This is a genomic window from Lacrimispora sphenoides JCM 1415 (genome assembly GCF_900105615.1).
GTDB lineage: Bacteria > Bacillota > Clostridia > Lachnospirales > Lachnospiraceae > Lacrimispora > Lacrimispora sphenoides.
Genome location: NZ_LT630003.1, coordinates 692,057 through 922,742 on the forward strand (window position 1 = coordinate 692,057; position 230,686 = coordinate 922,742).

The 230,686-nt window shown below is 42.3% G+C and carries 211 protein-coding genes, 2 tRNA genes, 3 pseudogenes and 1 riboswitch (2 of these 217 cut by a window edge); of the genes and pseudogenes, 176 read left to right on the top strand and 40 right to left on the bottom strand.

The genetic code is table 11. The annotated features are described in order from the left end of the window. The 3 genes in view from citF to citC are tightly spaced (at most 3 nt apart) and all read left to right on the top strand, a layout consistent with a single transcriptional unit that may run on beyond the window. Window positions 1-244, top strand: partial view of a citrate lyase subunit alpha gene (citF, locus tag BMX69_RS03055; RefSeq protein WP_100041529.1) — the 3' end only. The gene continues 1,319 nt to the left of window position 1, outside the view; only the last 244 of its 1,563 coding nucleotides appear in the window; its start codon lies beyond the left edge, outside the window; its stop codon occupies window positions 242-244. A 3-nt stretch (window positions 245-247) separates the two neighbouring features. Beyond that, window positions 248-1,159 carry a triphosphoribosyl-dephospho-CoA synthase CitG gene (gene citG, locus BMX69_RS03060; protein ID WP_054789836.1) on the top strand — a complete coding sequence of 304 codons (912 nt, stop codon included), beginning with the start codon at window positions 248-250 and terminating at the stop codon, window positions 1,157-1,159. Further along, window positions 1,147-2,175: a [citrate (pro-3S)-lyase] ligase gene (gene citC / locus BMX69_RS03065; RefSeq protein WP_100041530.1), complete on the top strand. Its 1,029-nt coding sequence runs from the start codon at window positions 1,147-1,149 to the stop codon at window positions 2,173-2,175. The genes citG and citC overlap by 13 nt, the downstream gene beginning before the upstream one ends. On the opposite strand, the gene BMX69_RS03070 is transcribed toward citC, so the two are convergent. Then, window positions 2,165-2,851, bottom strand: coding sequence for a response regulator transcription factor (locus BMX69_RS03070; RefSeq protein WP_025232121.1), 687 nt, complete (start codon window positions 2,849-2,851; stop codon window positions 2,165-2,167). The genes citC and BMX69_RS03070 overlap by 11 nt on opposite strands. Before the next feature lie 97 nt (window positions 2,852-2,948). On the opposite strand from BMX69_RS03070, the gene BMX69_RS03075 reads away from it, so the two are divergent. Together BMX69_RS03075 and BMX69_RS03080 are read left to right on the top strand one after the other, a co-directional pair. Next, window positions 2,949-5,126, top strand: coding sequence for an ATP-binding protein (locus tag BMX69_RS03075; protein ID WP_242941342.1), 2,178 nt, complete (start codon window positions 2,949-2,951; stop codon window positions 5,124-5,126). A 127-nt stretch (window positions 5,127-5,253) separates the two neighbouring features. Continuing rightward, window positions 5,254-6,591 (top strand): CitMHS family transporter, encoded by a 1,338-nt coding sequence (locus tag BMX69_RS03080; protein ID WP_100041531.1) that lies wholly within the window; start codon window positions 5,254-5,256, stop codon window positions 6,589-6,591. Window positions 6,592-6,678: 87 nt separating this feature from the next. On the opposite strand, the gene BMX69_RS03085 is transcribed toward BMX69_RS03080, so the two are convergent. Next, the gene (locus BMX69_RS03085) at window positions 6,679-7,221 is read right to left on the bottom strand and encodes a beta-class carbonic anhydrase (RefSeq protein ID WP_100041532.1); all 543 of its coding nucleotides are present in this window, start codon (window positions 7,219-7,221) and stop codon (window positions 6,679-6,681) included. Between the two features lie 301 nt (window positions 7,222-7,522). On the opposite strand from BMX69_RS03085, the gene BMX69_RS03090 reads away from it, so the two are divergent. The 17 genes from BMX69_RS03090 to BMX69_RS03170 all read left to right on the top strand — a co-directional run bounded on the left by BMX69_RS03090 (window position 7,523) and on the right by BMX69_RS03170 (window position 29,934). After that, the gene (locus tag BMX69_RS03090; protein WP_054789839.1) at window positions 7,523-8,977 is read left to right on the top strand and encodes an acyl-CoA carboxylase subunit beta; all 1,455 of its coding nucleotides are present in this window, start codon (window positions 7,523-7,525) and stop codon (window positions 8,975-8,977) included. Window positions 8,978-8,994: 17 nt separating this feature from the next. Beyond that, window positions 8,995-9,765 carry an OadG family transporter subunit gene (locus BMX69_RS03095; protein ID WP_054789840.1) on the top strand — a complete coding sequence of 257 codons (771 nt, stop codon included), beginning with the start codon at window positions 8,995-8,997 and terminating at the stop codon, window positions 9,763-9,765. A gap of 21 nt (window positions 9,766-9,786) precedes the next feature. Further along, window positions 9,787-10,215: a biotin/lipoyl-containing protein gene (locus BMX69_RS03100; protein WP_054789841.1), complete on the top strand. Its 429-nt coding sequence runs from the start codon at window positions 9,787-9,789 to the stop codon at window positions 10,213-10,215. Between the two features lie 56 nt (window positions 10,216-10,271). Continuing rightward, window positions 10,272-11,420 (top strand): sodium ion-translocating decarboxylase subunit beta, encoded by a 1,149-nt coding sequence (locus tag BMX69_RS03105; RefSeq protein WP_054789842.1) that lies wholly within the window; start codon window positions 10,272-10,274, stop codon window positions 11,418-11,420. Window positions 11,421-11,487: 67 nt separating this feature from the next. Beyond that, window positions 11,488-12,900, top strand: coding sequence for an oxaloacetate decarboxylase subunit alpha (locus BMX69_RS03110; RefSeq protein WP_054789843.1), 1,413 nt, complete (start codon window positions 11,488-11,490; stop codon window positions 12,898-12,900). Between the two features lie 255 nt (window positions 12,901-13,155). After that, window positions 13,156-15,471, top strand: a complete 2,316-nt coding sequence (locus BMX69_RS03115; RefSeq protein WP_100041533.1) for a dockerin type I domain-containing protein — start codon at window positions 13,156-13,158, stop codon at window positions 15,469-15,471. A gap of 24 nt (window positions 15,472-15,495) precedes the next feature. Next, window positions 15,496-17,343: a cadherin-like beta sandwich domain-containing protein gene (locus BMX69_RS03120; RefSeq protein ID WP_054789845.1), complete on the top strand. Its 1,848-nt coding sequence runs from the start codon at window positions 15,496-15,498 to the stop codon at window positions 17,341-17,343. Between the two features lie 225 nt (window positions 17,344-17,568). Beyond that, window positions 17,569-17,955 carry a GntR family transcriptional regulator gene (locus BMX69_RS03125; protein ID WP_054789870.1) on the top strand — a complete coding sequence of 129 codons (387 nt, stop codon included), beginning with the start codon at window positions 17,569-17,571 and terminating at the stop codon, window positions 17,953-17,955. Between the two features lie 22 nt (window positions 17,956-17,977). Continuing rightward, window positions 17,978-18,562: a UvrB/UvrC motif-containing protein gene (locus tag BMX69_RS03130; protein ID WP_054789846.1), complete on the top strand. Its 585-nt coding sequence runs from the start codon at window positions 17,978-17,980 to the stop codon at window positions 18,560-18,562. Then, the gene (locus BMX69_RS03135) at window positions 18,555-19,586 is read left to right on the top strand and encodes an ATP--guanido phosphotransferase (protein WP_100041534.1); all 1,032 of its coding nucleotides are present in this window, start codon (window positions 18,555-18,557) and stop codon (window positions 19,584-19,586) included. Before BMX69_RS03130 ends, BMX69_RS03135 begins: the two co-directional genes overlap by 8 nt. 16 nt (window positions 19,587-19,602) lie before the next feature. Further along, window positions 19,603-22,053: an ATP-dependent Clp protease ATP-binding subunit gene (locus tag BMX69_RS03140; RefSeq protein ID WP_100041535.1), complete on the top strand. Its 2,451-nt coding sequence runs from the start codon at window positions 19,603-19,605 to the stop codon at window positions 22,051-22,053. Between the two features lie 102 nt (window positions 22,054-22,155). Further along, on the top strand, window positions 22,156-22,569 hold the full coding sequence (locus tag BMX69_RS03145; protein WP_025232136.1) for a hypothetical protein: 414 nt from the start codon (window positions 22,156-22,158) through the stop codon (window positions 22,567-22,569). A gap of 117 nt (window positions 22,570-22,686) precedes the next feature. Then, on the top strand, window positions 22,687-24,084 hold the full coding sequence (radA, locus tag BMX69_RS03150; protein ID WP_100041536.1) for a DNA repair protein RadA: 1,398 nt from the start codon (window positions 22,687-22,689) through the stop codon (window positions 24,082-24,084). A gap of 212 nt (window positions 24,085-24,296) precedes the next feature. Continuing rightward, window positions 24,297-25,844, top strand: a complete 1,548-nt coding sequence (locus tag BMX69_RS03155) for an alpha-glucoside-specific PTS transporter subunit IIBC (protein ID WP_100041537.1) — start codon at window positions 24,297-24,299, stop codon at window positions 25,842-25,844. A gap of 22 nt (window positions 25,845-25,866) precedes the next feature. Further along, entirely contained in the window at window positions 25,867-27,216 is a 1,350-nt protein-coding gene (locus BMX69_RS03160; RefSeq protein WP_100041538.1) for a 6-phospho-alpha-glucosidase, read from the top strand. Between the two features lie 154 nt (window positions 27,217-27,370). Continuing rightward, the gene (locus BMX69_RS03165) at window positions 27,371-28,123 is read left to right on the top strand and encodes a MurR/RpiR family transcriptional regulator (protein WP_054789847.1); all 753 of its coding nucleotides are present in this window, start codon (window positions 27,371-27,373) and stop codon (window positions 28,121-28,123) included. 137 nt (window positions 28,124-28,260) lie between these two features. After that, entirely contained in the window at window positions 28,261-29,934 is a 1,674-nt protein-coding gene (locus BMX69_RS03170) for a S8 family peptidase (protein ID WP_100041539.1), read from the top strand. A gap of 131 nt (window positions 29,935-30,065) precedes the next feature. Here BMX69_RS03170 and BMX69_RS03175 read toward each other — a convergent pair whose 3' ends face one another. Further along, complete coding sequence (locus BMX69_RS03175) at window positions 30,066-32,150, bottom strand: M56 family metallopeptidase (RefSeq protein ID WP_100041540.1); 2,085 nt, start codon at window positions 32,148-32,150, stop codon at window positions 30,066-30,068. 3 nt (window positions 32,151-32,153) lie between these two features. Next, a complete protein-coding gene (locus BMX69_RS03180) occupies window positions 32,154-32,516 on the bottom strand; it encodes a BlaI/MecI/CopY family transcriptional regulator (RefSeq protein ID WP_100041541.1) in 363 nt (120 codons plus the stop codon). 571 nt (window positions 32,517-33,087) lie between these two features. On the opposite strand from BMX69_RS03180, the gene BMX69_RS03185 reads away from it, so the two are divergent. Then, window positions 33,088-33,333: a hypothetical protein gene (locus BMX69_RS03185; RefSeq protein WP_025232143.1), complete on the top strand. Its 246-nt coding sequence runs from the start codon at window positions 33,088-33,090 to the stop codon at window positions 33,331-33,333. A 413-nt stretch (window positions 33,334-33,746) separates the two neighbouring features. On the opposite strand, the gene BMX69_RS03190 is transcribed toward BMX69_RS03185, so the two are convergent. The 3 genes from BMX69_RS03190 to BMX69_RS03200 all read right to left on the bottom strand — a co-directional run bounded on the left by BMX69_RS03190 (window position 33,747) and on the right by BMX69_RS03200 (window position 35,512). Beyond that, the gene (locus tag BMX69_RS03190; RefSeq protein WP_054789850.1) at window positions 33,747-34,202 is read right to left on the bottom strand and encodes a hypothetical protein; all 456 of its coding nucleotides are present in this window, start codon (window positions 34,200-34,202) and stop codon (window positions 33,747-33,749) included. Between the two features lie 492 nt (window positions 34,203-34,694). Continuing rightward, window positions 34,695-34,874, bottom strand: coding sequence for a hypothetical protein (locus BMX69_RS03195; RefSeq protein ID WP_054789851.1), 180 nt, complete (start codon window positions 34,872-34,874; stop codon window positions 34,695-34,697). 263 nt (window positions 34,875-35,137) lie between these two features. Then, the gene (locus BMX69_RS03200) at window positions 35,138-35,512 is read right to left on the bottom strand and encodes a hypothetical protein (protein WP_054789852.1); all 375 of its coding nucleotides are present in this window, start codon (window positions 35,510-35,512) and stop codon (window positions 35,138-35,140) included. 425 nt (window positions 35,513-35,937) lie between these two features. Between BMX69_RS03200 and BMX69_RS03205 the strand changes: the two genes are divergently transcribed. The 7 genes from BMX69_RS03205 to BMX69_RS03230 all read left to right on the top strand — a co-directional run bounded on the left by BMX69_RS03205 (window position 35,938) and on the right by BMX69_RS03230 (window position 40,594). Continuing rightward, complete coding sequence (locus BMX69_RS03205) at window positions 35,938-36,795, top strand: DUF6544 family protein (RefSeq protein ID WP_100041542.1); 858 nt, start codon at window positions 35,938-35,940, stop codon at window positions 36,793-36,795. 261 nt (window positions 36,796-37,056) lie between these two features. Further along, window positions 37,057-37,683, top strand: coding sequence for a hypothetical protein (locus BMX69_RS03210; protein ID WP_100041543.1), 627 nt, complete (start codon window positions 37,057-37,059; stop codon window positions 37,681-37,683). Window positions 37,684-37,802: 119 nt separating this feature from the next. Beyond that, window positions 37,803-38,093, top strand: coding sequence for a hypothetical protein (locus tag BMX69_RS03215; RefSeq protein ID WP_054789855.1), 291 nt, complete (start codon window positions 37,803-37,805; stop codon window positions 38,091-38,093). A gap of 229 nt (window positions 38,094-38,322) precedes the next feature. Further along, a complete protein-coding gene (locus BMX69_RS03220) occupies window positions 38,323-38,559 on the top strand; it encodes a hypothetical protein (protein ID WP_054789856.1) in 237 nt (78 codons plus the stop codon). A 28-nt stretch (window positions 38,560-38,587) separates the two neighbouring features. After that, complete coding sequence (locus BMX69_RS24025; RefSeq protein ID WP_157724385.1) at window positions 38,588-38,734, top strand: hypothetical protein; 147 nt, start codon at window positions 38,588-38,590, stop codon at window positions 38,732-38,734. 208 nt (window positions 38,735-38,942) lie between these two features. Next, window positions 38,943-39,146 (top strand): hypothetical protein, encoded by a 204-nt coding sequence (locus tag BMX69_RS03225; RefSeq protein ID WP_157724386.1) that lies wholly within the window; start codon window positions 38,943-38,945, stop codon window positions 39,144-39,146. A gap of 395 nt (window positions 39,147-39,541) precedes the next feature. Continuing rightward, window positions 39,542-40,594, top strand: a complete 1,053-nt coding sequence (locus BMX69_RS03230) for an NAD(P)-dependent alcohol dehydrogenase (RefSeq protein WP_054789859.1) — start codon at window positions 39,542-39,544, stop codon at window positions 40,592-40,594. Between the two features lie 515 nt (window positions 40,595-41,109). On the opposite strand, the gene BMX69_RS25185 is transcribed toward BMX69_RS03230, so the two are convergent. Next, window positions 41,110-41,328, bottom strand: a complete 219-nt coding sequence (locus BMX69_RS25185) for an NAD(P)H-binding protein (RefSeq protein WP_408610336.1) — start codon at window positions 41,326-41,328, stop codon at window positions 41,110-41,112. On the opposite strand from BMX69_RS25185, the gene BMX69_RS24640 reads away from it, so the two are divergent. Both BMX69_RS24640 and BMX69_RS03240 read left to right on the top strand, forming a co-directional pair. After that, window positions 41,267-41,515: a hypothetical protein gene (locus BMX69_RS24640; protein ID WP_242941343.1), complete on the top strand. Its 249-nt coding sequence runs from the start codon at window positions 41,267-41,269 to the stop codon at window positions 41,513-41,515. The genes BMX69_RS25185 and BMX69_RS24640 overlap by 62 nt on opposite strands. Before the next feature lie 172 nt (window positions 41,516-41,687). Next, window positions 41,688-42,014 carry a hypothetical protein gene (locus tag BMX69_RS03240; RefSeq protein ID WP_100041546.1) on the top strand — a complete coding sequence of 109 codons (327 nt, stop codon included), beginning with the start codon at window positions 41,688-41,690 and terminating at the stop codon, window positions 42,012-42,014. Between the two features lie 211 nt (window positions 42,015-42,225). Here BMX69_RS03240 and BMX69_RS25190 read toward each other — a convergent pair. Beyond that, window positions 42,226-42,417, bottom strand: a pseudogene (locus BMX69_RS25190) (Type 1 glutamine amidotransferase-like domain-containing protein); the annotation flags it as partial. Between the two features lie 329 nt (window positions 42,418-42,746). Here BMX69_RS25190 and BMX69_RS03250 point away from each other — a divergent pair. After that, the gene (locus tag BMX69_RS03250; protein WP_054789861.1) at window positions 42,747-43,304 is read left to right on the top strand and encodes a DUF3267 domain-containing protein; all 558 of its coding nucleotides are present in this window, start codon (window positions 42,747-42,749) and stop codon (window positions 43,302-43,304) included. Between the two features lie 237 nt (window positions 43,305-43,541). Here BMX69_RS03250 and BMX69_RS03255 read toward each other — a convergent pair whose 3' ends face one another. After that, window positions 43,542-44,753: an IS110 family RNA-guided transposase gene (locus BMX69_RS03255; protein ID WP_166433166.1), complete on the bottom strand. Its 1,212-nt coding sequence runs from the start codon at window positions 44,751-44,753 to the stop codon at window positions 43,542-43,544. A gap of 298 nt (window positions 44,754-45,051) precedes the next feature. Here BMX69_RS03255 and BMX69_RS03260 point away from each other — a divergent pair, with 298 nt between their 5' ends. Together BMX69_RS03260 and BMX69_RS03265 are read left to right on the top strand one after the other, a co-directional pair. Beyond that, on the top strand, window positions 45,052-45,714 hold the full coding sequence (locus BMX69_RS03260; RefSeq protein WP_054792193.1) for a nitroreductase family protein: 663 nt from the start codon (window positions 45,052-45,054) through the stop codon (window positions 45,712-45,714). A gap of 119 nt (window positions 45,715-45,833) precedes the next feature. Next, window positions 45,834-46,013, top strand: a complete 180-nt coding sequence (locus BMX69_RS03265; protein ID WP_054792192.1) for a hypothetical protein — start codon at window positions 45,834-45,836, stop codon at window positions 46,011-46,013. 77 nt (window positions 46,014-46,090) lie between these two features. On the opposite strand, the gene BMX69_RS03270 is transcribed toward BMX69_RS03265, so the two are convergent. Then, complete coding sequence (locus BMX69_RS03270) at window positions 46,091-46,291, bottom strand: cold-shock protein (protein WP_054792191.1); 201 nt, start codon at window positions 46,289-46,291, stop codon at window positions 46,091-46,093. Between the two features lie 352 nt (window positions 46,292-46,643). Further along, on the bottom strand, window positions 46,644-47,312 hold the full coding sequence (locus BMX69_RS03275) for a hypothetical protein (RefSeq protein WP_100041547.1): 669 nt from the start codon (window positions 47,310-47,312) through the stop codon (window positions 46,644-46,646). A 361-nt stretch (window positions 47,313-47,673) separates the two neighbouring features. On the opposite strand from BMX69_RS03275, the gene BMX69_RS03280 reads away from it, so the two are divergent. After that, window positions 47,674-47,907: a hypothetical protein gene (locus BMX69_RS03280; protein WP_100041548.1), complete on the top strand. Its 234-nt coding sequence runs from the start codon at window positions 47,674-47,676 to the stop codon at window positions 47,905-47,907. 934 nt (window positions 47,908-48,841) lie between these two features. Here the strand turns inward: BMX69_RS03280 and BMX69_RS03285 are convergent. Beyond that, window positions 48,842-48,912: transfer RNA gene (locus BMX69_RS03285), tRNA-Trp, on the bottom strand. Window positions 48,913-49,348: 436 nt separating this feature from the next. On the opposite strand from BMX69_RS03285, the gene BMX69_RS03290 reads away from it, so the two are divergent. Together BMX69_RS03290 and BMX69_RS03295 are read left to right on the top strand one after the other, a co-directional pair. Next, window positions 49,349-49,591, top strand: a complete 243-nt coding sequence (locus BMX69_RS03290) for an HPr family phosphocarrier protein (protein ID WP_025232174.1) — start codon at window positions 49,349-49,351, stop codon at window positions 49,589-49,591. A 4-nt stretch (window positions 49,592-49,595) separates the two neighbouring features. Further along, window positions 49,596-52,151, top strand: coding sequence for an ATP-dependent DNA helicase (locus BMX69_RS03295; protein ID WP_330387610.1), 2,556 nt, complete (start codon window positions 49,596-49,598; stop codon window positions 52,149-52,151). Window positions 52,152-52,198: 47 nt separating this feature from the next. Here BMX69_RS03295 and BMX69_RS03300 read toward each other — a convergent pair whose 3' ends face one another. Further along, on the bottom strand, window positions 52,199-53,074 hold the full coding sequence (locus tag BMX69_RS03300; RefSeq protein ID WP_025232176.1) for a LysR family transcriptional regulator: 876 nt from the start codon (window positions 53,072-53,074) through the stop codon (window positions 52,199-52,201). Window positions 53,075-53,215: 141 nt separating this feature from the next. On the opposite strand from BMX69_RS03300, the gene BMX69_RS03305 reads away from it, so the two are divergent. Beyond that, on the top strand, window positions 53,216-53,824 hold the full coding sequence (locus BMX69_RS03305; RefSeq protein WP_100041549.1) for a sigma-70 domain-containing protein: 609 nt from the start codon (window positions 53,216-53,218) through the stop codon (window positions 53,822-53,824). A gap of 18 nt (window positions 53,825-53,842) precedes the next feature. After that, a complete protein-coding gene (locus BMX69_RS03310) occupies window positions 53,843-54,454 on the top strand; it encodes a histidine phosphatase family protein (protein WP_100041550.1) in 612 nt (203 codons plus the stop codon). A 79-nt stretch (window positions 54,455-54,533) separates the two neighbouring features. Here the strand turns inward: BMX69_RS03310 and BMX69_RS03315 are convergent, their stop codons facing one another. Then, window positions 54,534-54,851 carry a hypothetical protein gene (locus BMX69_RS03315; RefSeq protein ID WP_054789376.1) on the bottom strand — a complete coding sequence of 106 codons (318 nt, stop codon included), beginning with the start codon at window positions 54,849-54,851 and terminating at the stop codon, window positions 54,534-54,536. A 311-nt stretch (window positions 54,852-55,162) separates the two neighbouring features. Here BMX69_RS03315 and BMX69_RS03320 point away from each other — a divergent pair, with 311 nt between their 5' ends. Together BMX69_RS03320 and BMX69_RS03325 are read left to right on the top strand one after the other, a co-directional pair. Continuing rightward, the gene (locus BMX69_RS03320) at window positions 55,163-58,912 is read left to right on the top strand and encodes a phosphoribosylformylglycinamidine synthase (RefSeq protein WP_100041551.1); all 3,750 of its coding nucleotides are present in this window, start codon (window positions 55,163-55,165) and stop codon (window positions 58,910-58,912) included. Between the two features lie 253 nt (window positions 58,913-59,165). After that, window positions 59,166-61,100 carry an APC family permease gene (locus BMX69_RS03325; RefSeq protein ID WP_242941344.1) on the top strand — a complete coding sequence of 645 codons (1,935 nt, stop codon included), beginning with the start codon at window positions 59,166-59,168 and terminating at the stop codon, window positions 61,098-61,100. Between the two features lie 19 nt (window positions 61,101-61,119). Here BMX69_RS03325 and BMX69_RS03330 read toward each other — a convergent pair whose 3' ends face one another. Continuing rightward, the gene (locus tag BMX69_RS03330; protein WP_100041552.1) at window positions 61,120-61,914 is read right to left on the bottom strand and encodes a MerR family transcriptional regulator; all 795 of its coding nucleotides are present in this window, start codon (window positions 61,912-61,914) and stop codon (window positions 61,120-61,122) included. Window positions 61,915-62,145: 231 nt separating this feature from the next. Between BMX69_RS03330 and BMX69_RS03335 the strand changes: the two genes are divergently transcribed. Continuing rightward, on the top strand, window positions 62,146-63,420 hold the full coding sequence (locus tag BMX69_RS03335; protein WP_242941345.1) for an FAD-dependent oxidoreductase: 1,275 nt from the start codon (window positions 62,146-62,148) through the stop codon (window positions 63,418-63,420). Window positions 63,421-63,475: 55 nt separating this feature from the next. Here BMX69_RS03335 and asnB read toward each other — a convergent pair whose 3' ends face one another. After that, window positions 63,476-65,326, bottom strand: coding sequence for an asparagine synthase (glutamine-hydrolyzing) (asnB, locus tag BMX69_RS03340; RefSeq protein WP_100041554.1), 1,851 nt, complete (start codon window positions 65,324-65,326; stop codon window positions 63,476-63,478). 27 nt (window positions 65,327-65,353) lie between these two features. Beyond that, the gene (locus tag BMX69_RS03345; protein ID WP_054789378.1) at window positions 65,354-66,724 is read right to left on the bottom strand and encodes a hypothetical protein; all 1,371 of its coding nucleotides are present in this window, start codon (window positions 66,722-66,724) and stop codon (window positions 65,354-65,356) included. A 131-nt stretch (window positions 66,725-66,855) separates the two neighbouring features. Between BMX69_RS03345 and BMX69_RS03350 the strand changes: the two genes are divergently transcribed. Then, window positions 66,856-68,706, top strand: a complete 1,851-nt coding sequence (locus BMX69_RS03350; RefSeq protein ID WP_100041555.1) for an ATP-dependent nuclease — start codon at window positions 66,856-66,858, stop codon at window positions 68,704-68,706. An 8-nt stretch (window positions 68,707-68,714) separates the two neighbouring features. Here the strand turns inward: BMX69_RS03350 and BMX69_RS03355 are convergent, their stop codons facing one another. Then, window positions 68,715-69,320 (bottom strand): sugar O-acetyltransferase, encoded by a 606-nt coding sequence (locus BMX69_RS03355; RefSeq protein ID WP_100041556.1) that lies wholly within the window; start codon window positions 69,318-69,320, stop codon window positions 68,715-68,717. A gap of 379 nt (window positions 69,321-69,699) precedes the next feature. On the opposite strand from BMX69_RS03355, the gene xylB reads away from it, so the two are divergent. The 4 genes from xylB to BMX69_RS03375 all read left to right on the top strand — a co-directional run bounded on the left by xylB (window position 69,700) and on the right by BMX69_RS03375 (window position 74,109). Then, complete coding sequence (gene xylB / locus BMX69_RS03360) at window positions 69,700-71,223, top strand: xylulokinase (protein ID WP_100041557.1); 1,524 nt, start codon at window positions 69,700-69,702, stop codon at window positions 71,221-71,223. 32 nt (window positions 71,224-71,255) lie between these two features. After that, the gene (gene fsa, locus BMX69_RS03365; protein ID WP_054789379.1) at window positions 71,256-71,909 is read left to right on the top strand and encodes a fructose-6-phosphate aldolase; all 654 of its coding nucleotides are present in this window, start codon (window positions 71,256-71,258) and stop codon (window positions 71,907-71,909) included. A gap of 18 nt (window positions 71,910-71,927) precedes the next feature. Continuing rightward, entirely contained in the window at window positions 71,928-72,554 is a 627-nt protein-coding gene (locus BMX69_RS03370) for a DUF4867 family protein (RefSeq protein WP_054789380.1), read from the top strand. Between the two features lie 76 nt (window positions 72,555-72,630). Further along, complete coding sequence (locus BMX69_RS03375) at window positions 72,631-74,109, top strand: L-fucose/L-arabinose isomerase family protein (RefSeq protein ID WP_054789381.1); 1,479 nt, start codon at window positions 72,631-72,633, stop codon at window positions 74,107-74,109. A 193-nt stretch (window positions 74,110-74,302) separates the two neighbouring features. On the opposite strand, the gene BMX69_RS03380 is transcribed toward BMX69_RS03375, so the two are convergent. Both BMX69_RS03380 and BMX69_RS03385 read right to left on the bottom strand, forming a co-directional pair. Further along, window positions 74,303-75,103 carry a CPBP family intramembrane glutamic endopeptidase gene (locus BMX69_RS03380; RefSeq protein WP_100041558.1) on the bottom strand — a complete coding sequence of 267 codons (801 nt, stop codon included), beginning with the start codon at window positions 75,101-75,103 and terminating at the stop codon, window positions 74,303-74,305. Between the two features lie 413 nt (window positions 75,104-75,516). After that, window positions 75,517-76,185: an ECF transporter S component gene (locus BMX69_RS03385; RefSeq protein ID WP_100041559.1), complete on the bottom strand. Its 669-nt coding sequence runs from the start codon at window positions 76,183-76,185 to the stop codon at window positions 75,517-75,519. Between the two features lie 83 nt (window positions 76,186-76,268). After that, a riboswitch (FMN riboswitch) is annotated at window positions 76,269-76,384 on the bottom strand. A 94-nt stretch (window positions 76,385-76,478) separates the two neighbouring features. Between BMX69_RS03385 and BMX69_RS03390 the strand changes: the two genes are divergently transcribed. Next, window positions 76,479-76,551: transfer RNA gene (locus BMX69_RS03390), tRNA-Ala, on the top strand. 295 nt (window positions 76,552-76,846) lie between these two features. Continuing rightward, a complete protein-coding gene (locus BMX69_RS03395; protein ID WP_100041560.1) occupies window positions 76,847-77,695 on the top strand; it encodes a PhzF family phenazine biosynthesis protein in 849 nt (282 codons plus the stop codon). Between the two features lie 197 nt (window positions 77,696-77,892). Here the strand turns inward: BMX69_RS03395 and BMX69_RS03400 are convergent, their stop codons facing one another. After that, window positions 77,893-79,905 (bottom strand): KUP/HAK/KT family potassium transporter, encoded by a 2,013-nt coding sequence (locus BMX69_RS03400; protein ID WP_100041561.1) that lies wholly within the window; start codon window positions 79,903-79,905, stop codon window positions 77,893-77,895. Window positions 79,906-80,458: 553 nt separating this feature from the next. On the opposite strand from BMX69_RS03400, the gene BMX69_RS03405 reads away from it, so the two are divergent. Further along, the gene (locus tag BMX69_RS03405; protein ID WP_054789382.1) at window positions 80,459-80,665 is read left to right on the top strand and encodes a hypothetical protein; all 207 of its coding nucleotides are present in this window, start codon (window positions 80,459-80,461) and stop codon (window positions 80,663-80,665) included. Window positions 80,666-80,884: 219 nt separating this feature from the next. On the opposite strand, the gene BMX69_RS03410 is transcribed toward BMX69_RS03405, so the two are convergent. Further along, window positions 80,885-81,169, bottom strand: coding sequence for a hypothetical protein (locus BMX69_RS03410; RefSeq protein WP_054789383.1), 285 nt, complete (start codon window positions 81,167-81,169; stop codon window positions 80,885-80,887). 347 nt (window positions 81,170-81,516) lie between these two features. On the opposite strand from BMX69_RS03410, the gene BMX69_RS03415 reads away from it, so the two are divergent. The 3 genes from BMX69_RS03415 to BMX69_RS03425 all read left to right on the top strand — a co-directional run bounded on the left by BMX69_RS03415 (window position 81,517) and on the right by BMX69_RS03425 (window position 85,492). Next, window positions 81,517-83,184 (top strand): 2-oxoacid:acceptor oxidoreductase subunit alpha, encoded by a 1,668-nt coding sequence (locus BMX69_RS03415; RefSeq protein ID WP_054789384.1) that lies wholly within the window; start codon window positions 81,517-81,519, stop codon window positions 83,182-83,184. Continuing rightward, entirely contained in the window at window positions 83,185-84,030 is an 846-nt protein-coding gene (locus BMX69_RS03420) for a 2-oxoacid:ferredoxin oxidoreductase subunit beta (protein WP_100041562.1), read from the top strand. A 94-nt stretch (window positions 84,031-84,124) separates the two neighbouring features. Next, window positions 84,125-85,492 (top strand): PQQ-dependent sugar dehydrogenase, encoded by a 1,368-nt coding sequence (locus tag BMX69_RS03425; RefSeq protein WP_197678657.1) that lies wholly within the window; start codon window positions 84,125-84,127, stop codon window positions 85,490-85,492. Between the two features lie 311 nt (window positions 85,493-85,803). Here BMX69_RS03425 and eda read toward each other — a convergent pair whose 3' ends face one another. After that, a complete protein-coding gene (gene eda / locus BMX69_RS03430) occupies window positions 85,804-86,757 on the bottom strand; it encodes a bifunctional 4-hydroxy-2-oxoglutarate aldolase/2-dehydro-3-deoxy-phosphogluconate aldolase (protein ID WP_054789385.1) in 954 nt (317 codons plus the stop codon). A gap of 384 nt (window positions 86,758-87,141) precedes the next feature. On the opposite strand from eda, the gene BMX69_RS03435 reads away from it, so the two are divergent. The 12 genes from BMX69_RS03435 to BMX69_RS03490 all read left to right on the top strand — a co-directional run bounded on the left by BMX69_RS03435 (window position 87,142) and on the right by BMX69_RS03490 (window position 100,631). Continuing rightward, on the top strand, window positions 87,142-88,359 hold the full coding sequence (locus BMX69_RS03435; RefSeq protein WP_100041563.1) for an ABC transporter substrate-binding protein: 1,218 nt from the start codon (window positions 87,142-87,144) through the stop codon (window positions 88,357-88,359). A 27-nt stretch (window positions 88,360-88,386) separates the two neighbouring features. Continuing rightward, on the top strand, window positions 88,387-89,259 hold the full coding sequence (locus BMX69_RS03440; RefSeq protein WP_025232209.1) for a branched-chain amino acid ABC transporter permease: 873 nt from the start codon (window positions 88,387-88,389) through the stop codon (window positions 89,257-89,259). A 12-nt stretch (window positions 89,260-89,271) separates the two neighbouring features. Continuing rightward, window positions 89,272-90,138, top strand: a complete 867-nt coding sequence (locus tag BMX69_RS03445) for a branched-chain amino acid ABC transporter permease (RefSeq protein WP_025232210.1) — start codon at window positions 89,272-89,274, stop codon at window positions 90,136-90,138. Then, window positions 90,138-90,905, top strand: a complete 768-nt coding sequence (locus BMX69_RS03450; RefSeq protein WP_054789386.1) for an ABC transporter ATP-binding protein — start codon at window positions 90,138-90,140, stop codon at window positions 90,903-90,905. The genes BMX69_RS03445 and BMX69_RS03450 overlap by 1 nt, the downstream gene beginning before the upstream one ends. Before the next feature lie 3 nt (window positions 90,906-90,908). Further along, the gene (locus BMX69_RS03455) at window positions 90,909-91,613 is read left to right on the top strand and encodes an ABC transporter ATP-binding protein (RefSeq protein ID WP_054789387.1); all 705 of its coding nucleotides are present in this window, start codon (window positions 90,909-90,911) and stop codon (window positions 91,611-91,613) included. A gap of 49 nt (window positions 91,614-91,662) precedes the next feature. Further along, entirely contained in the window at window positions 91,663-93,321 is a 1,659-nt protein-coding gene (gene ilvD / locus BMX69_RS03460; protein WP_100041564.1) for a dihydroxy-acid dehydratase, read from the top strand. Window positions 93,322-93,427: 106 nt separating this feature from the next. Next, window positions 93,428-94,441 (top strand): LacI family DNA-binding transcriptional regulator, encoded by a 1,014-nt coding sequence (locus BMX69_RS03465; protein WP_100041565.1) that lies wholly within the window; start codon window positions 93,428-93,430, stop codon window positions 94,439-94,441. Window positions 94,442-94,450: 9 nt separating this feature from the next. Then, the gene (locus tag BMX69_RS03470) at window positions 94,451-95,290 is read left to right on the top strand and encodes a sugar phosphate isomerase/epimerase family protein (protein ID WP_100041566.1); all 840 of its coding nucleotides are present in this window, start codon (window positions 94,451-94,453) and stop codon (window positions 95,288-95,290) included. Window positions 95,291-95,311: 21 nt separating this feature from the next. Further along, the gene (locus BMX69_RS03475) at window positions 95,312-96,682 is read left to right on the top strand and encodes an oxidoreductase (RefSeq protein ID WP_054789388.1); all 1,371 of its coding nucleotides are present in this window, start codon (window positions 95,312-95,314) and stop codon (window positions 96,680-96,682) included. A gap of 14 nt (window positions 96,683-96,696) precedes the next feature. Further along, window positions 96,697-97,725 (top strand): zinc-dependent alcohol dehydrogenase, encoded by a 1,029-nt coding sequence (locus BMX69_RS03480; RefSeq protein ID WP_242941346.1) that lies wholly within the window; start codon window positions 96,697-96,699, stop codon window positions 97,723-97,725. Window positions 97,726-97,816: 91 nt separating this feature from the next. Further along, window positions 97,817-98,584, top strand: a complete 768-nt coding sequence (locus BMX69_RS03485) for a 3-ketoacyl-ACP reductase (protein ID WP_054789619.1) — start codon at window positions 97,817-97,819, stop codon at window positions 98,582-98,584. Between the two features lie 88 nt (window positions 98,585-98,672). Next, window positions 98,673-100,631: an FAD-dependent oxidoreductase gene (locus BMX69_RS03490; protein WP_100041568.1), complete on the top strand. Its 1,959-nt coding sequence runs from the start codon at window positions 98,673-98,675 to the stop codon at window positions 100,629-100,631. A 168-nt stretch (window positions 100,632-100,799) separates the two neighbouring features. Here BMX69_RS03490 and BMX69_RS03495 read toward each other — a convergent pair whose 3' ends face one another. Beyond that, on the bottom strand, window positions 100,800-101,690 hold the full coding sequence (locus BMX69_RS03495; protein ID WP_100041569.1) for a polysaccharide deacetylase family protein: 891 nt from the start codon (window positions 101,688-101,690) through the stop codon (window positions 100,800-100,802). 209 nt (window positions 101,691-101,899) lie between these two features. On the opposite strand from BMX69_RS03495, the gene BMX69_RS03500 reads away from it, so the two are divergent. The 8 genes from BMX69_RS03500 to arfA (BMX69_RS03535) all read left to right on the top strand — a co-directional run bounded on the left by BMX69_RS03500 (window position 101,900) and on the right by arfA (BMX69_RS03535) (window position 113,666). Beyond that, window positions 101,900-103,642 carry a sensor histidine kinase gene (locus BMX69_RS03500; RefSeq protein ID WP_100041570.1) on the top strand — a complete coding sequence of 581 codons (1,743 nt, stop codon included), beginning with the start codon at window positions 101,900-101,902 and terminating at the stop codon, window positions 103,640-103,642. A 1-nt stretch (window position 103,643) separates the two neighbouring features. Beyond that, window positions 103,644-105,341, top strand: coding sequence for a response regulator transcription factor (locus tag BMX69_RS03505; RefSeq protein ID WP_100041571.1), 1,698 nt, complete (start codon window positions 103,644-103,646; stop codon window positions 105,339-105,341). 153 nt (window positions 105,342-105,494) lie between these two features. Continuing rightward, on the top strand, window positions 105,495-107,225 hold the full coding sequence (locus tag BMX69_RS03510) for an extracellular solute-binding protein (RefSeq protein ID WP_100041572.1): 1,731 nt from the start codon (window positions 105,495-105,497) through the stop codon (window positions 107,223-107,225). Between the two features lie 79 nt (window positions 107,226-107,304). Beyond that, entirely contained in the window at window positions 107,305-108,204 is a 900-nt protein-coding gene (locus tag BMX69_RS03515) for an ABC transporter permease (RefSeq protein ID WP_100043759.1), read from the top strand. 14 nt (window positions 108,205-108,218) lie between these two features. Next, entirely contained in the window at window positions 108,219-109,097 is an 879-nt protein-coding gene (locus BMX69_RS03520) for a carbohydrate ABC transporter permease (protein ID WP_100041573.1), read from the top strand. A gap of 24 nt (window positions 109,098-109,121) precedes the next feature. Beyond that, window positions 109,122-110,540 (top strand): family 43 glycosylhydrolase, encoded by a 1,419-nt coding sequence (locus tag BMX69_RS03525; RefSeq protein ID WP_054789394.1) that lies wholly within the window; start codon window positions 109,122-109,124, stop codon window positions 110,538-110,540. 21 nt (window positions 110,541-110,561) lie between these two features. Then, window positions 110,562-112,121: a glycoside hydrolase family 43 protein gene (locus BMX69_RS03530; RefSeq protein WP_242941347.1), complete on the top strand. Its 1,560-nt coding sequence runs from the start codon at window positions 110,562-110,564 to the stop codon at window positions 112,119-112,121. Window positions 112,122-112,157: 36 nt separating this feature from the next. Continuing rightward, window positions 112,158-113,666, top strand: coding sequence for an arabinosylfuranosidase ArfA (gene arfA / locus BMX69_RS03535; RefSeq protein WP_054789395.1), 1,509 nt, complete (start codon window positions 112,158-112,160; stop codon window positions 113,664-113,666). 98 nt (window positions 113,667-113,764) lie between these two features. Here the strand turns inward: arfA (BMX69_RS03535) and BMX69_RS03540 are convergent, their stop codons facing one another. Then, entirely contained in the window at window positions 113,765-114,706 is a 942-nt protein-coding gene (locus tag BMX69_RS03540; protein WP_100041574.1) for an ArsR/SmtB family transcription factor, read from the bottom strand. Window positions 114,707-115,076: 370 nt separating this feature from the next. Between BMX69_RS03540 and BMX69_RS03545 the strand changes: the two genes are divergently transcribed. From BMX69_RS03545 to BMX69_RS03570, 6 genes are all read left to right on the top strand, one after another. Beyond that, window positions 115,077-116,465 (top strand): ABC transporter substrate-binding protein, encoded by a 1,389-nt coding sequence (locus tag BMX69_RS03545; protein WP_242941348.1) that lies wholly within the window; start codon window positions 115,077-115,079, stop codon window positions 116,463-116,465. Between the two features lie 76 nt (window positions 116,466-116,541). Beyond that, a complete protein-coding gene (locus BMX69_RS03550; protein WP_100041575.1) occupies window positions 116,542-117,444 on the top strand; it encodes a carbohydrate ABC transporter permease in 903 nt (300 codons plus the stop codon). Window positions 117,445-117,447: 3 nt separating this feature from the next. Beyond that, the gene (locus BMX69_RS03555) at window positions 117,448-118,290 is read left to right on the top strand and encodes a carbohydrate ABC transporter permease (protein ID WP_100041576.1); all 843 of its coding nucleotides are present in this window, start codon (window positions 117,448-117,450) and stop codon (window positions 118,288-118,290) included. Window positions 118,291-118,321: 31 nt separating this feature from the next. Further along, window positions 118,322-119,836 carry an arabinosylfuranosidase ArfA gene (gene arfA, locus BMX69_RS03560; RefSeq protein ID WP_174715198.1) on the top strand — a complete coding sequence of 505 codons (1,515 nt, stop codon included), beginning with the start codon at window positions 118,322-118,324 and terminating at the stop codon, window positions 119,834-119,836. Between the two features lie 184 nt (window positions 119,837-120,020). Next, window positions 120,021-120,269 carry a hypothetical protein gene (locus BMX69_RS03565; RefSeq protein ID WP_100041577.1) on the top strand — a complete coding sequence of 83 codons (249 nt, stop codon included), beginning with the start codon at window positions 120,021-120,023 and terminating at the stop codon, window positions 120,267-120,269. Between the two features lie 85 nt (window positions 120,270-120,354). After that, window positions 120,355-120,789, top strand: a complete 435-nt coding sequence (locus tag BMX69_RS03570) for an RbsD/FucU family protein (RefSeq protein ID WP_100041578.1) — start codon at window positions 120,355-120,357, stop codon at window positions 120,787-120,789. Between the two features lie 20 nt (window positions 120,790-120,809). Here the strand turns inward: BMX69_RS03570 and BMX69_RS03575 are convergent, their stop codons facing one another. Both BMX69_RS03575 and BMX69_RS03580 read right to left on the bottom strand, forming a co-directional pair. After that, the gene (locus BMX69_RS03575; protein ID WP_242941349.1) at window positions 120,810-121,550 is read right to left on the bottom strand and encodes a response regulator transcription factor; all 741 of its coding nucleotides are present in this window, start codon (window positions 121,548-121,550) and stop codon (window positions 120,810-120,812) included. Continuing rightward, a complete protein-coding gene (locus BMX69_RS03580; protein WP_242941350.1) occupies window positions 121,547-123,304 on the bottom strand; it encodes a sensor histidine kinase in 1,758 nt (585 codons plus the stop codon). Before BMX69_RS03580 ends, BMX69_RS03575 begins: the two co-directional genes overlap by 4 nt. A 237-nt stretch (window positions 123,305-123,541) precedes the next feature. On the opposite strand from BMX69_RS03580, the gene BMX69_RS03590 reads away from it, so the two are divergent. The 4 genes from BMX69_RS03590 to BMX69_RS03605 are packed head-to-tail and all read left to right on the top strand — an operon-like array spanning window position 123,542 to window position 129,073. After that, window positions 123,542-124,900: an ABC transporter substrate-binding protein gene (locus BMX69_RS03590; protein WP_242941351.1), complete on the top strand. Its 1,359-nt coding sequence runs from the start codon at window positions 123,542-123,544 to the stop codon at window positions 124,898-124,900. A gap of 30 nt (window positions 124,901-124,930) precedes the next feature. Continuing rightward, window positions 124,931-125,809 carry a carbohydrate ABC transporter permease gene (locus tag BMX69_RS03595; RefSeq protein ID WP_100041582.1) on the top strand — a complete coding sequence of 293 codons (879 nt, stop codon included), beginning with the start codon at window positions 124,931-124,933 and terminating at the stop codon, window positions 125,807-125,809. Continuing rightward, window positions 125,809-126,636: a carbohydrate ABC transporter permease gene (locus BMX69_RS03600; RefSeq protein WP_100041583.1), complete on the top strand. Its 828-nt coding sequence runs from the start codon at window positions 125,809-125,811 to the stop codon at window positions 126,634-126,636. Before BMX69_RS03595 ends, BMX69_RS03600 begins: the two co-directional genes overlap by 1 nt. Window positions 126,637-126,640: 4 nt before the next feature. Further along, a complete protein-coding gene (locus BMX69_RS03605; protein WP_100041584.1) occupies window positions 126,641-129,073 on the top strand; it encodes a glycoside hydrolase family 31 protein in 2,433 nt (810 codons plus the stop codon). A 97-nt stretch (window positions 129,074-129,170) separates the two neighbouring features. Here the strand turns inward: BMX69_RS03605 and BMX69_RS03610 are convergent, their stop codons facing one another. Beyond that, window positions 129,171-129,872, bottom strand: a complete 702-nt coding sequence (locus BMX69_RS03610) for a FadR/GntR family transcriptional regulator (RefSeq protein ID WP_054789403.1) — start codon at window positions 129,870-129,872, stop codon at window positions 129,171-129,173. 302 nt (window positions 129,873-130,174) lie between these two features. Between BMX69_RS03610 and hypB the strand changes: the two genes are divergently transcribed. The 21 genes from hypB (at window position 130,175) to BMX69_RS03715 (ending at window position 154,916) form a co-directional block, all read left to right on the top strand. Further along, a complete protein-coding gene (gene hypB, locus BMX69_RS03615; RefSeq protein ID WP_100041585.1) occupies window positions 130,175-130,843 on the top strand; it encodes a hydrogenase nickel incorporation protein HypB in 669 nt (222 codons plus the stop codon). A gap of 70 nt (window positions 130,844-130,913) precedes the next feature. Continuing rightward, window positions 130,914-133,604 carry an FAD-dependent oxidoreductase gene (locus tag BMX69_RS03620; protein ID WP_242941352.1) on the top strand — a complete coding sequence of 897 codons (2,691 nt, stop codon included), beginning with the start codon at window positions 130,914-130,916 and terminating at the stop codon, window positions 133,602-133,604. Window positions 133,605-133,624: 20 nt separating this feature from the next. Next, window positions 133,625-133,966, top strand: coding sequence for a hydrogenase maturation nickel metallochaperone HypA (locus BMX69_RS03625; protein WP_054789404.1), 342 nt, complete (start codon window positions 133,625-133,627; stop codon window positions 133,964-133,966). 133 nt (window positions 133,967-134,099) lie between these two features. Continuing rightward, on the top strand, window positions 134,100-135,152 hold the full coding sequence (locus BMX69_RS03630; protein WP_100041587.1) for a DUF5692 family protein: 1,053 nt from the start codon (window positions 134,100-134,102) through the stop codon (window positions 135,150-135,152). 301 nt (window positions 135,153-135,453) lie between these two features. Beyond that, on the top strand, window positions 135,454-135,765 hold the full coding sequence (locus BMX69_RS03635) for a PTS sugar transporter subunit IIB (RefSeq protein WP_100041588.1): 312 nt from the start codon (window positions 135,454-135,456) through the stop codon (window positions 135,763-135,765). Between the two features lie 122 nt (window positions 135,766-135,887). Continuing rightward, on the top strand, window positions 135,888-137,252 hold the full coding sequence (locus BMX69_RS03640; RefSeq protein ID WP_100041589.1) for an acyclic terpene utilization AtuA family protein: 1,365 nt from the start codon (window positions 135,888-135,890) through the stop codon (window positions 137,250-137,252). 19 nt (window positions 137,253-137,271) lie between these two features. Continuing rightward, window positions 137,272-137,592, top strand: a complete 321-nt coding sequence (locus BMX69_RS03645; protein WP_100041590.1) for a DUF4387 domain-containing protein — start codon at window positions 137,272-137,274, stop codon at window positions 137,590-137,592. Window positions 137,593-137,609: 17 nt separating this feature from the next. Next, window positions 137,610-138,530: an ABC transporter permease gene (locus tag BMX69_RS03650; RefSeq protein ID WP_092247865.1), complete on the top strand. Its 921-nt coding sequence runs from the start codon at window positions 137,610-137,612 to the stop codon at window positions 138,528-138,530. 10 nt (window positions 138,531-138,540) lie between these two features. Then, window positions 138,541-139,428 (top strand): carbohydrate ABC transporter permease, encoded by an 888-nt coding sequence (locus BMX69_RS03655; protein ID WP_100041591.1) that lies wholly within the window; start codon window positions 138,541-138,543, stop codon window positions 139,426-139,428. A gap of 62 nt (window positions 139,429-139,490) precedes the next feature. After that, entirely contained in the window at window positions 139,491-140,966 is a 1,476-nt protein-coding gene (locus BMX69_RS03660; protein ID WP_100041592.1) for an extracellular solute-binding protein, read from the top strand. 20 nt (window positions 140,967-140,986) lie between these two features. Next, a complete protein-coding gene (locus BMX69_RS03665; protein WP_242941353.1) occupies window positions 140,987-141,976 on the top strand; it encodes an ADP-ribosylglycohydrolase family protein in 990 nt (329 codons plus the stop codon). Between the two features lie 62 nt (window positions 141,977-142,038). Continuing rightward, window positions 142,039-144,141 carry an ADP-ribosylglycohydrolase family protein gene (locus BMX69_RS03670; protein WP_100041593.1) on the top strand — a complete coding sequence of 701 codons (2,103 nt, stop codon included), beginning with the start codon at window positions 142,039-142,041 and terminating at the stop codon, window positions 144,139-144,141. 123 nt (window positions 144,142-144,264) lie between these two features. After that, a complete protein-coding gene (locus BMX69_RS03675) occupies window positions 144,265-144,936 on the top strand; it encodes a FadR/GntR family transcriptional regulator (RefSeq protein ID WP_054789408.1) in 672 nt (223 codons plus the stop codon). A gap of 190 nt (window positions 144,937-145,126) precedes the next feature. Continuing rightward, window positions 145,127-145,984 carry a YitT family protein gene (locus BMX69_RS03680; RefSeq protein ID WP_100041594.1) on the top strand — a complete coding sequence of 286 codons (858 nt, stop codon included), beginning with the start codon at window positions 145,127-145,129 and terminating at the stop codon, window positions 145,982-145,984. Window positions 145,985-146,010: 26 nt separating this feature from the next. Beyond that, window positions 146,011-146,448 carry a GNAT family N-acetyltransferase gene (locus BMX69_RS03685; protein WP_054789409.1) on the top strand — a complete coding sequence of 146 codons (438 nt, stop codon included), beginning with the start codon at window positions 146,011-146,013 and terminating at the stop codon, window positions 146,446-146,448. Window positions 146,449-146,994: 546 nt separating this feature from the next. Beyond that, window positions 146,995-148,902 (top strand): PTS fructose transporter subunit IIABC, encoded by a 1,908-nt coding sequence (locus tag BMX69_RS03690; protein WP_054789410.1) that lies wholly within the window; start codon window positions 146,995-146,997, stop codon window positions 148,900-148,902. A 123-nt stretch (window positions 148,903-149,025) separates the two neighbouring features. Further along, window positions 149,026-149,790 carry a DeoR/GlpR family DNA-binding transcription regulator gene (locus BMX69_RS03695; protein ID WP_054789411.1) on the top strand — a complete coding sequence of 255 codons (765 nt, stop codon included), beginning with the start codon at window positions 149,026-149,028 and terminating at the stop codon, window positions 149,788-149,790. Between the two features lie 155 nt (window positions 149,791-149,945). Then, a complete protein-coding gene (locus BMX69_RS03700; RefSeq protein ID WP_100041595.1) occupies window positions 149,946-152,216 on the top strand; it encodes a pyruvate formate lyase family protein in 2,271 nt (756 codons plus the stop codon). Further along, complete coding sequence (locus BMX69_RS03705; protein ID WP_100041596.1) at window positions 152,209-153,111, top strand: glycyl-radical enzyme activating protein; 903 nt, start codon at window positions 152,209-152,211, stop codon at window positions 153,109-153,111. Before BMX69_RS03700 ends, BMX69_RS03705 begins: the two co-directional genes overlap by 8 nt. A 54-nt stretch (window positions 153,112-153,165) precedes the next feature. Then, on the top strand, window positions 153,166-153,456 hold the full coding sequence (locus BMX69_RS03710; RefSeq protein ID WP_197678658.1) for a hypothetical protein: 291 nt from the start codon (window positions 153,166-153,168) through the stop codon (window positions 153,454-153,456). 143 nt (window positions 153,457-153,599) lie between these two features. Further along, the gene (locus tag BMX69_RS03715) at window positions 153,600-154,916 is read left to right on the top strand and encodes a LysM peptidoglycan-binding domain-containing protein (RefSeq protein WP_100041597.1); all 1,317 of its coding nucleotides are present in this window, start codon (window positions 153,600-153,602) and stop codon (window positions 154,914-154,916) included. Window positions 154,917-155,037: 121 nt separating this feature from the next. Here the strand turns inward: BMX69_RS03715 and BMX69_RS03720 are convergent, their stop codons facing one another. Further along, window positions 155,038-155,619 carry a TetR/AcrR family transcriptional regulator gene (locus tag BMX69_RS03720; RefSeq protein WP_100041598.1) on the bottom strand — a complete coding sequence of 194 codons (582 nt, stop codon included), beginning with the start codon at window positions 155,617-155,619 and terminating at the stop codon, window positions 155,038-155,040. 160 nt (window positions 155,620-155,779) lie between these two features. Between BMX69_RS03720 and BMX69_RS03725 the strand changes: the two genes are divergently transcribed. Continuing rightward, window positions 155,780-156,985 carry an MFS transporter gene (locus tag BMX69_RS03725; protein WP_100041599.1) on the top strand — a complete coding sequence of 402 codons (1,206 nt, stop codon included), beginning with the start codon at window positions 155,780-155,782 and terminating at the stop codon, window positions 156,983-156,985. On the opposite strand, the gene BMX69_RS03730 is transcribed toward BMX69_RS03725, so the two are convergent. From BMX69_RS03730 to BMX69_RS03740, 3 genes are read right to left on the bottom strand one after another with little or no spacing between them, the layout of a single operon-like run. After that, complete coding sequence (locus tag BMX69_RS03730) at window positions 156,915-158,333, bottom strand: sensor histidine kinase (protein ID WP_100041600.1); 1,419 nt, start codon at window positions 158,331-158,333, stop codon at window positions 156,915-156,917. The genes BMX69_RS03725 and BMX69_RS03730 overlap by 71 nt on opposite strands. 4 nt (window positions 158,334-158,337) lie before the next feature. Next, window positions 158,338-159,024, bottom strand: a complete 687-nt coding sequence (locus BMX69_RS03735; RefSeq protein WP_100041601.1) for a response regulator transcription factor — start codon at window positions 159,022-159,024, stop codon at window positions 158,338-158,340. A gap of 12 nt (window positions 159,025-159,036) precedes the next feature. After that, on the bottom strand, window positions 159,037-160,275 hold the full coding sequence (locus tag BMX69_RS03740) for a hypothetical protein (RefSeq protein ID WP_100041602.1): 1,239 nt from the start codon (window positions 160,273-160,275) through the stop codon (window positions 159,037-159,039). 414 nt (window positions 160,276-160,689) lie between these two features. Between BMX69_RS03740 and BMX69_RS03745 the strand changes: the two genes are divergently transcribed. The 11 genes from BMX69_RS03745 (at window position 160,690) to BMX69_RS03795 (ending at window position 171,470) form a co-directional block, all read left to right on the top strand. Then, a complete protein-coding gene (locus BMX69_RS03745) occupies window positions 160,690-162,786 on the top strand; it encodes a BglG family transcription antiterminator (RefSeq protein WP_100041603.1) in 2,097 nt (698 codons plus the stop codon). Between the two features lie 9 nt (window positions 162,787-162,795). Further along, window positions 162,796-163,230 carry a PTS sugar transporter subunit IIA gene (locus tag BMX69_RS03750; RefSeq protein ID WP_054789421.1) on the top strand — a complete coding sequence of 145 codons (435 nt, stop codon included), beginning with the start codon at window positions 162,796-162,798 and terminating at the stop codon, window positions 163,228-163,230. Window positions 163,231-163,248: 18 nt separating this feature from the next. Further along, the gene (locus BMX69_RS03755) at window positions 163,249-163,518 is read left to right on the top strand and encodes a PTS sugar transporter subunit IIB (RefSeq protein WP_025232263.1); all 270 of its coding nucleotides are present in this window, start codon (window positions 163,249-163,251) and stop codon (window positions 163,516-163,518) included. 23 nt (window positions 163,519-163,541) lie between these two features. Further along, window positions 163,542-164,837, top strand: a complete 1,296-nt coding sequence (locus tag BMX69_RS03760; RefSeq protein ID WP_100041604.1) for a PTS ascorbate transporter subunit IIC — start codon at window positions 163,542-163,544, stop codon at window positions 164,835-164,837. 92 nt (window positions 164,838-164,929) lie between these two features. Continuing rightward, window positions 164,930-165,919: a phosphotriesterase family protein gene (locus tag BMX69_RS03765; protein WP_100041605.1), complete on the top strand. Its 990-nt coding sequence runs from the start codon at window positions 164,930-164,932 to the stop codon at window positions 165,917-165,919. 11 nt (window positions 165,920-165,930) lie between these two features. Next, a complete protein-coding gene (locus BMX69_RS03770; RefSeq protein WP_197678659.1) occupies window positions 165,931-166,662 on the top strand; it encodes a creatininase family protein in 732 nt (243 codons plus the stop codon). A 3-nt stretch (window positions 166,663-166,665) separates the two neighbouring features. Next, entirely contained in the window at window positions 166,666-167,406 is a 741-nt protein-coding gene (locus tag BMX69_RS03775; protein ID WP_100041606.1) for a sugar isomerase domain-containing protein, read from the top strand. A gap of 181 nt (window positions 167,407-167,587) precedes the next feature. Further along, window positions 167,588-168,781 carry an ROK family protein gene (locus tag BMX69_RS03780; RefSeq protein ID WP_100041607.1) on the top strand — a complete coding sequence of 398 codons (1,194 nt, stop codon included), beginning with the start codon at window positions 167,588-167,590 and terminating at the stop codon, window positions 168,779-168,781. A gap of 227 nt (window positions 168,782-169,008) precedes the next feature. Then, complete coding sequence (gene fsa, locus BMX69_RS03785) at window positions 169,009-169,662, top strand: fructose-6-phosphate aldolase (RefSeq protein WP_100041608.1); 654 nt, start codon at window positions 169,009-169,011, stop codon at window positions 169,660-169,662. 18 nt (window positions 169,663-169,680) lie between these two features. Beyond that, window positions 169,681-170,520 (top strand): transketolase, encoded by an 840-nt coding sequence (locus tag BMX69_RS03790; protein WP_100041609.1) that lies wholly within the window; start codon window positions 169,681-169,683, stop codon window positions 170,518-170,520. Further along, on the top strand, window positions 170,508-171,470 hold the full coding sequence (locus BMX69_RS03795) for a transketolase family protein (protein WP_174715200.1): 963 nt from the start codon (window positions 170,508-170,510) through the stop codon (window positions 171,468-171,470). The genes BMX69_RS03790 and BMX69_RS03795 overlap by 13 nt, the downstream gene beginning before the upstream one ends. A gap of 98 nt (window positions 171,471-171,568) precedes the next feature. On the opposite strand, the gene BMX69_RS24330 is transcribed toward BMX69_RS03795, so the two are convergent. Together BMX69_RS24330 and BMX69_RS03800 are read right to left on the bottom strand one after the other, a co-directional pair. Continuing rightward, window positions 171,569-171,745 carry a hypothetical protein gene (locus tag BMX69_RS24330; RefSeq protein WP_166433167.1) on the bottom strand — a complete coding sequence of 59 codons (177 nt, stop codon included), beginning with the start codon at window positions 171,743-171,745 and terminating at the stop codon, window positions 171,569-171,571. A gap of 49 nt (window positions 171,746-171,794) precedes the next feature. Beyond that, window positions 171,795-172,817, bottom strand: coding sequence for a LacI family DNA-binding transcriptional regulator (locus BMX69_RS03800; protein ID WP_054789424.1), 1,023 nt, complete (start codon window positions 172,815-172,817; stop codon window positions 171,795-171,797). A gap of 428 nt (window positions 172,818-173,245) precedes the next feature. On the opposite strand from BMX69_RS03800, the gene BMX69_RS03805 reads away from it, so the two are divergent. From BMX69_RS03805 to BMX69_RS03840, 8 genes are all read left to right on the top strand, one after another. Then, window positions 173,246-173,491 (top strand): hypothetical protein, encoded by a 246-nt coding sequence (locus tag BMX69_RS03805; protein WP_054789425.1) that lies wholly within the window; start codon window positions 173,246-173,248, stop codon window positions 173,489-173,491. A gap of 12 nt (window positions 173,492-173,503) precedes the next feature. Further along, the gene (locus BMX69_RS03810) at window positions 173,504-174,826 is read left to right on the top strand and encodes a DUF4832 domain-containing protein (RefSeq protein ID WP_100041610.1); all 1,323 of its coding nucleotides are present in this window, start codon (window positions 173,504-173,506) and stop codon (window positions 174,824-174,826) included. A 10-nt stretch (window positions 174,827-174,836) separates the two neighbouring features. Continuing rightward, window positions 174,837-176,123 carry an acyltransferase domain-containing protein gene (locus BMX69_RS03815; protein ID WP_054789426.1) on the top strand — a complete coding sequence of 429 codons (1,287 nt, stop codon included), beginning with the start codon at window positions 174,837-174,839 and terminating at the stop codon, window positions 176,121-176,123. A gap of 13 nt (window positions 176,124-176,136) precedes the next feature. Further along, entirely contained in the window at window positions 176,137-177,219 is a 1,083-nt protein-coding gene (locus tag BMX69_RS03820; RefSeq protein WP_054789427.1) for a hypothetical protein, read from the top strand. Window positions 177,220-177,259: 40 nt separating this feature from the next. Next, a complete protein-coding gene (locus tag BMX69_RS03825; RefSeq protein WP_054789428.1) occupies window positions 177,260-178,516 on the top strand; it encodes a Gfo/Idh/MocA family protein in 1,257 nt (418 codons plus the stop codon). 26 nt (window positions 178,517-178,542) lie between these two features. Then, window positions 178,543-179,508, top strand: a complete 966-nt coding sequence (locus BMX69_RS03830; RefSeq protein WP_025232278.1) for an ABC transporter permease — start codon at window positions 178,543-178,545, stop codon at window positions 179,506-179,508. Then, on the top strand, window positions 179,508-180,401 hold the full coding sequence (locus BMX69_RS03835) for a carbohydrate ABC transporter permease (RefSeq protein WP_054789429.1): 894 nt from the start codon (window positions 179,508-179,510) through the stop codon (window positions 180,399-180,401). Before BMX69_RS03830 ends, BMX69_RS03835 begins: the two co-directional genes overlap by 1 nt. Window positions 180,402-180,469: 68 nt before the next feature. Further along, window positions 180,470-181,933, top strand: coding sequence for an ABC transporter substrate-binding protein (locus BMX69_RS03840; RefSeq protein WP_174715201.1), 1,464 nt, complete (start codon window positions 180,470-180,472; stop codon window positions 181,931-181,933). Between the two features lie 86 nt (window positions 181,934-182,019). Here the strand turns inward: BMX69_RS03840 and BMX69_RS03845 are convergent, their stop codons facing one another. Then, window positions 182,020-182,676, bottom strand: a complete 657-nt coding sequence (locus tag BMX69_RS03845; protein WP_100041612.1) for a CatB-related O-acetyltransferase — start codon at window positions 182,674-182,676, stop codon at window positions 182,020-182,022. A gap of 327 nt (window positions 182,677-183,003) precedes the next feature. Next, window positions 183,004-183,399 (bottom strand): RidA family protein, encoded by a 396-nt coding sequence (locus BMX69_RS03850; RefSeq protein WP_054789622.1) that lies wholly within the window; start codon window positions 183,397-183,399, stop codon window positions 183,004-183,006. A gap of 494 nt (window positions 183,400-183,893) precedes the next feature. On the opposite strand from BMX69_RS03850, the gene BMX69_RS03855 reads away from it, so the two are divergent. From BMX69_RS03855 to BMX69_RS04005, 30 genes are all read left to right on the top strand, one after another. Then, window positions 183,894-184,049, top strand: coding sequence for a hypothetical protein (locus tag BMX69_RS03855; RefSeq protein ID WP_242941354.1), 156 nt, complete (start codon window positions 183,894-183,896; stop codon window positions 184,047-184,049). A gap of 216 nt (window positions 184,050-184,265) precedes the next feature. Further along, on the top strand, window positions 184,266-184,610 hold the full coding sequence (locus BMX69_RS03860; protein WP_054789430.1) for a BMC domain-containing protein: 345 nt from the start codon (window positions 184,266-184,268) through the stop codon (window positions 184,608-184,610). Between the two features lie 16 nt (window positions 184,611-184,626). Further along, the gene (locus BMX69_RS03865) at window positions 184,627-185,064 is read left to right on the top strand and encodes a EutP/PduV family microcompartment system protein (protein ID WP_054789431.1); all 438 of its coding nucleotides are present in this window, start codon (window positions 184,627-184,629) and stop codon (window positions 185,062-185,064) included. A gap of 4 nt (window positions 185,065-185,068) precedes the next feature. Beyond that, window positions 185,069-185,647 carry a cob(I)yrinic acid a,c-diamide adenosyltransferase gene (locus tag BMX69_RS03870; protein ID WP_100041613.1) on the top strand — a complete coding sequence of 193 codons (579 nt, stop codon included), beginning with the start codon at window positions 185,069-185,071 and terminating at the stop codon, window positions 185,645-185,647. A gap of 22 nt (window positions 185,648-185,669) precedes the next feature. After that, complete coding sequence (locus BMX69_RS03875; protein ID WP_054789432.1) at window positions 185,670-186,809, top strand: 1-propanol dehydrogenase PduQ; 1,140 nt, start codon at window positions 185,670-185,672, stop codon at window positions 186,807-186,809. Window positions 186,810-186,832: 23 nt separating this feature from the next. Next, on the top strand, window positions 186,833-187,177 hold the full coding sequence (locus BMX69_RS03880) for a BMC domain-containing protein (protein ID WP_054789433.1): 345 nt from the start codon (window positions 186,833-186,835) through the stop codon (window positions 187,175-187,177). 28 nt (window positions 187,178-187,205) lie between these two features. Then, entirely contained in the window at window positions 187,206-188,636 is a 1,431-nt protein-coding gene (gene eutA / locus BMX69_RS03885; RefSeq protein ID WP_054789434.1) for an ethanolamine ammonia-lyase reactivating factor EutA, read from the top strand. Between the two features lie 19 nt (window positions 188,637-188,655). Then, on the top strand, window positions 188,656-190,035 hold the full coding sequence (locus BMX69_RS03890) for an ethanolamine ammonia-lyase subunit EutB (RefSeq protein WP_054789435.1): 1,380 nt from the start codon (window positions 188,656-188,658) through the stop codon (window positions 190,033-190,035). Next, complete coding sequence (eutC, locus tag BMX69_RS03895; RefSeq protein WP_100041614.1) at window positions 190,035-190,940, top strand: ethanolamine ammonia-lyase subunit EutC; 906 nt, start codon at window positions 190,035-190,037, stop codon at window positions 190,938-190,940. The genes BMX69_RS03890 and eutC overlap by 1 nt, the downstream gene beginning before the upstream one ends. A 31-nt stretch (window positions 190,941-190,971) precedes the next feature. Further along, window positions 190,972-191,625: an ethanolamine utilization microcompartment protein EutL gene (gene eutL / locus BMX69_RS03900; protein ID WP_100041615.1), complete on the top strand. Its 654-nt coding sequence runs from the start codon at window positions 190,972-190,974 to the stop codon at window positions 191,623-191,625. Between the two features lie 11 nt (window positions 191,626-191,636). Next, complete coding sequence (locus BMX69_RS03905; RefSeq protein WP_054789436.1) at window positions 191,637-192,158, top strand: BMC domain-containing protein; 522 nt, start codon at window positions 191,637-191,639, stop codon at window positions 192,156-192,158. Further along, the gene (locus BMX69_RS03910) at window positions 192,145-193,623 is read left to right on the top strand and encodes an acetaldehyde dehydrogenase (acetylating) (RefSeq protein WP_100041616.1); all 1,479 of its coding nucleotides are present in this window, start codon (window positions 192,145-192,147) and stop codon (window positions 193,621-193,623) included. Before BMX69_RS03905 ends, BMX69_RS03910 begins: the two co-directional genes overlap by 14 nt. Window positions 193,624-193,681: 58 nt before the next feature. Further along, window positions 193,682-193,981 (top strand): BMC domain-containing protein, encoded by a 300-nt coding sequence (locus BMX69_RS03915; RefSeq protein ID WP_038282866.1) that lies wholly within the window; start codon window positions 193,682-193,684, stop codon window positions 193,979-193,981. 92 nt (window positions 193,982-194,073) lie between these two features. After that, complete coding sequence (locus tag BMX69_RS03920; RefSeq protein WP_054789439.1) at window positions 194,074-194,739, top strand: hypothetical protein; 666 nt, start codon at window positions 194,074-194,076, stop codon at window positions 194,737-194,739. Between the two features lie 4 nt (window positions 194,740-194,743). Continuing rightward, window positions 194,744-195,379: an ethanolamine utilization phosphate acetyltransferase EutD gene (gene eutD, locus BMX69_RS03925; protein WP_054789440.1), complete on the top strand. Its 636-nt coding sequence runs from the start codon at window positions 194,744-194,746 to the stop codon at window positions 195,377-195,379. A 5-nt stretch (window positions 195,380-195,384) separates the two neighbouring features. Further along, window positions 195,385-196,002, top strand: a complete 618-nt coding sequence (locus BMX69_RS03930) for a hypothetical protein (RefSeq protein ID WP_100041617.1) — start codon at window positions 195,385-195,387, stop codon at window positions 196,000-196,002. Between the two features lie 13 nt (window positions 196,003-196,015). Continuing rightward, window positions 196,016-196,288 carry a EutN/CcmL family microcompartment protein gene (locus BMX69_RS03935; protein ID WP_054789441.1) on the top strand — a complete coding sequence of 91 codons (273 nt, stop codon included), beginning with the start codon at window positions 196,016-196,018 and terminating at the stop codon, window positions 196,286-196,288. A gap of 24 nt (window positions 196,289-196,312) precedes the next feature. After that, window positions 196,313-197,398, top strand: a complete 1,086-nt coding sequence (locus BMX69_RS03940; RefSeq protein ID WP_089987717.1) for an ethanolamine utilization protein EutH — start codon at window positions 196,313-196,315, stop codon at window positions 197,396-197,398. Between the two features lie 42 nt (window positions 197,399-197,440). Then, window positions 197,441-197,905: a cupin domain-containing protein gene (locus BMX69_RS03945; protein ID WP_330387612.1), complete on the top strand. Its 465-nt coding sequence runs from the start codon at window positions 197,441-197,443 to the stop codon at window positions 197,903-197,905. 456 nt (window positions 197,906-198,361) lie between these two features. Beyond that, on the top strand, window positions 198,362-198,766 hold the full coding sequence (locus BMX69_RS03955; protein WP_054789443.1) for a GNAT family N-acetyltransferase: 405 nt from the start codon (window positions 198,362-198,364) through the stop codon (window positions 198,764-198,766). A gap of 199 nt (window positions 198,767-198,965) precedes the next feature. Next, window positions 198,966-199,778 carry an aminoglycoside nucleotidyltransferase ANT(9) gene (gene ant(9) / locus BMX69_RS03960; RefSeq protein WP_054789444.1) on the top strand — a complete coding sequence of 271 codons (813 nt, stop codon included), beginning with the start codon at window positions 198,966-198,968 and terminating at the stop codon, window positions 199,776-199,778. 262 nt (window positions 199,779-200,040) lie between these two features. Continuing rightward, complete coding sequence (locus BMX69_RS03965) at window positions 200,041-201,564, top strand: Y-family DNA polymerase (protein ID WP_100041619.1); 1,524 nt, start codon at window positions 200,041-200,043, stop codon at window positions 201,562-201,564. Beyond that, complete coding sequence (locus BMX69_RS03970) at window positions 201,561-202,001, top strand: hypothetical protein (protein ID WP_054789445.1); 441 nt, start codon at window positions 201,561-201,563, stop codon at window positions 201,999-202,001. The genes BMX69_RS03965 and BMX69_RS03970 overlap by 4 nt, the downstream gene beginning before the upstream one ends. Before the next feature lie 63 nt (window positions 202,002-202,064). Further along, entirely contained in the window at window positions 202,065-202,517 is a 453-nt protein-coding gene (locus BMX69_RS03975; RefSeq protein WP_054789446.1) for a metallophosphoesterase family protein, read from the top strand. Window positions 202,518-203,116: 599 nt separating this feature from the next. Beyond that, on the top strand, window positions 203,117-204,289 hold the full coding sequence (gene chvE, locus BMX69_RS03980; protein ID WP_054789447.1) for a multiple monosaccharide ABC transporter substrate-binding protein: 1,173 nt from the start codon (window positions 203,117-203,119) through the stop codon (window positions 204,287-204,289). Between the two features lie 94 nt (window positions 204,290-204,383). Continuing rightward, window positions 204,384-205,931: a multiple monosaccharide ABC transporter ATP-binding protein gene (mmsA, locus tag BMX69_RS03985; RefSeq protein ID WP_100041620.1), complete on the top strand. Its 1,548-nt coding sequence runs from the start codon at window positions 204,384-204,386 to the stop codon at window positions 205,929-205,931. Window positions 205,932-205,933: 2 nt separating this feature from the next. After that, complete coding sequence (mmsB, locus tag BMX69_RS03990) at window positions 205,934-207,100, top strand: multiple monosaccharide ABC transporter permease (RefSeq protein WP_100041621.1); 1,167 nt, start codon at window positions 205,934-205,936, stop codon at window positions 207,098-207,100. A gap of 44 nt (window positions 207,101-207,144) precedes the next feature. After that, entirely contained in the window at window positions 207,145-208,224 is a 1,080-nt protein-coding gene (locus BMX69_RS03995) for a GntR family transcriptional regulator (protein WP_242941356.1), read from the top strand. Then, window positions 208,217-208,492 carry a hypothetical protein gene (locus BMX69_RS04000; RefSeq protein WP_100041623.1) on the top strand — a complete coding sequence of 92 codons (276 nt, stop codon included), beginning with the start codon at window positions 208,217-208,219 and terminating at the stop codon, window positions 208,490-208,492. Before BMX69_RS03995 ends, BMX69_RS04000 begins: the two co-directional genes overlap by 8 nt. Before the next feature lie 272 nt (window positions 208,493-208,764). Beyond that, window positions 208,765-209,922, top strand: coding sequence for a glycoside hydrolase family 88 protein (locus BMX69_RS04005; protein ID WP_100041624.1), 1,158 nt, complete (start codon window positions 208,765-208,767; stop codon window positions 209,920-209,922). On the opposite strand, the gene BMX69_RS04010 is transcribed toward BMX69_RS04005, so the two are convergent. Then, window positions 209,914-210,711 carry a helix-turn-helix transcriptional regulator gene (locus BMX69_RS04010; protein WP_157724387.1) on the bottom strand — a complete coding sequence of 266 codons (798 nt, stop codon included), beginning with the start codon at window positions 210,709-210,711 and terminating at the stop codon, window positions 209,914-209,916. The two genes, BMX69_RS04005 and BMX69_RS04010, sit on opposite strands and share 9 nt — an antisense overlap. A 178-nt stretch (window positions 210,712-210,889) precedes the next feature. On the opposite strand from BMX69_RS04010, the pseudogene BMX69_RS25080 reads away from it, so the two are divergent. Both BMX69_RS25080 and BMX69_RS04020 read left to right on the top strand, forming a co-directional pair. Further along, window positions 210,890-211,224: pseudogene (locus BMX69_RS25080) on the top strand (family 1 glycosylhydrolase); the annotation flags it as partial. A 261-nt stretch (window positions 211,225-211,485) separates the two neighbouring features. Continuing rightward, window positions 211,486-212,025, top strand: coding sequence for a nitroreductase family protein (locus tag BMX69_RS04020; RefSeq protein ID WP_054789623.1), 540 nt, complete (start codon window positions 211,486-211,488; stop codon window positions 212,023-212,025). Window positions 212,026-212,052: 27 nt separating this feature from the next. Here BMX69_RS04020 and BMX69_RS25195 read toward each other — a convergent pair. Then, window positions 212,053-212,130, bottom strand: a pseudogene (locus BMX69_RS25195) (hypothetical protein); the annotation flags it as partial. Between BMX69_RS25195 and BMX69_RS25085 the strand changes: the two are divergent. The 6 genes from BMX69_RS25085 (at window position 212,098) to BMX69_RS04055 (ending at window position 217,473) form a co-directional block, all read left to right on the top strand. Beyond that, entirely contained in the window at window positions 212,098-212,361 is a 264-nt protein-coding gene (locus BMX69_RS25085; protein ID WP_408610337.1) for an EFR1 family ferrodoxin, read from the top strand. The pseudogene BMX69_RS25195 and the gene BMX69_RS25085 overlap by 33 nt on opposite strands. 87 nt (window positions 212,362-212,448) lie before the next feature. Continuing rightward, window positions 212,449-213,060 (top strand): TetR/AcrR family transcriptional regulator, encoded by a 612-nt coding sequence (locus BMX69_RS04035; protein WP_100041626.1) that lies wholly within the window; start codon window positions 212,449-212,451, stop codon window positions 213,058-213,060. After that, entirely contained in the window at window positions 213,057-214,289 is a 1,233-nt protein-coding gene (locus BMX69_RS04040; protein ID WP_100041627.1) for a cation:proton antiporter, read from the top strand. The genes BMX69_RS04035 and BMX69_RS04040 overlap by 4 nt, the downstream gene beginning before the upstream one ends. Window positions 214,290-214,402: 113 nt before the next feature. Beyond that, window positions 214,403-215,395: an ROK family protein gene (locus BMX69_RS04045; RefSeq protein ID WP_054789454.1), complete on the top strand. Its 993-nt coding sequence runs from the start codon at window positions 214,403-214,405 to the stop codon at window positions 215,393-215,395. Window positions 215,396-215,414: 19 nt separating this feature from the next. Beyond that, window positions 215,415-216,575: an MFS transporter gene (locus tag BMX69_RS04050; protein WP_054789455.1), complete on the top strand. Its 1,161-nt coding sequence runs from the start codon at window positions 215,415-215,417 to the stop codon at window positions 216,573-216,575. A 1-nt stretch (window position 216,576) separates the two neighbouring features. After that, the gene (locus BMX69_RS04055; RefSeq protein ID WP_100041629.1) at window positions 216,577-217,473 is read left to right on the top strand and encodes a PHP domain-containing protein; all 897 of its coding nucleotides are present in this window, start codon (window positions 216,577-216,579) and stop codon (window positions 217,471-217,473) included. Window positions 217,474-217,642: 169 nt separating this feature from the next. Here the strand turns inward: BMX69_RS04055 and BMX69_RS04060 are convergent, their stop codons facing one another. After that, window positions 217,643-217,864 (bottom strand): hypothetical protein, encoded by a 222-nt coding sequence (locus BMX69_RS04060; protein WP_100041630.1) that lies wholly within the window; start codon window positions 217,862-217,864, stop codon window positions 217,643-217,645. Window positions 217,865-218,105: 241 nt separating this feature from the next. Between BMX69_RS04060 and BMX69_RS04065 the strand changes: the two genes are divergently transcribed. The 13 genes from BMX69_RS04065 to BMX69_RS04125 form a co-directional block, all read left to right on the top strand. Continuing rightward, window positions 218,106-218,540 carry a MarR family winged helix-turn-helix transcriptional regulator gene (locus BMX69_RS04065; RefSeq protein ID WP_330387619.1) on the top strand — a complete coding sequence of 145 codons (435 nt, stop codon included), beginning with the start codon at window positions 218,106-218,108 and terminating at the stop codon, window positions 218,538-218,540. Window positions 218,541-218,662: 122 nt separating this feature from the next. Then, on the top strand, window positions 218,663-220,423 hold the full coding sequence (locus tag BMX69_RS04070; protein ID WP_100041631.1) for an ABC transporter ATP-binding protein: 1,761 nt from the start codon (window positions 218,663-218,665) through the stop codon (window positions 220,421-220,423). Next, on the top strand, window positions 220,420-222,264 hold the full coding sequence (locus tag BMX69_RS04075; protein WP_197678660.1) for an ABC transporter ATP-binding protein: 1,845 nt from the start codon (window positions 220,420-220,422) through the stop codon (window positions 222,262-222,264). The genes BMX69_RS04070 and BMX69_RS04075 overlap by 4 nt, the downstream gene beginning before the upstream one ends. Window positions 222,265-222,642: 378 nt before the next feature. Then, a complete protein-coding gene (locus BMX69_RS25200) occupies window positions 222,643-222,846 on the top strand; it encodes a LytTR family DNA-binding domain-containing protein (RefSeq protein ID WP_054789459.1) in 204 nt (67 codons plus the stop codon). Window positions 222,847-223,435: 589 nt separating this feature from the next. Further along, window positions 223,436-224,164, top strand: a complete 729-nt coding sequence (locus BMX69_RS04085) for a LytR/AlgR family response regulator transcription factor (protein ID WP_100041632.1) — start codon at window positions 223,436-223,438, stop codon at window positions 224,162-224,164. Window positions 224,165-224,339: 175 nt separating this feature from the next. Then, a complete protein-coding gene (locus BMX69_RS04090; RefSeq protein ID WP_054789462.1) occupies window positions 224,340-224,858 on the top strand; it encodes a hypothetical protein in 519 nt (172 codons plus the stop codon). Window positions 224,859-225,049: 191 nt separating this feature from the next. Continuing rightward, entirely contained in the window at window positions 225,050-226,672 is a 1,623-nt protein-coding gene (locus tag BMX69_RS04095) for a DUF11 domain-containing protein (protein WP_100041634.1), read from the top strand. Window positions 226,673-226,730: 58 nt separating this feature from the next. Further along, window positions 226,731-227,558 carry a hypothetical protein gene (locus BMX69_RS04100; RefSeq protein WP_100041635.1) on the top strand — a complete coding sequence of 276 codons (828 nt, stop codon included), beginning with the start codon at window positions 226,731-226,733 and terminating at the stop codon, window positions 227,556-227,558. 175 nt (window positions 227,559-227,733) lie between these two features. Beyond that, window positions 227,734-228,579 (top strand): hypothetical protein, encoded by an 846-nt coding sequence (locus BMX69_RS04105; protein ID WP_147297049.1) that lies wholly within the window; start codon window positions 227,734-227,736, stop codon window positions 228,577-228,579. 38 nt (window positions 228,580-228,617) lie between these two features. Then, a complete protein-coding gene (locus BMX69_RS04110; RefSeq protein WP_143057069.1) occupies window positions 228,618-229,163 on the top strand; it encodes a hypothetical protein in 546 nt (181 codons plus the stop codon). 2 nt (window positions 229,164-229,165) lie between these two features. Next, window positions 229,166-229,705, top strand: coding sequence for a hypothetical protein (locus tag BMX69_RS04115; RefSeq protein WP_166433168.1), 540 nt, complete (start codon window positions 229,166-229,168; stop codon window positions 229,703-229,705). A gap of 129 nt (window positions 229,706-229,834) precedes the next feature. Beyond that, window positions 229,835-230,635 carry a hypothetical protein gene (locus BMX69_RS04120; protein WP_100041637.1) on the top strand — a complete coding sequence of 267 codons (801 nt, stop codon included), beginning with the start codon at window positions 229,835-229,837 and terminating at the stop codon, window positions 230,633-230,635. A gap of 1 nt (window position 230,636) precedes the next feature. Next, window positions 230,637-230,686, top strand: the beginning of a protein-coding gene (locus BMX69_RS04125; RefSeq protein WP_100041638.1) for a hypothetical protein. Its footprint extends 12,559 nt past the window's final position; the window shows 50 of its 12,609 coding nt (coding positions 1-50); its start codon is at window positions 230,637-230,639; its stop codon lies off the right edge, out of view.

Genomic DNA, 230,686 nt, shown 5'->3' on the forward strand with positions numbered 1-230,686 from the left:
TGTGGTGATTACGGATTATGGCATTGCAGTCAATCCAAGAAGGCAGGATTTAATCCAGTGTATGAAAGATGTGGATCTGCCGTTTAAGACCATTGAGGAACTGCGGGACATCGCATACTCCATTACAGGAGAACCGGAAAAGGTGCAGTTTGATGATAAGGTGGTAGGTATCATCGAAAGCAGGGATGGTACCGTCATGGATGTGGTGCGTAAGATCAGGGAGTTTCAGTTTACAGGAGAATAAACAATGATTAGCAGTTCTTGCGTGAAACCAAAAGAGACAATGAAAGAGGCGGCTTTTCACATTGGGAACCTGGCTTACCGGGCCATGCTTGAGGAGGTTTATACGACTCCCAAGCCCGGCCTGGTGGATTTGTATTCCACAGGCGCTCATAAAGATATGGACGTTATCTCCTTTGAAAAGAGTGCCAAAGCCCTGGAGCCGTATTTTGTTTCCATGGCCTTAGAAGGCATGAGGCTTCCCCGCATGCCAAGGTTGTTATTTGAGCGCATCCGCCGGATCGGTCTGTCTGCAGAGGAAGCCATGTATCAGGCTACGGCAGGGGTAAATACTCATAAGGGACTGATCTTTCACCTGGGAATCTTAAGTGCAGCCGCCGGGGCTTGCATAGAGACTTATGGAACCGTGACAACAGAGTATCTGGTGGAAATGGAGCAGGCCATGGCAAGAGAGACCCTAATAAAGGAATTAAAGGAGATGCAGGAGTTTTCAAGCAACGGAGAAAAAAATCTGAATCAATATGGGCTTACCGGTGCAAGGGGAGAGGCCATAAGCGGTTATGCTTCCGTATGCAGGATCGCCCTTCCTGTCATGGCAAAAGGGGTTAAGGAAGGCCGGGATTGGAACCGGATCAAACTGGAAACTTTGTTTATGCTTATGAGCAGGGTAGAGGACTCCAACATCATTGCAAGACATGATCCGTCCGTTCTTTTGAAGGTTCAGTCCATCGCAAGGAATTTCCTGCTTGCCGGTGGGGCCTACGGGGACAAAAGCATGGTGACGTTAAAACGAATGGACGCGGATTTTATAAAGGGAAATATAAGTGCCGGAGGATGTGCAGATCTTCTGGCTGTTGCAATTTTTATGAATGATCTGGCAGAAGAGCCGGTGAAGGGGAGGCTTCTATGGAATTCGTAAAGCTGGAGGGAAGGCCGTTAAAAGGAAAAGAGCTGGAACTGTTAAAGGATTTTTTAAAACGGAATGATCTGGATTATGACCAGGGAATCGAATACAGCGTATGCCTGCTTGATGAGAATTACCGGATCCAGGCCACCGGCTCAGCAGAACAGAATGTCTTAAAATGCATAGCGGTTGATAAAAGCGCACGTGGGTTTGGCTTATCCGGAACGATCATCTCATCCCTGACCCAGTATGAATTTGAAAACGGCAGGTCCCATATTCTCATATACACAAAGCCGGAAAACAGGGAGATGTTTGGAGATCTTGGATTTTATCCGGTTCTTATGACCGATGAAGTTCTTTTTTTGGAAAACAGAAAAAACGGGTTTGAAGAGTTTGTAAACCGTCTGATCTCAGAGTCTCCTAAGGAGGCTCTGAACCCGGATATGGTCATCGGTTCCATCGTTGCCAACTGCAATCCATTTACTTACGGCCACCGGTATCTGGCAGAACAGGCCCTTGCCTGCTGTGACTATGTCCATGTAATGGTTCTTGCCGATAACAGAAGCAGTTTTGGAGCAGATGAACGATTTTTTATGGTGCAGGAGGGACTAAGAGATCTGCCGCGGGTGATCGTTCATCAGGCAGCTGATTATGTCATATCCGCAGCAACCTTTCCGACCTATTTCATAAAGGAGAAGGTCCGGGGGGAAAAGGCTGGCTGCCAGCTGGACTTAGAGCTTTTTGGCAAGCGCATCGCCCCGGCTCTTAAGATAACAACGCGTTTCGTGGGGACAGAACCGGTATGCGCGGTAACCGGGCATTACAATGAGGAGATGAAAAAGATCCTTCCCGGGCATGGGATTTCTGTGATGGAAATCGAGAGGAAGCGTTCCGGGGGAGAGGCAATCAGTGCAACTGAAGTCCGGAAATGGTATGAAAAGGGGGACTTTGAAGGAATGAGAAACCTGGTGCCTGAAACCACATTGGAATACCTTGAAAAGAAAAAAAAGGGCCAGAGGCCTAAGGGATAAACCGGTATCCAAGACCTCTGACTGTTACGATATGGACCGGCTTCTGCCGGTTTTCTTCGATTTTACCACGCAGGCGGTTGATGTATACCATGATGGCATTATCGTCTACGGCAACGCTGTTTCCCCACACATGATCGTAAATCATGTCTTTTGTAAATACCTGGCCTGGATGCTTTAAAAACAGGAGCATCAGACTGCTCTCCTTGGAAGAAAGAACAATCTCTTCTCCGTTTTTATAAAACCGCATGGTGGAAGTATTATAAGTGAAAGATCCGCATTCCAGAACATCCGAGCTGTACAGCACCTGGTTTTTGTTGCGGCGGATTAACGCCTTTACCTTGGCTCCCAGCACCAGGGGACGGAATGGCTTGGTTATGTAATCATCTGCGCCGACCGAAAGACCATATAGGGAATCATAATCTTCGTTTCTTCCGCTTACGATCATAACCGGAGTCTGGATGCCCTGGCTTCGCAGACGTTTGATAACCTCAAAGCCCTCCATATCGCCCAGCATTACATCCATGAGGATCATATCGTAAGTGTGGTTTTTCAGTTGATTCAGTGCGGTAAGTCCGCTGTCAGCAACGCTGGTTTCCAGATCATTGCTGTGCATGACTTTTTCCAATAACTTGCAAACCGCCGGATCGTCATCCACAATTAATACTTTATCAGACATAGCTTCCCCCTAAGTAAAATTTATGTAAAGTCTAAAATTATTATAATATTAACCCGGAGACAAGTCAATGAGGAACAGGCAAATAGAGGATAATTTCATGAGTAAAATAAAAAGAAATAAGAGATATGGGACGGTTTTCATGTTTTGTACCATGGCCTCCATACTGCTGATTTTCTGTTGTCTTGTATTCAGCATCTGGGATGAATATAAAGAAACGATTATAAATAATCAAAAGAAACAGATGCTTTTGACAACCCAGAGCATGGGAGAAAATCTAAAGATTTTTATTGAAGGATATCAGGCAGATTTAAACACCCTGTGCGACATAGAAAACGAGAACTATAAAAAGACAGGCAGGGAAGAATGGAGTATACTAGAGAGCTATGTGACGAAACACAGCCGGTTTGTTTTTGATGTTATTCTGGAGGATCAGGATGGAAGTTTATTAAAAAGTGTCAATGGATATGGGGTGACTGATACTTATTCTGTAACAGAGATCAGCCAGGATGTGAGCTTCCGGCAGTGCAAACTGAATAATGGAGAAATGTATTTGATTTTAAGGAAAATATTTCCTGACGGCAGAACCCTTTCCATGATCTTAAATGAAAAGAATTATTACAATTCCCTTGTTTCCAATATCCGCCTGGGAACTAATGGGTATGTGGTAATCAAGGACTCGAAAGGGATCATCCTCATTCACCCTCAGGAAAGCCAGTGGGGGATCAATGTGATTTCCGGCAGGCAGGAGATGTTTCCTGACAAGGATTTAACCAGCCTGCAGCAAATGATAGAAAACCAGAACAGAGGAGAGGCAGGGGTCTCCGAGTATTATTCCTACTGGTGGCTGGATCCGGGGGTTCCGGAGGTGAAAAAGGTCAGCGCTTATTCACCGGCTGTCATTGGAAACGGATTTCTGGTAGTCAGTGCAGTGATTGACTACAATGATATTTATATCCCGGTTGCAGCCGGATTTTTCAAGCTGGGCCTTGTCTTTTTAGGAATTGTTTCCGTACTCCTTGGAATGGTGCTTTATATCGGGGATCTGCGGGTCCAGAAGAAAAAGGACACGGAAGAGATCGCCTATCTCTGGGAGCTAAATAAAATTTTAGAAGAAATGCATCAGAGTGAAGAAACCATTGCCCATCAGCAGAGGCTTCAGATTATGGGAACCATGACCGGCGGCATTGCCCATGAGTTTAACAACTTACTGACTCCGATCATGGGATATTCCGAATTGCTGATGTATGGACTTCCGGAGGGGGAGGAAAATTATGACAGTGCGTCAGAGATTTATGAAGCCTCCAGAAAGGCAAAAGAAATTATCCAGCAGATCTCATCCTTAAGCCGGAAAAATATGGAGACCGCCTATAAAAACATAAACGCCGCAAAGGTACTGAACCGTGCCATAAAAATGGTAAGTTCCGTATGCCCCGCCCATGTGCATTTAAAGAAAGAAATTGTCTTATCCGGTGAATGTTTTCTGGGAAACGAAACCCAGATGAATCAGGTCATATTAAACATCTGTGTGAATGCTATTCATGCCATCGGCCACAGGGAAGGAACCATAACCATAAACGGAAGCAAAGTAAGTTCGGAAGAATTAAAACAATACAAGCTCACCGCAGTTTCAGAGGAGTGGAACTATTACCTGCGGATTGACATTGCAGACGACGGGGAAGGCATGAGCGAAGAGATGTTAAAGCAGATTTTTGATCCGTTTTTTACAACAAAGAAAAATGGGACCGGAACGGGCCTTGGCCTTTCTCTGGTGGAGCAGATCATTCATTCTCACAAAGGATATGTTTTTGCGGAAAGCAGACTGGGAGAAGGCAGTGTCTTTCATATTTTCCTTCCTGTGAATGAACAGAAAGAGCAGGAAGGGCAGCAGGAAACCGGGGAGGAAAGCGGGGACTCTTTAAGACTTCTGGTCATCGACGATAATCCAAAAGTATTACGTCTTCTGGAAAAAAGTTTCAGCAGGCTTCATGTGCCCTTGACAGCCTGCATGGATTTTGAAGAGGCCAGAAGAATACTAAAGGAACAGGAAATCGATGCCATTGTAACGGAACAGGAAATTGCCGGGAAAAGCGGCACCGATTTTTATATGTCCCTTCAGGGAAAGTATCCGGATATTATCCGGATCATTATGACGGACCGGGTAACGAGAGAAATCCTGGAGGCCAAGAAACGGAAAATCATTGATGAATACATCGATAAACCGGTTTCTGACTCCGTGATTTTAAAAGCAGTAAAGAACTGTAAGGAAAGAATTTAAAAGAAAAGCCTAATCTTAACAACTATTAATTTTTCTCTTAAAGAAATGAAAGAGAGAAGGAGGAAGAGTGTAAGGTTAGGCTTTTATACTGTTCCTATAAATAAAAAGTAAAGAGGAGGAAGAAAACATGAATGAGACAATGCTTGCATTATTAGGATTTGCAACCATTATCATGATCATTGTTTTACTGCTGAGGAATGTTACTGTTCCGGCGCTGGCATTTATCGGTGTATCCAGCGTAAGTGCGCTGATCCTGGTTTTGACCGGAACCTTCACAGTCAGTGAAGTGGGGAAATTTATTTCCAAGGGGGTATCCGGGGTACACTCGACCGCTGCGCTGTTCATATTTTCCGTATTGTTTTTCGGAATTATGACGGATGCAGGAATGTTTGACCGCATCATTGATGCGCTTATGAAAAAAGTGGGGAACAATGTAGTAGGTGTGGCATTTATGACCAGCATTATCGCCATAATCGGCCATTTGGACGGAGGCGGAGCTTCTACGTTCTTAATTACCATTCCAGCCATGCTGCCGATCTATAAGAAATTGAAAATGCGTCCGACAACGCTGCTTTTAATATGCGTTACTTCCATGGGTGTTATGAACCTGCTTCCATGGGGCGGTCCGACCATGCGTGCTGCTTCCGTATTGGAGGTAGAAGCTAATGTCCTTTGGATGAAGATTTTGCCGATGCAGGCGGTTGGTATTGTAGTTGCCCTGTTTACCGCGTTTTTCTGGGGAGTTGTTGAAAAGAAGAGAGGGGCAGGAGCCAATAGCACTCTTGTAATTGATGATTACGAAGCATTGGAAGAGAGTGCCTCTGCCTCCGATCTGGGAGAGCTTGCAAGACCAAAGCTGTTTGTTTTCAACGTAATCCTGACTTTAGTTGTTATTATAGCTCTTGTTTTCATGCCGATGCCGTCATATTTTATTTTTATGATAGGATGTGTCGCAGCACTTTTAGTCAATTATCCTGGTGCGAAGCTTCAAAATAAGATCATTAAGTCCCACGCCGGTCCTGGCCTTATGATGGCATCTACCATTCTGGCAGCCGGTGTATTCCTTGGAGTATTGGAAGACAGTGAGATTATGAATTACATGGCAAACGCAATGGCTGCATTTATCCCTCAGTCCATGGGTCGTTTTCTGCCGCTTATCATCGGAGTACTGTCCGTTCCGCTGACCTTATTGTTCTGTACGGATTCCTATTTCTATGGTCTCCTTCCGGTTTTGATCGGGATAGGAAGCAAATTTGGCGTAGATCCTGCCCAAACTGCCATCACCATGGTGGTCTGCCGGAACTGCGCAACCTTCATAAGCCCTGTTGTGCCGGCCACATTCCTGGGAATCGGCCTGGCGGGTGTGGAGATCAAAGATCATATTAAGACCTGCTTCCTGTGGGTATGGGGAGTGAGTATGGTATGTCTGGTAGCCGGACTTTTACTCGGTGTACTGACCTTATAATAGATTCCTGATATAAAATCCTAAAATATAATTAAATGGGAAAGACGCCGGAATTTGATTCCGGCATCTTTCTTTCCTATGTAAGGATCAGGAAACCTGATCCAGCCTGCCGCAGGTAATATCCATTACAAAGCCCTGAACCGCTACATCAGATGGCATGAGAGGATGGCCTTTAATCAGGGTAACGGATGTTTGAACGGCGGTTTCCGTGTCTTCAAAGCCCTGAAACCAGGATTCAAAGTCCAGTCCCTCCTCTTTCAGCCGGAGTATGGTTTCCATGCTTATGCCTCTCTGGATCAGATGGGCGATGATGGTTTCCGGCGACAGAACGGCTGCACCGCAGTCGGTATGACCGATAACCATGATTTCTTCCACGCCGAATTCCAGAACAGCGATCAGCAGGCTGCGGATTGTGCTGTCAAATGGATCTAAGATCAAGCCGCCTGCATTTTTTATTAACTTTACATCTCCGTTGTGGATTCCAAGTGCGGCCGGCAGAAGCTCTACCAGCCGGGTATCCATGCAGGTTAGTATGGCAAGCTTTTTTCTGGGACATTTGTTTGAAGCAAAGGATTTAAAAGTACCGTTGTTTACAAAAACATCATTGTGCTTTAAAATTTCTCGAATCATAATCTGCCTCCTCTTTATCATATAGGCCAATGATAGAGGAGAAACCTTAATATTGGATAAAATACTGTCTTAAAGATTGTTTAGTTTGTTTTATCGGGAATTCTTCCCTTGGTTTGTTTGAATTGTGCTGAATTTAAAGTTTAGAATTTTGATTTAATGCAAAAAATGCACTGCCTGGTACTTGAAATTTACTTAAATTAGTTATACAATTATAATTGGCAGAAATTGGTGTTATTGCATAGGACTTTGTTAATTGTTTAACAAATGACTGTAGAAAAATTACAAAATGGAGGATTGCAAAATGAGTAATTCAACGAAAAACTCGGCAAGCAACCGGATTCATGCCTTGCTTGATGAGAACAGTTTTGTTGAAGTTGGCGGCTATGTTACCGCAAGGAACACAGACTTCAACATGACGGCAAAAGAAACTCCTGCTGACGGTGTTGTTACCGGATATGGTACCATTGAGGGGTGTCTTGTTTATGTATACAGCCAGGAGGCATCGGTTCTGGGTGGCTCAGTAGGTGAAATGCATGCAAGAAAGATTACAAAGCTCTACACCATGGCTATGAAGACCGGCGCACCGGTGATTGGTCTGGTTGACTGCGCGGGCTTAAGGCTTCAGGAAGCAACCGATTCTCTTAACGGACTTGGTGAAATTTATATGAGTCAGACTCTGGCCTCCGGAGTAATCCCTCAGATAACAGCAATATTCGGAACCTGTGGCGGCGGCATGGCCGTTTCTGCAGCAATGTCTGACTTTACCTTTATGGAAACAAAGGGCGGCAGATTATTTGTCAATTCCCCCAATGCCATTCAGGGAAATTATACAGAAAAATGCAACACTGCTTCCGCGGATTTCCAAAGCAGGGAAACCGGCATGGTGGATTTTGCGGGAGATGCGGATGACATTATAAATAATATCAGAACTCTCATATCCATTCTTCCTGCCAACAGTGAAGATGACATGTCTTATGATGAGTGCAATGACGATTTAAACCGTATATGCTCCGATCTGGAAAATTATGTTGGGGATACGGCGATTGCATTGGCTCAGATTTCCGATAATCAGTTCTTTATGGAGACCAGGAAGGAATATGCAGCTTCCATGGTAACCGGTTTTATCCGTTTAAATGGCATGACAGTGGGCTGTGTTGCAAACAGAACGGAATCCTATAATGAAAGCGGCGTTAAGACTGGGGAATATGATGCTCTTTTAAGCGGGCAGGGTTGTGAAAAGGCTGCAAGATTTATTCATTTCTGTGATGCATTCAGTATTCCGGTACTTACCCTTGTAAATGTAAAAGGGTATGAAACAACCAAATGCTCCGAGAAAAAGATTGCCAGGGCGGCTGCAGGGCTTACCTATGCCTTTGCCAATGCCACAGTCCCAAAGGTAACGGTTATTCTCGGTCAGGCCCTTGGAACCGCCTATCTGACCATGAACAGCAAGTCCATTGGAGCAGATATAGTTTATGCCTGGCCGTCGGCCTGTATCGGCATGATGGAACCGGCTGAAGCGGTAAAAATCATGTATGCGGATGAGATTGCAAAGGCTGAGGATGGAAAAGCATTAATCAGCGATCAGTCAGAAAGCTACAGGCAGCTTCAGTCCAGTGCCGTTTCTGCGGCAAAGAGAGGTTATGTTGATGATATCATAGATGCCAGCGAAACAAGAGCACGGGTCATAGCGGCATTTGAGATGCTGTTCACAAAGAGAGAGGATCGTCCGGCAAAAAAACATGGCACGATTTAGAATGAGGTGACAGGTATATGAAACTGAATATGAAACGAGTAGCATTGGGACTTATTATGGCAGCCTGCCTCTTTTCATTATCTGCATGCAGCAAAGCCGATACCGCAGCCGAAGAAATCGATGTAAGGATCCAGACGCAGATGGAACAGCTTCCCGGTTCCTTCCTGGAGCTGTATACCGGTCTTGAGGACAGCCAGGTTCCTGAATTTAAGAAGAACATGCAGTCCCAGGATGAGTATGCTGCCCTGGCTGAAGGTGTGGATTCCTGGGAGAATATAAAGCGTGAGCTTGGTGCTCTGGTATCAATCGGCGATACGGTGAAGGTAGAGGCCATAGATCATGGATACAGTGCTACAATTAATGCAGTATTTGAAAAGAGAAATATGGAATTTTCCATTACAACGGATTCAAAACTAACGAAGGTCACCAGTGTGGCATTTGTGCCGGAATATACATTAGGTGAACGGATGGAAAAAGCCGTGTTCAATACCCTGATGGGAATGGGAACCGTCTTTATTGTGCTGATTTTCATCAGCTGGCTTATCGGCTGCTTCCAGTATATCGGAAAGCTTGAAGATAAGATAAACGGGAAGGCACAGGAGCCTGCTCCCGTACCCCTCCCCGAAGTTTCTGTCCCTGCGGCAGAAGAGAACGAAGAACTTGTGGATGACTTAGAGCTGGTAGCAGTAATTACTGCGGCAATTGCGGCATCTGAAGGGAGCTCGCCAAGCGGCCTGGTGGTCCGCTCGATCAGACGGGCGCCATCTGGTAAATGGAAAAAAGCTTAATCAATCAGGAGGATTAACATCATGAAAAACTATACAATTACAGTGAATGGGAATGTTTATGAAGTAACCGTAGAAGAAGGCTTAACCACAGGTGCACCGGCAGCAGCGAAGATGCCATCGGTACCTGCGCCTTCTGCACCAGCCGCACCAGCTCCCTCTGCACCGAAGGCAGCGCCTGCACCGGCAGCACCTGCACCGGCTGCTCCTGTGAAGGCGGCAAACGTCGGCTCAGAAGGCAATCTAAAGGTAGCGGCTCCCATGCCAGGCAAGATCCTTGGACTTAAGGTAAATCCGGGACAGGCAGTGAAACGTGGAGATGTGCTGGTTCTTCTTGAGGCGATGAAGATGGAGAACGAAATCGTAGCACCTTCCGATGGAACCGTTGCCAGTGTTAATGTAGCGACCGGTGACTCAGTAGAAGCAGGAGCAACCTTGGCTACATTAAACTAGTACGGAAGAATCCGCTGTAAAGATAAACAGAGCGGATTTCATATGGAGGGATTAACATGGATTATATAAGTAATACATTTACAAATCTTCTTCAGCAGACCGCATTTTTTAACCTGACCGCAGGGAATATGATCATGATTCTTGTAGCCTTTATATTTTTATATCTGGCTATCAGAAAAGGTTTTGAACCCCTGCTGCTGGTACCGATTTCCTTTGGTATGCTGTTGGTTAATATCTACCCGGATATTATGAAGGAGGCTGGACCAGATGGCTCCGGAGGTGGACTGCTGAATTATTTCTTTAAGCTGGATGAATGGGGCATCCTGCCACCCCTGATTTTCATGGGTGTAGGTGCCATGACGGATTTTGGGCCTTTAATTGCCAATCCAAAGAGCTTTCTGTTAGGAGCGGCTGCCCAGTTCGGTATTTATACCGCTTATTTTCTGGCTATTTTTATGGGCTTTAACGATAAGGCAGCAGCTGCCATCTCAATCATCGGTGGAGCCGACGGACCGACTTCCATATTCCTTGCAGGAAAATTGGGAATGACCTCCCTTATGGGCCCCATTGCGGTTGCGGCTTATTCCTATATGGCGCTGGTACCCATTATCCAGCCGCCGATCATGAAGCTTCTGACCACGGAAAAAGAGAGAAAGATCCGGATGGAACAGCTTCGTCCTGTATCAAGACTTGAGAGGATCTTATTTCCGATCATCGTAACAACGGTCGTATGTCTCATTCTTCCCACAACGGCTCCCCTGGTGGGCATGCTGATGTTAGGAAACTTATTTAAAGAATCCGGCGTGGTAAAGCAGTTAACAGAAACTGCAGGCAATGCCATGATGTATATCGTGGTCATCCTGTTAGGAACTTCTGTAGGTGCGACGACCAGCGCTGAAGCCTTCTTAAATATGAACACCATCAAGATCGTTATTTTAGGCCTGGTGGCATTTGCAGTAGGAACAGCCGCCGGCGTGCTGTTTGGAAAGCTGATGTGCAAGGTTTCCGGCGGTAAGGTGAATCCTCTTATCGGTTCTGCAGGCGTATCTGCGGTTCCCATGTCAGCCCGCGTGTCCCAGAAGGTTGGCTCTGAGGCAGATCCTACCAATTTCCTTCTGATGCATGCCATGGGACCAAACGTGGCAGGCGTTATCGGTACTGCAGTTGCGGCCGGTACATTTATGGCAATATTCGGAGTTAGGTAACTTTTCCCTGGAAAGGCGTTAAGCCTTTCCGGTAAACAGAAGAATGAACAAACCTGGAGGTAAGACAATGGCAGAAATAGAGAAAAAGCCGGTTAAGATTGTAGAGACAGTCCTTCGTGACGCTCATCAGTCTTTGTTTGCTACAAGAATGACAACCGAGCAGATGCTTCCCATCATAGAGAAGATGGATCAGGTTGGCTATCATGCGGTAGAGTGCTGGGGCGGTGCAACCTTTGACGCATGCCTGCGTTTCTTAAAGGAAGATCCCTGGATGAGGCTTAGAAAATTAAGGGATGGGTTTAAGGACACAAAGCTGCAGATGCTGTTCCGGGGACAGAATATCCTGGGATACAACCATTATGCCGATGACGTGGTAGAGTATTTTGTCCAGAAATCTCTGGCTAACGGCATTGATATTATCCGCATTTTTGACTGCTTTAACGATCTTCGCAACTTACAGACCGCAGTGACTGCCTGCAATAAAGAAAAAGGACATGCGCAGGTAGCTTTAAGCTATACCCTTGGGGAAGCCTATACCCTGGATTACTGGAAGGACATAGCAAAGAGGATCGAGGATATGGGTGCCGATTCCATCTGTATCAAGGACATGGCAGGTCTTTTAACACCCTACAAGGCGGATGAGCTGGTACGGGCATTAAAAGAATCCACAAAGCTTCCGATTGACTTACACACCCACTATACTTCCGGCGTTGCTTCCATGACCTATCTAAAGGCAGTTGAAGCAGGCTGTGATATCATCGATACCGCAATGTCTCCCCTTGCTCTTGGAACCAGCCAGCCGGCGACTGAGGTTATGGTTGAGACCTTCCGCGATACGCCCTATGACACGGGCTACGATCAGAACCTGTTGGCAGAAATCTGTGCATACTTCCAGCCGATCAGAGAGGAAGCGTTAAAGAACGGACGCTTAAATCCAAAGGTATTGGGCGTAGACATTAAGACCCTTCAGTATCAGGTACCTGGCGGCATGCTTTCTAACCTGGTGAGCCAGTTAAAGGAAGCCGGTCAGGAAGACAAATACATGGAAGTGCTGCAGGAGATTCCAAAGGTACGAAAAGACTTTGGAGAACCGCCTCTGGTTACCCCATCTTCCCAGATCGTCGGTACCCAGGCCGTTTTAAATGTTATTAGCGGTGAACGTTATAAAATGGTAACGAAAGAGACAAAGAAAATTTTTATGGGCGAATTCGGACAGACGGTTAAACCATTTAATGAAGAAGTCCAGAAGAAGATCATCGGTGATGAGACGCCGATCACCTGCCGCCCGGCCGATTTGATTCCTCCTCAGCTTCCTCAGTTTGAGAAGGACTGCGCACAGTGGAAACAGCAGGATGAAGACGTACTTTCCTATGCCCTGTTCCCAACGGTTGCCAAGGAATTCTTCCAGTACCGGGCCGCACAGCAGACCGGCGTGGACTCTTCTCTGGCAGATAAAGAAAATAAGGCTTATCCGGTATAGCTTCATAAAAATGGTCTCCCAATTTTGGGAGACCATTTTTTCTTTATAGGAAAATGAAGAGGAGGAGCAAAGGAGCTGGGATACCGAAGACATTCTCTTATAAGTATAAAGATTTTCTTACAAATAATTCCATTTGTCTGAACTTTACCTGATTCAGTTGACACATGGTATCATTTGTCATTATAATAAATAAATGTATAATTTACATGTAATTGGAAATTTATTAAATACAAGAGGACATATTGGGAGAAACAGATGAAAAAGTATAAAAAAGCTCGTAAGATGGCCGTCATTCTGGCCAGCGTCCTGGTGATGGATTCTTACATGGGAGCGGTTTCGCCATACATAAATGCTTATGCTTATACGGAAAAGGCAGCGACGGTCAATGCCACCACTTTAAATGTGAGAAGCGGCCCGGGGACGACCTATTCAGTTGTTACAAAATTAACAAACGGGGCATCGGTTACGGTGATCGATGAGAAGAACGCATCGGATGGAGCGCTCTGGTATCAGATCCGTGTGTCCGGTTCCGGCGGCCAGACGGTTACCGGATATGTTTCCAAAAGCTATCTTAAGTTTCCCGCCTCTTATACCAATGATGCGGATTTTGAGTCCCGGCTTACGGCGGAAGGATTTCCGGAAAGCTATAAGACAAAGCTTCGTGCGCTGCATGCCCAGTATCCCAAGTGGGTATTCCGCGCCCAGCATACAAACCTGGACTGGAACACGGCTATTAAGGAAGAAAGCCAGGCAGGAAAAACTCTGGTCCACACTAACAGCCTGTCATCCTGGAAGTCCACAGTAGATGGCGCATATAACTGGGATACCAGCACATGGATCGGTTATGACGGAAGCACCTGGGTCACCGCTTCTGAAGACATTGTAAGATATTATATGGACCCCAGGAATTTCCTTGATGAGACCAATGTCTTCCAGTTTATGACCCATACATATGACAGCAATAAGCATACGGCAGAGGGATTAAAAACCATGGTAAAGGGTACGTTTCTATCCGGCGAATCTTCCGGCGGAAGCAGTAACTCTGGTAATACGGACAGTTCTTCCGGCGGCGGCACGGTCATAGGGCCAGGTGCGGCCATTGGGCCGGGAGCGGCTACTAACCCGGGGGCGGGATCGGAGTCCAATTCCGATTCAGGAAAGGCCAGTCTGGAAGGGCCGCAAGCTTCCATAACGCCTAAAAACCTTCCTATCGTTATGGAATACGGACCGGGAGCCAGCCTTACGGGGCCTTCCTCATCCGATACCAATTCCAATACCACTGGAACAGTTTCAGGCAGCAGCGCCTATGTGAATATGATCATGAATGCGGCTTCTCAGTCAGGGGTGAACCCTTATGTCCTTGCAGCTATGATCATTCAGGAGCAGGGATCTTCCGGTACAGGCAAAAGCATTTCAGGAACAGAATCCGGTTACCAAGGATATTATAATTTTTTTAATATTGAAGCATATCAGTCAGGAACTATGACTGCGGTGCAAAGAGGTTTATGGTGGGCGTCCCAGTCCGGCAATTATGAAAGACCATGGAATTCTCCTGAAAAATCAATTTTAGGCGGAGCTTTCTATTATGGTAATAACTATGTAAAAGTTGGGCAGGATACATTTTATCTGAAGAAGTTTAACGTACAGGGGTCTAATTTATATAAACACCAGTATATGACCAATGTACAGGGAGCTGCATCAGAGGGTGCTGTTTATTCAAAAGCTTATAACAGCGATATGAAACAGACAGAGCTTGAGTTTAAGATACCAATTTATAACAACATGCCTGATAACGCCTGCAGCCAGCCTACCGGCGACGGCAATCCAAACAATAAGCTGTCCGGTTTGAGCGTGGAAGGATTTGTCATGACTCCCACCTTTAGCCGCGATACTCTTGCATACGATTTGATTGTGGATCCCGGAGTATCAAGCATCAATGTGAATGCAACCGCCTTAAGTTCCTTGGCATCTGTCAAAGGGACAGGTACCATTGCGCTTTCAAGCGGCAATAATGATATCAAGGTGACGATTACGGCTCAAAATGGAAGTGTCAGGGAATACGTCCTTCATGTGGTGCGCCAGAACAACGGCCCGACTTATTCCTCAGGCGCTGGTACCGGAACAAGTTCCGGCTCCGGCGGCAATTCTTCTTCCGGCCCTGGCAGCAACACAGGCCCAGGAGTATCAAATTCTTCCGGTACGGATCATGCAGGAACACCGGGAGGAAGCAATGTATCCATAGCTCCTGACGGTTCCACAGGCATTTCCGTTCAGACTTCCACGGGAGTCATAGCCCAGGGACCTGGAACTGACATCAAAGTGACGGAAGCCGCCACAAGCAGTCCCCAGCAGCCCCAGGCTCCGGCCGCCGGCCAGTCCTCCGCCTATGGAATAGGAGATATTAACGGGGATGGAAAAATAAACAGCCTTGATGTACTGAAGCTTCAGCGATACCTTCTGGGATTGGAAACCATACCTGAGCAGGGCAAGCTGGCAGCTGATTTAAATGGAGACGGCAAGGTGAATTCACAGGATCTTCTGCTTTTGCAGAAAAAAATCCTCGGACTTTAAAGTCCAACAGAAATAGGAGACAATATGAATAGGAAACTGAAAAAACTAACGGCCGGTCTGATGCTGGCCTGTGTGATTGCCATATCCTGTCCTGCCGGACGGCTGGTATCCTGGGCCGCAGATGCTAAGATCGCGTTTTCTGACCCATCGGTCATGGTGGGAAACGAAGTAACAGTAAACATGAAAGTGACCAGTGACAGTGCCTTAGGTACGGCGGAGGTCATGCTGTCTTATGATCCGAATATTTTGGAGTTTGTAAGCGGAACCAATGCAAATGGCGGAGCAGGAGCTATTAAGGTCCTGGGAACCATGGATTCTGCCGATCAGAAAACTTTTAGCTTTACCTTAAAGTTTAAGGCTTTGCAGGCAGGAAATACCCAGATCAACGTGACCTCCCAGGAAATCTATGATGTGGATTCCCAGACACTTTCTTTAAGCAAGCAGGGGAGTTCAACGGTCAAGGTAACATCTCCTGCCACATATTCAAAGGATGCAACGCTTAAATCATTAAAGATTTCCCCAGGGACCCTGACTCCGGCGTTTTCTGCGTCTGTAGAAAGCTATACGGCAGAGGTAGATGGAAACATAGCGGACCTGGTAGTAAATGCGGTGGCAGCCAATGCAGGCGCCCATGTAGCACTTCAGGGAGAAAAGGGCTTAAAGTCCGGTGCAAACCAGGTGGTTATCAAGGTAACTGCAGAAGATGGGCAGACCGTTAAAAATTATACAATTCAGGTTAATAAAGCAGATGGGGGACAAACCGCCCCGACTACAGGCGGAAATACAGAAACGTCTGAGGCCGAATTCGGCGAAGCAGTGGTGACCATTAACGGAACCGATTACAGCATTGCTTCATCCTTTGATGAATCAACGCTTCCGGAAGGCTTTGAGTCTGAGACCTATTCCTATAAAGGAACAGAAGTCATGGCTGGAAAAGGACTGGAAAAAGACCTGCTTCTGCTTTATTTAAAGGATTCCGGAGGAAACGGCGGATTCTACATTTACAATGAAGGTTCAGATTCCTGGGCCCAGTTCGTTCAGGTTGAGACCGTAGCAAAGGCCATTGTCATCATTCCTCTTGATAAGGATACGGTTGTGCCGGAAGGCTTCCATGAACGGCAGGCCGATATCGACGGCGCGCGAGTGACCGGCTGGGTAGAAAACTCAGAGGCTGAGCCTCAGTATTGCCTATTCTATGCAATGAACTGGAACGGAGAAAAACATTTCTACCGTTATGATATTTCAGAAAAGACCATTCAAAGATACTATGCTTCCGGAGTTTCCAATAGTAAGTATGTGGAAATGGCCAACACATATGATCAGCTGGCTAAGGATTACTACAGGCAGCTCTACCTTCTCATTGGAGTGAGCGTTGTTGCCCTTGGATTGCTTGTTGCAGTCATCGTCCTTGCAAGAAAAGGAAACGGATCCGGCAACGGCCGGCCCGGCAACGGCAGGTCTGGAAAAGGAAAAGAACAAGAACCGGAGGATAACCGATTGTGGGCAGAGCCGGAGGAAGAAATTCCAACAAGCAAGATCAAACGATACAGCAGGGAAGAGTTTGACAGACAAAACTCCCAAACCGAACTGGATCCGGAATACCAGGAAGAAACCTTGGACGAGCCTCTTTATGCAGATGATGCAGAACAAGAAATCCGGGAAGAGGATGATTTCGAAGAGGATGATTTCATAGAAGAAACCAGTCTGGAAGATTTTGAACGGGATCTTAAATCTTCCGGTGAAGGGAATTCCGGGAAACCAAGGAAAAAGGGCGTTTCAATGCCTGCCCATAAGGAGCCGGATGACTTTTCGGAAACGGAAGAGCCAGATAAGGACGAAGACGACTTTGAGTATTTGGACTTAGATGATTAAAGTACTTTAAACAATTGAATTAACAATGACGAAAGCACCTGAATGAAGGTGCTTTTGTTCTTTCGTTATTGGTTTTTAACATACGGTACGGAACCTCCGGTTTGTTTAGACAGAGCGCAGATGACGTATAAAATGGGGAATGATGCCAGATGATTTTTAGTGTTGAAAAAGGCGATGGATTGTGCTATTATGTGTATAACAGGTATAACGAAAGATGGTGAAAATATGTTTTTACAAATTGATTTTAACAGTGATGAAGCGATTTACATTCAGCTTCGGAACCAGATAATCATAGGAATCGCCAGGTCAAGTATAAGAGAAGGTGACCCCCTGCCTTCCGTGCGCCAGATGGCCGACAACATAGGGATTAATATGCATACGGTAAATAAGGCGTACTCTGTGCTGAAACAGGAAGGATTTGTCAAGCTGGACCGCCGTAAAGGGGCCGTAGTATCGCTGGACGTGGATAAAATCCAGGTCCTTGATGAAATGCGCAAAGATTTAGGAGTTGTGCTTGCCAGAGGAGTCTGTAAGAATATATCATGTGAAGAGGTTCACCAGCTGGTTGATGAGATATTCCAGTCGTTTTTAAGGGGCCAGGGGGAAGAGTGATTCACTGGATTGGAGGTTTTTTATGTTATGTGAGAAATGTAAAATTCGCGAAGCAAATATACAATATACAGAAGTTGTAAATGGCACGAAGAAAGAGCACCATTTTTGTGCCCAATGTGCGAAAGAGATGGATTTTGGAGTGTATGCAGCTATTTTTGACGGGGAATTTCCCTTAGGAAAGCTGCTTTCCGGCCTTTTGGGAATAGAAGATAAGGATCAGGAGCCAGATAAGCTCCATCAGATCCTGTGTCCGACCTGCGGGACCGGTTACGATGAATTTGTAAGAGACAGCAGATTTGGCTGTGCAGATTGCTACAGCGTATTTGGTCCCCTTATGGAGGACAGTTTAAAGCAGCTTCATGGAAATCTTATTCACACGGGAAAAACACCGGTTTACCAGAGGCAGGACAGTATGGATCCGGCCGGCCATGGGAACGTCCGCTCTGCGGGGGCACCAATAGACCCGGAAAGCGCTGCCAACTATGAGGAAATCTTTCAGTGGGATGCCAAATTAAAGGAAGCCCTGCGATTTGAGGATTATGAAACGGCAGCTGTTTGCCGCGATAAGATAAGAGAGCTGAAGAAAGGAAATGAGACAGATGCTTAGATGGTTTGAACAGAAGGACACTGGTCGGCCTGGAGTGATAAGCAGCCGGATCCGTCTGGTAAGAAACTGGCAGGATTACCAGTTTCCTTCTGCGCTTAGTGAAAAAGAAGGCGAAGAGATGGTCCGCAGGCTGGAGTTCGGCTTAAAGGATTTAGGCAAGGAAGAAGGCCGGAATTTTGAATTTTCCATGCTTTCGGACTTGGAAGAGCTGGACCGGGTGGCCCTTAAAGAGCGGAGAGCTCTTAATTCCGCAGCTGTTTTAAACAAAAAGCCTGCCGGTATTTTTATATCAGAGAATGAAGACACCGGAATCGTGCTTAACTGCGATGATCACATCCGGATCCAGCTTCTCCAGATGGGCCTTCACTTAGAGGAGCTTTGGGAAAGGGCAGATAAGATCGATGATTATATCAATGAGCGGTTTGCTTATGCATTTGATGACCGTTACGGTTATCTCACCTCGTTTCCCACGAATATGGGGACCGGCTTAAGGGCATCGGTGGTGGTTCACCTTCCCATGCTGTCCCAAGGGAAAAAGTTCCAGGGGCTTATCAGCGATATGAGCCGCTTCGGAGCTTCTGTCCGGGGCGTCTATGGGGAAAGGGATGAGAATTTCGGTTCCCTTTATGAGATATCAAACCAGAAAACCCTGGGTCAGACGGAGCGGGAAATAATCGATACCGTTACAAAGGCAGCGATCCAGCTGACCAACCAGGAGTTTCAGGTGAGGAAGCTTTCTCTCCAAAGGCACAGGGAAGAGAGAGAGGATGAAGTTTACAAATCCTATGGGGTATTAAAATACTCCAGACGGCTGACTTCCAGGGATGCTATGATTTTCCTATCACAGATCATGGCAGGGCTGGCAGACGGCCTGATCCATACGGAGGAAGATTTTTCCGTCTACCGCTTGATGCTTGGAATCCAGCCGGCGAATCTGCAGAAGCTTTCAGACCGCCCATTAAGCAAGGAAGAACTGGATGGAGCCAGGGCGGAATTTATCCGGAGAGAATTGCCGGAACTATGACAGGAGGATTGAATTTATGATAGACAGATTTACAACAAAGGCCAGGACAGCCATTAATCTGGCCGTTCAGGCAGCGGAACGTCTCGGCCACAGCTATGTGGGAACGGAACACTTATTAATCGGGCTTTTAGAAGAGGGCAGCGGAGTTGCTTCCAGAGTTCTGGAAGAGAATGGTGTAAAAGAGGAGAAGGTTTTAAACCTGATCAGCCAGCTGATCGCTCCTGATCAGGCAGTCAGGCTGAAAGAAGGTAACGGGTATACTCCGGGTGCCAGAAGGGTTTTAGAGAACAGCTACCGGGAAGCCGTGCGGTTTAAGGCAAATTTAATCGGTACGGAGCATTTGCTCATTTCCATAATCCGTGACAATGACTGCGTCGCTTCCAGGCTTTTAAATACCATTGGAATCAGCATTCAAAAGCTATACATTGATGTGCTGTCTGCGATGGGTGAGGATGCTCCTGCCAATAAGGAAGAGCTTATGAAATCACCAAAGTCAAAAGGCAGTACGCCCACTCTTGACAGTTACAGCAGAGATTTAACGGAGCTTGCAGTACAGGGAAAGCTTGATCCGGTCATCGGAAGAGAGTCGGAGATCAAGCGTCTGATCCAGATACTGAGCCGGAGGACCAAGAATAATCCGTGTCTCATCGGAGAGCCTGGAGTTGGGAAAACTGCAGTTGTGGAAGGTCTGGCTCAGATGATAGCAGAAGGTGACGTGCCTGAAACCATTGAAGGCAAGAGGCTTCTGACCCTGGATTTATCCGGCATGGTAGCCGGTTCCAAATACAGGGGGGAATTTGAAGAAAGAATTAAGAAGGTGATTGCCGAAGTGATCGATGATGGGGAAGTTCTTCTTTTCATCGATGAGATCCATACGATTATCGGTGCAGGAGGAGCGGAGGGAGCCATTGACGCCTCCAATATCTTAAAGCCCTCTCTGGCAAGAGGAGAATTGCAGCTGATCGGTGCCACCACCATTGAAGAGTACCGCAAATATATCGAAAAGGACTCTGCCCTGGAACGGCGTTTCCAGCCGGTTACGGTGGAGGAGCCATCGGAAGAGGCTGCTGTCGACATATTAAGAGGACTGAAAGGCCGGTATGAGGACCATCATAGGGTAACCATTACAGACGATGCCTTAAAGGCAGCCGTAAAGCTGTCTTTCAGGTATATCAATGACCGTTTCCTTCCGGATAAGGCAATTGATGTTATTGACGAAGCTTCTTCCAAGGTACGCCTGACTACATTTGTAGAGCCGGGTGAAATTAAAGAACTGGAAGCTGAGATCGAGCAGCTGGAGGATCAAAAGGAAGCCGCTATTAAAGCCGAAGCTTACGAAAAGGCAGGAGCCATTAAGAAGAAGCAGGAAAAGAAGCGGGAAAAGATTGAGAAGATCCGGGATCGCTGGCAAAAGGAAAAAACATCAAAGAACCTCATAGTCGATGAGGGAGAGATCGCTGATGTGGTATCCAGCTGGACCAAGATCCCTGTTAGAAAGCTGGAAGAGGGAGAGAGTGAACGCCTCCGCAATCTGGAAGCCATCCTCCATGAGAGGGTGATCGGCCAGGAGGAAGCGGTTACCGCTGTTTCAAAGGCCATACGCCGGGGGAGAGTGGGACTTAAGGACCCCAGGCGCCCCATTGGTTCCTTCCTGTTTTTAGGACCTACAGGCGTGGGAAAAACCGAGTTATCCAAAGCCCTTTCCGAAGCCATGTTCGGAACGGACAATGCATTGATCCGGGTAGACATGTCTGAGTATATGGAGAAGCACAGCGTTTCCAAGATGATCGGCTCACCGCCAGGATACGTAGGCTATGATGAAGGCGGACAGCTTAGTGAAAAGGTCCGCAGGAATCCCTATTCCGTCATCTTGTTCGATGAGATCGAAAAGGCTCATCCCGATGTGTTTAATATTCTGCTTCAGGTACTGGACGACGGACATATTACAGATGCCCAGGGCCGTAAGATTGATTTTAAGAACACCATTATCATCATGACCTCCAATGCAGGTGCGGAGAACATCATTTCGCCCAAACGTCTGGGCTTTGGTGCAGTTGGGGATGAAAAGGCTGATTATAAGATCATGAAGGACCGGGTCATGGAGGAAGTAAAGCGCCTGTTCAAGCCGGAATTCATTAACAGGATCGATGAGATCATCGTATTCCATACGTTAAATAAAACTCACATGAAGGATATCGTGACGATCATGGTGAAAGATATCATGAAGCGGACATCAGAACAGATGAGCATCACCCTGACAATCGAAGAGGATGCCAAGGAATACCTGATCAATAAAGGGTATGATGAGAAATACGGCGCAAGACCGTTAAGACGTACCATTCAGAACTGCCTGGAGGATAAACTGGCAGAAGAGATCTTAAATGGAACGGTAAAAACAGGGGATGACGTAGTTGTGGCCGCAGGTGAGGACGGACTAAAATTTTCTGTCAGGGAGCTGGTAAAATAACTAGCCATTTTATATCAATTCGTGTATAATAGCTACAAGCGAGATCATTAGTTCATCGCCTTAAAAAAGGATAAGTAAACAAAATACTAGGAGGGCAAACCAATGCCGGTAATTGAAGATTTAATCCGCTCAGAGCAGGACGGGACGATCAGTTTTGGTAATTACAAATTAAAGACAAAGTCAAAATTACAGGATTTTGAACACGACGGTGATTTATATAAAGTAAAGACTTTTTACGAGATAACCAAGCTGGAAAGAAACGGCATGTTCGTATACGAATCCGTTCCTGGAACCGCTGCCATGAATTTCACCGTATCCGATGATGGGGTAGGGTTTTTAGTAGAAGGTGATAAGGATGCCCAGCTGACCGTTCAGCTGGCAGAGGATACCGAATATGAGGTTTATGTGGATGATGCTGCCGTGGGCGGCATGAGAACCAACATGAGCGGTAAGCTGTCCATCAGCGTGGAACTGAATGAAGGAACACCTGTAGCAGTGAAGATCAAACGAAGATAACAGGATGAGAAGCTGGGTTCGGCCCTTTTATAAAGAGCCGGGCCCAGATTTTTTGCATGAGCAATGAGCCGGACGAATATGCCAGCATATTCCTTTGGCAAATAGGAGGAAATTCCCATGGCAAAGGGAAAGACGACCGCATTTTTCTGCAAGGAATGCGGATTTGAATCGGCAAAGTGGCTGGGACAGTGTCCGGCCTGTAAAGAATGGAATACATTTGTGGAGGAGCCTTCCGGTAAAAAGGAACCGGCTGCAAAGCGGGGAATCAGTGGAAAAGGGGACGGGACCGCAGGAAATCATTTCCTGAATGCCAAGCCCTCCCGTTTGTCTGATATTCAGTTAGACGAGCAGGACCGGATGAAGACCGGATATGAGGAACTGGACCGGGTTTTAGGCGGCGGCGTTGTCAAAGGCTCACTCGTGCTGGTAGGCGGTGATCCAGGCATCGGAAAATCCACCCTGCTTTTACAGGTTTGCCGCAATCTTGCGGCCGGCAGCAGGAAGGTGCTTTACATATCAGGAGAAGAATCCCTAAAACAGATTAAGCTGCGGGCAAACAGAATCGGGGAAGTGAAGGGGGATTTGTTATTCCTTTGTGAAACCAGCCTGGAGTTGATTGAAAGTGCCATTGAAGAGGAAAAGCCAGATGTGGTAATCATTGATTCCATACAGACCATGTTCCGGGAAGAAATCTCTTCCGCCCCGGGAAGTGTCAGCCAGGTAAGGGAATCCACCAATATCCTGATGCAGATCGCCAAGGGGGCGGGAATCGCCATATTTATCGTAGGTCATGTGACAAAAGAAGGCGTGGTGGCCGGTCCCAGAGTCTTAGAGCATATGGTTGATACGGTTTTGTATTTTGAAGGAGACCGAAGCGCTTCTTACCGGATCATCCGGGGAGTGAAAAACCGTTTTGGATCCACCAACGAGATCGGCGTTTTTGAAATGGTCGAAAGCGGGCTTTCTGAGGTGAAGAATCCTTCGGAATATATGCTCAGCGGAAGGCCGGAGGATGCCTCTGGTGCAGTGGTAGCCTGTTCCATGGAAGGTACCAGGCCCATGCTGCTGGAGGTTCAGGCCCTGGTCACCCCAACGGCTTTCGGTATGCCAAGGCGTACTGCGGCTGGTACGGATTATAACCGGGTGAATCTTTTAATGGCTGTTTTGGAAAAACGATGCCATTATGACCTGTCCCATTTTGATGCTTATGTGAATATTACGGGCGGTCTGCGTATGAATGAGCCGGCCTTAGACTTAGCGATTATAATGGCAATTGTGTCCAGTATGAAGGATAAGGCCGTAGATCCGAAAACCATTATCTTTGGAGAAGTGGGACTGGCAGGAGAGGTGCGGGCCGTGTCCATGGCACAACAGAGAGTGAATGAGGCAAAGAAGCTGGGATTTAACACCTGCGTGCTGCCGGAGATTTCCCTTGGAAAGATGGGGAAGGTGGAAGGGATGCGGCTGATAGGAGTCACGAATGTAAGAGAGGCGATTGTGAGAGTTATGGGGTGAAGCCATTTAAGGCTTCGCCCTTATTTTATTTAGTGATTTACGTTCTATATATATAATTGAGAAATTTCCCGCAATAATGGGAAAAATAACAGATGTCCTTACCTTGTGCCGAAAATGCTGGCAAGGCTATTTTTTTACATGCCTGTATGATATGTTATTTACGGATGAAGATTTTCGCGAAAAATCACATTTACCTATAGGAGGATATTATTATGATGGAGAAACTGCAGCGGTTTGGAGGAGCGATGATGGCACCCGTAATGCTTATGCCATTTGCCGGTATTATCATCGGATTCTCGACCATTTTTATGAATGCAGATATTATGGGGGCATTAGCAGCAGACACTACGCTCTGGTATAAATTTTGGTCCATGATGTACGATGGGGGATATGCAATTTTTAATCAGCTTCCATTATTATTTGTAATTTCATTGCCCATTGGCCTGGCTAAAAAGGCAGCAGGGCGTGCGGCGATGGAATCTTTTGTAATCTATATTATTTTTAACTACTTTATTCAATCCCTGCTTACATTCTTTGGTGATACCATGTTCCATGTGGATTTTGCCCAGGAAATAGGCGGTACAAGCGGACTTACAATGGTTGCCGGAATTAAAACCATGGATATGAGCGTGATTGGAGCCATTATGATTGCTGCAATTGCTGTATGGATCCACAACCGCTGGTATGATAAGAAGCTTCCCAGCTTAATAAGCTCTTTTCAAGGTTCAGCCTTAATTGTCATTATCGGATTTGTTTTCATGATACCAATGGCTTTTGCTGTGTGCGTTGTATGGCCTGGCGTTCAATCCGCTATTTTAGGATTGCAGGAATTCTTATCAAAGTCCGGTAATTTAGGTGTATTCCTGTTTACCTTTTTAGAACGTATAACACTTCCTACCGGCTTGCATCATTTCTTATGGACACCGTTTGATTTAGGTCCTGCAGTCATTGCAGATGGCAACTGGACACACTGGATGGCCAATGTAAATGAATACGCTGCTTCCACAGCTCCCTTAAAGGAATTATTTCCTACCGGCGGATTTGCATTATATGGAAACTGTGCCGTCTGGGGAATGCCTGCCATAGCGTTTGCTATGTATAAAACAGCCCGTCCGGAGAATAGAAAGAAAGTTGCGGCGATGCTGATTTCTGCTACGATCCCTGCAGTATTGTGCGGTATTACTGAGCCTATTGAATTTACATTCTTATTTATATCACCCATGCTGTTTGCAGTAGGTGCGGTTCTTGCTGCTTTGCTCTCCACTGTTTTGTACATGTTTGGGGTCGTTGGTTATCAAGGCGGCGGGCTCATGGATTACATTACCTATAACTGGATGCCGATGATGAAGAATCATATGGGAGAAGTTATTACTCATATTGTGATCGGCTTAATCTTCTCCGTTATCTATTTTGTGGTATTTTACTGGGCGATAAAGAAATTCAATATTATGACTCCCGGAAGAGAAAAGGATATGGGCAGTGAAGTAGAATTAGGAAAGCAGACCGGATCTGCCTCCAGTGTCTTTCATGACGAAGCCGTTGGCTTTTTACAGGCTTTGGGAGGGAAGGGAAATATCGAAAGCGTTACAAATTGTATGACTAGATTGCGTCTCAGTGTAAAAGATGAAAGCCTTGTTGCAGCGGATGAGGATTTTAAGAAATATAATGCAAAAGGCGTTGTCCGTAAAGGGAAAGCAATTCAGGTCATCATTGGATTTGATGTAGAAAATGTAAAAAATGAATTTGAAAAACTGTTATAAATGAATAAATGAGGTGGATAAAATGTTAAATACAGAATTAGAAAAAAGTTCAGTTGTTATTGCCGGCGGCGGAAGCACCTACACCCCGGGAATCATACTCATGTTATTGGAACATTTAGACCGCTTTCCCTTAAGAAAGATTAAGTTTTATGATAATGACCCGCAAAGGCAGAAGGTAATTGCAGATGCATGTGAGATCATGATTCATAAGAAGCATCCGGAAATTGAGTTTCTGGCAACCTGCGATCCTGAGGAAGCATTCACTGATGTTGACTTTGTTATGGCACACATTCGTGTTGGCAAATACAAAATGCGGGAGCTTGATGAAAAGATTCCCTTAAAATACGGGGTTGTCGGCCAGGAAACATGCGGTCCCGGCGGAATTGCATATGGAATGCGATCCATTCAGGGTGTTTTAGAATTGGTTGATTACATGGAAAAATATTCACCGGATGCATGGCTGTTAAACTATTCCAATCCGGCTGCTATCGTAGCAGAAGCCACCAGAAGGCTGCGGCCGAAATCAAAGATTCTTAATATTTGTGATATGCCCATCAGCATTGAAAATAATATGCTAAAGATTTTAGGCTATGAAAAACGAAGTGATATTATTACTCAGTATTATGGACTCAATCATTTTGGCTGGTGGTATGGCGTAAGAAGCAGGGATGGAAAAGACCTGATGCCTGAGTTGAAAAAACATGTGAAAGAAATGGGATATTTTATTCCGTCAGATGCAGATGAGGCAAAGCAGCATGGAGATTCCAGCTGGAATGAAACCTACCGTATGGCAAAAGATATTTATGCAATTGATCCGGATACCCTGCCCAATACGTATCTGAAGTATTATCTTTTACCGGATACAGTTGTAAAGCATTCAGATATTAATTACACAAGGGCAAACCAGGTCATGGATACAAGGGAAAAAGAGGTTTTCACAGCATGCCGCGAGATTGCTAAGAACAATGCGTTTGAAGGCCATGAATTATCTTTGGATGAACATGCTTCCTATATTGTGGATCTGGCGACGGCATTAAAGTTCAATACTTATGCCAGAATGCTTCTGATTGTTGAAAACAATGGAGTAATAGAAAACTTTGATAAAACAGCAATGGTAGAAGTACCATGTCTGGTGACCTCCTCAGGGCCTCAGCCTTTGTCCGTTGGCACCATACCCACCTTCCAGAAGGGTATGATGGAAGAGCAGGCAGCGGTTGAGAAACTGGTGGTAGATGCCTGGATGGAAGGTTCTTATCAGAAATTATGGCAGGCGATTGCGCTGTCCAAAACGGTTCCTAGTGTTACGGTTGCAAAACAGATTTTAGATGATCTATATGAAGTAAATAAGGAATATTGGCCGGAACTGAAGTAAGATGAACTTGTAAAAGTGTGGATCGTATATATCGTTTATTGGAAAATGACAGAGTCTTATCTGTCATTTTTCTTATGTAAGAGCCGGATTTCGGTGGTATATTTTTTGCCCGGGATATGATACTATGAAAGAAATACGAAATTGAGGTGGCATCATGCTGATTGAAGCGATTAATAAAAATTACGATAAATTAAATGAATCAGACATTCAAAGCCTTTCTATTATCATGTCGATTGTATATAAAATTTCTGAAATGAGTATTGAAGACCTGGCAAACGAATGCAATACATCGAAAAGCACGATTTTAAGATTGACCCAGAAGCTAGGGTTTTCCGGATACAGTGAATTTAAGAACTATCTGAAATGGGAGAAGAAAGAACATGTAAAAGGGAATGATAAGGATATCAAATCAGACATAAGAAGCGATTTCTTAAATACGTGCCAGCAGATAGAATCCTCTGCGAATCTGTCTGCCATAGCAAAGGAAATTCATAAGTCCCAAAATGTTGTTGTTTATGGTACGGGACAGGCCCAGCGCCATTGTGCAATGGAAATGCAGCGTTTGTTTATGCAGATGAATAAATATATCTATCATGTAGGTGCAAGTGATGAGCTTTGTATGCTGTCAAAGAATCTGGGACCTGAGGATTTATTAATTGTGATATCTTTGTCCGGGAATGTGCAGAAAATAAAGGATACTTTGCAATTACTTCATTTGAAGAAAGTGAAGATCGTTTCTATTACAAATCTTCAAAGTAATTTGCTGGCGGGTATGAGTGATTACAGCCTGTATGCTGTCAGCAGTCCTGTTAAGATTGGTGAACACCTATATCATAATTCCTTTGTTAACTTTTTAACTGTTATTGAGTATGTGTTTTTGAGTTATATTGAGGTGAGTGAAGGATAGTTGCGGCCACATTGCTGGCCGCATTTCTTATGCTGTTTCCTTCCTCTCCGGCAGCTGTGGAAATGCCAATTCTTAACAGGACTCTCATTGCATAAATTATATATATGCGCCATTGCTGTAGATGAGGAGAACCGATCATGAATAAAATATTAGACGATAACTATTATGACCTAATAATTAGTAACATCATGATTCCGTACTATGATACCGGAGATAATATAACGCATATGAATATAAGGAATTCGTTAGCCCATGTTCCCAATAATACTGTGAAACCTTGTGATTTAGGAATTTACCCTTATAATGCATTTCCTTCCATCGCTACCTTAAGTTCTACGGTGAGCCTTGAAAGATCTGGTGTCGGAACGGTTCAGAGAAATCCCCATCTGGCCCTGTTTGGGCGGGGAATTATTGTGGCAGTCTTGGATACCGGAATAGATTACCAGCATCAGGCTTTTCTGTATAATGACGGATCGACCCGGATTCTTTCCCTATGGGATCAGACCATACAGGAAGGCTCGCCGCCGGATGGATTTACATATGGTACGGAATATACCAGGGATCATATTAATGTTGCATTAAAATCGGATGATCCTTTATCCATAATACCTTCCGTGGATACCAATGGCCATGGAACCGCAATTGCAAGTATCATAGCGGGGAAAGCCAGTCCGGAGCACTCATTCAGCGGCGTTGTTCCGGAATCCGAACTGGTGATTGTAAAGCTGAAGCAGGCGAAAAACAGTTTGAAAAAGATCTTTTTTGTTCCGGAAGACATTGAATGCTACCAGGAAACGGATTTAATTATTGGGATTTCTTATGTGACTTCGGTCGCCCAGAGGCTGAACCGTCCGATTGTCATATGCATTGCAATGGGCTCGAGTCAGTCAAGCCATGACGGACGGGGGGCCACCAGCTTTATTACCAATTATCTGGTTCAACAGCCTAACATCGGGATAACGATCTCTGCTGGCAACGAAGCCAACAAGCACAGGCATTATTATAACAGTATAACTGCGGAACCATTTCAAAATGATTTTGAATTAAGGGTGGGAGAGAATGATAAGCTTTTTGCCATTGAGCTATGGCCGCTTGTTCCGGCAAGGCTGTCGATTGAAATAATCGCTCCAAATAGGGAGACCACAATGGAGGTGTACCCATCACTGGGGGAATGCAGAAGATTTCCCAGTATATTTGGCCCAAGCGTCGTATGGGTCAATAATTATATTTTTGAAGAAGAGACCGGAGACCAGCTCATATTGATGCGTTTTCAGGATCCCATTCCAGGAATCTGGACGATTCGGGTGAAAAATCTTGACAATGGGCCATTTTCTTTTCATGCATGGCTGCCATCGGCAGATCTGATCTCAGAAGAGACTTTTTTTTTATATTCTGATCCGAATACAACCATAACTTCTCCGGGAAATGCAACCAGTCCTCTTACCGTCACCGCTTACAATCAATTCAGTAACAGCATACTGCCGGAGTCAGGAAGAGGCTATACAAGGACAGGGTTTATGAAGCCAGATATCGCCGCACCGGGATACCAGCTTCCCTGTGCATTTCCGGGAAACCAGTACGGAAACATCACAGGAAGCGGAACAGCGGCAGCCCATGCGGCAGGTATTATTGCTATGGCCTTTGAATGGGCAGTTTCAAGAGGAAATTATACAAATATTACTGGAATCGATGTGAACCGTCTGCTTATTCGCGGCGCCCGGCGCCCTAGTTCAACCACCTATCCTAATATTGTATGGGGATATGGTCAGATTGATATTAATGCTCTGTTTGAACGGCTAACAAGGACTTAAGCTCTTCTTGACATGCCCGGAATCCGCATTATAATCCAAACAAAGGGGAAAGACCGAAAAAATGATCTTTCCCCATGGAAACCTCTTGCACAGTATTTTCTGCATAGTCAAATGCTTTCAAATTACAGTTTTTATAACGGTTCATAAACCTCTGTCAGTTCTGTTATATTATTGCCGCTTTTATCAGTGTGGACAATTAACTTTGCAATTGTCGGTTTTTTGAAGTAACTACCACCTTGATTCAAGTAACTGATGAGCTTTTTACCGTTTGTGCCTGTGCTGCTTTCATAATCAATGTAACTAACCAAAACGTCAGCGGGGAGTATCAATTTCGTGTTACTGACCACGTCATATGTTGTCTCGCCGCTATTTTCAACCATATTACCTTTAGGAGCAAGAACTTCGATATACAAAGAGCAACTATCTCCGATTTCAAAATTTACAATTCTTATAACACTCCCGTCCACAATATTCGGTTCCGTTACCATGACAGGTATGGTACCTAAGCCTGTATTATCGGAGGCGCTCCCTGAGAACATCTTTTCAATTGAAAGGTTCCAGTTGTTCTGAAAATCTTGCCAACCAAGCCCGATAGATTCAAGATATTCGGATATATTCTCCTTGCTGTACGTCGCCCGTGAAGTGTATTTCTCCTTGTCGAGTACGCCGTCACCCGGTGTTTCACGAAAAGCAATATTCACTTCCTCAAGATTATCAATCATTACGAATAATAGTGCGGAGTTCTTAGGCGTAACCGTTATATTCCATATAGCGGACGTTTCTGCATCGTTAGGTTCATAGTAAATAGTGAGTGTATTGGGAGCACGGCCAGTTCCGTAATCGTCACCAATTGAAAAAAACTGTTGTGTATACTCTCTGTCAATTCTTGGCAGCTCGCCTATGATCTTTCCGACCGCGCTGTTATTACCCACATAAGGTGTCCGCATTGCGGAAAGTGCATAGATATCGTCCATATTTATACTCATATCAGGGCTTGACAAAACAATCGCGTAAACGGTATTTATCTGCGCCGGATAGGACTCCGCGATTTCACCGTTATAATAGACAATAACTCTATCACCGACATTAAAATGGGTCATGCTATCTTTTAATTTCACATTGAGAGAAACACTCATCAAGTCGCTGCTCCTGCGCACCTCCTCGCCCTCATCGACGATCACAAGGATGGTATTATCGTACACTTCGGCTACCGTTCCGGCAAAGTGTGGCTCTTTCGCGATATTGTGCATAGACATTGGTATTATCAGATCTAAAATGCTTCCATCTGTAGTGCGATTCACCGCGAACCCAGCGCTCATCACCGTTACAAGCACAATGGCAAGCGTAATAATCACCCTCGACGGCTTTTTGAAATTCAGCACGTTCTTTATCCTTTCTTTCATACCACCCTCTCCAAACGCAAGGGGACTTCCGTTCAAGATTTTACGCCCCGACGCCACACGGACGAGTGACAACGAATATGCGCTTTTAATCTCCCCGCCAAGTTTGCGTATCACGCATTCATCGCAGGACATTTCCATATCCGCACCCATCAGAACAAACGCAGCCCACACCAGCGGATTGAACCAATGCAGGCAGAGCACAAGATACGCGAACATTTTAACCGCGTGGTCGTGACGCCTGATGTGCGTCTGCTCATGAAGGACGATAAAGCAATGTTCCTCGTCGGTCAGTCCTGCCGGAATGTAAATCTTCGGTTTGAAAATTCCGATTACAAGCGGTGTTTTAAGGTTGTGGGCTTCATAAAGATTTCCTTCGATAAGCACCGCGCAGCAAAGTCTGCGTTTTAACACAACGATTGATACAAAACTGTAAATAAGCATAAGGGCAATGCCGAAAAGCCAAATGCAAGTACCGATAAAAATCCATATCTGCAATGGGTTTATGCTTGTGACGGGTGTGGCGGCAGGTAACGCGGCACTTACGGCTTTGTCGACAACGGTTATCCCGCTGTCAATGCGCGGAACAGCTTGCACTGCGATGTCCTGTGGGATAGGTGTGGAGTTGAATGGGAGCAAACTGAATGCGCCCTCCAAAGTAAACGGGAACACGAGCCGAAACCCAGCCACTGCCCACAGCGCATAGGAGATTATCTTCGGAGCTCTTTTAAGCGGTATCCGCGCTAAGATTATTGCGGCAATAACAAAACTTGCCGTCAGGCTCATATTGAGGACTGACAGAAAAATCCTTTCCATATCTTAGTCCCCCTTGTGTTCGTTAATTAGGCGCACAAGTTCCTCCGCCTGCTTGTTGGATAACCTTTTTCCGCCAATGAACGAAGTTAGAAAACGTGGCAGACTACCGCCGAACGTATCCTCGATATAGCAGCGGCTCTGACCCGCATAAAACTCATCACGGCTTATCGCCGACGTAACGACTGCGCCCTCGTTTTTGAAAATCCCCCTGTCGCACAACCGCTTCAGGATGGTGTATGTGGTAGATTTTTTCCACTTCATAACTTCCTCTGACAGCCGGACCAGCTCTGTTGAATTAATCGGCTCATTTTCCCAAATCAAATCGGCGAATTTCGATTCCGTTTCTGCCAATCTATAATCAATCATATGACAATCCTCCTATTGATCTACTATTAGTAAACCTTAGCTGAAGTTTACTTCAAGTAGACCTGATTGTCAAGAGCTATTTGTGCTACTAGAAAATTAGACATTTACCTTTGATGAAATGGAGAATCTATGGTTCGCCAAGATCAGTTATGAGATTTGCATTTCTGTATTGAGAGAATTAAGAAATATATAAAATAATAAGGGGAGAATATAATTCTAATATTGATGTAATTTCAAGTATTTTCAATATAAAAAAGAAAGAGCTTAAAAATCCTAAAAATCCTATATAGAATAGGGAATTTAAAGCTTAACAAAAGCAGGGGAAGAGGGATATATACTCCACAAAACGTTATAAATAAAGGAGGAAAAGACACTTCATCCGTACATGTATTCAATTTTGTAGTCAAAATATTTTGTATGCAAATAAATTTATATACAAGTGCATTTAAATATCAATATTGATTAAATATATTTATATATGAATTTAATTACCATGATTATCCAGTGAATAGATTTGGTAATATGTGGTATAATTTATATATTAATATTTATAGGTAAAGGAGAGGATCTTATGCCCCGTGGAGTACGCAAATCACCACTTGTAAAACTTAGAGATGAGCTAAAAGATACACAAGATTCAATAGAACAATACAAAGCTGCAATCAAAACACTTCAGGAAAAAGAGAAGCAAATACAAGAAGAAATTAAGTTAGAAGAATTTAAAGAAGTATCAACAATATTAGAAGAACAAAACATGTCCTTGTCGGAATTAAAGGAATTACTTATATCTAAAGCAGAAATTGAACAGGGTAGCTGAATTTTGTACCGAGAGTCTTCGTAATGAAGATTTTCGGTATATTTTTTATATAGAACATATGTTTGTATTTTTCTGCTGTATGTTATAATATAACATAAAAAGGTATCGCTGTCAGATTCACGAATGAATATTCATTGTTAAGTTGACCATTAAACCAGTCAGTAAAGACCATTTGCGAGTTAAGATTTTTTGAACCAACCGATACAAAAATTAGTGGATGAATCGCAGAAGAATATAAGCGAGTGAGATTTTACCGATGAATCAATCATTTTAAGAGGAATTAGTATTTAACGGAGAAAGGAAAGCAGAAGTGAGTTTCTGCGATTAAACCCTGCAGCATTAGAAAAGCATACACAAAGGTTGTACTAATTTAGATTGGCCGGATTTTCGATTCCGGCCAGAGAATTGGATTTTCAAAGATACTCTGGGTTATAAAAATAAATTGCCCAAGTTGTTAGCTCCGAGAAAGGTCTGAGAGGATAATGAGCAGGCATACCAGGAGATATTATGGGAGGCCATGTAAAAGCAACAAATGTGTAAAATGGATAATTGGGTTGAGTGGTGTTGGGCTGGAAGATTTGAAATATATTTACAAGATTGGCCGTAAAAGGTCCGTCTATTATCGGTCCTGTTATTAGAATAACCCATCTTCCAATGAAGTTATATAAATCAAGAGGATTTATTAAGCCCGATATTATATAGCCAGGAGATTCAAATAAGTTTCTATCACCCTGATAATTTATAACTATATTTTTCATAGCTATTTGATCGTTTTGGATATTAGAAAATTCATTGATTTGTATTTGAATAGGAGCTGGAATAATCAAGCTTTTATTTTCTCCGATGCCAAAATAATTAGTGTCATTCATATTGTATTACCTGTTTTTAATATAGTATATGCAATATATATTCTAAGAAAGCTTGGCTTTTTATTTTAGGGCTTACCGTAGTATAGGAAGAAAGGATATAAATGAGATTTAAAGCTGCAGTTGGTTTATATAAAAAATGTGAACAAGCTGCTTCCGACCTGACTGGAAGAACCAGGGTAAATACGGTGCAAATGGATTACATTATCTGTAGGGGAGAAAAAGCCCAAGCAACGAAAAGGTAGGTTACTCAGGCTTATACACGAGATGGGTCAATATTATAGTCCCCGTAAATATAAGAAATATCCAGAAAATTAGTATTTAAATGAATAAGAAACGGTTAATCAGGTCCTGATTAGGGGCTTATTTTTATACTCATTTGAGCAGAAAGGAATCATATATGAAAGCGGCCTGCAGGCGTCTGGTGGCAAGTGGTATTACATGCGAAGTATGGGCGGGCTTTGGTTTTCCGGGCCCGCCTGTATTTTCTAATCTTCACTTTTCATAATACTGCTCATACCATCTTGTTTTTCTTTTGTATTCTGATTTCTCTTTCTTTGCTTCCGGATTTCTGAAAAATCCACACACATTATTATTAGTAGCACAACTCCCAGTTTCTGAATTATAGTTGGGACATTGGTTTATGTCTGGCGCAAGAGAACACATTCCTGTCATGATTCCCACCACCTCCTGAATACATTATGAGAACTGACGTTCGAAAAGTTAAAGGAAATCATATCCAATTAAATAGCAAATTAAGGAGATAAAGTTGATAAAAGCACATTTACGTATCAATTTAAAGATCATCAATATATTGTGGTTCAATTTCCCTTATTTCTCCTTCCGGCTACAATTCGTCATCATTATTATACACTCCACATGCGGTGACACGAAAGTTTATACTATGTGGCGAAAATACGGGGTTTTACAACTAAATTTTAGAAACGGTTTCGGTCGAATAATTGTCTTAAAAACAAAAGTCTGATAATATCTCTTAAATTAAAATCATGAAAGCGACGGCGGTGGCGTCTGCGGCGGTCTCTATCTCTGTCTCTGTCCCTATCTCTGTCCCTATCTCTGCCATCCCTACCTCCGAAACCATCAAAAGGTATCTGCTGAGATAAACTCTCTCCCATCTCCTGTCCATAATAATCCTCGTACTCGAAATTACTAACAAAATTATCAATCAAATTGTCCCAATCCCTGAGAGACTCTTCTCCGGTCATATTGTTCGCCGCAATAGTGGATCTAACAGTTTCATTTAACATTGCATATAATTCCGGAAATTCAGAGGCGAATGCATATAATTCCATATAATAATTACTCCTTATTCATTTTTTAGCTATTTTACTTTTAATATATAATATTGAGTAAATCAATAATAGTTCACGTATTTTATTGAATTATTTATCACATAGGGGCAGCAAGAAACGAACCTCAAACAGATGGGGGAAGACCGGTAAGACTGTGGGACCCTATCGGCACTAAAAAGGTTGTAGCCGAAAAAGAAAGTATGGGATTTTAAATGTAATACCTGCTTTTTGTCTAAGATAAAAATACCTAATATCTGAGAAAAAGAATGGTTAATGTAAAGAATTGTTGTTTACGTGTAACTAAATTAGTATTTACAGAATTATAGTACATTAAAAACTAATATTGATAGTTAGAAGAGTTTATTGTATTATTAATTAAAAATAGATTTATCGTATAATTGTTATTGGGATAAGAGGAGGAATATATGCTTTGGGTAGCGATAGTTTTGATTATGCTGGCAATCATGGTGATGTACTTAGCAATACCTGGTGGCAGGCTTTGGAAGCAATATCTTACAGATGTAAAACGTTCTATGACCGAAACAAATAGTCAAAGAAGCACACAGAGTATATTTACTGAAGAGTGTGTTGCTGAACTGCCCGTTCTGCTCCGGCAGCACATCATCAATGGGGGCTATATTGGAAAGCCTTTTATGGATAACATACTGATACATTTTCATGACACTAGGTTTCGTATGTCAGCAGGCAAAAAGCCAATTAAAATTAAATTCATGCAGGTTAATTTTGTAAATAGGCCAGATCGACACGCATTTTTGACAGGAAGAATTGCGGGTATTCCATTGCACGCCAAAGACAGCGTATTGGACGGATTCGGCTCTATGATAGGTATGCTTGCCAAGCAGTTCGAGCTTTTCCACTCTACTGGGGCAGAAATGGATCAAGGTCAGTTGATAACGGCGTTGGCAGATGCAGTATATATGCCGTCCTTGTTTTTACAGGAATATGTATCGTGGACAGTCGTTGACAATTGCACGATTGAAGGTGAGATATCATGGAAGGGCGTTACTGCTAAAGGAAGATTTACTTTTGATAATAATGGCAACATAATACGTTTTGATACCAATGACCGATATATGGATAATAACGGGAAAGGCAGTTCGCTGGTACCATGGCATATAACCTATTCTGATTACAAAGAACAGAATGGTTACTTTCAGCCGGGAAGTGTTAGTGTAAGTTGGAGGCTCCCTGATGGTGACGATACATATTTTGTGAGCGACCATATTGAGGTTCTATACTCAATTAATGAAGCAATTTTATGACTTAATTATTTTACAGCGCAGCAGTAGGTTGTATTTTTTCTCAAAAGATGAAACTCTCAAATTTTAATTCAATACGGTAATCGCGAACTACTAACTATCATTATTAGTTAGTAGTTTTTTTGCAGTAATTTAGTCTGTAAAATTAGCATTGTATCAGTGAACTTTGAAAACTTAATATTGATAGTTAGTAAGTATTGTGATATTCTTTTAAAGATGATTTATAAAATGTGCAGATAAGCAGGAAATTGTGGGGTTATCTACTTGTATGGTGAATTGAGAAATAATAAAAGTAATTTAGAATACCGTTCAATTATTTTAGCTACAATAATAGGTGCGATTTTAGGATTGGTGGCAAAGCTCGTGGATGTACCTGAGATTACTTCGGTATTGCCTATATTTGATGATTTATTCGGGCGATTTGGTATATGGATTTTTGTAGCCTCTATATTGTCTATTTTTTCCAATACGCCTATAAATGCAGCAATAAAAGTATTTAGTTTTTTTGTTTCAATGCTTATTATATATTATACATATACAATATTATTTCTTGGTTTTTTTCCGAAAACACAAATAATTTTATGGAGCAGTATATCACTAATTTCACCTATGTGCGCAGCTGTTATGTGGCATGCAAAAGAAACGAAACGAATTGCTAATATCCTTGCGGCTTTACCAATCGTAGTAATGTGTACGGAATGGTATATAACAGGAAGCGAGAATACATTACTACTCGTGATATATTTATGTATGATAGTATGCCTGCTAATCTGTGTACCCCAAAAGGTGAAGCGTAGCCTGCCCATTATCGTAATTGCGGCTGTGACGACTATATTGTTGATAAAAACAGGCTGGATGGAATTAATATATGGAAGGTTATTAAATGTATAAGTTTTGATCCGATTAACTATGTTCTCGTTATGAACATATAACGAAGCCAATAAAATAAATACTTCAAAAAACCATTAACTATCAGTATTGAGTTGATGGTTTTTTTTATCCGTCCTCTGATGGAAGTAATAGAAATTTCAGATAATGACAAGAAACAGATTACGGAAGTCTTTAACCGAATTCCCGTAGTTCATGGGTTAATTGGTGATGCGAAGATCGCAAAAAGATTATTAACCAGGACACACTTAATTAGTGTAGTGCCAGCGATATGGAAATCGATAGAAAGTGGGCTTTCTGATAAACAAGTTGCAGAGTGGGTTACAGCTTTCCTTTCTGGAGGCAAGTCGGCCAGTGTTAGTAAAATATATAACGAGAATGCAGGTTCAGGATTTGCAGGAAGGAAGCAGTAAGGAAGCGTTTTAAACTGGCTTTATATCCTTTCCTATTAAAAATAACGAATCCTTCGTAAAAAAGAAAAATCAAGTGACACTAAAGCTTATAACCAATAAGAGAAAAAACCTTTATATTAAACTGCCTAAAACAAAGCAAAGGTTCTATTTTAATTTAGGAATGATAATAATGTTACATTTGGGAATAATGTGAATAATATATTATAAGGGTTAATAAGGAGGTGAATTTATGCGAGGTTATTTGTCTATTGGGATTTTTTTCATCGGGATAATCTTGGCTGCTTATATTGGATATTGGAGTTTATTCATTAAGCCTATTATGGTTTGTGTATCGGCATCAAAGGCAGGAGCGTTAACGTCCGCACTTACAATGATGACAATAATCAAATGTGCATTATCATGGTTGGTTGCTGGTGTGATTTTTGGTTTGGGGTATATTGCTGCCATGATTGTGAGTCACAAATAATCTAGTTGTTGTATTGGAGGAAGAAACGATGTTAAACGAAGATGTGCAAGCATGGGTAGATTTGGGGTTTTCAGAGGATGAGGCAATTGTAATGGCAAACGCAATGAAGGATAGGTATGGTGATGTTGAAATAACAGATGATGACTCTGAGTCATCTCATAGTGAATTGTTTTGAGAACTGATATGACAAAGAGGACATTCAATAAAGGAATGATTTTATAAAAGTAATATTTTTAGATATTGGTGGTGTATTAAATTTCAACGGATGAGATAAAAGTGGCGGAATTTATTTTGTAATTGATAACAGGATTAAACTTCTAAAGGAAATTATTATACAACAAGGGCAAAGATTGTCCTATCTTCAACCTGACAAATGGGCTGATTTGATAGAGATTATGGTCTACATAGTCAACACGTGGAAGATTTCAACATTAGGGGAAAAGCTAAAGAAATCTGAGATCATATTAATCTCAAGAACTCCGATATTGCAAAGTGGATTTGGTGAAGAGATTAAATCATGGCTAGACAGTTGGAGGGACGAGCCAGTAGAGTCATTTGTAATTATAGATGATGATGCAGATATTTAATAGATATATACCTCTAATCCCAAAGGCCATCAACATATTAGAATTTATAATGAGTAAAAATGTGGAGTACTCAACAACCGATAGATATTTGTTTACAAAAGATGGTTGTCACTTGAATACAAACCAAATTAGCGTGGCATTGAGTCATGCATGTAGACAAGCCGGCATCTAGATATTCGAAGAAGTTTATATATAAATAATCCGACTGTTTTAATGGCCGATTTTTAAAAAATGTGTTCGATTATTTTTCCAAATGAAAGCGTAAATTCAATAGGAAAAATTAATCAACATTTATTAAAATGTTTATAAATTAAAATATTAAATCAGTAAAAAAATATTGATATATTTTTGACAATGTTATATACTCTTTATATAACTAAAAGGAGGTATACATAATGAAAGGTTTTGGAATGCTCTCTATTAATAAAGCAGGTTGGATTGAAAAAGAACGTCCGAAATGTGGGGCTCTTGACGCGATTATCCGCCCAACTGTACTCGCTCCATGTTCCTCTGACAACCACCTTCTCCACGGTGGATTCGGAGACCGTAAAGATTTAATTCTTGGACATGAGGCCGTGGGTGAGATCGTTGAAGTCGGCAATTTGGTCAAGAATTTTAAAATAGGAGATATTGTTGTTGTACCTTGTACTACTCCGAATTGGCTTGCCGAGAATGTACAAGGTGAATATAATACGCATGACGAAGGGCTCATGAAAAGTTTTAAGTTCTTAGGTTCCAAAGATGGTACTTTTGCGGAATATTTTCATGTTAATCAGGCAGATGCCAATCTAGTCCTTTTACCAGAAAACGTATTACCAGAAGCTGCTTTAATGACAGTTGACATGATGTCCACTGGTTTTCATGGTGTAGAAAACGCTAATGTCAGATTCGGTGATAAGGTTGTAGTCATCGGTATAGGGCCTGTGGGACTTATGTCGGTTGCAGGAGCTAAACTACATGGTGCTGGTCAACTGATTGCAATTGGAACTCGTCCGAATTGTGTTAAAATTGCAAAGGAATACGGGGCAACAGACATTGTAAGTTACAAAGATGGTGATATCGTAAAACAGGTACTTGAATTGACCAAGGGTGGTGCTGATTCTGTTATTATTGCAGGTGGAAGTGGGGATATTCTTCGGCAGGCTGTGGAAATGACGGTTCCGGGAGGATATATTTCCAATGTTAACTTCTTTGACGCTCAGGACGTGCTCTCTATGCCCACATTTTCATGGGGTCTTGGCATGTCAAATAAAACAATTTGTGGAGGATTCTGTCCTGGCGGGGCCCTTCGGATTAGAAAAATGCTTAATATGGTTCAACATGGTAGGGTTGATACAACAAAACTTATCACACATCGATATAACGGTTTATCAAAAATTGAAGACGCTTTTTATTTAATGGATCAGAAGCCACAGGATTTAATTAAACCGATAGTTTTTATTGATTAAAAGTAAGAGCAATATAAGACTGCAATCAAAACACTTCAGGAAAAAGAGAAGCAAATACAAGATGAAATTAAATTAGAGTTTAAAGAAGTTTCAACTATATTTGAAGAGCAAAACATGTCCTTGTCGGAATTAAAGGAATTACTTATATCAAAAGCAGAAATTGAACAAGGTAGCTGAATTTACGCCGAGAATCTTCGCAATGGAGGTTTTCGGCATTTGGTTAAATAAAGAGGTAACTTCTATAAGACGAATAATGCTTGAAAAGACAGAATTTACTTCCAACTTTTCACCACTTCACAAGTGTAATTCCTGGGTCTATAATAATGAATATAAAGAATTATCCAAACAAGAATAAAAAAACAACCATACCGCATTGCGCGGTTTAATGGACAAGTATTCTAAAATTCATGCAAACCTCCAGACTGGTGTGGGATATTAATCAGTTTGGAGGTTTATTTTTTACGAAATAAGGAACGATTCCTCAAGTGAGACGTTTTCCAGTATAATAAATGCCACTAACTTCCGATAATAGGCATGGATCGAATATACTGTATATTCGTTATTTGTTCTACCATAAAGGCGTCAATGTCCTCGCGAGAGATGTTAAAACTCATCTTCACATCTCCATAACCCACTTTTACTTTGCCTACATATGGAGTATCCTTGGGTGCCATGAATCGCACCATTGTCCAATCAAGATTTGATCTTGAAACAAGTTCACCTATAGCCAACATTTCACCTTTTGCCTGTTTTAATGCAATGCCAGCCAAAATACCAGGTACAATTGTTATGAATGATTTCTTGTCATTCTCAAAAGGTACACTAGGGGTTGCCCATTCAATCAAGCGTGTGACAAGGGAACATGTGCCTAATAAAAAAGAAGCTAAGTTAATTCGAAAAAATAAAGCATTAAAATGCTGATTTAAATGAAGGATTCAAAATATGATTAGAGCATTGTCTATTACTATTTATCGTCAATTCAGAAACGGTTCAAGACACTCAACTTCTTTTGTTTTAAAAAAAAAACATTAAGAATTAATAGGTAAGGTCGACTATAATAATGTAGTATTATAAAATAGAAAGAGGTAATAAGATGAATGAAGAAACATTAGTATTTGGTAAAGGTATTAAAATCTGGAGCATTATATGCATTGTTTTAGGCGCACTTTCTTTAATTGTTAATTGTACATTAGGATTTTTTGATCTAGCTGTTATAGGCGTAGCTATCTGCGCTGCTTATATTCTATTGTTAGTTAAGAAAAGAAAGATTGCATTTTATGCCATTGTAGTTTGTACAATAATTATAATGGTTCTAAATATGGCAATACATGATGTAGGTATTATAACCTCATTAACCGGTTTCATAAATCCTATTATTACATTTTGTTTTCTATCAAAATACTGGAAACAGATGGAATAGGCTTTTAGAATAAGGTGATTATATGGCAGCAACTATCTAAAATGGTAGTTGCTTTTTTATATTTATGTGACAAGATATCTGTTATTCTGCCAATAAAGAGAACAGAGGCTTAGGGCAATATTTCTCAAAACCACTGTTCCCTTATAAAATTTTTATTCTTTTTCCTCTTCTGCAGCGATTCTGTAATTTTAGTATGCGCTTTATTTTGACCTTAGATGTCTTCTACTTTTATTTCATTATTGTTGACCAATATTGCTTGACTATTACTAATTGGGGTTAAGTTTAATGTAGAAGAATAAGTATCAATAATTTTTTGTACAGCTTTCTTGAAAGGGGGATTGTTATAGTGTGGTACAGCATAAAACTCTACAAAACCTAAAGCAGAGTAGCCTATGTTTGAAGGTTGGGTGTTAGGTGTAAAGTTTTACACATGGTCGGGGTATAATAAAGCGTATAACGAAGCTGTCAGTAATGGGTTGTTTAAGATAAAAATGGAAAGGCAATAGTGAAGAAGTTATGATGGATAATATATTAGAAAACTAATCGTGATCAGGGAGGGGTTTTTGATAGTTTGCCAAATGGTGAACTTGGAGAAAGTTTGATTGATTTTAATGGAAAAGGCTAATATTTAGCTTTGAAATAGGTGTTTGAAGCTTAAGATTGATGACGAACAGGAAGTTAGAATACTAGAGCAGTAAATGTAATGAGATCTACGCTTAAGGAGTGGCAAATATGAATCAATTACCAGAAGGATATAAGGAAATAAGAAAGGTAGATTTGACAGAAGATAAAAAAACATTTATTGTTATAAACTTCTTTTCATTTATAATTTTTATCGCTATGGCAGTTTTAGGTGCCATTATTATACCAATAAGCTTTACTGTTGATTCAAAATTTTTGTACCTATTAATCCTTGCTGTATTTTTGTATATAATCTATATCATTTTACATGAAGCGATACACGGATATTTTATGAAAAAATTTAGTGGGATAAAGGCATATTACGGCCATGCAATGTTCTGTGCATATGCAGGTAGTGATGCTTATTTCAATAAAAAGCATTACATCATAATATCACTTGCTCCTGTTGCAATTCTCGGCATTGTTTTATTTATAATTAATGCTATAGTACCACAGAGTTATTTTTGGGTGATATATTTTGTACAAATGGGGAACTTAGCGGGTGCTACCGGCGACTTTTATGTAACCTATTTAATGAGTAAGATGCCTGATGACACTTTAACTCACGACACAGGTGAGTCTATGACAATGTATTCAAGACAATCGTAATCTAAATTATTTTAAACTATCAATAAGCGTATTGATAGTTAATAAATTTGGTGGTATTCAATACCTGAAGGTAAAGATACGGCGATATTTGATACAAATTCAAACCAATAATTTAGCCTGCAAATAAAAAGTCAATAGGAAATTAATAAGATTTGCAGAAAAAGTTTTATGCAGTGTTTTTTGTATCACAAACAGACCACCGCTAAACGCTGGTCTGAAAAAGCTATGAAGCCAGAGTTATTCTGACTGGGGAAGGGAATCTAAGTATTCTTTCACCCGTCCGTAGTAGATTCGCAGAAACTTGTTGGCACCGGCAGTCATGTAGACATAGTAGGATTTCCCCTGAGAGCGTTTTTTTGACATAAACTCGTAGACTGGATCATCTGCTGGGGATGTCTTAATTAATACGTCCATGACCTGAAATAAAGTCTTGCGGAGTTGGGCAGAGCCACGTTTTGAAGTGCGGACACTTTGCTGCTCGTAAGCCCCTGACTGGTTTGCCCCTGGATCAACTCCGGCAAATGCTGTAATCGCTCCCCGGTGAGAAAAACGGGCTACATCGCCGATTTCAGCCATGAGCTGGGGACCAAGAGATGGGCCGACACCTTTCATAGCCATAACAATCGGGTATTCCGGAAGTTTGGCCGCAGTCTGGTTCATCTTGCTGCGAAGTTCTTCTACGATTTTGGAGGCAGTGTCTAGTTGGTCTATCGCCTGTTTTATGAGCATTTTGGTCATTGGATCTTTTGAAAGAACTGCTATAAGGTTTTCTGAAGCAGTGTAAATTTCTCCTGGTTTATCAGGCTGGAAGTTATAGCCTTTGCGCCTACACCATTTCTGATAATGCTCTGTAAACGCAGGGAGGGACATCTTGCGAACACAGTCTACATGCCAATAAGCAGATGCAAAATCAACCCATTTCTGGCTGCCGTCACTGCGAACAGGGCTGTCAAAAAAATCATTGGCACCAGGATAGGTCTGATCAAGTAAAGAGATTAAGTTGTTTTTGAAGGAGGTCTTCTGCTTCATGTAGAAATCAAACTGCCGATTCATGGTTTTGAGTTGAGTGCGTATTTCATCCATAAGACTATACTGTTTCAAATCGGTCCAGTTGTCAAGAGTATAACGGGCAATTTTTATAGCATCTGCTTTATCCGTCTTGACTTTACGGAGAGAGTTGTTGCCAAAATCTTTGATGAGTTTTGGATTAACAGCACTGACAAACAGTCCGGCACCGGAAAGCCAGTGAGCCATTGGCTCATAGTAGCGTCCGGTGTGCTCCATAACGATTCTGGTGTCACCGTCCAGGGACTGGATATGGGAGATAAGTTCATTAATCCCACTGGATGTATGCAGGACCTCAAAGGGACTGGAAACAATTTCACCGAAGGGGCGAAGGATGGCAATCATACTCTTACCTTTGGAAACATCAACACCGACAGCATTCATAAATATGTCACTCCTTAAAAAATGATAGTAGCAATGGATCCAGGTTTACTCATTGCCGATTCAATCTACTGTGGTGTGACACGAACGTGCTGGGAAAGCAGTTCAACCTGCATAAAACGAACGCTGCGAATGAGGAGCTGGTTGGCAGACTAAATTACGGACGTGAAGCCCAAGGAGGTGACCGCCGGACCAATTGCTCTCTACATTCTAACAGCTTAAGCAACAAGAAGGAATATGGACATGGCTGGTTTGTCATGTACCATAACCTATAAAATTATTGTAGTAGAGAGGTGGCATTATGAGAGATTTTTATGATGTAATCAAATCAAGGCAGACAATTAGAGATTTTGAAAACGCATCCATAAATGATGAGGTTATAGAAAGAATTATTTCAGCGGGAATGAAAGCGCCTACAAATGACCACATGAGAGATTGGCATTTCATTGTTATTAAGGATAAGAATACTGTAGTTAAATTAATCAATAAAATACCAGAGCAGATATCTGATGGCGAAGTCAATTCCATATTGCGAGATTGGAACTTAAATGATACTTGCCAACAAAATACCTACAAAGATGCAATTCCAAAACAGTATCAAATGTTAGCAGAGTCAGCTAGTTTGATTGTTCCATTGTTTAAACAAAAGACGGATATATTGCATCCTAAAAATCTTTCTCACTTAAATGGTTATGCGTCTATTTGGTGTTGTATTGAAAATATGTTTCTGGCAATAACTGCTGAGGGATATGCATCTGCTTTACGCATTCCTTTAGGAGATGAAGGAGACTGGGCAAGAAAAGTCTTAAATTTTCCAGAGGATTATCTTATGCCGTGTTTTATAGCTGTGGGAAAAGAGAGTGCAAATGCTTCATGCGTAAAACAAAAAGAATACTCTGTAACCGAGAGAATACATAAGAATGCCTGTAATAAATTCCATTTGGTACTTGCCAATTATGGGTAAAAAGTAAAATTATTAAAAGTGAACATGAAAAAAACTACTAACTATCAGTATTAAGCTGGTAGTTTTTTTATTTAGCAATTTAATCAAGTATGGCGCATTCTTGTGAGGAAAACAATATTATGACCACTGGAGGATATAAGAGTTTCGTACCTTATCAGGATGTTGAGAGAAATCTCATCAAAGAAGGTTTTGATGTACTTGTATTTATTCCCAGCAGTGATGAAGATGAGGGGCGAATTACATGTGGTAACGCAATATTGAGCGGCACTCTTCCTGAGTGTGAATACAAAATTGTTTAATAGAATGGTTCTTTCATTTGTGTTAGTAAAGACATAAAAAAAAGACCACTTATAAGCAGTCTTTTCTATCACTTGGTTTATGCAGGACGAACATTAACAGCCTGTGGTCCACGATTACCTTCTGTTACATCAAATGTTACAGACTGACCATCATCTAAAGACTTATAACCGTCCATAGCAAGACCTGAGAAATGAACGAAAATTTCATTACCCTGCTCGTCGCTGATAAAACCAAATCCCTTTTGTGCATTAAACCATTTTACTGTACCTTTATTCATGAAAGATACCTCCTAATTATTAATATTATATTTTCGTTAAAACTAAAAATCGCATATATATGTAAATCATCAATAGAATAATGACTTACATATATATGCGAAATCAAGACCTTATTAAAATACTGATTTAGCATAACACAATAGTTTGAATAAGTCAAGGGGAAAATAGTATGAGCAACAAAATAGTATTTATTTAATATAAAGGTGTTTTATTGGAGTGGTGGTTATTTGTCAAATAGCATGGGTAATGCGTCCAGCGTGTCCGGCATTACATAACCTTCCGGCTGATCGGCAGTGCCAGGGCCGGAAGGGGAGTCATAATGGAAGTATAAACAAGTTTTACTTATAGGCATTATTTACTATTGGTAAAATCCACTTCCAATACATCAACATTCTCTAAAAGGGCATTTGCTTGAGTTGTTGTTGAAGCAGTATCTTTTTTATCTATAGCATCTTTTAAACTGATCATATTATTTTGAAAGCTATCGATATCATTTTTATAATTTGAACTTAGCTTAGAGGACACGTTTTTCCATAGTTTATTAGTTGTTTCGTAGTTACTACTTGCTGAGGACCAGTCAGAATTTTCAGCATTAAGAAGCAACTCTCTTCCAAGATAATCTAATCTTCCTATATCTGTAGGAATGGTGGTAGCATAACTATCTGCAATATCAGGTACATATTTTGAGATCTGATTAGCTTGAACTCTTGAATCATAAGATTTTTTTGAAGAAACGGCTGTTTCAAGATTATTGATTGCAGTATTAAGTCCATCTATTGTTTTGGTAGAAATTTTTGATGATTCCATGATTGGCTTTAAGTTAGCATAATCAGTTTTTATGGTATTAACTCTGTTTTGTGCTGCGTCCCAATCATCTCCAGTTATATCATCTATAATATCCTCAGCGTTAGATTCAATGCTACTTAATTGTGTTGGTGGATTTTCAAGTGCTTTTTTTTGGCAACCTGTCAATAGAAAAATGCAAACAGATAAGAAAATTAAAAGCATTTTTTTTAGCATGATAGATACCTCTTTCCATATTTTGTTTTATTATGGTATGTAAATAAGTGATTTTTATTCAATAAGATTAGAATTTTCGTGAGGTGATTATATGCTATGGCATGAAATTGTCTGTGACGAATGCAGCACCGTTCTTGATGGCTTTTCTGGCACTGGTAATTATAATTTAAGGATAAAAAAGATTGCTAAAGATTGAGGCTGGTTTGTTAAAAAGAATGGCTATGCACTATGTCCAGATTGTAAGGATAAAAAAGCAAATTAATATTTAAAAGATTTTTTGTTCTTTGATAATTGAATATTGATAGTTGATAGCAAATGCGGTATGATAAATCATATAATTCGTACTAAGGGGGAAAGAGGAATGCTACAGATTGGAGCTTTGCTGATGTTGATTTCAGGACTGTGGGATGTATTTGGTGCTTCAAAGAGGATTGACAAGAGCAAGCTTGGGGTGGGAGAGACCGTGGAAATTGCCGCTGAGAAAATTAAGAGTAGGGGAAGGCGTTTTATATTGCTGGCAATAGTAGCATCTATAGTTAGCTTATTCATGCCGCAGATTGTATTGTTAATTCTTAATTTCGTTAATTTGTTCTAGAATTTGTTTTATAGATAAAATAGATTACCAACTATCAACCAGGTAGTTGGTTTTTTGTTGCCATAAATCAGTTAAACTGAGATTTGACGTGATAATAAATTCAAAATTTGAAAGGAGAAACATTATGATATGGGATATTTGCAAGACGCCGGGGATCGTTAAAGTCATTCCAGCAATTTTATTGCACAAAGAGAAGAAACTGTTGGAATTTGGTTGAAATGGTCATTCGTAATTAAGTTAAAGTAAGTTAAAAGGTTGTTTTCATTAATGAAAGACATCATTTCGATGGGTGAAGGCCGGTAAGACCGTGGGACCCTACCGGCACTAAAAAGGTTGTAACCGAAAAAGCAAGTAAGGGATTTTAAATGTAATACCTGCTTTTTCTCTAAGATAATAATACCTAATATCTGAGCAAAAGAATGGTTAATGTAATGAATTGTTGTTTACGTGTAACTAAATTAGTATTTCCCAGAGTACTATCCATAAAAGAGAGTAGCCGACAAAACCTGAGGAAGATTTTATCGGCTGAAGTATGAACATGAAATATCCGTTCTTAAATAGGATATCATACTTTACTGAAATAAAGCTGAAAAAATAAAAGAATTGAAAAGCAGTATTTGACAGTTGTTAGATCTCGTCGTAACAGAAAGCTAGAAAGGAAACGAGTTATCAAACTCGACCTTACAGATTCGGATAGTGTAATAGTAAACTAGATGCGGGTGAGGTTCCCACTGATGAAATAAGGACTTTACTAGGTCATACAGATGCTCAGACATCATTGGATATATTTTTAATCCGCTTCCAAAGGACGAAACATTAAATATGATTCAAAATTCATTCTAAAATATAGGTGTAGTCAAGTGTATTCAACGGATAAAAAAGGAAAAACCCCAAACTCCTTATAGATACAAAGGAATTTAGGGCATACTAAAAGCAGGGGAAGAGGGGCTCGAACCCCCATTTACGGTTTTGGAGACCGTTGCTCTACCATTGAACTATTCCCCTATGGGTCGGCGTTATATCTCTGCCTGAGCACTTAGAGAGTATAGCATAGAAGTTTTTAAATTGCAACAGTTTTTAGTAAAAAATAAAAAATTAATTCTGCTGTTATTGAATCCCTATTTGTGGTAAAATATTATAGAAAAGGAAGTTCATGGTAAAAGTCATATTTCATGGGCTTGGTTTGGCGTTTTATATGAAAATCATTAGATAAAACCGTGAAATTGAATTAGAATGAAAAGTATCATTGATAATCATTCCCAAAATAAAACTTGTCTCATCAAAAATATGCTTATCTACAAAGCTTTCCCTCAGATATAATTACAGGATATGCACAAAAAAGGGCCATATAATCGTATATGAAACATAATTTGACAAATCATGTCAAACATGATATATATATTCTATAACTTTTTCTTTACCATAAAAAGGAGTTGTGATTATGAAACAGTTAAAGATTATGTTGCCGAATGTTGCCGAGGCGAAGAATTTTGTTGCTGCTGCTGCTAAATGTGATTTTGACATAGACGTGTATTACAATAGAGTAACCATTGACGCAAAGTCTATATTAGGAGTATTGAGTTTAGATTTGACACAGGTTTTGACCGTTGAGTTTAACGGGGAAGATGCAGAGTTTGAGGCATTTCTGGCAGCGAAAGCTCCAGGTAAATGTTCAGCAGCATAAACAGATGCAACGGAAAGAGGGAATTGTATGCCGTACGGCCTGCAGTTCCCTTTTTTTAACCTCATTAAGTGGCGAAGCGGATTACGAATATCCGATAGCCTTCATAGGAAAAAGCTCCGCTGTGGATGCACACTCTTTGTATTTAACTAAAAAAGAAAAGAACGGACAAGAAAAGAAAGGAGGGGACGCCGGAGTGGAGGAGATAAAGAAAAAAGTCCTGAAAATTTCTGTCAGGAATTTAGTTGAGCTTGTTCTGCGCTCCGGCGACCTGGATAACCGGCGGACTGGCGGGGCTGAAAAGACCGCCATGCAGGAAGGGAGCCGGATACACAGGAAGATCCAGCGCCGCATGGGAGCGGACTACCGGGCGGAAGTGGTGTTAAAGCATGAGGTAGAAGTGGATCAGTTTCAAATTCTGGTGGAGGGGCGGGCCGATGGCATCATTGATATACCGGAAGGGGTGACCATTGATGAGATCAAAGGCATGTATATGGATTTGTCCTATTTATCAGAGCCTATTGAAGTACATTTAGCCCAGGCCATGTGCTATGGGTATTTTTACTGTTATGACCACGGGCTGAATGGGGCTGTCATGCAGATGACCTACTGCAACATTGAAACAGAGGAGATACGGCGTTTTAAAGTGGAAAAATCCTTTGAGGAGCTGGAAAGCTGGTTTCAGGGCCTGATTCACGAGTACATTAAATGGGCAAGATATTTATATAACCATGGAATAAGAAGAGATGAATCCATAAAGGAGCTTTCCTTTCCCTATCCCTACCGGAAGGGGCAGAGGGAGCTTGTGGTGGCCGTATACCGGAGTATTGCAAGAAAGAAGAACCTTTTTATTCAGGCTCCTACGGGAATCGGTAAGACCCTTTCCACCGTTTATCCGGCCATAAAGGCCATTGGGGAAGGGCTTGGAGATAAATTGTTTTATCTGACCGCAAAAACCATAACCAGAGGTGTGGCGGAAGAAGCTTTTGATATCTTGCGGGAGCATGGGCTTTATTTAAACTCAGTGACTATTACGGCAAAGGAAAAACTGTGCTTCCTTGAAAAACCGGAATGCAACCCGGATGCCTGTCCTTATGCCAAGGGCCATTTTGACCGGGTAGGAGATGCAGTTTATGATATTATCCACAAAGAGGCCGGAATCACCAGGGAAACAGTACTTCGCTATGCAGAGGAATACAAGGTATGCCCATTTGAATTCTGCCTGGATATCAGCAACTGGGTGGATTCCATTATCTGTGATTATAATTACGTATTCGACCCTAATGTCCGTTTGAAACGGTATTTTTCCGAAGGCCTCACAGGAGATTACCTGTTTTTGGCAGACGAGGCTCATAACCTTGTTCCAAGAGCCAGGGAAATGTACAGCGCAACGGTCTATAAGGAGGACTTTCTTCTTATTAAAAAGATTTTGAAATCCATGAGCCCAAAGCTTGTCCGGATGCTGGAGCGGTGCAACAAAGAGCTTCTGGAAATGAAACGGGAATGCGAGGAGTTTCAGATCCTGGAAGACATCCGGTTTTTTATGACCGGTGTCATGACCCTTTTCGGGGAAATGGAGAAATTTATGGAAACCGGTGAGGAATTTAAAGACCGGGACCTGGTTCTTGATTTTTATTTTAAACTGCGGGATCTTTTAAATATCTATGACTGTCTGGATGAGAATTACCGGATCTATACAGAGCTTTTGTCTGACGGACGTTTTATGCTCAGGCTGTTTTGCGTAAATCCGGCGAAAAACTTAAAAGAATGTCTGGACAAGGGAAACAGTACCGTGTTCTTTTCTGCCACATTGCTCCCGGTGCGGTATTATAAGGAGCTTCTAAGCGGTGACCAGGAAGAATATGCAGTGTATGCCCAGTCTCCCTTTGATCAAGAGAAACGTTTACTCCTTGTTGCTTCTGATGTCAGCAGCCGCTATACCAGAAGAAACCGCCGGGAATACCAGAAGGTAGTGGATTATATGCGAAGAATCGTGTCAGCCCGAAAAGGAAACTATATGGTGTTTTTGCCGTCATACCAGTATTTAAAGGCAGTAGAGGCGATTCTTGAGGAAACAGAAGGACTGGAACAGGAGTTTGCTTATATGTCCCAGGCATCTCACATGAGCGAACAGGAGAGGGAGGAGTTTTTAAAGGAATTTTCAGAGGACCGAAAGGATTCTTTTGTGGCCCTTTGCGTTATGGGCGGCGTATTTTCGGAAGGAATTGATTTAAAGGAAGGGCGTCTGATCGGAGCCATCATCGTTGGCACCGGACTTCCCATGGTCTGTACGGAGCAGGAGATCTTAAAGGGGTATTTCGATTCCAGGGAGCAGAACGGATTTGATTATGCTTACCAGTATCCGGGGATGAATAAGGTCATGCAGGCAGCAGGAAGGGTAATCCGTACCGTCCGGGATGAGGGAGTCATCGCATTGCTTGATGAGCGTTTTATAAAGCCAGACTATCAGGCCCTGTTTCCAAGGGAATGGGACGGGTATTATGAAGTGAAGCTAAAAAATGTGGATGAAGTGGTCCAGAACTTTTGGGCCGGGCGAAAGTAAAAGCTGCCGCCCAAAGAGGGCGGCAGCAGAAATCCAGTCATTACTGGTTAAAGCATATCCATAAACTGTTTGGAAGCTTGGGAAACGGGCAAGTTTTCATTGTAAGCTACGACCATCTGACGGGTAGGAAGCTTTTCCGAAAGCTTTACCTGGAATAAGTCCCTGTCATTCTCAGGAATGCAGAAGTCCGGAACAAATGCGATTCCCAGGCCGATGCGGGCTAAGTCGATTAAAAGATCGTTGCTGCTCAGTTCGATCTCAGGGACCAGATCAAGCTGCTCCTTTTGGAACATGTGATGAAGGAACTCACTGGTCGTACTTTTTCTCTCCAGCATCAGAATCGGATAGGTCTGGAGAGTCCCAAGGCTTACGGTCTGTCCCTTCAAAGGGAAATATTCCTGATTGGCGACAAATACATCGGCGAATTCGTTGATGACCCGGGTATTCTGGGAGCTTAAAAGCCCTGAGTTGGGATAATTGGTAATGATAAAATCCACCTGCCCGCTTTCCAGAAGATGAGCGCATTCAATGGATGTCTGGTTGGTGACCTTGATGTGTACATTGGGGTAGGTTTTATGAAATTTATTTAAATATGGAACAAGGTAGTAGCGGCATATGGTGTCGCTGGCACCGATCCGCAGCTGGCCGCCGTTTAAGGTATTGGCCTCCAACAGCTGGTTTTCTCCCTTTTGAATCAGATTAATGGCTGGTTCTATGTGCTTTAGGAGGATGTCTCCTTCCGGAGTAAGCTGCACCTTTTTCGTGCTCCGTACGAAAAGGGTCTGGTTCAGCTTTTTCTCCAGCACCTTGATGGACTGGCTGACTGCCGACTGGGAGATGAAAAGCTGTTTGGATGCCTCCGAGAAGCTTAAGGTGGTGGCAACGTGGTAAAAGACTTTATAAAGTTCATAATTAATATCCATTATTAGTCCTCCTTATAAACATATGGATATTCTATCATGGATCTGATTGGTTTGTAAAGGCGTTTGACAAATTTCCTGGGGTGCGGTATAGTACGGGCACAGGAGCCAGGATATGAAAAAGAGAAGGAGCGGTATAAGAGTATGCATGATGATTTTTATCAGATGTATCTGGAAGAAATGGGACATATCCCTCCCTGTACCAGGGGAGAGCAGGAAGACCTTTTAAAGGAAGCAGTACTGGGCAGGAAAGAAGCGAAAAAAAGGCTTGTAGAAGGAAACTTACGGGCTGCCCTGGAATATGCCAGGGAATATGACGGCAGGGGCGTTCTTATGACAGATCTGGTCCAGGAAGCCAATATGGCTCTCATGATGGCTGTGGAGGAGTATGTTAATTCAGAAGACAGACCGGAATTTGACAGCTTTAAAAACCAGAGAATCAAGGAAGCCCTTGATGCAGCTGTGGAGGAACAGCAGTCTGCAAAGCAGACTGGAGAAGAGCTGGCCGCCCGGGTGAATGTGCTTCAGCAGATATCCCAGCTTCTTACAGGGGAACTGGGACGGGAAGCAACGGTAGAAGAGCTGGCAGACAAGATGAAGATGACCGTGGAAGAAATAAAGGGAATTATGAAGATTGCAATGGATGCCATGAGCATGAATGCGGAAACCTTGGATTTAGAAGCCCTGGCAGAAGTAGAGGGCATCGAGATCACTGGGGATGAAGAGGCTGATGATTACGATTACGAAGAATAAGAGACTGGGAGAGATGAGATGAAGATATATCTGATACGCCACGGACAAACGGACTGGAACATCCAGGGTAAAATCCAGGGGAGCCACGATATTCCTCTTAATGAAACGGGCCGAAGGCAGGCGGAGCTGCTGGCAAAGGGCATGGATTCACGCCCGGTTTTAAGGATCTTTTCCAGTACCTTAACCCGTGCCATGGAAACAGCCGAAAAAATCAGAAGCAGGCAAAAGGTGGAAATATGTTCCATGCCCCAGCTTATTGAAGTGGAATTTGGCAAATGGGAAGGCATGACGTGGGATGAGATCATGGAAGCGTATCCAGAGGAATACAAACGGTGGGCTTTATGTCCTGATGAAGCATCTCCTCCAGGCGGAGAAAACCAGGACCAGGTTTTAAACCGCTGTGTGTGGGCGGTGAAGGAAATATTAAGAATCACCGGCGGCAGAGAGGATGTTGCTATTGTATCCCACGGCGCCACCATCGCGTATCTTGTCTCCTATATGATGCAAAATCATCCGGAGGTGGAAAGCATTATTGTAGAAAATGCAAGCATTACAACGGTTAATTACAGTCCGCTGACGGAAGATTTCATGCTGTTGGAGATGAACGATACTTCCCACATGGAGGAATAAAAAAAGCCCCTTTTTAAGAGGGGAAGAATAGAAGAAGCAAGGAAGCCTTTTGGCCTCCTTGCTTCTCTTGAACCAGTACTTAATCAAATAGTGTTTCTGTGAGGATTTTCACCATGGAAGGGGTGGTGCGGATATAAAGCATATCCCTTCCAGCACAGCGCAGGGAGGTCTGCATAAGTACCTCCATTGGAGCGGAATCGTCAAAGATGCTGACCATGTTGGCACATGATTCCACAATGGAGTTAAGCTGCCCGGCCTTTTCAATGAACTTTTCAATGTGTTCTTCTTGAAGCTGCAGGCATACCTCCAGATAGGGACTTTGTTCCTCTTTCTTTAAGCGGGCGTTTTCAAATGAATATTTTTGGGATAAGTCCTTTAATTGCTGATGAAGATCCATAAATCTAGCACTCCTTTATTAAAAAAAATCTTTTATTACTATAGTTCAAATTTTTTAAATTTTCAAGTATTTTTATAAAAAATGTCGAATTTTGTCAAATTGTGTCGAAGAGGAAGGGGACCAGATGAAACATAAGGCTGGCTAATGATTTTCTTCTGCCGATGGCATTAATTATATTAACTATACTGATTAATAACATAAGATATATTAATTTCTCTAATCTATATAACTTGTGGTATGATTAATACACGAGAATAACAGGGAAATTCCTGTCCTGATAAACCATGGGGAGTTTTTGCAAGGAGGAAAATATGAGTGTAAGAAGAGTGTATGTTGAGAAAAAAACAGCCTATGCCGTTAAGGCGATGGAATTAAGAGAAGAAATCGCAGGCTATCTTGGTATCAATACGGTGACCGGTGTGAGGGTGCTGATCCGCTATGATGTGGAGGCCCTGTCCGACGAAGTTTATGGATTGGCTCTTACCGCTGTATTTTCAGAGCCTCCCGTGGATGAGGTTTATGAAGAGGCTTTCCCAAAAGAGGAAGGGGATGTGTTTTTTACCGTAGAGTACTTACCGGGCCAGTTTGACCAGCGGGCTGATTCCGCAGAGCAGTGCGTCAAGCTGTTAAAAGAAGATGAAGAGCCTGTGATCCGGTCCGCAACCACCTATGTGATTTCCGGCGTACTTACAGATGCCCAGATTGCCGACATCAAATCCTACTGCATCAACCCTGTGGATTCCAGAGAAGCAGAGGAAAGAAAGCCGGAGACGCTTGCCGCAATGTTTGATACTCCTTTGGATGTGATTATGTTTGATGGTTTTACGGATCTTGCAGAAGATGCATTAATGGAACTATATGAGTCCTTAAATCTGGCAATGACCTTTAACGATTTTCTTCATATCCGGAATTACTATAAAGAGGAAGAACAAAGAGACCCGTCAATGACAGAGATAAGGGTCCTTGATACCTATTGGTCGGATCACTGCCGCCACACTACCTTCCAGACGGAATTAAGGGATGTGACATTTCGCTCGGGAGATTACCGCAAACCCATTGAGGATACCTACAGGCAGTACCTGGCAGACCGGGAGGTAGTCTTAAAGGGAAAAGACGGTAAGTTTGTGTGCCTTATGGATCTGGCTCTCCTGGCGATGAAGAAGCTTCGCATGGAGGGAAAAGTGGAGGATTTGGAAGTATCCGATGAGATCAACGCCTGCAGCATCGTGGTCCCGGTCCTGATTGACGGTGTAGAAGAGGAATGGCTGGTGAATTTCAAAAATGAAACCCACAATCATCCTACGGAGATCGAGCCCTTTGGCGGTGCGGCTACCTGCCTTGGAGGAGCGATCCGTGACCCCCTTTCCGGCCGCACTTACGTATATCAGGCTATGCGGGTAACAGGAGCAGCTGACCCTACAAAGCCATTGAGCGAAACATTAAAGGGAAAACTTCCTCAGAGAAAGATCGTGACAGGAGCTGCAGACGGCTACAGCTCCTACGGAAACCAGATCGGACTGGCAACCGGATATGTAAAGGAGATTTACCATCCGGATTATGTGGCAAAGAGAATGGAAATAGGCGCCGTCATAGGTGCTGCCCCAAGAAAAAATGTCATCCGGGAGACTTCAGATCCGGGAGATTTGATCATTCTCCTTGGGGGCCGTACCGGACGGGATGGCTGCGGCGGAGCCACCGGCTCCTCCAAGGTCCATACGGAAGCCTCCATTGAGACTTGCGGAGCAGAGGTCCAGAAGGGGAATGCGCCAACAGAACGAAAGATACAGCGTTTGTTCCGAAGAGAAGAAGTGAGCAGGCTCATTAAGAAATGCAATGATTTTGGTGCGGGAGGTGTGTCGGTTGCCATAGGAGAACTGGCAGACGGCCTGCTGATCGATTTAGATAAGGTTCCGAAGAAATACGCAGGACTGGATGGTACGGAGATTGCCATCTCTGAGTCTCAGGAACGCATGGCGGTTGTGGTTGATCCAAAAGATGCAGACCGGTTCCTGGCCTATGCGGCAGAGGAAAACTTAGAGGCAGTAGTAGTGGCAGAGGTAAGGTCAGAGCCAAGGCTTGTGATGAATTGGAGAGGAAAGACCATTGTAGACATCAGCCGGGCTTTCCTGGATACCAACGGAGCCCATCAGGAAGCCTCGGTTGTTGTGGAAGTCCCTGACAGAGAACCAGGCGCATTTATGAGACAGGAAACCGCAGATGTCAGGGAAGCCTGGCTGAAGCTGCTTTCTGACTTAAATGTCTGCTCTCAGAAAGGTCTTGTGGAAATGTTTGACGGTTCCATAGGGGCGGGAAGCGTGTTCATGCCCTATGGAGGCAGGTACCAGCTGACAGAGACTCAGACCATGGTGGCAAAGCTTCCGGTGCTTCATGGAAAGACGGATACCGTAACCATGATGAGCTGCGGCTTTGATCCTTATCTGTCAAGCTGGAGCCCCTATCACGGTGCAGTATATGCAGTATTGTCCTCTGTTGCCAAAATCGTGGCATCAGGCGGCGATTACAGAAAAATCCGCTTTACCTTCCAGGAATATTTCCGCAGGATGACTGATGATCCGGCGCGTTGGAGCCAGCCCTTTTCCGCCCTCCTTGGGGCATATAGCGCCCAGATTGGATTTGGGCTTCCTTCCATCGGAGGAAAAGACAGCATGTCAGGCACCTTTCGTGACATTGATGTACCGCCCACCCTTGTTTCCTTTGCTGTGGATGTTGCAGAAGGGAAACATGTCATTACGCCGGAATTTAAGAAGGCGGGAAGCAGGATCGTGGTATTCCGGATTAAAAAGGATTCCTATGATCTTCCGGTATACAGCCAGGTCATGAAAGGCTATGAAGCGTTGTTTGAAGATATCTGCGCAGGGCGAATCTTATCTGCCTATGCCGTAGAGAGCCATGGGATCTGTGAGGCGGTCAGCAAGATGGCCTTTGGAAACCGGATGGGCGTAAGGATCAGTGATAACGTAGAAACAGGTGAATTCTTTAAGGCCGGCTGGGGAGATGTGATATGTGAAGTTCCGGAAGGAAGGCTTGAGGAGCTGACTGTCTCCCATACTGTCATCGGTGAAGTCACTGATGGGGGTGTGTTTGAATACGGCGGCACAGCCATTGCCATAGATGAGGCGCTGAACGCATGGACTAAACCACTGGAAGATGTGTTCCCAACGGAATCAGGGGCAGAAAAGACTCCTGTTTCAGAGCGGCTTTATGATACCAAGGATATTTATGTCTGCAGGAATAAGGTAGCAAAGCCTAATGTATTTATTCCGGTGTTTCCTGGTACAAACTGTGAATACGACAGTGAGAGGGCCTTTAAAAGAGCAGGGGCCAATGTGGTGACAAAGGTGTTTCGGAATTTAACGGCCCAGGATATCAGGGAATCGGTGGAAGTCTACCGCAGGGAAATATCCAAAGCCCAGATCGTCATGTTTCCCGGAGGATTTTCCGCAGGCGACGAACCGGATGGCTCTGCCAAGTTCTTTGCCAACCTATTCCGGAATCAGGTGATCAAGGAGGAAATCGGGAAGCTGTTAAATGAAAGGGATGGCCTGATGTTAGGAATCTGCAATGGCTTCCAGGCTTTAATAAAGCTAGGGCTTGTGCCGGAAGGTATGATCACAGAGCAAAGGGAAGATTCCCCTACGCTGGCGATGAATACCATTGGCCGCCATGTATCCAAGATGGTTTATACAAAGGTGGTGACGAATAAATCACCGTGGCTTTCAGGGGCAGAATTAGGAGGCGTTTACTGCAATCCGGCTTCTCATGGAGAAGGACGGTTCGTTGCAGGGGAGGAATGGATCAAGCGGCTGTTTGGCAATGGACAGGTGGCTACTCAATATGTGGATGACAAGGGATGCCCTACCATGGATGAGTGCTGGAATCCTAACGGATCTTTCATGGCAGTTGAGGGCATTACAAGCCCTGACGGGCGGATCCTGGGCAAGATGGCTCATTCCGAACGACGCGGCGAATCGGTAGCCATGAACATTTACGGTGAGCAGGATATGAAGATTTTTGAATCCGGTGTGAAATATTTCCAGTGAGCTTAGGCAGTTCCCTGTATGTAGAAATCATTCATAAAAATAAAGCAATACAAAGCAAAAAGCGTTTCTTCTGCGGATGGTATCCGGGGAAGAAACGTTTTTTGTTTTTAACCGGTTAAAATCGTAACGTTTTTTAACGGCCGAAAGGTGTATTCTCACTTGACAATCCATAAATTTAAGCCTATGATTCATCAGGTGTATTTTTATATGGTATTGAGATTATTGGCAATACTTAAATTTAGGAAAGAGGATTATGTATCAGAGAGGACATATGGATATGCATTCAAAGAGAAAGATAAAAAATATATTGTTGGGAAATACATTGAAAAGCAATGATCTGGAAGGAGAAAAGATGGGGATCCTTTGGGGAGTTCCCATTATGTCAAGTGATGCGGTTTCCTCAGTGGCGTATGCAATTGAAGAAATGCTGCTGGTTCTGGCTCCGGTTCTGGGACTGTCGGCGGTTCATTACCTTGGGTATATTACATTACCGATCATACTGCTGTTTTTAGTTTTAGCTTTTTCCTATTCGCAGATTATTGCAAACTACCCTAACGGCGGAGGCGCCTATATCGTATCTTCTGAAAATATTGGACGAGGCTCATCAATGGTAGCAGCCTCAGCCCTGATTATTGATTATGTAATGACGGTAGCAGTCAGCCTTTCTGCCGCAACGGCAGCTCTTATTTCCGCTTTTCCGGAATTTGCAGATTACCGCTTGTTGTTTGCCCTGCTTTTTCTATGTACCATTACACTCCTTAATTTAAGGGGAATGAAGGAGTCTTCCAAGCTTTTCGGAGCTCCTACTTATGTGTTTATCATTATTATGCTGGTACTTATTACAACAGGATTTGTAAGACTGATAACGGGGAATTTACCGCCGGTCCATTATTCTGAAACGATTCAGCCTGTTGCAGGCGGAGCTGGGACGATCTCACTGTTCCTGCTGCTCAGGGCCTTTTCTTCCGGATGTTCGGCCCTCACTGGAGTGGAAGCAGTGAGCAATGCGGTTCCAAGCTTTCGTGAACCGTCACAGCGGAACGCCAAACGTGTACTTTTTATTCTGGTAGGGATCATTATCACTATTCTCGGAGGTTCGGTGCTGCTGGTTACCTCTTTAAATATCATTCCTTTAGAGGGAAAGACGGTGATCTCCCAGCTTGGCATGGCAGTGTTTGGACCAGGGCCAATGTTTTATATTCTACAGTTTGCAACCTCCCTTATATTGTTACTGGCTGCAAATACTGCATATAACGGTCTGCCTACGCTGCTGGCGATTCTGGCGGAGGATGGATTTGTGCCCCGCCAGTTCATGCACCGCGGGACCAGGCTCAGCTTTTCCAATGGAATTATGTTCATCTTCTTTGCAGTAGCATTTTTGCTGATTGTATTTAAGGCAGAAACCCATTATCTGATCCCCTTTTATGCTATCGGAGTTTTCTTGTCATTTACCTTGTCCCAGTATGGAATGCTGGCCAGATGGATCCGGGTGAAAGGAAATGGCTATTGGTATAAAATGTGTATAAACGGCCTTGGTGCAATTATGACGGCTACGGGAACAGTCATTGTATTTGTGACTAAATTTTCACAAGGTGCCTGGGCGCTTGCCATTCTCATACCGGTTCTTGTTTACATTATGCACCGTATTGAAACTCACTATCAGTTTGTCGGCCGGCAGCTGGTAGTAAACGACTTTATGTCCCATTATCACAAAAGCACCAGTCATGACACCAATCTTTGCATTGTCCTGACTGGAGGAATTAACCGGTCCGTGCTGAAAGCGTTAAATTATGCAAATTTAATCACGGCCAATGTGGTTGCTCTGCACATAGCTACAGATGAGAAACAAAGCCAGCAGCTTCAGAAAAAATGGAAGGAAACAGGAATTGATATACCTCTTGAGGTCATCATGTCACCTTACCGGGAGCTTATTGAACCGGTGGAAGAGTATATCAGCAAAAAAGAAGCCGATCTGCTTCCGGGGGAAATGATCACAGTGGTTATGTCCCGTTTTATGGAAGAGAGCTGGTTTGCCAATATTCTTCATAACCAGACCACTTATTTTATAATGCAGAGGCTGAGAAAGCACAGAAATGTTTCTATGGTTCTGGTCCCATATATTTACAGTACGGCATTTAAGCCTGCTCCAAAACAGATAGACGAAAATACGGAAAAAGACAGAGCATAAAGAACATGCAGTTAAGCCTTTATGCCTGAATCGGCAGATACACTTCAATGTAATTGATAGGTGTATCTGCCATTTTTTCCTGATTTTCTTTTGCGGTATCCTTAAAGGCGCAGCTTAATAAGTGCCCGCTGTAGGCAACTCCGAGAGGAGAATATCCTTTTTGCCTTGCCCAGTCAGCCGCGTCTAAAACGGCCTGTGATTCTAAAACAGGGCTGTCTGATGCAATCACGGTATATACACAGCGTTCCTGCATTAGTAAGGGATAGCCGTTTAATGCCTGTTTTAATTTCATAATGGAGGCAGTATCCTCAGCGATCATGAAGAATTCGTTTATCTGGTTCGCCTGGTTCCCCTCTATCCCATATTCCTGGCAGATATAGCATAAATCAGAGATCCCTTCTTGATTGATGAAGTGATTGTCGGGCATCTGGTAATGGGGAGGCATGGGTCTTAAATCATAACGGTTTAAATATTTTTCTACGTTTTTATAGTGTTTCTGCAAATGAGTCAGATGGATGAGGGATTGCCGGTGCTTTTCCATCTGTTGTTTTTCTTCTGTAATTTTTTCCTGAATCATGGAGCAGTAGGAAGGAAAGGAGCTTTTATACAGGATACGGCCGATATCCTCGATACTAAAGTTCAGTCTGCGGTAAAACATGATGCTTGAAAGTTTTTTAATATCTTCATATGTATAGGTTCGGTAACCATTTTTTTGCTTTTCCGGTTGTATGATTCCCTTTTTTTCATAAAAGCGAAGGGTGTCACGGCTTAGACCTAAGCGGTCGGAAACTTCTCCAATGGTGTATTTTTTCATTTTGATTCCTCTTTACAGTCCGCATTTGAAACGGGTCAAAACTTGTTTACGTAGATAGTTTACCATAAAAAGACGTATTTTCAGCTTTACGGTTTTCTTTCTATGCTTACGAATTATTAACGGAAAGAAGTTTGAAATCGTAAAAAACTATGTTATGATAGAAGCAGAAATAAAGCTTGTACTTACAAAAGAAGCTTGAAAAGGGGGTATTTTTACATGGGAGAAGGTAAGATGAAAATGGTTAAATGCCTGGTATGCGGTGCCGTATTTGAGGAGGAAAATGAGGTTTGTCCGGTATGCGGTGTAGGACCGGAAAATTTTGTCCCTTATGAGGAGGAAGAAAGGAATTACCATAAAAACACGGAGGAGTTATACCTTATACTTGGTAATGGTGCGGCTGGTGTCAGTGCGGCTGAGGCGATTCGTGAAAGAAATTCCACCTGTTCCATTGTCATGGTAACAAAAGAGGACTGCCTGCCTTATTCAAGGCCCATGCTGACGAAATCCGTGATGGGAAAGGATGAAAGAGAAGAATTACTTCTTCATGATCCTGCATGGTACGAAGAGAAACGAATCTTAAACCTTACGGGAAAACAGGCGGAGAAGATCGATACCAGGGAAAAAGAAGTCACCTTTGATGACGGAATCCGGCTTAAATACGACAAATGCATCTATGCATTGGGATCGGAATGCTTCATTCCTCCGATACCTGGAAGTGAAAAAAATGAAGTGGTTGCCATACGCCGGCTTTCTGATATAGAGAAGCTTAATTCCCTCCTTTCCGAGTCAAAGCGGGCCGTGGTCATTGGCGGCGGCGTGCTGGGGCTGGAGGCAGCCTGGGAATTAAAAAGGACTGGCCTTTTTGTGACGATATTGGAGCATGGCGACCAGCTTATGAAGCGCCAGCTTGATGAGGAAGCCGGTGAGTTTTTAAGATCCATTATATTGGAAAAGGGGATCGATGTGAAATTCCAGGCAGTTACCCGGGAGATAGAAGGGGAAGAGAAGGTGACCGGTGTCCGCCTTGAGGATGGTACAGTTCTGCCTGCAGATCTGGTGGTCATATCCGCAGGAGTCCGGGCCAATGTATCTCTGGCAGAAGATGCAGGTGCTAAATCCGGGCGGGCAGTAATTGTTAATGAGCACATGGAAACCACGGTACCCGGCATATATGCGTGCGGGGATTGTGCGGAATATGAAGGAATCAATTATGCCATCTGGCCTCAGGCCGTGGAGATGGGTAAGGCAGCAGGGGCCAATGCCGCCGGAGAAAGGATTTCCTATAAAACCGTGACAGCAGCTCTCACATTTAATGGCATGGATACTTCCTTATTTGCGGTGGGCGACCCGGGTAAGGACCCTGGAAGAACCTATGAGGTGCGCCGGGAAGAGGACGGAGAGAAAAAGCTTTACAAGGTGTATTACTCTGTAGAAGGTAAGCTGACGGGCGCCATACTCATTGGCGATACGTCAGATATGGGAAGAATCCTGGAAGAGATTGAATAAAGGATTAATAAAGAGGTGCAAAGGTCTTTTGGGAGACTTTTGCACCTCTTTGATGTTATTCCACAGAGATATGATATTTTTCCAGCCAGTAGTTGATCTGAAGGATATAGGCGAGCATCTGGGGACCAGCCATGAGCTGTCCGTACCAGGGTTTTCCGTAATCGGAAGGACTGGCCAGGAGTTTTTCCAGTTTCTTTTCGTCTAAAAATTCCATAACCGGAGCGGAACCGCCAGCTATCATTTCCTCTACCCGTCTGGCTAAAAGCGCCTCGTAATTGGTATCATAGGTTTTGGGATACGGAGATTTCCTGCGGAACAGGATCTCATCAGGCAGAAGCCCCCTTCCGGACTGGCGAAGGAGACTTTTTACCACCCCATCCCTTGTTTTCATACCCCAGGGGACATTCCACACGTACTCGATGATCCGGTGGTCTGCAAATGGTACCCTGGCTTCGAGGCCGGAATACATGCTGCCACGGTCCATCCGGTTTAATAAGGTCTGCATAAACCAGCGGAGGTTCAGATAAGAAATCTCTCTTCTTCTTGTTTCTTTTGGATTATCTTCGGAAAGTACGGGAGTTTCCGCCACAGACTTTTCGTAAGCTTCCATAACATACTCATCCATTTTAAGATAATCCAGAAATTCATCCTTTAAGATGGCTTTGCGCGTTCCTAAGTCCATGGTCCAGGGAAAAGTCTGGGCTTTAAAGCATTCTTCCTTATGAAACCAGGGGTATCCTCCGAATATTTCATCTGCACACTCCCCAGTCAAAGCCACCTTATTAAACTGTTTGACCATGGAGCAGAAGTGGAGAAGGGAGGAGTCAATGTCTCCCATGGCCGGAAGGTCATGAGCAAGGACAGAATCATAAAGCCGGTCTGCCTGGGTGCCATTGTCACATTCCAGATAATGATGGTCTGAATCTAGAAATTTAACCATCTGGTCCACAAAGGGGCGGTCCTGCGAGGGCTGGAAGGTGCTGGCTTTAAAGAATTTATCATTGTTGACGAAATCAAAGGAAAAGGTAGTAAGCTGTTTGCCCTGTTTTTTCAGTTCTGCAGCACAGACTGCCGAAACCAGGCTGGAATCCACCCCTCCTGATAAAAAGGTGCAGATAGGAACATCGGAAACCATCTGCCGGCGGATGGAATCCTGAACCAGGAAGGAGGTTTTTTCAATGGTTTCCTCATAGCTGTCCTCGTGGGGCCTGCTAACCAGCTTCCAATAGCATTTTAAGTGGAAGCCGTCCTTAGAACAGAGAAGCATGTGGCCCGGAAGGATTTCATTGATTCCTTTAAAAACTCCGCAGCCGGAGGTATGAGCCGGTCCCAGGGAGAAAACCTCATTTAAGCCTTTCCGGTCTAAAACAGGACGTACGCCCGGATATGCAAAGATTCCTTTGAGTTCCGAAGCAAAGATAATTTCTCCATCCCGTATGGTGTAATAGAGAGGCTTTATGCCGGAACGGTCCCGGCAAAGGCATAAGCGTTCCCGGAATGGGTCCATGATGGCAAAGGCAAAAATACCGTTTAACTGTTTCACAAAATCAGGCCCGTATTCCATATATCCGGTTAAAATCACTTCTGTATCAGAGGTGGTGGAAAAGGAATGGCCCCGCTCCTCTAAGTTCCGGCGAAGCTCCTTTGTATTGTAAATTTCTCCATTGTACACAATTCCAAATGTTTTACCCGCCTCTGTTTTTGTTATGGGCTGGCGGCCGGTTGTTAAGTCGATAACAGATAAACGGGCATGAGACATACCTCCCTGAGGAAAGAGCCAGATCCCTGAATCGTCAGGTCCCCGGTGTTTTTGGGTTTCTGACATCTGTTCCAGGATGTTCTCATAATAAGCTTTATCTTTCTGGTAATCGTGGTCTGGATTGTAAAAACCAGCAATTCCGCACATGGAAATCCCTCCTTAAAGCTGGATTATCTATAAAAGGAAACAGGCAGCAATAAAAGTAGCAAGAAAGCCGATCATGACCGGAGGAAGATTCTTTCTGGCAAGCTCCAGGGGATTTACACTGCAGATGGCTGCAACGGGGATAAGCCCCCAGGGGACGATGGTACCTCCGCCGACAAAAACTGCGGCAATCTGCCCCAGAGTAGCCAGAATAGGAACCGAAGCTCCCACTGCTGTCCCAAAGGTATGGGCCAGGGAACCGGTAAGAGGCAGCCCGGAAAAACCAGAACCATCTAAGCCAGTCAAGCCTCCGATCACCAGCTGGAAAAATGCAGCCATATATTTGTTGAGAGGAACGTTGTGAGCCAGCCAGATAGCCCAGTCGTTCATAATTCCCCTTTGGAACTGCTCCCCCATGATAGAGGAGATTCCTTCTCCTCCTAAAAAGAAAAAGGCCCCGATGATGATGACGGGAGCAAAGATCCGTATGGCAAAAAGAAAGCCTTCCGTAACATAAGATGTTACTTTTTCCAGAGAATGCCTGCCAAAGCCTAAAATCGCTCCAATACACATAACTAAGACGGCTGTGCCGGAAACCATGCTGGTGGCGTCTCCACCCTTTAAATCAAAAGCCAGCATAAGAAAGATGTCGGCCAGGAAAAGAAGAGGGGTCAGGATCGCCATTATTACCGCGGCAATCCCGATATCATGGTGTTCTTCGGCATTCTGGATATGGACTTCCTGACAGCAGGCAGCGATTTCGCTCCTGTTTAACAGATATGCGGAAACCACGGTAACAATGCCCATTACCAAAAACAAAGGCCGCCCCTTGATCAGGATCTGGTCGGTGGTAATGGAGGCAGCTGCTGCGGAAATGGACGGAGCGCCCTGGATGACGAAATCGTAGCTTAAAGCAATTCCATGGCCGAATAAGTTCATGGCCATGGCAGCTGCCAGAGGATCCAGACCGGCTCTGACTGCAAATGGCAGCATGATTGCCCCAACCAGAGCCACGGATGGAGAAGGCCAGAGAAAGAGGGAAAATACCAGCATGGTACATCCAAGGATCCACCAGGTAAAGGTGGGAGTTTTCATGACCTTTGACATGGGAATCATCATCAGATAGTCGCTTCCTAAGTCTTTTAAGCATTTTGACAGGGCTGTGACCAGGGCAATGGTGGCGATGATATCCATAAACTCCCTGGAAGCATACAAGATGGCGTTGAATACAGTCATGATGCCTCCGGTCAGGGACTTAAGGCCTACAAGGCCTAGGAGGAAGAGAAAAAGGATGCAGACCAGGGGCGTATCCTTTCGCAGAACCATGACAGTCAGGATCACAATGACGCCGATGAGATAAATATAGTGCATAGGTGTGAGCACCAGATAAGGATCAAACATAGGAACAACTCCTGTGATAAGAATATATTCTATACTATGATAGAGAGGAAAGGACAGTGTGATTTTTTTTCGGGCAGAACTTGAAATTTTCCTGTCAGCCTTTTATACTGAGTTTTATAAAGGAGAGGCCTATGCAGATAACATCGGTACATATTAAAAATTTTAAATCCATACGGGATATGGAAATTCAAAATGTGGAAAATGCCCTGATACTGGTGGGGAAGAACAATACGGGAAAAACAGGTGTCTTAGATGCCATACGCGCAGCTGCAGGTGCTTATAAAGTTACGGAAGAGGATTTTAACGAGAAGAAGCAGAATATAGAGATCACCATGACCCTGGCAATTACGCAGGAGGATCTGGTTTCCTTTCACAGGGGAGGGGTGGTGAGCCAGTATAAGCGGTTTGATGCATGGCTCCACGATTTTGTAACAAAGCTGCCTTCCTACCGGGAAGGAAGCCTCACCTTTACCTATCAGGTAAACTGGAACGGGGTCGTCCGGTTTAAGGATGGATACCGGAAGAATAACCGGTATATCAGGGAGATTTTTCCCAGGCTTTATTACATTGACTCGGAACGGGATTTAAACCAGTTTCAGAATGATCTGCTGCTTTTCCAGGAGGATGACCAGCTCTCAAAGCTAAGGACCCACGTGTGCATGTTTGACAGCGCCAGGGAATGCAACCAGTGCTTTAAATGCATCGGACTCATTAACCAGAAGAAGCCGGAAGAATTGCAGATTTATGAGACGGCTAAGCTGCTGGAATATAAGATGTATCAGCTAAACCTAAATAATTTTGCCGAAAGGGTCAATGACAATTACAGAAAAAACGGCGGCTATGAGGAAATCCATTTTTCCTTAAACTGCAATCCATGTGAATTGTTTAAAGTAACAGCGGAAACTTATCATGTGGAAAGAGGAAAACTAAGCCCTATAAACAACTTGAGCAATGGTATGAAAAGCCTTTACATGCTGTCTCTTTTGGAGACTTATACAGAGGATGAAAAACGGATTCCCAGCATTGTCATCGTAGAGGATCCTGAGATTTTCCTTCATCCCCAGCTTCAGAAAATATCCAGTGAGATCCTTTACCGGTTATCCAAGAAGAATCAGGTGATTTTTACTACTCATTCACCCAGTATGCTGTTTAATTTTACCAGACGCCAGATCAGGCAGGTGGTGCTGGAGCGTGACGGTTATTCTGTTGTCAGGGAAAGAACTGATATAGATGCTATTCTGGACGATTTGGGTTATGGGGCCAACGATCTTCTTGGGGTCAGCTTTGTGTTTATTGTGGAAGGCAAGCAGGATAAGAGCCGTCTGCCGCTGCTGTTGGAAAAATATTATTCGGAAATCTATGATAAGGAGGGAAACTTATCCCGGATCTCCATTATCACCACCAACAGCTGTACCAATATAAAGACGTATGCAAATTTAAAGTATATGAACCAGGTTTATTTAAGGGATCAGTTCCTGATGATCCGGGATGGGGACGGAAAGAACCCTGAGGAGCTGGCAGGCCAGCTTTGCCGGTATTATGATGAACGCAGTCTGGAGGATATCGACAAGCTTCCAAAGGTCACCAGAAAAAATGTGCTTATATTAAAGTACTATTCTTTTGAAAATTATTTCCTGAATCCCAAAATCATGGCAAAGCTTGGAGTGGTGGAAGATGAAGATGCATTCTACCGGACGCTGTTTGATAAATGGAAGGAATACCTTTACCGGTTAAAGAGCGGAAAGCAGTTTGTGGAGGCAGTGGGGAAGGATATGGAATCCCTGGAAGATTTAAAGACCCATATGGAGGAATTTAAGATCTATATGCGGGGGCATAACCTGTATGATATTTTTTATGGGCCATATAAAAAGAAGGAAGGGGAGCTGTTAAAACAATACATTGATCTGGCTCCCCGGGAAGATTTTAGCGATATTTTAGATGCGATTGATAAGTTCGTTTACTTTGAAAGCAGGAAGGCATAGGGAAACGTCTATATTTCGGGATCGATTTCCCAGTCTCTGAAATAGTATTTCATATCCCGCTCGCCGATTTCTCTTATAACACGGCATGGGCTTCCATAGGCTACCACGTTGGCGGGGATATCCCTGGTCACAACACTTCCGGCTCCGATTACGCTGTTTTCACCGATCCGGACGCCTGGAAGGATGATGGCTCCGGCTCCGATCCATACGTTGTCCTCAATGGTAACGGGGACGTTAAACTGGATCTGCCTTTTTCGGATATCGGGGCGGATGGGATGAGCGGCTGTGTCTACCACAACGTTTGGACCGAACATGACGTTATTTCCTATATAGATATCGGCGTCATCCACTAGGGTTAAATTAAAGTTTACATATACGTCATTGCCCATGTGAACGTGACTTCCCCAGTTGGCGTGAAGCGGGGGTTCTATGTAGCAGTTTTTTCCGATTTCGGCAAAAAGCTTTTTTAAGATTTCCTGCCGCTTTTCGCCTTCGGATGGGCGGGTCTGGTTGAAGTCATAGAGGATTTCCAGATAGCTGGTTTGTTCCGCGATCAGGGCATCATCAACACAATTATAGAGTTTTCCGCTTCTCATTTTTTCTTTTAAATCCATGTAAACCTCCTTGGTAAAGGGGCTGTCGGGCAGACAGCCTCTTTTTTCTTTATTATACCTTGCGGATCTTTAAATGTCTATGTGATCAGATGATTGGCGGTTGGCAACGGTATATATGGCTGTTGGGTTAAATGTACCATAAGTCCGCAGTGCAGCTCGCGAAACCTGCGGTTTCGTTCGCTCACGGGCATTCGCCCTATGAAATAGGCCATGAGAAGATTTTCTTATGTGCAAGCACAACGAAAATCTTTTCATGGCCTATCTCGCACTGCTCATTGCAAAAGTGCAAGAAAGTGCTACTACTTGGACAAATAAGCGCACGCTTTTTTCAGGCATGTATATTATAATCAGAATAGAGATCTTTCGAGGAGGTATTAGGATGAAGTATTTGATTGGAATTGATGTGGGGACATCGGCAACAAAGACCGTCCTGTTCGATGAAACGGGCGGTGTGATTGCTTCTGCATCCAGGGAATATCCCCTTTATCAGCCTAAGAATGGCTGGGCGGAGCAGAAGCCGGAAGACTGGAGAGATGCGGTTCTTGATACCCTTTCCCAGGTCATAACGGAGTCAGGAGTTTTAAAAGAGGATGTGAAAGGAATCGGTATCTCAGGCCAGATGCACGGACTTGTGATGCTTGATGAAAAGAATGAGGTGATACGCCCCTCGATTATCTGGTGCGATCAGAGAACCGCAGCCGAAGTGGAAGACATGCTTTCCATTATGCCAAAAGAGCGCTGGATTGAGATTACTGCGAATCCGCCTCTTACCGGCTGGACGGCAGCCAAGATTTTATGGGTAAGGAAGAATGAACCGGAGAACTATAATCGGTGCAGGCACATCCTCCTTCCCAAGGATTATATCCGTTACATATTAACCGGAGTTTTTGCCACTGAGGTTTCCGATGCCAGCGGAATGCAGCTTTTAGATGTTCCCGGAAGATGCTGGTCCGAGGAAGTTTTATATAAGCTGGATATTAATCCAAAGCTTTTGGGAGAGGTTTTTGAATCCTGTGAGGTTACGGGAACACTCCTTCCTGAAATCGCAGAGAGAACCGGCCTTTCGGAGGAGACAAAGGTCGTGGGAGGCGCCGGAGATAATGCGGCAGCTGCAGTCGGAACAGGGGTTGTGAAAGATGGAACTGCCTTTACCACCATAGGAACTTCCGGGGTTGTGTTTGCTCACAGCAGCCAGGTTACCATTGACCCGAAAGGAAGAGTCCATACCTGCTGCTGTGCAGTTCCGGGAGCATGGCATGTCATGGGAGTGACCCAGGGGGCGGGGCTGTCCTTAAAGTGGTTTAAGGATAATTTCTGCCAGGACTATGTGGAAGAAGCAAATAAACAGGGAATTGATGTTTACGATCTCATCAACCGGGACGTAAGCCAGGTGGAAGCAGGAAGCGATAAGCTTATTTACCTTCCATATTTAATGGGGGAGAGAACTCCTCATCTGGACCCGGACTGCCGGGGTGTGTTTTTTGGACTTTCTGCCATCCATACGAGAAAGCATATGCTGCGGGCCGTAATGGAAGGAGTTTCTTATTCTCTCAGCGACTGCAATGATATCCTCAATGAAATGGGGATCCGGGTAGGAGAGATGATGGCATGCGGCGGCGGCGGAAAGAGCCCGGTATGGCGTCAGATGCTGGCGGATATGTATGACTGTCATGTAAAGACCGTGGCTCAGACAGAAGGACCGGCTCTGGGAGCCGCTATTCTGGCAGGAGTTGGTTGCGGTATTTTTGAGAGCGTGGAAGCTGCCTGTGATGCCCTGATCTCTGCGGATAAGACTACAGGACCGGAGGAAAATCAGGCCGGCCTTTATAAGAAATACCATAAGTTATATAAAGAACTGTATGAGGATTTAAAGGGCAGCTATAAGAAACTTGCAGCTTTGTAATTTAAGACAAAGGAAAACAGGAGGGTGAAGATATGCGTTTTTTTATTGATACGGCAAATGTAGAAGAAATCAGATCGGCCAATGAAATGGGGATTATCTGCGGAGTTACCACAAATCCTTCCCTGATTGCAAAGGAAGGGCGTGATTTTAAGCAGGTGATCGGGGAAATCGCATCTATTGTTGACGGACCGATCAGTGGAGAAGTAAAGGCCACCACGACTGATGCGGAAGGCATGATAAAGGAAGGCCGGGAAATCGCGGCGATCCATCCGAACATGGTCGTGAAGATTCCCATGACGGTAGAAGGCTTAAAGGCAGTAAATGTACTGAACGCAGAAAATATCCCAACCAACGTTACCCTGGTGTTTTCCGCTGCCCAGGCGCTTTTGGCAGCAAGAGCCGGAGCCGCCTATGTTTCCCCATTTTTGGGACGTTTGGACGATATCTCCATGCCGGGAATCAATCTTATTGAAGATATTATGGAGATATTCCAGATACACGGGATTGAGACGGAGATCATTGCAGCCAGCGTACGCAATCCGATTCATGTGATCGATTGTGCCAGAGCAGGTGCAGATATTGCAACGGTGCCGTATAAGGTGCTGGTTCAGATGACACAGCACCCGCTCACAGACCAGGGCATTGAAAAATTTAAAAAGGATTATCTGGCTGTATTCGGAGAATAGAAAAGGAGAGGTAAAAACATGGGATTAACAATCAAACCAGTGACAGATCCTGCCTTTCAGACTTATGGGAAAGTGGTTACAGGATATGATGCAGGGGAACTGTTGGAAAAGATGAAGGAGACGCCCCTTCCGGAAGATGTGGTTTATGTTCCTTCCGTAGTAGAATTAGAGGAGTTGGCGGTTTCTAAGGAGATTGAAAAGAAGCTCTATGGCCAGCTGCCCATTCAGGTAGGTTACTGCAACGGCCACAATAAGAAGCTGAATGCGGTGGAATACCACAGAAGTTCAGAGATCAATATTGCTGTGACGGATCTGATCCTGATTTTAGGAAGGCAGCAGGATATTACCCCGGATCATACATACGATTCAGGCAAGATGGAAGCATTCCTCGTGCCGGCAGGAACTGTGATCGAGGTTTATGCCACGACCCTTCATTATGCGCCATGCCATGCGGAGGAAGACGGTTTCCGATGTGTTGTGATCCTGCCAAAGGATACCAATACTGATCTGGAACCGGCAGGAGAAGCAGTGAATGAAGAAGACAGACTGCTGTTTGCTAAGAACAAATGGCTCATTGGACACAAAGAGGGCGGACTTCCGGAACATGCTTATATTGGAATATCAGGAGAAAATCTGTCTATTTGACAAATGCTTAACAATAAAATCAACAGGCATATAATCCAAAGGAACATGCCTGAATAACAACAGGAGGAGTTATAGAATGAATAATATCCCAGAAATAAAAGTAGGAATTGTAGCAGTGAGCAGGGACTGTTTCCCGGAAACGTTATCAGTGAACAGAAGAAAAGCGCTGGTGGAGGCATATAATGCAAAGTATGATGCCGCCAATATTTACGAATGTCCAGTATGTATCGTGGAAAGCGAGATCCATATGGTTCAGGCTCTGGAGGATGTGAAGAAAGCCGGCTGCGATGCACTGGTCGTTTATTTAGGAAACTTCGGACCTGAGATTTCAGAAACCCTTCTTGCAAAGCATTTTGACGGACCGGTTATGTTTATCGCAGCAGCAGAGGAGAGCGGAGATGACTTAACCCAGGGACGCGGGGATGCGTACTGCGGAATGTTAAATGCAAGCTATAACTTAAAGCTTAGAAATATTAAAGCGTACATACCGGAATATCCGGTTGGAACAGCTGAGGAATGCGCCGACATGATCGAGGAATTCCTTCCCATTGCCAGAACTCTGGTAGGACTTTCCCAGTTGAAAATCATAAGCTTCGGCCCGCGCCCCTTAAACTTCCTGGCATGCAATGCCCCGATTAAACAGCTGTATAACCTGGGCGTGGAGATTGAAGAAAACTCGGAGCTGGATTTATTTGAGGCTTTTAATAAGCATGCAAACGATCCAAGGATCCCTGATGTGGTAAAGGATATGGAAAAGGAGCTGGGAGAGGGTAATCAGAAGCCGGAAATTCTTCCAAAGCTTGCTCAGTATGAACTCACCCTGCTGGATTGGGTGGAGGCCCACAAGGGATACCGGAAATATGTAGCCATTGCAGGAAAATGCTGGCCGGCATTCCAGACCCAGTTTGGCTGTGTTCCCTGCTATGTAAACAGCCGTCTGACAGGAATGGGCATCCCGGTTTCCTGTGAAGTGGACATTTACGGAGCTCTCAGTGAATTCATCGGAACTTGCATCAGCATGGACGCCGTAACCCTTCTTGATATTAATAACACGGTTCCTGCCGATATGTATGATGGAGATATTAAGGGTAAGTATGATTATACCCACCAGGATACCTTTATGGGCTTCCATTGCGGAAATACCTGCTCCAGAAAGCTTTCTTCCTGCTCGATGAAATACCAGATGATCATGGCAAGAGCGCTTCCAGAGGAGGTTACTCAGGGAACCCTTGAGGGCGATATCGCTCCTGGTGATATAACATTCTTCCGCCTTCAGAGCACAGCAGACAATTTACTCCGCGCATACGTTGCTCAGGGAGAGGTGCTTCCTGTAGCCACCCGTTCCTTTGGTTCCATCGGAGTTTTCGCCATTCCGGAAATGGGAAGATTTTACCGCCATGTGCTGATCGAAAAGAACTTCCCTCATCATGGAGCGGTTGCTTTCGGACATTATGGCAAGGCTATATTTGAAGTATTTAAGTACCTTGGGGTAGAAGAGATTGGATTTAATCAGCCAAAGGGAATGCTTTATAAATCAGAAAATCCATTTGGTTAAATAGGTTATAGAACTTAGCTGTCACCCAATAAGGAAGTATCAAGGAGCATTCAAATTGGGCAGCCGGCAAGCAGAATATAACAACAAAAGGCGGACCATCGGCGTAAAGCTGATAGTCCGCCTTTTAAGTTGAGAGGAACAGGGCGAAGCCATGACACGTGCAACAGGGGTTCCAAAGGAATGCCCTAAATGATTATACGATTCGCCTGCTCTTTTTTTCGTATATCACAACGGTTACAATTGAAACAAGAACAAGAATGGAATTTGCGGCAATTGTTCCCGCCCAAGTCATAGTCGTGGTACCAAAAATGGGTGATGCTGCATTGAACATGGTGTGGAACAATATACACATAAACACACAGCCTTTTCCTGATATCTTGTAAATTGCCCCGTTGAAGAAACGAAACGCCATGAGTTGGACTGCAAACATCCAAAAGTTAATGAGTCCCTCTCCATGATTCGTCCCCGGAATGAAGAAGAGAGGGATATGCCATAAAGTCCAAATGATTCCAACAAAAACAGCAGATAAAACAAAGCCATATTTTTTGTCAAGCTCAGGCTGCAATATGTACATCCAGCCAGATTCCTCCATGCCACCGATAATAAGGTTACCAGGCAGGGATAGAAAGAACGTATAAAATGGAAGCACCATTTCTACGCGGCCCGAAACTGCAATATGTGTCAAAAAATACAGTGCAAGCCCTGCAACAACGAACAAATAGATAGATATGTTATTTTTGGCGTAAAAAACAGTTTTCAACCATTCCTTAAAATCCGCTATTTTATTATTTCTCTTCAGAACGATATATGAAGCAATAGCGGGTGACAAAATATAGATTGCAAATGGAATATTCATCCCGAATTGCTGTAGCGTGTGGACCCAATTGTGAACGGAATATCCAAATTGCCCAAGAGCAATCAAAGTACCTGACACAAGATAGGCTATGGCAAATGTCAATATCGTAAATTGTACTGTGATTTTTTTGTTTGTCACGATTTCATCACCTCACATTTTGAAGTATACATTAAATTTTTCCCGCCCTTCCCCATTTTGTTTTTCTAACCTCATTATACCACACCTTACCACAAGCTGGAAATTTTCGTTTTTAAAAAAAGTCATTATCTACGCTACCGGCAAGAGCAGCGGTAAATGGGGACAGCAGTTAGATATCCATTACAACTCCATTACAATTAGGTCAGTGTGGTTGAACTACCGGGTATGAATGGAACAAACAGCAAATCGGCATAGTCAAGACTGACTATGCCGTGTGCTTTAAAATACTTTTTTATTGAAGGGGCGCAGGCCTCTTCTGACAAGCTTTGATAGCAGCTATAAGGTTATGCCCGGTAAATCGGGACTCGCTCGCTATGAGCAAGCATCAAAGCGGATTGTGAATATCCGATTGACTAGATAATACCTTTCATAACCAGGACAGCCAGAATACAGGTTACTAAGATGATTCCTGCAGCAAGGGTCATACCAAGATTGAAATTCCGCTTTTTTGGTACATCCGTTGAAGCCGGAATCATGAGATTGGATTTTCTCAACGTGGTGACTAACGGCTTATAGATAAGAAGCGTCAGGGCTGTGTTGATTCCTCCCTTTAAAAGGTTAAAAGGGACAAATGCAGGGAGCAGAAGTTTTACCACGGCTTCCCTTGGATATCCCATATAAATTGGGGTGATAAGGTAGTTCCACAAAACCATGACCAGGGTCATGAGTAAGGTACCTGCCACCATGCCAAGGAATGCACCCAAAAGGGAATGGCGTTTCTTATAGAGGTAAGCCGCCGGACAGACAAATGCCACCGTGGAAAGAACGTTCATGATCAGTCCGATGATTCCGGTGCTGCTGATGGTAAACATCTCAACAAAAGACACAATAACGGAGATCATTGCTGCTGACATTGGCCCGAATAGGAAGCCGCCGGTAAGAATAATAACATCCTTAGGCTCATACTCCAGGAAAGGCAGCATGGGGATCAGAGGGATCCGGATCGCCACAACGGCTACAAAGGCCAGCGCACAAAGCATGGCCATGAGGGTGAGTTTACTTGTTTGCTTTGTCATATTCATGGTAAAGCCTCCTGAAAAATAAGTAACACCTGAAAGTATGCCTTTCAGGTGTTAAAAATAAACAGGTGTATTATCACTATTTAACACATCTTCTTTCATCCAGACTATACTGTCGGTATTGGAATTACACCAATTCTGCGCAATTGCGCTCGCGGACTTTACCGCCGGTCGGGAATTTCACCCTGCCCTGAAGACAACTATATTCAAATGTTCTTGAATTATTATAACATTTTAAAAAATAAATGCAATATTTTGTTGCAATTTTTTTAATGCTTTGCTATAATAGCGGACATGGGGGTATAGCTCAGCTGGGAGAGCGCTTGAATGGCATTCAAGAGGTCATGGGTTCGAATCCCACTATCTCCACTTAAATAATAAGCCGCAGGCATGAATGATATGCTCCCTTTTAGGTAGACAGTTGAAATAATAAAGCTGTTTATCTAGAAGGGAGCATTTTCTATGAACAAATGTGGCTTTAACCGTTATTTTAACCGTAATCTGGTTTTCTAGAAAAAACATAGGCCTCGCCACGACCTAACTGCGCTTTTGGGGAATCCGAATCACAGCATCTACACATACAGAAGTGATTTGCTTGCTGGAGAGTACTATATAAAAAACAACTTGTTAAATAAACGCTATGCGGTGAAGAAGGAGAAAGCAAATGATTTATTATCATGTAGATGTGTTTAGTTCTGAAATTCTGTCAGGGAATGGCTTGACCGTTATATTTCATGAAGAAGATATGAGTGTGCAATTTATGCAGGCAATTGCGCAGGAGTTCAAGCAATTTGAGACTATTTTTCTCAGACAGACCGGAGAGAAGCGTTTTCGCGCTAGAATCTTTACTGTGGAAGAGGAATTGGATTTTGCCGGGCATCCGATTTTAGGAGCCATGGCAGTAATTCACGAGAGACTGTATGCAGAAATACAAAACGCAACCGCAGTTTTTGAGTTAAACAATAAAACCTTGCAAGCGGAATCAGTAAAAATGGAAGGCTATTTTCAAGCTACGATGAATCAGGGGGTACCCGGATTTTTGGGAACTGTTGAGGGTGAATTGGTCAATATGTTTTTGCATGCACTAAATCTTACAACAGACCATCTTCATCCCACGCTTCCAATGGAGGTTGTTTCAACTGGATTACCATATTTGATTGTTCCTCTTGCTTCAGGGTTAGAAAAGGCAAAAATCATTACCAAAGACTTTGAGGAACAATTAGAGAAAATTCAAGCTAAATTTGTTTATTTGTTTAGTGTAGATAGAATGGAAGGTCGTACTTGGGATAACAGAGGATTGATCGAGGATGTAGCAACCGGCAGTGCAGCTGGTCCGACTGGAGCTTATTTCTATAAATGGAATATTTACAATGCTGATGAAGATATATTAATTAATCAAGGTGGTTTTGTAGGAAGACCCAGCAAGATAAAAGTATTTGCGGATCAATCCACAGGACACATTAAGGTGGCCGGAGATGTTAAGATAATTGCGAAAGGACAACTTTTAATTTAAATATACGCTACTACCAAGGTCTCACTAGATTCAAGAAGTATCTTTTTCATACATTCCACACATGTGGAGACGTGTTTTGCCTTGTTTTTATTTGAGCTTTATATATTAAAAAGACAATGATTTTGTATCTGTGCGTCAGCTACAAAAAAAGGACTCCTATGAATTGATTTTCATAGAAGTCCTTAACTTTTAACTTATTAACTCTTTTTTCCATCGTTTCTTTTTAAGACAACATGATCTGAATGCCCAAGAAACATCGGTACCTTTTCAATATAAACATCACTGGTATCAAGTCCAAACCAGTTCGTTGGGGAAGCGGTAAATTTCTGTATGAAGAACTTGGTTCTTAACAGAAGAGAGTCCCAGGCGGATAAAGAGGATTCATGGGAAAGGATTTCCTGAATAAACACAAAGCGGAAATCTCCCAGGCTGCGGTTAGGTAAAATGGAGTATGTGCTGGTCTGTGGTTCTATTTCCTTATTCTTTACCAAATCTGTTGATATCTGCCTTAAAAAAACATTCAGACTCTGATCGATGCGGAATCCAAGCTTTAAATCTATTTTCATAATATTGGACGTATTAAAGTTTTCAACCGCATATTCAGCCTGATAAGGTTCATCTGTTACAGAAACGTTTACAAACCAGTAGACGTCCGCTTTTTTGGGGCGTTTATCTAAAAGGAAGTACATGATTTTACGTTCGATTTCCTTTGGTTTAGAACAGTTACTTAAGCATACAAGGTTGCTGGCGTATTTTGGAACTTCTGGATCAGTACATAGCTGGCTTAGCTGCGGAATGTAGCTTTTAATCGGTACATACTCCACGTAGCGCATCTTTATAATATGAGACCTGTCCCAGAGATACATAACAAATAAGATGGTAACTGCAATAATGACAGCAACAAATCCACCATGGAAAAATTTAAGAATGTTTGCCAGGAAGAAAGAAACTTCAAAACTCATAAAGAAAACAAGCATGATGACCGCAAGCACAATGGGTGTCTTTTTCTTCAGCATATAGTTAAATAACAGAATGGTTGTCATAAGCATGGTAACTGTTATGGCAAGACCATACGCGGATTCCATTTTCTCGGAACTTTGAAAGTAAAGAACGATTCCGATACAGACAAAGCATAAAATCCGGTTGATTGCAGGAATGTAAAGCTGGCCCTTTAAATGGGAAGGATATAACGTATGAAGTTTTGGAAACAGATTCAGTTTGATTGCTTCCGATACAAGGGTAAAGGAACCTGAAATCAAGGCTTGTGATGCGATAATGGCGGCAAAAGTAGAAATTACGATACCATATATCAGCATACCATGAGGGATCATCTGATAAAAAGGATTGATGTCCTCTATTAAGGCATGAGCAGGATTACCTTTTGCAGATAAAACCCATGCACCCTGTCCAAAATAGTTCAGCAATAAACATATTTTAACAAATGGCCATGTAAAATAGATATTTTTTCTTCCTACATGTCCCATATCCGAGTAGAGTGCTTCTGCTCCGGTAGAACATAAAAATATGCTTCCCAGAATAAAAAAGCCAAGCTTGTTATCGTCGCTGAACAGGATATTGATTGCATAATGAGGGGACAATGCGCGCAGCAGGAATGGATTTCCCACTAAATTGATAATACCAAAAAAAGCCAGGCTGCAGAACCATAAAAACATAATGGGACCAAACAGTTTTCCAATAAATTCAGTGCCTATATGCTGGATAAAAAACAGGACGCAGATAATGAAAATAACAAGTAAAACAATATTTTTCTGGCTATTGCCAAAAAGATCTTGAAAGACTGGGAGCAGTTTGAGTCCCTCAACGGCTGATGTAACGGTTACTGCCGGTGTCAGCATTCCATCAGCTAGCAGTGCAGAACCTCCGATCATGGCAGGTATGATCAACCACCTGGAACGGCTTCTGACAAGTGTATAAAGTGAGAAGATGCCACCTTCTCCATTGTTGTCTGCCTTTAGTGTAATGCAAACATATTTTATGCTTGTTAAAATCGTGAGTGTCCAGAATACCAGAGATAAGGTCCCCAGAATAAAATTTTCTGAAACATGTTGGATTCCGCCATTCCCGAAAATAACGGATTTCATAACATAAAGCGGTGAAGTACCGATATCTCCGTATACGACACCTAATGTTACCAGAGTTCCTCCAAGTGTTAATTTTGAAATGTCAGAGTGTTTTGATGATAATTCCATGATATCCCCTTTGCTATATTTTGCTTTTTTGTAAAAAAGTCAAAAAAAAACCCCTGCTGTAACATAAACATTACAACAAAAGTCTTGTTACTTCGTTGCGATGCAGATTATAGTATGCTTAAAAAGCGTTGATTATAATCGTATTGATGCTATCGCAAACACTTATTCAGTGCAAACTACTCCCTTTTGATATGGGTATTTTACAAGAAAGAATTAGGTATGTCAAATTAAATATTCCTTAAGCTGAATGCGAAGCTGTTAAATTGTGCAGGATTTGGCGGCAGACAGCATCAAGTACTTCTTTCTGCTAATGTGAAGCCATTGGTCCTGATTATTGTATGCTAGCACTAATCCTCCTTATTTTCAATAGTTCCTATGAAATATATTTGCTAGACAAATGTGAAAGCCTCTTATTTAATCATAATTATAAATCGCTTATAAGGGGAATTTTGTAAAACGTATGGAAGACTGACCGGATAAATGGGTTGATTGTATTTATGTCAGCAGTAGCAATGAAAAAGTACTTAAGTGTGGAGCGAAATGGAGAGAATATATGAGAAATATGGTTTTAATGATCTTAGATGTTCAGAACGCATTGATTCAGGCATACCCTTACTATGAGCAGAATGTAATTGATAATATGAATAAACGGATTGCTTGTATATGCCAGACTGCGACACGATACAGGGACTCAATGGGGAACAAAGCGCTATATGAACATGGAGCATCTGAAAGAATTGGATCTCCAGAACCAGTCTAATATCATAGCCGGCTGTCTACCGGCTACTCATCTCCAATAATTCAAGCGATTTTCTTCGCAATATTTCGTTCTTATACATGTTGATTCGAATTTCTTGATTTCTCGCCAAGAATCATGAGAAACATACTTAGAGGCATTGAGCCATGGAGGAATCTCACAGTCGACCAGATGGAAAATGTCAGGATTTATAAATCCGTGATGATTGGTAATTGATACTTTTTATCTGCAATCAAAAATAGTCTTGGCTGCAAGATATTTCCCGAAATCATCCTTCCACTTTTGGTGAATCTCTGATGAATCCCATACATTCAGAATCTCCGGTTCAAAAACCATTTGTATCATTAAATCATGGCGGTTTGCCCTGTCAATACAAGATGAAAACGTCTGAACCTGTTGGATTCCAGGTATCTCAGTTGCACGTAAAAACAGATCATTAATTTGGCTGATTAATTCTTCTTTATTAGAAATAGTATCTAGAAATTTTACAATGATATAGTGTGTCATAGTGCCTCCCTATTATATAGTTTTATTTTATAATAGCACATTTTATAGTTATTGAAAATAAAAGTTTTTTATTATGGCAGAAAGAGGAGAATACAAAATAGTAAATTAATTAATAGTCAAAAATATTATGCCGGGGCGGTTATAGTCCGATGATTCTGCAAAATAAAAGAAAATCCCTCAAGCTGGTCCAGTGATTGGTCTGTCAAATTATGAATTTTAAAATATTTTGTTGAAATAAATAAAAAATTAACAAACTTAATGCAGATATTTCGTGCTTATTAAGAGGAATATTGATAATATTGCGAAAATAAGATATAATTAGTCAAAATTCTAAAGGAGGAAAGTCTATGTATAATATTCTGATTGGTGGTGCTGCCGGGCAGGGCATTGACACCACGGTCGCAATTCTGGAAAAGCTGCTGAAGCATTCCGGATATTATATCTATACCACCAGAGATTTCATGTCCCGCGTGCGCGGCGGGCACAATTTTTCCCTGCTTCGCTTCGGGACGGAGGAAATAACCTCACACAGCGATGTTTTGGATGGGATTGTAGCCTTAAATGAGGAAACCATTGATTTGCATAAGCATAAACTGACGGCCAAAGGATTTATATTATGTGACAGCAGCTTTGCTTATCCGGATGAGGATTCCAGAATTATTAAGCTTCCCATGAATAAAATAGCGAAAGAACTGGGGAATGTGAAGGCTTCCGGCAGCGTGGCGGTGGGCGCGGTATTGAAGCTCTTTGGCGAGCCATTTACATATGCAGGTGAAGTCATGGCCAGTGTCATGAAGAAAGAGATCCTTGAGGTCAATGTAAAGGCGGCTGAAGCAGGCTACACAGCCGTTGATGCGAAATTTAAGCATCTGGATGGCGGCTATAAGGAATACATGCTCATTTCTGGCAGCAAGGCCCTGGGACTTGGTGCGGTGGCCGGTGGGCTTAAGTTTTATTCCGCTTATCCCATGTCTCCTTCCACGGCTGTTTTGGAATATCTGGCTTCTGTGGGACATGAGGCTGGGATCGTGGTGGAGCAGGCGGAAGATGAGATCGCTGCGGTCAATATGGCATTGGGTGCTTCCTTTGCGGGAGCAAGGGCCATGACCGGGACCAGCGGAGGCGGCTTCTGCTTAAAGGTAGAAGCGCTGGGATTTTCCGGCATTGCGGAGATTCCTCTGGTGGCCGTGGATGTGCAGAGACCCGGCCCGGCGACCGGTCTCCCCACAAGAACAGAGCAAAGCGATTTAAAGTTCGTTATTTCTGCATCACAGGGGGAATTCCCCAGACTGGTCATAGCTTTGAGAAATCATGAGGATGCTTTTTATCAGACTTTCCGGGCGCTGAACCTGGCTGAAAAATACCAGATTCCCGTCATACTGCTCAGTGATCAATATCTGGGAGATACAACGGCTTGTGTAAAGCCCTTTGACACATCCGGGCTGGAACTGGTCAGCCATGCAAATGAAGCAGAAGGGGAGTATCTGCGTTACAGGATAACGGAGGACGGTATCTCTCCCAGGCTTATCCCGGGACTGACCAGCCATCTTGTGGCCGCTGACAGTGATGAGCATGATGAAAGAGGCTGGATAACGGAATCGGCAGAAGTCAGGAATCAAATGGTAGATAAGAGGATGAGAAAATTAAAGGGCCTTATCCAGGAGCTGTCGGAGCCGGAGTTTATGGGAGAAGAGCAGTGCGAAATCCTTCTCCTGGGCTGGGGGTCTACCTATGGTCCCATCAGGGAGGCCGTATCCCTGCTGAATAAAAGCGGGGATGGAAGATATGGAGCTTTGGTATTTGGAGACATTTATCCCCTTCCTCAGGAAAAACTGAACATCTATGCAAAGGGCAGGGCCTTAATCAACGTGGAACAGAATGCCACGGGCCAGTTGGCCTCTCTCATAAGGGAGCAGACAGGCATAGAATGCCATAAAAGCATCTTGAAATATGACGGCAGACAGATATCCGGAGAAGAAATTGCAAAGCAGGTGTTGGAAGGAGGTTCCAAGTAGATGGATAAATTCACAACTTATGAAACAGCCTGGTGTCCGGGGTGCGGAAATTTCTCCATATTAAACAGTCTGAAAACGGCGTTGGAGGAGCTGGGCATAGAGCCAAATAAAGTGCTGATGGTGGCAGGAATCGGTCAGGCAGCGAAAACGCCTCAGTATTTAAGTGCCAACAGCTTCTGCGGGCTTCACGGAAGGGCACTTCCGGCTGCAGTTGCCGCCAAGATTGCCAATGAAGAGCTCACTGTCATAGTAAATTCCGGAGACGGGGACTCTTACGGTGAAGGAGGCAACCATTTTATTCACAACATAAGAAGGAATGTCAATATCGCACATTTTGTTCATGACAATCAGATATACGGCCTGACCAAGGGGCAGGCATCGCCCACCAGCGGTGAAGGGCTCATTACGGGAGTTCAGACCGACGGCAACAGAAATACGCCCTTAAATCCAGTGCTCCTGGCCATTGCTTCGGGAGCGGGATTTGTTGCGAGAGGCTTCAGCGGTGATTCAAAACAGCTGGTGAGCATCATGAAGGAGGCCATCCTTTATCCAGGGTATGCGTTTGTGGATATCCTGCAGCCCTGCATCAGCTTCAACAAAATCAATACCTTTGCCTATTATAAAAATATGGCGGCGCCTCTTGGAGACGATTATGACCCCACGGATCGGCTGGAAGCCATTAAAATATCGATGGAAGTCAGTGAAAAAATCCCCACCGGCATCCTCTATCGGGAAGAAAAAATGGAGTTCCATAGAAAAAACAGGCTTTTAAAAGACGGACTGCCACTGATAGAACAAAAAACAGAGGAAAGCGTGCTCAAGGACCTGATTCACAGCTTTATATAATTCTATGAAATAAGCTTGCTGCATTATTTCCTATAACTGTATAATCTTAACAATCATGAATATAATGTAATAAAAAAATTCCTGGAAAAAGCCAATGTTCTATAATAGTAATGGGAGAAAAATCAGCTCCTGCAATGAAGACAATGGTTTTACGGAAAGGTATTTGAATCCATCTGATATTTATATTGTCACAGGTTATCAGATAGAAGTATTTATAAAAAGTCTTAATTCTCCGATTGGGATGGTTTTTAATGAAAACGGGGAGATCCTGGTGGCTGATTCCGGTTTGGCTACCGGAAATCCCCGGATATTGCAGATGATCAATGGTCAGTTTGAAACGATCGCAGATGATTTTATTACCCCCATATCAGGGATTAATTATTTAAACGGTGTAATCTACGTATCTCACAGAGGATTTATCACAAAGATATACAAAGATGGTACAAGGCAGAATATCATTATGGGGCTGCCCAGCAACGGCGATAACTATAACAGCCCGGTCACCTTTTCTCCGGATAATAAGATGTATTTCGGGCAGGGAACGGTGACTAACAGCGGTGTCGTTGGGAATGACAATGAGTGGGTGACAGTTTCTCCTCTTCTGTGTGATTACACAGGAGATTACACTATGCTTTATGGACAAAACTTCGCAACAAATAACATACTGACAGAAGGCTTACCCGATGATATCGCTTTAACGGGTGCTTTTTCTCCCTATGGCATTCCCAATATAGAGTACGAGATCAGAAAGCGGTATATCAAGGCGTCAGGAAGTATTCTAAGGGCAAATCTGGACGGCTCCAACTTAGAACAGGTCGCATGGGGATTCAGAAATCCTTCTTACCTAAGATTTGACTACAGCGGGCAGTTGTATGCGGTCAATAACGGTTATCAGGCAGTGGGAAGCAGGCCCATCGAGAATGCTACGGATGATTTTTATTATATTACACCTAATTTGTGGTATGGATGGCCGGATTATTCCGGTGGCGAACCCGTAAATTCGCCGCGTTTTACCCCTAGCGGAGGTGTACAGCCTTCTCTTCTCTTTAAAAATCAGCCCAATATTCCCCCAAGGCCTTACGTGACTTTTCCGCCCAATTCCTCTATAAGAGGGTTTGAATTTAACTATAATCCCAAATTCGGTCCTTATGGGGATGTGTACATCGCTGAATATGGCAGCACCATACACTCCCAGGTCGGCGATACCATATCTTATGCGAATGCAGGACACAGAATATCCAAAATCGATATGAAATCCAGGACCATCAGCACGTTTGCCATCAATCGGACGGGGTTTCCGTCCTCTTTGTCAAACGGAGGTGGTCTTGAGAGGCCGGCCCATCTGTTATTCGGTCCTGACGGAGCAATGTATATCGTAGATACCGGACTGAATATTCAGGGGAACCCGGATGTGTTTATTCCGAATACAGGGGTCATCTGGAGAGTGACCCGGACGGATTAGTGCAAAAAACAGTACCTTCGAAAAAGAAAGGAATAGAATGATCCAAATTTTCTTTCTTATATCCATCGCTATATGCTTTTGGAGTTCCAGACAAGTGCACACCCGACATAACGGGAGAGCTCTTGAATGGCATTTAAGAGGTCATGGGTTCGAATCCTACTATCTCCATTTATAGGCCGCAGGCATGAATGCCTGCGGCTTTAATTTTATCTAATAGAGACTGGACATTTGATAAGAAGCAAAGACAAATAATGAAAGGTATATCTTCAGCTATCGGTATCCCATATCGAAACAAATTCTGTCGGTTCAAATCACCGCTGAAGAATGTGAACCGCAAAGCCTCCGACTTCCTCTTCAAAATAGATTACAATCATTTTATCATTATTGAATTTTGCAGAGGCTTCATTGAACTTATAACCTGCTGTTTCAAAATAATTTTTTGCACGGACAATGGAGTTGGTGGAGATAGCGATATGACCTTTCGTACCGAAGTAAGGAGGCTTCATACATTCAATGGCAGTACCGGCGAATACAGAACCGGCTCCTGATTTTTTTTGAAATCCGAACATTGCTTCAAATATTCCCGCTGTTTTTTCTGCTTCCTCATCGGTACTTAAGTTTATTCCAATATGAGTGAATTCGAAACCCAGCATAGTCTGGATGGCCTTCGTTGTCAGATCGCGTATTTTTTCAGATTCCCCTGCCTGGATCAATTCCTGTTCCACCATCAAGCTGCAGGCCAGAATATTATCGAAAGCCGGATAGGAACTGCTGTTTTTCTCATTTATGCCGTCAGCCGGAATGAAGTTTATGTGATTATAGGATGAATACATGGTCTGGTTCATATGGAGGCCCCCATCCTGTCCGGCAGAGGAAACTATTACAGCGTCAAGCCCAAATGAAATTGCCGTTTCAACATCAGCCGGAGTGGAAACACCCGGTATTACTGGTATAGCCCTGTCCATACAATATTTTACAACAGATGATGAGAACTCCGGACTAATGATAAATTTTGCTCCTGCATTAACTGCGAGACTGGCCTGTGCGGCTGTCAGAATGTCGCCGGCTCCGATCAGCATTTGGGGAAACCGTTCAGTCATTATGCGAATGGATTCTTCGGCTGCATTGGTGGAGAGGGGAATTTCTACACAGTGAATCCCCCCGCCGCAGAGAGCCTCTGCAAGAGGAACCGCGTTTTTTACATCATCAAGTACTGCAACCGGCATAATGCCGATTTTATGAATCCTATTCAGAATTTCATTCATAGTTGAACTCTCCTTAATTGCAATAATTTATAGTATTTTATTTATCCTGATTATCTAAATTATACTCACATCTTTATCGTTGTCAACAAAAAGGCATAAAAAACGCTGTATATGACAACCTTTTCATATACTAAATAAATATTTAAAAAAAGTTTTTTTGTATATATTGACATAAAGATAAAAAAGATGTATGATGTTTTTGGATTTAAAGAGTAATATTTGAGCAAAATAGCGAAATATACTCTTTAAATTTTTTAAAAATCAGTATGAAAACGATAACATATTGATGGTTAAAAGGGAAACTGTCAAAGTATCACGAAAAAACGGAGGAAAGTATCTGACAAGGGGTGCTTATTCTTTCAAAAGAGAAAAGGAGAAGTGTATATGAAAAAAGCAATAGCAATTATTTGTGCGGGTCTGATGACATTCAATCTGGCGGCATGCGGAAGTTCCCAGACGCCTTCAACCACCGCTGCAAATGCAGCATCATCAGGAACGGAAACCAAAGCGGGGGGAACGGCAACGGATGGAGAAATCTTAATCGGATGTCTCCAGGACATTACGGGCGCTACTTCCAGCCTTGGCCAGATGGTGCAGGCAGGAGCGCAGTGGGCCGTGGATGAAATCAATGAGAATGGCGGAGTAAAAGGGAAAAAGCTAGTTATGAACACCTATGATACCAAGGCGGATGTAACAGAAGCTATTAACGCATATACAAAAGCGGTTACTTCTGACAAGGTTTCCCTTATCGTAGGACCGCCTGTTGCCAATATCGCTCTGGCTATCAAGGAAACCTCGGAGCAGTATGAAGTTCCGGTTATGGGCCTTGCCATGGATCCCAGTGCACAGCTTAAGGCGGATGGCACTCCATATAAGAACATGTTCTGTTTTCAGCCCAATGCGATCCAGCAGGGAGCGATTATGGCAAAGTACGCTATGAAGAACGGCTTTAAGACCTTCGGCGTTATTTATAATGAAAGTAATGCTTACTCGCTTTCTTTGAAAGATCCTTTCATTTCCACAATTACTGAAAACGGCGGTACGGTTGATGGGAAACAGCAGGTTGCTTATAATGCAAACGATACAGACTTTAAAACCTTACTGTCCCCTATCGTGAATGCAAATGTTGATGCCATCTATGCGCCAAACTACACCAAGGATCTTGTAAACATTGTTACGGCAGCACGTGCGCTGGGATATGAAGGTGCAATCATCTGCGGCCTGGATGCATGTCCGCCTTTCAACACTATGCTTGGTGGTAGCAGTGATGGCGTATATTGCATTAACAATGTGGATGACACGGAGCCGGAGCTTCAGAAAATGATTGCAGCGGTTAAAGAAAAAACAGGGGTAGAAGCTACCAACAAATTTTTCCTTGGATATGACATCGTTAAAATTGCCGTTAAGTGTCTGGAAGAAACAGGAACAGATGACCCCGCTGCTCTTCGTACTGCGATTGAAAATGTAAAGGATTTTAAAGGCCTTACCGGAAATATCTCCATTGATCCAAAGACTCATATGACTACCGGTCTTGATATGGTTATGTTTACCTATGAAGGAACAACACCAAAAATGTTGGAAAGATTCAGCGCAGATAACTAAAGCTTATAAAATGGATGGAGGCATATCATGTCACTGCAGATTATAATCAACGGCCTTGCGACGGGATCTGTCTACGCGCTGATTGCGACAGGCTTTTCATTGATATTTAATGTTTTAAAGTTTTCAAATTTCTCTCATGGTGCTACCATGACGCTGTGTGCATTTGTTGGATACTTTTTGGTAGCTTCCAAAGGACTGGGTTTGATTCCGACAATCCTGGTTGCGATAGTAACGGGCGGCTGCATTGCACTGATTGGAGAATTTGTGGCATTTCGCCGTATTATACAGCGTAACAGCTCTTCCGTATACTTTTTCGTTTCCTCTATTACTTTAGGAACGCTGTATGAAGGACTTGTTACCTTGAAAGTTGGGGCAAATTTTTACAGCTATCCTCAGTTCTTTAAAAAGGCGGCAATTAAGTTTGGGTCGGTTGTTGTTTCTACATCAGATCTCCTGATGTTCTGTACCAGCGCTGTTGCACTCCTTGTACTGGCCTATATTATTCAGAAAACCAGAATCGGCAGGGCACTCCGAAGCGTCAGCTTTGACAGGGATACTGCGAACCTGATGGGGATTGATGCTACACGGATTATTCAGTTTGCGTTTGTGGTTTCAGGTGCTCTTGCCGGACTTGCAGGTGTATTTCTGGGCATTAACTACACATTGTACCCGACTCTGGGCGGCCTGGTAGTAAAAGGATTTATTGCTTCGGTAATCGGAGGTCTGGGAAGTCTGCCGGGCGCGATCATCGGAGCCGTGCTTCTCGGGCTGCTTGAGACACTGTTAATCAGTACTGTGGGTTCGGGATACACCCCGGTATTTATTTTCCTTATTATGCTTGTGTTTTTATTACTCCGCCCAAGCGGAATTGCCGGCAGCAATATTCAGGAAAAGGCATAGGGGGTACTCACAATGATATTATACATGAATATTTTCACGCAGATATGTATTACGCTTGTTGCAGTTGCGGGCGTGTATGTTCTGACAGGACTTACGGGAATGTTCAGCCTTGGGCAGGCGGCATTCATGGCGGTTGGAGCTTATGTATCCGGTATTTTTGTCGTAAAACTGGGTGTCCCGTTTCCCCTTGCCTGTATCGCGGCTGTTATAATCGCGGTTGGTATTGGCTTTGTGGTGGGTATTCCAACCGTAAGGTTAAGACGGGATTACATATCCCTGGTTACACTTGGATTTGGAGAAGCGATTACCGCTCTGTTAAACAGAACGACAAAGCTTACAGGCGGCGCTTCCGGTTTCATCGGTATTCCGAAAAAAACCACAACGCTGATGGCATTCACGTTTGCAGTCATTGCAATCCTGCTGGTAAACTGGTTTAAAAACAGCAAATACGGACGCCAGTGCATTGCGATCCGGGGAGATGAGCTTGCGGCGAAGGCCATGGGAATCAATGTCCCAAAAATCAAAATCACATCGTTCCTATTGAGTGTTGCCCTTACCTCCTTCAGTGGCTGCCTGTATGCTTTCTATATTACATACGTGGATCCCAGCATTTTCGGCTGGAAGAAGAGCGCCGACTGGGTAATCATGGTTTTCTTCGGAGGCGTGAACAGTCTGACGGGATCAATCCTGGGAGCCACGATCTTAAGCGGTCTCCCGGAAGTGTTGAGAGGGCTTGCAAATTACAGAAGCATTATTTATGCAATCCTGGTATTGTTAATTATCAACTTTAAACCTTCGGGACTTTTAGGCGAGTATGAGCTTGCAGATTTGTTAAGAAGAAGAAAAGGCCGGGTAAAGCTGCAGAAGGAGGAAGACTGATGAGCTTGCTGGAGGTTAAGAATATTTATAAAAGCTTTGGCGGTGTAAAGGCTATTCAGGATTTTTCTATCCGTGCAGATGCGGGAGAGATCCATGGAATTATAGGACCAAACGGAGCCGGAAAAACAACTATTTTCAATGTTATATCCAATGTATACACGGCGGATCAGGGAACGGTGATGTTAGATGGGAAGGATGTAACCAGAAAAGAACAATATCTCGTTACGAGAGAAGGAATGGGACGCACCTTTCAGAATATCCGCTTATTTAAGGGACTTACCGTATTGCAGAATGTTATGTGCGCATTTGATCCCCAGTCGAAGTATTCCATAATCGGAGGCCTTTTTCCAACACCGAAACGCAAAAGCGAGGAAAAGAGAGGAATTGAACTTTGCGAACATTACCTGGAAATGGTGGGAATGGCTGACTATAAGAATGAACGGCCGGAAAACCTGGCCTATGGCATGCAGCGCCGTATTGAGATCGCAAGGGCGCTGACCTGTAATCCAAAGGTACTGCTCTTAGATGAGCCGGCTGCCGGACTGAATCCTACAGAGGTCCAGGAATTGACGGAGTTGATTTCAAGACTTTCCAAAGATATTGGATTTGCAATTCTTTTGATAGAACACAGGCTGGAGCTGGTTATGACCATTTCACATATCATTCATGTCCAGAACTTCGGAAAGACGATTGCAGTGGGTACCCCTGCAGAAATCCAGAGAAATCCGGAAGTAATTGAGGCGTATCTTGGAAAGGAGGAGGGATAACACATGGCAATGCTGAAAGTAATGGATTTAAGCGTCACCTATGGTCATGTCAGGGCACTGAAAAAGGTCCATGTGGAAGCGGATGAAGGGCAGATTGTCAGCATCATCGGCTCCAATGGAGCCGGAAAGACCTCTCTCCTGCGGACCATCTCCGGTCTGGTGAAGCCAGTCGAGGGAACCATCGAATTCCTGGGGGAGCCAATACCTTCCAAGTCAAGCAAAATCGTTGCGAAAGGAATTGTACATGTGCCGGAAGGACGTAAAACCTTCTCTGGCCTCACCATTCGTGATAACCTGCTGGTCGGCGGGTATTTACATCATAGAAAACAGCTGGAAAAAGATATTGAAGAGCAGTTTAAGCGTTTCCCTATTCTGAAAGAAAGAGAGCACCAGTTTGCCGGAACTCTCTCGGGCGGCGAGCAGCAGATGCTGGCTATCAGCAGGGGACTTATGGAGCATCCCAGGATTTTGCTGCTTGATGAACCCAGCCTTGGACTTGCGCCGATTATTGTAAACCAGGTGTATGATTTAATTAAGGAGATACGGGATTCCGGAATTACTGTTCTGCTTGTTGAGCAGAATGCGAGAAAAGCGCTTTCGATCTGCGATAAAGCATATGTTCTTGAAAACGGTATGGTAAACATCTGCGGAACAGGTGAAGAACTGATGAAGTCTGATGTGGTTAGGAAAGCTTATCTGGGAGGCTGATGCAGCGTCATTAAGTATCAATTTAGGGATAATGACAGGAGGAGAAAAGATGATACGTCAGTGGAATGAAGAGTCTATGGATCATCGCAATACACTGCTTTATGCGATGGGAATATCGCCTGAGGATGCGGCCAGACCTATAATCGGCCTGATAAACTCATGGAATGAAATGAATCCGGGACATTTCCCCTTTAAAGATGTCATCGCAGAGATGAAGGAGGAAATCTATAAAGCCGGTGGACTTGCACTGGAACTTCCTATCACCGGTGTCTGTGACGGAATTTGCTCCAATACACCGGGTGACCGTTACACGCTTCCGGCCAGAGATCTGGTATCGAGTGAAGTGGAGACGGTTGCAGAATTAAACATGCTGGAAGGCATGATTATCATGGCAACCTGTGACAAAGTTGTTCCGGGTATGATCATGGGCGCTTTGAGGGTGGATATTCCAACCGTTATGCTTACAGGCGGATACATGGCGGCAGGTCATTATAAGGGGAAAATGCTGACTCTGACCCATACAAAGCAGGCTTATGCAGCCTACATTGCGGGTGATATGAGCGAAGAGGATTACAAAGGAATCGTGAGAAATGCCTGCCCGACTCCGGGAGCCTGCCCCTTTATGGGAACGGCTAATACCATGTGCGCCATGGCCGAAGTTCTTGGCCTTTCTCCTCACGGTAACGCAAGTGTCCGCAGCCAGACCCCCCGTTGGCATGAGATGGCAAGGGAAGCGGCTGAAAAGATTGTGGAGGCAGTAAAGGAAGAAAGACGGCCAAGTGATTTTATAGAACAAAAGAGCTTTGAGAACGTCGTACGCTATATGATGGCAACGGGAGGTTCTACCAACAGCCTGCTTCACATCCCGGCACTTGCACGTCAGGTAAAATGCGATATTGTCCCTGAAACCTTTGATAGAATCAGCCGTGAAGTGCCCGTTATCAGCACCATTTATCCCAACCATCCAACTTATACAATGGAAGAATTTGATGCGGCCGGAGGGCTTGGGGCTGTTGTGAAAGAACTTGCCAAAGCAGGGAAAATCGATACGGCAGCAGGCGGCATGTTCGGCACCATCGGCGATAAGGCGGAACTTGTTGAAAATAATGATATGGATGTGATTCATTCTGTGGAAAATCCCATCCATGAACAGGGTGGACTTGCCGTTCTTCATGGCAATATCGGAACGGACAGTGCGATTGTCAAATTCAGTGCGGTAGATCCGGCAGCATGGAAATTTTCAGGACCGGCCAAGTGTTACGATTCTCAGGACGATGCCTGGAATGCGATTTTAAGGGATGAAATTGTGGCCGGCGATGTTGTAATTATCCGGTATGAAGGACCGAAGGGCAGCCCGGGAATGCCCCATATGGAGACATTTATGGCAGCTGTTCTCGGAAAAGGACTTGGCAGCCGGCTTGCCCTTGTATCCGACGGCAGATTTTCGGGTGCAACCGGCGGTCTTGCAATCGGACATGTGAGTCCGGAGGCTTATGAGGGCGGAAACCTGGCTTTGATCAAAGACGGAGATATGGTTTATATCGATGTTGAGGCGAGGATGCTGACGGTAGATGTGACAGAAGCGGAATTTGCTGACAGAAGAAAACGTTTCGAACCCGTTCATAAACCGGCTAAGGGATGGTTAAATCTTTACCGCAAAAATTGTACCTCAGCACACCGTGGAGCAACTGTATTTTGGGAAGACTGAATGCAATTAAACGACTATGCTGAAATTTCGTGTATATTCTGACAATGTGTGATAAAATTAGGGAAAAGAATCCATATTATGGAATTCACATATTGAGGTGATTGGAATGACAAATATTAAAGTGGTTGCAGAATTGGCAGGTGTTTCAGCGACAACCGTATCGAGAGTTTTAAGTGGAAAAAGTTATGTAAGTGATGACACAAGGATGCGTGTCATGGATGCCATCCAGAAAACAGGCTACAGCCCCAACGTCATGGCGAAAGGTCTGAAAATGGGCAGGACCAATACCATAGTCCTTATGCTTCCGGATATCCAGAACCTTATTTTTCCCATGATTACGCGGGGGGTCGAAGATGCGGCTAGACAAAAAAATTACACGGTAATTCTATGCAATACCGACGAAAACAGCGGTGTTGAAAAAGACTATATTTCTACTATGAAATCACGTCTGGTGGATGGGTTTATTGTAGGCTCCATGCTTCCAAACTCGATCCATATAAGAAACCTCCGCACAGAAGGATTCCCCCTTGTACTCATAAACCGCTTTTATGCCAAGGACGAGGGAAAAATAGATATTGTTGCCATAGATAACTTTAAAGCAGCCTATAATGCAGTCCGTTACCTGATCGGATCCGGACATAAAAAGATTGCTTTGGCGCTGGGGCGGGAGAACCTTTATTTGTATAATGAGCGTCATAGGGGTTACCGGGCGGCGCTTGAAGATCATAACATCCCTTATAATGAAAACCTGGTTATGAGGGAGGCGACAGGAAGCAGCAGCTTCTACAGCATGACACAGGCTTTGATGAACTCGGAAAACAGGCCGGATGCGATATTCGCAACCAGCGACCCGAAGGCATTTGTTATTCTTCATGCCCTTCATGAGATGGGGATCCGAATTCCGAAAGACGTTTCTGTACTCAGTTTTGACAATGTAACTCTTTCAGGGATGGTGGAGCCGCCGCTTTCCACTGTGGCACAGCCATTTTATGATATAGGTGTAAGGGCGACCAATAATCTGATTCATCAAATTCAATATAAAGATGAGAAGGGAGTGCTCCCCCAGCCTTTAAAAGAGCTGTTGGAGACAGATTTAATTATACGGGCTTCAACAAGATAGGAGATATATATGAGCAACCACTGGGGAATTAATCTTTGGAATTGGGAGAATGAACTGGGACTTAAATGTGTAGGATTGCCAGAAAAAGCCTTTAAGATGGGATTTACGGCAGTGGAACTTCCTATGACTTTTCCTGAGATTCCGAAGAAACTTGTGGATGAAATCCGTTCCCTGGATATGGAAGTGAGCCTTTGCGCCGCACTTGGAGCTGGGCGTGATCTTTCCAATTTTGATGATACGATCCGGAAGAACACAATAAAATATATGACGGAATGTTTGAAATCGGCGGAAGCAGTTTCCGCAAAAGTATTTGCCGGCCCTCTTTATACGGGGGGAGGGAAGAAACACCGGCTGTCTGTGGATGATGAAAAAAAAGAGTGGGAGCTTGCAGTAACTGGTATCCGTAAAGTTTCTGCCATAGCAAAAGAATGCGGTGTGCGGCTTGCTCTTGAACCTTTAAACCGGTATCGGACCAGCGTTGTCAATACAGCAGCTCAGGCGTTAAAGCTTGTTTCCGATATTGGAGAGGAAAACGTAGGGGTACATTTTGATACATATCAGGCCGGAATTGAGGAAGACAGCATCACGGATGCGTTTGAAGCCGTGCTGAAGGAAGAAAAAATGTATCATTTTCATGCCTGCTCCAATAACAGAGGAGTTCCGGGTCAGGGATTCTTTCCGTGGAAGGATTTATGGGGGTTGATGCAAAGATACGATTATAAAGGGCATATCACAATGGAAACATTTGCGCCCGGCGGCTTTGACGCCGGTTGGGTTCAGCCACAAAAGAGTGCGGATGAGATTGCCGAATCTGGAATCCTCTATATGAAGCAGCATGACTGGCATTAAAAATAAGGAGATGACTGAAGAATGGCGTCACATGAAAAGTTTAATTTTAAAACATTAAATGAGGTTGTAGAAAAAGTAAATTCTCTTGGTGTAAATATAAAATTCAGCGAAGATTTATCTCCGCTTCATGCCGAGGTAAAGGTAGGAAAACGGATTGCACCCAATGCAATTGCAATTCTTCCAATGGAAGGCTGTGATTCAAATCCCGATGGTTCTCCTTCTGAGCTTGTTGAAAGAAGGTATAAGAGGTTTGCGGAAGGCGGAGCGGGATTACTTTGGTGGGAGGCTTGTGCGGTTGTCGTGGAAGGACGGGCCAATCCGCTCCAGATGATGCTGACCAAGGAGAATATGCCGCAGTTTAAGGCAGTTGTTGAGCGCTGCAATCAGTCGGCAGTTGCCCGAAATGGAAAAAAACCACTGAATATTTTACAGTTAACACACTCCGGCCGCTATTCCAGACCGGAAGGCCATAAGGGAGCACCTATGGTTCCCCAGCATGACCCTGTTCTGGATCCGAGAGTCGGGCTTGCGGCAGATGCACCTGTCGTGACCGATGAATATCTGGACAATTTAACGGCTCATTATGTAGAAAGTGCGGTTTTGGCAAAGGAAGCAGGTTTTGACGGTGTGGATATCAAAAATTGCCACCGGTATCTTTTGAGTGAGTTGATTGCCAGCCACACAAGAGAGGGAAAATACGGCGGAAGCTTTGAAAACAGGAGCCGGTTTCTTCGCCAGACAATCCGTGCCGTCCGGGAAGCTGTGGGCGATGACTTTATTATAGCCTGCCGTTTCAATGTATTTGACGCTCATCCTTATCCCTATGGCTTCGGCTGTGATCAGAAAGACATGTGGAAGTTTGATCCCATAGAGCCAATGGCTCTTGTACGGATGCTGGTGGAAGAGGGCGTTGATCTTTTAAGCAATTCTGCGGGAAATCCCTATTATATTTATCCTCAGGTAACAAGGCCTTTCGACTTATCCAGCATGGGAGTCCCCACTCCGGATGAACATCCCCTTGAAAGCATGGGCCGTCTGTTTGAGTTCACACGGCAGATTCAGAAAGCAGCAGGTGATGTCCCTGTTGTGGGAAATGGTTATACATGGCTGAGGCAGTTCCTTTCTTATGCAGGTGCGGCAAACCTGGCCGACGGAAGCTGTAAATTTGTGGGTCTGGGACGTTCCGGCTTTGCATATCCGGATGCCCCCCGGGATATTCTGCTGAAAGGAGAAATGGATCCGAAGCAGTGCTGCGTCACCTGTTCAAAATGCACTCAGATTATGAGAGACCATGGAAGAACCGGCTGCGTCATCAAAGACAGCGAAATCTACGCGGGCTTTTATAAGGAGTACAGAGAGGAAGCTTCCATGCGTGAGAAAAGTTTCCAATGAAGGAGGACTTAAAAGTGAGTGTAAAAACCAGCAGAATTGGGAAAGTAATTGAGCCCATGAAAGCAATCATCGGGAAAAGGGATATTCAGTCTCCGAAAAAGGGTCAGGTTCTGATTAAAATTAAATCAAGTGCCATTTGCGGCAGTGATATCCACATTTTTAAAGGGAAACACCCTTCCGCCCCCCTTCCGATGACCATTGGACATGAATTTTCAGGAGATGTGGTTGAGATTGGAGAAGACGTTACCAATGTGTCTGTAGGAGACCGGGTAACGGTGGAGCCTTGTATTGTCTGCGGAACATGCGATGCCTGTTGTCATGGAGATTACGGATATTGTGAGAATATATCGTTTACATACAGAAATGGCGACGGAGCCATGGCTGACTATATTCTGGTCAATGAGCCGTATGTGTATAAGCTTCCTGAATACCTGACTTATGACACAGGTGCCCTGATTGAACCCTTGAGCGTGGCAACCCATGCGGTGCGCCGCGCAGATATCCGCCTTGGAGAGACAGTTCTAGTTATTGGAGCAGGCGCGATAGGAATGTTGATTGCGTCCATATGCAAAAAGAGCGGAGCTGCCGAAGTCATTATTGCGGATTTTTCTGATGAAAGGCTTGCAGCAGCGAAAAAGCTTGGCGCCACCATAACGGTTAATTCGGGAAAAACAGATCTGGAGGACGAGATACGCCGAATTACAAATGGAAAGGGTGTTGATAAGAGTTTCGAATGTGTTGGCCTGGAAGCATCATTTTTACAGGCGATGATGACGTTAAAAAAAAATGGCCTGGCCACTGTTATTGGAATCTTTGAGAATCCGCAGATCAATATTCCTGCAAGCAGATTTGTCACCCATGAAATTAAAATCCAGGGTGCTCAGGGATACTGCTGGGATTTCCCGATTGCACTTAAAGTTGCCAGAGAATTAGACCTTGAACTTCTGATCACCCATCATTTTCCTCTTGATGATATTCAGAAAGCTCTTGAAACTTGCCTTGATAGGAAATCGGGCAGTATTAAGGTCCTTTTACATCCTTAGAGACACGATTTAAGAGAAACACCCTGCGGGTATACGGGTATACCTTTATGCCCAAAAAGCATGGGTGAACAGATGAAAGGTGAAAGAGAAAGTGAAAAAAACAGCGATTGTAACAGGAGGAAGCCGCGGCATTGGATTTGCCATTGCTTATCAGTTGGGCCTTGACGGCTACAATGTGGTCATCATGGCTACTTCTGCCGAAGATAAAAATCAGGAAAATATGAACATGCTTAAAGCTGCCGGGATTGAATATACTTATGTCCAGGGAAATATTGGAGATTCCAAAGACAGAGAGAATCTTGTCAGAAAAACGGTGGAGAAATACGGTGCTGTCCACGTACTTATCAATAATGCAGGTGTTGCGCCAAATGTAAGGGCGGATTTGCTGGAGATGTCAGAAGAAAGCTTTGACCGTGTTGTGGGTATCAATACAAAAGGAAATATGTTTCTGACACAGGCAGTTGCAAACCAGATGCTGAAACAGCCCGTAGAAGGGAAAAAGCGGGGAACCATCATCAATATTTCATCCTGCTCTGCCGTTGTATCCAGTACAAACCGCGGAGAGTACTGTGTTTCTAAAGCAGGCATATCTATGCTGACAACCCTTTATGCGGACCGTCTTGCAGGAGAAAGCATTTTTGTCCATGAGATCCGCCCGGGAGTGATTGCTACGGATATGACCAGTACGGTGCAGGGAAAGTATGACACACTTATTGAGCGGGGCGCATTCCCGATTACCAGGTGGGGGATGCCGGAGGACGTGGCCAATGCGGTCAGCGTTTTTTGCAGTGATAAATTCCTCTATACAACCGGAAATTATATTGATGTAGATGGAGGCTTTCATATCCAGAGGTTATAATAAGCCTGATAAAACCATGTGAATGGGGCTGCTGCAGAATGTGAAATCGGCAGCAGTCCCATTAATTCTGTAAAGAAAGGCGGACCAGATGAAACTACAGATGTTTAATAAAGTACAGTTGTATCAGATGAACACGGTTGTCGTGGGAACCGGAGCAGCCGGATTTAATGCGGCAGATCAGCTGTGGGCTTTAGGCCAGAAAGATATTGCGATTGTGACCGATCATGTGGGAGCGGGAACCTCCCGCAACACCGGTTCTGATAAACAGACCTATTATAAGCTGACGCTTTGCGGGAACGATCCTGACAGCGTGGGAGATATGGCAGAGACGCTGTTCAGCGGCCAGTGTATGGACGGCGACATTGCCTTGTGTGAAGCGGCATTATCTGCCAGATGTTTTCTAAAGCTTGTTAACCTCGGCGTGAACTTCCCCCAGAACAAGTGGGGGGAATTCGTTGGTTACAAGACGGACCATGATCCCAGGTGCCGTGCTACAAGTGTAGGCCCATACACTTCAAAACAGATGACAGAGTGCCTGGAACAGGCAGTCAGGGAAAAGAATATTAAGATTTTTGACAGGATGCAGGTAATTAAGATTCTTTCCGATGGAGAAAGGGTGTATGGACTGCTTTGTCTGAATTTGAGCTGTCCGGATGATGAAGAAAGACGTTTTGTACTTTTTTCCTGTAAAAATATTGTGTTTGCCACTGGCGGGCCGGCCGGGATGTATGCGGACAGCGTGTATCCGGCCGGACATTATGGATCCAGCGGTCTGGCATTTGAGGCGGGGGCGAAAGGGAAAAATCTGACAGAATGGCAGTATGGGATAGCGTCCATTCATCCGCGGTGGAACGTATCGGGAACCTATATGCAGGTGCTTCCCCGTTTCTTTTCTACGGATGAAAATGGAAATGATGAGCGTGAGTTTTTAATGGATTTCTTTGAAAACAGGGATTCTATGCTCAGCAGTATTTTTCTTAAAGGATATCAATGGCCTTTTGACGTAAGAAAGCTTTCCGGAGGAAGTTCGATCATTGATATTCTGGTATATATGGAAAGAAGCAGAGGCAGACGGATATTTCTTGATTTTCGCGAGAATCCCGGCAGGGAACCGGTGAATTTTGAAAATCTGGATCAGGAGGCCTTTGAATATTTAAACAGGGCAGGCGCATGTTATGGGACACCGATCGAGAGATTAAGCCATATGAATATGCCGGCGGTGGAATTTTATCTTGGAAGAGGAGTAGATTTAAGGACAGAGCCTCTTGAGATTGCAGTGTGTGCTCAGCACAATAATGGAGGTTTAGCAGCTGATGCATGGTGGCATACGGATGTGGAGGGACTTTTTGCGGCCGGCGAGGTCTGCGGTAGCCATGGTGTCTACCGCCCGGGCGGAAGCGCTTTGAATTCCGGCCAGGTCGGCTCAGCAAGAGCTGCGCAGTACATAGCAGCCAGGAGACAGGGAGAGCCTGATAATACGGGTGAAAGTTTTGAAGAAATTGCCGGAAAAGCGGTATATGATGCGGAAAAGATGGTATCGCAGGTTACGGGTAAAAAAGATGGGCGAATCGCAGTGAGAGAGCTTTGGAACCGGGCAGCCGTCCGCATGAGCCGGTTCGGAGCGGCCATACGGAATCCCGAAAAGATTGAACTGGCCATAAAGGAGGTTCAGGAGGAGCTTTCGCATTTAGGTGATTTCGCCTGGGTGGAAGGCGGGAAGGAACTCTGGCGCGCCTTTCGGCTGAGAGATATGCTTATCAGCCAGTTTGTGTATCTCTCTGCTATGAAAGATTATGTTGATCATCAAGGAAGAAGCAGAGGCAGCGCTCTTTACACGGATCTTAGCGGACAAAAGCCAGATCCGAGGCTGCTGGAAGAATTTACATTCTGCCTTGATGACGGCAGCAGTGCAGGTTTGATACAGGAAGCTTCTTATAGAAATGGTAAGGTTCAATTTGAATGGAGAAAGGTAAGAACGATTCCTGAAGATGATAACTTCTTTGAGAATGTGTGGAGGCAGTTCAGAGAAAATCAAAATATTTATTAGTAATATATTATTATATATCAGGTGCCTGGCCCTGTACAACCATTATAGGAAGCAAAATGCTCTGATAACGATGGCTGTACGGGGTTTAGTCATTTAAATGGCCAATCATTCGGGGGCACTCACAATTTTAAAATTATCGTAATAGTTGGCCTTCTGATCACTGTAAATTTACTTATTACTTTTCACAGTTTCCATTCCTTCTTTTAACATTTTTTGAATGCTCTGATTATGGGCTCGACGTATTCTCTTTAGACTGTATAAAGTATCGGGATCATTATCTATCACATTTACCCCAAATTTACAAGTCAGAGTCGCTTTAAAACCTAGTTTTTTAATGATAGTTTCTATTTTATCGTTATATCTGCCATATGGATAGGTAAACGTATTTGGACTACTGCCTGTAACAGACAAAATTTCTTCCTGCAGCTTATTTAAATCATTTGATAAAAATTCTTCATAGTTCTCTAATGATTCATTATCTAATTGGCAGCATCCATAGCGTCCTTTAGAAATTTTATGTAAGTTGTAGGAATGGCTTTGTATTTCAACAAGTCCAGATTGCTGCATTTCTTTTATTTCATCCCATGTTACATGAGAATATTCAATATTTTCATCGCATACTTTTGAAAAATCATCGACGCTTTTTCCAATTACAGATAAAACTATTTTCATATTATATTCTTTTACCAGAGGATAAACATTTAAATAGGTACTAAGATACCCGTCATCAAAAGAAAGAATGACTGGATTCGGGGGTAATTCCTTTTTATCATGAACATATTCTATTAATTGTGTCATTGTTATAGTATTGTAATGATTTTCTTTTAAATACTTTAAATCACTTTCAAATTCATTGGGACTAATGACATCATTGCCAAAACCACTGTTTTTTACTTGATGATACATTATAATCGGAACTAAAATTCCATCAGCAGGTTGTACGGAAGAGACTACATAGATTCTATATATACTTTTAACGATGGAAATAGATAATAGGCTGAAAATTATGATAATTATTATATTTTTTAGAATACTTCTATCTTTTATTATTCGATCCATAATTTTGCCCCTATATGTTGTTATAACAATTGTATGCCAAAGATGTGAATTAATTCGTATTATTTCCTTAATAGATTGGCTGTGGAACACAGGTAAAAAAGAAGAATATGTGATTGTTAAAAAGAACCTTACCTGATATGCTTAAACTAAGCATGAATTATAGAGATCTTTCAAAGGCAACGAAAAATGCCATACCAGGGAGGGGAAATATGCATTCATTAGTTCATAAGCTGAATATCAGTCTTTTCAAGAAAATAATAACTATCTTTTTAATCGTTATAGCTCCAATTTTTATACTTGGAATTTATATCCGCAATTGGGGAGCCAACACGGTACGTGAAGAGCTGTCAAAATCATCAACTGCTCAGATTGAATTTTATTTAAGCCAGCTGGAAAAAGAAATTGAACGGCTTAAAATATTGCAATACACTTGTTTAAATGATGAGCATCTGAACCGTCTCGCAGTCCAGTATAGTATTATGAGTGATTATGAAATTGTCAGCAATATGAGACAGCTTCAGGCACGACTTATTACTATTGAGTATAGCAGCAGCTATGTTATAAATGTCAGCGCACATATATTTTCAATTAATAAAACAATTTCGTCTTCCAGGGGAGTAGATGATTTAGACGAAAGGGTATATGAACGCACACGGTCCGCAGCCGGGCTGGCGGGGGCCCAAATCGTCAGATATGAAGATGGTTTATATCTTACAACCGTTGATCCTTCTGACAAAACAGGTCGGATCAGTAACTATGTGATAGAGATAGAGCTGAATCAAGATGTTTTTAAAGAAGATTTAGAGCAGTTTAACATTTATCCTAACAGCGGATCGTTTTTGATAGATCTCACAAACTCCAATGAAATCGCCATGGCAAGTACAGGGAAACCCGTACAATCTCATGCGATTTTGGGCGATTTTAATGTAGTCGATAAAAGTGGCACTAATCTTAGTAATATAGAGGGATATCGCTGCTATTCCGTGTACACAAAGTCTAAGTATCTAAATATGCTGCTGCTCAGGTATTTACCTGAAAATCTGGTATTTACACCGATGAAAAATTTTACTAACTGGATATGGGTATTCATCATGGTATCAATAACCGTAATTATAATTTTTACATTATCCATGAACCGCTTTATAAATAAACCTATTAAAAAGTTGGTAGAGGTTTTCCGGCAGGTAGAAAAAGGGAACCTGCAGATAAGTTTGGACACAAATGATGTTGGATCTAAAGAATTTGCTTATTTGTATACCAGATTCAACAAAATGGTCGATAGCTTAAATATGTTAATTGATCAGGCCTATAAGCAGAAAATATTGACTCAGCGAGCTGAACTAAAGCAGCTTCAGGCACAAATCAAACCGCATTTTCTATATAACAGCTTTTTCATTATCAATACGATGGCTCAGATGGGGGACGAAAACCTGTTAGAGTTTACCAATCATTTAGGGGAATACTACCGCTATCTTACCAGGAATGCAGCAGACATAATCCCTCTTTGTGAAGAAGTTGAGCATGCACGCACTTATACCAGCATTTTATCCATGCGTTTTACAAAGAATCTTGATATTATATTCGGCTCCTGCCCTAAGGAATATGAACAATATCCCGTTCCCCGGCTCATTTTACAGCCCTTGATCGAGAATGCATTTGAACATGCGGTGGAAAAGCGGATGAAAGACCGGATCATTTCCATCTCTTTTGAAAATCATATTGACAGACTTCATATTATTGTTGAAGATAATGGAACCACTTTGACAGATGAAAAACTTTCAGAGCTGCAAAAAATGTTGATATCACAACCTGATGACGCAGAAGTAACGGCATTGCTTAACATTAACAGACGTTTACAATTGCAGTACGATGAAGTCAGCGGTGTGTTGCTTGATCGAAGTCTGTTGGGAGGACTTATGGTTGAACTGGTTTTAGGGCCTAGGAGGGAGTAAAATGTATCGACTTTTAATTGCAGATGATGAGGAGATTATTGTTAATGGGTTATATGACATCCTTTCCAGTCTTGAAAATCTGGAACTGGATGTATATAAAGCATATTCTGGCGAAGAAGCGATACAGTGGCTGGGACGTACAAGAATTGATATCGCTTTAACAGATATTAATATGCCAGAAATAGATGGCCTTCAGCTGCTGGATGAAATCAAAAAACGATGGCCATGGTGCCGCGTGATTTTCCTTACAGGGCATAGTGAATTTAACTATGCTTATAAGGCAATACAATATAGCAATGTAAAATACATATTGAAGACTGAGGGATATGGCAAGATCATAAAAACAGTGGAACGTGTGATCCAGGAGTTAAAAGATGAAAACCAGACAAATGAATTGATACAAAATGCCAAGGACCAGATAAATCTTGCTCAGGATTTATTTTGCCAGAAGTATTTTAATGCATTGCTTAATAATGATAATTCTTTAAAAATTAATGGGAAGGAATTTGAGAGGCTCTTTATCCATCTAAATGCAGATGAGCCTGTGATGCTGATTTTAGGCGAAATATTGATTTTACCTAAAACCATAGACTTCTGGGAGAAAAACCAGATTATGTATTCCATAAAGCAGCTGATAGTCAGATACTTTGCCATGCATATCAACAGCCTGGTAGTTCCGCTTAAGGATGAAAAAATAGCTGTTTTTGCTCAGCCCTCAAAAATACAATCATATCCGGATCAGCCCCATGACAGTATGAGCATATTTTTAAAAGGGACTTTGGAAATGGTTCAGTCAGCCTGCCGGGAAAGGCTGAATGCTCCTGTAAGTTTTGCTTTGGCTGAAAAGCCATGTAAATGGGAGGAAGTTGCAGAGAAATATGTAGCTCTCATTGATTTGCTCAATTACCAGGTTGGTCATGACATGGAAACAATCATTGATGAAAGGGAGTTTCGTAAACAGAGACAGACATTTACTCCGTCTTTTGAGGCCGATTCCAATACTGCCACCACCTTATTGCAGGGATTGTTGTTCCGCAAAGACTTAAGTAATCTGTATCATTCCATAGAAACCGGAGAAGAACAGGATTACTATGATTCTCTGCGAAGATGGCTCGAACCGCTTGGTGAAATACAGGACAAAAATAATGTGATCGCCTTAGAGGCATATCAGACGATCATAACATTCTTCCTTTCCTGTGTAAATCGTTTCCAGCTGGCGGATCGGTTTTCAGATTCCATTAATTTAAACTGGCTGTATAGCAGCGAAAATTATGCTACCTGGAAGGAGGCGGCGGAGCATCTTTTTGAATTATCTCATATGATTTTTAGCGTACAAAAAGAGGAGCAGAGCAAAAGGACTAATGATACTATTAATTTTGTGCGACGGCATATTGAAAATCATTTGTCTGAAGATTTATCGCTGACCAGTTTGTCTGAAAAGACTTATTTAAATCCATCCTATCTTTCACGGCTTTATCATCAGACGACCGGACATAAGCTTTCAACTTTTATTGAAAATTCACGAATAAAAAAAGCAAAAGAATTACTTGAAAATCCTTATGAAAAGATATATGAAATTGCAAAGAAGGTTGGATACGACACAGCAGCCTCTTTTACACGTTTTTTTAAAAAAGCAGAGGGAATCTCACCTCAGGAATACCGGGATTCATGTATTACAACGAAAAGGCTTAAAAACTAAAGATATGTTATAGATGTAAAAATATGTAAAGGCATTCGTTTATTATGGTAAATAGGTGTTAAGTAAATCAAAAAATGGTCATGGAAAATGTCCAAACAAATGTCTATAATAAGGAAAGGAGTTGGTTATAAAGTATAAAACAAGGAGGGCTATATGAGAAAACGTATTATTAGCACAGGTATATCTGCTGTATTGATTGGGGGGTTACTGCTTACTGCCTGCGGAGGCAACCGTTCGGAGGTTTCATCATCTTCTATAAGCGGATCAAAGGAAACAGGCTCTGCTGTTGAAGCAAACAGCTCCGTTTCGGCAGAAGAAGGGGATCCGTTTGGAAAATATGATCCATCTATTAAAATGACGTTTGCCCGTACGGTAGATAATGATCTGAATGATAACATACTGCCGAAAACTCCAGGGGAAACAATTGATAGCAACAGATGGTTGGATTTGTATTCAAAGGACTTAGGTATTGACATCAGCTATGCCTGGACTGTAAGAGGTGGTCTCAATGATGACGCTTATACACAGAAGTTAAATGTTACTATTGCATCCGGAGACTTACCAGATGTACTGATTGTAAACCGGACACAGTTGAAGCAATTGGCAGAATCAGATATGATCGTAGACATGACAGAGTATTATGACAAGTATGCCAGCGAACTGACAAGGGAAGTTTATAATTCAGAAGGTCCTGGAATCCTGGAGTCTGCTACGTTTAATGGCCGTTTAATGGCTGTGCCTTATGCAGATGCATCAGTGGAAAGTACACAATATCTATGGCTTCGTCAGGATTGGCTGGATAAGCTTAATCTGGAACCTCCCAAGACGATGCAGGATTTATTGAAAATTGCAAAAGCGTTCACAACCCTTGACCCTGATGGGAATGGCAAAGATGATACCTATGCAATGGCTATTACAAAAAATTTGTACAGCGGTGCCATGGGTACAGAGGGTTTTTTTGCAGGATATCATTCTTATCCGAATATGTGGGTGAAAACGGATGAAGGAACTTTAGCCTGGGGAAGCGTGCTTCCGGAAACAAAGGATGCATTACAGGCTTTGGCAGATATGTATGCGGCCGGAGAAATTGATCCGGAATTTGGAATCAAAGACGGCGCCAAGGTTGCAGAGATGATAGCGGCGGGAAAAATAGGTATTGATTTTGGTGAGCAGTGGAATCCGATGTATCCGCTTATCAGCAGCTATCAAAATGACCCGGAAGCGGACTGGGTTGGCTATCCGATCGTATCAATTGATGATACATTACCTAAAGTTCCGCAAAAGTTCCGTACTCAATGGTATTATGCTGTTCGCAAAGATTATGCGAACCCAGAAGCCGTAGTTAAATTGATTAATCTGCACCTTGAGAAAAACTGGGGTGAGAACAATGAATTTGATTACTATTATATGCCGGTTGAAAATGAAGCAGCAGGTGTATGGAAGTTCTCACCGGTTGCACCGGCTCCGACCAATAAGAATCTTGAGGCATTTAATGAGATTCAAAAAGCACGCAAGCTGGGAGATATGAGTATCCTGAAAGGTGAACCGGCTGTAATTCAGAAAAATCTGGAAGCTTATTATGGTGGTGATACCACTCAGTGGGGCTGGGAGAAAATATATGGGCCTACAGGAGTCTTTAATGCGCTGAATGGATATATTGAAAATGGACAGGTGATGAGAGAGGAGTTTGTAGGTGCACCTACGCCGACTATGGTAGATAAACAATCCTCTTTGCGTACCATGGAACTGGAGATGTTTGCCCGGATTATCATGGGTGATGTTTCCATAGATGAGTTTGATAAGTTCGTTGAAAACTGGAATGCTCTTGGTGGGGCTCAGATGACAAAGGAAGTTAACGAATGGTATCAGTCCGTTAAAAAATAAAAAATAAGTTAAGGGAGGAGAGGTTTAACAAAAAACTTTTCCTCTCGTTTTTTTTAAACAGGAAGTGAGGATGATATTTATGAAACGTGGACGAATGCGGGAACTGCCATTGCATCTAATGATTTTACCCAGTGTAATATTGCTCATTTGTTTCAGCTATTTACCGATGGGAGGAATTATTATTGCGTTCCAGAAGTTTGTGCCTGCCAAAGGGCTGTTTGGTGACCAGAAATGGATTGGATTTGACAACTTTATATATCTGTTCCGATTACCAAATTTCATGAGCGTACTTTGGAATACTCTCTTTATTGCCGTTATGAAGATTATTTTCGGACTTTTGATTCCGATTATAGTTGCGATTCTGATTAATGAGGTAAAAAGTAATACATTGAAACGGGGCATTCAGACGGCAATTTACTTGCCCCACTTCTTATCATGGGTAGTCTTAGGCGGTATATTTATAGACATACTTGCTCCTGGGGACGGTCTGATTAATCATGTGATAAAAGCTTTCGGTGGTCAGCCCATATTCTTTTTGGGTGATAATAAATGGTTTCCATTTACTTTGATAGTAACTGAGACATGGAAGTCATTTGGATATGGAACGATTGTATATTTGGCAGCAATAACGGGTATTGATTTAAGCCTATATGAAGCAGCACAGGTTGACGGGGCAAATCGTTGGAAGCAAATTTGGCATATCACCCTTCCGGGTATGCGAATGGTTATAGTTCTATTAATGGTGTTAAGCCTTGGAAATGTATTGAATGCAGGATTTGACCAGGTTTTCAATATGTATAGTCCGCCGGTATATGCAAGCGGAGATATTATTGATACATTTGTTTACCGGATTGGTATGTTGGAGGCACAATTTGGAGTTGCTACAGCGGTAGGTCTATTTAAATCAGTTATTTCACTGACTTTAATTTCGGTTTCATACTGGTTTGCTATTAAGTTTGCAGACTATCAGTTGTTTTAGGAAAGGAATCGTTTATGAAAAAGAATAAGAAGTTTAAGTGGTTTCCGGTATTAAATACTATTATCCTTATCATGCTTGCTTTGATCTGCGTGATACCGCTTGTTCATGTTGCTGCTGTTTCGTTCAGTTCCAGTGCAGCGGCCTCCGCCGGAGACGTATCATTATGGCCTAAGGATTTTACCACAAGTTCATACTCATTTGTTGCAAAGCGTCCTGCATTTTGGCGCTCAATGAAAGTCTCAGTTACACGAATTATTATGGGCGGGGGTTTAAGTATTTTACTTACAATTACGGCAGCGTATCCGTTGTCTCAGCCAAAGGCAAGCTTTCGGTTCAGAACAGTTTATGCATGGTTCTTTTTTATTACTATGATATTTAATGCCGGATTGATTCCTTGGTACATGGTAATAAGACAATTCGGCCTTTTGGATAGTATTTGGGCATTGATCCTTCCTGGCGCCGTACCTGTTTTCAGTGTTATCCTATTGCTCAATTTTTTCCGTGAAGTTCCAAGAGAACTTGCGGAGGCGGCATTTATTGATGGAGCCGGACATTGGCGCACTCTTTGGACAATATATGTACCCTTATCAAAACCTGCTCTTGCAACACTCTTGCTGTTTTCACTTGTAGCAAACTGGAATAGCTGGTTTGATGGCCTGATTCTCATGAACAATCCGGATAATTATCCATTACAGACATACATACAAACCATTGCGGTTCAGCGCTCATTCAGTATGATGACAAGAGAAGAAATCCAGCAAATGGCCACGATATCAGACAGAACCCTGCGGTCTGCACAAATATTTTTAGGCTCCTTACCCATTGTTATGGTATACCCTTTCCTGCAAAAGTATTTTGTGAAAGGCATCGTGTTAGGTGGAGTTAAGGGGTAATAAGGAAAAGGAGGGGGAATTGAAATGAAAAAACAGGTGTTTAATCCCTATCTGCCGTCATGGGAATACATTCCCGACGGCGAACCACATGTGTTTGAGGAGCGTGTATATGTGTACGGATCACATGACCGTTTCAATGGATTCGCATATTGCTTAAATGACTATGTTTGTTATTCTGCGCCGGTAGATGATTTGTGCGATTGGAAGTATGAAGGTGTTATCTATGAAAAGACGAACGATCCTTTCAATGCAGACGGCAGCATGTGTCTGTATGCACCGGATGTAGTCAGAGGACCGGATGGCAGATATTATCTGTATTATGTTTTGGATAAAGTTCCGGTTGTTTCTGTGGCGGTCAGTGAAACCCCTGCAGGAAAATACAGCTTTTACGGTTATGTGCGTGATATGAAGGGAACACGGCTGGGGGAAAGAGCCAATGATCAGCCGCAATTTGACCCTGCAGTTTTATTGGAGAGTGATAAAGTCTATTTGTATACAGGTTTTTGCGGCCCTGGAGACAAGTCACGCAAAGGTGCTATGGCGACAGTGCTTGCGGCGGATATGTTGACAATCATTGAGGAGCCGGTAATCATAGTGCCCGGAAATTGCTATGGCAGCGGAACTGGGTTTGAAGGACATGAGTTCTTTGAAGGACCATCCATCAGAAAACATGGAAATACATATTATTTCGTTTATTCTTCGAGTCGGATGCATGAATTATGCTATGCAGCCAGTAAGAGTCCGACAAAGGATTTTTCTTATGGAGGCGTAATTGTAAGCAATTGTGATGAGAATATTACAAATGGGAAGCCGGCTGGGATGCACACGTATGTTCCCGGAAACAATCATGGCGGCATGGCAGAAGTATTTGGTCAGTGGTATATTTTTTATCATAGACATACAAACGGAACAAATTTCAGCCGTCAGGGCTGTGCCGAACCGGTTCAGATTAAGGAGGACGGCTCAATGGAACAAGTTGAAATGACCTCGTGCGGATTAAATGGCGCCCCTCTGGTTGGAAAGGGAGAGTACTTTGCATACATTGCCTGTAATTTGTTTTCTAAAACAATGAAAAATGACCATCTGCTTCATCACGCTGGTTGGATTGACGGGAAATATCCCAGAATTACACAGGATGGTCGGGATGGCGATGAAGAGATAGGATATATCGCCAATATGCAGGATTCTACGATAGCCGGATTTAAGTATTTTGAGTGTAAGGGTATCACAAGGATTTCTCTTAAAACGAGAGGGTATGGAAACGGGTGCTTTGAAGTAAAAACTGCGTGGGATGGTGAAACCTTCGGGAAAATTCCGGTAGGGTATTCAAACGTCTGGGTTGTAAATTCTGCTGAAATCATGATTCCGGACGGAGTTCAGGCTTTGTTCTTCGAATTTAAAGGCGAGGGCGGAATCAGCTTAAGTTCATTCATCTTAGAATAATGAGAGTAAAAGGAGCGGGGTATGCAGAAATATGGTGAAACCATAGGACATAAAAGGGGAATGCATATCTGGTGGACTGATATCCCGGATCCGGATGTGATCCGGGTTGATGATACGTATTATATGACCAGCACTACCATGCACTTTACGCCAGGCTGTCCAATTATGAGATCTAAGGATCTGGTTCATTGGGATATTGTTAGTTATGTTTATGATATTCTGGAAACCAGCGATGAAATGGCTTTGAAAAATGGAAAGCATGATTACGGCAGAGGATCATGGGCGAGCTGTTTAAGGTACGCTAATCATACTTTTTATGTTGCATTCACAGCATACAATGCGAATAAAACATATATATTTCAGACAAAAGATATTGAAAGCAATCAATGGGACAGGTACACGCTTGAGGGCATTTACCATGATATGTCCCTGCTTTTTGATGAAGATGGTAAGGTTTATATGGTTTATGGGAGTGGAACGATACGGGTCATTGAATTAACATCAGATGCAAAGGCTGTTAAACCGAAAGGCATGGATAAAGTTGTGATTCCTAACGCTGATGTGGGTAGAGAAGGCGGCCTTCCGGCCGAAGGCTCTCACATATATAAATGGAATGGAATGTACTATATTTTCTTAATCGCATGGCCTCCCGCCCCTTTGTATTCGGGAAGGAGAATTCAAATATGTTATCGCTCAGATAGAATTGATGGTGAGTATGATGGAAAAGTGCTCCTCGATCATGATATGGGATTTCACAATAAAGGTGTTGCACAGGGAGGTATTTTTAATACCGGGACAGGAGAATGGTATTCCCTGATGTTTCAGGATCATGGTTCGGTGGGCAGGATTCCGGTTCTTGTCCCGTTCATCTGGGAAGAGGGGTGGCCTGTATTTGAAGCCTGTGGTAAGCTGCCCAATATAAATCATGTAAATACGGAAAGATTTACCAGCCTCAATATAGTAAAATCGGATGATTTTAATCAATTATCCTTATCTCTCCAGTGGCAGTGGAATCACAATCACGATGACAGATACTGGTCACTGAGAGAAAGGCCAGGCTGGCTCAAGTTGACCAATGGTACGCTTTGCCGCAACATATCCGATGCCCCTAATACATTGACACAACGAACCTTTGGCCCCATTTGTTCTGGCAGGGCTTTGCTTGATATATCAAATATGAAAAATGGTGATTTTGCAGGTTTGTGTGCTTTTCAGGATCAGTATGGTTATGTAGGAGTTAAGTTGGAGGTTGATGGAGCAAAAGTCATTATGGCAATGGCAGAACCGGAACCGTTTGAGCCTGATAATATGGAATATAAGACAGGAAAGCCAGAGGTAATTACAGAAAGCATACCTTTAAAACAGAAAGTAATATATCTTCGCATTGACTTTGACTTTCGTGACATGGCTGACACTGCTGATTTCTACTATAGCTTAGATGGCAGCAGATGGAGTGGGATTGGCAGGCAATTGAACATGTCATACAGATTAACACATTTTGTGGGCTATCGTTTCGCTTTGTTTAGTTATGCAACAAAAGAAAAAGGTGGTTCTGCCTGGTTTGATTATTTTAAGGTATGAGTAAACATCGAAGAATTAAAATAGGAGAAGAGAAAAATGAAAAAAGCAAGAATCATCATCGATAAGTATTTTCTGACGGGAGGCGTTGATCAGAGGATATTCGGTTCTTTTATTGAACATTTGGGACGGGCCGTCTACGGCGGAATTTATCAGGAGGGAAATGTAAATTCTGATGAGCAGGGATTTCGAAAGGATACCCTGGAATTGGTAAAGGAACTGAATGTGCCTATCGTGCGCTATCCGGGAGGTAATTTTGTATCTGGTTTTTGCTGGGAGGACAGCGTGGGCCCTAAAGAACAGCGGCCGGCAAGGACAGAACTGGCCTGGCAGGTGATCGAAACAAACCAGTTTGGTTTAAATGAATTTGTAGACTGGTCCCGGCTGGCCGGAAGTGATATCATGATGGCGGTCAACCTCGGTACAAGAGGTCCGGCGGATGCGAAGAATCTTCTGGAATACTGCAATTTTGAGGGCGGTACTTATTACAGTGATTTGCGCAAGGCTCATGGCTATGTAAAACCACACGACATCAAGGTATGGTGCCTGGGCAATGAAATGGATGGAAAGTGGCAGATGGGCCACAAAACAGCTATGGAGTACGGCCGTGTCGCTTCAGAAACTGCGCGGCTGATGAAATGGCTGGACCCCAGCATTGAAACCGTGGCTTGCGGCAGCTCCGGTATGATGATGCCCACGTTTGGTGAATGGGAATATCAGGTACTAAATGAGTGCTACGATGAAGTGGACTATCTTTCGCTGCATCAGTATTACGGAAACCGCAGCAATGATACATCAGATTTCCTTGCCTGCTCGAAGGGTATGGATGATTTTATATCGGGAGTCATATCTCTCTGCGATGCGGTGAAAGCGAAAAAACATGGAAAGAAGGAAATTAACTTATCATTTGACGAGTGGAATGTTTGGTATCACAGCAACGAACAGGATAAACAGATCAAACCATGGAATAAGGCGCCCCATCAGCTTGAGGATGTATATAACTTTGAAGATGCACTTTTAGTGGGCAGCATGCTGATTACCCTTTTAAGACATGCAGACAGAGTAAAGATTGCGTGCATGGCGCAGCTGGTGAATGTAATCGCTCCAATCATGACATCGGATACAGGTGCCTGGCGTCAGACCATATTCTATCCTTACATGCATGCTTCCGTTTATGGGAAAGGAACTGTTCTTTTTACTCAGATCAAAGCACCGGTATATGAGAGCCGGACTTACGGAACCGTGTCCATACTGGACAGCGTCTGTATTTGGGATCAGGAGTCTGAGACACTTACAATCTTTGCCGTGAACAAAGATCTGGAGGAAGATGTGGAAGTTGTATGTGATTTACGACAGTTTGAGGGATATCAGGTGAAAGATCATCTGGTGCTGACTCATGATGATATGAAAGCAGTGAATACGGAGTCAGCTCCTGACACAGTAAAGCCAACGAGTTCTAAGGCTTCCCGATTGGAAAATGGTAACTTTTCAACTGTGTTTGGAAGACATAGTTGGAATGTGGTTCGGCTGGAAAAAAGCGTACAGTAGCGGATACATCAAAGTGACCCTCCCCCCTTTCCCCGCAATCACCTCGAAATAAGGGGAAGGGGAGTTGGGGGGAGTTTTCTGACAGTGTTTGAAACGTATTATAAGGAAGTGTTGTATAGATCGTTTTTATTGTCGTTGTTATTTAAGAACGGGCGCTTATAATTTACTTTTATAACAATGCCTCTGGCATAATCGCCAAAATTCTCACCAAAGATTGTTAAACCTCCGGGACGTCTGTTTAGGGAAGAAACTTCAAAGCGGAGGGTCCAATGATCCCTTGAAAGGTCGTATGCATCAAGGGTCAGGGAAGATTTTATCTCTTTATCAAGATATACACCTTGTTTATTGATTTCAAATCGTTTTAAGATACCATATTGAGCAGATAACCACCAGCCAGGAGTATATTTACCTCTTCGGTCGCCAAAATCACCGGGAGATACCCAGGTGCAGATAGGGTGTCCGTTTAAATACAGATTAATATCAGACTCCCAATCGTTTTTAATATGAGGATATTCGGAACACATTTCAGCAGAAATTTCTATGTCAATTATCTCACACCCATCAGGCACGTAATTGGGTATTTCATATTCGACGTATCCGTCGCGAAACCAGACTAACTGGGCATGAATGCGCTCAGGATCATAAAAGAACTTGGGGTCATCGTGCCCTCCAATGATTTTCTCGTTGCTAGCAATACCGCAGGTGGGCTTAATTTCTGCTTTTGTATATTGACCTACACCCAGCTGTAATTCGTAATTTTGGATTTGATGATAATGGACAGTGGGTAAACGCAATGTATACCATTGATTAACCAGTGAACAAACTTTTCCGGCTTTTTTTGTACGGGTGGAAAGAATCAGCCCGGCGGCCTCCAGCTTATTGATGTGCGCTGTCATCATTGCACTGGTTACGCCTACTGCTTTTGCCAGGTCTTTGATATTGGCCTCGCCATGAGCTAAATGCTCGAGTATTTTAATGCGGACAGGACTTGATAAAGCCTCAAAAAATGGAAGGTTTTCTTCAGATACCCATATTTGCATGTTCTCGGCCTCCTTTGTTTTTTAATTCAATAGGCGATTGCAAAACTCCGTTCACGCAATCATTTATTATAAACTGATTATATCAAAAGTTTATGGTCATGTATATATTAAGGACAATGATAAGAGTTTAATTACTTTTGAATTTGAGTCATTGTGCCTGGGTCATTAAATTAACTTTAATATTAATTCACTAGAATCTTTGAACAATAAGTGTGGGGGTAATATGTGAATAATATATGAAAATATAGTAATATACATATGGAAGATTGACGTAACATACAATAAAGTATATAATTGAATTAACTTAAAAGTAAATACATAAAGAACTGGTAGTGTAGCGCAAATCAAACAGTAGACAGGAGGATTTGTAATGAAAAAGAGAATGGCAGGTATGCTATTGTGTTTCGCCATGGTTTGTTCCGTGACGGCAGGCTGTGGGCAAACCGGGGCAAAGAAGGAGGCGGCGGGAAATTCGGCGGCAGGACAGGAGCAGACAAAAGAACAGTCAGCAGATGGAAGTACGGTGGGAAAAAATAAATTTGTTAGGGATGGAACGGATTTGTCTTTATGGACGTTTCAGGCTTTGCATGTAGGCTTCTATACCGATATGGCGGACAAGTGGAATGAAGCCAATCCTGACAAACCAATTAACTTGACGGTAACAACCGGAGACTCCAGTTCTATTCAGAATAAGCTCCTTGTAGCATGCCAGTCAGGTGAAGGCACACCGGATATTGCAGATATTGAGATTGGTTTTTATGCATCGTATTTGAAGGATAATTATTTATTGCCCATTAATGATGTTGTAGAACCTTATAAAAATGATGTTGTTATGTCCCGTATTGAAATGTACGGAGATCAGAAGGGAAACTATTATGGCATAGATTTCCATCTTGGCGCATCAGTCGCATATTACAATATGGATATTATGAAGGAAGCAGGAATTGATCCGGCGGCAATTGTAACCTGGGATGATTATGTAAAGGCCGGAAAGACCGTTCTTGAAAAAACCGGAAAGTACATGTGCGCGGTGGAAACATCAGACCTTTTCTTACCCCAGATGATGCTGCTTGAGAAGGGGGTACAGTATGTAGATGAAGCAGGTAAACCAAATCTCGCAACCAAAGAACATGCAGAGGTAATTGAGTTTATCAGAAGCATGATGGATGAAGGAATTTGCGAAGTTGCTCCGGGTGGTGGCTATCATTCAGAAGAATGGTTTGGTCACTTAAACGGCGGAAAGGTTGCCTCTGTAATGATGCCGCTATGGTATATGGGCAGATTTACTGACTACTGCAAGGATCTGGATGGAAAGATTGGTATCTATGAGATACCTGTGTGGAATAAGGGAGACACCAGAGAAGTATTACAGGGAGGAACCGGTACATCAGTAATAAAATATACGAAAAATGAAGAGCTTGCAAAAGAATTTCTGGCATTTGCCAAACTTTCCAGAGAAGGAAATATATATGAATGGCAAAAACTGGGATTTGATCCTATCCGGACAGAGATATGGAAGGATACTAAAATTACCCAGGATACGGAAAATAAGTTTATTAAGTATTTTAAGACCAATCCATTTGATATATTGTTAAAGAATGGTACTGATTTGACTGCTCCAAGTATAGCAGGAAGCTATTCGGCATGCTATGGTGTTTTGGTTTCCACAACTTATCAGAATGCATTTGAGACTGCAAAAGATAAAGATGCTGCAGAATTGCTGAAAAATGAGCAGGATTCTGTGATATACGATAAATAAAAAGCACATGGTGAAAAGGTGTAATTTCGGTTACACCTTCTCACATATTTAAGGTTGAAAGAATAGGAAGAGAAAAATGAAGAAAAAAAGTCTTATAAAACGCTTTATTTATTCGCAAAAAGCAGCACCCTATGTTTTTGTATCACCGTTTATCCTGATCTTTTTGATGTTCTTTGCGTATCCCATGATCAATACAGTGGTAATGAGCTTTCAGAAGATCTCAGGTGGGAAGACAAGCTTTGTGGGGGTGAAAAATTATCAGACCCTTCTGAATCCGGTGTTTATCAAATGCCTGAAGAACAGCGCGTTTTATACGGTGGTTACCTGTATCATCATGATTTTTATCCCAATGCTCCTGGCTGTGTTGCTAAATAGCAGACAGATGAAATTTAAGACATTTTTTCGCAGTATCATGTTTGTTCCGGCACTGACCTCCATTGTGGTTGCCGGAGTAGTATTCCGGTTGATGTTTGGTGAGTTGGAAGGCTCGTTTATGAACCAGGTACTGGGATTCTTAGGCAAAGACCCGATTGTCTGGCTGCGTAATCCAGTTACAGTATGGATTACGTTATTTTTATTGTGTACATGGAGATGGACGGGAGTTAATATGATGTATTATTTATCAGGACTTCAGCAAATTCCTGAGGACCTGTTTGAAGCTTCCGATATTGACGGTGCAAGCTCTCTTCAGCGTTTTAGATATATTACATTACCATTACTAAAGCCGACTACAGTTTATGTTCTGACCATATCAATCTTCGGCGGAATGGCAATGTTTGCAGAATCATATATTTTGTTTAATGGAAATAAGACTCCAAACAACGTTGCTACAACAATTGTAGGATACTTATATCGTATGGGCCTCGAGCAGAATAATATAGGGATTGCCAGTGCAATCGGTGTAGTATTGCTGGTGATTGTAATGGGAATCAATATAATCCAGCTGGTTATGAATGGCACACTTGGAAAGGAGGAATAAAGGATGAAAAACAGTTGGAAGAAAAAGATTCAGTCTGTTCTTTTAGTGACAATTTTTTCAATTGCAGCATTTCTTTTGTTATTGCCTCTTTTGCTGCTGGCAGTCTCTTCGCTGCGTCCGGGTTCAGATCTTATGAGAAATGGTTTGAACTTCTCCATTGATTGGGCTTATGCCAATCTGGATAATTACCGGTATCTGTTCAGTTCGGCAAATCCTTATTTTACCTGGTATAAAAACAGTCTGGTGATCACGGTTGTACAGGTGTTTCTGGCCCTTTTTCTGTCTGCATGTGTGGGCTATGGGTTTGCGATGTATAATTTTAAAGGGAAAAACCTTCTTTTTATGGCAGTGCTGCTGGTTATGATGATTCCCACAGAGGTGATTCTGCTGCCATTATACAGGCTGACTACAAAGATTGGAGCAATGGACAGCATGTGGGGAATTATTCTTCCTTACATGGTAATTCCTATGCTGGTGTTCTTTTTCAGGCAGTATTTAACCGGCATTCCCAAGGATTTTGTAGATTCCGCACGTGTGGATGGTTGTTCAGAATATGGTATTTTTTTCAGAATCATGCTGCCATTGATGAAGCCTTCTTTTGCGGCAATGGGAATCTATCAGGGGATGCAAAGCTGGAATAATTTTCTTTGGCCTATGATTGTTATGCGATCGGCTGATAAAATTACTTTGCCGGTAGGCTTGCAGAGTTTAATGTCGCCCTATGGAAATAATTATGATATTTTGGTGGCAGGCTCTTGTTTTGCTATCGTACCGGTACTGATTTTATTTGTCTGCTTTCAGTCATATTTTGTAGAAGGAATGACTGCAGGCGGCGTAAAAGGATAAAAAATATTGTGTTTTGGAGGTCTATATAATTATGAAGCAGGCAAAAATGCTGATTGAAAAAGGGTATCAGGTTTCTGAAGTGGATAAGAGGATTTTCGGATCATTTATAGAGCATCTTGGCAGAGCTGTTTATGATGGAATTTATCAGCCGGGCCATGTATTATCAGATGAGGATGGATTTCGGGAAGATGTTTTAGAAATGGTAAGGGAGTTGAATGTTCCGGTGGTTCGCTATCCAGGAGGAAACTATGTATCTAACTTTTTTTGGGAAGACAGTGTGGGACCGGTGAAAGAAAGGTCCAGACGTCTGGATCTGGCCTGGAGAAGTCTGGAGACTAACGAAATAGGTGTAAATGAGTTCGCTAAATGGACAAAGAAAGCGAATTCAGAGATGATGATGGCAGTGAACCTGGGCACAAGGGGACTTGCTGATGCGTGTAATCTATTGGAGTACTGTAATCATCCGTCAGGAACCAGATACAGCGATATGAGGATTGCCCATGGTGTAAAAGAACCGCATAAGTTTAAGCTGTGGTGTTTAGGCAATGAAATGGACGGGCCATGGCAGATTGGCCATAAGACGATGGATGAGTATGGCCGGGTGGCGGAAGAAACAGCAAAAGCTATGAAACTTATCGATCCGACAATTGAATTGGTAGCATGTGGAAGCTCTTTTTTAGAAATGCCTACATTTCCGGAATGGGAAGCAAAGATATTGGGGTATACCTATGATCATGTTGAATATATTTCCATGCATCAATACTATGGAAACGATACTGGCGATACGGAGGATTTTCTGGCCAAATCCGATGATATGGAGAGGTTTATCCGCTCTGTAACTGCTACTTGTGATTATATAAAAGCAAAAAAGAGAAGCAGTAAAACCATGAATATCAGTTTTGATGAATGGAATGTCTGGTTCCATTCCAACGAAGCGGATAAAGATACAACGAAAAATCAACCGTGGCAGATTGCCCCATCACTTTTGGAGGATATCTACACTTTTGAGGATGCTCTTTTGGTAGGCCTGATGCTGATTGTCCTGCTTAAACATGCGGACAGAGTGAAAATCGCTTGTCTGGCACAATTGGTGAATGTTATTGCGCCGATTATGACCGAAAGAGGCGGTGGGAGAGCCTGGAAGCAGACGATCTTTTATCCGTTTATGCATGCGTCAAAATATGGCAGGGGAATTGTTTTGAAACCAATTTTAAGTTCGCCGCGGCATGATACGAAAACCCATGAAGATGTAACTGACATTGAATGTGTGGCAGTCATGAATGAAGAAAAGGAAGAATTGACAATCTTTGCTGTAAACCGAAACATCTCTCAGGATATTGAACTTCTTACCGATATTAGAGGTATGGGGGAATATCAGCTTTTGGAACATATTGTGCTTGAACACACAGATTTAAAGATGTGCAATACGGCCGGGGAAGAGATGGTAAGGCCGGTGAGTACAAAAAGATCTCAAATGAATGGGGATAACTTGATAAGCATTCTAGGCAAGGCATCATGGAATGTCATTCGGGTGAGAAGGATTTGAAGTAGCTGATCGGATACATGCAATTGAAGCGGCAATGGATAAAACCATTGCCGTTTTTATTAGCCCTAATTATAGTTGTGCAATTGATGTATAAAAGATTAGTAAAATATATAATTATTAAAATTGAGATACAAGTTACTTTAGGATATCATTTATTTAACAAATAAATGGAGGGGGTTTTACAATGAAAAAGAAAATATTGGGTTTGGTTTTTTCTGCCATGTTAGCCAGTTCGTTAATCGCTGGATGTTCAAAGAATAATAGTCCTGCTAAAGAAACAAGTTTGGAAAAGCAGGGAACGGAGCAGTCTGTAACAGGGCAGTCTGCAACACAGGCCTCAAAAGAAGGATCAAAAGGGATCACATTAACTTGGGCAGTTTTGTATAAAACCCACTTAGAAAATAGAATATGGTCGATAACACGACATGCATAAGAGCGCCATGTCTGATTAGACACTAATTATTTGGAGTAGTATTTTATATAATTCAACTTAAGGAAAAGAAAGGAGATTAAACGTTATGCTAAAAGGAATACCAGCAATTATTAGCCCGGAATTATTGAAAGTATTATGTGAAATGGGACATACAGACGAGCTTACAATTGGAGATGGGAATTTTCCGGGACATACCTACGGAAAAAAGGTAATTCGTATGGATGGCCATGGGGTGCCGGAGATATTAGATGCTATTTTACAGATATTTCCCCTGGATACCTATGTGGAGCATCCGGTAACTCTCATGGGAATAGTCCCCGGAGATGATGTTAAAACCCCAATCTGGGAGAAATACAAAGAGATTGTGGAAAGATACGATAAGCGGGGGGCAGAATGCTTTGAAGAGATAGATAAGTGGAAATTTTATGAAAAGACAAAGGAACACTCTTCGGTAGTAATCATGACCAGCGAAAAAGCTCTGTATGCAAACCTAATTCTGAAAAAAGGCGTAGTGATATAGACAGGAGGGTTTCGAGCCTTTTATTCATTACGATATTCGCTTGGACTGATGCCATACACCTGTTTAAATGTTTTACTGAAATGAAATGGGTCAAAATATCCGGTGAGCTGGCTCACGTCGGCTACAGAAATATCTGGATTACGCAGGAGTTGTCTCGCGATATTGAGTCTGTAATTTCTTAGATATTTGGAAGGCGTAATACCTGCATGTTTTAGGAATATTTTACTGAGATATGGAACTGAAAACCCAAATTCTGAAGCGAGATACGTAAAATCAATTTGCGTCTGGTAATTTTTACGGATATATTCTTTAATCAATTCGACAATTTCCTTTGTCCTATTAGACGAGTGATGTAACGTACAAGAGTCAAAGCTGTCTATGGATACGAGAAGCTTTGTTTCCAGAGATGACAGGGTTTCTGAAAGCTCGTCGTAGTTTACGGGCTTTAACAGATAATCGTTCACCCCATAGCGAAGAGCTTCTTTGGCATATTCAAAGTCTGTATAGCCGCTGATGATTACACAGTAGATAAACGGATATTTTTCATGAACATTTTTAACTAATTCCAGTCCATCTACCTCAGGCATACGGATGTCTGTAAAGATTACATTTGGAAGTTGCTCTTCAGCCAATTTCAAACCTTCAAGGCCATTTGGGGCAATGGCTGCAATTTCAAAAGCAGGATTTAACTGCTCGATTCTTCTGGCTATGTTTTTGGCAATTAAAAATTCATCTTCTACTACCAAAACAGAGTATTTCATGAAATAAATCCTCCTATGACGACAATTGCTCCGTGAGGAACATTGTTGCTTAATTTGAATATGTGTTTCCCCTGATACAAAATTTTAAAACGGATATATATGTTCATCAATCCCATTCCATCTATTTCCAGATTAGGCAGAACACCATTCTTTTCGATAAGGTGTATCTGGGCTTGAAGCCTTTGCAGATCCTCCTCTGTGAATCCGGGTCCATTATCCATTATCTGAATTTCCCAACAGGTGTCTGTCATAATGCCTCGAATTTCCACGTTCCATGGAGAACTTGATTTCGTTGAGTATTTAATGGCATTTTCCACAATAAGCTGAAGACAGAGCTTTGGAAGCCTTATCTGATACATTTCTACCGGTATATGAAATTCATATTGGAGAGAGTGATAATATCTTAATTTCATGATTTCTAAATAATCATGAGTATGGATCAGTTCATCCCTTAATAAAACGAGCTGTTCACTGTCAGAAGAAATATACCTTAGTATTTTGGATATTGTCTGACACATTAGAATAATCTCACCATTCATATTTTCGTCAGCCATGGCTTGTATGGTTGCCAACGAATTGTAAAGAAAATGCGGATTCATCTGGGCCTGGAGCGCCAGCATTCTGGACTGCATATCGCTGTTTTGCAGCTGAAGCTCGCGTTCCATTGATTTTCTTGCCTGTTCCTGCATTTTCAGAAGTGCCTGATATAAGGTGTTTACCTCTGTGATTCCGATTTCCATTTCTTCAAATGCGGTTGTATTTTTTCCTTCGCCAATTAGCTGGAAAGTTCTTACCTGATGATAGATCCTGTAAAGTGGGGTCGCTATCCTTTTTGAGATTAAATAGGACACCATAACCGTTACCAGCATTGCGAAAAACAACAGAATGAGATTAGTAAAAACATACTGATAGATGGGCTTCATTAACTTATGGTTATCTATAATGAGAGCTGTTATAAAGCCTGTATAGTCCGATGAGGTAAATATGATATATTTATTATTTGATTTCAAATATATGGATGCTTTGTCCGATTTTTCCGAAAGGTCATTTAGGTATGCCTGAATCAGAGAATAATATTGTTCCTGTTCTTGCGTGCTCCCCGTAGTATAAACTGTTTTTCCATCCGGGCTGTATATGTAAACCTCCTCTTCATAAGGGCTGGTAAAGGTAGCGACCGCGTATGCAACTCTTTTAAAGGATTTTTTTACCTCAACGATACCTTGGGGTATATTGAGGGGACTGTAGAACAGACGGCAAAGAGAGATGAAGTAATTATCACCAGGATAAGAATAATAGCGTCCCAGCTTGTCGTCACTTCCGCAGTAAATATATTTTTTACCTTGTGTGCGGATTACCTTTTCATACCAGTCCGTGTTCACGACGCTTTCTTTTGTAGCACTGTTGTCCAGACCAACCCCGAATTTACCATAATCAAGGGAATATAAATACGTTTGATCTGCAGGAGAATTCGGACCGATCATTGCTATAATCAGATCATATAGAATTTTTGTATTGTTGATATTTTGGTATATTTCGTTGGAGCTTAAGGAACTGTCCTGATAGCAGATATAAGTCCCGAATTTTTCTTTGATCAGATTTGAATATATGATATTTTGGGACACAGTATCAAGGTCGTGAATGATTGATTCAAAGTTGTCCATGATGATGGCAGCATTGTTCTGTAGAGTAGAAAACGCATTTATCTTAAGCTTTCTTGTCTCATTTATTATGGTGTGAATTGTGAAAGAAAGCATTATGATAATGAATAATGCCGTGTAAGGTAGGAAAAGTGTTGACATGATGCTTCTTTTCCGCCCTTTTTTTGTTATGTTTGCCGCCATTTTTAAAGCTCTTTTCTTGTTTTTTATTTGTAAGGTTAAAAATATACATGAAAGTGATTCGAAATGTCCATTCAAAAATGTTTATATTATACTATATAATACAGGTAACTTGATAAAAGTCAAGAAAAAATTATGGGGAGGTATTACTAAATGAAGTTGAGAAAATTAGCTGTATTGAGTCTGACGGTGGCAGTCGCACTGGTTTTTTCCGGCTGTACGAAGGAGCAGACGGCTGAAGAGAAAGGTACGGCCGCAAGTGAGAAATCTTCAGTAAGTCCTGAGACCGTTTCCAAGTCGGATAAAAGCGGTGTAACACTTTCTTTTATGGCAAGCCAGGACTGGATTCAGGATGCGGAGATTGATCTTTCAAAAAAATTCACAGAAGAGACGGGGATTAAGGTGGATTATCAGATTATCCCTTCCGACCAGTATGTAAATCTCCTGATGACTAAGCTGAACACGGGAGAGTGTACCGATATTTTTGGCGCACAAAGCGGCAAATTTGATATAAAGGATCAGATCAATGTGGAAAAAAATGCGGTTGATTTGTCAGGAACTAAATGGAGCAGCCAGGTTGAGCCGCTGGTTGCCGATGAGCTTTCCGTTGATGGAACATTATATGGACAGCCGATTCAGGACGTATCCTCCGTCTGGGCCATTGGTTATAACAAGCAGATCTTCAAAAAGTTGAATCTGGAAATTCCTACGGACTATCAAAGCTTTACTCAGGTTTGTGATGCAATGGCAGCACAGGGAATTATTCCGATTTATGAATGTGTTTCCGACGGATGGCATCACACCCTTTGGCTGCCTGAGACAGGAGTCCAGGCTGAGACCGTGGAGCCAGGAATTGTGGAAAGATGGAATAATAACGAAGTACCATTTGCTGGCAATACGACACTGGAGACAATTTTAAATCAGATCAATGACATGATATCCAAAGGTTACTGGGGTGAAGATTACATGTCCAATACCTATGCGGATTCTGCAAAAAATATTGCATCCGGTAAGTATGCGATGACAATCGCCAATCAGGGATTTGGTGTGGAGGTCAATAAGGTAAATCCTGAAATTGCAGTTGATGATATCGGATATTTTGTTATTCCGCTCGCTGATAATCAGACACTGAATGTAAATCCGGCGGGACCGGCAAGGTTCGTATTCAGTGGTTCCAAACATGCGGCTGAAGCACAGCAATATCTGGAATTTCTGGCAAGGGAAGAAAATCTGACTTATCTGACTGAAAATGTAGGTAAATTCAATAAGCTGCCCTTTGAGAACGCTCCCAGCATGTATACGGAGACGATTCAGGATTTTTATAACAGATATGATAAGAAAGGGACCGTACTTCAGACAGCCGTAAAATATGTAAATCCGCAATGGAGCGAGATAGGGGCAAATTTATCGGCAATGATTGTTGGAGAGATGGCTCCGGAAGAGGTACTGACTTCCATTGATGAGGTAAGAGCCCAGCAGGCAAAGGCCGCAAGTGATCCGGCATGGAAATGACCGCTTGGATCTTGAAAGTGAGTGGTTACTATGAATAAAAACAAGGTTTACCCTATATGGTTTGCTGTCGCCGCATTGTTAGTGTACTCAATTTTATTTGTTCTTCCGGGGGTGGTTGGAATCGGATATTCCTTTACTGATTGGTCATCCTATTCAGATAGTCTGAAGTTTGTAGGTTTGGAGAATTTTAAAACGGTTTTTTCAGCAAAGGAAAACTACCTTAAGATTATAAAAAATACTCTGGCATTTACTCTTGGAACAACAATAATAAAAAATATACTGGGACTTGCACTGGCGGTGCTGCTTACAAAGTCCATCCGTCTGCTGAACTTTCATCGAGGAGTGATGTTCATGCCCTCCGTGTTATCGACACTGATATTGGGAATGATCTTTACCTCAATCCTGAATCCTGCAGCAGGGCTTTTAAATACAGCCCTGCGCGGGATAGGGCTTGGAGCCTTGGCAAAGCCTTGGCTCACAAGTCCGGATTATGCCTTTAGATCGGTAATGGCAGTGGATATCTGGAGAGGAACCGGATATATTATGACAATTTTAATCGCCGGGATACTTTCCATTTCTTCTGATTATTATGAAGCCTGCAGTATTGATGGAGCTTCCGGATGGCAGAAATTCCGGTTTATTACACTTCCGCTGCTTCTGCCGACACTGGCGACAACGACTGTTCTGAATGTTATATATGGGCTGAAAGTCTTTGATATGATTTATGCTCTGACAAACGGCGGTCCGGGAAGAGCAACGACGGAGGTGCTCTATACGGCTGTGTTTAAGAAATTCGGTACAGGGCAGTATGCCATTGGTACGGCTTTATCCTCTGTCATGTTTGTGTTTATGGTATTCATCGGATTTTTCATGATACGTATTATGACGAAAGACGAGGTAATGGAATAATGAAGGCAAAAAAGCGGGCCGCGGCCGTTGCGGCCAATGCAATGGCATGGGTTATAACAATAATTTCACTTATTCCCTTACTGCTGATTTTATTTAATTCCTTTAAGGACAGTCTCGCAGCCTCTGAAATGAATCTTAAGTTCCCTGGTTTTCCGATTCAGTGGGTTAATTTCAGTGTTGTTATTGAAAAGGGAAAACTATTAACGTCTTTCTTAAACAGCTGTATATATTCGGCGGCTAGCGTTGCTTTATGTACCATATTAGCATCAATGGCGTCTTACGTGTTTTCAAGAAATCGTTCGAAATGGAATCGGTTTCTGTACATGTACATGGTGCTTGGAATAACCATGCCGGTTAATTATGTAGCATTGACCAAGGTGATGATGTTTCTGCACTTAAATAACTCAAGATTGGGTATCGTGCTTTTGTATACGGCAATGCAACTGCCATTTTCCATATTCCTGATACATGGATTTGTGGCTAAATTACCTGTGGATCTTGATGAGGCTGCTGTAATTGATGGCTGCAGTCCGGTGCGGCTGTTTGTGTCAATTATCCTGCCGCTTTTAAAGCCTGCCATTGCAACGGTAGTTGTTCTTACCTTTTTGAATACATGGAATGAATTTGTCTCACCGCTGTATTTTTTAAGCAGCTCCGCAAAATGGCCCATGACATTATCGGTTTACAACTTTTTTGGTATGTATTTTAAGGACTGGAACCTGGTATGTGCTGATATTTTATTGACCAGCCTTCCGGTAATCCTGATTTATGTCCTGGGACAGAAATATATCGTTTCCGGTATGACCGCCGGAGCTGTGAAAGGATAACAATATGACGAGGAATAAGGTTAAGGGTGTTACCATAGAGCTGGGTGAGACAACGCTGATATATAAGAATGTTACTCCTAACATTATCTGCTGTAATTGTTTTAAGCGCGGACATGAGGCTGATCGATCTGCTCTGGGAATCGGGGTGACCGAGACTGAGGATTTGAAATATGATATTACAGAATCTGCCTATACGCTTAGGAATAGAAATATCCAGGCGGAGATTGATAGAATATCAGGAAATGTACGCTGGACTTCGGCCGGCTCAGGAAAGCTGCTATTTACGGAGACCGGTAGAGAATTGGAAGAAATACCGGTCTATCACTACACCACGAACGGAGAAAAACCGGATATAGAGCATGTGAAAACCGTAGACGGGGAACGGAATTTTGTGAGCAATCTGGTTCGTAAAGAAGTACGGACTGCTTACAGAGGAAAAATATATTTCGCATGGCAGGAAGAAGAACAGCTTCATGGCTTCGGGCAAGGGGAGGAAGGGATCTACAATTACAAGGGGACAACCCAATATCTGTATCAGCATAATATGAGAAATCCGGTTCCGTTTATGATTTCAGACAGAGGTTATGGAATCCTGTTTGACTGTGGTTCTTTGATGACCTTTAATGATGATTCCCGCGGCGCCTATCTCCACTTTGATACGGTGGATCAGCTCCGTTACTACATAATATATGGGGAGGATTTTGATGAAATAATCGCAGGCTACCGGAGCCTGACGGGTAGAGCACCGATGCTGCCGAAATGGTCTTTTGGATACATTCAGTCAAAGGAATCCTACCGGACGCAGGAGGAACTTATCGATGTAGCCTTAGAATACAGAAAAAGGAAAATTCCCATTGACGGTATTGTGCAGGATTGGAATACATGGGAGGAAGGAAAATGGGGAAATAAGGTTTTAGATAAATCCCGTTATCCGGATTTTGCGGCAGCCACGGCAGCTCTTCATAGGGAACACGTACATGTCATGTTGTCTGTGTGGCCGAATTTGAATTCAGGGACAGAAAATTATGAGGAGTTTCTGGAAAAGGGGTTATTGCTGAATGATTTTGCCACTTATGATGCTTTTAATCCGGAGGGAAGAAAGGTCTATTGGGAGCAGCTGGAACGGGAGCTGTTTTCCAAGGGTGTAGACGCATGGTGGTGTGATTCAACGGAGCCATTCAGCGGTCCCGACTGGAAAGGCAGATATAGAAAAGAACCGTGGGAACGATTTTTGCTTGTGGGAGAAGAGCATAAGAAATATCTCGATCCTGCCGTCGCGAATCTATATGGAACAGTTCATGCAAAGGGGATTTATGAGAACCAGAGAAATGTATGTCAGGATAAAAGGGTTTTAAACTTAACCAGATCTGGCTATGCGGGTTCTCAGGCATATGGAACCGTTCTGTGGTCTGGAGATATCACAGCAACTTGGGAAACAATGAAGTGCCAAATCCGGGAAGGATTGAATTTCTGCATGAGCGGTCATCCGTATTGGACCCTGGATGCAGGTGGATTCTTTGTGGTGAAAGATAATTGGAAAAAGCGGGGATGTGGATGTCACAATGACCCGGAACCAAAGTGGTTCTGGCAGGGTGGATACGAATTGGGAGTAGAGGATGCGGCTTATCGGGAGCTATATGTGAGATGGCTTCAGTTTTCCTTATTCCTTCCGATGTTCCGTTCCCATGGAACCGATACTCCCAGGGAGATATGGAATTTCGGTGAACCGGGCAGTATGTTTTATGATGCGATTGAGAAATGTATCCGACTGAGATATAGGCTGCTGCCGTATACCTACTCACTGGCCGGGCAGATAATGTTGAATGACTATACAATGTTTCGCAGCCTTTTATTTGATTTTATGGAGGATAAGATTGCCCGCTCTATAGATTCACAGTTTATGTATGGTAATTCGCTGTTGATTTGTCCGATAACGGAACCAATGTACTATGAGACTGGAAACCGTTTATTAGATCGTGCCAGACAGTGGAAGTGCTATCTTCCGGCAGGATGGGGATGGTATGATTTCTGGACAGGCAAGAGATATGAGGGCGGACAGTGGATTGCAGTTGATGGAATACTTGATAAAATACCGGTATTTATCAGGGAAGGATCTATTATTCCAATGGAGCAGGGACTGGAATATGCTGGAGAGGTTTCCGATAATCCATTTGAATTTCATGTTTATGAGGGAAAAGACGGATTTTTCCAATTGTATGAGGACTCCGGTGATGGATATGACTATGAGAAAGGAATATATAATCTCATATCTGTCTCTTGGAATGATACTGAAAAAGAACTGTGTATTGGCGAGAGTAAATATGCATTTCCGCAGTCAATCTGCGGACGAAGTTGTGTGCTCTATACATCTTCCAGAGGTAAGAAAGGCTTTTCTTATAATGGGAAAGAAATAAAAATAAAAATTGATGGTAAATAATGAAAGTGAGAAGTGCGTTTCCTGGATAAGGAACCGCACTTTATTCGATTTTCAGACAACCATTTCTACCCCGAGCCCTCTTATTTTTTATTATTACTTAATATATCTGATGCCCACCTTCCAAGGCCTCATCCAGCTGTTTATCGGTACATCTTCTTGCTGCCTCTGCATCACGCTCTTTGAGGCATTTATATAAACAAAGTACGCTATCGTATAGTGCCTCTTTCCCGTAGCGCAGACAAAAGCGCTTCCAAAGCTGTGTTACAACAGGTTTAAAAGATATGTAAATTAAAGGTATAATACTGTTTCCGCTGATAACGGAAAGTCTGTGATGAAAAGAAAAGGTGGCTGAGACCGTTACTTCAATCGTAGTTGCATCAGCAACTTCCACTAATAATCCTTCTAATCCAAGAATATCCTCATTCGTAGAATTCTTTATAATCGAATCCGTTGCCAGATGTTCCAGTGCCCGGCGTACTTCAAGAATTGAGTAAATTTCTGCTTGCCCAAGCGTATCTCCGTGATATTCCATAATGGCATTTAAGGTATTGATATTTCCGTTCTTGCCATAATCTGCTACAAATACCCCCTGCCTTGGATGCACTTCCAAAAAACCCTGTTTTTCAAGTTCTGCGAACCCACTGTTGACCACTGCACGGCTAACCTGCATCTGCCTCGCGATCTCCCTTTCAGGAGGTAATTTACTTCCAACAGGGATATGCCCTGATAAAATCATGTCCCGAATCTGACAAATAAACATTTCTTTTAGGCTCAAAGCGCTAAGTTTCTGAAATTCCATCGTTTCCCCCCTTGTTCTGGTTCTGGCCATACCAGAAATCAATACCATTTTATCATACATTCTTACAAAAATTCAACAAATAAATAAGCCATAGTGACAATAATTTTTTACAATATTGCCAGTTTCCATAGAATATTTTATAATAAAATTGTTAAAAAATAAACTAAGCGATTCATCTGGCTGAACCAGAGCACTTCCTTCTTCCTGACGGTTGAAAAACCACTGAAAAAAGGAAAATTTTAAAATGTGATTTAAAGCCAACATAAGACAGAAAAGAGAATATAAAGAAAGGAGCTTGACACATGGAAGATTTTAAAGTTCTTGAGATAAAAACAAGTGTCTTTGCTGACAACAACATACAAGCCGGAAAGCTTCGTGAAGAATTAAAGGAAAAGAAGGTTTTTCTTCTTAATCTGATGTCCAGTCCCGGAGCCGGGAAGACCACGACTCTGACACGTACGATTAATGCCCTAAAGAATGACTTTAACATTGGTGTTATGGAAGCGGATATTGATTCTGACGTGGATGCCCGTACCATTCAGCAAACTGGTGTAAAGGCTATCCAGCTGCATACCGGTGGTATGTGCCATCTGGATGCGGAAATGACCCGCCAGGGATTAGAGGGACTTGATACAGAAGGTCTTGACCTTGTAATATTAGAAAATGTAGGCAACCTGGTCTGTCCTGCAGAATTTGACACAGGCGCGGTAAAAAATGCTATGATCCTCTCCGTACCGGAAGGAGATGATAAACCTCTAAAATATCCGCTGATGTTTTCTATTTGCGATGTGATACTGATTAACAAGATGGATGTAATGCCGTATTTTAATTTTGATATGGAAAAATGCAAAGCTAATATTAGACTTCGTAATCCCAACGCTGTGATCATACCCATCAGTGCCTTAAAAGATGAAGGTATAAAGGAATGGACCGACTGGTTAAGCAATGCAGTAAAATCCTGGTGTGAATAATAAAAGCATAACTATCATAAAAAGGTATTCATAAACTTAAATGCGCAAAACAAGCGCGGGAAAGGAAATTATGAGTGAATTAAGACCTAAAATTGTAAGACTGGCGAAGATGGTAGGCGGTATAGCCGGAGCCATGAACAAAATCGATGAGAATTCTCCCGAATACTACGCTCTAAACTGTGTCGTAACAGATGACATGGCTGATATTGCTATGATTATCGGGCTGCGTAAACCACGAACCTTCGAATATGTTGCCAAGCGCTCCGGAAAGAGTAAAAAAGAGACAAAGGCCCTCTTAGAGCAGCTGGCCTACACAGGAGTCGCCAAAGTATGGAAGGATAAGGAAGATCATAAAGAACGGTTTTTTGTGAATATATTTGCCCCCGGTATGTTAGAAATGATGGTAAATAACCGTGAACAGCTTAACGAACATCCTGAAATCGGCAAAGCCTTCGAAGAATATACCAGACTGCGTCTTGCGCCTATGGCAGCAAAATTCCCTCAAGGCATGGCAATGATGCGCGTCATTCCAGTCGAAGAGGCCATCAAAGATATCCCTGGTACAAAGCCCTGGGAACGTCTCTCTTATTACCTGGATAAATATGATACGTTCACGGTATCTGACTGCTCCTGCCGCCAGTCACGCCGTGTACTGGATGAGGGCTGCGGCCATCTGGAAAAAGACATCTGTATCCAGATGGGTGAAGGTGCCGAATACTACATAAAAACAGGCAGAGGCCGCCAGATATCACGGGAAGAAGCAAAAGAAATTATTAAATTTGCAGAAAATAACGGCCTGATGCATGAAATGCCCCATACCGACGGACTTGGTGAATCAGCGGCAATCTGCAACTGCTGTGGCTGCTCCTGCTTCTCCCTGCGTCTTGCAACCCTTTTTAATACTCCGGATTCCATACGTTCCAACTTCACTGCCAAGGTAAAAAAGGAAAACTGTGTAGCCTGCGGACAGTGTGTGGAAAATTGTCCGGTTAATGCTTTAAAACTTGGCCAGAAACTCTGTTCCAAAACGCCTGTTGCCATAAAGGCTGAACCTACCGCACGTGACCATGTCTGGAGAGAAAGCAACTGGAATGTGGATTACCGTGAGAACCGTAAAGATGTTGCAGAAGAAGGCACATCTCCTTGTAAAACTGCCTGCCCGGCTCATATTTCCGTACAGGGTTACATAAAGCTTGCTGCTTCCGGCCGCTACCATGAAGCATTAGAGCTGATAAAGAAAGAAAATCCTTTCCCTGCTGTCTGCGGACGCATCTGTCCTCATAGCTGTGAAAGCGAGTGCACCCGCGGAGATATCGATGAACCGGTTTCCATCGATGAAATCAAAAAATTTATTGCGGATAAAGAGCTGGATGGTTCGATCCGCTATATTCCGCCTATGCGTTATCACCTTGGAAATAAAATCGCAGTGGTCGGCTCCGGTCCTTCCGGTCTTTCCTGTGCATATTACCTGGCAATTGATGGTTATCAGGTAACCGTATTTGAAAAGGAAGAAAAACTTGGCGGTATGCTTACCCTTGGTATTCCCTCTTTCCGCCTGGAAAAGGAGGTTCTTAATGCTGAAATAGACGTTCTGCGTGAAATGGGTGTTACCTTTAAAACCGGAATTGAAGTCGGAAAAGATATTACTCTTAATGAACTTCGGAAAGAAGGTTACGAAGCCTTCTATCTGGCAATCGGCGCACAGGGCGGCAGAAGTCTTGGCATTGAAGGGGAGGATGCTGAAGGTGTTATCTCCGGCGTTGATTTCCTTCGCAATGTAAACCTTGGAAGAAAGGCGGAGCTTTCCGGTAATGTAGTTGTGATCGGCGGCGGAAATGTAGCAATTGATGTAGCCCGTACAGGGGTAAGACAGGGAGCCGCAGCTGTTAATCTTTACTGTCTGGAAAGTACCAGTGAAATGCCGGCATTACCGGATGAGATTGCAGAGGCTGAGGAAGATAATGTTTCCTTTCATAATGGCTGGGGTCCTAAGCGTATCCTGACAGAAGATGGAAAGGTGACTGGTGTAGAATTTAAGCGCTGCATCAGTGTATTTGACGAAGACCAGCGTTTCGCTCCAAAGTACGATGAAAATGATACCATTACTGTGGAAGCTGATACCGTACTGCTTTCCATTGGCCAGACCATTGAGTGGGGCGGACTTCTCTCAGAAAGTAAGGTGGAGCTTGGACGCGGCGGTACTGCCAAAGCTGACAGTCTGACCTTACAGACTTCGGAACCGGACGTTTTTGTTGGCGGTGACTGTTTTACCGGACCCCAATTTGCGATCCATGCCATTGCAGCCGGAAAAGAAGGTGCAATCTCTATTCACCGTTATGTACAGCCGGGACAGTCTCTTGTCTTTGGCCGTGACCGCCGGGAATACCATGCTTTTGATAAAAATAACGTTGCTATCGGATTACAGGATTTTGATACGACACCCCGCCAGAGACCAGGCCATTCTCCTGAAAAAAAGGGCAGCTTCTATGATGAACGTATGACCTTCACAGAGGAACAGTTAAAGAAAGAGACGGAACGCTGCCTTGGTTGTGGTGCGGTAGAAATCGACAGTTATATGTGTATTGGCTGCGGCATGTGTACCACCAAATGCAAATTTGATGCAATTCATTTAGAGCGCACCTATAACACGGTTCCAAATACCTATGAAAAACTTCCTGTCAAGATTGCCGCCAACGCCATTGTTCGTACCGGAAAGATTGCTGCAACCACCCTCAAAGAAGGCATTGGCAGAAGAAGCTAACAAGAAAAGGAGAGGCAACAATGCATGAGCTTGGTGTATTAAACTCTATGGTCCACACCATTGAGCGTATCGTAAAGGAGCAGAATATAACAGAGGTCCGCAAGCTTGTCATCGAAGTTGGCGAGCTTTCCGGTATCGTGCCCAGATACTTAGAGCAAAGCTGGCCTGCTGCCTCCTATAAGACTTTTATGGAAAAGACAGAACTGGAACTTATCGTCATTCCCGGTATTGTTAAATGTAAAGGCTGCGGCAGGGTATTTAATGCCGTTTACAGTGATTTAAATTGCCCTGGCTGCGGCAGTATGGATATGGAAATCCTGGAAGGTGACGACATGATAATTAAGGAAATCGTGTGTAACTAAAGGATTCTAACGAAGAAGCGGCGGAGACTGTGGAAGAAGGAGCCGCAATTTAAAAGTCAAAGGTGAATGCCAGAACGTTCTCATGAATTTAATATGAAGGAAATAGAAGCGTGTGAAACAAGGAGGAATGGGTATGTTTGTGTTTTCAGAAAGTGTTCCTGCAATATTGGTTTTACTGGTATGGCTTGGGGTGTTTATATCGTTGTTTGCCGCAAATGAATTGAGCCGTCGTTTTAAGTGGGTGGGGTTTGGCTGCTTTGTTGTGCTTCCGGTTGTTTTAACAGTTTTATGGCTGACGACGTTAAAGGATACTTCTTATATGGACTGGTTTCATCTGGCAAAGGTTTACTCCTCTACGGCGGGGTGTATTGGCTTTTGGTGTATCCGTCATATCAAAAAGCTTCAGCATAATAAAATTGCGTTGTGTTTCCCGCCGTTAATTCTGGCGATCAATATTCTGGAAGCCTGTATCCGTGATTTTGAAGTAAGCCAGTATGTGGCACCGGTTATGGAGTTTATGAACAACCAGGTCCAGTACTATATTGGTGGTTCATGGAATGTCATGAACGGGATTGCAGGTCTCTTAAATATTGTGACCATTACAGGCTGGTTTGGAATCTGTATTCGAAAGAAGACCAGTAAGGATAAAAGCCAGGATATGCTTTGGCCTGATATGATGTGGTTCTGGATTATCGCCTATGATTTATGGAATTTCGCTTATACTTACAACTGCCTTCCGACTCACGCATGGTATTGCGGATTAGCACTTTTACTGGCCCCCACAATTTGTGCATTTACAGTGGGCAAGGGGGCATGGCTGCAGCATCGTGCCCAGACACTGGCACTGTGGTGTATGTTTGCCCAGACGTTTCCGGTATTTCAGGATGCCAGCAGTTTTCTGGTGCATTCCCGATCCAGTAAGGCTATTGCAGAAGCAGCGATACGGGAAGGAATGCTTTCCCCTGACGGGTATACGGTATTGACCGGAACAGGAATCCAACCGGTGGCAGGTGTATCACCGGATACTACTTTTTTGTTTGTTATGAGTTTGCTGGCTCTTCTTGCAAATATCGGAGTCTTTGTCTATATGATTCACAGAATGTATAAGACAAAGAGAAATCCATATACCGGAGAATTATATACGGATCATAAGAAGTATCAGGAGATTAAGGCTTTGGCGGAGTAAATTAACTTCATCAAGTAGGGCGCGGATTGTGAATATCCGTTGGACCGTATAGATGGTTTGTTGTGAAATTTGATATGCTCTCTTCGAGGTTGACAAGTGAAATAATAAGAGCTTGTCACTTAGGAGGGAGCATATTTTTGTGCCTGTAGATAATTCATCAATTTCCTTTTCTATGGTGTGTGTCTATATCCAAAAGCTAAGTGATATAATTTATTACTGTAAGCTTGCTGGAAAAATTGAAAGGGCCTTAGGGTGCTGATATAATAGAAATAAAATCAAAGAGAAGAAAAGGAGCAGAAATATGAAAAAACTTAAAATAACACTTGCCTGTGCCGGCGGTATGTCAAGCAGTATGCTGTGTAAGAAAATTATCACAGCATCAGAAAAGAAAGGCTATGCAGGTACAGAGTGCGAAGCCTATTCTGTTCATAGTTTGCAGTCGGCAGCTCCGGGGAGTGATGTAATTTTGCTTGGGCCTCAGGTAGGATATATGAAGGATACCATAATGAAAAAGTACCCGGATATTCCTGTTGAGGTTATTTACATGAAAGACTATGGGATGATGAACGGTGAAAAAATATTTAATGACATGGCAGAAAAGTTTGGTTGGTAAATTTGGATATTAAATCATTAAAAATTATTGACTTGATGGATAATTGTGCTATAATTTAATTGTTAAACAATTAGATTAATAAACTTATGAGCTTTAATAGTACATTGAATTCTGGAGGTCATATGAAGAAGGAAATAAAAATACTTGCACCCTGTGGAATCCTTGGTTACGGATATCCCAAATCCTCTTTTTTAAAAGGAATGTCTTATAAACCGGATGCGATTGTTGTTGATGCGGGAAGTACTGATGCAGGACCGCATAAATTAGGTGCCGGAGTAGCAATTGTAAGTGAAAAAGCCTGTAAAAAAGACTTGGAAATCATGATTACGGAGGGGGCAAAAGCTGGAATCCCGGTAATCATCGGGTCAGCCGGAGGAAGCGGGGGAAGAGTTCATGTTGAATGGACCTGGAATATTATAAAAGAAATTCTTAAGGAACAAGCATTGCAATCACAAAAGGTAGCGATCATATGGGCGGATATTCCAAAGGAAGCGGTAAAAGAAAAATTACATAATGGCAAAGTTCAGCCGTTGGGTCTTTCTGTAAAAGAATTGACGGAAGTACGGTTGGAATTAACCAATGGTATTGTGGCTCAGATGGGGCATGAACCGATTGTAAAAGCATTAGAATCGGGAGCTGATATCATAATCTGCGGAAGAGCTTATGACCCATCTCCCTTTGCGGCAGTAGCCGTGTATCACGGATTTCCGCTGAGCTATGGATATCATGCCGGTAAGATTCTTGAGTGTGCAGCCCTTTGTGCCGTACCGGGAACTACGAAAGACTGCATGCTTGGAACCATAACCGAGGAAGGATTTTTGATTACACCATTATCTGATGATAGAATTTGCACTCCTCTTTCTGTGGCAGCACATACATTTTATGAAAAAGATCATCCATATATCCTTCATGGTCCGGGAATAACCTTAAATCTAAAAGATTGTGAATTTAAACAGGTTGATGAAAAGAGTGTATTTGTAACCGGAAGCAGGATGGAACAATCGAATCCTTACTGTATTAAATTAGAGGGAGCCATGAAAGTTGCCTACAGAACCTTTGTGGTAGCGGGTGTAAGAGATTCTCTTATGATATCACGGTTAGAGGAAATAGAGAGACTTGCAGAAGAACAAGTCAGAACTTATTATTCGGATATACCGGAGGAAGATTATACGATTCACTTTATTAATTATGGAATGAATGGTGTAATGGGAGAGCTGGAACCTTCGAAAGAATTACCCCATGAAGTCGGAATCGTTTTTGAGGTAATTGCAAAGTCCCAGGAACTTGCTGATGCAGTATGCGGCTCACTCCGATCCAGTTTACTGCATTATGGTTATATCGGAAGAAAATCAACTGCCGGAAATCTGGCTTTCCCATTCGCGCCAAGTGATATTTCATTTGGTCCAGTATATGAATTTTCTGTTTATCACTTAATGGAAGTGGAAGATAGTTGTCAGATGTTTCCCATTGAATACCCTGATATGTAATGGAAAGGAGGAGATAAAAATGGCGGAATGCAGTTTATATGATTGTGCGAAAGTAATACGTTCAAAGAACAGTGGACCTTTCGAGATTACTCTGGATGTTCTTTTTGATGATCCGGTCATATATCAAAAAATAAAAGACAGTAATATTATTAATAAAACTACGGTTTGCAATCTATACCGGTTGACTGAGGATAAAATCACGCAAATTGTTTTTTATGACAAGGCATTGGGGTTTAAGATTACATTTGCGAGAAAAATATCATCAGGTACTTGTTACGATACCGATGTTTATGGGGCACAACAACATGCACCTTTAAGTGAATTAATAGTCAGCATTTAGAAAGGGAGTGTCGGGTGATGGCAAAACAAAAAGCCGGGGGGGCACAATCAAAGTTAAAGCGCATCTGGCGGGACAGGTTATTATATCTTACCTTACTGCCCACTTTAATATATTTCTTTGTATTCCATGTGATTCCGATCATTGGTATGAAATTGGCCTTTTATGATTACCGGATTAAAGGTGATAATGTATTTGTAGGATTTACATATTTTAAAAAGTTATTTTCGACTCCGGTATTTTTTCAGATACTGGAAAACACTTTGATTATCAGTGCGATGAAGATATTCCTGTTTTTTCCGATGCCTATCATTTTTGCAATTATGTTAAATGAATTCAAGGCAGGTCCTTTTCGAAAGAGCGTACAGGTGATTTCTTATCTGCCGCATTTCCTTTCCTGGGTTGTAATTGCGGGAATATGGTTTGAATTTTTATCCCCTTCTACCGGGATTTTAAACAGCGTTTTGACCGGTTTAGGTTTTGAAAAAGTAAATTTGTTAACAAGCAAAGGTTCAATAAGATGGGTTCTGCTGGCATCAGAATCCTGGAGATCCATTGGGTGGGATTCTATTGTATATCTAACGGCAATCATGGGGATTGACCCAACTCTATATGAAGCTGCAAAAATAGATGGGGCTAACCGTTTTCAGATTGTTGGAAGTATCGTTTTACCGGCTTTGGCTGTAACAATGGTTACTGTTTTAATTCTGAATATCGGTTTCTTTATGAATGCAGGTCTGGATCAGGTGCTGAACTTTACCAATGCTGCAGTTAATTCTAAGATTGATATCATAGACACCTATGTTTATCGGATTGGTCTGCAAAATTCCCAGTATTCCCTGGCAACAGCAGCCAATCTATTTAAAGGTGTAATCGGTACACTCTTAATTGTTTCTACCCATCTGTTTTCTAAAAAGCTGACTGGTAAGGGTGCATGGTAGGAGGAAAAGTATGAAAAGAAGAAAGAAAATATCAATTGGTAAACTTCTATGCGGCTTTATTATGATGCTATTAGCTTTATGTATGTTAGTTCCATTATTGAATATCCTGGCAAGATCTCTTTCACAACCGGATTTAGTTCATGGCCTGAAAGGATTTGATATACTGCCCAAAGGATTTTCCACGGTTAATTATCAGGTTATTTTAGGACAGCCTATTGTAATCAGAAGTATACTGAACTCATTATTTATTACGGTTGCCGGCGTGTGTTTAAATATTATATTGACATCCAGTGCGGCTTATGTTTTAACAAGGCCGGGCCTGGTTGGTAAAAAGGTCTTTATGTACTTCTTTATTATTATGATGATATTTGAGCCGGGTATTGTACAGGAATATTTTTTGATGAAAAATATTCATTTATTGGATAATCTGTTTTCCATGGTTATTTACAGAAGTGTAAATGTCTATTATCTGATTATATTAATGAGATTTATGGAAGAGGTTCCGGCTTCCATTCAGGAAGCTGCAAGAATTGATGGAGCTGGGCATTATAACATCTTATTTAAGATCATGATTCCTTTATGCAGAATCCCATTAATTACGGTAGGAATGTTTTATGCGGTGTTCCGCTGGAATGAATTTTTTAAATCCAGTATCTTTCTGACCAGCAAAAATCATACTGTTTTGCAGGTGCTTTTAAGACAATTTGTTGTTAATTCAGATTCACAGGTAATTGTCGGTGCATCCAATATTTTAGCGAATAATAATATTGCGCAATTGGATAACGCTTCCTTAAAAGCTGCAACCATTGTAGTAGCTGTTGTACCAATTTTATTATTATATCCTATTATTCTTAAATACTATACGAATGGTGTTATGTCAGGAGGTGTGAAAGAGTAGATAATCGTTTGCTTTGCGGGAAGGCATAAAAAAAATTATATTGATTATATGGAGGGCATGCAATGAAAAAAACAATTTCATATTTATTAGTTATGGGAATGGCAATACTGTCCCTGGCTGGCTGCGGAAAAAAGATTGATTCCGGTTCCAATGTACAGAGCATACAGGACAGCACGAATGATTCATCATCTGTAACAATTAAGGCAGTAATAAAGGATTTATCAGCAGATGATGAAGTTTCCGTAAAATTTCTGGAGGCAGTAAGCAGCGGTGTCTCAAAAGAGCTTGGCCGGGAAGTACATATTGAACTGGCACCGATCTCTGATGGTACTTATTCAGAAAGTATGAGTCTGCTGCTTCAAAGCGGTGAAATTCCGGATCTGATGTATTTCCAGGGCGGCGATTATCAATTTGCCATTACCCAGGGAATCTTGGAAGACTTGACCCAATATGTCAATAATTCAACGAATGTTAAAGCATTAATGCAGCCATTTAACAAGGAAAGATTAGCGAACTATCCATATCTTTTATGGTTGTCACCGGATAGAATAAAGGTTCCGGTTGTGAGACAAGACTGGTTTGATGCAGCAAAATCAAGTAAGGCACTTTTGGATAATCCTTCTACAGACAATTATAAAGCATTCTTCCAGGAATTAAAAGAGAACAACAATTTAAAAGCAGCATTTACTGTACCCGGAGATATATCTGAGCTGGATACCGTATTTAACCTGGCCTTTGGGGTTAAGGCAACCTGGATAAAAGAAGGTGAAAAGTTTGTTTACAGTAAAGTTACAAATGCAGAAAAAGAAAAATTGGCATTTTATGCAGAGCTTTATAAAGAGGGCTTATTGGATAATGAATGGCTGACAAAAAAATGGGATACAAAAGAAAGTGCCTTTTATAATGGCGAAGTTGGAGTTGTGAGCGGAACCCAAGGCAGTGTCGTTAATGTTTACAATAATAAGATGGTAATACAAAATGGGGAAAATGCTAAGCTGGTTATTCTTCCGCCGGCAAAAGGTGCAGCACAAGGGTATACTCCAGGTGATGTCAGTAAGGAATCCCGCGGCTGGGCAATCAGCAAATATTCGGATAATAAGGATGTCGCTTTTGCAGTCTTAGAGTATATGGCCGGTAAGGAAGGTCAGCTTCTCGATAAATTGGGTTACGAAGGTGAAGAATACAATATAGAGAATAATGAAATTGTATTAACCGATAAAATATCGGAATGGTGGCCTCGTTTCCATGAATCAATTGCAAATTTTGATGCGCCCATATCAAGTAAGACTCCGTATTTCAGCGAAGCAGCCCTTAAATCTTTAGATATGGTCAATACCTATTCTTCTTTTGACAATGCATTTGTTATACCGGATGAATATGCAACGAACTGGGATGCAAGTCAGGCACTTTACATAGAATTTGCAGCGGATGTAATAAGCGGTAACCGTTCCATTGATGATTTCGATCAATTTGTTGCAGATTGGAATGCGTTAGGCGGAGCAGAAATTACTGAATATGCGAACACGATATTGAAATAATCAAGAGAAGAAAGGAACGTATGATGTTAACAAGAGAATATCTGATTCAAAATAAAGAAGTTGCACTGGATAAAGCAATCGGTTCACTCGGTGGTTTAGCGATCGGTGACTCCTTCGGGGATGCTGCAAGAAGCCCGGAAAACCAAAGAGATTATGGAATAACTACAGATTTTAATAAGGGTTCTTCCTGGAGTACGGACGATACGGAATTTGCCCTTTTGACGGCTGAAACTATGATTGAAGCCGGCGGTGATTTTACCTCAGAAGATGTAGTAAATATGTGGTTAAGACATGTGGCAACAGAAGATGAGCTGAAACGTGGCGGTGTCAGCGAAGTGGAAGCATGCAATAATCTGCGGAGAGGCATGCGTCCGCCAGAATCAGGAAGATTCAATGCTTACTATTTAAGCGATGGCGCTGCGATGAGAAGCGGCCCGATTGGTATCCTATGTGCAGGTGATCCGGAAAGAGCAGCCAGACTGGCGGAAATTGATGCCAGCGTAAGCCATCATATGGATGGTGTCTGGGGAGCACAGGCCGTTGCTGTTGCAGTATCCTTGGCAATGGTTGATGCTTCCATGGACGAAATATTAGATGCTGTTTTAAAAACAGCACCGGAAGGGTCCTGGTTCAGGGAAACATTATTACGTGCCTTTAAAATTGTAGAGGATGCAAAAGGTGATATTGCAGATGCCTGGATGCCATTGCATTATGAATTATTCTCCACACACCGTTCTACGGTGGCGGAGGCGCTTCCGGAAGTATTTGGGTGCTTAAAATTAGAGCATGGCAGTTTTAAGTCAGGTTTGATTCTCGCCGGCAATTTTGGACGGGATGCAGATACCATTGGAGCTGTAGCAGGGGCTGTTCTTGGAGCAAAATATGGTGCAAAAGGCATACCAGAGAAGTGGCTGCAAAAAACCAGATATCCATCCGGAACCTGTTTAGGCTTTACAAAAGGAATTGATATCTTTGACCGCGCAGCCAAATTAGCAGCCTTAATTAAATAATATCATATGGCCTGTCTGTCTGATTGACAGACAGGTCATAGTTATCAAAGGAGAATGAGAATATGATACCTGATAAATATTTGGAAAAGGTATATTCCGGATTTCTGGGGATGAATATTGGTATTCGTTTAGGGGCTCCTGTAGAGCCGACCATATGGACTTATGAACGTATTTTAAATACATACGGCGAAATTACGGATTATGTAAAAGACTATAAAAATTTTGCTGCAGATGATGATGTGAATGGGCCGGTTTATTTTCTACGGGCTTTATATGATGATGCAAAAGACGGTAATTTAAAACCCCAGGATGTTGCCAGGGCATGGCTGAATTATACCCGCGAGGGTGTTGGCATGTTCTGGTGGGGCGGCTATGGCATCAGTACGGAGCATACTGCATACTTAAACTTAAAGAATGGTATTCCTGCACCGCAATCCGGGTCTATGAATCAAAATGGCCAATTACTTGCAGAACAGATCGGAGGCCAGATATTTATTGATACCTGGGGACTGGTAAATCCTTGCCGGCCGGACAAAGCAGCAGAATTTGGGCAGAGTGCCGCCAGCGTGTCCCATGATGGAGAAGGAATTTATGGTGCCCGTTTCTTCTGTGCATGTATTGCCCATGCCTTTCAGTGTCAGGATATCCATGAAATTATTCAAGTGGGGCTGTCACAAATCCCTGATCATAGCATATATGCAAAGGTTGTAAATGCAGTCCTTGATTTTTACAAAAAAAACAGTAATTGGCGGGATTGTTATAACATGCTAGTGCGTGATTGGGGATATGATAAATACGGCGGTGTCTGCCATATAATACCTAACGCAGGTGTATGTGCATTATCCATGGTATATGGGAATGGAGATTTTGCAAGGACCGTTGAAATTGCGACTATGTGCGGCTGGGATACAGACTGTAATGCAGGTAATGTAGGAACCGTACTGGGTGTTATGTGTGGGATCGAAGGACTGCCGAAAAAGTATCGTAAGCCAATGAATGATGGAATTATTCTATCTGGAATTTCCGGTTATTTGAACAATCTGGATGTACCTACTTACGCGAAAGAGGTTGCTCTGCTGGGGTACAGACTGGCTCAGGAAGAAGCTCCGGCCTCTCTGCCTGATAGTATAAAAGAAGGAGAAGTTTATTTTGATTTTGAACTGCCGGGATCTACTCATAATATGCGGGTATCAAATTCATTTTATTGTACTGCAAGCCATTCCACTGATGTAGCATTTAAAGGAAACGGTTCGCTGAAGATATTGGTCGATCGGATGACACGCGGAAATCAATGTAAGCTGTTCTATAAACCTTTTTACCGGCGGGAAGAATTTTCTGATGAGCGTTATATGCCGGTATTTACGCCTACGGTATATCCGGGCCAGACAGTATCTATGAAGCTTTATCTGGATCAGTGGAATGGCTGGGAAACACTTGGGATAGCACCTTATGTTCGTTCTATGAGCGATAAAAAAGAGCATTTACAGGGATATATTAAATTAGTGCAGGGGGAATGGATTGACGTGACCTTTGTGATACCGGAGGTAGACGGGGATTTAATTGATGAAGTAGGTATTGTAATAGAAGGTTATTCCATTGCAAAAGCCAAAACCCTGGGATTCTTATACTTAGATGAATTTTATATTACAGGTAAAAGCAAGTATACTATTAAAATTGCAAAGCAGCGAAATGAATTTGGTACAATTACCCCATTTTCTGTCAATCATGGAGCCTGGGGGAAGGACGGAGATGCGCTGTCTCTAATGAGGTGTGAGCCGGCCTTTGCCTATGCCGGTAATTATTTTTCAAAAGATGTAAGGGTGACAGTACCGGTAACTCCGATCAATGGGGAAAGCCACCTGTTACAAATCCGTGCTCAAGGTGCAAGGCGTGGATATATTGCCGGATTTTCAGAACAGGGGAAAGCAGCCATCTATAAAAATGATTTTGGTTATAAAAAAATGATAGAAACTGATTTTGCCTGGAAACCTGGTACTGCTTATAAACTTACTCTGGAAGCGGTTGGTGATATGATTACCTTGTCCATAGATGATGAGAAAATAATAGAGATGAAAGATGACAGCTTCCGGTACGGCATGTTTGGCTGTGGTTCCATTGGCATGGGGAGAACATTATTTGGTGATTTTGAAATTATAGAGATTTAGCGGCCAGTTCCACTCCAGACAAGGAAGGGGTCGACGCAATTCGTTGACTTATCTATTAATTCAGGTATAATTAATGTGTTAGACCTTTTAAATGTTAAGTTAGAGATAAAGCGAGGTATCAATATGGGTTTTGCTCCAATTGAGAATGAAAGACTATCAGATAAAGTTGTACGGGTTATAATGGAACAGATAAAAGACGGTACTTTAAAACCTGGAGATAAATTACCAAATGAACTTGATCTGGCTGATGAATTCTGCGTAAGCAGAGGAATTCTAAGAGAAGCCCTAACGATATTACAAGCAAGAAATTATATCTGTAGAAAGCCGAAAGAGGGTACATTTGTTAATCCGAATATTTCGGAAATTTTGAATGTTCCTGCGGGAATTACACTAAAAGAAGGTTCTTACAGCGATTTAATTGAAATGCGTATATGCTTGGAACAAAGGACTGTGGAGAAAATCATTGAGACTGCATCGGATGAAGAGATTGTAGAATTATATGATTTGATTTCAGAAACAGACAAGAAAAAAGGAGCGCGTTCCATCGATCACTATTTTCACTATCGTCTTGCAGAGCTTTCCCATAATGCGATATTTATGAATTTTATTGATTCCTATTATGATATCATTGATGAGGTTGTTACCCATACAACGAAGAATACAAACCGCAGACAGGAAATATATAAAGAACATTGTGAAATCATTCAAGCTCTTAAGGAAAGAGATAAAGAAAAGGCAAAAGCAGCAGTGGTAAGCCATCTTGAAAATGTATTACAAAATATCAAAAACGATTGAGAGTAAAATGAGCTCATCGGGTATCTCTTCATCATAGATGATCTTATTAAAAAAGTATACGATTGTTGTTGAGTTTTTAAAGTGCTTATGTTATTATTATAAAAAATAAATTTTTAGATATTAGGCATATGCCTTGATCCACGTTTGCTAGGGAAAATCTTAGCAAACGTGTTTTTTTTTGGAGGATAGGATGAAAAAGGGAAGATTAGCACTGGAAATTTTAACGATCATGTTAGGGAATTTTATTTATGCGGTAGGAATTGTGTTTTTTATTATGCCTTCAGGTTTGATTACCGGAGGAACCACAGGGATTGCAATTGCCGTTAATCATTATACAAAATTACCTATATCAAGTATTGTATTAGTTTTTAATGTAATTATGTTTATGATTGGATTGTTCGTATTGGGAAAAAAATTCGCGTTAACTACACTGATCAGTACATTATTCTTTCCATTATCTTTGGAAGTACTGCAAAAACTGTTCGCTAATTTAGTAATAACAGATGACATTTTTTTATGTACAATATTTGGAGGAATTTGTATAGGAAGTGCGATTGCTCTTGTGATCAGAGTTGGGGCAAGTACTGGAGGAATGAGTATACCGCCTTTAATTTTGAACAAATATATGCATATTCCAGTATCTGTCAGTTTATACGTAGGCGACTGTATTATACTTGCTCTGCAGGTAGCTTTTAGCGATAAAAATAAAATTCTTTATGGCATTGTTTTAGTTATGATTTATTCCATCGTTTTAGATAAACTTCTTATTCTTGGTACAAATAAAATACAGATAAAAGTAATAAGCGGAAAATCATCGGAAATAAAAGATGCAATAATTTCGAAATTTGACAGAGGAGTCACGCTTTTGCATAGTAAATCAGGATATCTGGAAAGAGAGATGGATATTTTACTAACTGTTATTTCTAATAATGATTTATCTAAATTTGAAAAGCTGATTCATGAAATAGACGAAGAGGCCTTTGTTATTATTAGCCATGTGAATGAAGTAAGAGGCAGAGGATTTAGTATAGGAAAAAAATATTTATAATATTTTACAATGAGGGGAGGTTTATTATGGAATTAAAAATTATTCAAGGAAATGTTTCAGAAGAAATCTTAGAACTATATGTAAATTCTTTTCGTTTGAAACCTTGGAATGAAACGTGGACATTGGATATGGCTGGTATGAGGATAAATGATTATCTTCAGAATCCGATGGCTCTAGGATATGAAGCTCGCCAAGATGGAAATATAGTTGGATTTTTAATGGGATACATAACCTCCTATTTAGGGATTAAAGAATTTCATATACAGGATTTTGTGATTTCTGTAGATTTTAGCAGAATGGGGCTTGGAACCAAAATGCTGTCTTTGGTTCAACAGGATGTTAAGAGAAGAGGGATAGAAAATATTAATTTAATCACTTTGAAAGACCCAAGGACTGAAGGATTTTACAATAAAAATGGATATGAAACTAATTCAAACCTTGTGTTTATGAATAAAAAAATATAAATAGAAGTATGAGTAAGATATGTATATCGTATTTATAAGCTTAAGCTATAGTAAATAGTATCAATTTTATGCAGCGCCTTTTGATTTAAAAAGAAAACAGAATCTGAAACATATCAATGAGGCCCTGTCCGGAAATCAGGAAATAGAATGTGCATGGTACCCTGCAGACAAAAACCTTATGAAACCAGGATTATTATACTGACATAAGCGGCGTTTAGATACAGGGACAAAAAAGAGATCGGACTGCTTACATCTTACAGGGTAAAAATAGAGAACGGCGTAGTAACCGTTCTCTATTTTTTTGCAGAAAAGAAGAGAATCTCTACAAGTGTGAACCATAAAGAATTGAAATGAATCAATATGAATCAAAATGATTGACAATAAATCAAAATGGTGTTATAGTTGATTTATTGAATACGGCGGGGAAGTGGCACCTGAATCAGTGTAAAGGAGGTATGAACAGCAGTATTGAATGGGTGGAGCCGGAACATGATACATAGAAAGATACGAAACCGCAGAAAATTATTATTATCAGGAGGAATCAAAATGGGGGATATAACAAAATTTCTCTCGCCTAAGCTGATCAAAGTCAACATGCAGGCAGAGAATAAAAATGCGGCGATAGAGGAGTTGGCGGAACTTCTCTATAAGGAACATGTACTGAAGGATAAAGCCAGCTATATTCAGAATGTGTTGGAGCGAGAGGCACAGGTACCCACAAATCTGGAGAATGGAGTGGCATTGCCTCACGGAAAATCGGATGCAGTACTGAGACCAGCGGTGGCAATCGGAACCTCCAAACGTGGAATCCGGTTTGAAGAGGGGAGCCCGGTCAGCCATATCATCTTTCTCATTGCTATGCCAAACAATGCGGACGATACGCATATTACACTGTTAAGCGGTATTACTTCCCGTTTGCTGGATTGTGATTGCCTGGAATATCTAAAGGAGGCAAAACGGCCAGAAGATATTCTGGCGGCACTTTGCACAGAGGAGGTGCGGACAGAGAGCAGAGGGTCTGAACGGTTTTTAATCGGGGTGACCGGCTGTACGGTAGGAGTAGCACATACGTATCTGGCGGCGAAAGCGTTGGCAAAAGCTGCTGAGGAGATGGGCGTATCCATAAAGGTGGAAACAAACGGTTCCATCGGCACGGAAAATGTTCCCACCAGAGAAGAGATTGAACGAGCTGAGGGGATTATCATTGCAAGTGACAAGGAGACGGACATGGAACGTTTCCGGGGAAAACAGGTAGTTACCACCACCGTGAAGGAAGGAATCGACCATCCGGCGGAGCTGATCAGAAAGGTTCTTGATGGAAAGGCCCCGGTTTTTGGAGGGAGGTCCCCAGAGCGTGTTCTGCAGGCAGCCAGTGGGAAGGCGGAGGAGCCTGCCGGTGCGCTTAGTGGAAAGATGCTGTACAAGGCGCTGATGAACGGAGTCTCCTTTATGATCCCGTTTGTGGTAATCGGTGGCCTGCTGATTGCAGTCGCACTGGCAGTGGGAGGAAAACCCACACCCCAGGGTCTTGTGATCCCCGAAGGCAGTTTCTGGAATCAGATTTCTGCAGTGGGAAGCGCCGGATTTACATTGATGATCCCGATTCTCGCCGGCTACATAGCATTTGCTATCGGTGACAGGGCGGCTCTGGCTCCTGGCATGATTGGCGGCTGGATCGCCAACAACGGTTCTTTTTACGGAGCGTCAGCCGGAACCGGCTTTATCGGAGCCATTGTGGCTGGTTTTCTGACCGGATACTTTGTAAGGTGGATGAAGAAACTTCGTTGGCCGGAGATGATCAGGCCGTTGGTTCCGATCATGATTATTCCTATTATTGGATCTTTGTTTATCGCATTTGTATTTATATTTATTATCGGAGCACCCATTTCGTCCCTGATGACGGCTCTTTACGCCATGCTGGAAAGCATGTCTGCCGGAAGTATGATTTTACTTGGCATTACAATCGGTCTGATGCAGGGCTTTGACATGGGCGGTCCCTTTGGCAAGGTAGCATTCATGTTCTCGGTTGGTTTAATTGCCGAAGGACAGCCTCAGTTTATGGGAGCTCAGGCTATGGCGATTCCGGTTGCACCGTTAGGCATGGCGCTGGCTACATTCTTAGACCGTAAGCACCAGTTGTTTCTTCCGGAGGAGACTGCCAACGGCAAGGCGGCTCTGGCCATGGGCCTGGTGGGGATTTCCGAGGGAGCTATCCCGTTTGCGGCGGGCGATCCGCTGGCCGTCATTCCGGCCAATATGATTGGATCCGTAGTGGCATGTACCATGGGATTCTTATTCGGCATTACAGATTCTGTTGCTCATGGCGGCCCAATTGTGCTGATCCTGGGAGCAGTGAACAAGCCGTTTATGGGGCTGATCTGTATGGCTGCGGGAACTGTGGTGACTGCAATTGTCTGTATAACTTTAAAGCGTCTTAAATTAAAACGAAACTAATGTATCAACTGCGGCAAGGATAACCGGAACGGAGGCATTGCACCGGTTAAGATCGATCGAAAGAATGATAGATTGACATATGATTTCCTCCTCTGATATGATAATGGCGAAGGAGGTGACGTTATGCTATCACAGCAAAGGCTTTATCATATCATGAGTATCGTAAAAGAACAGTCTTTTGTAACCATAAAGGAATTGATGGAACAGTTAAATGTGTCAAAATCCACGGTAACCCGGGATTTGATTGAACTGGAGGAACAGGGGCTGGTCAGCAGGGAGCGGGGTGGAGCTATGTGCAGAGAGGTTTCTTCTACACTGACGGTATTCAACGAAGTTCCTACCGTGAACAAGGAGAGTCTGTGTGCGGAGGCAAAGGAGATTGTCTGCCAGCGGGCTGTCACGAATGTAAAGGACGGGGACTGCGTTTATGTGGATTCCGGCACTACCCCTGTATACCTGTTACCGCAGCTGCTTGCGCACCATGTAAAGATTGTAACTCCAAGCATTTACTTAATCAAAAAGATTCCCATTACGTACAAAGGGGATATCTATCTGCTGGGTGGTCGTTTTTCACCAGATTATGATCTGAGTACAGGATCCATGGCTGTGGATATGATTCGGAATTTTAATTTTGACCATGCTTTTTTCAGTACCAATGGAGTTAATATGGAAAGCGGTGAAGTTTACATTTTCGACATGGAGATTGGGACGATGAAAAAGGAGATCATGAAGAAGAGCCAGAACAATCATCTCCTGATCGATGACTCCAAGTTTCATATTAAGGCAATGTTCTCATGGGCAAGTCTGGAGGATTTTACAAACGTGTATGTCAATCGTCTCCCTGACACAGGTGAGGCACCGGATAATTTTACCGTTTGTCTCAGTTAGAATACATTGGAAGAAAAGGGGACGCAGTTAAGCGCCCTCTTTTTTTCACTAAAAGTGCAGAACCGGAACAGGACTGCAAAACGGGGCAGTAAGAGGAAAGCGAAAGAACATAAGTGATTTTTCAAGTAATATTCGATAGAGGAGGAGACTCTGCAGTGAAAAAGAAAATTAACATTGACGGCGCTCAGAACGTAGAGGTGTCAATCCCAATTCCCAGTGAAAAAACACCGCGGGAGCAGTTGTCTATTATGGAAGCCTATACAGAGGCGCATAGAAACAGTGAGGGACTGGATAAGGCGAGAAGAGAGATTAATTGCCTGAAAGCAATATACCCGGTTCTCTTCCGTTCGATTGAAAGTGATGATCTGCTGGCAGGCAGACTTGATTTTTTGCCCATTGGCTTTGGCAGCGTAACAAGTATCGGAGGCGTAGGCCATTACTGCGTATTCCATAAGCTGAGGGCATTTAAAGAAACGCTGTCGACCGAAGAAGAAAAAGCAAGAGTTGATACGCTTTACGATTACTGGCAGGAACACGATACGAAAGCAATTTACTGTCAGGAAGTATTGACAGAGGATACCGTGGGAAGGTTTATTGATTGCTCCTATCCTCTGATGGCAACAGCCAGGTTGTCGGGTATGATGTTGAATTATAAAAAGCTGATGGAATATGGAGTGGAAGGCTTAAAAGAACTGATCCGTTCAAAAGAACAGAATGAATTCCTGGAATGTAGTTATGAAAGCCTTTGTCTTTTGCAGGAGGTAATGGAACGTCAGATGGAGCTGGTAAGAGAAGCAAGAACCGGTGCAGACCAGTCCCGTTTGAAAGATTTGGAACTAATGGAAAATGACTTACAGTATATTAAGAAGAACAAACCCCGCACGTTTCACCAGGCTTTGCAGTTGTTTTGGATTTACGCCCTTTGTGCCGGAGTCATTAACTATGGGCGGCTGGATGACGTGCTGGGACCGTTTTTACAGCATGATCTGGATCATGGCTTGATTGACGAGGAAGAGTCTTACCGGTATCTGAAATCCTTGTGGAAGATGATTGAGAACAGGCGTACTACGGTTAACGGGCGTATTATAGTAGGCGGTGTAGGTCGGGAACATCCGAAAGAAGCAGATACATTTGCCCGTATCTGTATGAGGGTGTGCAAGGACACTCGTTATGTAGAACCCCAGTTTACTCTGCGCTTTAGCAAGGATACCCCAGAGTACATAATGGATATGGCCTATGATTGTATCGGAAGCGGTGCTACATATCCGACTTTATACAATGATGATGTGAATGTTCCTGCTGTTATGTATTCCATGCGTGTGAAACGGGAGATCGCTGAACAGTACGTACCATTTGGATGCGGTGAATTTGTCATTCAGGGTAAGAGCGTAGGGACACCGAATATTTTACTGAACCTTTTAAAAATCCTTAATATCACCATAAACGGCGGAATAGACCCTACGGACGGGAAAAGAAAAAGCGGACCCGTGGAGATTCCGGAATGTTCCCAGTTCAAAACCTTTGACGAACTGTTTGATAAATATAAGGAGTTGTTAAAATATTACTTTGATTTAAGCATACAGGCTCAATACCGTTCTTATGAGATCATGAATGAAAAAGTCTCCTTTCTGTTTACTTCTGTTTTGATGGATGATTGTATCAATAGAGGGAAGGCAGTGCTGGATGGAGGAGTGGAAATCCTTGGCGGAACCAATGAAACATACGGAAACATCAATTCCAGCGATTCACTCTGGGCAATTAAAAAGCTGGTGTATATCGATAAAAAATATAGTCTCAGTGAATTGCACCAGGCACAGCTTGCCAATTTTGAAGGATATGAGAGGGTTCGAAAAGATTTATTGGATCAGGATAAATACGGCAATGACAAAACGGAATGCGATGATCTGGCAAATGATTTATTTGAATTTGTAGCCAAAGGGATCCGCCAGAAGGGGATTGATTATGGCATGGGATATTTTCTGATTGTTATTTCAAATAACCAGACAAATACCGATTGGGGCCATGGGACATTTGCCAGCCTGGACGGAAGGAAAACAGGTGTTTATTTGAATCCAGCTAATAATCCCCAGGGCGGAGCAGCTAAAAACGGGCCTACCGCCTGCTTGAATTCCCTGGTTAAGTTCCAGGCAAAATATCATGGGGGAAGCGTGCAGAATATCAAATTCACGCCCCGTATGTTCAATAAAGACAGAAAAAAAGTAAAGATGCTGTTTGATACATACTTTAAGAAAGGGGGCTGCCAGCTCATGGTAACGGTGGTGGACTATGGCGTTCTTGAGGATGCACAAAAGAATCCAGAAAATTATCCGGATTTAATTGTACGGGTGGCCGGTTACAGTGCGGTCTTTGTGAATCTGACAAAGGATATCCAGGAAGAATTGCTGAGCAGGGCATTGTATGATTAGAGTGACCAATATTGAACGCTTTGCGACCCATGACGGGCCGGGAATCCGTACCACCGTTTTCTTAAAAGGATGCCCCCTGTACTGTCCATGGTGCGCCAATCCAGAGACACAGACATCTTATCCGGAACTGTTATACAACGAGTCGAAGTGTATCGGGTGCCGTTCATGCGAAAAGAGTTGCGGGACTAAGGCAATTACCTTTGATGACAACGGAACGTTCCATTATAACAGGAACTTATGCACCGATTGCCTGGCATGTGAGAAAAATTGTATGCAGGATGCAATTGAATTTTATGGAAAAGATATGGAACTGGATATCATCATGGAAGAAGTGATGAAGGATAAGGATTACTATGATAATTCCGACGGCGGGGGAATCACGGTTAGCGGAGGGGAGCCCTTTGTACAGCTGGAGGGGCTGATCGCCATTCTCAGAGCAAGTAAGGAAAGGGGATTGAATACGGCAGTAGAAACTACAGGGAATTATTCTTTAAAAGCCCTGCAGGCTGCTGAACCCTATATCGACCATTTTCTCTACGATTTTAAACATCTGGATGACGAAGTGCTTAAAAGGATTACAGGAGGAAATGGGAAACAGATTAAAGAAAACCTGATATATCTGGTAAAGATGTGTCCGGATAAGTTAACTGTGCGCATGCCGATTATTCCTGGATTCAACTTTGATTCCGCATTAATAGAAAAGACTTTGGGATACTTACAGAAGCTGGGAGTTAAAAACGTAAACCTTCTTCCTTATCATACACTAGGAAAAGCGAAATACGAGAAATTGGGAAGAGTTTACCAGATGACTGATAAAATGCTTCATGAAGAAGATTTAGAGGAATATCACCAATATGCATTGAAGATTGGGTTGGAATCCAGAATCGGAGGATAGAAGAAAAAAACAGGAAGGAATGTGTTATGAGGTCCTTCCTGTTTTTTTGCATTCTTGGATCGTCTGCGCAGATGTGAGACCGCACATAATAAATATTTAGCAGGAAAAAGATGTCTTCTTGCAGCCTTTGCCGGAGGTACCGGTCTGGGCGCAGTAAAATGCCTGCACAGTATGGAGGAAACTTTGAAGCATATGAGCATGAGGGCTTATGACAGGCTTCCGGTAATTCGCTATAACGAAGGCTATATGCTTCCGACATTAGAGAAGGCCGGAGAAACTTATGCGGTCCGGTTGGCAGAAGGCTTTGATATGCAATATTTATTTATTATTTTCGAATATTGTTAGTGAAATACAATAGGATACAATCAGATAGTAAAAAGAAAACCTTACAAAGTCAAACGGTGGATAACTATGGTAATTTGTGACATAAAGTTATGAACACGTAGGTACGGCATATAATAGAATTAATAAGATCAGCGAGGTAAGCCATGATCATACATGTTGTCCAGCCCGGTGATACCATCTATTCAATATCAGAGCATTATAACATCCCTGTTGACAGATTAATATTGGAAAACGGATTAACAAACCCTGGCAACCTGGCAGTAGGCCAAACGATTGTGATTGTTCAGCCTGAAACACTTTATACGGTTAAGGCCGGTGATACCTTGGAGAGCATTGCAAAGCAGCATGATACTACGACAATGGAGTTATTAAGAAACAATCCATATCTTTCAGACAGAGAATTTTTGTACGAAGGTGAAACGATAGTTATAAGTTATCAAACGAATAGAACAAGAACAATTATAACTATTGGTTATGCCTTTTCTTATATAGATAGACCTATTTTAATAAAAACACTTCCTTTTTTAACTTATCTGTCTATATTCAATTATAGGTTTACTAATGAAGGAGAAATTATCTTCAAAGCGGATGATACTGAACTTGTCAATCTGGCTAAAACTTATGGTGTTGCACCCCTGATGTTTGTTTCCACTTTATCGGAAGATGGATTAGTCGCCCCGGGAGTGACCAATAATATTTTAAATAATCCTTCTGTGCAGGATCGTGTTATTGATAACGCTCTTAACATAATGAAAGCGAAAGGTTTTTGTGGTATTAATATATATGCTGAAAACATTACTTATGAGAACTTAAATAGCTATGCAGAATATTTGAGAAGAGCCTCTGATAAATTTCATTCAGAGGGTTATAAGATACTGATTACTATTACGCCTATTGCGAATATTGAGGCTCCAAATGTCAGTTTTGAAAAAATAGATTATGGAAAATTAACCGAATCTGTAGATGGAATTATATTCTCATCTTATGATTGGGCATTGTCATATAGCTATCCAAACTCAATATTCCCGGTTAATGTTTTAAGAGAATTGTTAGATTATGTTGTTAATATTATACCCCCTGAAAAAATTTTATTCGGAATCACCACTCTAGGTTATGATTGGGTACTTCCTTATGTTCCTGGCGTCACAGAAGCCGCTGCTATAAGTTATAATCGTGCGGTAGAAATAGCAGCAGAAAATGGGATAAAAATACAATTTAATGTAGAAGCACAGTCACCATATTTTTTCTATACGGATAGCGATGAATCTCTGCATTTAATATGGTTTAAAGATGCAAGAAGTTTTGACACAAGAGCCGGATTGGTAGAAGAGTATGATCTCCAGGGGCTATCTATTTGGACTATTATGAGATTCAGTACCCAAATGTGGTTTATTATTAATACTCGATATTACATAGAAAGGCTTACGGGGATTAACTGTCAATCGTGTGTGTTTGCTTAGTAATATTCGGTACCCAAGGTCGGTACGGTTAAAATAAGACGATAGAATTATTCTCTATCGTCTCTTTCGTGAGCGTCAAATGAAATATTTTATATGGCGCTGTTGTTATAACCAGCCAATGTTATTTTCCCGCATTCAATCCTGCAAACGCATAAGAAATCAATTGTTCCACAAAAGCAGAATCTACTGTTTCTCCAGTTATTAACAGCCGATAGAAAAGGGGGGAAAAAATCAAATCTATGCTTAGTTTAATGTCCAAATCCTTATTCAATTCCCCTCGTTCTATTCCTCTCTCCAGAATGTGCTGTGAAATAAGCCGGCGGGGATTGAAATAACGGTTACGGTATTCTTTCGCCACATTCTCATCCGATTGCCCCTCTGCAATCAGTTCCGTGATTACCTTCCCTTTTGAACTTGTAAGAAAGCTGGCAAGGTTACCTGCCTGAACCAAAAGGTCTTCTTTTGCTGAACCGGTATCCGGCACTTCCAGCATTGATTCTGTAGCAGCAAAAAAACCGTCTAAGACAACAGCGGCCTTATTGGGCCACCATTTATATATGGTTGCTTTGCTGACCCCGGCTCTCTCGGCGATACCTTCAACCGTTATGGAACGAAAGCCATTTAAAAGCAGCAGGTCATACGAAGCAGTGAGTATTGCTTGTCTTGTTTTTTCGCTGCGAGGGCGTCCTATCTTCTTATCCATATGATTCTCCCTATTATTTTTCTCTGAAACAATTTAAAAACGCTACGTTTATTATACCACATCTATATTAAAAAAAAAGAGTTGACAAAACAAAACGGTGCGTTTATTATATATTTATAAACTATACGTTCAGTATATAAATTAGTGGAGGATAAAACACATGAAAACTGAAATGATGGAAGAAAAAAAGATTTCCCGTTGGCTGGTATTTTTACTGGCAAGTGCCTGCGGACTGATTGTTGCAAACCTGTATTACTCCCAGCCGCTGATAGGTCCTATCAGCCAGGATACAGGAATCTCTGCCAGTTTATCCGGACTGATTGTTACGATGACCCAGCTGGGATATGCCGTAGGACTTTTGTTTCTGGTTCCTTTGAGTGATTTGCTGGAAAACAGACGCCTGGCTGTAACAACACTGATTGTTGCTATTTTAGGGCTGGTTGCAACACCCTTGGCAACAAATTTCTATATATTATTTGCTTCTGCCATATTGATTGGAGTAGGATCAGTCACTGCTCAGATACTTGTTCCCTTAGCAGCTCATTTAGCACCTGCAGACGAGAGAGGAAAAATAGTTGGAAATGTAATGAGCGGACTGCTTCTTGGTATTATGCTTGCAAGACCAACTGCAAGCCTCATTACTGGTTTCATAGGTTGGAAGGCAGTGTTTTTCTTGTCTGCAGCCATTATGGGCATCCTTATAATTTTGCTGGGTATTTTGCTTCCGAAAAGAAAACCGGAGCCAAAAGACAGTTACCCTGCTATTATAAAATCCTTGTGGAAACTCTTTAAAAAGACCCCAGTTTTACGACGCAGAGCTTTATATCAGGCTGCTTTATTTGGAAGCTTCAGTTTATTTTGGACAGTTGTACCACTGCATTTGTCCCAGCACTTTCAGCTGACACAAAAAGAAATCGCATTATTTGGTTTCGCAGGAGTGGCCGGAGCGGTTGCAGCACCGATCGCAGGAAGAATGGCAGACCGGGGCTGGACGAAAAAACTTACAGGAGCGGCCTTCGTGATTGCAGCTTTCTCCTTTGCCCTCACCCATGTGTTGCAAAGCAATCTTACGGTCTCTCTGCTTCTGTTTTGCATTGCCGCAATTCTCCTTGATATGGCTGTTTCCGGTAACCTTGTTCTTGGGCAGCAGGCAATCTATGGATTAGGTGATGAAATACGGGGGAGGGTGAATGGATTATTTATGGCGGTATTCTTTGTAGGCGGAGCGGTTGGGTCTGCTTTGGGAGGCTGGTCTTATGCTCATGGAAATTGGACTGCAGCATCAATGTTCGGGTTTACCTTGCCGGTGGTTGCATTTGTTTATTTTCTGACGGAAAAAAACAGTCCTGCTTTCTGGGGAGATTAAGGGTTACGGTGGTGCCTTTTCCATATTCGCTTTCAATGGAAAGGGTACCCCCATGAAGGGTCATGATCTTTCGGGAGATGGCAAGTCCCAGACCTTCTCCCCCGGATTTTTTATCCGCTTTATAAAAGGATTGGGTGAGATATTTTAAATGCTCTGCTTTTACTCCGATCCCCGTATCCCGTATGGCCAGGCGGACACAGTGATCTTCCATGGTCTGAGTGATAACGATGTCGCTGCTTTTTGGCGAAAATTTTATGGCATTGTCCAGCACGTTTAATACCACTTGCTTTAACTTATCCCAGTCGGCTTCTATGACAACTGGAGTGGTTTCCGTGATCAGATGGATATTCTTTTTTTCTGCCTTTTTTAAAAGTTCAAAGGTCACTTTTTCTATCAGTTCATCAAAGGGAACAAAAGAGAGGGATAAAATCATCCGATCAGACTGGTATCTTGAAAAATCAAGCAGGCTTTCCACCAGGCTGATCAACCGCTCGGTTTCTTCGTCTATGATCTTCAGGCCGAACTTCATTTCTTCCTCCGTAAGGCCTTCCGGGTCTCTCATGGTTTCTGCCCAGCCCTTGATTCCGGTGAGCGGAGTCCGTAGCTCATGGGATATGGAAGAGATGAAATCATTTTTCATGTGGTCTGCCTTTGTGATCTCATCTGCCATATAATTAAGCATATCTACCAGTTCCCCTGCTTCATAGGGGTAGGATTTTTCGATTTTTTCTTTATAATTTCCCTCTGCCATTCGTTTTGTCAGCGTGATAATGCTTTTTAAGGGTTTTACAATGGAATTGCCTAAGTGAAAACTGACCAGGAATACGAGAAATGCAACCAGCATGCACACTACCAATCCCCAGGACAAAAGCTTATAGATTCTGGCATCCGTATCGGTCAGGGATACCTCGTATTTTAAAACACCTGCAGTCTGTCCTTCATATAGAAGAGGAGTATAGACAGCCATGATTTTTTCGCCGCCATTTTCTTGTTTTTCTATATGATAAACTGTATGGAATCTAAGAACCTCAGGATCAATGGAATCGGTTTTTTCTACCAGATATCCGGTGGAGGACTGGATCATCTGTCCGTTTCGTGTCAGCAGGGAAAGGTCTGCGTCTTCCATTTTATAAGATTTTATAATTGCATCGCTTTCTTCTGCCAGCTGAAAACTGGTAAAGTCTCCCTGCTGTGTCCAAACAGGTAAAACAGCTTCTGAATGATTTTTTACAGTATCGGAGATTTCCTGATAAAAGTACCGTTTCATCCCAATGCCAAAAAAGACCATGACAAGTGTCAGGGTTAGAACGATCAAAAACATAAAATAAAGAACAACCTTCCGCTTCATGGATTTACTCCTTCCATAAATATCCATAACCCCATTCCGTACATAAGTACTTAGGGGAAGAAGGATCCGGTTCTATTTTTCGGCGGATACGGCGGATGTTTACATCTACCACCTTTGGATCGCCGGAATAATGGGTTCCCCAGACTTCATCAAGGATCTGATCTCTTGTAAATTCCTGATTTTTGTTGTTCATAAAAAATTGAAGCAGACAGCTTTCCGTAGGAGTGATCCTGATCTCAAGACCGGAACAGGATAATTTGTTACGTATGCTGTCAAGAGAAAAGGGGCCTGATCGGAGGATTGTAGGAGCAGCACTTACTGTCTTATAATCCAGGCGGCGTAGCAGGGATAAGATCCTGGCTTCCAGCTCCTTCATATGAAACGGTTTTGTCAGATAATCATCGGCACCGAGGATAAGGCCTTTGACCTTATCCTCATCCTGAGACCGGGCGGTCAGCATGATGATGCCTGCCGCAGGATCCAAGATTCTTATTTCTTCACAAACGGTAAATCCGTCTATGCCGGGAAGCATAAGATCCAGGATCACAACATCGATCTTCTGGCTCTTAAAAAGCATAAGTGCTATTTCACCGGTTTCTGCTTCCAGGACATGATATTCTTTTTTCTTTAAGTTCAGGCAGACAAAACTACGGATTGACAGTTCGTCTTCCACTACCAAAATTGTTTTCATGTGCGTGTTACCTCAGTTTATTTCTTCTTCCATCAGATGGAAGGCACTTGCCGGAATTTTTGTCTCTTCCTTCCATTCCGAGTAAAAGACTATGTCTTTTGCGGTTCCAAGAAGAGTACTGTTAGAAGGAACGGCATCCTTTGGCGCCCATTTCACCTCTAATAAAACCTTGTCTCCTACGGTAGAAATCAGGTGGATTCCATTGTCCAGCCGTTTGATGGTTACAGTCTCATGAAGCTCTGCCGGTATGGTAACATAAAAGTGGCGGCCGCTGTCAGAATAACGTTCTTCTACTGTCTGAAAGGAGCCATCGGAACAATAATCCTTATAGGTGTAAAGGAAAGGGATATCTGCCATGGCAGCGTCTTCATAACCTTTTGGGCTGTACATTCCTCCAACCTCTACGATTCCATCTCCATTTATATCTCTGCTGTAGAGCGGATAGGGCTTCATAAGAATGCTGTCAGTAGGATCGCCCACCTTTTTTAGATTGCCGTTTTCATAAACAACGATCTCTGTCAGCATGGAATGTGCGCCTATCCCGCTGTCTGCAAACAATGCTTTCTTTCCATCGGCCAATGTTCCTAAGGTAACATGCTCTAACGTTCCTTCCGGATCCAGTTCAATCTCAGAGATGGGCTTTAACCTTCCTTCCGCATAGGAATAGAGTCCGGCGGTCCGCATTTCGTTCTCTTTTGTCGATAGTATCATAAGATCAGGTATCTGGTCATCATTAAAATCAGAGATATGAAGAGTATCGTAAGAAAGATCTGCTTTCCGCTCCAGAGTGCCGTTTTGCAGTTCGTAAATATAAAGCTGGTTGTCATGGCCGGAATCGGACAATCCGCCGCCTATGGTGACTTCCTGCGTCCCGTTGCCGTCTAAGTCAGTAAGGTCAAATGTATCAACGTTAATAAATCCGGTTTCCATATCCGCTTTTTTCTGCCAGGCTCCGTTTTCTTTTACCAGAAACATCATATGGACCTGACGGTTGTCCTTAGAGTCCCTGTATAAGAGAAAGGCTTCCTGATTCCCATCCTTGTTTAGGTCTTCCATGTAAATACTCTGTTTTTTCTCCGCTTTTTTTGGCGTCAGTAGTTCTGCTCCGGCAGGAAGAAATTCTCCTAATGCTGCTACATCATCAATCGGTTTTGTCAAGGTGTTATCTTGTCTGGGGGCTTTCTGACAACCAGCTAACATGACCGTGCCAGCCATTAGGATTGATATCATTGCAGTATATGTTTTGTTCATTTTTTGTGCTCCTTTTTCTTTCAATCATGTATTCCTGGCTGATATCTCTGATAGGCAGGAAGAGATTTTTGCTGTTGCGAATACTACTGTAGTATAACTGATTTTTTCCATGAATGGGTTACAAAAAAGTTACAGTATTGTATGGGAAGAGATTAAACTTTTAAATCATTGCGCCGAAGTGTGGAAAATGTATATTTAAGATCCATGGGAAAAGAATATATACTGACATAGAAAGAGAGCAAGGAGGAAAGTTGTTTGAAGGCCCAGGATAGAATTACTAAAAAAATGAGAGATACGATATTTTATTTGGGGTATTTGTTGTAAAAAACACAGCACAAGGATGACCTTTACATTAAAATTACTATCCTATATTATAAAATTAACTAGTGGTTATTAAAAGAATGGAGTTAAGCTATGTTTCAAATCGGAAAGCGCGAAATCGAACTTCTTTATTTGGTAAATTCATCGAAGGATGGGTTTATTTACAGAGAATTAATTGAGAGATTTGGATATACGGAACGTTCTTTTAAATATGCAGTCGACTTAATTAATAGTTTTCTGAAAGAAAACTCCCAACAGGCCTGTTTCGTACTTGGCAACAAGAGATGCTATCTAAGAAATGCCCCTCTATCCATGAAGTTTACTATGGATCATATTACAAAAGAACAGTATTACCTTTCGAAGGAAGATCGCTGTGAAACTATTTTCTTCCGGTATCTGGCTGATTTACACTATACAATTGATGAAATTACAGACTATCTGGATGTGAGTAAATCTACGGTAAAGAAATCCCTTGCAGTTGTTAAGGAGGAATGCGGGAAATACGGTCTGGAACTTGTAAACCATAAGAGAATGGGGATTGAGTTAAATGGAAGTGAAACGGTAATCCGTTCAGCACTCATGGATATTCTTTATAAATACTGCGGCCTGTCAAATCAGGACAGTAAACACAGGAAGCTTGCAATCCGCAACTGCAATCCTTATTTAAGAGAATGGATCGAAGCGGTTTTTAACCAGTATCAATCAGAACAGAAGGCGGAAGTTTTGCTATCCTCTATATGGGAATATTTGCCGGTGATTCAGAATGATGAAATTTATATACTGGCAGTTCTGAACCTGATTCTGGTATTTTACAGAACAGGAAGCGGGTATTACGTTTCAGCAGATGCAAAGGAATACGTTGGATTGGAAGGGAGAAAGCTGGCAGAAGTCATCAGCTGTTCCTGTGAGAAACATTTAAAGATCAAACTGCCCTGTGAAGAATTCTTTAAATTTGTCATTGTTTTAAACAAAGGATATTCCATAGAAAGCAATGAAAAAGACCAATATCTGTTAATTGGAAGTATGATCTGGATCCATCGTCTGGTTTCTGATCTGCTGCAGAAATACACCAACCAGTCTTTTGGGTCATTGATAAATGAATACAGCTTAAACGAAGCATTGGACATGCTCTACAACCATTTCTATGCAGCGGTGGAGAGAGTGAGGAGAAACATTTATATTCAGAATCCAATTCTTCAGGATATAAAAGAAGAATACGGGGAGGCATTTCATGATGTTGAGAGCAGTTTAGAAGGGCTTGAAAATTATCTGGAAAAGAAATTTTCACAAGATGATATCGGATATTTCACCTTGTTGATAGAGAATATCATTTCCCAGGTTCACAAACAAAAGAAACGGGTCCGCAGGATTGTTCTTATCTGTGGTTTGGGCTTTGGAACCGCCCAAATGGTAAAAAATAAAATCATGCAGAAGTTTGATGTGGTGATCGAAGATGTGATTCCTTATTATAGGCTGGACACTTATGCGGATAATAAGAATATCGATTTATTCGTATCAACTGTCCCTGTAAAGATAAATACTGTCAGCAATGTGGTGGAGGTGAATCCGCTGCTTACAGAGCAGGATGCAGAAGCTTTGACAAAAGCAGGAATGGTCCGCGTGGGCAATGATTTATCCACGCTGATGCAGTTAATAGAGCAGAATGCTGTGATAACCAATCGTCCCCGTTTAGAAAAAGCGCTAAAGGAATTAAATGGAATCAGAGATTTGAAACATTCTAAATATGAGATTTTATTAAAGTATCTGCCAGAATGCAGGATCCTTGTCAATCAAACTTATAAAAACTGGCAGGAAGCCATTGATGCGGCTGGCGGTCTTCTGGTAGCGACGGATTGTGTTTTGCAGTCTTATGTGGAAGATATGATCAATAATATCAAAGAGTTCGGTTCTTATATCACCATAGGCAATGGAATTGCCCTGCCTCACGCCAGAAATAAGAATAATGTGAAAAAGACCGCATTCAGCCTGATTACATTAAAAAAGCCGGTAGTATTTGATAATGGGAAAGAGATTGATACGGTTATCAGTTTCTGTAATGTTGCAGGCAATGATTATACAACAGCACTGACGGCTCTCATGGAATTAAGCGAGAACCAGTCCTTCCTGGACTATAAAAAAAAGGTGGAAACACCAAGCCAGCTATTGGATTATATAAAAAAATTAAAGTAGGTGAATGAAATGAGTATTATCAATGAAAAATGTATAGCATTAAGGCTTCATGCCTCTGACGCACAGGATGGAATCGTAAAAGCCGGACAGGTGCTTCTTCATGAGGGGTATATCAGAAAAGAGTATATTGATGCAATGCTGAAAAACTTCGAAAAGAACGGCCCTTATTTTGCCATTGCACCTGGTTTTGCAATGCCTCATGCAAGGCCGGAGGATGGAGTCATTCAATCCGGAATATCCTTAATTACCCTTGAAAATCCGGTTTCTTTTGGAAGCAGCAACGATCCGGTGAAGCTGATTATGGCACTTGCAACCAGCAGCGATAATGAGCATCTTGAGTTTATGACGAAAATAGCCGGACTTTTAGGAAAGGAACATGTGATAGAAAGGTTGTATCAGTGCGTGACAGCTGATGAGGTCATGTCAATCATAAACAATAATTAAGCAAAGGAGACGAAAAAGATGAAAGTATTAGCAGTTTGTGGATTGGGTATGGGATCCTCCCTTATCCTTCGGATGAATATTGAGGATGTGTTTAAGGCAGAGGGAGTGAAAGCGGAGGTGGAACACAGCGATGCTTCTGCAGCAAGCGGCGAAGCGTGTGATTTCATTGTTACAACAAAAGAAATTGCACAGTCCCTTCAAAACCCGAGGGGAAAAGTAATTATTCTTGATAATTTTATCGACAAAGAAGAAATTAAAAGAGTGTTAAAGGAGAACCATGTTTTCTAATTACAAACGGAGGAGGTTTAGGTATGGCAGTAGTAAATTGGATTGCAACTAATATTTTTGGGAATGCCGGATTTTTATTAGGAATTATCGTTATGTTGGGGTTGATTCTCCAAAAGAAGTCATTCAGCCAGACGGTTCAGGGAACGATTAAAGCGATTATCGGTTTCCAGATTATCGGAATTGGTTCAGGAATTGTGGTTTCCTCTCTGAACGTTTTCCAGCCCATGTGGGCTGAGGTGTTTGGACTGGAAGCACAGAGTCTTGGCAAATATATGGGACAGAATGATTTTGTTCAAAGATTCGGTACCGTTGTTACCCTTTCTATGACTTTTGGATTTCTGATCAATGTGCTTCTGGCACGTATTACAAAATTTAAGTATATCTATTTAACCGGTCATATGATGTTCTGGACTTCCCTTATTTTTGCAGGAATCATTTTTGATCAGAATATCAATGCAAATACATTTGCAGTAACTGTATTTTTATCAATTGTATTGGGCGTTTACTGGACATTGCAGCCTGCTTTGACACAGCCGTTCTTAAGAAAAATCACGGGAAATGACAGTGTGGCACTGGGACATACATCAGCTTCTGTTGCATTTTTAGGTGCAGTGGCAGGTAAATTTGTAGGAAATAAGGACAAGAGCACAGAAGACCTTGTTATCTCTGATAAATGGGGATTTTTAAGGGATTCCAATATTGTTACCGGAATTACGATGGCAGTTTTGTTCATCATTGGTACCATCCTTCTTATGATCAAAAATACAGAGGGTGCCAGAGAAATTCTTGTAACCTCAGGAGATACAAGCTTTATCATATACTCCATATTAACCAGTTTACAATTTGCAGGCGGTATTGCGGTGGTACTTTTCGGAGTCCGCATGTTTATTGGTGAAATGGTACCTGCTTTTAAGGGAATTGCTACGAAAATCGTTCCAGGTGCAATACCTGCCCTTGATGCACCCATTGTTTATCCCTATGCGCCCAATGCGGTTATTATCGGATTCCTTGGAGCATTTGTGGCAAGCTTAATCTGGCTTGTGATTTTAGGTAATACCGTAGGCTATGTGTTTGTTCCCACTATGATTGCTATTTTCTTCCATGCTGGAACAGCAGGAGTTTTTGGCAATAAAACAGGTGGAATCAGAGGAGCGCTGTTTGCAGGTGTGATTACGGCAACAATCATTGCAATCGGCCAGTATGTCATGGTTACGTTCCTGGCACCAACGACTGTTCCTGATGTAGTTATGTGGGCTGCTGATTCCGATATGTTTATCATTGGGCCGATTATCCGGTTCATTGCCGGCTTCTTATTCTAAAAAATATGATTTTACCTGCATAGCCGGAGTTTTTCAAAAAACTTACGGCTATGCTTTTCCGTAGAATTCACGGACAGACAGGAGGATTTATCATGAGTTTTGTCAGAACGATTTTCGGTGATATCTCACCGGAGGAAATGGGAATTACCTATTCCCATGAACATTTGTTATGCGTACCGCCTTATTGGAAGGAGAGAAATGCAGATGACCTGCTTCTTGATGATCCTGAAAAAACAAAAGGGGATATGCAGGATTTTAAAGATTTAGGCGGCCGTACCATTGTGGATGCCACTGCCATTGATTATGGAAGAAATGTTTCCGGAGTTGCAGAACTGGCGAAAGAGCTGGATATTCAAATCATTGCAACCGCAGGATTTAACAAGTCTTTTTTATGGGATGCAAAGCTGCCGGAGCATTTAATTCCTATTGTAGGAAATTATCATACTTATCAGGAGTGGATGGAACAGGCAACCGTTGATCAGCTGACGGATCACGTAATCCGTGAAGTCGAAGTAGGGTTGGAAGGAACCCCTTACAAAGCAGGGCAGGTAAAAACCGGTACGGGCTATAACAGCATTAATCCCTTAGAGGTCAAGACCATTGTTGCGATCTCAGCAGCCCATCATGAGACCAAGGCCCCTGTTCATCTTCATACAGAAGCAGGAACCATGGCGCTGGAGCAGATTGAGATTCTGGAGAGGGAAAAGGTGGACATCAGCCGCGTTTCCTTTGGGCATATGGACCGGAACCTGGATTTATATTATTATGAGAAGATTTTGTCCCACGGAGGATTTTTAAGTTTTGACGGACTTGGGAAAATAAAATATGCACCGGAGTCTGCAAGGATTCATGTGATTTTGGAGCTGTGTAAAAGAGGATATGAAGATCACCTTTTGATCAGCCATGATCTTGCCAGAAAATCCTATTACAGGAATTACAGCTACGGAATCGGTTTGAAATTTATATTAGACAAGTGGATTCCCAGATTCATAGAGGAAGCAGATGCATCAGGCTTAGATGGAAGGACTTTGGCAGATAAATTCCTGACAGAAAACCCCAAACGATGCTTTTCCTTTCGATAGGAGGGGAGAAAATGAGCAATAAAATGAATGAACTGGATGGGATATCAATCAGAGACTTAATTCTAACCCATGATATCGCACTGCTCCCCTTAGGAGCTGTGGAAGTCCATGGCCCACACCTGCCCATAGGTACGGATTCCTTTCTTGCTGAAAAGCTGTGTGAAAAGCTTTCTGAGCGGGTTCCTTCCCTGATTCTTCCAGTGATTCATTACACCCAGGTCTGGAGTCTGGGAGAAATGAAAGGATCCGTCAGTATCAGCAATGAGCTGTTAACACAGCTGCTCTGTGAAATCCTGCTGGAAACAGAACGTAATGGATTCCGTATGGCTGTTGTGATCAATACCCATCTGGGAAATAACGGTGCCATAAAAGAGGCAGCCAGGAAGGCTTTGAAAGAAAGACCGGACTTTAAGATCCTGTATTTCACCTACCCCGGCGCAGGAGAAATTCTGGGAGAAGTGATGGGAGCAGGCAATTTTCACGGCGGATTTTTCCATGCAGATGAAATTGAAACTTCTTATATGCTGTATCTGTGCAAGGAACATGTGGACATGTCTAAAGCTGTCGATGAAACCCCGCTGGTACCTGAGCTCATAGATGTAACGCCTATCCGGTGGAGTGAATTTACTGAGACCGCAGTTATGGGGAATGCAAAAGATGCAACAGAGGAGAAAGGCCGTAAAGTCATCGAATATGTTTTGGACAGAATGGTTTCTCTCATCGAAAAAGCAAAGGAGAGGTGATTCATGAACGGTATTAAAACTTATTTTAAAAATATTGAACGGATTCTGGATTCCGTACAGGAAAGCCAGGGAGAGGCTATGGAAGCCGCCGCAAAGTGCCTTGCAGATGCAATCGGACAAAAGCGTTCCATCTATGTGTTTGGCTGCTCCCATGGAGCTATTCTATCAGAGGAAATGTTTTACCGCGCCGGAGGCCTGGCAGTAATTAATCCTCTGTTTAATCCATCTCTTATGCTCAATGTCCGCCCGGTTACTCTGACAAGCAGATTTGAAAGGCTGGAAGGCCAGTCAAAGGCTCTTCTTGAAGAGTCCAGTGCAAAAGATGGAGATGTGATTCTCATTCATTCAGTTTCCGGAAGGAATGCAGGAATTGTGGAAATGGCTCTGGAAGCCAAAGCCATGAATATGACCGTCATCGGAATTACCAATCTGGCATATTCTGAGAAGAATACTTCCCGCCACAGCAGCGGAAAAAGACTTTTCGAGCTGTGTGACATCTGCATAGACAATGGGGGAGAGTTTGGGGACGGCTGTGTTGAAATCAAAGGAATCCACGAAAAGGCAGGAGCCACATCCACGGTAATCGGAGCCTCCATTGTCAATGGCATTTCCGTCAGGGCTGCTGAAATTCTGGCGGAAAGAGGAATTCAGCCGCCTGTCCTTCACAGTGCAAATGCGGATGGGGGAGACGAGATCAACAAGAAGATTTTTGAAGAATACAAAGACTGTATCCATTATTTATAAAGGGAGTAATTTAGGATAAAGAGAACTGCTGCGGGTTGATTTGTTTATGCCTGCAGCAGTTTTTATTGGGAAAATAGAAAGAAAAACGATTATTTGACGTTTGTTAAAAAAACATGATATAATATGAAAAGCTGACAGAAACTATATCTGATGCATATTATAGAGCGGCGAGGAAGACGGAATGAATCAGAACCGGGGAATTAACCAGGACGTGACACAGGAGATGAATCGGTCTCTCCTTTTGAAAAGTTTAAGAAGAGAAGGCGTATGCTCCAGAGCACATCTTGCGGCACTTACGGGGCTTAAACAGGCGACTGTGACCAATATCATGAAAGATTTCTTAAACTGGGGAATCGTTAAGGAGGTTGGTTTCTTAAATGGCAGCAAAGGGCGCCGGTCGATTGGAGTGTCCATCAATCCTGACGGCTATCGTGTCATCGGTGTGCGGCTTGCAAGAAAGCATTACAGCGTGGGGCTATTTGATTTGACAGGCAAGCAGATTGTGAAAGAGCGCGTGGATTTTGAGCCGGAAAAGCAGCCCGGTGCGGAAGAAATCTTAAATCAGATTGTGGGGCGGATGCGCCTGTTGATTCAGCAGTATGGAAAGGACTCTGTGCTGGCCGCGGGGCTTGCTGTGCCAGGACCATTTATAGCGAAAAAAAGCCGTATTGCGTTAATAACGGGTGCGGATATATGGAAAGATATTGAGTTGAAGGCGTTTTTTGACCGGGAGATGGATATCCCGGTGTTCCTGGAACACAACGCCAATGCCGGAGCCTATGCCCATATGTGGGATTTGAAGGAGGCCTATCATGATGACATTCTTGTTTACATTGCCGCCGGTCAGGGGATTGGCGCAGGAATTGTGATGAATGGCAGAATCTACGAAGGAGCACTGGGGACGGCAGGTGAGATCGGACATATGACGATAGACAGAAATGGGAAACCATGTGCCTGCGGAAACAGGGGCTGCCTGGAACGCTATGCCTCCTCACTGGAACTTGTAAAAGCAGTGTATGGGGAGCGTGCCGGTATGGAAGGCTGTAATTTTGAGGATTTGGAGCAGCAAATCAGAAACGGTGATACAGCCGATACAGAGTATTACCGCAGGGCATGCGAGAGCCTTGGCGTCGGGATCATAAACATTATCAATGTGATTAACCCGGACCGGATTATTATCGGTGATGATATGGCACGTCCGAATCCGGAATTAATGGAACAGACTGTGCGGGAGACGGTGCAAAAGGGAATCTTGCCGGATGTCTGGGACGAGCTTACGCTTTCCATCAGTGCATACCAGGGAGATCCCATCCTGACCGGTGCGGCGATCGTGGCGATTGACAGGGTCTTTGACAGTCCGGGACAGTTTATATAAAACTGAATATTGAATGATGCTGAAGCAGCATTAAGGTCATAGAACGTTTGCGCGAAAGATGACTTTGGTGCTGTTTTTTGTTTGCCGATTCAGAAAGAAAAGATATGAAAATACAAATAACTATTGACATTTTTGCAAAAAATGTTATTGTTTAATAGGATATATTAATTAAATGAATTAATACATAAAATGAAAATAATATTAAGGCCAATGAAAGGGGAAAGAAAATGAAATTTTTTGTAGACACAGCGAAGGTAGAGGATATCAAAAAGGCAAATGATATGGGAATTATCTGTGGGGTAACGACGAACCCGTCACTGATTGCAAAGGAAGGCAGAGATTTTGTGGAAGTAATCAAGGAGATTACTTCGATTGTAGACGGACCAATCAGCGGGGAAGTAAAAGCTACGACGACAGATGCCAAAGGAATGATCAAAGAAGGGCGTGAAATTGCGGCAATCCATCCCAACATGGTTGTTAAAATTCCCATGACTGTCGAAGGCTTAAAAGCGGTGAAGGTTTTGACTGCAGAGGGAATCAAAACCAATGTGACTCTGATTTTCAGTGCAAACCAGGCACTTTTAGCAGCACGCGCAGGTGCTACTTATGTATCCCCATTTCTGGGGCGACTCGATGATATCTCTCAGCCAGGAATGGACTTAATCAGGATGATTGCTGGTATATTCCGTATCTCAGGGATTGAAACGGAGATCATTGCCGCCAGTGTGAGGAATCCGATTCATGTGATTGACTGTGCACTTGCAGGGGCGGATATCGCCACGGTTCCATACGGTGTATTGGAGCAGATGACAAAACATCCGCTGACTGATCAGGGAATTGAAAAATTCCAGGCGGATTATCGTGCTGTCTTTGGAGAGTAAGCTGGGAGGAGAGAGAAGATGGGGAATTATCTGGAATTAGAAAAAACGGCAAATGAAATCCGCAAAGGGATTGTGACGGCAGTACATAGTGCAAAATCCGGTCACCCCGGCGGCTCGCTGTCAGCAGCAGATCTTTTCACCTGGCTCTATTTCAGGGAGATGAATATTGACCCGGAATATCCGGCAAAAGAAGACCGGGACCGGTTTGTTCTTTCCAAAGGTCATGTGGCACCGGGATATTATTCAACCTTAGCAAACCGGGGATTTTTTCCGGTGGAGGATTTAAAGACCCTGCGCCATACCGGCTCCTATTTACAGGGGCATCCGGACAGAAAGCATATTCCGGGTGTGGATATGTCCAGCGGCTCTTTGGGACAGGGAATCTCGGCAGCAGTGGGGATGGCACTTTCTGCAAAGCTCAGCAAAGAACCATTCCGCGTGTATACGCTCCTTGGCGATGGTGAGATAGAAGAGGGCCAGGTCTGGGAGGCAGCAATGTTTGCCGGTCATAGAAAGCTGGATAATCTGGTGGTTATTATCGATAATAACGGGCTTCAGATTGATGGTCCCATTGATGATGTCTGCTCTCCCTATCCGATTGATAAAAAGTTTGAGGCGTTTAATTTCCATGTCATCAATATTGACGGGCATGATTTTGCACAGATCGAACGCGCGTTTGAGGAAGCGAGGCAGACGAAAGGGAAGCCGACAGCCATTGTAGCAAAAACCATAAAAGGCAAGGGTGTTTCATTCATGGAGGGCTCTGTGGCATGGCATGGGACGGCGCCTGATGACGCTCAGTATGAAATTGCGATGGCAGATTTGGAGAAAGCAGGTGAAGCACTATGCCGGAGATAAAGGAAATGACTGCAAAGAAGATTGCCACCAGGGAAAGCTATGGCAATGCTCTGGTAGAACTGGGACAGATAAATGACAAAATCATCGTATTGGATGCAGACCTGGCGGCAGCGACAAAGACCGGAGTCTTTAAAAAGGCATTTCCGGAGCGCCATGTGGACTGCGGGATTGCAGAATGCAATATGATGGGAATTGCCGCCGGTCTTGCTGCTGCCGGCAAGATACCGTTTGCAAGTACCTTTGCCATGTTTGCGGCAGGCAGGGCATTTGAACAGGTCAGGAATTCCATCGGTTATCCGCACCTGAATGTGAAAATCGGGGCTACCCATGCAGGTATCTCTGTCGGTGAGGATGGCGCCACCCATCAGTGCAACGAGGACATTGCCCTTATGAGGACAATCCCTGGGATGGTTGTACTCTGCCCATCAGATGACATAGAGGCGAAAGCAGCGGTAAGGGCAGCAGTGGAGCATGATGGACCGGTTTATATGCGGTTTGGACGTCTGGCAGTTCCTGTCATTAACGATACGCCGGATTACACATTTGAACTGGGAAAGGGCATTGTGCTGCGAGAGGGAACGGATGTGACCCTGATTGCCACCGGGCTTGAAGTGTCGGAAACCCTTGCCGCAGCAAAAAGGCTGGAATCCGATGGGATCTCTGCAAGAGTCATCAATATCCATACCATCAAGCCGTTAGATGAGGAGCTTGTCTGCAGGGCGGCGAAAGAGACCGGGAAGCTTGTTACGATTGAAGAGCATTCAGTTGTCGGCGGACTGGGAAGCGCTGTCTGTGATGCTGTGTGCAAAGAATACCCGGTGCCGGTGAAGAAAATAGGAATCCAGGATGTGTTCGGAGAGTCTGGACCGGCAAAGGAATTATTGCAGAAATATCAGTTGGATGAGATGGGAATATACCGGCAGGTGCTGGAATTTGTCAAAGGAATTTAAAAATAAAAGCGGAAGAGAAACCGGAAGGTTTTTCTTTCGCTTTTTAAATTCACTTGCCCGTATTGTTGAGATACGACTCATAGAGGGATATCATCGCTTCATTTGGCACAAAGGCAGAATTCCGTTGCAACCTCAATGCCAATGTCGCTGAAGATGAAGTTATTGTAAATGTCGATGTTCTGGCCTCCATCCACATAGATGCCTCGGGCACAGAGGCTGTAACCCGTACCTTCCCGATAGGCGTTATTTCGAAGAGTGCTGATTGCATAAACCACATTACCGTTTCATAATAGATCCCATAGGTGCCCCCGACAATTTAGGACTTCAAGTAGAGTTGCGCAGAACAAGGCTGGTAGGAAGAATTACTTTCCTTGGGAGAAGCTGATACCCGTTAATCCTTGCAAGGAGCAGATCAACTGCAACCATGCCGATTTCCTTTGTAGGAATTTCAATTGTGGTCAGAGGAGGATTGGAATATTTGGATATTTCGATATTGGACAACCCGATTACTGCTACTTTGTCCGGTACGGCTATTCCCATTTTATACAGGCTGCTTAAGGCGGCCATGGCCATTAAATCACTTGCTACAAAGAAAGCGGTAGGAGAATCTTCTTTCTGATAGAGCTGGTTGACCTTCTCCATGCAGAGGTTCTCATCCCAGGCACAATCAATAACCCATTCAGAATTTACCGGCAAACCGGCAGCGTGCAGGGAGGCGTAATAGCCCCGGTACCTCTGGCTGGATTTTATATCGCCGCTCATACCGCTGCCGCCGATAAAGCCTATCTTTTTATGCCCCTTGTCAATTAAGTGCTGCACTGCCACACTTGCTACCCTGTAATGGTCATAACCTACATTGTCGATATCCTCCCACCAGGTATCGATTCCGACAATGTTTGGAACCTGATTTCGTATGAACTGGTAGATTTCACTGTTGAGTGATTCCATCAGAATCAGGCCAGAGACCGGATTGCCAAAGGCGTTGTATAAGGCCTTTTTATCCTCCAGCTCGGCACCGGTCTTAATAAAGGTAAGTTCATATCCGTTGTTTTGAAGCTGTTCTTCTACACCGGACAAGATGGACATAAAATAAGGGTCGTTATATTTGTTTTTCGTTACGCTTAGAACACAGCCTATTTTTATAAGTGCATTGCCTGAATGGGCTTTATTGTCACCGGAGGAAGAGTTTGCGGGGGATTTTACTGTATAGTTCAAATCTGTAACAGCCTTCCATACCCGGGCCCGGGTTTCGTCTGTCATTTTGTATTGGGTATCGTTATTTAATACCCGTGATACAGTAGCTATTGACACCTTTGCCAGATTGGCTACGTCTCTGATTGTGCTCAAATTAGTTTGCCCCCTTAATCACAGCTTGTGAAATTTTTGTTTAGTATATTTACGTAAACAGAGTGTGTTACATACAATTAAATTATAATAATGTTTCACTGATTTTGTCAATACTCAATTTTCCAGCCGTTAAGTGGCATTCATGGAAAAATCACGCCAATTTGAGGATTTTTATGATAGTATACCGGAATATTTCCATAAAAACTTATGGAATAAAAGGTATGAGAAAAATAACCCTTTTCATGATAAGGAATGTTATTTGTAAATTTTTTTACAATATTTTTTATAATTATTTTAAAAATAGTATTTACACAGGGCAGGGCAAATGTTATAATCCAGCTACAAGGTTTAGTAAACAAACGTAACAAAAAGTAACAAAAAAGAAAGCGATAATAAAAAGAACCTGACTAGTTTTAACAGAATTATCGATGCAGAGCAGCAAACAGAAAGGGAGTGTTGGGATGAAAAGTGTCCGCTGCCATAAGTGTGCAAAGGAATTAAGCAATAACGAGATTGCTCTTAACCTTAAGCTGTTAGGAAAGCAAATCGGGACGTTACACTGCTATCAATGTTTATCGGAGTACTTCTGCTGTGATACTGTCAGACTGCAGGAGCTGGCAGAACAGTATAAAAGCAGCGGCTGCCTCTTGTTTCAAACAAATTATACAGCCTAAGGAGATAAGCCTATGAGTGATACCTATGTTATATATCCTAAAATAATTGACGAACTCCTTGATAATCCGGGGATTGGCTTTATTGCTGCTCCGGGTTTGATGGAACCGGCAGGGTCAATACATGATAACCGGGGCAATCCGGTGGAAAAATACAAATTTACCGATAGCAGCAGAACCTCAAATCATCCCGACAGCAGGATTACCTACTGCGGAGTCCGGTGGAGAGATTTGGAGGCTGAAAAGGGCAGATACCGGTGGGATATCCTTGAGAAAAAACTGGAGGAGGCAAAAGCATTGGGCTGTACGGCAATTGTACGCTGCTCTCCCTATGCATTGGCAGAAGAGGACGATATCCCGGATTGGTTTCGAAGGGAATGCCAGGAGGAGCCGGAATTTCCCTTTTGGAGAGTTGACCCGCTGCATTCCCCTTATGTCTCTTACTGGTCTGAGTTTATTGCGGAATTTGCAGAACATTTTGACGGACATCCGGTAATAAGCTCAGTGGATATGGCACTGGTAGGAGCCTGGGGCGAAGGCGGAGGCACCGAGTTTCTTGATGAGGAGTGCATCAGGCAGATGGTAGGTGCTTATGTCGACAATTTTAAAATAACCCCGCTGCAGGCCCTTCTCCATGATCCAAAGTCGGTAAAGATAATTCGTGAGAGAAAGGAAAATATAGGATTTCGGGTGGATTGCCTGGGGGATATGGGAGGCTTCCATCAGGAAGAATGGTCCCATATGCTGGATTTTTATCCGGAAAATATCTGTAACTTTGAAATGGAGGATGCATGGAAAAAAGCACCGGTGGTATTTGAAGCCTGCTGGCACATGAATGACTGGTACCTCCAGGGCTGGGATATCGATTATATTGTGGATGAATCCTTAAAGTGGCATATCTCTTCCTTTAACAGCAAGGGCACTACCGTTCCTGAGGCATGGAAGGAGAGTGTTAAAAGGTGGCTCAATAAAATGGGATACCGCTTTGAATTAAGAAAGCTCACGTATCATCCGGTGGTAAAAAAAGGTGAAGGCTTCCGAATCAGAGGATTGTGGGCCAATACCGGTGTTGCTCCTATATATCACAAGTATCCCCTGGTAGTCCGCCTGAAAAATGAGAAAGAAGTCATCAGCCTTACCAGTAAAGCGGATATCAGAAACTGGCTGCCGGATATGGATATCCTTTGGGAAGAAGAGTTCGCCCTGGAAGGAATGGCCGGTGAGTATTCTCTGGAAATAGGAATTGAAACCGGGATACCGGAGCTTGGAAATATAAAGCTGGCAATTGAAGGATTAAAAGACGGTTACTATTGCTTCGGAAAAATAATCGTAGAATAGAGGGATGAGCATGGGACATTTATCGTATGGATTCAAAGAATGTGTGGATTATTGCGGCTTTGACAATCTGCCTGAGGGGCTGGAGCAATTCTATGCCGGCTATCCCGGGGGAGAGGACAGCCATTTTATAGAAAGAAGATTTTTAAAGGAAGTGTTTGAAAAATTCAACCTTCCGGAGAAGAAGCAAAGTCTGCTGACAAAAGCGGCAGAAGCAGTGGAAGGGGACCCGAGACTGTTTCATTTCTCCAAATTCCTGGTATGGGATATGTGCTCTGCCAGAAACCGATGTGACGTGGATAACTATAAAAATATGACTCCTGTGTGTATGGCAGAGTACGGAGAACTTTATTCCTTCCTCCTCCTGCTGGCCTGTGTGGTTCCTTCCATAAAGCTTTTAAAGGAACGGGGCGTTCCGGAGCATTATTATCGGGATATTCCTTTCCAGCCTATAAAGTCCCAATTAGAGAAGCTGGTTCGGGATGATGTGAGCGTAAGTGATTTTCCCTGGGATATGAATTTTTATACCTGCTCCATCTTTCTTATGGACCGGTTCCTGTTTATCCCTTGCCGCTTTGGCGATACATTTACCATGTACCGGAATAAGGTTTCAGGGAAGGTAACCGCCCTAAAGCATGGCGGAGAGGAATTCCGCAGAGACGGGCAGTTTAATGGAATAAACGGAGTTTATGATAAGGCAGGAGCCTTCCCTTCCCTCTGGCGGGAGACGGAGGAGGAGATTACTGCAAATCCCATCAATCCCATGGGCTTTGTGGAGAGGGATTGCGTAACGCTGTTAAAGAAGGAATGGGACGAAGCCTTAACCCAGGGGGATATGCTTCTGGCGCTTCATGTGCCTTCCGGACCGGGATATAACCCTGAGAGGCTTAAGAATTCTATGGTGCTGGCGCTGGAGTTTTACAAGACTTATTTTCCGGAACTGCCGGTCAAAGGCTTTTGGAGTGAAAGCTGGCTGTATGATTCGAGACTTTCGCTGGTGCTTGATAATGCCAGCAATATTATAAAGGTCCAGCGTCAATTCTATCTATATCCGATTGAGGAAGGAGATGCCATGCTTCGGTATGAGGTATTCGGTGACTGGAAAGCCGATGAAACGAAGGCAGAACTTAAGACCACCCTGCAAAAAGCGGCGGCTGCTTATATGGCAACAGGAGCACGTTTTAACAACCTGAGTATGGTGGTTCTAAAGGAAGAGGCAGATAAAACAGACCAAATGCCTTATATCACACAGGAAGACATTGCACGCTTTAAACAGATTGCTGACAGCCATTTAAAATAAGGAGGAGCTGCCCATGGGAAAATATGCACTGGAACAATACAGTCCCTATGAGACTTATAAAATACGGCCGCTGTCCCTTTCTAAGGCTACAGTTAATCCTGGCAGAGGGCAGTACCGGCTGGTAGAACTCACCTGGGAGGAGTTGGAGCCTCATCGGGGTAAATATAACCTAAACCGGTTAAAAGAAGCACTGGCAGAGGTACATAATCCGGTCCTTTCCATAAAACAGGTCCTTCCGGCCTGGCTAAAGAAGGGCCAAGAGGAAAGCTTTAAACACTTAATCCGCAGAGTTGCAAGCGTACTGAACAATGAAAAGCTTATTGGTGTTGCGGTTTCTATGGAAGATGGCAGCCAGGGAATCTGGGATGCTTATCTGGAAGCCTTTGAAGGCATTCCATTATTGGTTAGTCTTGAGCAGGAGGCCTTGCTGCAGTATCTAAAGGATCATGAATCCCCTTTTGGCCTTATTGTTAATTGCAGCGAAGATAACTGGATCAGCTGCTGCGAAAAATTTGCCGGGTACCGGCTTCAAAATACCTGGCAGCGGATGCCGGTACTGCTTCAAATAGAAGAGGAGAGCCCTGGAGAGAATATCCGCCGGGAAGGCCTGCGATGGCATGCCGGTCTCTCCAACCGCTTCATGGATGTGGGGTATGACTTTTCCATAAGAAGATTGACCTATCCAAAGAAGATCGCATCAAAGGGAGCACTCCCCCTCCGCTTTTGGTTTGTAAATGGGGGCAGTGCGCCTTGTTACCTGGATTATAGCTTAAGGCTTCGTTTGGAAAAGGGAGGGGAGCAGCAGGAATTTGTCTTAAACATTGACAAAGGTGCCTGGAAGGTTGGGGATAATACCCACAATGAAATTATTTCCTTACCGATACTGCCCCTTGGTGAATACGGTTTGTCAGTTGGGATTTTCTTTGCTGATGAAAGCCCCATGGAGCTGGATATCCGGATGGAGGAAAAGGACGGTTATTACAGGCTGGGAACGGTGGAGGTGTGTAAAGACACAGCGGTGGATTTAGCACGTGCCTGGGATGATTTTTATCCCGATGGCTATTATCCCCTGGAGGATCCGCAGCTTCCCGATTGATTGGATGGACGAGAGAAAATAATAGCAGGAGGAAAGAAAATTGAAAATTGCATTGGTTGGTGCAGGACAGCGGGGAATGATTTATTCCAAACAAGCCTATGAAGCAAAAAAGGCAGATATTGTTGCGGTGGTGGAGCCGGAGGATGAAAGAAGATCTGCTGCGGCGGAAAATTTCGGTATTCCGTCTGAAATGCAGTTTAAAAATATAGAGGATTTTTACCGGAGGGGCAGGATTGCCGATGCCGTTATCATTGCATCCATGGACCAGGACCATTGCCAACAGGTTCTGGCTGCTCTGGAGCTTGGATATGATATTCTTCTTGAAAAGCCCATATCTCCCAATCCAAAGGAATGTCTTATGATTCAGGATAAGGCAAATCAGAAGGGCTGTAAGGTTATTGTATGCCATGTGCTCAGATATACTAATTTTTTTGCAGCGATTAAGGAGATTATCGACAGCGGAGAGCTGGGGAAGGTAATTACCATCCAGCATAATGAGAATGTAGGTAATTACCACATTGCCCATTCCTTTGTCAGAGGAAATTGGAGAAGAAGTGATTTATCCAGCCCCCTGGTGATGCAAAAATCCTGCCATGACATGGATATCCTTGCCTGGCTGGTGGGCAGTGAGGCGAAAAAAATAGTTTCTTTTGGCAGTTTAAAATACTTTAAAGAAGAGAGTGCTCCAAAGGGCAGCTCTGACCGCTGCCTGACCTGTAATGCTGCCGGAGACTGCCGCTTTGATGCCCGCAAGGCCTACCTGCCGATTATGGGAAGCTGGCCGGCTACGGTTCTTACCCAGGACCAGACGGAAGAAGGGATAAACAAAGCTTTGGCTGAAGGCCCCTATGGACGTTGTGTATACCGCTGTGATAACGACGTATGCGACAATCAGGTAGTATTAATCGAATTTAAAAATGACGTAACAGTCAGCTTTAATTTAAGCGGTTTTACGAATAAAATCAGCCGGACGATCAAGGTTATGTGCGAAAATGGGGAAATCAGAGGGGATGACAGTCTGAACCAGATTGAGGTTACAAAATTTGCCTCCAATGCAATTGATGGTTTTGAGCAGAAAATCATTCATACCGGTCAGCCCCAGGGAGGCCATGGAGGAGGAGATGTGGCCCTGGTGGCTGATTTTGTCAGTCAGATGGAAACACACAGCAACAACAGCAGATCCTCCATAACCCAATCAGTGGAAAGCCATGTAATGGCTTATGCGGCAGAGCAATCCAGAATTACCGGCGAAATAATTGATGTGGATGCATTAAAAAGCCGGCTGCGAAACTCTTAAAAAACGGAAAAGAGTGGTGAAGAGTGATGAAATCAAAAAGAATTCAAAAGGAAGCACCGGGGCCTAAAGAAGACCGGATAAAAGAATTCCTGCGTGAAATAAAAAGAAACAAAGGCCTGTATCTTATGTGTATGCCTGCTCTGATTGTACTGGTTATGTTTTGCTACATTCCTTTTGCAGGAACCTGGATGGCATTTACCGACTTCAATGTAATGGATGGTATCTTCGGAAGCAAGTTTGTAGGCTTAAACAACTTCAAGTATTTCTTTTCCGAGAGCAGCATGGGCTGGCGGGTAACTTATAACACACTGTTTATCAATTTCTTTGGAATTATACTGGGTCTGATTGTTCCAATCAGTATTTCCATATTTTTCAATGAAATCAGGAGCGAGCTCTTTAAGAAACTGACACAAAGCTTTATGTTTTTTCCGTATTTCCTTTCCTGGGTCGTAGTAGGTACGATTATCTACGGATTTTTTTCCACCGATGTGGGCGTTATCAACAATATGCTGCGATCATTGGGAATGGAACCGGTGAAGTGGTATGCGGAACCAAAGTACTGGAAGGGGATCATAATTACCGCCAGTATGTGGAAGTGGAGCGGATACAGCTCCATCATTTACATGGCGGCCATGGCGACTTTCGACGGTTCCTTATATGAGGCTGCAAAAGTGGATGGTGCAAACAAGTTCCAGAGAATTTTGTATCTCACCATTCCGATGCTGAAACCGACGGCCGTTGTACTGACTCTTATGAGTATCGGACGTATTTTCTACGGTGATTTCGGCATGATCTACGGTATTGTAGGCAACAATCCGGTATTGATTGATGCGGTAACCGTAATTGACACTTATGTATATCAGAGCATGAGAACCCTGGGCTTTTCCTATGCAACCGCAATTGGACTGTTCCAGTCGGTGATGGGCCTGATTCTGGTATCCGTTGCCAACCGGTTAGCAAAAAAATATAATGACGGGGAGGGATTATTCTAATGAGAAAAAGCAAATCATTCGGCGATCACCTGGTAACGATCCTTGCTTATTTGTTTATAGGCTTATTCGGGCTGCTTTGCCTGTATCCCCTTATTCTTACCTTAGGTGTGTCCCTGTCCTCGGAACGTGAAATCGTCATGCATGGTTATTCTGCTATTCCGCAGAAATTTACCCTTAATACATACATTTATATTTTTGCAAACAGTGGCATGAGGATTTTAAAATCTTACGGAGTCACCATTTTTGTTACGGTCGCCGGAACCGTTGGAGCTATGATCATTACCAGTATGATTGCCTTCGCGTTATCGATTAAGAGCTTAAAGTACCGTAATGTCATTGCCTTTTTATGTAACTTCACCATTGTATTTTCCGCGGGCCTCATTCCCTGGTATGTGGTTTGCGTGAATTACTATGGATTAAAGAATAACATTCTGGCATTGATTCTTCCTTCTATTTTCAGTGTCTGGAACATGTTCCTTATGAGAACCTATTTTTCAAGCATTTCGCCTTCCTTATACGAGGCCGCTAAAATTGACGGAGCAAGTTATATGCTGATTTATTGGCGGATAGCACTTCCCCTCAGTAAAACGGCAGTGCTTACCGTAGGCCTTATGTATGCCCTGCAATACTGGAATGACTGGTGGAATGCCCTGATTTTTATTAATGATAAGAATTTGTTTCCTCTCCAGTACTACCTCTACACAATTCTTTCAAATGTAAATGCCATTAGCTCGGGGCGTGTTCCTTCCGGCGCTGCCGCAGGAATCACACTGCCCTCTGAAACGATGAAAATGGCAGTTACGGTTATAACCATAGGCCCGATTATCTTCTTATATCCCTTTGTACAAAAATATTTCGTACAGGGTATTATGACAGGTGCAGTCAAGGAATAAGCCCTGTAATAAAAATCATTGGTAGGCCAGGAGAAAGGCTTAACATAAACCAAAAGGAGGGTATTGTAATGAAAAGACTATTTATACTGACAACTGCCGTGATCATGGCAATCGGTTTACTTGGGGGATGCAGCAGCAAGGGAGAATCGAAAAAAGGCACGAATACCGAAACCGTAACGATTCTATATCCCGGTGATGAAAGTGATAGAATGTCAGAATTTATGAGTAATGAGTTTGCTGAGAAAATGAAAGAGGATTTAGGCATTAAGGTGGAAATGGTTTATACTCCATGGGACCAGTATTGGGAACAAAAAGATATCATGCTGGCAGCCCAGGAACCCATCGACCTGTATTGGGACGGACTTCCCGATCTTGCCACCATTGTGAATAAAAAACAGGCTTCTGTTCTGAATGACTTAATCGACAAATATGGCCAGAATTTGTTAAAGGTGCTTCCCGAAGAGCAGTTAAAGGGTGCTACCATTAACGGAGAAGTTTATGGGATCCCCTCCGCTTATGCACCTTCCTCCGGAATGTTCCAGATGGTATGTGTCCGCCAGGATATTCTGGAAGCCTGTGGTATGACGGAGATTAAGACAACAGAGGATTTGAAATTATTTGCAGAAAAGGCAAAAAAATTGTATCCGGAAATGAAAGGGCCTGCAGACCCCATCTTTAAGCCCCTGACCAGATATTTTGCCGATGAGCAGCTTACCTGGTGCGCCAATGAAGATGCCGTTGTATATGGTGATACCACAAATAAGGTTTATGATTACTATGAAACCGATGCGTTCAAGAAGGTTGCACAGTATAACCGCCAGATGTATCATGAAGGCTTATATTCCGATGATTTAACGACCAAATACAATGAGAGGGATTCCCGTATGCAGACCGGCTTATACTTATGGGTAGAGGGTTCTCTTGGCAAAGAAAATGAGATTATCAGCAGCGTGAAGGCAAATGCTCCTGATGCCAGATTAAAGAACTATATCCTGAAACCGGAGGAACCCCGCTATATCATAGCCACCGGCGGTGAAGTCCTTTGCATACCACAGACGGCACCCAATCCGGAAGGTGCAATGAAATTTATTGACTGGCTCTACTCTTCACAGGATAATTACCTGATGGCTTTATACGGCGTAAAGGGGAAAGATTATGATATCGTTGACGGAAGAATTAAAAAGCTGGTAAATGATGAGTTCTTCTATGAATGGATGTTCCGTAACAAGAATTATCAGTTATTTGCACCCGATATTGACCAGAGCTACATCGATACCTATGAAAGCTGGGACGATAAGGCAGTCACCTCCAATATGCTTGGCTTCCGCTTCAATAACGAAAAGGTAAAGGTAATTGAAACTGCAATCAAAGAGGTGGCAGGAAAGCAGATGGCACCGATTCTCTACGGATTCGTAGATTTTGATACAGAATATCCCAAGGCTTTGGAGGCACTGAAAAAAGCAGGCATTGATGAATACGTGGCAGAGGTGCAGAAGCAGATGGATGAGTTCCAGGCTTCAAAGAATAAATAAACATGCCCCAGCATTCAAAGAGGGCGATGCATTTGTTGCGTCGCCCTCTTGATTAAGGTTCGTCTTTGCCCAAGAATGGGTCTATATTATCGCTCTAACGTTTGTTTTAGTTTTTGCCGCACCAATTCCAAATCATCATCGCAAAGTATTGGCATGAAAGCAAACAATTTTTCTGGTTCAAAGTCCCACCATTGGAGCTTAAGCAGCAATTCAATGAGTTCTTCGTCAAAGCGCTTTTTAATTGGCCTGGCTGGGTTGCCGCCCGCGACGGTATAGGGTTCTATGTCTTTCACCACCACGGAATAAGCAGCAATAATCGCTCCATCACCAATTTTCACGCCGGGCATGATGACACTATCCCGCCCGATCCACACATCGTTGCCGATCACGGTGTCTCCCTTAAAAGGAAGTTGAGAGAGATGGGGCGGGGTATTTTCCGCCCAAGCACCGCCAAAAACATTGAATGGATAAGTGCTGATACTGCTTATGCGATGATTGGCACTGCCCATGATAAATTGCACTCCGCTGGCAATTGAACAAAACTTGCCGATATATAAGCTGTCTCCAAATTCCGGCCAGTTAAATAGTACATTGCTGCGTTCAAACGCAGTCGGGTCAACAGGGTCATCATAATAGGTGTAATCCCCAACAAAAATATTGGGGGCAGTAATCACGTTTTTTAAGAAACATGATGTTTTGTATTCGTTTGGAAAAACCGTATTTGGGTTTGGAATATTGTTCATAAAAAAAGCTCCTATTCTATTTATTATCACCTCCGAACGCATTTCTCGGTTCCGTGGCTATCGCTCTTTTTTTACGCATTTCTTTCATTGCATTTTCTCCTTGCCTGCAGTGATAATCGATTCATTATTTGCCATTACCCACTGCATAAACTAAAAAACAATGGTATTGTTTTCGGTTTTTAAATTGTATCATGATATGATTTACTTTTCCACCCCATTCCGTGGCTGTACATGGATCACCATTAATGGAAAATGTCCTCACTGTTTTTAGATCAGTGAGGACATTTTTTATTATAAAATATTTTCATCTGGGAGAATGGAATAAAATTATTTTGCTGCCCATATTTCAATTTCTAATTTTATCTCTTCTAACCCTAAGGCATTTACATAGGCAACAGTCATAGAAGGATAAGGTTTACCAAAAAAGTCATCATATACTTTATCAAAGTAATCCCAGTCAATTTGTTCCGTTGACCATATATTAACCTTAATAACACTATCCGGTGTTAAATCGATACTTTTTAATAGATTTGATATATTTAAAAATGTATTATCTACTTGTCGATTAAATTCTTCAGGAAAATTACCGTCCAAATCTGCTCCAATTTGACCAGAAAATGTGTAAAATGCTGCATTAGGCTCTATTTTAGTTACGTGAGTATAATTACCTACTGCTTTACTTACTCTTGACAAATCTAATCTGCTAACTACATTATGTTTCATTTTATTATAGACCTTTCTGTATTGGGATAAAATAATTTCTACCACTATATATTTTCATAATATAAAGTTATCCATTGATAGAAATCTATTTAACAAATACAGAGATGGAATATCTATTGTTTTCAATGCTGCTGGTATCTATAAGTTTTTCCATTCCAACACCTCCTACGGCACAATTATATGTATTATAGTGGGATTTGTCAATAAAACATACACAGATGATTGTGTTTGGCTAGTTTAGGATTTGTTTATCATCATTATTACTATATCCTGTTGCATAGCTTACATATATCTGATATCATAGCATTATTTACAAAAGATCTGCAGACAAGTTGATAGAAAAATTATACATAGAGAACAGAGCTAAATGGAAATAAAAGAAATGGAAGTTTGATTCCATGATTATAATAAAGAAATTCTGGATCTATGGCTTGCACAGAACGGTTCCAAGGTTACAGTCATCGAGATGCTGAAAGACATTCTGGGCGGTCACGGTGGTTATTTCAGCCATCGGCTACCGCGAGAATCATGCACTGTATGATGAATTGAAGGATTTAGATATACCTGTCCACAATATTGGAGATTCCCAGAAGGTACATAATATTATGTATTCCATCTGGAATTCATACGAGCTTGCCAGAGAACTATAACTCTTTAGATATTTCGTAAATAGAAGAAAATTTATGCAGCGCCTTTTGATTTCATAGGAAATCAGAAGGCGCTTTTTTCTGTATTTTAAGTTTACCATAGTAAAATAAAAATAAAAAAATTTAAGAGACTAGAATTTGTCAATAAAGTACATAATAGGGCAATAAAAGCAAAGAATATAATGTGTGTTGTGCTTTCACTATGAAATGAGGGGCTATATGAATGTATTAGAAAGAAAAATATTTGAATCAGTACCAGGTAAACAAGTGACATTAGCACATATTATAGCAAATCCCGATGATCGAATCTTTGAGAAATTAGGCTTGAATGAAGAAAAGTATCATGCAATTGGTATTTTAACCATAACCCCACCAGAGGTTGCAATCATCGCTGTAGATATAGCTAAAAAGGCTGCACCTATTAAAATAGGATTTGTTGATAGGTTCAGTGGGTCTGTATTTATCCTAGGGGATGTGGCCGCTGTACAATCTGCTATAGAACAGGTTGTTATTTATTTAAGTGAATTTATGCAGTTTTCAGTCCCCAAAATAACAAGAACATAATAGGTAGGTATAGATAATGAAGAAAATTATGTTTATTGGATCAGTTGGAAGTGGGAAAACCACCCTTTGCCAAAGGATTCAAGGAGAGATGATTAAATATAAAAAGACACAAGCAGTTGAGTTCTATTCTCAGATGATAGACACACCGGGGGAATTTGTATTGCATAGAAGATTTTATAGTGCGTTACAAATGATGGCTGCTAGTTCAGATATCATTGGATTCATTTGCAGCGTGACAGAACTTAGCCAGACATTTTCGCCCTATTTTGCACAAAACTTTACAAAGCCATGTATAGGAATTATTACAAAGATCGATCTGGCATCAAACGAAGAGGCTATTATAAACGCTGAGAAAAGATTAGAGTTAGCGGGTGTTGAGAAAATTTTTCGACTCTCTGCTGTTGAAGATAAAGGAGTAGCAGAGTTGATAGCCTATCTTTCTAAGGAGGAATGATAAATTGCAAATTTATACTAGGACAGGTGATAAAGGATACACTAGGATAATCGGTGGCATGAAATTAGCAAAAGATAGTGAACGTATCAAAGCATATGGAACGATTGACGAATTAAATAGTTTTGTAGGTTATGCTATTACACTTATAAAGAACAATGATTCTTTGAAAAAGGAATTAACACAGATCCAGCAGTGTTTGTTTGATTGTGGTAATGATTTAGCAACGCCGAATGGAAAAGGAACGTACCGGGTTACATCTGCTTTAACAGAGTGGATTGAAAAGTGTATTGATGCACATGTAGTTATTCCTCCAGAAGTGGAGTCTTTTATTTTGCCAGGTGGTTCACAAGCAGCAAGTATTTTGCATATTTGCAGAACCATTGCCAGGAGAGCAGAAAGAGAAATAGTAACCTTCCAATGGACCAATGATATGAATGATGAAGTTTTGATATTTGTAAATCGTTTATCAGATTACTTTTTTTCCGCAGCACGTGTTGCAAATGTTAATGAAGGCATAGACGATGTGCTTTATGAAAGAAGTGGGAAAGTATTCCATATAGATTTGAAAAAAGAAGATTTATAAAATTAGAAAGGAGGAGTTTGCTATGCAAGAAATAAAATTCGGAACAACATTGTATGCTGGTGAAGATAGCTTGAAACGGTTATCAGATTTCAAGAATGAAAAGATTTTGATAGTAACAGATTCTTTTATTGCTTCATCAGAGTTACTTTCACATATTAAAAGTTATATTGATAGCAGTACTGAAACGATGGTGTTTTCTGAAGTTATTCCAGATCCCCCAATTGATAACATTGTTGCTGGGTTAGAATCCAGCAAAGGTTTTCCAGCTACAATTTTATTAGCAATAGGTGGTGGCTCTGCTATCGATGCAGCAAAAGCGATGCTCTATTTTGGCAAATTGACTGATAGATTTCACGAGATACGATTTGTCACGATTCCAACAACAAGTGGAACGGGTTCAGAGGTTACGAATTTTTCGATTATTACAGATGCTGAAAAGGGAACAAAATATCCTTTGGTTACGGAGCAAATATTGCCAGATGAAGCCATCTTAGATTCTTGTCTTGTTGCAGGTTTACCACCTAAGCAAACTGCTGATACGGGTATTGATGTTCTTACTCATGCGATAGAAGCTTATGTTTCCACGAGTGCCAATGATATCTCTGATGCCTTAAGTGAGAAAGCCATATGTTATGTATTCACTTATTTAGAGAGAGCATATAAAGATGGAAATGATAAAGTAGCACGTGAAAAAATGCATATGGCATCAACAATGGCTGGAATGGCCTTTAATGTAGCCTCACTAGGGTTAAACCATGGTATAGCACATGCAGCAGGAGCCCGCTGGCATATTCCACATGGAAGAATAAATGGTATCTTGTTACCAAATATTATTCGTTATAATGCAGGAATTATTGAAGGAAACTACAGCAAAAATACGACTCCTGCTGCAAGTCGTTATTCTAAAATAGCTAAATTCTTAGGATTAAATGCTGGAAATCCACAAATGGGTGTACGAAGTTTAATAAACGCAATCCTTGCACTTGAAAAGGTACTATCCATTCCAAGGAATCTTTCTGAATATGGAGTTAGTAAGGAGCAATTTGAATCAGATAAAAATGCAATAGCAGAAGCTGCTTTAGCAGATCGTTGTACAGCAACAAACCCCATTGTTCCAACGAAAGAGGATATTATTAGTGTTCTAGGGAAATCATTTATATAAATTTGATTAAATGAGGTGATTACTTGGATGTAAATGAGAGAATTATACAGGAATATGTTCCTGGTAAACAAATCACCGTTGCGCATGTTATTGCAAAACCTGATCCAGAACTATATCAAAAGGTGGGGGTAGTACAATCTGGAAATGAAGCAGTCGGTATTTTAACGATAACACCAAGTGAAGCAGCGATTATCGTTGTCGATATAGCAACAAAAGCCGCTGAAGTTGAAATTGGTTTTGTTGATAGATTTTCAGGTGCAGTGGTTATCATTGGGGATGTTTCCTCGGTTAAGATTGCTTTAGAAAACATTTTAAAAACCATGGAAAGTCTTCTGGATTTTACTGTTGTACCTTTATCTAGCACTTAATAAAACATATTCAAAGGGAGTAGATAAGATGACTGAAACTTTATTAAGCGTTGGTATCGATATAGGAACATCAACAACACAATTAATTTTATCAGAGCTTTCAATTGAAAATATAGCATCAGTTTTTACAATTCCAAGAGTTTCCATTAAGGATAAAAAGGTGATATATAAGAGTGATATTATCTTTACTCCTATATTAGAAAACAATCTAATAGATTCCGATGGTATAAAGGCATTTGTAGAGCAGCAATACAAAAAAGCAGGTATTACAAAATCGGATATTCAGACTGGTGCAGTTATCATAACTGGGGAAACAGTTAGAAAGGAGAATGCCCAGGCAGTTGCGAAAGCTTTGAGTGGTTTTGCTGGAGATTTTGTTGTGGCAACGGCTGGCCCTGATTTAGAGAGTATTATCGCTGGTAAAGGAGCAGGGACTTATTCCTATTCGGAAAGCCAATACACAACGGCAGTAAACTTTGATATTGGAGGCGGGACAACCAATCTAGTAGTATTTAACAATGGAGATATAGAGGATACGGCTTGCTTTGATATTGGAGGTCGCTTGATCAAGGTGGATACAAGTGAAATCATTCGTTATATTTCACCTAAAGTGAAGGAGATCATTAAAGGAGAAGCTTTAGATATTCACCTAAATGAAAAGATAAATCTTAAGGAATTAGATAAACTCTTAGATATATTTGTACAAGTACTGGAAAATAGCATTGGATTAGGTAATAAGAGTCCTTACTTTGACTTGTTGATAACCAACAAAGCATTGATCACAAAGCTTCAAATTAAATGTATTTCGTTTTCGGGTGGCGTAGCAGATGGTATTACAAAAGAAAGTTTACAAAATCCGTTTAAATATGGTGATATTGGACTTTTGTTAGGTAAGAAAATAAGTGGTTCACTCCTTATGACTGCTCTTAAGTTGATTCCAACTGTAGAAACGATTCGTGCAACTGTAGTAGGAGCGGGATCACACACCACTGATGTTTCCGGGAGTACAATCACCTATAAAGAGGATATACTTCCACTTAAAAATATCCCCATCTTACAGTTATCGAAAGATGATGAAAGTGCCAATAATAGTTGGAATTTAGGGAGTATTATTGAAGAAAAAGTAAAATGGTTTATGGTGGATGGAGAAGTACAAACGATTGGATTAGGGATAGAAGGTGCACATAGCCCTTCCTTCCAGTTTATTCAAGGCCTTGCTAAAGAAATGATAAAAGGTTTGGATTTGTTGATTAAGGAGAAATTGCCACTTGTTATTATTGTAAAAGAAGATATGGCTAAGGCATTAGGACATAGCCTTTATGCACAACTTCCTAAAGATTATCCTTTTGTATGTATTGATAGTGTTCATGTACGAAATGGAGATTATATCGATATCGGAATGCCGATTGCAGAAGGCTCTGTTTTACCAGTAATCGTAAAAACATTAGTATTTAATTAATGATAAAAGGAGTTGCACAATGATTTTAAAAACTAAACTTTTTGGCAAAACCTATCAATTTTCATCTGTAATGGAAGTTATGGGGAAGGCAAATGAAGAAAAATCGGGGGACAAATTAGCTGGAGTTGCAGCAGGCAGCGCAGAAGAAAGAGTTGCAGCTAAAGTTGTCCTATCACACTTAACGCTTTCAGATTTATTTAACAACCCTGCTGTGCCATATGAAAAGGATGAGGTAACACGTATTATTATTGACCATGTTAATCTAAGAACTTATGAAAAGATTAAAAATTGGACAGTGGCTGAATTAAGAGAATGGATTTTAGATTGCAATACGACAAACTATGACATTCATCGTATTTCAAATGGTTTAACTTCTGAAATGGTTGCAGCAGTTGCTAAAATTATGTCCAACTTGGATTTAATAGTAGGAGCTCAGAAGATTATAGTAACTAAGACTGCTAATACGACAATTGGTATACCGGGAACTTTTTCAACTCGTCTACAACCAAATCATACGACTGACAATGTGGACGGTATTATGGCTTCCGTTATGGAAGGTCTATCTATGGGATCTGGTGATGCAGTAATCGGTCTAAACCCAGTAGACGATACAACAGAAAGTGTAAAGCGTATTCTTCATAAGTTCAATGATTTCATTAATGAGTGGGAAATACCAACACAACATGTTGTTTTAGCTCACGTAGCTACTCAGATGGAAGCAATGGAACAAGGAGCACCAACCGGATTGGTATTCCAATCGATTGCAGGATCTGAAAAAGGAAATACAGCTTTTGGAATTACGGCTAAGATGCTTTCAGAAGCAAAGGACATGGCTTTGAAGCTAGGTACGGCAGTTGGCCCAAATGTTATGTACTTTGAGACTGGACAAGGTTCTGAGCTTTCATCCGATGCTCATAATGGTGTAGATCAGCTGACTATGGAAGCCAGATGTTATGGATTTGCAAAATATTTTGATCCATTCCTTGTTAATACAGTTGTTGGATTTATTGGACCAGAGTATTTGTATGACTCCAAGCAAGTGATCCGTGCAGGTTTAGAAGATCATTTTATGGGTAAATTAACTGGTATTTCTATGGGGTGTGATGTTTGTTACACGAACCATATGAAGGCAGATCAAAACGATGCTGAAAACTTAACCGTTTTACTTGCAACAGCTGGTGTAAACTTTATTATGTCTATTCCAAATGGTGATGATATTATGTTAAATTATCAAACCACTGGGTACCATGAGGGTGCTTCCATTAGAGAATTATTAAATAAACGGACAATAAAAGAATTTGACCAATGGTTAGAAAAAATGGGGTTCAGCGAAAATGGACATTTAACTTCTAAAGCTGGCGATGCATCTGTATTTTTGAAGCAGAGGAGGGGGAACTAATGGACGAATTAAACTTAAAAGAAATGATTAAATCGATTTTAAATGAAATGGTAAATGAAGTACCGCCAGTTACAAATGGTCCATCAAAAGAGGCAACGGTAAACACCAAGCAACCTGCTAAGTCCTGCGTAGTGGAAGAGGGATTTATACCAGATATTACAGAAGTAGATATACGCAAGCAATTTTTAGTTCCAAATGCAGCAGATAAAGAAGGCTATTTAAAAATGAAATCCTATACACCAGCTCGCCTGGGATTGTGGAGGACAGGTACAAGATATTTGACGGAGCCTAGTCTTCGATTCCGTGCTGACCATGCTGCTGCCCAAGATGCTGTATTCTCCTATGTTAAAGAAGATTTAATTAAAGAGATGGGATTTGTAGAGGTTGCTACAGAATGCAAGGATAAAGACGAATATGTTACACGTCCGGACTTAGGCCGAAAGTTTTCAAATGAAGCAATCAATACAATAAAAAATGCTGTGAAACCAAATCAGAAAGTTCAGGTGATCGTTGGTGATGGTTTAAGTTCAGCAGCAATAGAGGCAAATATCAGAGATGTTTTACCTTCTTTACAACAAGGGCTTAAGATGTTTGGACTTGACTTTGGACAAGTTGTTTTTATAAAACATTGTCGCGTCCCAGCTATGGATCCAATTGGTGAAGCAACAGGAGCTGAAGTCGTCTGTCTTTTTATCGGAGAAAGACCAGGCCTTGTTACAGCAGAATCTATGAGTGCGTATATCGCTTATAAACCTACCGTTGGTATGCCGGAAGCTAGAAGAACAGTAGTTTCCAATATTCACAGACAAGGAACGCCGGCGGTAGAAGCAGGAGCATATATTGCTGAAATTATCAAGAGAATGTTAGATAAAAAGGTATCTGGATTAGATTTGAAAGAAAAATAAAAACCATTTGATTTAAAAAGGAGGTTTCCTAATGAAAAATGAACGATTAGGTGCAAATGTTCTAAGCGTAAAAATCATTCCAAATGTTGATGATGGATTGGCAAAGGAATTAAAATTAGCATCAAATCAAAAAAGTCTAGGGATTATTACTTCTGATTCTGATGATGTAACCTATGTGGCATTAGATGAAGCAACGAAGGCATCCGATGTAGCCGTTGTATATGCAAGAAGTATGTATGCCGGAGCTGCGAATGCTTCTACAAAATTAGCAGGAGAAGTTATCGGTATTTTAGCTGGTCCCAGTCCGGCAGAGGTACGAAGCGGTCTGGATCGTGCGATTGAGGTAATAAATAATGAAGCTAGCTTTTTTAGCGCAAATGGTGATAACTCAATCGTTTATTTTGCCCATTGTGTATCGAGAACTGGTTCTTATCTTTCAAAAGGAGCAAATGTGAAAGAAGGAGAAGCCATTGCTTATTTAATAGCACCACCCCTTGAAGCGATGGTAGCTATCGATTCGGCTTTGAAAGCTGCTGATGTGAAAATGAGTGTATTTTATGGGCCGCCATCTGAAACTAACTTTGCAGGAGCATTACTGACAGGGTCTCAATCTGCTTGTAGATCAGCATGCGAATCATTTGCCAAGGCGGTAGAAGCCGTTGCTGACAACCCAACTAGTTACTAGGCGGCGTTCATATGGCTAAAGCTTTAGGTTTAATCGAAGTACGTGGAAAGTTAGGAGTAATCCTGGCAGCAGATGCAGCTGCAAAGGAGGCAGATGTAAATCTACTTGGAAGTGAAACAATCCGTGGAGGATTGACAACAATTCATATTATTGGAGATATTGCGGCAGTAAAAGCAGCGGTTAAGGCAGGTGAAGTTGCTGTGGCAGATAAGAATTGTCTAATCAGTAGTCATGTTATCCCACGCTTGGATGACCAAGTTGAGCAGATGTTGATGAAATCATTTGGTAAAAAGGAAGATAATCCTTCGGATACAGATGAATCAAATCAACCGATTATAGAAGAAATAGAGAAAGATGAAGATTCACCCTATGATAAAGGGCAGCTGGAAAAAATGAGAGTGACCGATTTACGTTCCCTTGCATATAAATCAAATCTTTCTACCATAAAGAGGTCAGAAATTAAATCTGCTAACAAAGCAGTGCTTATTGAAACATTGCTGAATAAAGGAGTTAAGTATAATGGGATTGATTGATAAAGATCTTGTTTCAGTTCAAGAAACCAGGGATTTACTGAAGAAAGCAAAAGAAGCGCAAATAGAAATAGCCAAGTTATCTCAAGAAGAGATCGACACCATTTGTAAGGCTATGGCAAAAGCCGCTTTTGACAATCGTTTGAAGCTGGCTAAAATGGCACAAGAAGAAACCGGGTTTGGTAAATGGCAGGACAAAGTCCTTAAAAATGCTTTTGCATCAAGAGATTTATTAAACTCTATAAAAGATATGAAGACAGTAGGTATAATCACAAACAATAGAGAAGCAAAATATATGGAAGTGGCCGTTCCTGTTGGAGTCGTTGCAGGCCTGATTCCTTCAACGAATCCGACATCTACAGTTATCTATAAGGCACTAATTAGCATTAAGGCAGGAAATGCGATTGTATTTTCACCTCATCCAAGTGCATTAAATTGTATTAAGGAAACCGTCCGCATCATAAATGAGGCAGGAAAAAGCGTTGGCTTACCGGATGGTGCTATTAGTGTAATTACAACCGTTACAACTCAGGCAACAAATGAATTGATGAAAAATGAAAATACAAAATTAATTCTTGCTACTGGTGGTTCTGCAATGGTTCGTGCAGCATATTCCTCCGGTACGCCGGCAATTGGGGTAGGGCCAGGGAATGGCCCCGCGTTTATAGAGCGCAGTGCAGATATCCCGAAAGCAGTTGAGCTTATTCTTGAATCTAAGACATTTGATAATGGTACAATTTGTGCATCGGAACAGTCCATTATTGTGGAAGAAATCAATAGAGAAAAAGTGATTTCAGAATTCAAGAAACAAGGTGGTTATTTCTTATCAAAAAATGATGCACTAAAACTTGAAAAGTATATTCTGCGGCCAAACGGTACAATGAATCCTAAGATTGTTGGAAGGACGGCACAGGCTATTGCTGAATTAGCTGGTATTTCTGTACCGGAAGATGCAAAAGTCCTTATTGCCGAAGAAACACGTGTTGGTGATCTTGCACCTTTTTCAAGGGAAAAATTAACACCAATATTAGCTTTCTATACGGTAAATACTTGGGATGAAGCCCGCGATTTAAGTATCAAGATTTTAAACTTTGAAGGCGCAGGGCACACGATGGTCATTCACACTGCAAACAATAAAATTATAGAAGATTTTGCCTTAAAAGTACCGGTTTCGCGACTGCTTATAAACTGTTCGGCTACCTTAGGCGGAATCGGAGCAACGACTAACCTAAGACCTGCCTTGACACTAGGTTGTGGAGCGATAGGAGGAAGTTCTACTTCTGACAATGTTGGACCGCAGAATTTATTTAATCTTCGCCGAGTTGTATATGGCGTCAGGACATTAGATGAGATACGCGGAGAAGATAAATTTGAAGATGGCAGTGGGAAAAATGTTGAAGATTTGGGACTTAATAAGGATCAATTAATCGACTTACTCGTTGAACGTGTTCTGCAAAAGCTAAAATAAGCAAAGAGTAACACAATCACTGATAACTAATAAAAATATAATCCAGGAGGAAGAGACAATGGCTAATACAAACGCATTAGGAATGATTGAAACAAAAGGATTGGTTGCTGCAGTAGAGGCAGCAGATGCAATGGTTAAAGCGGCAAATGTAACGTTAATCGGAAAAGAGCAAGTAGGTGGCGGACTGGTAACAGTTATGGTTCGAGGGGATGTAGGAGCTGTTAAGGCTGCAACAGATGCCGGAGCTGCAGCGGCGGAAGCAGTTGGTGAATTAATATCTGTTCATGTAATTCCTCGTCCGCATGCTGAAGTAGATGTAATCCTGCCAAAATACGATTCACAGGCTTCAAACTCATGATGAACGCTTAAAGGTGCAAGATTTAAAGTGAGGCTGAGGCATCATAAAAGTGTATGCCCAGCCTTTCCTTTGCTGAGGGGAAGTGAGTACTAATGGCCATTTTAACGGAAAGTAAAATAAAAAGACTGCTACGTACAACGAACTTAAAAGAAACAAAACTTTTGGTCTTAGAACCTGGGACTGTAATAACACCTTCTGCAAAAGAATATTTAAAGGGTATTACGATAGAATATATGAAAATACCAGAAGCATCTGAGACTAAGAAACAAGAAGCAACCTTCCCGATGACCCAGTGGAAAAGTCAATTAACTTATCAATTTAGAATTAAAATTAATATTGCGATAAGCCATATCGTTACTTTACAAAAGAAGAGCCATGATATGGGGAATACGGAGCTGGTAGTGGCTTTAAATACGATCCTAATGGTAGTCAAAACAATAACAATGGAGACTTTAGCTTCGTACAGATTAGAACTGGTACAGGAAATTGAAAAGTTATTGAAAGATAAAAAGCCATACGTTGACAGCATCTATCCAGAAGATTCCTATGTTCCAACCTATAAAGATGAAGAGTGTGTCATAGCTTTATTTGAGCTACATGCATATTTACAAGATTTAGAGCAGTTTATTGCGAAAGAAATGAAGGAAGACCTGAAATATGAGGATTATATAAAATGTATTTCGGTGGCAGCTACTTTGAAGGATTATTGTTGGTTTTTGATGGTGCAGATGATAGAAAGTTCAGTAAAACAGGGGTGATAATATGACTGATTATAGTATTGACACAATTGTAGATACAGTTGTCTCTCGTATACAAAAAGTAATGGATCAATCGTTTGAAATTGAAGCAAGTGGACGCCATATCCATCTAAATCGGGAGGCAATCGATACCCTCTTTCATGAGGGGTATCAATTACACCCAACGAAGTATTTATCACAGCCAGGCGAATTTGCATCAGAAGAACGGGTGTGTATTGAAGGACCGAAAGGCACGATTCAGGATGTAATAGTTCTTGGACCAGAGCGAAAAAACTGTCAAGTGGAGGTTTCATTAACAGATGCACGTTCTCTAGGTGTAAATGCGCCAGTTCAATTAAGCGGAAATATTGAAAACACTCCGGGGATTATTGTGAGGAATGGCTCTAAGTCTATTGTTTTGGATAGAGGTGTGATTGTTGCAAAACGTCATATTCATGTAAAAGATACTGACGCTGAAAAGTTAGGTGTTAAAGATAATGAGAGAGTATCTGTTCGGGTTTTTAGCAAAAGACCACTTATATTTGAAGATGTTATGGTAAGAATAAGTCCCAAGTTTGAGACTTATATGCACATTGATTACGATGAAGCAAATGCTTGCGGTCATAGTAAAGGTGTACGTGGGTGTATTGTTAAGAGGTGATATGGATGGACAATATTGAAACAGTAGTGCAAAAAATCACTGATATTATCATACAACGTTTGCAGAAGGAAGAACATACAAAGACCGTTGTTTTTTTAGGAAAAGAATATTCAAGTATTCGGACTTACTATGAAAATAGAGGCTATGAAATAGCGCCGGTAAAAGATAAATCTGATACGGATATCATAATCGTTACTGAGCTGACTATTTTAAATATGAATCGCATTGCACAGGGACTTCCTCAAACAGAAGATGAAGTGATTATTTTTCAACATCTATTAAATGGGAAGAAAGTTTTTATCTTAGAAGAGGGAATGGAACTACATGCAAGTCAGCATGTAGCCCCGCGGGCATTGCTGCAAGTCCTTGAGAATTATAAAAACCAATTGGTAAAATATGGTGCTTCTATACTTCCGCTAAAGCATTTTGAAAAGATTAATGGAACGGTCAATCAGGAAGTAAACGAAAAAGCTGATAAAAGTGATAGGAAAGAGCTTCTTACCATAGCAAAAGTACGAAAACTGAACTTACATGCAGGAGACATCTTTGAAACAGATAAGAACATCATTGTTACAGCATTGGCCAGGGATTATTTGCGTGATTTAGGTGTTGAGATCGTATAGAAAGGAGCATGCTATGTTCATTGGAAAAGTTGTAGGCAGCTTATGGGCTACTCGCAAGGATGAAAAGTTAAATGGTTTAAAGTTCCTGCTTATTGAAAAACAACGAAACGAACATGAGGCTGATCCTGCTCTGGTTGTTGCAGTTGACCATGTAGGTGCGGGCATTGGAGAATCTGTACTGATTACGACTGGCAGCTCTGGTCGTCTATCTTTTGAAGGTAAAAATATTCCTGTTGATATGGTTATTGTCGGTATTATCGACACGGTGGACTATCCAAAGGAATGATAAAAACTGAATGGAGTGAAATAAATGAGTATAAATGAAATCATAATTTGGCTTATGGTAATTATAATGGTCATTGGTGCAATCGACCGTTCGCTGGGCAATAAAACTGGTTTAGGTAAACAATTTGAAGAAGGTATCCTGGCAATGGGTTCCTTAGCACTTTCAATGGCTGGTATCATCGTTTTAGCACCGAAGTTATCGGACTGGCTAAGTCCTATCATTGTTCCTGTTTACAAATTGTTAGGGGCAGATCCGGCAATGTTTGCAGGAACTCTGTTAGCAAATGATATGGGTGGTTTTTTTCTAGCACAACAAATGACTTCTGACCCATCAATTGTACTTTTCTCAGGTGGTATTTTAGGTGCCATGATGGGAGCAACACTTGTATTTACAATCCCAGTTGGATTGGGGATTATAAATAACGAAGATACAAAGTATCTGGCACAAGGAGTATTATGTGGAATCGTGACAATTCCAATTGGAGCATTAGTTTCAGGAATCATGATGGGTATGCCAATCATTAAAGTCTTTATGAATTTAATACCTATCATAGTTGTAGCGATTTTAATTTCAATTGGACTATTTAAAATTCCTGAAGGAATGATTAAAGGGTTCAATGTATTTGGGAAAATCATAGTGGCTGTTGGAGCCATTGGGTTGGCAATTGGAGGGTTAGACTTACTATTAGGTATCAAAGTATTTGGAAATCAAGATACACTTGAAGTTGGATTCCAAACAGTTGGTGGTATTGCCATTACGTTAGCTGGTGCTTATGGATTGGTGTTCCTGATTACAAAGATATTCAAGAAACCATTGATGAAACTAGGCCATTTGTTAGGAATGAATGATATTGCAGCTGCAGGACTCATTGCATCTCTTGCAAACAATATTGCCATGTTTCAAACAGTAAAAGATATGGATAAACGTGGTAAGGTGATTAATATCGCTTTTGCAGTTTCAGCATCTTTTACATTTGGTGACCATTTAGGATTTACAGCCGGTGTAGCCCCAGCGTTGATTACTCCAATGATTATTGGCAAGCTAGTCGGTGGTATTTCTGCTATTTTTGTTGCCATATTTTTATCAAAACGTGTATTTAGGATTGAATAAAGCGAATACCATAGAGATTTAAGTACGGATGGAGGTAAGGTGTTGAATATAGACAGATCAGAAATTGAAAAGCTAGTTCGCAGTATTATAATGGAAGAATACAGCAGTAGGTTAAATGATTCTTCAAAGAGGCATGTTGACTCTAGTGGTGTAATGTCCATTTCGTTGCCACTATTTTCTGTAAGTGAAGAAGACCGATTGGACACAGGCAACCCGAATCATAAAGTGTATACAAAGGATTTAGTGTCACTTTCTGAAAGTCCCAGACTAGGTTGTGGACTAATGGTAATGGAAAATACTACCTTCGATTGGACTTTAGGGTATGATGAAATTGATTATATCGTGGAAGGAACTTTAACTATTATCATAGATGGCCGCCGTGTAACTGCCAATGCAGGAGAATTGATTTTGATTCCAAGTGGATCAAAGATTCAGTTTTCCGTTGAAGGAAAGGCAAGATTTATCTATGTGACTTATCCGGCTGATTGGCAAAATAAAGTGGTCTGATGAAAATTTACGAGGCAGTATCTATAACCAAAACAGAAGCTTCCTGTGTTGGTATACTGCCCAATCTTTTTATGAAAAGAGTAGGGGCTATTCGCACACTCTTTTTATTTACATAGCATAAGTGCGGCGAAGCAGTTATTCAAAAAGTCCAGTCTACACAAGATAAGCGGTTCTTTTACATCTCATTATCCGATAGAGTAAAGCAGAGCAGCCAGAGTACAAAAACGGACTCTGTATTGGATGCAGTAGAGAAGGCATTTTCCGAGGATAAAAAAGCTGTTTTCACGGAAGTACTGAATTTTATGGCAGATTATATAAATGGAATTGAAGAGTAACACTTACAGGATTATATCGGTGTCTTCCTGTGGCTAGACACGGTTCTGTACCCACTGCGCTAAATTAGCCCAGTGGCAGTAAACGTTTTGAATGTAAGGTTTTTATAATAGGAGGCAGTGTATGGAGTTAAGATATACAACAAGGTTCCCGGCAAAAGAAGATTTATATGCTCTTTATGAGGATCTTGGCTGGAATGATTTTTTAGAGCTGTCCCCCGAACAGTTATTAATTGCAATGATGCAAAGCTGGTATTCTATTTATGTGTACAGTGGAGACAGACTAGTTGCAACAGGCAGGATTGTTTCAGACGGGATTATTAATGCCTATTTATGTGGGTTAGGTGTCGATTCTAATTTTAGGAATCGGGGAATCGGAACAGAAATAAGTAAAAGATTGATAACGCATAGTCTTAAAAATAATTTACATATGCAGCTTTTCTGCGAAGAGAGCTTAGTTCCGTATTATAAGAAAGCAGGACTTGAAAAATTTGCAGTCGGTATGCAGATAAATAACATTAAAAATTAGATAGCGGCTGGGCGCGAATTGAAGAAATCCACGACGCCTCCAGAAAATTAGAACTACACCTTTCTGGAGCAGAAAAACGGTCAGGAAGGATAAGATGTTAGGAGGAATATTCATGCAATATGGAGAGCTGCCAATGACTTGGAAAAGAGATTAGCATTATGCCATACAGGCAATTTGGGAATTGAAGGAGGAAATTTACATGGCAAATAGTATAAACCTTAAAAGTGTTCCAAATCAAGCCCTTCAGGTAGCGGAAGCAATCGAAGATCTATTTAAAAATCAGATAATAGGAATATATCTGTATGGTTCAGCGATACTTGGAGGCCTGCACATTAACAGTGACGTTGACATTTTAGTGATTGTTAATCAAGATTTGACAGAAGAAACAAGAAACGAATTAACTAAGCGCCTAATGCTTTTATCCGGCAAAATTGGATGTAAAAATTTAAACAGGCCGCTTGAAGTTACTATAATCAATCAAAATGACATTGTTCCCTGGCAGTTTCCACCTAAATGTGAATTCATGTATGGAGAATGGCTAAGGGAGCAAATGGAGGCAGGAGATATTCCTCAAGCTTGTTATGACCCTGACGTGGCAATACTCTTGTGGCAGGCAAGAAGCCATAGTTTATCATTGAAAGGACCGGAAGCGATTGAAGTAATAGAGCCCATATCAATGAATGATATCCAAAAAGCAATCAGATGTTCTTTACCAAATTTGATTGCTGATGTAAAAGGCGATGAACGCAATGCTCTTTTAACATTAGCCAGAATGTGGTTTACAATAGCCACCGGCGAAATTTGTACAAAAGATATGGCAGCAGAATGGGTAATTCCCAGACTTCCGCAAAATCTTGCTGTGCTGCTTGAAATAGCTCGAAATGCCTATTTGGGCGAATGTGAAGATTGCTGGGGCGATTTAGAAGCTGAAATAACTTCTCTTGTTGCCTTAATGAACAACTCCATAGAAACTTTGTTTGATAACATAGATAATTCCGATTTGACTAAGTAAACGTATAATTAGGCATATAAGACGGAAAGGGCAGGCCTGTTTTATTTACACAAAACAGGCCTGTTTGAACATCCAGGTATAGTCTTATCAGTTTTATCTTCCCCCAATTTAACATCGAAAAATGAAAGGTGTTATGTTATAATCAATACAGATTTATATAAAAAATTATACTGATATGTAGCTTTTGAAGTTGCGGTTGTACATACTATGATAGAGACATAATCTTAAATGATATTATTAAGGAGGCGGCCGGAGAATAAACATGAAGAACAGAACCTATTTTGCAATCGATTTAAAATCCTTCTACGCTTCGGTCGAGTGTATGGAACGTGGGCTTGATCCGCTGACCACGAACCTTGTTGTTGCTGATGCAAGCCGCACCGAAAAAACCATTTGTCTTGCTGTATCTCCCTCCCTCAAAGCATATGGGATTCCCGGTAGGGCGAGGTTGTTTGAGGTCGTACAGAAGGTCAGGGAAGTAAATGCGTTACGGCTGCGTGAAGCACCGGAACGAGCATTTTCCGGTGCCTCTTTCAGCGATACGGAATTGAAATCCTCACCGGGTATTTCGTTAGACTATATTATTGCTCCACCGAGAATGGCGCATTATATCGAGTACAGCACGCGGATTTACAATATCTACTTAAAGTACATCGCGCCCGAAGACATTCATGTCTATTCCATCGATGAGGTATTCATCGATGCCACCGATTATCTGAACACCTACAATCTTTCGGCCCGTGAGCTTGTCACAAAAATGATTCTGGAGATTCTTAAAACGACCGGTATTACAGCATCAGCGGGAATTGGCACAAACTTGTACCTTTGCAAGATCGCTATGGATATTCAGGCAAAGCGTATTCCGGTGGATCAAAACGGTGTTCAGATAGCAGAATTAGACGAAATAAGCTACCGACGCCTGCTGTGGTCACATCGGCCTTTAACCGACTTTTGGCGTGTTGGCAGGGGATATGCTAAGAAGCTGGAGGAACAAGGCCTCTTTACCATGGGAGATATTGCAAGATGCTCGATAGGTAAGTCTAACGAATATTACAAAGAAGATTTATTGTATAAATTGTTCGGAATCAATGCGGAGTTATTGATAGACCATGCATGGGGGTGGGAGCCATGTACGATTGCCGATATTAAAGCGTATAAACCAAGCACAAATAGTATTGGATCGGGACAGGTATTGCAAAGCGCCTATCCCTTTGATAAAGCAAAGCTGATTGTGTGGGAAATGACCGATCTGCTGGTACTTGATTTGGTAGATAAAAAGCTTGTGACCGACCAGCTTGTTTTGACGGTCGGATATGATATTGAAAATCTGAAAAACCCGAAGATCAAGAACTCATACCACGGGGCGGTCACCACCGACCACTACGGACGTGCCGTTCCGAAATCTGCGCATGGTACGGCAAACCTTGGCAGACAGACTTCCTCTACAAAATTGATCATGGATGCTGTCACGGAGTTGTTTGAGCGTATTGTTGACAAAAACCTCCTTGTCAGGAGAGTCAACATCACAGCAAATCATGTTGTGGATGAGGAAACTGTTCAAAAATCAGATAACTTTGAACAGCTTAATCTCTTTACGGACTATGGTGCTGTCCAGGCGAAAAAAGAAGAGGAAGAAGCTGAGCTTGCACGTGAGAAAAATATGCAGAAAGCTATGCTGGAGATAAAAAAGAAATATGGAAAAAACGCCATCCTAAAGGGCATGAATCTGGAGGAAGGCGCTACCACATTAGACCGTAATAAGCAGATAGGAGGACACAAGGCATGACGAAGGCATATGACGATATCATCGATCTACCCCACCATGTCTCTACGACTCACCCCCATATGGCAGCCATTGACCGGGCAGCTCAGTTTTCCCCTTTCGCTGCACTGACCGGCTATGATGCCGCCATTAAAGAAACTGCAAGGCTGACTGATGAAAGGGTAGAATTGGACGAATCCATGAAGGACGCTTTGAGCAATAAGCTGCAAATCATAGCAGACCGGCTTAAAGAGCAACCCGAAATTGCCATCACTTACTTTCAGCCGGATGGGAAGAAGAATGGCGGCACCTATGTTACTGCTGTCAGTGCGGCCAAAAAGATAGACAAATATGAACGGGTTGTCGTTATGTCTGATGGCATAGTGATTCCCATTGATGAAATAATTAGCATAGATGGTCAGATATTCGAAGCTATGGTGTTCCATTCGTCCGATGAATGAATAACGGATAAATAGGACTTTACTGAGATTATTAACAAAATTACAATTAAGAAAGAGAATTTCATGAAACAGATTGCAATCTTATCCGATACTCATGGTCTGTTGAGAGAGCCTGTTATAGCTGAACTTACCAAAGCTGATTGCTCCATTCATGCTGGTGATATCAACACACCATACATTGCCGAGTCCATACGACAGCTTGGAGAGACCTATGTGGTACGTGGCAACAACGATAAAGAATGGGCAGAAGACCTGCCTAAAAGCATTACCGTCACAATTGAAGGCGTGAGATTCTTCATCGTTCATAACAAGGAAGATGTCCCCAAATACTTAACAAATATTGATGTGGTGGTCTATGGCCACTCCCACAAATATTCTGCGGAAATTATTGGGGGAGTACTGTTTCTCAATCCCGGCAGCTGCGGCAAACGGCGTTTTGATTTGGAAATCTCAATGTGCCGTATGATTGTGGAGGCAGGGCACTACCGGTACGAAAAAGTGATGATTCCCTTATAAGTTGGAATTTATTCTCTATCTGGCTGCTGCTCGATCAAGTCAGATTAACAAAATCGTAAAAAACCGCTGTCCTATTATCCAGGGCGGCGGTTTTCTATGTTTTAATGAAATTTTTATCATGGTATGCAAGTCAATCCATCTTCATACTTGATTAGAATTTTTTAATGCGCTAAAGTTAAGTTTACAAAAGAGAACAGTAAAAGCGAGGAATAAATTTACTATCAACAGTATGATTTAGTCAGGAGGCGAAGAAATGGAATGGTTGAGGCGGACAGACAAAAGTTGGTCGCCAATGTATGGGCATCTACAATTCATTCAAGGAACTTGTCTTGATGGATTCGAAGCAACATGTACATACAACTTTAGAAGAGAATTGAAAAAATGGCAAAATATGTATTGACAAAATGCGAACAAAAATATATAGTTGTTTTATGGTTATTAAATATTACTAAAAACACAATGATATACATTGATAAATTAAACAAAATAACATAACATTTTGTTTCGAATACATTAAAGTATGTGAAAGTGAATAAAAATGCAAAGTTGCGCAAGACGCAAGTTGTATATACAAAATAATACCACAGGAGGGTAAAATTATGAAACGAAGAATCCTAAGCCTCATTCTCGGAACGGCCCTTTCCGCTGCCATGCTGGCAGGCTGCGGTGGTTCCCAGACTTCGGCAACCACGGCCGCAACCGCGGCTGAAACGAAAGCAGATGCCACCACTGCAGCCCAGGAGGCGGCAACCCAGGCAGCGAAAGCCACAGGAAGCGGCGGAAAGGTCGGCGTAGCAATGCCCACCCAGTCCTCGGAGCGTTGGATCAACGACGGAGCCAACATGAAGAAGCAGCTGGAAGCCCTGGGATATGAAGTGGACCTCCAATACGCAGAGGACGACGTACAGATGCAGGTTTCCCAGATCGAAAATATGATCGCTTCCGGCGTTAACTGTCTGGTAATTGCTTCCATTGATTCCTCCGCTCTGGTGAATGTGGAAGTGCAGGCCAAGAGCGCAGGCATTCCCATCATTGCCTATGACCGCCTGTTAATGGATACGGATGCTGTTTCCTATTATGCGACCTTTGATAATAAGGGAGTAGGCACGGCGATTGGGCAGTACATAAAAGACAAGAAGGAACTGGATAAGGCAAAGGCAGAAGGAAAAACCTACACCATAGAATTTTTCATGGGTTCTCCGGATGATAACAACGCATTGTTTTTATACAACGGTCTGATGGAAGTATTAAAGCCTTATCTGGATGATGGGACCCTGGTATGTGAGTCGGGCCGTACTACCTTTGAGGATACCTGTATTTTAAGATGGTCGCAGGAAACAGCACAGCAGAATTGTGAGAACTATCTGACCGGCTTTTATGCTGACAAGAAGCTGGATATCTGTGCTTCCGCTTTTGACGGCTTTGCCTATGGCTGCAAAGCGGCTCTTGAAGGTGCAGGCTACAAAGTAGGTGAGGACTGGCCGCTGATTACGGGACAGGATGCGGAGCTGATGGCAACGAAAAATATTATCTCAGGCTTCCAGACCATGTCCATTTACAAGGACACCCGTCTTCTGGCTGAAAAGTGCGTGACCATGGTTCAGGCTGTTCTCCAGGGAGCAGAGCCGGAAATCAACGATACCACCCAGTACAACAACGGCAAAATCGTAGTTCCATCCTATTTATGCACCCCGGTTGCGGTTGATAAGGACAATTACAAGAAAGTCATTGTTGACGGCGGTTATTATACGGAAGCACAGCTGGCACAGTAACAGTAGGAATAACGGAATGGGAATATTGACAGGCGGCGGCGGAAAAGCCGCCGCCTGCTTTCGTGTAACGTAAGAACGTAAAGGAGTTGATGAGATGTCTGAACATATCTTGGAGATGAACCATATCACCAAAGAGTTCTATGGGGTGAAAGCTTTGGATGACGTGAATATCAAGGTGAAGCGGGGGGAGATACATGCACTCTGCGGAGAAAACGGAGCGGGGAAATCCACTTTGATGAATGTGCTGTCCGGCGTTTATCCTTATGGGACCTACAGCGGCGATATTGTATACAATGGAAATGTAAATCAGTTTCACAGCATTAAGCAAAGCGAGGCTAAGGGAATCGTAATCATCCACCAGGAGCTTGCCTTAAGCCCCTATTTGTCCGTGGCGGAAAACGTATTTCTGGGAAATGAACAGACGACTGTTAAAGGGGTGGTGGACTGGACAAAAACGAATAAACGGGCTCAGGAAATGCTTGAGAAAGTAGGGCTTGAAAACGAAAATTTAAGTGTACCCGTCAGCAGCCTGGGCGTAGGCAAGCAGCAGCTCATTGAAATTGCCCGTGCTATGGCAAAGCAGGTGGAACTCTTGATTTTAGATGAGCCCACCGCGGCCCTCAATGACGAGGAGAGCAGACGGCTTCTGGACATCATGCTGGATTTGAAGAAGCACGGCATTACCTGCATCATAATTTCCCATAAGCTCAATGAAATCAGCTATGTGGCGGATTCCATTACCGTGATCCGGGATGGAAAGACCATAGAAACCCTGGAAAAGGGAAGGGATGAGATCAGTGAGGACCGTATCATCAAGGGCATGGTGGGGCGGGAACTGACGAACCGTTTTCCGGAAAGAAACTGTGATATCGGAGACAATATTTTTGAGGTTGAAAACTGGAATGTCTATCATCCCGATGATCCGGACCGGAAGATGATCAGGGATATATCCTTTCATGTGAAATCAGGGGAGGTGGTAGGATTTGCGGGACTGATGGGAGCGGGAAGAACAGAGCTTGCCATGAGCCTTTTCGGAAGATCCTACGGTCAGAAAATCACCGGAGCCATTAAGATAAACGGTAAGCAGGTTCTCATCCGGAATGTAAGGGATGCCATCAATAACAAATTGGCCTACGTTTCCGAGGACCGGAAGAATTACGGGCTTATCTTAATTGATAGTGTACGCGGAAATATGACCCTGGCAGCGCTTCGCAACTTCTTTTCCAAAAGAGGCATTGTAAACGGCAATGCCGAAAACCTTTCATCGGAGGAGTATAGAAAGAAAATCAACGTAAAAGCCAATTCCATTAACCAGACGGTCAGTTCCCTTTCCGGCGGTAACCAGCAGAAGGTGGTGCTGGCAAAATGGATGATGACCCAGCCGGATGTGCTGATTCTTGATGAACCGACCCGGGGCATCGACATTGGGGCAAAATACGAGATATACTGCGTAATCAACGATCTGGCTAAGGCGGGTAAGGCAATTATTGTGATCTCCTCGGAGCTTCAGGAAATCATTGGCATCTGTGACCGCATTTACGTTATTAATGAGGGGCATATAACCGGTGAATTATCCCGCGACGAAGTTTCCCAGGAAAAGATTATGAAATGTATTATGGCAGATAACGGAAAGGATGAATAGAGATGGACAAGAAAAAGACGGTTAATATTAATATGAAAGAATACGGCATGGTACTTGCCCTCATCGCGGTATTTCTCATTTTTGCGGTAATGACAGGCGGAAAAAACATGTCCCCTGCAAACATTAATAACCTGATTATGCAAAACAGCTATATCGTCATCCTTGCGGTCGGCATGCTGCTGTGTGTATTGACTGGGAATATTGACTTAGGCGTAGGTTCTATTGTTGCGGTCTGCGGTGCGGCTGTGGGTATTATGATCGTGGACTATAAGGCCAGCATGTGGGTGGCGATTCTGGCAGCCCTGGCAATCGGTACATTATCCGGTATGTTTGTAGGATTTTTTGTATCAAAGCTTTCCATTCCTCCCTTTATTGTGACGCTGGCAACCATGTTAATGGGCCGGGGACTTACTTATACTCTTTTAAAGGCCCAGACAAAGGGACCGCTTCCAACAAACTATACATACATTGGTGCAGGCTTTCTGCCTACCGTTAAAATTCCGTTTGGCACAGGGACTTTGGATATGGTATCCATTGGAGTTGCCCTTGCCGCTTTTGCCCTCATTATTTTCTCCGAAATAAAGAGCATACGGACAAAGAAGAAATATGGTTTTCCGGTCAATCCCCTGTGGCAGTCCGTGTTAAAGGTGGGCGTGATTCTGGTAATTGTCTGGTTTTTCTTCTATAAGTTGTCCCGTTATAACGGCATTCCGTTTGTTCTGGTTATCATGGGCGTGTTGGTTGCCCTCTATCATTTCATTACAAGCAGAACTGTGGCAGGGCGGCAGATTTACGCTTTGGGCGGCAATGCAAAAGCTGCGAAGCTTTCCGGCATCAATACGGGAAAGGTTTTTTTCTGGGTATATACCAATATGGGAATCCTGTGCGCCATCGCCGGAATCGTTCTCTCCGCCAGAAACGCTTCCGCAACTCCGAAAGCGGGAGATCAGTTTGAGATGGATGCCATCGCCTCCTGCTATATTGGAGGAGCTGCGACCACCGGTGGTGTGGGCACGATTATCGGAGCCGTTGTCGGCGCATTTATCATGGGTATTTTGAATAATGGTATGTCCCTTTACGGCTGGTCCACCGATATCCAGAAAATCGTAAAAGGTGCTGTACTTTTGGGGGCAGTTACGATAGACTTATTATCAAAGAGAAAAAAATAGCTGAAAGATAGGGATGGAATATGCAGGCACGGGAAGCAAAATATATGATGGTTGTCCAATGGGTACAGGAACAGATTGAAAACGGCAGCATCGGGCTGGGCGATAAGCTTCCCTCTGAAAACGAGATGAGCCTTCAGTTTCATTTAAGCAGGCAGACGATACGCCATGCGATCGACGTGCTGGAACAGCGGAAGCTGGTAACGCGGATACAGGGGAGCGGAACTTATGCAGGCGTCTGTGCCCGGGGAGGAAGTCAGGAAAAATATTTTAATATAGCTGTTATCAGCACTTATGTGGACAGCTATATATTTCCGGCTGTACTTAAGGGGATTGAACGGGTGCTTTCCAAATCCGGTTATACCATGCAGGTGGCATTTACCGGAAACCGGACTGAGAGAGAGCGGGAGGCGCTGGATAAGATTCTGGATAAGGGACTGATTGATGGTTTGATTGTGGAACCTGCAAAAAGCGCCCTGCCCAACCCGAATCTGCATTATTATAAGAAGCTGATGGGGCAGCAGGTTCCGGTTTTGTTTTTTAACAGCAGTTATCCGGGGTTAAATCTTCCTTGCGTATCACTTAATGACGCGCTGATAGGAGAGAAAGCGGCAGAATATCTGATTCGGGCGGGCCATAAAGAGATTGGAGGAATTTTTAAATCTGATGACGGCCAGGGACATTTAAGATATTCTGGTTTTGCAAAGAGCATGGAGAAGGCAGGCTTAAAGCTGGACGGAAAACGGATACTGTGGATCGATTCCGAGAGCCTGAAAGATATGGAGTTATGGGCGGATTATCTGTTCCATCGGCTGGAGGGCTGCACAGGGGTGGTCTGCTATAATGATGAGGTGGCAAACCTGTTGTCTGGAATCTGTTTAAAAAGAGGAATCTGCATACCGGAAGACTTATCCCTTGTCAGCATTGACAATTCTGATCTGGCGACTTTGGGAGAGGTTCCCATCACCTCCTTTCCCCATCCCATGGAGGCCCTGGGAAGAAAGGCAGCGGAACATATGATAAAGCTCATAGAGAATCCATGCTTTGATGGGAATTATCTCTTTGATTCGGAGGCTGTTGAAAGGGAATCTGTGAAATTTATATCAAAGGAGAATACGAATGAGTGAGAAAAAAGGTTCCTCCAATCCGTCTCAGAGCACCCTGACCCTGCGGCTTGTGGGCGGAGGCTATCTGATTTACCTTGGGTTCCAGATGATACCGGAGCTTTCCATGTCTTTCGGTGTCCGTAATCTGGTTCAAATGACAGCGCTGGTCATATTCCTTGTGGTGGGGGTATTGCTTGTGGGATGGTCTGTGAAAAAGCTGTTGCGGAAAGAATTTGAACGTCCGGGGGAAGAAGCGGACGGGATAAAAGAAGACAATAAGGAAAATTGATGTTGTTTTATGAAAGAAGGAGTTGTCATATGGACAGCTCCTTTTTTATAGGCTTTAGCCAGTTGAGTATGGGGGAGTTATAGGCAGTTTCGAGCAATAGATGGGCCACCCTGATTAAGCTTTCATTAGATATGTATAAGAAAGCAGGATAAGTCAGTATTAAACTGAAACGTACATTGTAAAGCTGCGTTGCTTTGGGGTATAAAGATAACAGATTATACTATACAGATACAAAAATATCGTATTTTAAAATGGAAAGGAAAGAAAAGCTTATGTGTAAAGAACAGGAAAGTTCATGGCTCGACCAGGCTGTTTTAAAGGTCATGGAAAAGATGGAGTGGGTCAGTGAAAAATCAAAAAACAAAATTCCCTATACCACGGTAAATGGCGTTCATGACGATCGGAGCAAAGGCAGTGAATTCGCAGGAGATAATGGGATCAACTGGTGGTGTAATGGTTTTTGGGGCGGCATGATGTGGCAGATGTATCATAAGACCGGTAAGGAACGGTATATGGAGATCGCCCGGATTTCAGAGGAAAAGCTGGATCAGTGCTTTGAGGATTATTATGGCCTTCATCACGATGTTGGATTTATGTACCTTCCGACGGCTGTGGCAGATTACCGTCTCACCGGGAATCCGGAATCCAGAAAAAGAGGGCTTCACGCCGCAAGTCTGTTAGCAGGGCGGTTTAATCCCATCGGCCGTTTTATACGGGCCTGGAATGATAAACCGGGAAACAGTGATGATACAAGAGGCTGGGCGATCATTGACTGTCTCTTTAATATTCCTCTGCTTTACTGGGCGAGTGAGGAAACAAAAGACCCCAGGTTCAAACAGATTGCCATGCTCCATGCAGACACGGTGATGGAGCATTTTGTAAGAGGGGATGGCTCAGTACGCCATATTGTGGAGTTTGATCCTTTTACAGGTGAACGGGTAAGGGATTACGGAGGACAGGGCTATGAGACAGGTTCTTCCTGGACAAGAGGCCAGGCATGGGGGCTTTATGGATTTCTTATGAGCTTTTCCCATACCGGAAAACAGGAATACCTTGATACTGCAAAAAAGATCGCCCATTATTTTATGGCAGCCATTCCGGAAGACGGCATCATACCGGTGGACTTTCGCCAGCCAAAGGAGCCTGCATGGTGTGATGATACGGCGGCAGCCATTGCAGCCTGCGGGTTGATCGAGATAGGCAGACGGGCAGGGGAACTGGAGCAGGATATGTATTGCAAGGCAGCGGAAAAGCTGTTAAGGGCTTTGTATGAGAATCACTGTGATTTTACGGAAGAAAATGATTCCATTCTCCAAAAGGGAACCGGCTCCTATCATAGCCAGGAACATGAATTTCCTATTATTTACGGGGACTATTTCTTTATGGAGGCTTTGTTTAAGCTGAAAGGCCAGGATTTTTTTCTATGGTGATACATTCCTGTAATGGGAGCGGTACTGACTGGGAGTCATGTTTTTATATTTCTTGAACTGCCGCATAAAGTGAAATTCACTTTCGTATCCGCAAAAGCCTGCCAGGGACTGGATGGACATTTCCGTGGTTCGCAGATAGAAACAGGCGTTTTTCAAACGGGCGGATATCACATCCTGCATGCAGGAGGATCCGAAAAGCTCCTTATAAAGATGCTGAAAGTAAGAGGGGCTCATGTGGACCGACTGGGACATGGTATCTATGGTCCATTTGCTGTGAGGGGCATTTAAAATCGATACCCGAAGGCTGTTCATGATCCCATAATATTTATGAGAAGATGCTTTATCCGGTTTTTCATGGATCTGGGAAGCGAGGGTGTAAAGGAGAGTCCTCATAAGGGAATCCAGAATCTGCACCCGGTAAGGGTGAGAGGAATGCTTTTCCATTACGATCAGCCTGCTGAATTCGGAAAGCTGCCCTGCATCAGATAAAGGTACCGGCGTCTGGAAGGGGATTTTTAAATCCATAAAAAAAGGAAGATCTTTTTCATCCAGATCAAAGTGGATCCAGTCATCGTTATAATCCGGTGTGCGGCAGCCATAATGGACATAAGCATATTTGTCATAAAGAATCACCGTATTGGCGGGGAGATTCCTGTAAGTATGGTTGTATTCAAAAAAGGCTTCGGATTTGACCACAAGAAGGGTATAGTCGGAAGAGCCTTCCGGGCGAAGCATGTGAAATGGTTTTTGATGTCTGGATTCATAACCGCAATTCAGAATAGAAATCATCTGCTGGCTCCTTTTCATGAGATAGCCTTATTATAACGCTTTTTTACATAGGTGGGAAGCCGGAATCTGCGTAACAAATAAATGAAGTGCTGTGCTTTCAGTTCTTCCGATTCCGCTTCCGGATCCTATATTTTAGTTGTAATACCTCCGATGCATAGTATAATATAATCATGGCCCATTGGATCCCAAGGAGGAATTTAATGAACTGTATGACCGTTACCAAAAGCCGTTGCTGATTGTTGAGAACGGTTTTGGCGCTAAAGATGAGATTTCGCCGGATGGGAAGATCCATGACCAGTACCGCATCGATTATCTGAAAGCGCATATCAGAGCAGCAATGGACGCTTAACTACCGGAGAAATGAGCAAGCGCTATGGTTACATATATGTGGACCGGGATGATTTTGGCTGCGGCACTTTTAAACGAATGAAAAAAGACAGTTTTTATTGGTATAGAGAAGTAATTGCATCAAAATGGTTTCAGCGTGTATCATTAAACAACGCAGATAGATGAGTCTCGCTCATATCTGAATGATTAGGAGGTAAGAAGGTACGTTTTCAGATGAAAATGTACCTTTACTTTACTTTATTTTTATCTTATATAGTATAATGGGTAATATAAATGTTTCCGCTGGGATATAGATTAAAGTATTAAAAACTGCCGGATAATAGAATATGCGGATATAGAGAGAAGGCGGGATTTATCACACCATCCTCTTTTAACTAAAGGCAAATGCATTTGAAAATAAAATTCAGCAAAGTAAAGGAGATTACCATGCTAAAACCAATAGAAACCAGAAGAAGCATCCGTAAATATTTAGATAAAAAGGTTGAAAACGAGAAGCTTCTTAAGCTATTAGAAAGTGCCAGACTCGCTCCTTCTGGAAGTAATACGCAGCCTTGGACGTTTATTATCATTGAATCAGAAGATACGAAAGAAAAACTTTCAATTGCCGATCATAATCAAACATGGATGATGACAGCTCCGATATTTATCGTGTGTGTAGCAGATATTCGCTGCCGTATTTCCATGGAGACCAAAGTTAGATTGAATGAGGAAAGCTCTGAACCGGAGCTTAAACAAATTATCCGGGATACAGCAATTGCGATAGAACATATATTGCTTGAAGCAGAACATCAGGGACTAGCGACCTGTTGGACGGCCTGGTTTGAGCAAGATGTGGTCAGACCTATTCTGAACATTCCGGATGATAAGTATGTGTGCGGAATTATTACGATTGGATATGGGGCCGAGGTACCAAAACAACGGCCTAGAAAATCGATGGATGAAATTGTGAGATACGAAAAATGGTGATGAAACTGTGGGATTTAAATTACACCACTACTTGATTTGTGCAGCCATGTTAAAGATTATTTCAGCCATTTCATTTGCCGAGTTAATCATTCCGGATTTCAGCCAGTGCTGTATCATACCAATACTTCCATTGAGCATAAATATAAAATAAAACACCTTAGTTGTGGTAAATGTGCTGAACTATGTCCGCTGAATAACATTATCTTAACAGACGGTAAGCCCGTATGGGGAAATCACTGTACCCATTGCATGGCTTGTCTACATAGATGTCCCACAGAAGCGATTGAATACAAAAAGAAGACGCAAGGCAAAGCTGAGTGTATCTGCAAAATATGACATACAGGGAATATTAATATTATTGACTACATGGTCTATTTTATGTATAATGGACTGTGTGGTCAATAATGCTTTCAGGAGGTTACAATGAAAAAAGAAGAGAAAACAGAACGAACCAAGCAGAAAATATTAGCGGCGGCGATGGAAGAATTTGGTACGAACGGTTATGCAGGAGCATCGCTGAACAATATTTGCAGCGTTGGGATTCCCAAAGGTTTGCTTTATCACAATTTTAAGAATAAAGATTCCATCTATCTTGCCTGCGTTGGGCAGTGTTTTTCCACTTTAACGGAATATCTAAGAGCTGCCGACATCGGAAGTGACTTGCAGAAATATATGGACGCCCGCCTGCGGTTCTTTCATGAGCATGAGAAGGAAACTCGTCTATTTTTTGAAACAATTTTTCAGCCGCCGGAGGCATTGTGTGATCAGCTTACGGATTTGCGGCAGGAGTTTGACCAGCTAAATGCTGAATTGTATCAAAAAATTTTGGATTCTCTTAAGTTGCGGCAGGGCGTTACCCGTGAGGAAGCCATGTCCTATTTTGTCATCATGCAAAATATGTTTAACGGCTATTTCAGCAGCCCAGCCTGCCGTAATATGTCTTTTTCAGACCGCATGACTGCACATGAAACCAATCTTACGATACTGCTTGATTTTATGCTTTATGGCATTGTAGAAAGAGGTAATGAAAAATGATACTGCTCTTACTCCGGTGGCTTGCCGCCATTGTTCTTGCCTTTTTTATAGGCAAACTGGTTTCCAAATTAAAGCTCCCATCTATTCTCGGCTGGCTTATCGCCGGAATGATTTTAGGTCCCCATGCACTGAAGCTGATACCGCAAGACCTTATGGACGGCGTTAAGTATCAGGCAATCGTTCATGTATTGGAGTGCGCCGTCGGCCTGATGATAGGCACAGAACTTGTCTGGAGCCGTATGAAAGAATACGGCAAAGCCTTGATCATCACCACGTTGACCCAGTCCTTCGGTACGTTCTTCTTGGTGTCTGCCGTTTTCACAATCATCTTTGCTGTCAGCGGCATTCCGATTTATCTGGCATTTATTTTTGGCGGCATCGCGCTGGCCACGGCACCTGCACCTGCACTCTCCATCGTGCGGGAATTTCAGACCGATGGCCCTGTCACCAAAACGCTGATTCCCATGGCAGCACTGGACGACATGGTGGGAGTGATCGTATTTTTTACCACAATCGCCATTGTTGCAAGAAAAGTTACTGGCGGCAATATGCCCATTTACATGATTCCGGTAATGATTTTCCTGCCGCTGTTGATTGGCACTGTCACCGGGCTGCCCGCAGGATTGCTGTTAAAAAAGGAACGCTCCAAACCGCTGACTCTCTTTATCCTTATTGGGCTGATCCTGGTGACTGCGTTCATTGGCTTTGTCTGTAATACCTATCTGATGAGATCACCGCTGCTCAATTTTATGCTGATGGGTATGGCATTTTCGGCAGCCTTTTCCAACCTGGTAACCGAAGAACGCCTGGAGCAAATTGTCCGTGAATTCAATCCGTTTCTCAGTGGTTCCATGGTTATTGTGATTTTGAATCTCGGTGCACCGCTGGATTATCATGCGATTCTGGGCGCAGGACTGTTTACTTTTATCTACATTCTCTCCCGCGCGCTTGGTAAGTATTACGGGGCACGGCTTGGTGCGAAAGCAACCAGCCTTCCTGATACCGTGCAGAAATACCTTGGTTTTACGCTTTTACCTCATTCCGGCGTTTCGCTGGTATTTACAGGAATTGCAGTTTCCGTTTTATCGGCTCCCGCGCCGGAGTGCGCTAGAATCATTCAAGGCACGATTGCGGCCGCAGCGGTAATCAATGAGGTTATCGCCGTCATTACAGCGAAGAAGGGCTTTGAATGGGCGGGCGAATTTCACGGCCCAGGCGATTTGGTGTAGGGGGATTGAAGGCAGTCTTAAAAGAATCGACTTTCCTAAATACCTTGACGGATAGCTACATGTCTGATATATTAAAGATACTTTATAAAGCATCTTTAATAAGGGAGGGTTGTATGGCTGTAGGGAATGTGAATTTAATGAAACAAATCAATTTAGATACGGTTAGACGGGTGATAAAAGAAAATAGAAAAGCAACAAAGCCTCAGCTGGCAAATTTGACAGGATTAAGCGTGGTAACAATTAATTCACTTGTTGAAGTGCTTTTGAGAGATGGGGAAATACTGCTTGATGAGCTAGAAGTGTCCAGTGGTGGCAGACCAGCAGTCATCTATTCCTTTAATGAGGAATTCAGTATGGCATTAGTCATTTATACAAATGAGTATGAAATGAAGGATTTAACCCATGTTGCCGTTGTTAATCTATATGGGGAAGTGATTGAAGGCAACGAGATTGTCTTAGATGAAATATCTGAACGTAGTTTTGATTTGATAATCGAGAAAATGCTGAAAAAGTATCCTAACATTAAATTGATCGGCATTGGTATGCCAGGGCAGGAAATCAGAGGGAAGATAGAGGTCAGTGATTATATATTTCTTGAAGGGAAATCCTTTGTGGAACATTTGAGAAACAAGTTTCAAATCCCTGTAGTCTTTGAAAATGATGTTAACGCAGCTGTTCTAGGATATTGTACTTCTAATCAATGTGACGATAAAAACGTGGTTGGCGTTTATATTCCAGAGAAATATCCTTTAGGTGCAGGTGTTTTTATCAACGGTGATATGTATAAAGGAAAAGATGGCTTTGCTGGTGAAGCTAAATTTCTTCCGGATGGATTTGATTGGAATAATCCAGAATATGTTTCGGAAAATATTTCAGTGGCACTTAAAAAATTAATTATTACGTTTACCTGCCTTTTAAATCCGGATATCCTCGTCATTTACAGAGAAAATCTCGCCGAAGTGACGATTGATCTCATGATTGAGGACTGTAAAAAAACGATCAAGTCAGAAGTCATGCCTGACATTATTGTATCAAGTGACTTTGGCAAAGATTTTGCAGAGGGCATTAAACAAATCTCATTAAAACCATTGGAACCAAAATGGTAACGATAAGGTAGGAGATACCATGACAACATTATTATTGATCATAATCTATATTGCATTTATCAGCTTGGGACTTCCTGATTCTATGCTTGGCGCTGCATGGCCAACGGTCCGGGCTGACTTATCCTTGCCAATGGCCGGGGCAGGATTAATCTCCATGATTATATCCGGCGGAACCATAATCTCAAGTATTCTGAGTGGCAAACTGATTCAAAAACTTGGTACTGGTAAACTCACATTAATCAGTGTATTTATAACAGCCATGGCTTTGCTGGGTTTTTCCTTTAGCCAAAGCTATGTATGGTTATGTCTGATGGCAATTCCATTAGGACTAGGAGCAGGGGCTGTAGATGCTGCTTTAAATAATTTTGTGGCTTTGCATTTTTCAGCTAGACATATGAGTTGGCTTCATTGTTTCTGGGGGGTTGGTGCAACTGCGGGTCCCGCTATTATGTCAGTTGCCATTTCTCATAACGGGTCGTGGCAGAAGGGTTATTTATCTGTTGCATTTATTCAGATTTCTTTAGTAATTATTTTGCTGGTTTCATTGCCGCTTTGGAGATTGTTTGGTGAAGGCCGGGAAGAAAGCATAATTGTAGAAAGTCAAAGCCAGTATATCTTTCAAATGCCGGGGATACGCTCAGCACTTCTTGGTTTCTTTTGTTATTGCGCATTAGAGGCTACCACCGGTTTATGGGGCGCCAGTTATCTGGTGCAGACAAAAGGTGTTTCTGCTGATGTTGCCGCGGGTTGGATATCCGTATATTACCTTGGCATCACCATAGGCAGGTTAGTCAATGGGTTTATTACTGCCAGGTGGAGTAATCCTGCGTTGATTCGAGGTGGTCAATTTATCATTGGCATTGGGGCTGTCTTATTACTGATTTCCAATCAAACCTATGTCAACTTGCTGGGACTTATTTTGATTGGAATGGGATGTGCACCTATTTATCCCTCTATGTTGCATGAAACGCCAGTCCGTTTTGGCAAAAACAATTCAAGTAAATTGATGGGTGTGCAAATGGCGTTTGCTTACATTGGAACGATGCTGGTGCCGCCAGCAATTGGGGTATTTTCAAGTGTGGTAGGGATACAATTCTATCCCATATTTATTCTGGTGTTACTCATAACGATGTTTGTTAGCAGTGAGAAAATTAATAAAATCGCAGCAAGGAGGGCTTGAAATGGTTAATCAGTTAGATTTACATATGCATTCCAATATTAGTAACGATGGGGAATACACGCCGTCACAACTCATGCAGCTGTGTAAACAACATGGTTTAAAGACAGTTGCATTAGCTGACCATAATTCCGTACGAGGGGTAGGAGAAGCCCAGAAGTCAGCAGATGAATTAGGAATGGAATTTATTCGTGCTATTGAGCTTGACTGTCAATTTGAAGGAGTTAATCTGCATCTTTTAGGATATGGGATTGATCCAACAGTACCTGAATTTGAAAAAAATGAAATGGATATCTTAAAGAAAGAACAAGATGCTTCTTCAAAACTAATACATCTAGTGCAGGATTTAGGTATTCATCTTGAAATAGAAAAAGTTTTGGATCTTGCCATAGAAGGTGTAGTGACAGGTGAAATGATTGCTGAAGTTGCTCTGGAAGATAAAAGAAATCAGAACAATCCTCTTCTGGGACCATATCGAAAGAACGGGAAGCGTAGTGATAATCCTTATGTGAATTTTTATTGGGACTTTTGCTCCCAAGGGAAGCCGGCTTATGTACCTATTCAGTTTCTTGGGCTGAACGAAGCCATACAATTGATTAGAAAAGCAAGAGGCATAGCTGTTCTTGCTCACCCAGGGATTAATATCGGGCAGGATCAGAAGATTCTGGGAAGCATTGTTTCTTGTGGTATTGATGGGATGGAAGTATACAGTAGTTATCATGATGAAAACATGGCTGCTTTTTACAATAAGCAGGCTGAACAATTTCATTTACTGAAAACAATAGGCAGCGATTTTCATGGGAAAACAAAGCCGGCAATCAGACTGGGCAGTATGAGCTGCCATGAAGAAATAGATATTTATCAACAATTTAAGAAAAAACTTCATGAGGCGGCGTTATAAAAAATATTTGCTCATCACCCGGTCTGGAGACTTCCGGAGAACATCAAGACGAAGGGCCTCAGTACATTGAGGCCTTTCGTCTTGGCAGTTAATTTAGAAATATATAATTTACGGCACGGGCAGGCCCGTCAGCGGTGGCTCATAGCGCCGTTTATCTAGACTGTTGATATTAAGACGCAGCTTTACTGTTTTTACGTGTGTTTTCTTCCATATCTTCAGTAAAGACAAAATCACAATTCCGAAGCACATGCCGCCAATGTGCTTTTTCAATTTCTCTGGTGCGCTGCAGCGCGGCTTCTCTGCGGACGCCCTTTCGGTGCTGAATAAATTGGTTCAAGAGAACAGCACCAACCAATACGATGATTAAAAAAGAGATATTGCTGAAAGTCATACGATATATCCTCCTGTTGAATTTTTTGTTGTCGAGCTTTATGTTAAGAATAGCAGGATATAGGCGTAATCCATTAGGAGATTTATCATATTCCTGTAAAAAAAATGGAAATGGGAATGGCTTTTGTTGTGGAAATTTTAGATGTGAAAAATTTTCTTGACAATGCTTGCGAAATAGTATACACTATTAACAGTGTTAGTTATGAATGCTAATACCTGTTTGAAAGGTGGAGGTGAATGGATTGAGTAGTATAGAAGAATTGGTCGATTCATTGGGTGATCTGATGTCCCGTGGAAAAGTCATGGATGAATTTAATCGTTCTGGAAAAGGCGAAATTTTCATTTTAAGATATCTTTATACGAAAGAATCACCTGCATCGCCATCTGAATTGAGTGAGGCGCTGAACAGCAGTACAGCCAGAATCTCTGCGGCACTCCGTACCCTCGAAAAGAAAGGGCAGATTCACCGTGAAATCGACACCACGAACAGACGCTTTATTTTGGTTACGATTACGGAAGAAGGTCGTGAACGGATTCAAGCAAACATGCAGCGAATGCAAAATCATTTGATTCAAGTATTAACTGTGATGGGTGAAAAAGACGCAAGAGAATTTGTACGTCTCTCCACGCGGTTCTTTGAGATCGCCCAGAGCACGATGCCAGATCCTTTTGAATAGAATAATCGAAACCGGGGAATAAAGATAGTGAGATAAAAATGCAGACCAAACGAGGTCTGCATTTTAGGACCACATAACTAACAGCGTTCAATATGAACACTAATAACAAGGAGGCTTTTTCTATGATTAGAATATTTAAATATCTCAAGCCCAAAGAATGGCTGATGGCTTTATTTAGCTTGATATTTGTGATGGTCCAGGTATGGCTGGATTTAAAATCGCCGGATTACATGTCAGAAATAACCATGTTAGTGCAAACGCCAGGTAGTGCGATGAGCGATATTTGGCTTGCTGGAGGTAAAATGCTTCTATGCACACTCGGCAGTTTGGCAAGTGCTGTTATTGTTGGTTATTTTGCGGCACGGATTGCCGCCGCATTTTCTAAACGTCTGCGCAGTCTGCTTTTTAATAAAGTGGAATCCTTTTCCATGGAGGAAATCAACCGCTTCTCCACGGACAGCTTAATCACCCGTTCAACAAACGATATTACACAGATTCAGACTTTGATTACCATGGGATTAATGCTGATTATAAAAGCACCGATCATGGCTGTATGGGCAATTACCAAAATCGCTGGAAAGGGTTTTGAATGGTCACTCGTCACAGGCGCGGCGGTTGCAATTTTGGTTGTTATGATAGGTATTATCATGATTTTCGTGATACCGAAATTTAAGAAAATGCAATCATTAACAGATAACATGAACCGGGTTACCCGTGAAAACCTGACAGGACTTCGTGTGGTAAGAGCTTATAATGCCGAGGCTTATCAAGAAAAGAAGTTTGAAGAAGCGAATGAGGAATTAACCGGTACTCAGTTGTATACAAGCCGCGCTACAGCAATTATGATGCCGGTTATGAACATGATTATGAGTGGACTGTCCCTTTCAATCTATTGGCTCGGTGCCTATTTAATTAATGCGGCGCAAATGACAGATAAACTGACGCTGTTTTCTAACATGGTGGTCTTCTCAAGCTATGCGATGCAGGTTGTTATGTCATTTTTGATGTTGGTCATGATTTTCATCATGCTTCCCCGTGCCAGCGTTTCCGCCAAGCGAATCAATGAAGTGCTGGACACCGAGCCTACAATCCTTGATGGCAGCCATACAAATGGACTCCCTGGTTTGAAAGGTGAGGTTACGTTTCAACATGTGGGCTTCAAATATCCGGATGCGGCAGATTATGTGCTGGAGGATGTGAACTTTACGGTAAAGCAGGGGGAAACGATTGCATTTATCGGCTCCACAGGTAGTGGTAAATCAACGCTGATAAACCTTGTACCGCGCTTTTTTGATGCAACAGAGGGAGAAATCCTGATTGACGGTGTGAATATTAAGGAGTATACACAGGAGGCACTCCACAATAAAATTGGTTATGTGCCGCAGAAAGCGGTTCTATTCAAGGGGTCGGTTTCGTCTAATGTGGCATACGGAGATAATGGTGGCAATGGATTTTCTGAACACGAAATCAAAAAAGCTATTGCAATTGCACAGGGAACGGATTTTGTTGAGCGCATGGAGGGTGGTTATGAAGCAGACATTGCCCAGGGCGGTACCAATGTGTCCGGCGGACAGAAACAGCGGCTTGCCATTGCCCGCGCAGTCTGTCGAAAGCCGGAAATCTATATATTTGATGATTCCTTTTCAGCATTGGATTATAAGACGGATCGGATTTTGCGTAACGTACTGAAAAAAGAAACAGCAGGTGTGACCAGTATGATTGTAGCACAGCGTATCGGCACGATTATGGATGCTGATCAGATAATCGTACTGGATGAAGGCAGAGTTGTGGGCAAAGGAAAACACAAGGATCTGCTGCAGAACTGTGAGGTATACAGGCAAATTGCCTTGAGTCAGTTAAGTGAGGAGGAGCTTGTATCATGAGTGAACAAAGAACGAACAGAAAGCCGATGGCCGGAGGTCCTATGGGACAGGGGGCTGTCGAAAAGCCAAAAGATTTTAAAAAGACATGGGGAAAACTGATTGCCTATTGTAAAAAATATATGCCTGCAGTGATTGTCGCTCTTGTCATGGCGGCAATCGGAACGGTGCTGCAAATCATCGGCCCGGATAAACTGAAAGATATGACCAACGAGATCATGAAAGGATTACCTTCGTTGATTAATGGCGTTCCGGTTGCTGGTGCGATTGATTTTGGTGCAGTAAATAGAATTGCATTACTGTTGGTGGCATTTTACGCAGGTTCAGCGCTCCTAAACTTTATTCAAAGTTTTATGATGGCAACCGTAACACAAAGAATCAGCAAAAATATGCGTACCGGTATATCACAAAAAATCAATAAGCTGCCTTTGAAATATTTTGACCGGGTAAGCTATGGCGATATTCTCAGCAGGGTGACCAATGACGTGGATACCATCGGCCAGACCATGAACCAAAGTATCGGAAATCTGGTTACATCCATTACCATGTTTGTGGGTACAGCTATTATGATGTTCTACAATAACTGGATTATGGCGTTAACTGCCGTAGGATCAAGTGTTTTTGGGTTTGTTATCATGGGTGTTATCATGTCAAAATCGCAGAAATATTTCGTTCAGCAGCAAGAAGATCTGGGGGTCGCTAATGGTCATATTGAAGAAGTTTATTCCGGCCATAATGTGGTAAAGGCTTATAACGGTGGAAAAGAGGCCAGATGTTTTTTCGAAAATGTGAACGAGAGCCTGTATAACAGTGGCTGGAAGAGCCAGTTTATGTCCGGATTGATGATGCCGCTTATGACATTTATCGGTAACTTCGGATATGTGGCAGTCTGTGTGGTAGGTGCGGCGCTGGCTATGAACGGAACCATCAGCTTCGGCGTGATCGTAGCCTTTATGTTGTATATCCGTTTGTTTACCCAACCGCTTTCACAAATTGCTCAGGCATTCCAGAACCTGCAAAGAACCGCTGCTGCCAGTGAGCGCGTGTTTGAGTTCTTTGATGAGGAAGAACTGTCTGACGAGAGCCAAAAAGCAAAGAAGCTCACGAATGTGAAAGGTGTTGTGGAATTCCGTCATGTGAAGTTTGGATATACCCCGGAGAAAACGATTATCAATGACTTTTCAGCTCAAATTAAAGCTGGACAGAAAATAGCCATTGTAGGACCTACCGGCGCTGGAAAAACAACAATGGTCAATCTGCTGATGCGCTTTTATGAACTGGACGGTGGAGAAATATTGCTTGATGGAATTCCAATCAGCCAGGTGCCAAGAGAGAATGTCCATGAGCAATTTTGTATGGTATTACAGGACACATGGCTTTTTGAAGGCACAATCAAGGAAAATATTATCTATAGCAAGCCGGGGGTGACAGATGAACAGGTGGTTGCTGCATGTAAGGCAGTAGGGCTTCATCATTTTATTAGAACTTTGCCGCAAGGGTATGACACATTGCTAAATGACAGGGCAAGTCTTTCACAGGGACAGAAACAGCTTGTTACGATTGCCAGAGCGATGATCCAAAACGCTCCCATGCTGATTCTGGACGAAGCAACAAGTTCTGTGGACACACGCACCGAAATCCTGATTCAGGAAGCTATGGATAAGCTGACGGTAGGACGCACATCCTTTGTCATCGCACACCGCCTGTCCACCATCAAAAATGCCGACCTGATTCTGGTCATGAAAGATGGGGACATTATCGAAAGTGGCAATCATAAGGAACTGTTAGAAAAGGGAGGCTTCTATGCGGAACTTTACAACAGCCAGTTTGAACCTGCTGCATAGATCTTGATCCGTTGATTTGTAATCTTTAATAGTATGAATATCTTACTTTATCATCTGATAATGTAAAAATGGAGAACGGCTTAGTAACCGTTCTCTTTTTTACGCGTTTATCTGCCTGTCACACTTCTCCATTTTACATGCCACAATCTTCTCTGTCTAACTCCTGCCGGGAGGTGACGGGCATTTTTGTTTGAGCAGCAGATCAATGCAGACGGCCGTTTTAGTTATCATGGGATCAATATATCCCGTAAATGGATAATAGATATAATTTCAAATTCAGAACAAAAAACCCTATTTGAGAACAAAAAAACACAATTTGGGAACAATATTATTCCTGTGAAATCCATTTTTTAATATTATTATCGAGAAAAATTCAAAATGCCGAAGTTTGAATTAAGGTTAAAGGATCATGGTTTTGTAAGAGTCCATAAGTCTTATGTGGCGGCAATCTCTCATATTAGAAATTTTTCATTTAAAAAAATAACATTGGATACGGGGGAGGTGCTGCCAGTAGGTAGATACTATTACGCAGATTTGAAACGGGAAATGGAGACATATGCGCAAGCGGGAACAGTGGTGTAGTTTGGAACAAAAAGACTGCTGTTTATCAATTATTTATTACAGATTAAAAAAATAGAAGTAAAGTAATGCTGAGAAAAAAGCTCAGATGGCTGATGATATTTGAATTTCTGCTGATCCTTACAATTTTAAATACCGGTAAAGATCGTCAAGTGGTTAGAAAAAACAAGCATAATTTAAGTTTCATCACGATATAGTGACCGAAAGTAGAGGATAAGGTATAAAACCTTATCCAACTTTTTCATGCAATTAATTATGATTTATCGCTTCTTGAAACTGATTTAGTGCATGAGAACTCAAATTAAATACATGTGCTTCCAGGAAAACTGAGTTTTTTATATGCTTATCTGGACAATACTACGATTTGGGTGAACTTATAGGTTACAACGGATTGTGTAATCCGGAACATCTTAAGAGGTGACATATGTTCATGTTATCCTACGAAATCTAGTCACTGCCCATATTGTAAAATAGCTGTTGCCTATATTAGTGGGGATATAAACGAATAAAGGCAATTTCAGAACAATCGTTGCAGGAAAATTAAATGCAGGTACTTATTAAATGGTGCTTGACTTAAAGAGGAGGATAAATCGTGATTATCGCAATTTGTGATGATAATGAAAAAGAGCTGGAACAATGTAAAAAACAGTTGGAACTGTTAGCGTCAATTCATCAAGTTGATGTGGTGTTTTCCTTATATCACAAAGGTGAAGAGCTGCTGTTCCGCTTACAAGGGGATCACAAAAGTTATCCAGACATTATTTATCTGGATATGAGAATGAATGGGATGCAGGGGGATGAGGTCGCCAGAAAGCTGAGAAGTCAGGGGTGTATCAGTGAAATTGTGTTTTTTACAGTTTCTAAAGATTTTTATACCACGGCATTTGATGTTAAAGCATTGCACTATGTTGTGAAAGGAGAAACAACGGTAGAAAAATTCGAAGATATTTTTATGCGAGCGGTAAAATCAGTACAAGAAAAGCAAACGGAATATATTATGTGTACAGGGGCTGGTGAATTCCGAAAGATTGAGATTAAAAAGATTCATTACTTTGAAGTCACAAAACGGATAGTGACCGTTTATTACGGTAGTGACCAGTTTAGCTTCTATTCGACCATTGGAAAAATTGAATTAAGGTTAAAGGATTATGGCTTTGTCAGAATCCATAAGTCTTACGTGGTAGCAAAATCTCATATCGGAACTATTTCTTTTAAAGAAATAGTATTAGATACGGGAGAGAGGCTGCCGGTAGGGAGATACTATTACGCAGAGTTAAAACGGGAAATGGAAGAATACGCTGAAACGAGAAACGTAGTGTAGTTTGGAGCGAATAGACTGCTGTTTATCCAAGAATCAACACAAGTTGGGAAAGATAGGTTAATGTAATGTTGAACGGAATTGTTAATCAAAATAAAGGAAATAACCAAAATACATATGCGGATGAAATGTTTGCAATTATCTGGTTATTAAAAAGATAGGATGGGGGGGCAGGTAATTGCAAGTAAGAGAAAAGCTTCTTATGTTGCTATGTACGCTGTTTTTAACTATCCTATGTTGTGGAGTCGGGTATGCTGATACGCATCCTGCCTGCACCGGCGGTCAGCAGCATGAATTTAAAAGCCATATATTAAAATTGAACTCAGAAGATTCAGAAGGCCTAGTTGAAAATGTGTGTACCTTGTGCGGTTATACTTATATAGAACATCTGCCGGCGACCGGTCATCATTATGGAGACTGGAAAGTGGTGGAAGAAAGACCGGAATCAGGGATAAGGATTGAGCGGAGAGAGTGTCAGGGATGCCATCGTGGTGAGGTACGGACAGTCAGAATTGAGCTTACGTCTCCGGATTCTGATCCTGCTCAGGAAGGTGAGTCTGGTATCAATCGGATGGATTTTGTATTATCCGCATCGATTGGAGGAGTCTGGGGGTGTACGATAGCAGCTCTTTGGTACAATAGTTTGGTTTTTAACTGGTACAAGAGAGAAAGTGCAAAAGCACTTAAGAGGAGGTGATGGCTTATCTCAGTAAGTAATATTATTGAACTGATTATTTTAGTATGCAGCATTCCGATTGCTCTCTACATCATTATAGGCAGTAACCGAAAGGTCAAAGATCTGGACGGTTTAGGCGATGTTGTGAAAGAGGAAGGCAGTGAAGGTGTAGTAGTAGCACAATGTTGATCGTGTGAAACAGAGGTGAAGATATGGTTAAAAACCGGAAGAGAATGGAATGGCTTGCCAAGCTATATGCAAGTGCAGGTTTGATAGTAGCCTTGATCGCTGTTGTTTCGTCAGCCTCCTTCGCAGGGACGAGGCGCATGGAAAGTGTGTTTGGTGTAAAAGCAAAGGGAGTAAGAGCCAGTACACTGGCAACGCCTTCAATAGCGTCTGGAGTATTGGCGGCGCCGTTATCTTCAGGGCTTCCGGGGCAACTGAGTTTGCAGGAACTACTGGAACAGGAAGCAGACAATGAGAATGCAATTATTCCTACATGGTTTCAGGTTTCGTTGAATGGAGTTGCTATTGTTGACAGTAATAATTGGAATATTACCTTAAAGAAAAATCAGAAAATCAAACCCAATGCTGAGGTTAAACACCAATTAAAAGTGACGATATATCCACAAGCTTATGGATTGGGCGAAGGAGACAGCGTAACATGGAATCTTGGACGGATTGAAGGACTTTCCCTGGATAGTGAATTCTGGGAAGAGTTAGTTCTAACCGGGGGAGTCCATGTAGGAGATGTAATGCTTTGTTACACTGAGGACGGCAATGTCATTCTCTATACCGAGTTTAAAGAAGAAGTAAGCATGTATTCCAGTATTACAATTACATATTGGTATGATAGTGGTTTTGTTCCGGTAAGCGAACCGACCTGCATTATATTTGATTTACCGGGATATGAAGAACCGATTCCAGCGGTACTTGTTCCTGAGAACGAAACGACTGCGGAGGAAAGCAGTCCGCAGGAGACAACAGAGGAAGAAACAACAGCGGAGGAGAGCAGTCCGCAGGAAACAACAGAGGAAGAAACAACTGGGGAAGAAAGCAGTCCGCAGGAAACAACAGAGGAAGAAACAACAGCGGAAGAGAGTAGTCCGCAGGAGACAACAGAGGAAGCAACAACAGCGGAGGAAAGTAGTCCGCAGGAGACAACAAAGGAAGAGACAACTGCAGAAGAAACAACGCCAGAGACACATAATCCGACAAAAGATTATGGCTCAGGAGGGAATTCTGGTTCAGGTATAGAAAAAACTACTTTAGCAAAAGAAACAACAAGTCCGGAAACGATTCCGGAAATCTCAACAGAGATTGAGAAAGCGACAGATCCGCAGTCAGAAGAATCTCAGGCCCAGGAACAGCATTCACAAAATGAGCAATCAGCTGGTGATGCTGGGGTATCCGATGAGGTAATGGATATCAACATTTCCTTTGGTGCAGAAGTAACTGCCGGCCATGGAATGCAGTCCCGGGTACTTCCAAATGAGATACTTACATATAGAATGGTACTTCACAATGATAGTGAGGAAGAGATTAAGGATGTGCGTATCCGGGATTTCCTTCCGGAGCATACCAGTTTTGTTTCCGTGGAAGATGATGGGATCTATGGAGTTGTCGACGGACAGCAGTATATAACCTGGATGCTGGAGAGTATCCTTCCGGGTGAAGAAAAGGAATTAACCTTTCAGGTAAAGGTGTTTCTTTGTACACCGCCGGATTTTTCGGTCAGGAATCAGGTTTACTGGCAGGCAGATGACAGCAGATCCGTAAACAATCAGGAAAGGCCTGAGAATCAGGTGGACTTTCCAATGATCACCGTTGGGTAGAAAGGTTATTGTTCTTTTTATCATATAACTTTAATTATCAAAAAGGAGAGAATGAAAGATGAAGAAGAGACTCATAACAACATTATTAGCAGGCGTAATGGCAACAAGCATGGTGATACCGGCAATGGCAGATCCAGGAGGAGCTGTTCCTGCATCAACCGGCACTGATGTATGGGCAGGTGTTATTATCGAAGATATGGATGCAAAAGTAAAAGTAGAAGTTCCGACACTGTTTGCATTCGTAGTAAAAGGTACGACTACAGTAAGTGATAATAGTCCTGTATCCAGCGCAAACGGAGATATTTATCTTCCAAATGTAAAGGTAGACGTAACCACTCCGTCAAATAACGGGCAAGGTGCAGTTTATAACCTGCAGACAGAAGGAAATCTTACTGTTGAAGGAAAACTGCCATTTACAAACTATTCTACCTTCAAGAATACTTCAGGAGAAAGAGAAGGTCTGGCTGTTAAAATCAATGGAAATATCAAGAATGAAGGGGATGACGCATCCAGAAAATACTGGACGCATACAACCAGCAGCAATACCGGATTGAATGATTTTAAGAAGTACAATATAAGCGTTGACGGTAATAATTTTGATACAGTGGCAAACGGCGGACTCCAGATGGCTGGTACCGGCATTAATCTGGCAGCACCTAACACAGACCCATTAGGTGATTCAAGCTACTCTAACGTAGACAGTGATGATTATGCAATTGTTGGAGAGACTCACCATGCTAAGTTTGACGTACTTGTAGGCGGAAAAAAGGGCGAGTATAAGCAGGTAGAAGAGTCAGCAAAGATTGGTAACATCGTATGGACGATCAGCGTAGAGATGCAGAATGATGTTGATACTGCACCTAACGAGGATTACCTTCAGCCTTAATTAAATTTGAGGAACGTTTATAAACGCCAGGATGATTAGTTATAATCCCCAGAGAATCTCCTATCGGAGATTCTCCGGAGATTTGTTGCAAATAAACCGCAGGGGGCAGGACAGTTTATTTGCAAGAGATTTCCGGAAACAGCCAGAATGGAAAAGAGGAAAATAAATGTATCCTATGAAACGATGGAAAAAATATATAGTTAAACTTACCGCAGTTGGATTTGTATGTACGGCCTGCCTGCGCTTTTCTGCGTTAGCAAGCGAAGGCCCGGCGTCCAATGTGTGGTTGAGTGTAACTCAGATACCATCAGAAGCAAGGATATCGGTAACCGTACCTTTGGCGTATGGATTTGTTGTGCGTGGAAGTGTTGACAGCAGTGATACATATCCGGTGTCAGTCGAGAATGGAAACCTACTTGTGCCGAATGTAAAAGTACATGTCAGCGTACCTTCCGATTCCGGAGCAGGAATAACCGCAGAGTATGAATTGCAGACGTTTTCGGAACATACAATCCCAATCCTGAATTACTCAACTGATGTAAGAGAAGAGCATCTGGAAGAAGAGAATCCACCTAGAGAGGGATTGCCGGTTGAGTTAAAGCCTTTTATTGCCGGCGATGACAGTCATGAAGGGAAGACGCATTACTGGAAGGCGGTAGGTTATGATCCGACATGGGACGGAGCATCGTCACAGACCAATTTTAAAGAGTATCAGATGCTGATGGATCATGTTGCATTTTCTGATCCCGGCCAGGTGACAATAAGTTATGAAGATAGCAGTACGGAGCTTAAGGATGTATTTTGGTATGCAGATAAAATTGCTTTGAACGCACCGGAAAATGTACTGACAAATGGATATACTGCGGCGGGAACGGCAAATGTACCTTCAGAAACATACGTCAATGTAGGCGTCAAAGTAGGCGGAATGCAGAGCGAATATTCGCAGGTCGAAGAGTCGTTAAAAGTCGGAGCGATTTTTTGGCAGGTGATACCGGGTGAACTTCCGGAAGTAACGCCGTAAGTTATTTGTAAATAGAAAGAAAGTAAAGGACTGGAAAGATGACAGTGCAAAAAGAAAAGAAAAAAAGTAAGTTATTATGGATCATTATTATTCTCCTGCTGCTTCTGATTGGAGTTGGATCAGGTATCTATTACCAGATGACCAGAGACAATAATTTAAGCCGTTTAACAAGAGATGCGCTGGCTTTGGGTGGTATGCTTCCGGGTAAGACAGACCAGGAAATCGTGGATATTTTAAGTACCAAGGTAGCAGAAGGTATGGTGGATATCGGAATCGCGGCCGGTCCGGTATTTGAAAATGGAGGAAAGAAAGGTCGGATTGCAATCGAAAATATTGCAGCAAACCATTATTCTTTCCAGGTAGATATCAGGCTGGATGACACTGGAGATATAATTTATCAGTCGGGACTGATAGACCCAGGATTTTATATTGAATACATCGAGTTAAATAAAACGCTTCAGGCCGGAGATTATCAGGCGACAGCCCACTTTACCACATACTCTTTGGATGAGACTGAGGATAAAATCTCGGAAGCAAATGTAAAAATTGTACTTCATGTGATGGATGGACTTTTTTATAAATGAAATTGAATAACAACAAAATTCGCAGTTGCTTCATGTTCTTAGCTATTATCTGCCTGCTGGCCGGTTCATTTTTTGTAGGCATGGGCTTACAGAAAATGTTCAGTAATCAGCAGACCCGAAAAGAATATGCCAAATCAGAACTCGAATGGAAACAGGAGCTTGCGGAAGGTGAAGATGATGCAATTGTAAGAGATTTGAGAAACCAGGAATTGGTCAAAAATATGAAATATGTTTCTTTGGAACGTCAGATTTATTTTGATCATTCGGATGAACCCGGAGAAGCCAGGATTGCAAATGACAGTAAGAATAATTTTAGCTGTACATTAAGGATTGTAAGGGATGCAACCGGAGAAGTAATTTATGAATCCGGTTTAATTGAGCCTGGATATTACATAGAAGAAATTCACTTGACCGGCGGTCTTAAACAAGGGTTTTATCCTTGTACTGCAGTTTGGAGCTTTTATACACAAGGTGAAGAATATGCAGGTGAGACGGCGTGGAAAGTAGTCGTAATTATTAAATCTGCGAATAAAACGTCATGAGAAAACGGATAAGATTTGCAAGAAAGTACAGCAGTTCAGCCTGTATAAACCGAACGGCTGCGAGTTGATACGGCTGGAGCCGTGAACCTTACCCATAAATACATTGTAATAGAACAGGAGGTGGATATTATGGGCAGAAAGAGATTCCTTTTATCATGGCTGATATGTAACCTGTTGTTTCTGTTTGGCTGTTTTCCTGTCTGGGCGGATGACAATAGTCTGGGAGGAGGAACCGTACCAAAAAGAAATGGGAGGACCGATATTGTTGCAGGTGTGGTTGTTGATTATATGGGGAAATTACGTTTTCAGGTCTTTAACAGAGACAATAATAATCCGATTGCAGGTGTGTCAGTGGAAATCTTTATCCCGAGTCTGAACCGCTATGTTTTGTTTGGTTTAACGGATAGTGACGGTATTTATGAGTTGGATGTGGCATATAACATGGCCTCTTCCGTATCGGACAGTGACCAGTTCATTAAGAACGATGAGAACTATACATTTAATGGTACGTTAGTGTATCTAAACGATAATAATATTCAGTACCGGGTTTATAAAGCCGGATGGCTTCCTTATCCCCACAACGGAAGCTATCTATTGAAGGGGGATAAGGTTCCGGAGACGATTACCATAAAATTGTATCAGAAGAAGAACGGCGAAGATGGTGATGGTGGTGATGATAAAGATACCGTACTTGATAAAACTGTTCCGGGGGGAAACCTTCCCGGAGGCCCACCTTTAGATAAGCTCCCTTCTGATATTCCGGATAATACGCCTCCATTGGGCTACGTGGGAGGAATCCCCAAAACCGGAGTGGAAGGAGCTCTTATTTATTGGGCATATGGTTTCATATTCTTTCTGCTTGCAGGAGGAGCAATCTGGAAATTGTCAAAGTTGGATAGTGAGAGCAAAGAAACGAAAAGGAGAGATTAGAATGACACAATTCAAAAGATTTGCAGCGTTCCTTTTGTGCTTCCTTATGAT

What these genes read in the sequence shown, in the direction of transcription:
- citG (WP_054789836.1), top strand. Translation starts at nt 248, where the DNA reads ATGATTAGCAGTTCTTGCGTGAAACCAAAAGAGACAATGAAAGAGGCG.
- citC (WP_100041530.1), top strand. Translation starts at nt 1,147, where the DNA reads ATGGAATTCGTAAAGCTGGAGGGAAGGCCGTTAAAAGGAAAAGAGCTG.
- BMX69_RS03070 (WP_025232121.1), bottom strand. Translation starts at nt 2,851, where the DNA reads ATGTCTGATAAAGTATTAATTGTGGATGACGATCCGGCGGTTTGCAAG.
- BMX69_RS03075 (WP_242941342.1), top strand. Translation starts at nt 2,949, where the DNA reads ATGAGTAAAATAAAAAGAAATAAGAGATATGGGACGGTTTTCATGTTT.
- BMX69_RS03080 (WP_100041531.1), top strand. Translation starts at nt 5,254, where the DNA reads ATGAATGAGACAATGCTTGCATTATTAGGATTTGCAACCATTATCATG.
- BMX69_RS03085 (WP_100041532.1), bottom strand. Translation starts at nt 7,221, where the DNA reads ATGATTCGAGAAATTTTAAAGCACAATGATGTTTTTGTAAACAACGGT.
- BMX69_RS03090 (WP_054789839.1), top strand. Translation starts at nt 7,523, where the DNA reads ATGAGTAATTCAACGAAAAACTCGGCAAGCAACCGGATTCATGCCTTG.
- BMX69_RS03095 (WP_054789840.1), top strand. Translation starts at nt 8,995, where the DNA reads ATGAAACTGAATATGAAACGAGTAGCATTGGGACTTATTATGGCAGCC.
- BMX69_RS03100 (WP_054789841.1), top strand. Translation starts at nt 9,787, where the DNA reads ATGAAAAACTATACAATTACAGTGAATGGGAATGTTTATGAAGTAACC.
- BMX69_RS03105 (WP_054789842.1), top strand. Translation starts at nt 10,272, where the DNA reads ATGGATTATATAAGTAATACATTTACAAATCTTCTTCAGCAGACCGCA.
- BMX69_RS03110 (WP_054789843.1), top strand. Translation starts at nt 11,488, where the DNA reads ATGGCAGAAATAGAGAAAAAGCCGGTTAAGATTGTAGAGACAGTCCTT.
- BMX69_RS03115 (WP_100041533.1), top strand. Translation starts at nt 13,156, where the DNA reads ATGAAAAAGTATAAAAAAGCTCGTAAGATGGCCGTCATTCTGGCCAGC.
- BMX69_RS03120 (WP_054789845.1), top strand. Translation starts at nt 15,496, where the DNA reads ATGAATAGGAAACTGAAAAAACTAACGGCCGGTCTGATGCTGGCCTGT.
- BMX69_RS03125 (WP_054789870.1), top strand. Translation starts at nt 17,569, where the DNA reads ATGTTTTTACAAATTGATTTTAACAGTGATGAAGCGATTTACATTCAG.
- BMX69_RS03130 (WP_054789846.1), top strand. Translation starts at nt 17,978, where the DNA reads ATGTTATGTGAGAAATGTAAAATTCGCGAAGCAAATATACAATATACA.
- BMX69_RS03135 (WP_100041534.1), top strand. Translation starts at nt 18,555, where the DNA reads ATGCTTAGATGGTTTGAACAGAAGGACACTGGTCGGCCTGGAGTGATA.
- BMX69_RS03140 (WP_100041535.1), top strand. Translation starts at nt 19,603, where the DNA reads ATGATAGACAGATTTACAACAAAGGCCAGGACAGCCATTAATCTGGCC.
- BMX69_RS03145 (WP_025232136.1), top strand. Translation starts at nt 22,156, where the DNA reads ATGCCGGTAATTGAAGATTTAATCCGCTCAGAGCAGGACGGGACGATC.
- radA (WP_100041536.1), top strand. Translation starts at nt 22,687, where the DNA reads ATGGCAAAGGGAAAGACGACCGCATTTTTCTGCAAGGAATGCGGATTT.
- BMX69_RS03155 (WP_100041537.1), top strand. Translation starts at nt 24,297, where the DNA reads ATGATGGAGAAACTGCAGCGGTTTGGAGGAGCGATGATGGCACCCGTA.
- BMX69_RS03160 (WP_100041538.1), top strand. Translation starts at nt 25,867, where the DNA reads ATGTTAAATACAGAATTAGAAAAAAGTTCAGTTGTTATTGCCGGCGGC.
- BMX69_RS03165 (WP_054789847.1), top strand. Translation starts at nt 27,371, where the DNA reads ATGCTGATTGAAGCGATTAATAAAAATTACGATAAATTAAATGAATCA.
- BMX69_RS03170 (WP_100041539.1), top strand. Translation starts at nt 28,261, where the DNA reads ATGAATAAAATATTAGACGATAACTATTATGACCTAATAATTAGTAAC.
- BMX69_RS03175 (WP_100041540.1), bottom strand. Translation starts at nt 32,150, where the DNA reads ATGGAAAGGATTTTTCTGTCAGTCCTCAATATGAGCCTGACGGCAAGT.
- BMX69_RS03180 (WP_100041541.1), bottom strand. Translation starts at nt 32,516, where the DNA reads ATGATTGATTATAGATTGGCAGAAACGGAATCGAAATTCGCCGATTTG.
- BMX69_RS03185 (WP_025232143.1), top strand. Translation starts at nt 33,088, where the DNA reads ATGCCCCGTGGAGTACGCAAATCACCACTTGTAAAACTTAGAGATGAG.
- BMX69_RS03190 (WP_054789850.1), bottom strand. Translation starts at nt 34,202, where the DNA reads ATGAATGACACTAATTATTTTGGCATCGGAGAAAATAAAAGCTTGATT.
- BMX69_RS03195 (WP_054789851.1), bottom strand. Translation starts at nt 34,874, where the DNA reads ATGACAGGAATGTGTTCTCTTGCGCCAGACATAAACCAATGTCCCAAC.
- BMX69_RS03200 (WP_054789852.1), bottom strand. Translation starts at nt 35,512, where the DNA reads ATGGAATTATATGCATTCGCCTCTGAATTTCCGGAATTATATGCAATG.
- BMX69_RS03205 (WP_100041542.1), top strand. Translation starts at nt 35,938, where the DNA reads ATGCTTTGGGTAGCGATAGTTTTGATTATGCTGGCAATCATGGTGATG.
- BMX69_RS03215 (WP_054789855.1), top strand. Translation starts at nt 37,803, where the DNA reads ATGGAAGTAATAGAAATTTCAGATAATGACAAGAAACAGATTACGGAA.
- BMX69_RS03220 (WP_054789856.1), top strand. Translation starts at nt 38,323, where the DNA reads ATGCGAGGTTATTTGTCTATTGGGATTTTTTTCATCGGGATAATCTTG.
- BMX69_RS24025 (WP_157724385.1), top strand. Translation starts at nt 38,588, where the DNA reads ATGTTAAACGAAGATGTGCAAGCATGGGTAGATTTGGGGTTTTCAGAG.
- BMX69_RS03230 (WP_054789859.1), top strand. Translation starts at nt 39,542, where the DNA reads ATGAAAGGTTTTGGAATGCTCTCTATTAATAAAGCAGGTTGGATTGAA.
- BMX69_RS24640 (WP_242941343.1), top strand. Translation starts at nt 41,267, where the DNA reads ATGAATCGCACCATTGTCCAATCAAGATTTGATCTTGAAACAAGTTCA.
- BMX69_RS25185 (WP_408610336.1), bottom strand. Translation starts at nt 41,328, where the DNA reads ATGTTGGCTATAGGTGAACTTGTTTCAAGATCAAATCTTGATTGGACA.
- BMX69_RS03240 (WP_100041546.1), top strand. Translation starts at nt 41,688, where the DNA reads ATGAATGAAGAAACATTAGTATTTGGTAAAGGTATTAAAATCTGGAGC.
- BMX69_RS03250 (WP_054789861.1), top strand. Translation starts at nt 42,747, where the DNA reads ATGAATCAATTACCAGAAGGATATAAGGAAATAAGAAAGGTAGATTTG.
- BMX69_RS03255 (WP_166433166.1), bottom strand. Translation starts at nt 44,753, where the DNA reads ATGAATGCTGTCGGTGTTGATGTTTCCAAAGGTAAGAGTATGATTGCC.
- BMX69_RS03260 (WP_054792193.1), top strand. Translation starts at nt 45,052, where the DNA reads ATGAGAGATTTTTATGATGTAATCAAATCAAGGCAGACAATTAGAGAT.
- BMX69_RS03265 (WP_054792192.1), top strand. Translation starts at nt 45,834, where the DNA reads ATGACCACTGGAGGATATAAGAGTTTCGTACCTTATCAGGATGTTGAG.
- BMX69_RS03270 (WP_054792191.1), bottom strand. Translation starts at nt 46,291, where the DNA reads ATGAATAAAGGTACAGTAAAATGGTTTAATGCACAAAAGGGATTTGGT.
- BMX69_RS03275 (WP_100041547.1), bottom strand. Translation starts at nt 47,312, where the DNA reads ATGCTAAAAAAAATGCTTTTAATTTTCTTATCTGTTTGCATTTTTCTA.
- BMX69_RS03280 (WP_100041548.1), top strand. Translation starts at nt 47,674, where the DNA reads ATGCTACAGATTGGAGCTTTGCTGATGTTGATTTCAGGACTGTGGGAT.
- BMX69_RS03290 (WP_025232174.1), top strand. Translation starts at nt 49,349, where the DNA reads ATGAAACAGTTAAAGATTATGTTGCCGAATGTTGCCGAGGCGAAGAAT.
- BMX69_RS03295 (WP_330387610.1), top strand. Translation starts at nt 49,596, where the DNA reads ATGCAACGGAAAGAGGGAATTGTATGCCGTACGGCCTGCAGTTCCCTT.
- BMX69_RS03300 (WP_025232176.1), bottom strand. Translation starts at nt 53,074, where the DNA reads ATGGATATTAATTATGAACTTTATAAAGTCTTTTACCACGTTGCCACC.
- BMX69_RS03305 (WP_100041549.1), top strand. Translation starts at nt 53,216, where the DNA reads ATGCATGATGATTTTTATCAGATGTATCTGGAAGAAATGGGACATATC.
- BMX69_RS03310 (WP_100041550.1), top strand. Translation starts at nt 53,843, where the DNA reads ATGAAGATATATCTGATACGCCACGGACAAACGGACTGGAACATCCAG.
- BMX69_RS03315 (WP_054789376.1), bottom strand. Translation starts at nt 54,851, where the DNA reads ATGGATCTTCATCAGCAATTAAAGGACTTATCCCAAAAATATTCATTT.
- BMX69_RS03320 (WP_100041551.1), top strand. Translation starts at nt 55,163, where the DNA reads ATGAGTGTAAGAAGAGTGTATGTTGAGAAAAAAACAGCCTATGCCGTT.
- BMX69_RS03325 (WP_242941344.1), top strand. Translation starts at nt 59,166, where the DNA reads ATGTATCAGAGAGGACATATGGATATGCATTCAAAGAGAAAGATAAAA.
- BMX69_RS03330 (WP_100041552.1), bottom strand. Translation starts at nt 61,914, where the DNA reads ATGAAAAAATACACCATTGGAGAAGTTTCCGACCGCTTAGGTCTAAGC.
- BMX69_RS03335 (WP_242941345.1), top strand. Translation starts at nt 62,146, where the DNA reads ATGAAAATGGTTAAATGCCTGGTATGCGGTGCCGTATTTGAGGAGGAA.
- asnB (WP_100041554.1), bottom strand. Translation starts at nt 65,326, where the DNA reads ATGTGCGGAATTGCTGGTTTTTACAATCCAGACCACGATTACCAGAAA.
- BMX69_RS03345 (WP_054789378.1), bottom strand. Translation starts at nt 66,724, where the DNA reads ATGTTTGATCCTTATCTGGTGCTCACACCTATGCACTATATTTATCTC.
- BMX69_RS03350 (WP_100041555.1), top strand. Translation starts at nt 66,856, where the DNA reads ATGCAGATAACATCGGTACATATTAAAAATTTTAAATCCATACGGGAT.
- BMX69_RS03355 (WP_100041556.1), bottom strand. Translation starts at nt 69,320, where the DNA reads ATGGATTTAAAAGAAAAAATGAGAAGCGGAAAACTCTATAATTGTGTT.
- xylB (WP_100041557.1), top strand. Translation starts at nt 69,700, where the DNA reads ATGAAGTATTTGATTGGAATTGATGTGGGGACATCGGCAACAAAGACC.
- fsa (WP_054789379.1), top strand. Translation starts at nt 71,256, where the DNA reads ATGCGTTTTTTTATTGATACGGCAAATGTAGAAGAAATCAGATCGGCC.
- BMX69_RS03370 (WP_054789380.1), top strand. Translation starts at nt 71,928, where the DNA reads ATGGGATTAACAATCAAACCAGTGACAGATCCTGCCTTTCAGACTTAT.
- BMX69_RS03375 (WP_054789381.1), top strand. Translation starts at nt 72,631, where the DNA reads ATGAATAATATCCCAGAAATAAAAGTAGGAATTGTAGCAGTGAGCAGG.
- BMX69_RS03385 (WP_100041559.1), bottom strand. Translation starts at nt 76,185, where the DNA reads ATGAATATGACAAAGCAAACAAGTAAACTCACCCTCATGGCCATGCTT.
- BMX69_RS03395 (WP_100041560.1), top strand. Translation starts at nt 76,847, where the DNA reads ATGATTTATTATCATGTAGATGTGTTTAGTTCTGAAATTCTGTCAGGG.
- BMX69_RS03400 (WP_100041561.1), bottom strand. Translation starts at nt 79,905, where the DNA reads ATGGAATTATCATCAAAACACTCTGACATTTCAAAATTAACACTTGGA.
- BMX69_RS03405 (WP_054789382.1), top strand. Translation starts at nt 80,459, where the DNA reads ATGAGAAATATGGTTTTAATGATCTTAGATGTTCAGAACGCATTGATT.
- BMX69_RS03410 (WP_054789383.1), bottom strand. Translation starts at nt 81,169, where the DNA reads ATGACACACTATATCATTGTAAAATTTCTAGATACTATTTCTAATAAA.
- BMX69_RS03415 (WP_054789384.1), top strand. Translation starts at nt 81,517, where the DNA reads ATGTATAATATTCTGATTGGTGGTGCTGCCGGGCAGGGCATTGACACC.
- BMX69_RS03420 (WP_100041562.1), top strand. Translation starts at nt 83,185, where the DNA reads ATGGATAAATTCACAACTTATGAAACAGCCTGGTGTCCGGGGTGCGGA.
- BMX69_RS03425 (WP_197678657.1), top strand. Translation starts at nt 84,125, where the DNA reads ATGTTCTATAATAGTAATGGGAGAAAAATCAGCTCCTGCAATGAAGAC.
- eda (WP_054789385.1), bottom strand. Translation starts at nt 86,757, where the DNA reads ATGAATGAAATTCTGAATAGGATTCATAAAATCGGCATTATGCCGGTT.
- BMX69_RS03435 (WP_100041563.1), top strand. Translation starts at nt 87,142, where the DNA reads ATGAAAAAAGCAATAGCAATTATTTGTGCGGGTCTGATGACATTCAAT.
- BMX69_RS03440 (WP_025232209.1), top strand. Translation starts at nt 88,387, where the DNA reads ATGTCACTGCAGATTATAATCAACGGCCTTGCGACGGGATCTGTCTAC.
- BMX69_RS03445 (WP_025232210.1), top strand. Translation starts at nt 89,272, where the DNA reads ATGATATTATACATGAATATTTTCACGCAGATATGTATTACGCTTGTT.
- BMX69_RS03450 (WP_054789386.1), top strand. Translation starts at nt 90,138, where the DNA reads ATGAGCTTGCTGGAGGTTAAGAATATTTATAAAAGCTTTGGCGGTGTA.
- BMX69_RS03455 (WP_054789387.1), top strand. Translation starts at nt 90,909, where the DNA reads ATGGCAATGCTGAAAGTAATGGATTTAAGCGTCACCTATGGTCATGTC.
- ilvD (WP_100041564.1), top strand. Translation starts at nt 91,663, where the DNA reads ATGATACGTCAGTGGAATGAAGAGTCTATGGATCATCGCAATACACTG.
- BMX69_RS03465 (WP_100041565.1), top strand. Translation starts at nt 93,428, where the DNA reads ATGACAAATATTAAAGTGGTTGCAGAATTGGCAGGTGTTTCAGCGACA.
- BMX69_RS03470 (WP_100041566.1), top strand. Translation starts at nt 94,451, where the DNA reads ATGAGCAACCACTGGGGAATTAATCTTTGGAATTGGGAGAATGAACTG.
- BMX69_RS03475 (WP_054789388.1), top strand. Translation starts at nt 95,312, where the DNA reads ATGGCGTCACATGAAAAGTTTAATTTTAAAACATTAAATGAGGTTGTA.
- BMX69_RS03490 (WP_100041568.1), top strand. Translation starts at nt 98,673, where the DNA reads ATGAAACTACAGATGTTTAATAAAGTACAGTTGTATCAGATGAACACG.
- BMX69_RS03495 (WP_100041569.1), bottom strand. Translation starts at nt 101,690, where the DNA reads ATGGATCGAATAATAAAAGATAGAAGTATTCTAAAAAATATAATAATT.
- BMX69_RS03500 (WP_100041570.1), top strand. Translation starts at nt 101,900, where the DNA reads ATGCATTCATTAGTTCATAAGCTGAATATCAGTCTTTTCAAGAAAATA.
- BMX69_RS03505 (WP_100041571.1), top strand. Translation starts at nt 103,644, where the DNA reads ATGTATCGACTTTTAATTGCAGATGATGAGGAGATTATTGTTAATGGG.
- BMX69_RS03510 (WP_100041572.1), top strand. Translation starts at nt 105,495, where the DNA reads ATGAGAAAACGTATTATTAGCACAGGTATATCTGCTGTATTGATTGGG.
- BMX69_RS03515 (WP_100043759.1), top strand. Translation starts at nt 107,305, where the DNA reads ATGAAACGTGGACGAATGCGGGAACTGCCATTGCATCTAATGATTTTA.
- BMX69_RS03520 (WP_100041573.1), top strand. Translation starts at nt 108,219, where the DNA reads ATGAAAAAGAATAAGAAGTTTAAGTGGTTTCCGGTATTAAATACTATT.
- BMX69_RS03525 (WP_054789394.1), top strand. Translation starts at nt 109,122, where the DNA reads ATGAAAAAACAGGTGTTTAATCCCTATCTGCCGTCATGGGAATACATT.
- BMX69_RS03530 (WP_242941347.1), top strand. Translation starts at nt 110,562, where the DNA reads ATGCAGAAATATGGTGAAACCATAGGACATAAAAGGGGAATGCATATC.
- arfA (WP_054789395.1), top strand. Translation starts at nt 112,158, where the DNA reads ATGAAAAAAGCAAGAATCATCATCGATAAGTATTTTCTGACGGGAGGC.
- BMX69_RS03540 (WP_100041574.1), bottom strand. Translation starts at nt 114,706, where the DNA reads ATGCAAATATGGGTATCTGAAGAAAACCTTCCATTTTTTGAGGCTTTA.
- BMX69_RS03545 (WP_242941348.1), top strand. Translation starts at nt 115,077, where the DNA reads ATGAAAAAGAGAATGGCAGGTATGCTATTGTGTTTCGCCATGGTTTGT.
- BMX69_RS03550 (WP_100041575.1), top strand. Translation starts at nt 116,542, where the DNA reads ATGAAGAAAAAAAGTCTTATAAAACGCTTTATTTATTCGCAAAAAGCA.
- BMX69_RS03555 (WP_100041576.1), top strand. Translation starts at nt 117,448, where the DNA reads ATGAAAAACAGTTGGAAGAAAAAGATTCAGTCTGTTCTTTTAGTGACA.
- arfA (WP_174715198.1), top strand. Translation starts at nt 118,322, where the DNA reads ATGAAGCAGGCAAAAATGCTGATTGAAAAAGGGTATCAGGTTTCTGAA.
- BMX69_RS03565 (WP_100041577.1), top strand. Translation starts at nt 120,021, where the DNA reads ATGAAAAAGAAAATATTGGGTTTGGTTTTTTCTGCCATGTTAGCCAGT.
- BMX69_RS03570 (WP_100041578.1), top strand. Translation starts at nt 120,355, where the DNA reads ATGCTAAAAGGAATACCAGCAATTATTAGCCCGGAATTATTGAAAGTA.
- BMX69_RS03575 (WP_242941349.1), bottom strand. Translation starts at nt 121,550, where the DNA reads ATGAAATACTCTGTTTTGGTAGTAGAAGATGAATTTTTAATTGCCAAA.
- BMX69_RS03580 (WP_242941350.1), bottom strand. Translation starts at nt 123,304, where the DNA reads ATGCTTTCTTTCACAATTCACACCATAATAAATGAGACAAGAAAGCTT.
- BMX69_RS03590 (WP_242941351.1), top strand. Translation starts at nt 123,542, where the DNA reads ATGAAGTTGAGAAAATTAGCTGTATTGAGTCTGACGGTGGCAGTCGCA.
- BMX69_RS03595 (WP_100041582.1), top strand. Translation starts at nt 124,931, where the DNA reads ATGAATAAAAACAAGGTTTACCCTATATGGTTTGCTGTCGCCGCATTG.
- BMX69_RS03600 (WP_100041583.1), top strand. Translation starts at nt 125,809, where the DNA reads ATGAAGGCAAAAAAGCGGGCCGCGGCCGTTGCGGCCAATGCAATGGCA.
- BMX69_RS03605 (WP_100041584.1), top strand. Translation starts at nt 126,641, where the DNA reads ATGACGAGGAATAAGGTTAAGGGTGTTACCATAGAGCTGGGTGAGACA.
- BMX69_RS03610 (WP_054789403.1), bottom strand. Translation starts at nt 129,872, where the DNA reads ATGGAATTTCAGAAACTTAGCGCTTTGAGCCTAAAAGAAATGTTTATT.
- hypB (WP_100041585.1), top strand. Translation starts at nt 130,175, where the DNA reads ATGGAAGATTTTAAAGTTCTTGAGATAAAAACAAGTGTCTTTGCTGAC.
- BMX69_RS03620 (WP_242941352.1), top strand. Translation starts at nt 130,914, where the DNA reads ATGAGTGAATTAAGACCTAAAATTGTAAGACTGGCGAAGATGGTAGGC.
- BMX69_RS03625 (WP_054789404.1), top strand. Translation starts at nt 133,625, where the DNA reads ATGCATGAGCTTGGTGTATTAAACTCTATGGTCCACACCATTGAGCGT.
- BMX69_RS03630 (WP_100041587.1), top strand. Translation starts at nt 134,100, where the DNA reads ATGTTTGTGTTTTCAGAAAGTGTTCCTGCAATATTGGTTTTACTGGTA.
- BMX69_RS03635 (WP_100041588.1), top strand. Translation starts at nt 135,454, where the DNA reads ATGAAAAAACTTAAAATAACACTTGCCTGTGCCGGCGGTATGTCAAGC.
- BMX69_RS03640 (WP_100041589.1), top strand. Translation starts at nt 135,888, where the DNA reads ATGAAGAAGGAAATAAAAATACTTGCACCCTGTGGAATCCTTGGTTAC.
- BMX69_RS03645 (WP_100041590.1), top strand. Translation starts at nt 137,272, where the DNA reads ATGGCGGAATGCAGTTTATATGATTGTGCGAAAGTAATACGTTCAAAG.
- BMX69_RS03650 (WP_092247865.1), top strand. Translation starts at nt 137,610, where the DNA reads ATGGCAAAACAAAAAGCCGGGGGGGCACAATCAAAGTTAAAGCGCATC.
- BMX69_RS03655 (WP_100041591.1), top strand. Translation starts at nt 138,541, where the DNA reads ATGAAAAGAAGAAAGAAAATATCAATTGGTAAACTTCTATGCGGCTTT.
- BMX69_RS03660 (WP_100041592.1), top strand. Translation starts at nt 139,491, where the DNA reads ATGAAAAAAACAATTTCATATTTATTAGTTATGGGAATGGCAATACTG.
- BMX69_RS03665 (WP_242941353.1), top strand. Translation starts at nt 140,987, where the DNA reads ATGATGTTAACAAGAGAATATCTGATTCAAAATAAAGAAGTTGCACTG.
- BMX69_RS03670 (WP_100041593.1), top strand. Translation starts at nt 142,039, where the DNA reads ATGATACCTGATAAATATTTGGAAAAGGTATATTCCGGATTTCTGGGG.
- BMX69_RS03675 (WP_054789408.1), top strand. Translation starts at nt 144,265, where the DNA reads ATGGGTTTTGCTCCAATTGAGAATGAAAGACTATCAGATAAAGTTGTA.
- BMX69_RS03680 (WP_100041594.1), top strand. Translation starts at nt 145,127, where the DNA reads ATGAAAAAGGGAAGATTAGCACTGGAAATTTTAACGATCATGTTAGGG.
- BMX69_RS03685 (WP_054789409.1), top strand. Translation starts at nt 146,011, where the DNA reads ATGGAATTAAAAATTATTCAAGGAAATGTTTCAGAAGAAATCTTAGAA.
- BMX69_RS03690 (WP_054789410.1), top strand. Translation starts at nt 146,995, where the DNA reads ATGGGGGATATAACAAAATTTCTCTCGCCTAAGCTGATCAAAGTCAAC.
- BMX69_RS03695 (WP_054789411.1), top strand. Translation starts at nt 149,026, where the DNA reads ATGCTATCACAGCAAAGGCTTTATCATATCATGAGTATCGTAAAAGAA.
- BMX69_RS03705 (WP_100041596.1), top strand. Translation starts at nt 152,209, where the DNA reads ATGATTAGAGTGACCAATATTGAACGCTTTGCGACCCATGACGGGCCG.
- BMX69_RS03715 (WP_100041597.1), top strand. Translation starts at nt 153,600, where the DNA reads ATGATCATACATGTTGTCCAGCCCGGTGATACCATCTATTCAATATCA.
- BMX69_RS03720 (WP_100041598.1), bottom strand. Translation starts at nt 155,619, where the DNA reads ATGGATAAGAAGATAGGACGCCCTCGCAGCGAAAAAACAAGACAAGCA.
- BMX69_RS03725 (WP_100041599.1), top strand. Translation starts at nt 155,780, where the DNA reads ATGAAAACTGAAATGATGGAAGAAAAAAAGATTTCCCGTTGGCTGGTA.
- BMX69_RS03730 (WP_100041600.1), bottom strand. Translation starts at nt 158,333, where the DNA reads ATGAAGCGGAAGGTTGTTCTTTATTTTATGTTTTTGATCGTTCTAACC.
- BMX69_RS03735 (WP_100041601.1), bottom strand. Translation starts at nt 159,024, where the DNA reads ATGAAAACAATTTTGGTAGTGGAAGACGAACTGTCAATCCGTAGTTTT.
- BMX69_RS03740 (WP_100041602.1), bottom strand. Translation starts at nt 160,275, where the DNA reads ATGAACAAAACATATACTGCAATGATATCAATCCTAATGGCTGGCACG.
- BMX69_RS03745 (WP_100041603.1), top strand. Translation starts at nt 160,690, where the DNA reads ATGTTTCAAATCGGAAAGCGCGAAATCGAACTTCTTTATTTGGTAAAT.
- BMX69_RS03750 (WP_054789421.1), top strand. Translation starts at nt 162,796, where the DNA reads ATGAGTATTATCAATGAAAAATGTATAGCATTAAGGCTTCATGCCTCT.
- BMX69_RS03755 (WP_025232263.1), top strand. Translation starts at nt 163,249, where the DNA reads ATGAAAGTATTAGCAGTTTGTGGATTGGGTATGGGATCCTCCCTTATC.
- BMX69_RS03760 (WP_100041604.1), top strand. Translation starts at nt 163,542, where the DNA reads ATGGCAGTAGTAAATTGGATTGCAACTAATATTTTTGGGAATGCCGGA.
- BMX69_RS03765 (WP_100041605.1), top strand. Translation starts at nt 164,930, where the DNA reads ATGAGTTTTGTCAGAACGATTTTCGGTGATATCTCACCGGAGGAAATG.
- BMX69_RS03770 (WP_197678659.1), top strand. Translation starts at nt 165,931, where the DNA reads ATGAGCAATAAAATGAATGAACTGGATGGGATATCAATCAGAGACTTA.
- BMX69_RS03775 (WP_100041606.1), top strand. Translation starts at nt 166,666, where the DNA reads ATGAACGGTATTAAAACTTATTTTAAAAATATTGAACGGATTCTGGAT.
- BMX69_RS03780 (WP_100041607.1), top strand. Translation starts at nt 167,588, where the DNA reads ATGAATCAGAACCGGGGAATTAACCAGGACGTGACACAGGAGATGAAT.
- fsa (WP_100041608.1), top strand. Translation starts at nt 169,009, where the DNA reads ATGAAATTTTTTGTAGACACAGCGAAGGTAGAGGATATCAAAAAGGCA.
- BMX69_RS03790 (WP_100041609.1), top strand. Translation starts at nt 169,681, where the DNA reads ATGGGGAATTATCTGGAATTAGAAAAAACGGCAAATGAAATCCGCAAA.
- BMX69_RS03795 (WP_174715200.1), top strand. Translation starts at nt 170,508, where the DNA reads ATGCCGGAGATAAAGGAAATGACTGCAAAGAAGATTGCCACCAGGGAA.
- BMX69_RS03805 (WP_054789425.1), top strand. Translation starts at nt 173,246, where the DNA reads ATGCAGAGCAGCAAACAGAAAGGGAGTGTTGGGATGAAAAGTGTCCGC.
- BMX69_RS03810 (WP_100041610.1), top strand. Translation starts at nt 173,504, where the DNA reads ATGAGTGATACCTATGTTATATATCCTAAAATAATTGACGAACTCCTT.
- BMX69_RS03815 (WP_054789426.1), top strand. Translation starts at nt 174,837, where the DNA reads ATGGGACATTTATCGTATGGATTCAAAGAATGTGTGGATTATTGCGGC.
- BMX69_RS03820 (WP_054789427.1), top strand. Translation starts at nt 176,137, where the DNA reads ATGGGAAAATATGCACTGGAACAATACAGTCCCTATGAGACTTATAAA.
- BMX69_RS03830 (WP_025232278.1), top strand. Translation starts at nt 178,543, where the DNA reads ATGAAATCAAAAAGAATTCAAAAGGAAGCACCGGGGCCTAAAGAAGAC.
- BMX69_RS03835 (WP_054789429.1), top strand. Translation starts at nt 179,508, where the DNA reads ATGAGAAAAAGCAAATCATTCGGCGATCACCTGGTAACGATCCTTGCT.
- BMX69_RS03840 (WP_174715201.1), top strand. Translation starts at nt 180,470, where the DNA reads ATGAAAAGACTATTTATACTGACAACTGCCGTGATCATGGCAATCGGT.
- BMX69_RS03845 (WP_100041612.1), bottom strand. Translation starts at nt 182,676, where the DNA reads ATGAACAATATTCCAAACCCAAATACGGTTTTTCCAAACGAATACAAA.
- BMX69_RS03850 (WP_054789622.1), bottom strand. Translation starts at nt 183,399, where the DNA reads ATGAAACATAATGTAGTTAGCAGATTAGATTTGTCAAGAGTAAGTAAA.
- BMX69_RS03860 (WP_054789430.1), top strand. Translation starts at nt 184,266, where the DNA reads ATGAATGTATTAGAAAGAAAAATATTTGAATCAGTACCAGGTAAACAA.
- BMX69_RS03865 (WP_054789431.1), top strand. Translation starts at nt 184,627, where the DNA reads ATGAAGAAAATTATGTTTATTGGATCAGTTGGAAGTGGGAAAACCACC.
- BMX69_RS03875 (WP_054789432.1), top strand. Translation starts at nt 185,670, where the DNA reads ATGCAAGAAATAAAATTCGGAACAACATTGTATGCTGGTGAAGATAGC.
- eutA (WP_054789434.1), top strand. Translation starts at nt 187,206, where the DNA reads ATGACTGAAACTTTATTAAGCGTTGGTATCGATATAGGAACATCAACA.
- BMX69_RS03890 (WP_054789435.1), top strand. Translation starts at nt 188,656, where the DNA reads ATGATTTTAAAAACTAAACTTTTTGGCAAAACCTATCAATTTTCATCT.
- eutC (WP_100041614.1), top strand. Translation starts at nt 190,035, where the DNA reads ATGGACGAATTAAACTTAAAAGAAATGATTAAATCGATTTTAAATGAA.
- eutL (WP_100041615.1), top strand. Translation starts at nt 190,972, where the DNA reads ATGAAAAATGAACGATTAGGTGCAAATGTTCTAAGCGTAAAAATCATT.
- BMX69_RS03905 (WP_054789436.1), top strand. Translation starts at nt 191,637, where the DNA reads ATGGCTAAAGCTTTAGGTTTAATCGAAGTACGTGGAAAGTTAGGAGTA.
- BMX69_RS03910 (WP_100041616.1), top strand. Translation starts at nt 192,145, where the DNA reads ATGGGATTGATTGATAAAGATCTTGTTTCAGTTCAAGAAACCAGGGAT.
- BMX69_RS03915 (WP_038282866.1), top strand. Translation starts at nt 193,682, where the DNA reads ATGGCTAATACAAACGCATTAGGAATGATTGAAACAAAAGGATTGGTT.
- BMX69_RS03920 (WP_054789439.1), top strand. Translation starts at nt 194,074, where the DNA reads ATGGCCATTTTAACGGAAAGTAAAATAAAAAGACTGCTACGTACAACG.
- eutD (WP_054789440.1), top strand. Translation starts at nt 194,744, where the DNA reads ATGACTGATTATAGTATTGACACAATTGTAGATACAGTTGTCTCTCGT.
- BMX69_RS03930 (WP_100041617.1), top strand. Translation starts at nt 195,385, where the DNA reads ATGGACAATATTGAAACAGTAGTGCAAAAAATCACTGATATTATCATA.
- BMX69_RS03935 (WP_054789441.1), top strand. Translation starts at nt 196,016, where the DNA reads ATGTTCATTGGAAAAGTTGTAGGCAGCTTATGGGCTACTCGCAAGGAT.
- BMX69_RS03940 (WP_089987717.1), top strand. Translation starts at nt 196,313, where the DNA reads ATGAGTATAAATGAAATCATAATTTGGCTTATGGTAATTATAATGGTC.
- BMX69_RS03955 (WP_054789443.1), top strand. Translation starts at nt 198,362, where the DNA reads ATGGAGTTAAGATATACAACAAGGTTCCCGGCAAAAGAAGATTTATAT.
- BMX69_RS03965 (WP_100041619.1), top strand. Translation starts at nt 200,041, where the DNA reads ATGAAGAACAGAACCTATTTTGCAATCGATTTAAAATCCTTCTACGCT.
- BMX69_RS03970 (WP_054789445.1), top strand. Translation starts at nt 201,561, where the DNA reads ATGACGAAGGCATATGACGATATCATCGATCTACCCCACCATGTCTCT.
- BMX69_RS03975 (WP_054789446.1), top strand. Translation starts at nt 202,065, where the DNA reads ATGAAACAGATTGCAATCTTATCCGATACTCATGGTCTGTTGAGAGAG.
- chvE (WP_054789447.1), top strand. Translation starts at nt 203,117, where the DNA reads ATGAAACGAAGAATCCTAAGCCTCATTCTCGGAACGGCCCTTTCCGCT.
- mmsA (WP_100041620.1), top strand. Translation starts at nt 204,384, where the DNA reads ATGTCTGAACATATCTTGGAGATGAACCATATCACCAAAGAGTTCTAT.
- mmsB (WP_100041621.1), top strand. Translation starts at nt 205,934, where the DNA reads ATGGACAAGAAAAAGACGGTTAATATTAATATGAAAGAATACGGCATG.
- BMX69_RS03995 (WP_242941356.1), top strand. Translation starts at nt 207,145, where the DNA reads ATGATGGTTGTCCAATGGGTACAGGAACAGATTGAAAACGGCAGCATC.
- BMX69_RS04000 (WP_100041623.1), top strand. Translation starts at nt 208,217, where the DNA reads ATGAGTGAGAAAAAAGGTTCCTCCAATCCGTCTCAGAGCACCCTGACC.
- BMX69_RS04005 (WP_100041624.1), top strand. Translation starts at nt 208,765, where the DNA reads ATGTGTAAAGAACAGGAAAGTTCATGGCTCGACCAGGCTGTTTTAAAG.
- BMX69_RS04010 (WP_157724387.1), bottom strand. Translation starts at nt 210,711, where the DNA reads ATGATTTCTATTCTGAATTGCGGTTATGAATCCAGACATCAAAAACCA.
- BMX69_RS04020 (WP_054789623.1), top strand. Translation starts at nt 211,486, where the DNA reads ATGCTAAAACCAATAGAAACCAGAAGAAGCATCCGTAAATATTTAGAT.
- BMX69_RS04035 (WP_100041626.1), top strand. Translation starts at nt 212,449, where the DNA reads ATGAAAAAAGAAGAGAAAACAGAACGAACCAAGCAGAAAATATTAGCG.
- BMX69_RS04040 (WP_100041627.1), top strand. Translation starts at nt 213,057, where the DNA reads ATGATACTGCTCTTACTCCGGTGGCTTGCCGCCATTGTTCTTGCCTTT.
- BMX69_RS04045 (WP_054789454.1), top strand. Translation starts at nt 214,403, where the DNA reads ATGGCTGTAGGGAATGTGAATTTAATGAAACAAATCAATTTAGATACG.
- BMX69_RS04050 (WP_054789455.1), top strand. Translation starts at nt 215,415, where the DNA reads ATGACAACATTATTATTGATCATAATCTATATTGCATTTATCAGCTTG.
- BMX69_RS04055 (WP_100041629.1), top strand. Translation starts at nt 216,577, where the DNA reads ATGGTTAATCAGTTAGATTTACATATGCATTCCAATATTAGTAACGAT.
- BMX69_RS04060 (WP_100041630.1), bottom strand. Translation starts at nt 217,864, where the DNA reads ATGACTTTCAGCAATATCTCTTTTTTAATCATCGTATTGGTTGGTGCT.
- BMX69_RS04070 (WP_100041631.1), top strand. Translation starts at nt 218,663, where the DNA reads ATGATTAGAATATTTAAATATCTCAAGCCCAAAGAATGGCTGATGGCT.
- BMX69_RS04075 (WP_197678660.1), top strand. Translation starts at nt 220,420, where the DNA reads ATGAGTGAACAAAGAACGAACAGAAAGCCGATGGCCGGAGGTCCTATG.
- BMX69_RS25200 (WP_054789459.1), top strand. Translation starts at nt 222,643, where the DNA reads ATGCCGAAGTTTGAATTAAGGTTAAAGGATCATGGTTTTGTAAGAGTC.
- BMX69_RS04095 (WP_100041634.1), top strand. Translation starts at nt 225,050, where the DNA reads ATGGTTAAAAACCGGAAGAGAATGGAATGGCTTGCCAAGCTATATGCA.
- BMX69_RS04100 (WP_100041635.1), top strand. Translation starts at nt 226,731, where the DNA reads ATGAAGAAGAGACTCATAACAACATTATTAGCAGGCGTAATGGCAACA.
- BMX69_RS04105 (WP_147297049.1), top strand. Translation starts at nt 227,734, where the DNA reads ATGAAACGATGGAAAAAATATATAGTTAAACTTACCGCAGTTGGATTT.
- BMX69_RS04110 (WP_143057069.1), top strand. Translation starts at nt 228,618, where the DNA reads ATGACAGTGCAAAAAGAAAAGAAAAAAAGTAAGTTATTATGGATCATT.
- BMX69_RS04120 (WP_100041637.1), top strand. Translation starts at nt 229,835, where the DNA reads ATGGGCAGAAAGAGATTCCTTTTATCATGGCTGATATGTAACCTGTTG.